Origin of the sequence: Enterobacter cloacae complex sp. XAL002 (assembly GCF_049236805.1) — a bacterium.
GTDB classification, from domain to species: Bacteria; Pseudomonadota; Gammaproteobacteria; order Enterobacterales; family Enterobacteriaceae; genus Enterobacter; species Enterobacter intestinihominis.
The window spans coordinates 1-214593 of record NZ_JBMKJN010000008.1 but is presented as its reverse complement, the minus strand read 5'-3'; the positions used below and the strand labels follow the sequence as shown (position 1 = coordinate 214593).

The following is a 214593-nucleotide window of genomic DNA, read 5'->3' as shown; positions in this document are numbered from 1 at the left end:
CTATGTTCCCGGTCTGATCTGTTACCTATGTATCCGGTCATACAGCAGCGCCACCGGGCAATGGTTTTAGCCGGAGATCTGCTCCATCGCCTGCAAGATACGCTTATCCGAAATGGGATACGGCGTACCGAGCTGCTGGGCGAAGAAGCTGACGCGCAGCTCCTCGATCATCCAGCGGATCTCCCGCACATCGTCATCATCGCGACGCGCTGGCGGCAGTTTGTTGAGCCACTGCTGCCACGCCTGCTGCACGTTTTCGACTTTCAGCATCTGCGCTCGATCGCGATGCGGATCGACCGCCATTTTCTCCAGACGCTTCTCAATCGCCTGCAAATAACGCAGCGTATCACCCAGACGCTTAAAGCCGTTGCCGGTGACAAAGCCGCGATACACCAGCCCCGCCATCTGCGCCTTCACGTCCGACAGACCCAGGGCCATGGTCATATCCACCCGCCCCTTCAGGCGCTTGTTGATATTGAACACGGCGGTGAGGATCTGCTCGACCTGTTTGGCAATCTCTACCACGGTATCGTTCAGCTCCGCGCGCACCTTTTCATGAAGCTGAGCAAAGCCCTCTTCCGTCCAGACCGGACCGCCCGCCTCGTAGATCAGTTTGTCCACACCGCAGGAGATGCAGTCGTCGATCAGATCCAGCACCTTACCGTACGGGTTAAAGTAGAGCCCCAGCTTGGCTTTGTTCGGCAGCTTCTCGTGCAGATACTTAATCGGCGACGGGATGTTAAGCAGCAGCAGGCGACGCAGCCCGCGCCACATCATCTGCTGTTGCTCCTGCGGATTGTCAAAGAGCTTAATCGCCACGCTGTCGCGCTCATCTACCAGCGCGGGCCAGGCTTTCACTTTGTAGTTCCCGCGCTTCTGCTCATAGCTTTCCGGAAGCTGACCAAAGCTCCAGATGTGCAGCCCGCTCTGCTCAATACCGTCATCGGCCACCGCAGAGAGCGTCTCCTGGACTTTACCTTTCAGCGCTTCTTTCAGCTCCGTCAGAGAACGGCCTTCGAGCAGCTTTTTGTTTTTATCGTCCACCACGCGGAATGTGATTTTCAGGTGATCGGGCACCTGATCCCAGTTCCAGTCGTCGCGGTCAATGGTGGTCCCGGTCATGCGTCGGAACTCACGCTCCAGTGCGTCCAGCAGCGGCAGTTCCAGCGGCGTGACGCGGCCTAAAAACGCTTCGGCGTAGTTCGGCGCCGGTACAAAGTTGCGCCGCACTGGTTTAGGCAGGGATTTGATTAATGCAATGACCAGTTCGCGGCGCAGGCCGGGAATTTGCCACTCAAACCCGCTCTCATCCACCTGGTTTAACAGCGGCAGCGGAATGTGCACCGTCACGCCATCGGCATCCGCGCCCGGCTCAAACTGATAGGTCAGACGCAGCTTGAGGTTGCCCTGATGCCAGAAGTTCGGGTAGTCGAGCTTGCTGACCGACTCCGCGCCCTCTTTGATCAGCATGCTCTTTTCAAAGTTGAGCAGGTCCGGGGTCTCTTTGCTGGCTTTCTTCCACCAGCTGTCGAAATGGCGCGCCGAGATCACATCGTGGCTGATGCGCTGGTCGTAAAACTCAAACAGCGTCTCGTCGTCCACCAGAATGTCGCGACGGCGGGACTTGTGCTCAAGCTCTTCCACCTCGGCGCGCAGCTTGAGGTTTTCGCGGAAGAACGCATGGCGCGTCTGCCAGTCGCCTTCCACCAGCGCATGGCGGATAAACAGCTCGCGACTCAGCGCCGGGTCAATCTGGCTGTAGTTAACCTTACGCGCTGCAACCACCGGCAGGCCGTAAACAGTGACTTTTTCCGTCGCCATCACCGCGCCCTGCCCGCGCTCCCAGTGCGGCTCGCTGTATGAGCGTTTCAGCAGGTGCTGCGCCACCGGCTCAACCCACTCTGGATCGATACGCGCGGCGATACGCCCCCACAGACGGCTGGTTTCCACCAGCTCGGCGACCATGGTCCACTTCGGCGGCTTCTTGAACAAACCGGAGCCCGGGAAGATGGAGAAACGCGCGTTGCGTGCGCCGGTAAATTCCTGTTTATCCGCATCCTTCATCCCGATATGGGACAGCAGGCCGGTCAGCAGGGCGATATGAATTTCGCGGTACTCCGCCGGTTCACTGTTCACCGGGATGCCCAGCTCTTTCACCACCTGGCGCAGTTGGGTGTAGATATCCTGCCACTCGCGCACGCGCAGGTAGTTGAGGAAATCCACCCGGCACTGACGGCGGAACTGATTCGAAGAGAGCGCTTTTTGCTGCTCGCCGAGGTAGTTCCACAGGTTGACGAATGCGAGGAAATCGGACTCTTTATCGTGGAAGCGACGGTGTTTTTCATCCGACGCCTGCTGTTTGTCCATCGGACGCTCGCGCGGATCCTGAATGGAGAGCGCCGAAGTGATGATCATCGCCTCGCGCACGCAGCCGTGTTTTTGCGCCTCCAGCACCATTCGCGCCAGACGCGGGTCGACCGGCAGTTGGCTAAGCTGGCGGCCCAACGGCGTTAGCTTGTAGGCCGTCGCCTGCTCGTCGGTAGTAATGGCCCCCAGCTCTTCCAGCAGCCGCACCCCGTCCTGAATATTGCGCTTATCCGGCGCTTCCACAAACGGGAAAGCGGCGATATCGCCCAGCCCCAGCGCGGTCATTTGCAGGATAACGGATGCCAGGTTGGTTCGCAGGATCTCCGGATCGGTAAACTCCGGGCGCGACAGGAAATCGTCTTCCGAATAGAGACGAATACAGATCCCTTCCGACACGCGGCCGCAGCGGCCCTTACGCTGATTAGCTGACGCCTGCGAAACCGGCTCGATCGGCAGACGCTGAACTTTGGTTCTGTAGCTGTAGCGGCTGATGCGCGCCGTACCCGGGTCGATCACGTATTTAATGCCCGGCACGGTCAGCGAGGTTTCGGCCACGTTGGTCGCCAGCACGATGCGGCGCCCGCTGTGCGGCTGGAACACGCGGTTCTGCTCGCTGTTGGACAGGCGCGCGTACAGCGGCAGGATCTCGGTATGGCGCAGATCGCGCTTGCTGAGCGCATCGGCGGTATCGCGGATCTCACGCTCGCCGCTCATGAAGATCAGAATGTCGCCAGAACTCTCGGTGCCCAGCTCGTCGACGGCATCGAAGATGGCCTGAAGCTGGTCGCGCTCGGTATCGTCCGCCTCTTCTACAATCGGGCGATAGCGCACTTCAACCGGGTAGGTTCGGCCTGAGACTTCAATGATCGGCGCATTGTTGAAATGTTTTGAGAAGCGCTCCGGGTCGATGGTCGCGGAGGTGATGATGATTTTCAGATCCGGACGCCGGGGCAGCAGCTCTTTCAGGTAGCCGAGCAGGAAGTCGATGTTCAGGCTGCGCTCGTGCGCTTCATCGATGATGATGGTGTCGTACTGCATCAGCAGACGATCCTGCTGGATTTCCGCCAGCAGGATACCGTCGGTCATCAGCTTAACCATGGTGTTATCGCTGACGTGGTCGCTGAATCGCACCTTGTAGCCGATGCAGCCGCCCGGCTCCGTTTGCAGCTCGTCGGCAATACGGTTCGCCACGGTGCGCGCCGCCAGACGACGCGGCTGGGTGTGACCGATCAACCCTTTCACCCCGCGGCCTAATTCCATGCAGATCTTCGGCAGCTGAGTGGTTTTACCTGAACCGGTTTCCCCCGCGACGATCACCACCTGGTGGTCGCGCACGGCCTCAAGAATATCCTGTTTTTTCTGGCTGACGGGCAGGTTTTCCGGATAGGTAATCTCCGGGCGTGCGGCTTCACGCAGCACAACTTTCCCTGCCGCCTGTTCAATCTCTTTGGCCATCTCCTGGTAAATGGCCTGTTGTGCATCAGGATTTTTAACCTTCTTAACGCCGTGCAGACGGCGCGCAAACCGCTGTTTATCGCGCAGCATCAGCGAATCAAGCTGTTGCATCAGCACCGGGAAGGATAATTTCTGTTGTTCTGTCATAGCGTTAACGGGCAGTGCACTGCCGGATAAAATCTCTTTTTAATGATTGCTATAGAGTACCACATCAGTGCTTTTCGCGCCTTATTCAAAAAATTCGAACATAGGCTTCGATATATTGCGCTATCCCTGTGGCAGGATTGTGAATAAAGTGTCAACAAGCAACGGGGCACCCCCCTCAATCAAATACAAAACAGGAAATTCCCATGAGCAAAGTATTAGTGTTGAAATCCAGTATTCTGGCAGGGTATTCACAGTCTGGTCAGCTGGCTGACTATTTCGTTGAACAGTGGCGTGAACAGCACAGCGCGGATGAAATCACCGTGCGTGACCTGGCGGCAAACCCGATTCCTGTGCTGGACGGCGAGCTGGTTGGCGCGCTGCGTCCGAGCGATGCGCCTCTCACCCCACGTCAGCAGGAAGCCCTGGCGCTCTCCGACGAGCTGATTGCTGAGTTGCAGGCCCACGACGTTATCGTGATCAACGCCCCAATGTATAACTTCAACATTCCTACGCAGCTGAAGAACTACTTCGACCTGGTGGCGCGCGCTGGCGTAACCTTCCGTTACACCGAGAACGGCCCGGAAGGTCTGGTGAAAGGTAAACGCGCTATCGTCCTGACCAGCCGCGGCGGTATTCACAAAGATACCCCTACCGATCTGGTCGCACCGTACATGACGTTGTTCCTGGGCTTCATCGGCATTACCGACGTGAACTTCGTGTTCGCTGAAGGTATCGCTTACGGCCCGGAAGTGGCCACCAAAGCGCAGACCGACGCGAAAGCCGCTATCGACAGCCTGGTCGCAGCCTAAATTTTCCCCCTCTCACCGCCCGGTGGGAGGGTTTCTCTTTCCCCCGTATTTCGTTATCATCCGCACCCACTCTCCAGCCCGGCGGCCTGATGTCTGTCATTATCGATACGTTTATTGCACCCCCCTGTCACGACGACATTGAGATCCTCTGGCAGGACGAGCATCTGCTGCTGATCAACAAACCCTCTGGTCTGCTCAGCCTGTCCGGGAAAAATCCGCAAAACCGCGATTCCGTCCACCACCGTCTGGTGCAAACCTTTCCCGGCTGCACGCTGGTGCATCGTCTTGATTTTGGCACTTCGGGCCTGATGGTGATTGCACGTAACAAAGCGATTAACGCCGCGCTTTGCCACCAGTTCAGCCAGCGCGCCGTGACCAAGGTTTACACCGCCCTGTTGTGCGGACATGTGGAACAGGACGAAGGGACCGTGGATGCCCCGATTGCCAAAGATCCGGCGCTGTTTCCGCTGATGACGATCTGTGCCCGCACCGGTAAGCCCGCTCGCTCCCGCTATCGGGTGATGGAACGTATTTACCAGGATACGACAATGCCGTTGACGCGGGTTGAGCTTACCCCGGAGACCGGGCGCACCCACCAGCTGCGCATTCACTGCCAGCAGTTAGGCCACCCTATTTTGGGGTGCGATCTGTATGGGGGTCTGGAATGGCCGGGGGCGGAAGAAACGCCCCGGCTGATGCTGCATGCAAGCGTTCTGAGTTTTATTCATCCGCTGAGCGGCGAGACCATGAATGCCCGTCACGCCGCGCCATTCTGAACGAGGTTTACCACATTAAATCGTCAGGGATTTTGAAGTCTGCGTACGGATCGTCTTCGTCCTGCTCTTCCTGACTCAGCGCGCTGTTTAGCACAATGCTGTCCGCATCGCGCTGGGCAATTTTATCCGCCACCACCGCCGGGATAATCGCGTAATCACAGTCGCCATTCGCGTTAATCACCAGTCGGGCAATCGCCAGGCGACCGTTGATCAGCTGGGTTTGCGTCTGCTTATCGACGTCGATTTTTTTGATCAGGCTGCCATCGGTAAAGTTAAAGGTAATGTTGCCCTTCGCCACGGTGATGCGGTTCATCTCAATCAGCTGCTTCACCTGCGCCCTGAACTCTTTTGCCAGCACCGCCTGTTTTTGCTGTTCGCTCAGCTGCTTATCACGCTCCAGCTGGGCTTTCTTGTTCTCTTCAACAGCCTCTCTCGCCTCGCGAGCCTGGACGCGGGATTTTTTTGCCGTGCGCTGAACCTTCGCCATCTTTTTACTGCTGACTAAGCCCGCTTTCAGCATCTGCTCTTGTAGGGTGAGTTTTGTCATGATCGTTTAAACCGGTTGGAAATGTCGGGGGATTATACCTGAATCGCGCAGTTCATGAAGAACCCTCATGACGCAGTGAAATTAAGTCACTTCCCCTGCGCCAGTGGCTCAGGCATAAATTATGCATTGATAACGTTTAGGCAACATGAACTTAGGATGCATAACCAAATGAGTCAGGCTTTCACATTTACCCTTAAGCGCAGTTGCTTTGATGAAAATTATAACCCGTCAGAAAACACGCGTACCACCACCAACTTCGCCAACCTGGCGCGTGGCGAGAAGCGTCAGGATAACCTGCGCAATACGCTGGTGATGATCAACAACCGCTTTAACGCGCTGGCGAGCTGGGATAACCCGAAAGCCGACCGCTATGCCGTCGAGCTGGAGATTATTTCAGTCGATATGAATATCGGCGGCGATTTTACTTTCCCGGCCATCGAAATTCTGCAAACGACGATCGTGGATAAAAAGACCCACGTGCGCATCGAAGGCATCGTCGGGAATAACTTCTCATCCTATGTTCGTGACTATGATTTCAGCGTCCTGCTGCTGGAGCATAATAAAGATCAGCCCCGTTTTACCCTCCCCGAGAATTTTGGCGAGCTGCACGGCAATATCTTTAAAAGCTTCGTTCATTCTGCGGAATATCAGGCGAACTTTAAAAAAGCGCCGGTGATCTGCCTGAGCGTCTCCAGCAAAGACACCTATCGTCGTACCGGTAACCACCACCCGGTGCTGGGGTATGAGTACCAGCCGGACGGCGAGTCGCTAACGGAACAGTACTTCGCGAAGATGGGCCTCAAGGTTCGCTATTTCATGCCGGAAAACAGCGTCGCGCCATTTGCCTTCTTCTTCACCGGCGATTTACTGCGTGATTACACCAATCTGGAACTGATCGGCACCATCAGCACCATGGAGACGTTCCAGAAGATCTATCGACCAGAAATTTACAATGCCAATTCCGCTGCGGGACAGTGCTATCAGCCCGACCTGAATCAGCAGGATCACTCATTAACAAAAATCGTCTATGACCGTGAAGAGCGCAGCCGGCTGGCCATTGAACAGGGTAAATATACCGAAGAGCGGTTCATCAAACCCTATAAAACCCTTCTTGAGCAGTGGTCTCATCACTTCACGCTTTAATTTAATACGAATAAAAGGTTCTTCTTATGAAAACATTGCTCCCGACATCGACGGCTGGCAGCCTGCCGAAACCCACCTGGCTTGCGCAGCCGGAAACGCTCTGGTCGCCGTGGAAACTCCAGGATGAGGAATTACTGGCAGGGAAACAGGATGCGCTGCGTTTGTCTCTGGATGAACAGATTCGCGCCGGGATTGATATCGTCAGCGACGGGGAACAAACCCGCCAGCATTTCGTCACCACCTTTATTGAACATCTCAGCGGCGTAGATTTTGAAAATCGTCAGACGGTGCGGATCCGTAACCGTTACGATGCCAGCGTGCCGACCGTGGTAGACGCGGTGGCGCGCCAGAAACCGGTGTTTGTAGACGACGCGAAATACCTTCGCCAGCTGACGGACAAGCCGATCAAGTGGGCGCTGCCTGGCCCGATGACCATGATCGACACGCTATACGATGCTCACTATAAAAGCCGCGAAAAGCTGGCCTGGGAGTTCGCAAAAATTCTCAATCAGGAAGCCCGCGAGCTGGAAGCGGCCGGCGTTGACATTATTCAGTTCGACGAACCTGCTTTTAACGTCTTTTTCGACGAAGTGAATGACTGGGGCATCGCCGCGCTGGAGCGCGCCATTGAAGGGCTGAAATGCGAAACCGCAGTACATATCTGCTACGGGTACGGCATCAAAGCCAATACGGACTGGAAAAAAACGCTCGGCTCCGAGTGGCGCCAGTATGAAGAGGCGTTTCCAAAGTTGCAGACCTCAAAGATCGATATCATCTCGCTGGAGTGCCACAACTCGCGCGTGCCGATGGATCTGCTGGAGCTGATCCGCGGTAAAAAAGTGATGGTCGGGGCAATTGATGTTGCCACCCAGATCATCGAAACGCCGGAAGAGGTTGCCGATACGCTACGCAAGGCGTTGCAGTTTGTGGATGCAGACAAGCTCTATCCGTCCACCAACTGCGGCATGGCTCCCCTTTCCCGCCAGGTCGCCAACGGTAAGCTGAAGGCATTAAGCGCCGGGGCTGACATTATCCGTCGCGAGCTTGCCCGCTAACCATCAGGTTTGCCAGTACAGCGGCGTACCGAACCGCTCAATATAGTAGTCAATCACCGCCCTGACGTTCATGGGCGGATGACGCGCGTTCGGGTAAATCGCCGCAATCGTCAGTGGCTCCGTATTAATAGAACACTCCATTTCCGGCAGCAGTGCCACCAGCTCACCGCTTTTGAGCCGTTCGCTCACCATCCAGTCCGGGAATAGCACAACGCCCATGCCGCCCAGCGCCGCAATCAGGAGCGTTTCCGCGTTATTGGAAGTCATCAGCGGTACGATGGGATAGTGAACCCACGCCTCGCCCGACTGCCGGATCAGCCAGCGGTTAGGCCCGGACGAGCCGCGGTAAACCAGACAGTGGTGACGGCTGAGATCGTCCGGCCCCTCGGGCGCGCCATGTTTTTGCAGATAGTCCGGCGAGGCCGCCAGATGGTAGAACTGCTGACCGAACACCCGGGCGTGAAACGAGGAGTCCGTCAGCGCGCCGATGCGGAAGATAACGTCCGCGGCGTCGCGGTGCGGATCGATAAAATCGTCGGTGAGGGTCAGTTCAATGGAGAGACGAGGATAACGCGCCAGAAGCCCCGGCAGGCCCGGCGCGATGTGCCGTTGTCCGAAAAAGACCGGGCCATTGATACGCAGCGTGCCCGACGGCTCGCGGGCGCGTTCATCCAGCTCGCGTCGCGCATCCTCCAGATTTCCGGCCATCGCCCGGGCATAGCGCACAAAAAGATGCCCGCTCTCTGTGGGCATAATCGCCCGCGTGTTGCGGTAGAAAAGCTGTTGCCCGAGGGCGTCCTCAAGCTGGTGGATCACGCGGGAAACCTGCGACGCAGAAATCCCTTCCCGCCTCGCCACCACGGAAAAATTCTGCGTTTCATAAACGTCGATGAAGATCAGCAGCGCGCGAACGCTGATATGTCCGGCATCCATCATTAATGCATTTCCTGCACAGGTGTTTCCTGCATTATGGCATTTTTCTCAATTATGTTCAGACGTAATCTTCTCCGCCTGGAAAAAGGAGAAAAAGCGTTATGCACATTATTTTAATTTTACTGGTGATTGCCGGCGGCATGGGGCTGTCCGTGGAAGCCGGGCTGCTGGGGCCGCTGGGCGCGGAGGTGGGCGACCTGTGGGCGGCGTTCAGCATATTTAGCGTGGGAACCGGGCTGACGTTTCTGCTGATGCTGTTTTTCAGCCCCCGCAACAGTCCCTCATTTTTTGCGCAGCCGTCATGGCACCTGCTGGGCGGCGTGCTCGGCCCGGTCTACGTCATCATTCTCACCATTGCCACGCCAGCGATCGGTATTGCTATGACGATGATCGGCATTCTGGCAGGCCAGGTCTTTAAAAGCCTGATTATTGACCACTATGGCCTGCTGGGTACGCCGCACCGCAGGATCGATACAAAACGCATTATTGCGCTGGGATTTATCATCGCCGCGCTCATTCTCGTGGCGCAGGGGTAACGTTATGACAGTGATTATGATTATTCTGGCGGTGATTGGCGGCGCGACGCTGAGCATTCAGGCTGCCATTAACGGGCAATTAGGCAGCAGCGTGGGGGTATTCAAAAGCGCGTTTCTGACCTTTTCCGTCGGCGCGCTGGTAACCGCCCTGCTCATTTTCTTTTTTGAGCCGAAACAGGCGGTCAGCCTGATGGATGTGCCCAAGTGGCAGCTTCTGGGCGCCCTGTGCGGCGTCCCTTATATCGTGATTATGGTGCTCGCGGTGCAGCGTATCGGCACCGCCGTTGCCACGGTAGCGGTGATCCTGGGTCAGCTGGCCATGAGCATGCTGATTGATAACTTTGGCTGGCTGAACAATGAAGCCATTCCGTTTTCAGCGAGCCGTTTCGGGGCCGTGGTCTGCCTGAGTATCGCGCTCTTCTTCATCTACTCAAGCAGTAAACCTCAGCCCGAAGAGGATTAACCGCCCTCTTTGCGGGTAAAGAACAGCGTCACCGTGGCGACGGTGACGCCAAATTTCTTCATCTCGGTTTTATTGAATAGGCGGGTGCTGTCCTGCAAATACATCCAGTCATCAAAGTGCAGCAGCCAGGTTTTACCGTCCGCCTTCACGTTCATGCTGTAGCGCCAGTTAAGGGCGTTGCCCGAAACCTGACCTGTCGCGACACCTTCTATGTCACCCGCCGTGCCTTCGTAACGATCGTGGCCAATGCGGCGGATATGCCAGACGCGCTTTTGCTTCTCGCCGTCGTCATAGACAAAATGCTCGTTCAGCGTCAGCGTATCGCCGATGACATCTCCGGCGATCTCGACGTGAAAACGGCGGATCTGCTTACCGCTGCGGTCCTGCACCATCCCCCACGCCTCGGTTTTGCCCTGGAAGTAGTGGAAAATATCAAGCCTTGGCTGCTGCTGACGATACTCGGTCACTTCTGTGCTGCACCCGGCCACCAGCATTGTCAGTGTAAGCGCCATTAACAGGAATCGTTTCATTGTGGTCCTCCGATTAACTGCTGACGCAGTTCAGGATACTCGGTGCGGGGATCGAGCCAGATCGCCAGAAAGCGCGAGCTAAACGCTGCCGACTGGCGCGGCCCGAGGGGCGTAAATTTTTTCTGCAAAGCCGTGGGGCGATACCAGAATTGCCCCTGACCGTTATTAACCACAAACGCGAGCTGCGTGCCGGGCGTGACGTCGGGCCAGAGCGCTTTTAGCATCCGCAGCCAGGCTTCACTCTGCGGCTCCTGCTGCAAAATGCCCTGCGCCTGCCACTGGTCGCGGGTCGCCTCGACCAGGTCGTCGCCATCGATATCCCGGGCATAGGTGATAATCAGCGCGTTATCGCTGTCTGTTCCTGTATAGCTGCCGTCGGGCGTCAGCAGCTGAGAGGTATAAACGGTAAACGGCCCCCAGGTGAGGGTGGCATCGCCTACCTTGCGCCAGCTCAGCCAGTCAGTCGCCTGCGCGTTACAGGCCATAACGGTTAGCGCGAGCGCGAGTAACAGATGTCTCATTGTTGTCTCCCCATCAGCAGGTGGAAAAACAGCATCAGCACCAGCCAGCCCGGGATCATCCAGCTGACGACGATAAAAGTCGGCTCCAGGAACGTGATGGCCCCCAGACGCTCGCCAAACAGGTAGGCCAGCGGCCCGCCCAGGGTCGCCAGCGCCGTCAGCAGCCAGCCCGGCAAGGTGGTCGTGCGGGTCAGTTGCGTCCAGACGGTGGCAAACATCAGCCACAGCGCCACCATCCATAGCGGCATCAGAGACGTGCCAGTGAATGAAATCAGCCCCGTCAGCGCCCAGAGGGCGTCCAGCATCGCGCCCGACGCCGCCAGCACAAGGGCGTATACCCGGTGTGATGGCGGTAACAGCAGCCAGGCAATCAGCGCCAGCGCGATCCAGATGACCAGCCCCTGCTCGCGAAACAGCACCACCAGCGTCCAGTAGAGATCAAACCCGATGGCCAGCAGAAAGACCTGCCCGTAGCGCTTCATACGCGTTCCGCAGTCAGTTGCACCACGCTGATGGTGCGGGCGTTAAACCCGGCTTCACAGTAGCCGAGGTAGTACAGCCACATCCTACGGAAACGGTCATCAAATCCGAGCTTTTCAATCTCCTGCCAGGCGTGAACGAAGCGCTGACGCCAGTGCGCCAGCGTGCGGGCGTAGTCCGGCCCCATATCGAAGAGGTTACGCACGACAAAATCGGTATGGCGGGTCATCAGTTCATTCATGGCGGTGATGCTGGGCAAAAAGCCGCCGGGGAAGATGTAGCGCTGAATAAAATCGACGCTTTTGCTGTAGTCGCGATAGCGCTGATCCTGAATGGTGATGGCCTGAATCGCCATCCGCCCGCCCGGACGCAGACGCGCCTGGCAGGTGCGGAAAAACGTTGGCAGGTAGCGTTGGCCGACGGCTTCAATCATCTCAACCGACACCAGCTTATCGTACACTCCGGTCAGATCGCGGTAGTCACAGAGCAGCACCTCAACGCGATCCTGTAAACCTGCCCGCGCGATCCGCGCGGTTGCCCAGTGGTACTGCTCCTGCGATAGCGTGGTAGTTGTTACCCGGCAGCCATAATGACGGGCGGCATATTCCGCCATCGCCCCCCAGCCGGTACCAATCTCCAGCAGATGATCGTTTGCGGCGAGCGCCAGTTGGTCGCACAGCCTGGCCATTTTTGCCTGCTGAGCCGCTGCCAGATCCTGCTCTTCCCCGGTAAACAGCGCGCTGGAGTAAAGGAGTTGTTCATCAAGGAAATGGGCGTAAAAGGCGTTGCCCAAATCGTAATGGGCGGCAATATTTTCCCGTGCCTGCGCGCGGGAGTTGCGCCGCATCCAGTGCCGTAGCCGCTCTACCGGTTTCCCGAGCAGGCGAAACCCTTTTTCCAGTTGCCCGAGGATCTGGCTATTGCGCGCTATCAGCTCCAGCAGCGGCGTCAGGTGGGCCGTCTCCCAGTCGCCATCTATCCACGCTTGTGCCGCGGCGAGGCTGCCCCCGGTTAGAATGCGCCAGTAGACGCCCGGAGCGAGTACCTGCACCTCAGCGTGAAGCGCGGCGGAGGCGTCGCCGAACTGGAACGTCTGGGCGCCTTCACGCAGCGTCAGCGAGCCGCCGCGCAGCCCGTTCAGCAGGCGAAAAAGCAGCCATCGCGCGACGCGGACGTTGCGCGGGAAATCGGGTTCAAGCGCAAAGACGGGATCGGTCATGAGCGTTCACTCCTGCTTAGGGGATGGTTATGCAGCGGCACGCGCTTCAGCCACAGCCTGAGCGCCTGCCAGTAAATAGCGAGAACGGTTTTGAGGGTCATCAACGGGATCCGCGCCAGCAGCGACCGCAGCGCTGCGCGCGTCAGCGGCTCCCGGCGCAGCGTCAGAGTGGCGTCAAACACCTTCGTCTCCTGATGGTTTTCGATATGCATGCGCAGCGTGCTGGCCGGACTGTTGAAGCGCCAGTGGTAGACCATGTCCATCGGATTAAAGGGCGAGACGTGAAACGCTTTTTCCGTCGGTGGGGCGTCCCGCCCCGCTACCGCGTAGTAGTGTCGTTCATTCCACGGCGTGTTGCGGACTTCGGCGAGAACCCAGCGCAGGGTGTCTTCCCTGTCATAGCAGTAGTAAAAATTGACCGGGTTAAAATGAAAGCCGAAATAACGCAGTTGGGTTAGAAGCATGACCCGCCCCGCCGGGCGTTCGCCGGTCAGATTTTCCAGACGCTCAAGGACGCGCTCTTTGAGCGGCGTGCCCAGCGGGTAGTCCGCATCATAAAATGCCGCGGGCGCAACGCGGTTACGGCGCACACCGACGGAGGGCAGCGCGTCCAGCTCATCGAGATCGAGCCAGGCCATAAAGACGCTGTAGGTAAAGTGGTGCGCTTTTGGCGAAAGACGGCGATGGCGCAATGTGCCGTGGTAAAGGCAGCTGTTCATCTCAGTTGCCCTCCCCGGCCGCAATGGCGTTTACCACATCCAGCGCACTGCGTACCCCATCTTCGTGGAAGCCGTTGTACCAGTACGCGCCGCAGAACCAGCTCCGCTGGCGACCGTTTATTTCTCCGCGTCGGGCCTGGGCTTGCCAGCTTTGCGGGTTAAAAAGCGGATGCTCATAGACAAAGCGGCGCAGCACATAGCGTTCTTCCACCGGCGTTTCCGGGTTGAGGGTGACGCAAAACAGCGGGCTACCCGGCGGCAGTCCCTGCAAAATATTCATGTTATAGGTGACGCAGGCGCTGGCCCGATCCTGCTCGCTGAGGCGGTAGTTCCAGCTCGCCCACGCGCGCTTGCGCACCGGCAGCCAGCGCGGATCGCTGTGAAGCACCACCTCGTTACGCTGCCAGCCGATATCACCCAGCACCTCACGTTCAGCCTGCGTAGGGCTGGCGAGCATCGCCAGCGCCTGAGCGGAGTGGCAGGCGAAGATCACCTGATCAAAGTTGTCTGTTACGCCCTCACGCGTTATATCAACCCCGCGATCGTGGCGAATAATCTGCTGCACCGGCGCATTGAGGTGCAGCGTCAGGCGATCGCCTAGCTTGTCCAGCATCGCGCGAATGTACTCCCGGGAGCCACCCGGCACCACGTACCACTGCGGACGATGGGTAATGTCCAGCAGACCGTGGTTTTCAAAAAAGCGTAAAAAGAGCGGCAGCGGGAAGCGTTTCATCTCCTGTAGCGAGGATGACCAGATAGCCGCCCCCATTGGCAGAATGTAGTGACGCGCAAAAAAAGGCGTGAAGCGGTGCTGGTGCAGGAACGTCTCCAGCGTGGCGGACTCGCTGACGTCACCCCGGAGCGTCTGTCTCGCCAGCCGGTTAAAGCGCACGATCTCCTTCAGCAGCGTCCAGAAGGCAGGGTTTAACAGATTACGACGCTGGGCGAACAGCGACGTCAGCGTGTGGCCGTTGTACTCCAGCCCGCTCTGCGGGTTATGTACCGAAAAACTCATCTGCGTTTTTTGCCCGCTGATGCCCAGTTCGCTCAGCAGCCCCATGAAGCGCGGATAGGTGCGGTCGTTGTAGACAATAAAACCGGTGTCGATGGCAAAGTTGCCCTGCGGCGTGTCGACATCCACCGTTGCGGTATGCCCGCCCGGCGTAGCCTGCGCTTCAAACAGCGTGACCTGATGATGTCCGGCGAGCCGCCAGGCACAGGTTAACCCGGCGATACCGCTGCCGATAATCGCGATCTTCATGGTCGCACCATCCTGCGCAGCAGTGCGCGCTGAAGTATATCGGGCAGACCGGAGAGCAGGCGCAGCGCCAGGCTAAACCCGGCGGGAAACGCGATATGATCCTTCCCTTTTGCCAGACCGCGACGAATGGCATGGACGGCGTCCTCCACGCTGACCCGGCCCGGCATCGGGAAATCATTTTTTCGGGTCAGCGGCGTGTCGACAAAACCAGGTGAAACGACCGTGACGGCGATCCCTTTCGGCTCCCAGTCGAGGCGCAGCGTCTCAGCAAACCAGGTTAACGCCGCTTTAGAGGCGCCATAGGCTTCGGCTCGCGGGAAGTGAAGCCAGTGCGCCATCGAACTGACCAGCACCACGCGGTTGCCGGATATCAGCTGCGGCTGCAACGCCGCAAGGCAGTTTACCGGCCCCATGAAATTGGTGGTCATGACCCGCGCCACCAACGCGGCATCCACCTCGCCGCGATCGAGATACTCGCAGGTTCCGGCGCAAAGAATCACCGTGTCGGCAGCACAGTCCGCCAGCGCCTGGCGACAGGCGTCCCTGTCTGTCATATCGAACAGGCGCACCGTAATGTTGGGGCTGTGCTGATGCACGGCTGCCAGACGTTGCGCATCGCGCCCGCAGGCAATCACCCGGTAGCCATCGTCGGCAAAAGATTTCGCCAGCCCGGCCCCTATGCCCGAGCTTGCGCCGGTGATCAGAACCGTTTTCATGATTTCACTCTCCGCTTCACGCCGCGTACGGCCCAGCCGAGCACCGGAAGATGTTCGTAAATCATCTCTCCGGCATCGTAGTAATCCCGCTGGCGAACAATGCGATCGTCGCGCATGTCTACCACAGAGCAGCCCGGCAGCTGGCGCATTGCCCCCCGGGCAATACGCGGGTGCGACCAGTGCATCATCCAGGTAACAACAAAGCGATCGCCCTGCTGCAACGGTGCATCGACGGTAAAGCGGCACCGCTGGACGTTAGCCAGCAGGTGAGTGAAATAGCGCTGAATCGCGAACAACCCGCTGTGTTCGCCAAAGGGATCGATAAGCGTGGCATCGGCGCGATAAATCTTTGCCAGAGCCGAAGGTGGCTGGGTATCCAGCGTGGCGTAATAATCAACGAATCGACTGATGACGGACGGCAACGTGCTCATGGGTCACATCCTGGCTGTAAACAACGTAGCGAAATAGCATAATTAAAACTTACACAATTAGCGTTATTTGTCCAAGTTTGTGCAGATATATTTTTTATACCTCTTTTAATTCAGTACTTTAAAAACTTTCCCTGAGGTGCCAATTTGAGTCAAAAGCAGATTCTCACCGCCGTGCCGTTATTTTTTAGGGATAACCTTAAGGCAAAGGTGCCATTTATCTTCCAGACTTATCCTTTTAATTCATAAGGATGTCACGCGATGAAAAATTTACTGATGGCGCTCTTTTCCAGCCCGGAATCCTTGTTGCAGGTTATGAGTCACCAGGAAATTATCGAAGCCGTAGAGGATGGCGACCGCATCATCATCGATCAGGATGGAAACGCCTCGGTTAACTACAAAAGTAACGAGGTTCGGCAGGACTTTCTGCGCCATGTCAACGCGCTGAAGAGGGCCTGAAATGGGAACGGCAATATTCATGGTATTGATGGTATGCGGCTACTGGTACACCAGCCGCGATCTCTCAACCCGGTTCAAAATTAAGCGTTCATTCGGCTGGGATGTCTATTTCCTTGTGGCGCTGTATGGCTGCATTTTCGTTTTACAGGGCGTGATCGCCACCGACCTGCTCTGGCTGCTGTTGTTCGCCCTCTCCGCCGCCGACAACACGTTCCATTTCACGTCCGCAAAATACGCCGACTGGCAAATTGATTTTATGAACTGGAGCTTTTTAGGAATTCAGGCTCCGGTCGTGGTGATGCTGGCCTTTGCGATCCTGTTTTGTCTCTATCGTTCTAACTGGGCCGGCAGCGCGCGGCTGGACGGCGAAGGCCGGAAAAAGCTCTACAAGCGGCTGGCGCAATCGAGCGGGATTGAACAACTGCTCTATCAGTGCATGGAGGAAGGTGAACTTGCGCACGTCACGCTGAAGTCGCGGCGGATTTATATTGGCATGATCCATACCGCCACGCTGGAGTATGAAAAAACCGCCAATATCGTGCTTATCCCGATGCTGAGCGGCTACCGCGACGGGGAGAACATGCAGCTGTGTATTGAGCACAACTACAGCAAATGGTACGCCGAGCATGAGGTTACGCTCGACTCAGAGCCAAAAAGCGCTATGGATTTCCGTAAGGTGATCATGCTTGATCAGATCGAGAGTATTTCGCTGTTCGATCCGGCAAGTGCCAGCGCGCTGGCGATGCGTGAATAAAAAAATGGCGCCTTATTTCTAAGGCGCCAGGATTATGTGGATGAAACCTGAACTTATGGCGTTACGATATTGAACCAGAAGTCAAATTTGTCCATGTAGCTCAGCATCTCTTCCAGCTTCGCCCCGTTTCCACTCACCTTCACGTCACCTTTATCCATCGCCTGCTTCAGCGTCTCTTTCTTAAGGATGATGTTGTTCAGCGTGGTGCGGTCAAGCGCGATAGTTGCGTCGGCATCCTTCGCCTGCGCGTTGGCGGTATGGTTCAGCACGCCGTTTTCCAGCTCCAGCTTGTATTTTCCGCCATCCTTACCGAGATCGACATTGAAGACCGCCTTCGCGTTACCGGCCCGCACCCCGTTGATGTGCACACCCAGGTAGTCGAAGAACATTTCCGGGGTCATCGCTCGCACGGTATCCGGGCTGGCGGTGTTCGGCGTCGGCAGCTTCTTCACGCCATTACGCAGTTCTTGCGCGCCGGTCAGGTAGAAGTTACGCCAGGTGCCCGCTTCCGCCTGGTAACCTAACTGCTCAAGCGCGTCGGCTTCCAGATTACGGGCAGCCTGGTTGTTAGGATCGGCAAAGACCACTTTGCTGACCACCTGAGCAACCCAACGGTAATTACCCTGCTGATAATCCGCTTTGGCTTTCTGCATGATGGCATCAGCGCCGCCCATGTACTGCACGAACTTCTTCGCAGCCTGTTCAGGCGGCAGCTCGTCGAGGGTTGCCGGGTTGCCGTCGAACCAGCCGAGATAAAACACGTAAGTGGCTTTGACGTCGTGGCTAACGGAGCCGTAGTAACCGCGGCTTGCCCACTGTTTCTCGAGCGATTCCGGCAGCTTAAATTCTGCGGCGATCTCATCGCGAGTCAGGCCTTTGTTGGCCATACGCAGGGTCTGGTCGTTGATGTAGCGGTACATATCGCGCTGGCCTTTCATCAGCTTGACGATATTCTCGTTACCCCAGGTCGGCCAGTGGTGCTGCGCAATAATCACTTCCGCGTCCGCGCCCCAGCGCTCAATGGCGGCGTTAATGTACTTAGACCAGGCCAGCGGGTCGCGGATTTTCGCGCCGCGCAGGGAGTAGGTGTTGTGCAGAGTATGGGTCACGTCCTCTGCGGCCTCGATCATTTTCTTCTCTTTGACGTACCACAGCATCTCCGACGGAGCTTCTGAACCCGGCGCCATCATAAAGTCGTAGGTCAAACCGTCGATCACTTCTTCCTGACCGGTATGGGTAATGTAGTCGGTCGGCGGGATGAGGGTGACAGTACCCGCAGAGGTGGTGGTGCCAAGGCCTGCACCCACCTGGCCTTTTGCATCCGGCTTCAGCAGGTTGCCGTACATATAGCTCGCACGGCGGCTCATCGCGTTTCCGGCCATAATGTTTTCGGAAACCGCCTCTTTCATAAAGCCATCCGGCGCGTAGATTTTCACTTTGCCAGACTTGACGTCAGCTTCGTCAACCACGCCGCGCAGGCCGCCATAGTGGTCAACGTGGCTGTGGGTGATCACCACAGCCACGACCGGTTTCTTGCCGCGGTTTGCATAGTAGAGATCCAGCGCTTCTTTCGCCGGTTCAGCGCTTAACAGCGGGTCGATAACGGTAATGCCCTTCTCGCCCTCAATGATGGTCATGTTGGAGAGATCGAGATTACGGATCTGATACACGCCGTCGGTGACCTTAAACAGCCCGCCAATGTTGATCAACTGTGACTGACGCCACAGACTCGGGTTTACCGTATCCGGGGCTTTTTCACCCTCTTTGACGAAATCATATTTCGCCGGGTTCCAGATAACGTTCCCCTGCTCGCCTTTGATCATGTTTTGCGGCAGCGGGGCGATAAAGCCTTTATGGGCATTTTCAAAGTCGGTTTTATCGGCAAACGGTAATTTGTTATACAGGGCGTTATTAGCCTGCTGGGTTGTAGGAGTGGCATCCTGCGGCTGTACTTCCGCAAACGCGGAAAGCGACAGCGACGTCAACACACCGGCCAGCGCCAGATGTTTAGCGATTATCGTTAATTTCATTAAATGGCCTCATAGATTAATTGCGCCGCCAGCGATATTTAATTGTGGCGGATAATTTTAATGCGAACTCATTGAGGACCATTCTAACCAGAATACCTTGCCTTCATAGTCCCATATGGGACTGGTTATTTATCGATTCGTAATCCGTGGGCTATTGCTGCTATACTCGCTACCATAGCAGACGTTGCGGGGAGAGGCTTAGCGTGAATTTTCAGGATATCCATACCTATTATCAGCAACTCAATATTGGGCAATTTTTTCCGCAAATGCTTTGTGAAGGCGAGGTCTTAACCGTTGCCGCAAATAAAAAACTCACCGTTGAACCTGGCTATATTTATTTCTGTACTGAAGGGTCGCTGACGATATTAATGCCTGATGATGGGCTGAATATTGGCAATACTATTGAGTATATGCCGATCGGGTTAATGGAAAGGTATTGTCCACTGGCGAAGTATGAATATCGCAGCAGTGCCAGGGTGAAACTGGTGAGAATATCCTGGGCCGACTTCGACCAGTTTTTTTTCCAGGGTGGGCCTGAGCGCATGCAGGCGCTGGCCACCATACTGACCTATATGTCGATATTCACCATCGACCTGCATAACGAACGCAGGCAGGTCACCAGCTACCAGACCATTAAACCCATGCTCTATCGCTATCTTTATCGGCAGGAAACCCACACGGGAGAGAATGAGGGTCTGGCGCTGTTTATCATCAAGCGCACTAACCTGTCGCGAACGCATGTCTTTCGCGTGCTGGCGGATCTTAAAGCCGGGGGCTATATCACCATGAAGCGCGGAAAGCTGGTGTCGATAGACCGTCCGCTGCCGGAGGCGTATTAAATTACGCCCCTGAAGCGAATGCTTCAGGGGCTGGCTGATTAACGCACCAGGTGCAGGAAGTGCAGATGTTTTTCATACTGGTCCAGGATATCGTTAATTAACTGCTCCTGGTTCCAGCCCATCACATCGTAATTTTGCCCACCTTCCTTGAGGTAGATTTCTGCCCGATAGTACCGGTGCTGTTCTGCCTGATTCTCATCATTCTCCATGGCCGCTAGCGCGAAGGTCGGCGAGTTATAGCCACGCAGCCTGACTTCATAAATGAAATTCAGCTCATTGCCTAAATCCACCTCAAGGCGAATACGATCGTCCGACGCGTCGCTGATATGGCTCTGCGTTCCCTGCTTATTCAGTTCATCCTGCACCAGCACCATGGCCGGTTTGATCACCTCTTCCATAAAGCGTTTCACCAGGGAGCGTTTAGGTAAGTAGGCGATGTTACGCAGTCTGCGCTGCCACGGAATGGGGTTACGGGCCGCTGTCGGCGCGATCGTGGCCATACTCAGGCTCTCGCGTTTGGTCAAATCGCGTCGGAGCGCCTTCAGCAGGCCATAGATCGACACCAGCAGGATCATCGAGAACGGTAGCGCGCTGGCGATAGTCACGGTTTGCAGCGCACTCAGTCCGCCCGCGAGCAGCAGCGCGATAGCGACTACGCCCATCAGCGCGGCCCAGAAGATGCGCTGCCAGACGGGTGTATTGGCCTCGCCGCCGGACGCGAGGGTATCCACCACCATCGCCCCGGAGTCGGCTGAGGTTACAAAGAAGACAATAACCATCGCCATGGCGATAAATGACAGCACGGAAGAGAACGGGAAATGCTCAAGGAAATTAAACAGCGCCAGCGCCACGTCCTGCTGGACGGTATTCGCCAGATCGGACGCTCCCTTGTTCATGATGAGGTAAATGGCGCTATTGCCGAACACCGTCATCCACATCAGGGTAAAGCCCGCCGGGACAAACAGCACGCCAGTCACGAACTCGCGGATGGTTCTGCCGCGGGACACACGGGCAATGAACATCCCGACAAACGGCGACCAGGACAGCCACCAGCCCCAGTACAGCAGCGTCCAGCCTCCCAGCCAGTTGCTGGATTTCGGTTCATAAGCGTACAGGTTAAACGTCTTGCTCACCAGCTCGGACAGGTATCCGCCGGTATTTTCCACAAAGGATTTCAGCAGGAGTACGGTTGGCCCCAGGCACAACACCAGCACCAGCAGCAGTACCGCCAGCCCCAGATTGAGCTCTGATAAAATGCGAATGCCTTTATCCAGACCGGACACCACAGAAATGGTCGCCAGCCCGGTAATCAGGACGATAAGGATCACCTGCACGGTATCGTTGATGGGCACGCCAAAAAGGTGGTTCAGCCCGGCATTGACCTGTAAAACGCCGTAACCTAACGAGGTCGCCACGCCAAATACGGTGCCGATTACCGCGAAGATATCCACCGCATGACCTATCGGGCCGTAAATACGGTCCCCGATAATCGGATAAAGCGCCGAACGAAGCGTCAAAGGCAGGCCGTGGCGGTAGCTGAAGAACGCCAGAATCAACGCAACGATGGCGTAGATAGCCCAGGCGTGCAGCCCCCAGTGGAAGAATGTCAGCCGCATGGCCTCTTTGGCCGCAGCGACCGTTTCAGGTGTCCCCACCGGCGGGGAAAGGTAGTGCATGACCGGCTCCGCCACGCCGAAGAACATCAGGCCGATCCCCATCCCCGCCGAGAACAGCATGGCGAACCAGGAGTGGTAGCTGAAGTCAGGCTGGGAGTGGTCGGGCCCGAGTTTAATATCGCCGTAGCGGGACAAGCCGAGGAACGTCACACTCATTAAAATCAGCGCGACGGCAAGAATGTAAAACCAGCTGGCGTTGGTGAATATTTGCTGTTGCAGTAGCTTAAAGTTTTTATCGGCAACGTCAGGGAAAATCGCGGCAAAGGCGACAAGAAGGAAAATTAACAAAGCAGATGTGTAAAATACCGCTTTGTTAATCTGGCTTTTGGACTGCTTTGGGATAGTGTCGTTTTCACTCATATAGTGTCTTCCATAAACGCATTGACCGCTCTGAATGAGAGGCGTGATCTGCGTCAGGGTAACAAAATCCCTTTATGGATGCAGGTCTGAAACGTTCAATTATACACTATCCCCAAAGGGTATTTGTTGCGCGTTAACGCATCCCTATGCCATTGCATTATTTCGCAGGCAAGAAATGGTTAATTATCCCGGCCAGCCGACTTGGGCCGTAAGTTCTCATCGAATACCAGCCGTTTGCGGCCGGGCTCTTCTTCCCGCAGCGGCTCTACCTGATGCAGCGTCTGCTTACAGCGATCCACCAGCACCTGATACTCCCGCGTGCCCTGCTTTTTCCACTCTATTTCCTGCGCGCTTAGCTCACGAATCGCTTTCGCCGGACTGCCAAGAATTAAGTGATTCGCAGGCATTTCCGCTTTGGCCTTCACAAACGCCGCCGCCCCGACGATGCTGTTTTCGCCGATCGTCGCTCCGTCCATCACCACCGCATTCATCCCCACCAGCGCATTACGACGGATAATGCAGCCGTGCAGGATCGCGCTGTGACCGATATGCCCGTCCTCTTCCACCACCGTGTCCTGCTCCGGAAAACCGTGCATCACGCAGTTATCCTGAATGTTCGCGCCGTCTTTCACCACGATCCGGCCAAAATCACCGCGCAGGCTGGCGTTGGGGCCTACGTAAACACCTTTGCCGAGGATCACGTCGCCAATCAGCACCGCGGTCGGGTGAACATAGCTCTCTTCAGGCACGACCGGCGTCAGACCATCAATTTGATAAACAGGCATACCCTCTCCTTATGTGATATTCAGACCACCAAAACGCTGGTGATAAAGCGTGCCGGGCGCGGGCAGCTCGCCGACGGAGGTTTCCCCCTTCTCACTGACAAACGCCAGGGCTCCCGCTGCCACGCGCTGGTAGATGTTAATGCACAGCTGTCGCGCGCTCTGTCCCGCCCAGTGCGCCGGGAGTAACTCCTCCGGCAACAGCGGATCTTTCAGCACCACGCGACGATAAAAATGAATGAGTAACAGCTGGATCTGGAAGCAGCGTTCCGGGGTTAAATCCTCGGGCGACGCCTCTTTCAGCAGCGGCAGCAGCGGACGGAACGAGTTGATAAACGTTTCGTACATCGCGTTTTGTTCGTTCAGCTGCCAGCACTCTTCCACGCGGGATCGTAACGCCGCGCGTGACAAAGCCAGCGGCGAATGAGCTTCAAAGAAAATGACGTTTTCCGCCACGCCCGCGTCATGCAACAGCGACTGCACGTCCGCGAGGTTCTGCGACGGCGAGGCCATCAGGCTCGGCGCCAGCGTGCCGAACCCTTGCCAGATGAGCTGTTTTTTCACGTCCGCGAGCGTGGTTTTATCCAGCCCCTCGGAAAGCAGCAGCAGCCATTTACCATCCCACGCCGGCAGTTCTGCACGGTAGATTTTATTTTCCGCGCGTCGGGTCAAACGCAGCCCCTTGTCGCTGAGACGGTAAAAGCTGCGGCGGCCAATGCGGGACACGTCCAGCCAGCCCTCTTTGTTGAGGCGAAACAGCGCGGTGCGCACAAAGCGCTCCCCGAATCCCATCCCTTCCAGCAGGGCCGCCAGGCTGCCGAGCCAGATCTCTCCGCCGCGATGGGAAAGCGCGTCGCCATACAGCGAGGAGATAAGCGACGTTCCGCTGACGGGAACAGAGCTGACTGCGTGCTGGATAAAGGCATCAAGTTTATTCATGTGATTCATTCTGTTGTTATTTTTTTCCTGGATGAATCATAGCATAGGAATTTGGGGTTTCCCCCTCACCCCAGCCCTCTCCCTCAAGGGAGAGGGGGCCGTCGATGCAGACATTATTTTGTGTAGATCCCTCATCCGTTAGCCGCAACCTTACGCAAATCAAACACCCGGCAGGCTTTACCCTCGGATCGCGGTATGCTGCCGCAGTTAACGATCATCACATCGGTTGAAATCCCCACCATCGATTTAATCCGATGACGCAGCTGATGGCAGACCTGACAACGCTGTTCATGCGTCAGCGTTAAGCTACTCTGTTTCAGCTCGACCTTCACCGAAAGTGAATCAAGATGCCCGCGGCGGTTCACCTCCAGCTGATAGTGCGGCGAAAGATGTTCGAACTTGACGATCTCCTCTTCAAGCTGTGACGGGAAGACGTTAACGCCGCGAATGATGAGCATGTCGTCGCTACGCCCGCTGATGCGATCCATCCGGCGCATGGTGCGTGCGGTACCCGGCAGCAGGCGCGTCAGGTCGCGGGTGCGGTAGCGGATCACCGGCAGCGCCTCTTTGGTCAGCGTGGTGAACAGCAGTTCGCCCTGCTCGCCGTCGGCCAGCGGCGTGCCGTCATTCGGGTTGACGATCTCCGGGAAGAAGTGATCTTCCCAGATGGTCGGACCGTCAGCGGTTTCAAGACACTCCATCGCCACGCCCGGCCCCATCACCTCGGAGAGACCATAGATATCCAGCGCGGTAATGCCCAGCCGTTTCTCGATTTCGCGGCGCATCGCCTGCGTCCACGGCTCGGCGCCAAACACGCCGACGCGCAGGGAACAGGCGCTGGCATCACCGCCCATCTGACGCTCCAGCTCTTCGATCAGGTTCAGGCAGTAAGAGGGCGTCACCATGATCATATCCGGCTGGAAATCGCGGATCAGCTGCGCCTGCTTCTCCGTCTGGCCGCCGGACATCGGGATCACCGTCGCCCCCAGACGCTCTGCACCGTAGTGCGCCCCCAGCCCGCCGGTGAAGAGCCCGTAACCGTAGGCGACGTGAATTTTATCCTTCGCGCTGCCCCCGGCGGCGCGCAGGGAACGGGCGACGATATTGGCCCAGTTGTCGATATCATTCTGGGTATACCCCACCACGGTCGGCTTTCCGGTGGTGCCCGACGAGGCGTGAATACGCACCACCTGCTCCATCGGCACCGCAAAGGTATCGAACGGGTAGTTGTCGCGCAGATCCTGCTTGGTGGTGCACGGGAATTTTTGCAGGTCCGCCAGCTCGTTGAAATCGTCAGGGTGAACGCCCGCGGCATCAAACTTGCGTTTGTACATCGGAACGTTGTTGTAGGCGTGGTTCAGCGTCCACTTCAGACGCGCGGTCTGCAACGCCTGCAATTCATCAATGGACGCGGTTTCGATCGGATCAAGCTTTGTTGTATTTATCATCGCAGGGTACTCACATTATTGTTCGCTCAAACACGCTCAAGGATCATGGCAATGCCCTGACCCACACCGATGCACATCGTACACAGCGCGTAGCGCCCGCCGCGTCGGTGCAATTCATTGCTCGCGGCCAGCGCCAGTCTGGCACCGCTCATTCCCAGCGGATGACCTAGCGCGATCGCTCCGCCGTTCGGGTTGACATGCTCCGCGTCATCCGGCAAGCCCAGCTGACGCAGCACCCCCAGCGCCTGTGCGGCGAAGGCTTCGTTAAGCTCAATGACGTCCATATCGGTGATACTGAGTCCGGCACGTTCCAGCACCTTACGGGTGGCGGGAACCGGGCCTAATCCCATCAGACGCGGCTCGACGCCCGCGGTCGACATGGCCATAATACGGGTACGCGGGGTTAACCCCTGGGCAAGCGCCATCGGCTCGCTGGCGATAATCAGCGCCGCCGCCCCGTCGTTGACGCCAGAGGCGTTCCCCGCCGTCACCACACCGTTCTTGCGAAACGGGGCTTTCAGCGCGGCAAGCTGTTCAAGGGTGGTTTCGGCGCGCGGATGCTCGTCTACGCTCACTTCCGTTACCGCGCCTTTTTTCCCCGTTACCTGTACCGGGATTATCTCCTGCGCCAGAACGCCATTCTGCTGCGCCAGCGCGGTGCGCTGCTGGCTGCGCAAGGCAAATGCGTCCTGATCGGCACGGCTTATATTTAACAATTCCGCTACATTCTCTGCCGTTTCCGGCATGCTGTCAGTTCCGTATTGCTGATGCATGAGCGGATTCACAAATCGCCAGCCGATGGTGGTATCGAAGATCTCCGCCTGACGCTGAAACGCCGCGGTGGCTTTACCCATCACGAACGGCGCACGGGACATGGATTCGACGCCACCGGCGATCAGCAGATCGCCATCCCCGGCCTTAATGGCGCGCGCCGCAAAGCCAAGGGCATCCAGACCGGAGCCGCACAGGCGGTTAATGGTGGTACCGGAAACGGTCTGCGGCAGCCCGGCCAGCAGCGACGACATGCGCGCCACGTTGCGGTTATCCTCTCCGGCCTGATTTGCGCAGCCGAAGATCACGTCATCTATGCGCTCCAGATCGAGCTGCGGGTAACGCGCCAGCAGCGCACGCAGCGGAACGGCCCCTAAGTCATCGGCACGCAGGCTGGATAATCCTCCACCGTAGCGACCGACCGGGGTACGCACACCCTCACAAATAAATGCGTTACGCATCAGGCTTCTCCTGTCACACTGCCGCCGGTGCGGTGGGATTTCCCGCGAAAAAGAGCGACGGTTTTCTGTTGTTGATTCTGAATTTCGATGTCGTAGACGCCGGTCAGTTTGCCCTGATGCTTCACCCGCGCGGTAGCGGTCAGCTTATCGCCAGCAAAGCCCGGACGCAGAAAATCGATGGCGCAGCCTGAGGCCACCGCCGCCAGCCCCTGACTGTTGCAGGCGTAGGCAAAGGCGGTATCGGCCAGCGAGAATAGCTGTCCGCCGTGGCAGGTTTTATGCCCGTTAAGCATCTGCGGGGTGATGGTCATGGTCACCACCGCGTAGCCCTCGCCCATCTCGATAATGTCCATCCCCATCGCCTGCGCGCAGGCGTCCCGTTCGTACATCGCGCGGGCGTTATGCCAGGCGTTATGACTCATAACTACTCTCCAGAAGCGCACGCTGGCGCAGCAGTGAACAGGGGCGATAACGTTCCTCGCCGTAGTGACGTTGCAGGTTCTCCAGCAGCGTTAACAGACGCTGCCAGCCAAGGCGCTCGCCCCAGGCGATGGGGCCGCAGGGATAGTTGACCCCTAAGCGCATGGCGGTATCGATGTCTTGCTCACTGGCGACCCCTTTTTGCAGGGCATCCAGCGCTTCGTTGGCAATCATCGCCACCGTGCGCCAGATCAGCAGGCCGGGGTAATCCGCAATCTGGACCACCCGTTTCTCCTGGTGCTGCAACCAGTAAATGGCTTTCTGCGTGGCGGCGTGCGGGTTGCCGGGCGCGGCGGCTATAACGGCCACATCCCGCTCGATGCGGTCGACCACCACCACCGGACAGCCGTGGCGCAGCGCCAGCGACTGCGCGGTTTCACCCTGCGTTTCGATCAGCAACAGATCGTCAATTTCCGTGACACCGTCACTTCTTCGCTGTGCGCGCATCGGGCTGAAGCTGTGGCTGACCGGGGCGAGCCAGCTGACGGCGGGTTTGTCCTCCTGCCAGCGGTAAACGCCCTGCCCGCTTTTCTTACCCAGACGCCCCGCCAGCACCAGCTCCTGCTGCACCAGCGAAGGCAAAAAACGACGCTCCTGCCAGAAGGCGTTAAATACGGAGCAGGTCACGGCAAAGTTGACGTCCTGACCAATCATGTCCGTCAGCTCAAGCGGCCCCATCGGGAAACCCCCGCCGTCTCGCAGGGCGGCGTCGATCACCTCGGGCGCTGCCACCTGCTCTTCCAGCGCGCGCCAGGCTTCCGAGTAGAAAGGACGCGCTACGCGGTTGACGATAAACCCCGGCGTGGACTGGCAGCGTACCGGCTGCTTTCCCCAGCTCAGCGCCAGCTCGCACAGCGCATCGGCCACTTCGGGTGAGGTCGCCAGCCCGCTGACCACCTCCACCAGCTTCATCACCGGGGCAGGATTGAAGAAGTGCAGCCCGGCGACGCGTTCAGGGTGGTTTATCTCCGCCGCAATCGCGGTAACGGAAATAGACGAGGTATTGCTGGCGAGTAGCGTCTGCGGCGGGCAAACCTCTGCCAGCTGGGTAAACAGCGCCTTTTTCACGTCAAGCCGCTCGGAGGCCGCCTCGATCACCAGATCGGCTTTCGCCAGAGCACTGATATTCGTCACCGGCGTCAGGCGGGCGAGGATCTGTTCCCCGGCGTCGGCAGAGAGTTTTCCGCGCGCAACGCGAGAGGACAGCCGCTGGCGAATGCCGTCGACGGCGCGGGAAATCGCCGCAGCGTCAATGTCGTACACCAGAACCGGATGACCGTGGCTGGCTGCCACTTCGGCAATCCCGGCGCCCATGGTGCCGCTGCCAATGACGGCGACCGTATGGATATTCACCATCTTATTTCCCCGTAAAGTTCGGCGCGCGTTTTGCCAGGAACGCGCTGACGCCTTCCCGGTAGTCGTCGCTGCGTCCGGCCAGACGTTGATAGTCGCGCTCCAGATCAAGCTGGGCGTCGAGGGTGTTGGTTTCGGCGGCGTTGATTGCCTGCTTGATCAAGCCCAGGCCATAGGTCGGCTGCGAGGCAAAATGCAGCGCCATCTGCTGTGCGGTGGCGGAGAGCTGCTCGTCGTCCACCACCTGCCAGATCATTCCCCAGGCCTGTGCCTGCTCGGCGCTGAGCTTGTCGCCCAGCAATGCCAGCCCCATGGCGCGGGCGCGTCCGGTCACGCGCGGCAGCAGCCAGGTTCCGCCGCAGTCCGGTACCAGCCCGAGCTTGCTGAAGGCCATCACAAAGCTGGCTGAACGGGCCGCAATCACCATGTCACAGCCGAGGGCCAGCGTGGCACCTGCCCCCGCCGCCACGCCGTTAACCGCGCAAATCACCGGCTTCGGCAGTTTTGCCAGGCGGCGCACCAGCGGGTTGTAAAAAGTCTCAACGGACATGCCCAGATCCGGCGCGGGGCCGGTCGGGTCCACGTTACGGTCGTTGAGATCCTGCCCGGCGCAGAAACCGCGTCCTGCCCCGGTGATCAGCAGGCAGCGGATAGCGTCATCGCGCTCGGCCTGCTTCAGGCATTCGGAAAGCTGCTGGTGCATGACGTCGTTAAAGCTGTTCAGGCGCTCCGGGCGGTTCAGCGTAATGGTCATTACGCCCTGCTCAACATGGCTCAGAATAAATTCCACAATTAGCGTCCTTTAAAGTCTGGGGTGCGTTTTTGTAAAAAGGCGTTGATACCTTCCCGGCGATCGTCTGTGGCCGCGAGCAGCGCAAACAGCTGACGCTCCTGCGCCAGCCCGGCCTGAAGCGGCACTTCCTGCGACTGGCGAAGCGCCTGCTTCGCCGCCTGTAACGCCAGCGGCGAGTGGCGCGCCATCAGCCCCGCCTGCTTCAGGGCGTACTCCAGCGTCAGCGAGGCCGGGTAGACGTCGCTGACCAGCCCGGCGCTGTGCGCCTGAACCGCCGTGATGCTTTCGCCCGTCAGCACCATTTTGTTGGCCAGCGATTTGCCCACGCTACGGATTAGCCGCTGTGTGCCGCCTGCGCCCGGCATGATCCCGAGGGTGATTTCCGGCAGGCCAAAGCGGGCGTTATCACCGGCAATCACCACGTCGCAGAGCAGCGCCAGCTCACAGCCTGCCCCCAGCGCGTAGCCGTTCACGGCGGCAATCAGCGGTTTGGTGAAGGCGTTTATCCGCGCCCACAGCTGCGGGCGGATATCGTTCAGTGTGGCGGGCAGGTCTTTCTCCGCCATTTCGTTGAGATCGGCCCCGGCGGCAAAGCAGCGTTCGTTGCCGTAAATCACACAGACGGCGATCTCCGCATCCGCGGCGGCGGCTTCAAGCTGCTCCGCGATTTGCGTGAGCAGCGCATTGTTGAGCGCGTTGCGCGCCGCCGGACGGTGAAGCGTCAGCTGCAACACGCGGCCATGACGGGTGACAATCAGTTCGCTCATGCCATCCCCTTCGCATCAAAATCGACGATAACGTCAGCGGTTAACGGCAGCGCCTGACAGCTCAGCACATAGCCTGCGGCCAGCTCGTCCGGCTCCAGGCTGTAGTTGGTCGCCATGTCCACCTTCCCGCGAAGCACTTTGCATTTGCAGGTGGCGCACACGCCGCCCTTGCAGGCGTAAGGCAGATCCGCCCCCTGACGCAGGGCCGCGTCAAGAATGCTCTCGTCGTCCGCCGTCAGGGTGATCTCCCTGTCGCGCCCGTCCTGACGGACGGTGACCTTCTGCCCGTCGGCCTGCACGCTGACTGTCCGTTTAACGGGGGTTCCCGGCGTGTTAAAGCGTTCAAAATGGATCGCTTTTTCCGGCATACCCAGCGCTTTCAGCGCCGCCTCAGCCTCGTCCATCATCGCCGACGGGCCGCAGATGAAGGCTTCATCGTACTGGCGGAAATTCACCAGCGTTTTTGCCAGCGCATGGAGCTTTTCCCCGTCAATACGGCCATGGAGCAGATCGCTGTCGAGCGTCTCCTGGCTGAAGATAGAGATCAGCTGCAAACGCTGCGGGTATTTATCTTTCAGGTCCGCCAGCGCCCGGCGGAACATCATGCTCTGGCTGCTGCGGTTACCGTAAATCAGGGTGAAGTGGCTGTGGGCTTCAGTGGCCAGCGTAGCGGACATAATCGCCAGCATCGGGGTGATCCCGGACCCGGCGGCAATCGCCAGATAGTGGCCTTCGCGTTCGGCCTGCGGCTGGTAGCCAAAATGCCCCTGGGGCACCATCACCTCCAGTGCCATGCCAGGTTTGATCTCGTCCCGGGCATAGCGGGAAAAACGTCCGCCCTCGATGGCTTTGACCGCCACGCTGATCTCACCGCACGCGGTGCTCCGGCAGATGGAGTAGCAGCGGCGCAGTTCATCCCCGCCAGGACTGGCTTTCAGGGTCAAATGCTGACCGGGACGGAAGCGGTACGCCTCCTGTAACGCCTGCGGCACCGCGAAGGTAATGGTCACCGCGTCGCGGGTTTCGGGTTCCACTTTTGCCACTGTTAATGAATGAAACGTTGTCATGGCAGCCTCAAATACATTTGAAATAGTCGAAGGGCTCACGGCAGGTATTGCAGCGGTAGAGCGCTTTGCAGGCCGTGGAACCAAATTCACTGATGAGCGAGGTATCGGTGCTCGCACAGCGCGGGCAGCTCACCTCCGCGGGAACGTGGGCATGGCAGCTATGGCCGACAGGCGGGCTGATGCCATATTCCCGCAGGCGCCTGCGGGCATCGTCGGTCATCCAGTCGGTGGTCCAGGCGGGCTCCAGTTGCAGCACAATATGTACCGGGGAAAAGCCGTTCCCGGTCAGAGTTTCGCGGATCGCCCCCAGCAGATGCTCCGTTGCCGGACAGCCCGAATAGGTTGGCGTGAAGCCTATAACCCAGCCTTCCCCCTGCGCCTTCACGCTGCGCACCATGCCTAAGTCGGTGATGGTCAGCACCGGCACTTCCGGGTCGGGGATCTGGTTTAACAGCGCCCAAATCTGCGGGATTTGGGCAGACGCAATGTCGACGAGGCGTTGCATAGCGTTCTCCTTTACCACTGCTGGTCGGGGTAAACGCGCTGGAGATACTGCATCTCAGCCAGCATCGGTCCGAGGTGTTCAGTATGTAGCCCCTTCTTGCCGCCCGTGCGATACGCCACTTCCTCGGGTACGCGGAGGGTAGCTTCCGCCAGCCCGGCAAACACTTCGCGCTCCCACGGTTCCCGCAGGGCGCGCGGATCAACCGCCACGTCGGTGTCAACCAGCGCCAGCTCGACGTCGTCGGCGTCAAACAATTCAGCCGTAAAGCGCCACAGGCTATCCACCGCCTGCTGCATTTTCTGTGAGGAGGTTTCTGTCCCGTCCCCCAGCCGCACCAGCCAGCCGCGGCTAAAACGCAGGTGATAGCGCACCTCTTTAATGGCTTTTGCCGCGATGGCGGCAAGCTGACTGTCGCTGCTGTGGATCAACCGTTCGTACAGCGCTACGTTCCACGCATCCATCAGATACTGACGGGCAATGGTGTCGGCGAAGCTGCCGTTTGGCTGTTCCACCAGCAGCAGATTGCGGAACTGACGCTCATCGCGGCCATAGGCCAGGGTGTCTTCATCACCCTTACCCTCCCGTTCAGCGGCGTAGGTCAGGAAATTGCGCGCCTGCCCGAGCAGATCAAGGCCGATATTGGCGAGCGCCAGGTCAATTTCCAGCTCCGGCGCATGGCCGCACCAGGCGCCCAGACGCTGTGAGAGCACCAGACCGTTGTCGCCCAGACGCAGGGCATAAGCAGATACGTTGTTCATCCCCAACCTCACATATGCTCAATGCCATCAGGGATGGTGTAAAACGTCGGATGGCGGTAGACCTTGCTTTCCGCCGGATCGAAAAACTCCCCGCTCTCTTCCGGCTGGGAGGCGACGATTTCACTCGCCTTCACCACCCAGATGGAACAGCCTTCGCTGCGGCGGGTATAGGCATCGCGCGCGTTTTCCAGCGCCATGCGGTCGTCGGCAGCGTGAAGGCTGCCCACATGGCGGTGCGACAGCCCCTGCTTCGAACGGACAAAAACTTCGTATAACGGCCAGTAAACATTGCTCATGGTTGATTCCTCTTATGCGGCCTGGCGGGCGCGTTGTTTTTCCGCGTGGGCCAGAGCGGCTTCACGCACCCATGCGCCGTCGTCCCAGGCTTTACGTTTTGCGGCCAGACGTTCGTGGTTGCAGATCCCGCGCCCGTTGATCACCTCGTCAAATTCGTGCCAGTCGATTTCGCCGAAGCGGTAGTGGCCGCTCTCTTCATCGAAACGCAGGTCGGGATCCGGCACGGTCATGCCGAGCATCTCCACCTGAGGCACCGTGTTGTCCACGAAGCGCTGGCGAAGCTCATCGTTGCCAAAGCGTTTGATCTTCCAGGCAAGACTGCGGGCGCTGTTTGGGGAGTTGTCGTCGTTGGGTCCGAACATCATCAGCGCGGGCCACCAGAAACGGTTGATGGCGTCCTGCAACATCTGCCGCTGGGCTTCGCTGCCCTGCGCCAGCGCCATGCAGGCCTCAAAACCCTGACGCTGGTGGAAACTCTCTTCTTTACAGATTTTCACCATCGCCCGGGCATACGGGCCGTAAGACGTACGGCACAGCGCCACCTGGTTCACAATGGCCGCGCCGTCCACCAGCCAGCCAATGACGCCGATATCGGCCCAGCTCAGGGTCGGATAGTTGAAGATGGAGGAGTATTTCATCTTGCCGTCGAGCATCTTTTGATAGATGTCCTCCCGGGCGCAGCCCAGCGTTTCCGCCGCGCTGTAGAGGTACAGGCCGTGTCCGGCTTCGTCCTGAACCTTCGCCAGCAGAATGGCTTTCCGGCGCAGCGTCGGCGCGCGGGTGATCCAGTTTCCTTCCGGCAGCATGCCGACAATCTCAGAGTGGGCGTGCTGTCCAATCTGGCGGATCAGCGTCTTGCGATAGGCATCCGGCATCCAGTCCTGCGGCTCGATGGCCGTCTCCTGTGCGATGCGTTGCTCAAAGCGTTGTTCTTGCGTCACATAACCACCTTTGTGATTCGTTAAATCACCAAAAACAGCATAATGGTGAATCATTTGGTTTCTTAAAAGTTACACAAAGGTTAAATGTAACCCCAAGAAGCGTTTGTTTATTTTGTGACGACGCTCGCAAGCCTTTTCATGAAAGGCCGATGATACAAGGCTTTCGGGGGGTCAGGCTAAGCAATAGAGATCACAACGTTAACAATTCATTAAAACTCAGCTTGCTTTTTATGATTCGCGATCAAACTATTTATAGTGAAATCACGAAACACCTGGAGAGAAGAAATGCAGCAGTTAGCCAGCTTCTTGTCCGGCACCTGGCAATCAGGCCGGGGCCGCGAGCGCACCATCACCCACGCCATCAGCGGGGAAACGCTATTTGAAGTCACCAGCGAAGGGCTGGATATGGCGGCCGCGCGCCGTTACGCCATTGAACACGGCGGAGAAGCGCTCCGCGCAATGAGCTTTATCGAGCGCGCCGCCATGCTGAAGGCGGTGGCCAAACATCTTCTGAGCCAGAAGGATCGGTTTTATGCCCTGTCAGCCCAGACCGGCGCGACGAAGGCCGACAGCTGGGTAGATATTGAAGGCGGTATCGGCACCCTCTTCACCTACGCAAGCCTCGGCAGCCGTGAGCTGCCGGACGATACCCTGTGGCCGGAGGATGAGCTGATCCCGCTGTCGAAGGAAGGCGGCTTTGCGGCACGTCACGTGTTAACGTCGAAATCCGGCGTGGCGGTGCATATCAACGCGTTCAACTTCCCGTGCTGGGGGATGCTGGAAAAGCTCGCACCCACCTGGCTTGCCGGGATGCCCGCCATCATCAAGCCCGCCACCGCCACCGCGCAGGTGACTCAGGCAATGGTGAAAGCGATCGTCGAGAGCGGACTGGTGCCGGACGGTGCCATCAGCCTGATCTGTGGTGGCGCGGGCGATCTGCTGAACCAGCTCGACAGCCAGGACGTGGTGACGTTTACCGGGTCGGCCAGCACCGGGCAGAGCCTGCGCGTACATCCGAATATCGTCGCGCATTCCATTCCGTTTACCATGGAAGCAGATTCCCTTAACTGCTGCGTGCTGGGTGAGGACGTGACGCCGGAGCAGCCGGAGTTTGCGCTGTTTATTCGCGAAGTGGTGCGCGAGATGACCGCCAAAGCCGGGCAAAAATGTACCGCCATCCGCCGCATCATCGTGCCGGAAGCGCAGGTTGAAGCCGTCAGCCAGGCGCTGATTGCGCGGCTGGAGAACGTGGTCGTCGGCGATCCGGCCCAGGAAGGGGTGAAGATGGGGGCTCTCGTCAACAGTGAGCAACGTGCTGACGTGCAGGAAAAAGTCGATCATCTGCTTGCCTCGGGCTGCCAGATCCGTCTGGGTGGTAAAGCCGATATGCAGGCGGCTGGCGCATTCTTCCCGCCCACCCTGCTGTTCTGCCCGCAGCCGGATGAAACTCCGGCCGTTCACGCCACCGAAGCCTTTGGCCCCGTCGCAACCCTGATGCCGTACCGTAACATCGAACACGCCATGCAGCTGGCGCGGGCGGGCGGCGGCAGCCTGGCGGGAACGCTGGTTACGGCAGATACCCGCGTGGCGCGGCAGTTTATTGCCGGTGCCGCGCGCGCCCACGGACGCATTCAGATCCTCAACCAGGAATCCTCGAAAGAATCTACCGGCCACGGTTCACCGCTGCCGCAGCTGGTGCACGGTGGTCCGGGACGTGCGGGCGGCGGGGAGGAGCTGGGCGGCCTGCGCGCGGTGAAGCACTACCTTCAGCGCACGGCCATTCAGGGCAGCCCGTCCATGCTCGCCGCGATCGGTAAACAGTGGGTCCGTGGCGCGGAGGTGCAGGAAGATCGCGTTCATCCGTTCCGTAAATACTTCGAGGAGTTACAGCCGGGCGACAGCCTGCTGACCCCGCGTCGTACCATGACGGAAGCGGATATCGTGAATTTTGCCTGCCTGAGCGGGGATCATTTCTACGCTCATATGGACAAAATTGGCGCGGCGGAGTCGATTTTTGGCGAGCGCGTGGTACACGGTTATTTCCTGATTTCCGCTGCGGCGGGGCTGTTTGTCGATGCCGGGGTTGGGCCGGTTATTGCCAACTACGGCATGGAAAACCTGCGCTTTATCGAGCCGGTTAAGCCGGGTGATACCATTCAGGTGCGCCTGACCTGTAAACGTAAAACGCTGAAGAAACAGCGCACTGCCGAGGAAAAACCCACCGGCGTGGTGGAATGGGCGGTGGAGATCTTCAACCAGCACCAGCAGGCCGTGGCGCTCTACTCCATCCTGACGCTGGTGGCGCGCCAGCAGGGTGACTTTTAATCAAAGCAATGGCATTAACCTTGCTGCCTCGAGTGTTTGAGCGCATCAAAATAAACGGAAGGTAATACAGGGGCTGGTTGGCTTTGATTAATCGAACCATCCAGTCTGCCTGGTTTGGATAAGTTACAACCGGAAACACTAAGCAAATTGACCGTATAGTTAGCATAGTTATTATTTATCGCCGGGAATATTCCCGCGTTAAATTACATGGATGATTAACAGACTATGGCAATTCCTGTTTACCTTTTCTTGACTGACGATGGTGGTACAAAAATTACAGGCTCGGTGGATGTTTGTTACCGTGAGGGAAGCATTGAAGTCACTGGCTTTACACACAATCTTCGCCTCCCAACCGATCCATTGACCGGGAAAATTACCAGTAAACGTAACCATGCCCCAGTCGTATTTCAAAAAGAAATCGATTCCTCCTCCCCTTACCTGATGAAAGCGGTTGCGACTGGCCAAACCCTTAAAACGGCCGAGTTCAGGTGGTATCGCATTAATGACGCCGGACAGGAAGTAGAATATTACAATATGCGTCTCGATAATATTCGCGTCGTTTCCGTTACGCCATTGATGCATGACATTAAAGACCCGACGAAAGAAAAACATAATCATCTTGAAGTCGTGGAACTACGCTATGATAAAATAACATGGACATATTGCGATGGTAATATACAGTTTGCAGACTGTTGGGCTGAGCGTTAAATATGCGAAATCCTTCCTATTCAACACCCTATAATATTGCATCCTTTGCACCACCTGGCGTGGACGTCGTTAGCCACATGATAATAGCGCGATTTCATGGTGGCCCCTCATTAATGACCTACATATGGTTTTATCAAATGGTCAGAAACCATGGTCCCTGGGATTATAAACAAGGCCGTGCAGAGTATGCCAATTTTGGCAATTTTCATTACGGTGCCGTTGGTGCGGCAGCAGGCATTCCTGAGGGAATTCTGCTCCGGGGGGCAGGCACTGCACAGATTCTTGCCGGGACAAGCGATCCTGCCGAATTTGCAAAATTCCAGAACAATAATAATTACGGTGATGATCCAGTCGATCAGTTATGGATAAGGGCAGGAATAGATTATGCGCGACGTTCGGGTTTTTAACTGGCGAGCTGGAATTATTATCTTTAGTTTTCTCATATTCATTGCATACCCTTTCCGCGATCTTTTTACCGTGTATGAAAATTTGCAGGAAAAAATTAAGGTTAACGATCGTTTAACTCTTTACATCACCCAGGTTGAGACGGGCTCACTGTCTAAAAACAGGTCTCATATTTATCTCTTTGATGCGAAAAAAAGTCCGGAAGAATTCATGTCTAACATTAAGAATATCAATCCCGTCATGATCACCGATGATGATAAAGCTTCAGTGGCAATTAAAAATGGAGACATTTATCTTCGCGTTCGCGGTACGGTTTATTCGTTCACGACGGTAGGTTTCGATGTCTGCATTCATCTCGACAGTTCACCTTACTGAAGCACACTTTCACTTTCACGGGGTGTGATGCACCCCCGGTCTTTTTTTAACCTGGCAAGACTGACAAACAACCTGGCAGATGCAGGCAAACGCTTTTCGTGCGCGCCTGTCAGGATAAGGCTGACACAACACAATAAACACAACAAGATGAGGTCTGCGATGGGAAGCAATTCTTCTTTTTTTGCCCGTAGAACGGCACTGGCCATGGCCGTTGCGCTCTGTTGCGCCTGGCAATCCCCTGTTTACGCTCACGGCAGCGAGGCGCATATGGTCCCGATGGACAAAACGCTTCAGGCGTTTGGCGCGGACGTGCAGTGGGATGATTACGCCCAGATGTTCACCATCGTTAAAGACGGTGCCTTTGTGAAGGTCAAACCCGGCGCCAACACCGCCATCGTTAACGGCAAACCGCTGACGCTCCAGGTGCCCGTGGTGATGAAGAACAATAAGGCCTATATCCCGGAGACTTTTATCAACGATGTCTTTCAGTCCGGTCTTGATCAGACATTCCAGGTTGAAAAACGCCCCCATCCGTTAAACGCGCTGACCGCTGATGAAATCAACCAGGCCGTAGCAATCGTGAAAGCCTCTGCGGATTTTAAACCCAATACCCGCTTTACCCAGATTGCGCTGGCGGAGCCAGAAAAAGCCAAAGTCTGGGACTTCGTGCTTAACGGCACGGCGGTGGATGCGCCCCGCCAGGCCAATATCATTATGCTTGACGGCAAACGCATCATCGAAAGCCGGGTGGATCTGAAGGACAAAAAGATCCTCCGCTGGGAGCCGATCAAAGACGCGCACGGCATGGTGCTGCTGGATGACTTCAATACCGTGCAGCAGATCATCAATGAAAGCCCGGAGTTTGCCGCCGTGCTGAAAAAGCGCGGCATTACCGATCCGAAGAAAGTGATCACCACCCCGCTTACCGTCGGCTTTTTTGACGGCAAGGATGGGCTGAAACAGGAAGACCGCCTGCTGAAAGTGATCAGCTATCTCGACGTGGGCGACGGTAACTACTGGGCGCACCCGATCGAAAACCTGGTTGCGGTGGTGGATCTTGAGCAGAAGAAAATCCAGAACATTGAGGAAGGCCCGGTCGTGCCGGTGCCGCTCACCCCGCGTCCTTATGATGGCCGTGACCGCGTTGAAACGGTGAAAAAACCGCTGGAGATTATCGAGCCGGAAGGCAAGAACTACACCATTACCGGGGATATGGTGCACTGGCAGAACTGGGATTTTCATCTGAGCCTGGACTCGCGCGTCGGCCCGATGATCTCCACCGTGACCTATAACGACAACGGCAAAAAGCGACAGGTGATGTATCAGGGATCGCTCGGGGGCATGATTGTGCCGTACGGCGACCCGGATATCGGCTGGTACTTTAAGGCCTACCTGGACTCCGGTGATTACGGCATGGGTACCCTGACCTCCCCGCTGGTGCGCGGCAAGGATGTTCCGTCTAACGCCGTGATGCTCAACGAAACCATCCCGGACTATACCGGTGCGCCAATGGAGATCCCCCGGGCGATCGCCATTTTCGAGCGTTACGCCGGGCCGGAGTATAAGCATCAGGAGTTAGGTAAACCCAACGTCAGCACCGAGCGCCGCGAGCTGGTGGTGCGCTGGGTCAGCACCGTGGGTAACTACGATTATATCTTCGACTGGGTATTCCACGAAAACGGCACCATCGGCATTGATGCAGGGGCCACGGGCATTGAAGCGGTGAAAGGCGTGCAGACGAAAACCATGCATGATGCCACCGCGAAGGATGACACCCGATACGGTACGCTGATCGACCATAATATTGTCGGCACCACCCACTAGCACATCTACAACTTCCGTCTGGATATGGACGTGGACGGCATCAACAACAAGCTGGTGGCCATGGATCCGGACGTCAAACCGAACACCGCTGGCGGACCGCGCACCAGCACCATGCAGGTTAATCAGTATGATATTGATACCGAACTGCAGGCGGCGCAGAAGTTTGATCCGGGCACCATCCGCCTGTTGAGCAACACCAGCAAAGAGAACCGCATGGGCAACCCGGTCTCGTATCAGATCATCCCTTACGCGGGGGGCACACACCCGGTGGCGACGGGCGCGAGGTTTGCCCCGGACGAGTGGATTTATCACCGCCTGAGCTTTATGGATAAACAGCTGTGGGTGACGCGTTACCATCCCGACGAGATGTACCCGGAGGGAAAATACCCGAACCGTTCCACGCATGATACGGGCCTCGGCCAGTACAGCAAAGATAACGAGTCGCTGAACGACCAGGATAACGTCATCTGGATGACCACCGGCACCACCCATGTCGCCCGCGCCGAGGAGTGGCCGATAATGCCGACGGAATGGGTGCACACGTTACTCAAGCCGTGGAACTTCTTTGACGAGACGCCAACGCTCGGTAAGAAAAAAGAGCAGAAATAACACGTTGACCGGGCACGATGCCCGGTTTTTCATTCGCTTTCTTGCTGAATACCACTCCCCGATTATAGTTAATGTTACTTCGCTTAATGCTTTTGCAACATCTGAAACATTTTGTAGATATCGAAGTGTCCATGAACAACGCTATACATAACCGAGAGGTTTTAGGATGAAAGTCAATGAGATAGCAAGAAGCCTTGCGCTGGCCGGTTTTTTCATTTCCGCCAGTTCAGCCTGGGCCGCAGAAGCCCCTAAGGATGCAACCGCAGCAACTCAGCAGGCCAACAACGCACTCTTCAACCAGCTTCCTTTCTCCGATAACACCGATTTTACCAATGCCCACAAAGGGTTTATCGCCCCGCTACCTCAGGAAATTATCAAAGGGGAGCAAGGCAACACCGTCTGGGATCCACAGCAGTACGCCTTTATCAAGGAAGGCGATAAAGCGCCCGATTCGGTTAACCCGAGCTTATGGCGTCAGTCCCAGCTGATTAACATCAGCGGCCTGTTTGAAGTCACCGAGGGCGTGTACCAGATCCGTAACCTCGACCTGTCAAACATGACCATTATTGAAGGTAAAGAAGGCATTACCGTGGTCGACCCGCTGGTGTCGGCGTAGACGGCCAAAGTCGGGATGGATCTTTACTATAAAAATCGCGGCAAGAAACCTGTCGTCGCTGTTATTTACACCCACAGCCACGTTGACCACTATGGCGGCGTGCGCGGCGTGGTGGACGAAGCCGACGTGAAGTCCGGCAAGGTTAAAGTCTACGCGCCAGCCGGATTTATGGAGGCCGCCGTCGCGGAAAATATCATGGCGGGTAATGTCATGAGCCGCCGCGCCAGCTATATGTACGGCAACCTGCTGAAGCCGGATGCGAAAGGCCAGGTGGGTGCGGGGCTCGGCACCACCACCTCCGCCGGGACGGTGACCCTGATTGCCCCGACCAATATCATCGAGAAAGATGGTCAGAAAGAGGTGATCGATGGCCTGACCTATGATTTTATGCTCGCGCCGGGCTCCGAAGCGCCTTCTGAGATGCTCTGGTATATCGAAGAGAAAAAGCTGATCGAGTCTGCGGAAGATGTTACCCATACCCTGCACAACACCTACTCCCTGCGCGGTGCGAAAATTCGTGAACCGCTGCCATGGTCGAAATACATCAACCAGGCAATTGTACGCTGGGGTGATAAGGCCGAAGTTATCATGGCGCAGCACCACTGGCCGACCTGGGGCAACGAGAATGTGGTTAACCTGCTGAAAAGCCAGCGCGACCTCTACCGCTACATCAACGACCAGACCCTGCGCATGGCGAATGAAGGGCTGACGCGTGACGAGATCGCCGCCAACTTCAAGCTGCCGAACTCCCTGGCCAATACCTGGGCCAACCGAGGCTATTACGGTTCAGTCAGTCATGACGTCAAAGCCACCTACGTGCTCTATTTAGGCTGGTTTGACGGCAACCACGCGACCCTGGATGAACTGCCGCCTGAAGAAGCCGCGAAGAAATTTGTGGAGTATATGGGAGGCGCGGATGCCATCCTGAGTAAAGCTAAAACCGATTTTGACCAGGGCAACTATCGCTGGGTGGCTCAGGTGGTCAGCAAAGTGGTATTCGCCGATCCAAACAACCAGGCCGCACGTAACCTTGAAGCGGATGCCCTGGAGCAGTTGGGTTATCAGGCTGAATCCGGCCCATGGCGTAACTTCTACCTGACCGGCGCGCAGGAGTTGCGTAACGGCGTGGTGAAAGGTCCGACCCCGAATACCGCCAGCCCGGATACCGTGCGCGCAATGACGCCAGAAATGTTCTTTGACTATCTGGCGGTGCATATCAACGGTGAAAAAGCAGCGGATGCAAAATCGGTGTTTAACATCGACCTCGGCAGCGACGGCGGCAAATACAAGCTGGAGCTGGAAAATGGCGTGCTGAACCACACGGCGAACGCCGAAGCGAAGGATGCTGACGCGACCGTGACCCTCAACCGCGATACGCTGAATAAAATCATCCTGAAAGAAGTGACGCTTAAACAGGCTCAGGATAATGGCGATATCAAAGTGACGGGCGATGCCGCAAAACTCGATGCCATGCTCGGTTACATGGATAAATTTGAATTCTGGTTTAACATTGTGACCCCGTAAAGGCATGCACTCGCGGGCGGTCTTTCCGCCCGCCACAGGGACATTCTCTCTCATGGAAAAAAGACACAACGCCACTCCGGAGCCCGCGACCTGGCCGACCCGTAACGCCATGGTTGTCCACGGGCTGGCCATGAACCTGCCGTGGCTCGCCTTCGTCAACGCGAGCTTTGCGCTAATGATCCTGCTGCGCAATTCCCTGTTCGGCCAAATTGATACCCTCTTACACGTCAGCCCACCTCTCACACAGATGATTGACGCTTCCATGCTGGGGGTAGTCATCCTTTCCGTGGCGTTGGTAATAATGGCCTGGCGCCACATCCGCGGCGTCAGCGCCGTGCTGTTAATGTGTAGCCTGCTATGGTCGATAAGTTGTTACTGGTTTATCAACGTGATTCAGCTTCCTCATCCCTGGCCGATATTCGTTACCCTGCTGATGGCCGGTATGACCGCGCTCTATTTTCATCCGGTGGGGCTGGTGTGCTTTATCGCGCCGCTGTGGATCACCATGCCCGTTGCCAGCATGCTGCTGAATCAGGAGATGAACCTTCGCTTTGCCGGGCTGTGGGTGGTGTTCACGTTCATTCTCGTTTGCGGACGCTACATCCTCTTGAGCTGGTTTGAAGAGGCCTGGCGTCGCAACCAGCAGAATCAGCGTTTAATTTCGCGGCTAGATGCGCTGGCCCATCAGGATCCGCTGACGAAAACGGCCAACCGCCGGGCGATGGAGCTGGTGCTGGAAAACGCGGTGGAGCAAGGCAAACGCTTCACGGTCCTGATGCTGGATGTCGACTACTTCAAACTGTATAACGACACCTATGGTCACCAGGCGGGAGACGCGTGTCTCGCGCGGGTCGCGGAGGTGCTGAACACCTCGGTGCGCACGCCAGAGGATGTGGTTTCGCGCTACGGTGGTGAGGAGTTCGTCGTGATCCTCTTTGACTGTGAAGAAAGCGTTGCTGAGAAAGTCGCCGCGCGGATCCAGGCTGGCCTGCGCACCGCAGCCATTGCGCACAGCGCGTCGAAGGTGAGTGAATGTGTGACGGTGAGTATGGGCATTGCCGGCTATACCCCAGGACTGGCTGGCCCGGAAATCATCGCCCGCGCCGATGCGGCGTTGTATCGGGCGAAGGAGTCCGGGCGGGATAGGTGGTCGCGTTAAATAATGCCGGGTGGCGGCTACGCCTTACCCGGCGTTTTATTAATACCGCACACACACCGACTTGGTTTCACACCAGCCATCCAGCCAGTCGGGGCCGAAATCGCGCCCGGTGCCAGACTGCTTCATGCCGCCGAACGGCAGGTTGGCATCTATCAGCGTGTGGCTGTTCACCCACACGGTTCCGGCCTGTAGCCTGTCGGTGTACTCCAGCGCTTTACTGATGTTCTGCGTCCAGACGCTGGCCGTTAAGCCGTATTCAGTGTCGTTCGCCAGCTGAAGCGCCTCTTCCCCGTCAGCTACACGGACCAGATTTACCACCGGCCCGAAGACCTCTTCACGCGTCAGTCGCAGATGATTATCCGGGTTGACCACCAGCGTTGGCGAAACGTAATAGCCTTTGCCGTCTGGCCCCCGGTTCCCGGCGATCAGCTCCGCATTGTGCGCCTTCGCCTCATCCAGAAACGCCTGGACCTTATCGCAGTGGGCGCGCGACACCAGCGGGTTGATAAACGCATCCGGCGACATGCCCGGCCCGACGCTCAGGGATTTCACGGCCTGTTCAAAGCCGCTGACCAGCGTGTCGAACAGCGGAGCTTCAATATATATACGTGAACTGGCCGCGCAGACCTGCCCCTGATTCAGGAAGCTGCCGGTCATCAGCCCTTCAATCACCCACGCCGGATCGGCATCTTTCAGCACGATGGCCGGGTTTTTGCCGCCCAGTTCCAGCGTCACGCCCGTTAGCGTATCCGCCGCCGCGCGGGCAATCTGCTTGCCCGTCGCCGTCGATCCGGTAAAGCTCACTTTGGCAATGCGCGGGTGCGAGGTCAGTGCCGCGCCACAGACGGCGCCACTGCCGGTCACCACGTTGAATACGCCATCCGGGATCCCCGCCTCGCTCGCCAGTTCCGCCACCCGTAACAGGGTGAGCGGCGTGGTTTCCGAGGGTTTGATCACGATGGAGCAACCTGCCGCCAGCGCGGGCATCACTTTCCACATGCCAATCATCAGCGGGAAGTTCCACGGCACAATCCCCGCCACGACCCCAACCGGCTCTTTACGCGTCCACGCCTGATAACGCGCGCCCTGCGGCAGTGGAATCGAGAGATCGAGGGTTTTACCGGCAATTTTGGTGGTCAGCCCTGCCGTGTAGCGCATCCAGTTCAGGGTGCAGCCCACCTCGAAGGCGCGGGAAATGTTAATCGATTTCCCCTGCTCCAGGGTTTCGAGCTGTGCCAGCTCTTCGCCATGCTGTTCCACCAGATCCGCAAACCGCAGCAGGATGCGTTCCCGCTCTGCCGGAAGCCGCCCGGCCCAGCTTCGGGCGACAAAGGCGCGCCAGCCAGACATCACCGCACGATCGACATCATCAACGCTGGCATCGGCGGTGGAGGCAATGACCTCTCCGGTCGCCGGGTTGTAGACGTTCAGACGCTTTTCGCTATCGGATGCCGCCTGACGCCCTTCGATCCACAGGCCGTGCTGGCGATCTAAAAACTGCTGCACGCCAGGCAGGACGGCGACGTGTGATTCGGACATAGGATACTCCTTCGTTATGCTTCGCAGGGTGTGTATGCAGTCTAAGAGGGGATTCGCATTCCTGCTTTTGTCTGTGTGACATTCGCTTTGCCAGCTGTGACAGGCTCCGCAAATCGTGATAATTCCCGCTTATATCGCTGTAACCGTTGAGTGTTCTTTCCTATAGTCAGCCTCGTAGCCCTGACAAAATGCAACATAAATGCAACAATGCGAAAACAGTGACGGTGCAGCGAGAAAATCAATGGCATGTGCAAGCGAACAGGACAATTTTCAGCAGTGGCTGGCGCAAATTAACCAGGTTTGTGGGCGCTTTGCGGCACGTCCGTTAGAGGGGGCGTTTCTCGGCGAACTGGAAACCAGCTATACCCAAAGTCTGAAGCTGAGCACGGTGACCGCCGCAGGCGTTAACCTGTTTCGCACCCGTCAGGAGATCAAAAACGGCAACGACGCCTGGTTCTACACCGTGTTTCAGCTGGAAGGCAGCGCCGGAATCGAACAGGACGACCAGCGCGCGCTGCTGAAAGCCGGGGATATCACGCTGATTGACGCCTCCCGCCCGTGCTCCATTTACTGGCAGGAGCGTTCCCGCCAGATTTCGCTGCTGCTCCCGCGACAAATCATTGAGCAACACGCGCGTTTTCAGGAAGTGAGGTGCGCGTTGCCCCTCTCCCGCAGTCTGCCTACCGTACAGCTGAGCTACCGACTGTTACAGGAGAGCATGGGCAATGCCGATCTCAGCGCCAGTGAAAGCGAAGCGGCGCTGGAGGCGATGGTGTGTCTGCTGCGTCCGGCCTTCCAGCAGCATGACGAGGTGCTGCCGCGCAAGGAGCGTCAGTTCCGCCACGTTCTGTCCCTGATTGACGATCATATTCAGTCGGAGGCGTTAAGACCGGAGTGGATAGCCTCAGAGAGCGGCATGTCCGTGCGTAGCTTGTACCGCATGTTTGCCGGGAAAGGGCTGGTGGTGGCGCAGTATATTAAGAACCGTCGCCTCGATTTATGCGCTCAGGCGCTGCGTTCCATCGGCGATGACGAAAAGCTGGCGGGCATTGGCTACAGCTGGGGCTTTACCGACCATAGCCATTTTTCCACCGCCTTTAAGCAGCGTTTCGGGGTTTCGCCGGGCGAATACCGTAAGCGTTACCGCTAGTTACTTTTTCAGCCATTTGCCGTTAATCCCCTTCACGTACTCACCCGGCTGCGCGCGGGCCACCAGCTTTTGCCCCGCCATTTTCGCCACCTCGTCGACGGGCAAATTATTGCTGTCAGCAAGCTGCTGGTAACTTTCCGTGCGTGCGGCGTTGATACGGTTCACCAGCGCCAGGGTTTCAGCGTCGTGCTGAACGGGCGCAAGATAGCCGCTCAGGGTTTCCCCTACGCGCCCCTGGGTGCGCGCATCGTTGAGCGTAAGCGTGGCGGCGTGAACGTTCATCCCCAGCGCCAGTAACATCAGAGCTAATCGTTTCATGGCATCCTCAGAACAGATCGCTGCGGGATTTCAGCAGGGCTTCGACGTCTTTATCCACCTTGATATGGATTTCATGCTCGATTTTCACGTTCATGTTGATGGTGATCGGCTCTTTGGGCGCCGCCACTTCAATGCGCGGCGTGCAGCCTGACAGCAGCGCGACGACGGCCACGGTGAGTACACCCGCCCTCTTTTTCATTGTTGTTCCTCACTTTCCTTGCCTGTCGAACCGCGGAGAAGGGGTATCGCCGCATGTTGCTCAAACCATGTTTGCAGATTGTCCCCAAAGCGCAGGCTGCGCCAGAGGGTAAAAATGTTCTCTTCATGGGTGTAATTCAGGTTAACGAAGCTGCTTTTGCCCTCGACGCGGCTGGTGCCTTTAATGGCCGCCTGCATGGTTAACACACCCAGATTATCCACATTGAGTTTTGTCCACGACTGCGAAATTTCCATATAGCGGAGCCAGTTGATCGCCGCCCCGGCAACCACGTTGTCTTTCACAATGGCATCCGCCGTGTCCTGGTCGATGCGCAGCGTCATCGGCCCCGGGTTGGTCAGCCAGCCATCTTTAATGATCCATTTCTCATTGTCCAGCCAGAACGGCAGCGCGCCGCTCACCGGGCCGGACATGGCAAACTGCTTCGGATTTACCGCGCTTATCAGTTCGCTGGAGGAAATATTATCCACGCGCAGTAAAGCCGGATCGTGCTGCGGCATTCTCAACTGCTGCATGGTGATTTTCCCGCCGAGCGCTTCCACCTTCACGTTGGTGAGCAGGAGCGGGTTCGCTTCGGTCCAGGGATAATCGCCCTGGAGATCCGCGGTGATATTTCGGGCTGTGACCAGGTTTTTCACCTCGTCGATTCGTAACGTTACCGGTCCGCGCGTGCCCAGTGACCAGGTGCCCTGGCTTAAGCGGAACGGCAGAACAAAATCAACGCCGTTGATTTCGTTATCCGGCATCCACGCGCTGCCCGCTTTCAGCACCCCGTGCCCCCCGGCCTCAAACCCCTGGTCGGGGGCCGCTGAGAAAGCCACCTGCGCGTACATTTCGCCGCCGCGCAGGGTCATTTTCCAGTCTGGCGGGATCAGCGGCTGGAACACTGTAAGAGACTGTTTTGGCCACCAGGCCTGACCGCGGAGGCGTTCGCCGTCCCAGCGTCCATTCACCTGGACCGGGCCGATGTCGTCCGCATGAAGGTTCCCTTTAAACTGGAACACCGTCGGATCTGTCCCGTCAACGCTGAAGGTCAAAACGGACGGCGGCAGCACGCTTCCGCCTGAAAAGCTTGTTTGCCCGGCATTGAGCGCGAGCGCACCGCTAAAGGAGGGGTTATCCGGGTCCCGCGACCAGCGCACCGGGTGATCCAGCACCAGGCGCGGTTTGCTGACCAGCATCGTGCCGTACTGCAATTTGTCGAACCCCGTGGAAAGATCGGTCAGTTCGATAACGTTGTCGCGCCACTCCCCGGTTCCCCGGACATCCCAGCGCGCGTTCATCGGCGTGAAGTTCCCTTTACCCCAGTAGCGCCACTGCCACAAACCGTTGTCCGGTAAAAAGTCGTTAGCCTGGCCGTCCAGATGCAGCTCAAAATTGCCCATCTCGTTTTCATGCGCCCGCAGAATGGCTTGCAGGCGGCCGTCCACGCCCTTTTGCGTGAGCTTCACGCCCGCCAGCGGCCAGCGGATCTCATCGATATCCAGCGAGTCAATGATGCGTCCGCGCGAGCGCAATAGTGCGCCGGGTTCAAACGTAAGCTGCGGATCGTAAAGGCTGCCGGTCAGCTTCGCCGGGAGTCTGGCATACAGGATCAGATCGTTTTGCTTGGCTTCCCCGCTCAGGTGCAGCGGCATAGCGCTGTTTTCCATACTGAGCGAGCCGGGACCGATATTCAGCACCGCGTTGCCCTTACCCGCGTCCCCCTGGGTCAGCACGTTGAGCCGCCCCGTGAAGGTGGCTTTCTCCAGCCCCTGCTGCCAGTTATCCACCTTCAGGCCGATGCGACCGCTCATCGGCATACCGGAGGCTGACCAGTTCCAGCGCCCGTCGCTGATGGTCAACTGCTGAGCGGTGATCTGCCACGGTAAATCGAGCAGCGGATCGGGGTTGTCCCGCGCCATAACCACCAGCTGGCCCTGATTATCCTCCCAGTCCAGATCGGCATCGACCAGCGAGGATAACTGTGGCACGTTAAAGGTCGCGACCGTATGCCCTTTCACCGGTACGCCGTCCGGCACCAGCGGCAGGGTAAATTCACCGACCAGCTTCACGGGCTGCGACTGGTCCGGAAGCTGCACATCGAACTGGCTGATGGAGAGCGTCTGGCCGCGCAACTGCCCCTTAATGCTCACCTGCTCGCCTTTATAGGTGATGTCCTGGCGGGCTGGCGTGAGTGAGGCATGCAGCTCACCCTCCCACTGCTGCCAGGGAGAAAGGGTAAAACGGTGGATGGTCAGCCAGGTGTTGGGCAGGATGGTCTGCCACTGCGCCAGCGTTTTCGGCGCCACCGTAGACGGCGCCGATTGCGGTAATTTGCTCAGGCAGACAGAGTTAAGTTCAAGTGCGCCAATATCCAGATCCCAGCGGCTGGGGTGTGACAGGGTCACGTTTTCCATGCGGGCAATTTCGCACTCTTCTACCAGATAACGGAGATCGGGGATGATCAGGGCGTGGCGCGTGAGCCGTGGGCTTTTTTCAAACGCGATGCGTGTTCCAACGGGAAGCCAGATCCCGGCGAGCGTGGGCACCCACTGGGCGAGCGTCATCAGCAGCGTCAGCGGCACAAGAAATAGCAGCAGTAAAAGCGCGATTGCGGCTTTGTATTTACCCTTCATGGGCAGTTAATATCCTGATTTTGCGAAATAAATAAGCCGTTCTTGCCGCTCATTGTCGCATGTTTAGCCAGTCAGTTGAAGGTAATGCCATTTTTAAGAGTAGATGCTCTACAATAATTCATAGAACTTATTGATTTCAATGAATTTTGAAAAATTGTAAGATAATTTTAAACATGCTAACGTGGTTCCAAAATCACTGGAGAAAGTCTTATGAAACTCGCGGTATATAGCACAAAGCAGTACGACAAAAAGTATCTGCAACATGTTAACGAGACGTACGGTTTCGATCTTGAATTTTTCGACTTTCTGCTGACTGAAAAGACGGCTAAAACCGCCCACGGCTGCGAAGGCGTGTGTATCTTCGTTAACGATGACGGTAGCCGACCGGTACTGGAAGAGTTGAAAAAACAGGGCGTGAAATATATTGCCCTGCGCTGCGCGGGCTTTAACAACGTCGATCTCGATGCCGCCAAAGAGCTGGGTCTGAAGGTTGTTCGCGTTCCGGCCTATTCTCCGGAAGCCGTGGCAGAACATGCCGTCGGGATGATGATGTCGCTCAACCGTCGTATTCACCGTGCCTATCAGCGTACCCGTGATGCCAACTTCTCTCTTGAAGGGCTGACTGGCTTTACCATGTACGGTAAAACCGCAGGCGTGATCGGTACCGGCAAAATTGGTGTGGCCGCCCTACGCATCCTGAAAGGATTTGGCATGCGCCTGCTGGCGTTTGATCCGTACCCAAGCGCCGCTGCGCTGGAGCTGGGCGTGGAGTATGTCGATCTGAAAACGCTCTTCTCGCAGTCTGATGTTATCTCCCTGCACTGCCCGTTGACCCCGGAAAACTATCACCTGCTTAACCAGTCGGCGTTCGACCAGATGAAAGACGGCGTGATGATCATTAATACCAGCCGCGGCGGACTGATCGACTCTCAGGCCGCTATCGAAGCGTTGAAAACGCAAAAAATCGGCGCGTTGGGTATGGACGTGTATGAGAACGAACGCGATCTGTTCTTTGAGGATAAATCTAACGACGTGATTCAGGACGACGTGTTCCGTCGCCTGTCGGCCTGCCACAACGTGTTGTTCACCGGCCACCAGGCGTTTCTGACCGCCGAAGCGCTGATCAGTATTTCGGAAACCACGCTGGGGAATTTACAGCAGCTTGAAAAGGGCGAAGCGTGCCCTAACGCGATCGTTTAAGACCGTCAGGCCGGGTGGCGGTAACCTCTGCCCGGCCAATAATAAGCCCATCAGAAAAATAAGCACAGGTTAACTATTAAGATGGCTAACGTTCATCGTAAATATAACAATCAAGGATATGACTGTTCCGGTGTGACCATATCAGAATGAGGCTCTGCTGAAGGCTGCGTGATTTGCTGCACTATCGTAACCAGTTGTTCAAAAACAGCTCTCATTTGCGTCGGGTAGGTTAAAGACAACCAGGTTGCCAGCACTGCTCCAGCCAAAAAGCCCAACTTCATACACCATCCCTAATAAATTTAGCGAGATACAAGCTTTAACGTATGTGTGGTGCCGGGTGCCTCCCGGTGAGTCGTTGGTCAGCCACCTTGACCCGCTACTGATTGCCTAAGCTACACGTGCTGTTTAGCCCCTCCGCACAGGGGGATTCACCACGCGAGAAAAATAACACAGTGCCCCGGCTGGTTTAGGGGATATTTCGTTTAAAAATAAATAATGACCATACAAAATTAATCTATAACTGTTTTCAGGAACCCTTCTACACTTTAAGCGGATATATCAGTAATAAGATTAATATAAGTCAGTTTTATTACGTCCCTAAATGCTGGGCTATTTACTTAGCCTTCACACATGTTGCCATTAGCAGAGGAGTCTGAAATATGGCATTCGTAACAACGAAAGATGGTGTCAGTATTTATTACAAAGACTGGGGTCCGAAGGATGCGCAGCCGATCGTTTTCCATCACGGCTGGCCGCTGAGCGCCGATGACTGGGATAACCAGATGCTCTTTTTCCTTGCAGAAGGCTTCCGCGTCATCGCCCTCGACCGTCGTGGTCATGGTCGTTCCGATCAGGTAAGTGAAGGTCATGATATGGATCATTATGCCTCCGACGCATCAGCCGTGGTCGAAAGCCTTGATTTGCGTAATGCCGTGCACGTCGGCCACTCCACCGGCGGAGGCCAGGTCGCCAGATACGTTGCGAAGTACGGCCAGCCTCAGGGGCGGGTGGCCAAAGCGGTACTGGTCAGCGCCGTTCCTCCGCTGATGGTAAAATCAGACACGAACCCCGGCGGTACGCCCATTGAAGTGTTCGACGGCTTCCGCCAGGCGCTGGCCGCTAACCGCGCCCAGTTTTACCTCGACGTCGCCAGCGGTCCTTTCTATGGATTTAACCGAGACGGAGCAGAGGTTTCGCAGGGAACAATCCAGAACTGGTGGCGTCAGGGTATGATCGGTAGCGCCAAAGCCCACTATGATGGCATTAAGGCATTTTCAGAAACCGACCAGACGGACGATCTCAAAGCTATCACCGTTCCCGTGCTTGTGTTGCAGGGTGATGACGATCAGGTCGTCCCGTATAAAAATGCCTCCCTTCTTCAGGATAAGCTGCTCGCAAACAGCGAGCTTAAAATCTATCCAGGCTTCCCGCATGGGATGCATCCCACGCATGCAGATACCATAAATGCCGATATCCTGACGTTTATTCGCTCATAAAGACGTTGATTATCCATAAAACAACCGGGCACCACGCCCGGTTCTCTTTTGCGGCAAGAATTGAGCGACCATTTCAGGAAGAAACGCTTACAGGAGTTTGATTTTTACTTCATACCCCTCCAGGCCTGTCATGGCCTCACGAGCGATAAACTCAATTTCAGATACTTCCTGCCCTGTTTTTTTTCGTAATTCTGCAATTTTTTTGGCGATAAGCGCTGAAATTTCTTCCTCTGCCTTTTGCGTCATTGCGTCAACTTTCATATTTACCTCTTGCGGCCGTTTACTGTTTCCAGTATCTAACTGGTTTTAACCATAACCCTATGTAAAGCGTAGACTATCTGCGTTACGTATGCTGCCTTCACCTTGAGATGAGGGGCAGATGGGGCCATTGCATTTAAATATGCATTTAGATTGCATTATTTGAATAAGCTGTTATTGTGCCAACGCCTTAGAGCACATAAACATAAGAAAAGATTTGACTCAAACTCGCCCCGCACCAGGGGCATTTTTTTTGCTCCCTATAAGCAAAAAACCCGCCATGAGCGGGTTTCTGCGTTATTCGGAAAGATTATTTGAAGACTTCTGCTACGGCCTGGAAGTTAGGGCCATGCTCTCGAGCAGCGATGATGACATAGTATTTCCCGCCCTTCTCATCTGCCAGTTTCGAGAGTTTTTGATGAAGATCTGAAGGTGAAGAAATTTGTCCACCTGAAGCCCCTACAGATACATTGCCCAGGTATTCAAGTTTGAAGTGGTGCGCTTCATCTTTGGAAATCATATCTGCCGCAGATGCGCCAAAGCTTGCAACTGTTAAAGCCAATACACTCCCTAATAGTGCTTTTTTCATATCATTCCTCCTGTTAATAAATCTATCTATTTAACATTAGCATCAAATATGGGAATGATCCGTGCCAATGTCGTAGAGAGACTGAGCGATAAGCGTCGCCTTATTGAGCATTATTACCTGCCCTCTCTGACGCAACCTGCGATTACAGCAGGTTCATCTACTATACTGACCTGTGCAGTTAGCATTTATCTGCCCGGTTGCGCGTTAGGTAACCGAAACTTACCTGTACCATGACCATCAGGAGAACAATATGCACACGAGTAAAACCCTGAAAAGGCTGCTAGCCGTATCAGCAGTTGCAGCAATGTTCAGCACCGTTGGCGTACAAGCCCAGACGACAAGCGCCGCGCAAACTAACGCTGCGGGCCAGGCTCAACCGGACGCCAGACTCAGCTCCGGCGACGAGAAAGCGTTAAAGGACATGGCGCAGGCCAATATCAACGAAGTCGCCGCCGCCAGGCTCGCCCTGGACAAGGCCCAGACCAGTGAAGTGAAAACATTCGCCCAGAAAATGGTCGACGACCACGGCGCCGCCCTGACCAAAGTGCAGGCCGTTGCCCAGAAAAAGGGCGTAGAGCTGCCGACCGAGCCAGACGCCGCCCATAAAGCCCTGAACTCAAGGCTTGAAAACCAGCGCGGTGACGCTTTTGACAAAATGTATATGGAATATGCTGGCGTGAAGGACCACGAGAAGGTGCTGTCGAAGCTTAAGAGCGACGCCAGTAAAATCGACGATCCGGATGTGAAAGCTCTGGCCAACGAGCACACGCCAGTCGTTGAGCAGCATCTGAAGTCCGCCGAGCAGATGTCAACGCGTGCTGGCGCATCAGCCGATAAATAAGTGCGTCGGTGAAACGACTACTGCAAAATAAAGTGGGGCCCGCAGGCCCCACGCTTATTTCACCTTCCTGATGAATTATTCCGGCAACGCGTAGACAACTACCTGATCGCCTACCTGATCCTTCAGGATCGTGTTCCCGCCAGCCACGAAGGCCACATACTGCCGACCCTTATATTCATACACGGACGGGTTCGCTACCGCTGGAGCTTCTGCCTGATCGGACCACAGCTCTTCACCGCTCTCTACCGAGTAGGCACGCACTTTGGCATCCATTGAAGCACCGATGAAGATCACGCCACCCGCCGTCACTGCAGGGCCACCAATGGTAGGCGAACCCCAGCTTTCCGGCATGAAGAAGCCATACTGCTGTGAGGCGCCAACCGGACGACGCCATTTCACATCGCCCGTGTGCATGTCTATCGCCACGATTTCACCAAACGGCGGTTGCCAGCACGGCATGCCCAGCCAGTTGCTCGCCACCAGCAGACGCATACCGTACGGGGCGCCTTCCTGTGGGGCAAAGCCGCTTTCGTTGCCGGAGTCTTTGTCCGCGTTATCGTAATCCTCACGGCTGTAGAGCTTCACGTACTGAACGATATGCGAGGTGTTGACGATGGCGATCTGTTTTTGCGGATCGAACGCCACCCCGCCCCACTGCACGCCGCCAGCGCTATCGGGATAGGTGAGCGTGCCTTCGCCTTTGGTGGTAGGCGGAGTATACATTCCCTCATAGGTCAGGTTATCCCACAGGCGAGAGCACTGGCCGCCACCGACGATATCCGCCAGCTTCCAGATTTCCGGCTTTTTCGACTGGTCGAGCAGCGGCGCAGGTTTGGTCGGGAACGGCTGTGTAGGCGAGAGAACTTCGCCCTGGACCGAACCATCACCCTGCGGAACCGGACGCTCTTCGATTGGCCATACGTCCTCCCCGGTCAGGCGGTTAACCACAAACAGGAAGCCCTGCTTGGTGGCCTGAACCAGCGCCGGGATCTGCTTGCCGTCTACGGTGATATCCATCAGCGTCGGGGCAGAGTTGATGTCGTAATCCCAGACGTCGTGGTGTACCCACTGACGGGACCAGACCACTTTACCGGTGTTGATGTCCAGCGCGGTGGTGGAGGTGCCAAGCGGAATTGCGTCGACGCGGTTGCCGCCCCAATAGTTGGGAGACGGCGATGAGACCGGGAGATAGACCAGCCCATTGGCCTCATCGGCGGACATGTGCGTCCAGACGTTGGCGGTACCGGTACGCTTGCGGATCTCTGCCGGTATCGCCTCAAAGGTCCATTCAAGCATGCCGGTCTGGGCGTTGACAGAAAATACGGTACCCGGAGGCGCTTCGGCATAGGCCCAGTCTTTCCCGGCCCAACCCACCAGCAGATGGTTGCCGACGACGGTTGGCGGTTGCAGGACAGAGAGCGGATACTTGGCGTTAACGGTGTTCCACTGATTCAGATCCAGCACCCCATTGTCCGCAAAGCCGCTGCACGGTTTGCCTGAATCGGCGTCCAGCGCAAAGAGCTTGCCGTCAACGGTGCCCATATAGACCATCTTCTGGCACGCCTCTCCCTTCACCGGATTTTTGGCCTGCCAGTAGGAAACGCCGCGGTTTTTCAGCACCGGTTGGGTCAGTGCCTTGCGCGACGATTTGGTGTCATAGTGCCACTTCTCTTTACCCGTGCCCGGCTCCAGCGCAATCAGGCGATCGAAAGGGGTGCCGATGTAGAGCGTGTCGTTAGCGAAAATGGGCGTTGCGGACCACACGGTCGCTGGCGTATCACCTTTACCATCCGAGACGTCGCCGGTATGGAACTCCCAGACTTTCGTTAATTTACTGACGTTATCCGCCGTGATCTGGGTAAGCGGGCTGTATTTCTGCGCGTTAAGCTGGCCGTGGAAGCTGTCCCAGGTTGGCGTGCCGGGCACCAGCGGCGTCGCTGGCTGGCTGGCCGAGGCGACTTTCTTTCCGTCACCGCTACCGGTTGAGGCATCGTCTGTGGTTTTTGTGGTTCCAGGCGCCTGCTGATCGGCCGCATCAATATTCAGTGATTCCTGGGTCCCCTGAGAGGCCTCAGCGGCTTTATCCTGCGCCTGCAGCGCGAACGGGGTGACCAGCAGCGCCAGCGCCGTCATGCTGACTTTTATGAAGGGATAATGCTTATCGTTATGCACGGGCGGCTCCTCAGGTTCTGACGGAATGGTTGTAACGGGCGGAATGGCTGCTCAGCATAATCAGACCAATCAGGCCGACCACCATGGCTGCCGTTATGATGTACTGGTGCAGCAGCGCGGCGGCAAAACCAATACCCGCCAACACCACCAGGGTGACAATAATCAGGAAAACACGCGCCCCGCGCCCCGATGCCGCACGTAACACAAAGATCAGTATCGCCAGCACCGCGCTGGCAATGGCCACGCCCAGTGCGCCAATGGTGCCTGTGACGCCGGTAAGCGGCGTCCACCAGGCGTATAGCGCCACCGCGAAGCCTATAACCGCGGCCAACAGCAGCAAAATAGTGCCGACGCGCGAAGATTGAGAATGCAACATACCAGGAATCCCCCTCTAAAAAATGCAAAATGGACCAACATTAAGGCGTTTTCGTGGATATATGTCCCTGCTGTTCGCGCGTGCAATGGCTATTAAAACAACGCGACGTGAAAAACGGCGGCATATTTCCCTAAACGTAACTGAGTATAGAAGAGGATTTTTTAAAGGGGCGTTTATCCGGCGAGTCCCCTTCCTCACGTTGAGCCCATAAGGCAGTGTGTTTCGCTAAAAACGCTCGGGCGAGGTTTATTGTCTGCTTTGAGCGAGGGACGAACGCTGGGGTGTAAAAAAAAATCGCCAGATGGGGTAGTAAAGGCTAGATTTAATTCAGGCATAACTGGTATGACCACATAAATAAGGCTCTATGAATGCGTTCAGTCATAATACCCGTCAATGAAGGTGGATTTCTGGCAGCCACAATTTGGGAAAGAAGCGATGCCAAAGCGATAGTGCTCCTTCATCCGGCAACGGCGGTTGTACAGGGGTTTTATAAGGGATTCGCAGAATATCTTTTTAACAGAGGATTCAACGTCCTCACATACGATTATCGCGGCACCGGCCTCTCTAAATCCGGGCTGGTCCGTACTTACCGCGTTTCGATGTCTGACTGGATCGACCAGGACGTCGGATGTATAACCGCCTGGGCTAAAGCACATTTTCCAGGGCTTAGCCTGTTGGCGGTAGGACACAGTGTGGGCGGGCATGCCGTTCTGCTTTCAACAGCCACCCACGCCCTGCAAGCTGCGGTCATTGTAGCCTCACATGCCGGGGTGACGAGCACCATCAAACGCACCACAGAAAAGGTGCGTGTCTGGTGCGTATTGCGTGTTCTGGCTCCGATTCTGTGCCGTATCTTCGGTTACATGCCTGCCAGGCGCCTGGGGCTGGGTGAAGATTTACCGGCACCAGTCATGCTTCAATGGGGGCGCTGGAGCGCAATGCCTGGATATTTTTACGATGATCCACACTGGAATGCACGCCAACGGGCAAGTGAGATCACCCTACCCGTGCTGGTAATGGGATTTGATGACGATCCCTGGGCTAACCGTGAAGCTATTGCGCGGCTGATGGAGCCGGTGCAACAAGCAAAAATAGAACGCTGCGAGATACGGCACGCAGAGTTTGGTCTTTCGTCCATTGGGCATATGGGATTTTTTCGTACGCGATGTGCGGAGAAATTATGGCCCGTCGTCGGTCAATGGCTGGAGAGTCAGTGCCCGGATTGAACGACGCGTGAACATGACCTTTCTGAGTATTCAACATATTAAAACCTGCCGGCATAAAAATTTGGAAATTTAACGGAAATGGTTAAGCTTCTTAGACACATGCTTAAGGGATAGTCAGGAAATGATTGTTAACTGTATGGTCTACCGTTCAGGCCACCCCGCCGAAACCGTAGATATTGAGGATATCAGTGAAGTCATCCAGGATACCGATGCGTTTATCTGGCTGGGGCTTTGGCAGCCTGAACCTGCGTTTATGTACAAAGTCCAGGAGGAGTTCGGTCTGCACGATCTGGCCGTTGAGGATGCGCTTAATGCACATCAGCGGCCTAAAATAGAGCGTTATGGCAGCTCGGCATTTATCGTTGTAAAAACCGTCAGTGGACAGGACGACAATATTGAGTTTGGCGAAACGCATTTGTTTGTGGGCCGAAACTTCCTTATTACGGTGCGCCATGGTGCTTCAGTGAGCTATGCACCTATACGCGCCCGTGCTGCTGAGGCCCCGGACATGCTTTCGTACGGTCCGGCTTATCCTCTTTACTGTATTCTGGATTTTATTGTTGACAGTTATGCAGAGCTGACTGCGCGGCTCAACACCAAAATTGGTGATATAGAAGCGACACTTTTTCACAGTGAATTTGACCGTGAAGCTATTCAGGACGTGTATTCCCTCCGCCGTAATCTACTCGGGCTTCGCAACGCCGCTCAGCCAGTAGAAGAAATCTGTACAGAGCTTATCCGCATTCATGAAGAACTTATTCCAAAACCCCTCAGGGCGTATTTCAGAGATATTCAGGATCACGCAAGCCATGTAGTAACGGATGTAAATGACATGCGTGAGCTGCTAAGCAGCGCGATGCACGTTAACCTGGCACTGGTTTCAGTGCAGCAAAACGAAGTCGTGAAGAAACTGGCCGGTTGGGGGGCCATCCTCGTGATCCCGACGGTAGTCTTTAGCATGTATGGTATGAACTTCGAACATATGCCGGAACTGAAGACGCTTTTTGGTTATCCGGCTACGGTCGCTGTCACGCTGGGAGCCTGTGTATTACTGTGGCTTCGGCTCAAACGCTCTCGCTGGCTTTGATTGATAAGCGATCTGATAGTTTTTGGTGTCGTGAAGTACAGTAAAGCCTCACGCTTATGCCGATTATGCCACGACACCATACCCTATCCGTTATTTCCCCTGCATATGTCGGTACATTCCTGTTCACCGGGCCCCGGTTTCTCAATCAGGGATCGCCCGCTCCACCGTTTATAAAATCCTGAAAAACGAGGCTATCACAGGGCAAGGTCACTCGTTATTCTAAATTATCAAACCACATCGATAATTATTATATTTGTTTATGATTCATTGAGCTCAGATGTGAATTTATATTGACGGACGTAAACATTATTTTTTCACACATGGATGGTTAATATGAAAAGGGTTTTTATGACGGCTGCATTAACGGGTTTATTTGTCAGTAATAATCCGTATGCAGGAGAAAGCTATCTGGTCTATAACCCACATAATATTGCGGTATTTGAAGTGCGTTTCTTTAATGTTGGCGACGGCCCCTTTATGCCGGACTGGCCGAATGCGTCTGAGTCAACCTGGGATCTTGGCCAGCAACAAAAAGAAAAAATACTCGATGCTATGCGTTACTGGGCTGAGGTTATTACCCCCAGCCCGGGGCAACTGCCTGCCATTATCAATGTGGGGACGTTTAACGACGAGAATGCCGCAGGTTCCAGCGATTCAGTTACCGACGGCATTATAAGTCTGACGCAGTTGCAAGGCGCATTGAACGGCATTGATACCGGAGAGCTGACCTTTGGTTCCCACGCCCAGTTCATCATGGGCAAACTGGATTTTGATAACGTTCCCTATGTGCCCGCGCAATTGCCGCGCACTGGAAAGGCCGATCTGGTCAGCGTCGCTGTTCATGAGCTGGCACATGGACTGGGAATATCCAATATGGTTACCGATCTGCAAGGAAGTGGCACATTCACGCCCGCTTTCGATACCGTGCCTTTTGGCTCCTGGACCAGCCATCTGCGCGATGACCGTGGCAATCCTGCCCGGCCAGGGCAAGTAATATTGTGTAATGGATGCAATAACAGATGGGATCCACAAGGCTTTGATGTACGGCTTGATAAAGGCTATTTCACCGGCAGGCATGTGGATGAAGTCCTTGCAGGCGCCATGCCTGGCGTGCCGGTGAAAATGTTAGCAGACGACGGCTCGGTCGATGATAACTACATGAGCCATATCGAGCTGAAAAACAGCATGATGAGCCATCAGAACTACCGCAATTACACCACGTTTATGGAAGCGGAACTGGCGTTGCTGCAGGATATGGGTTATCAGATTGACCGGCGTAACTTTTTCGGTTTTTCGCTATATGGCAACGGGCAAATGCTCGTTAACCGCAATGGCTATTTTCAGCGTAATCAGCAGGCGGATGGCTATCTGGCTGGTCAATACAATACCGCTAATCTGGGAGTTGGCCTGCATGTGTATGGCAGTAATAACCATATCTTTCAACAAGCGGACCTGTTGACGTCAGGGGCTGGCGGCGCGGGCATCCGTATAGATGGGCAAAATAACACCCTGAGCATCGATCCCGGTGTACGGATATACGCCGATGGCGTTAATGGCCGTGGAGTGATGTTTGCCTACGGTAAACAGCACAGCCTTATTCAACGTGGCGACGTTCAGGCACTGGGAGCCAGTGGCGTCGGTATCAGTTTTGATTTTGGCAATAACCTCCTGGGTAACGAGGTGGACTATCGCGGATCCTGGCTTCATATCGTGGACGGCTATTACGATGCGTTATTACCCGAGTTGCAGGGAGCGCTGGTAGACAATGCCGACATCAGCGGACGGGTTGCCGGTAAAGGCGCGGCGATTTATATATCACCGAACGCGCTGGTCGGTAATATAAATATATTAACGGGTGCCCGGCTGGAGGGTGATATTTATTCGGACTACGCCCAGCGGGATGACTATGGCCAACAGCGGTTAACGCTGCTTACCTTCGGTCGGAAGGCCAATGCGTACGGGCAAGCGACGGAAGCTGCCGATGCTGATTTCAGCTTTACGTACCGCGGAAACATTGAAGGTATCAATAATCTGGCACTGGACGCGCACGGAGGGAAAACCTCGCTTAATGGCGATTTCCAGATTTACAGCATGACTATCGCGCCAGGTGCCAGCCTGTCCGGCAACGCCAGCTATACGCTTAATGAGGAAGGCCGCTTTGTAAATAACGGGATCCTTGCTCCGGGTAATTCACTTGGGCAAATCAATATATCCGGTGCTTATCAACAGGGGAATACCGGGCAGTTGTTGTTGGAAGTCGACGGGCGCGGCAGGCATGATACTCTGCGAGTGGACGGTCACGCACAATTTGACGGTCAACTGACGTTTGCGCCGCAGCCGGACTGGTACGCAACAAACTGGCGTCTGAATACGCAAGATTTGCTAAAAACGGACGCTTCCGACGGCAATTTCAGTGCGGTGAACAGTGTGCTCCGTTCACCCACGCTAACGCTGCAAACAACGCCACAGGGAAAGAATGGCTGGCAGCTCTCAATGCTGCGCGCTTCAAACGCATACAGCCGGTATGCGCAGGACGCTAATGCGCGGCAGGTAGGGCAAGCGCTGGATAAAATTGTGGCGGAAGCTAAGTCGGATATACAACCGCTGTACCGTACTCTGGATTTCTCAGCCACTGATGGCGGGAGTATCAGCAATGCCTTGCCGCAACTTTCTGCGGGCGCCTACAGCGCCATGTTCGCAAGTTCCCTGCAGCGTGAACAGCAGATAGCGCGGATCGTTGGCGGGCCAAATCCTGTGGTTATGCCGAAGCAACTGACGGAAGGCGAATGGCGCAGCTTTGCCATACCCTTTGGCGGCGGCTTCTGGCAACAGCGTCAGGGTGACAGTGTAGGGTACGACGCCAGCAGTTATGGCATTGTATTCGGTGCTGAAAAACAAAACGATGAGAATCACAACTGGATTTATGGCTTTCATGGTGCGGTCAGCGGTCAGTCGGTGACGGTGAAATCACCAGAAACCACAACCGGGAAAACCACTGCTTTCGATCTGGGTGTTCATGCTCGTTACGGCGCTGAAAGGTCCGAAGGAATGTATTTATTCGGCACTGGCCGATTGGGTATTGAAGACAGCTGGCTGGACAGAAACATTAATGTAGAAACTTACGGAGCAAGCCACCATGCCACCTGGACCGGATTGTCAGGTTCTGTTACGGCCGGCGGAGGCTATCGATGGGCGCTGAATAATAATGTGAACGCCGGACCGGTAACGTCATTGAATTACACCACATTACATCGTCCCGGCGTGAAGGAAAGCGGCAATGACGGCAGCCGACTGATGCTGGGTTCGCAGACCTTCGATTCTCTGAGATCAAGTATCGGGGTGAATGGTAACTGGAATGTACCCCTCGCTTCAGGGGCATCGTTCGCAGCTGAGCTGCAGCTCAGCTGGGATCATGAACTGCTTGATGGCAACGTAGTGCAACAAGCCTCTTTCGCCAACTATCGAAGCACAGGGTTTAGTTCCAGGAATCAGGTGACTGGTCGTGACACTCTGGGTGTTAAGGCAGGTATGAGCTATAAAATCAACGCTGATGTCGAATTGGGCATCGGGGTTGAAAGCGAAATGTTTCGTTCTGGCTATGACTCGATTGCAGGTAATCTTTCAGCCACCTGGCGTTTCTGATGTCTGAGGACGAGAAAATAATAGGACTGGCCCTGTCCCCGGCGTTGCCGGGGTATTCCTGAAGGCTTTTGATATCAAAAATGGCTTGTGTCGCCCTGGCCATGCTCACCTGAACCTTTAACCCGCTTAAGCTGGATCTCTTCACCACGTTGCCAGGCATCCGCTCCCTTAGCAACTGGGTGCGCCACAATATCCTTACGTTCTTCTTTGATGGCTTGCGTGCTCACGTCAAAGCGTCGATCTCTGTCCGCCAGAAGTTTAGGGTCTAACTGCCCTTCCCCGGTAAAGCCCATCATCAGTGCCGGAATGCCGAGCGGCAGCTTTTTATCGCGGTCGGTGTGCCAGGTATGCCAGGTCTTGCCGTAGGTATTCACAATTTTGCTCATCAATGCTTTGTCAGCCACTGCAGGTAAACCTGGAGCAATCAGGCTGCCGGATTTCACTTCATATTGATGGCTGTGCCACAATTTTTTTTCTTCCGGCGGCAGTGTGTTAAACAAACGCTCACTAATGATGTACTCAACGCCCATTAAACGGGCATCTTTGGTGTTACCGTCGTAGATCACCGCCTGCATCACGTCTTCATTCAACACGGTTACATAATGATGGGCTTCCATCTGGCCATTTTTATCCCCGCTATAAAAATGGAAACCGTCAAGGTAGGCACTCATTGCATCAATGGGCGGACGGGACTGGATAAGCTGAGCACCGGCTTCAAGCGTGCTCGTCCCGACGGAGGTTTTTACACCCGGAACAGGCGTATTTGAAGGGGTATTGTTCGCGCCACAACCCACTAACGTCAGGCTCGACAATAATAAAAGCGATAATGGTTTCATTGACCCTCCCTGTAAAAGTCACTTTACTGAAAGTAGTACATTCGCGCAGACACGCCAGGAGAGTTTTTATTAAACCATCCGGCAAACTGGCGTACGTTCCGTTTAAGAACACCATTTAAATACTGGCAGAAAGAGCATCAGAGATTTTTCAGCCGCGAAGGCCATTTTTCTGAAGATATGGAGTTGATCGCAGAAGAGTTTGAAGTGGTTGAGATCCTGTAGGACAAAGTAAAGGGGCTGGCGTTTGATCAATTGCCATTTATATCAGTGCCCGCTTCTGGCACAAAACAGCCATTAACATTCATCGAATTCTCAGTAAATCTGAATACCGGGTCGTATACCGCGGTGAAAGCATTTCACGCTTCATCTGCCATTGCTGCTGTATGCCCTGCCCGGCAAAATAAAGCGTACCCTTTCCATCTTTCGCGTTCAGACGATCCAGCACTTCCATCAGCTTTTCACTTCCGGCACGCGGCGCGCTGTTGTCAAACAAATTGAGCTGGGCAACGCCCTGGCTGAAGAAGTCCCCGAGCATAATGCCGGCTTTCTGGTAGCGGTGGCCCTCCTTCCAGATTTTGTCGAGGCACTTTACCGCGGCGTTGATAATGTCGCGGGAGTCCTGAGTGGGTGTGAGAAGCGTCATTGAGGCACTGTTGCCGTAATAGGGTTCGTTCAGAGCGAACGGAGAGGTCTTTACGAACGCCGAGATAAAGCGGCAATACTGGTGCTCGCCACGTAACTTCTCAGCGCCACGGGCCGCATAGCTGCATATAGCCTGGCGCACCTGCTCGTATTCTGTCACGCGCTCACCGAATGACCGACTACAGACGATCTCCTGCTTTGTCGGTGCAAACTCTTCCAGATCGAGGCACGGCTCGCCGCGCAGCTCCCGGACCGTTCGCTCCAGCACTACATTGAAGTGCTTGCGGATAATCCACGTGCTCTGCTCTGAGAGATCCAGCGCCGTTTTGATACCCATCGCATTGAGCTTCTTGCTGATGCGCCTGCCCACGCCCCATACGTCCTCTACAGGCACGATAGCCAACAACCGGCGCTGGCGGTCGATATTGGATAAATCAACCACCCCACCCGTCTGCTGCTGCCATTTCTTCGCCGCGTGATTTGCCAGCTTCGCCAGCGTCTTCGTCTGGGCTATGCCAACGCCGACCCTCAGGTGCGTACGCTTCAAAACCGTTTCGCGGATCTCCTTGCCAAAATCAGTCAGGTCCCGGCAATTACGAACCCCGGTGAGATCACAAAAGGCCTCATCAATGGAATATATTTCGACGCGAGGGCTTATTTCTTCCAGCGTGGTCATTACCCGGCTGGACATGTCAGCGTAAAGTTCGTAGTTACTGCTGAAGCAAACCACGCCGGCGCGCCGGAACAGGTCTTTCTGCTTAAAGTATGGCGCCCCCATGGTAACGCCAGCGGCTTTGGCCTCTGCGCTGCGCGCTATCACGCAACCGTCGTTATTTGAGAGGACAACCACCGGTCGGCCTCTCAAATCTGGCCTGAATACCGTCTCGCATGATGCATAGAATGAATTCACATCACAGAGCGCAAACATATCAGCTGGCCGATTTAACAATAAAAGTGACCACACCAAAAACGTCCAGCGTGTCTTCACTGCCAACGATAATCGGTGAATAAGCGCTGTTCATCGGATTGAGTTGAACATTAGGCCGCAGTTGCAGGCGCTTAACGGTGAATTCCCCTTCCACCGCGGCGATGACGATATCGCCGTGCTCAGCCGTTCGGGAACTATCGACCACCAGTAAATCGCCGTCGCTTATTCCCCCTTCAATCATTGAATCACCCGCGGCTTTAACGAAATACGTCGAGCTGGGGTGGGCAACCAGAAGTTCATTAAGATCAATGCGCTGCTCCACATAATCGGCAGCCGGGCTTGGGAATCCGCACTGAACTAAATCGCTGAAAAGTGGAAGCGCGATAATCTCACGCAGTTCTGTAGGTCTGATAAATTCCATTACGCATACCTCTAATACTGTTTTTATATACAGTAGTTTTGTTTTGAAGCACGCGCAAGGCAGCTGAACCGTAGCGACTGTTTAAACCTTCACCGTTTCGTTTGTAAGTTTCTCTCTGGCTTCAAATTATGGTTTTTGTAAATTTTACGATTAAACGCTTCGACTGCTCGTTTTAAAGGCTAAATGAATAGATTGTCATCAACATAAACAAGGTGAAGGGCGGCATGGCATTTCTTTAGCCGGAATGCCGTTTGACTGTACCCATATACAGTAGTATTTTTACGTGCAGACAGAATCGCACAATTAATATTCATAGGGAAAAAATAATGTTTGTTGAACTGGTTTATGACAAGCGAAACGTACAGGGGCTGGAGGGAGCCAGGGAGATAATTCTGGCTGAACTGACAAAACGTGTGCACCGGATTTTTCCTGATGCCAGCGTGACGGTTAAGCCAATGCAGGCGAATGGCCTGAATAGCGATGCCAGCAAAAGCGACCGGGAAAAGCTGAACCGTATGCTTGAGGAAATGTTTGAAGAGTCGGACATGTGGCTGACGCAAGAGTAACAAGGTTAACAAATACCAGCCCACCGGGGAAAAACCGGGCGCAATGCCCGGTTCTGTTTTCAGCCAGTAATGCCTTTAATCACTCACCCGCGGTTCTCCAGCATCGGTTCATTTCTCGGATCGTGCCCGCAAGATAAAAACGCCTCCCGGAATTTCTGCCCATTTTCTCGCGTTATCTTGTACAAAATACAGCTTTTGCATGTCGATCAAGTCATCTTATCCCTGCCCTATACTTTGAGTATGACATCCGACTGGAGGTTTCTATGTGTGGACGCTTTGCACAAGCCCAAACCCGTGAAGAATACCTGGCCTACCTTGCCGACGAAGGCGATCGCGACATCGCGTATGACCCGGCCCCCATTGGCCGGTACAACGTCGCGCCCGGTACCAAAGTCCTGCTGCTGAGCGAACGCGACGAACTACTGCACCTCGATCCGGTGTTCTGGGGCTACGCACCTGGATGGTGGGACAAAGCACCACTGATTAACGCACGTGTAGAAACCGCGGCCACCAGCAGAATGTTTAAACCTCTGTGGCAACATGGCCGGGCGATCTGCTTTGCCGATGGATGGTTCGAATGGAAGAAGTCAGGTGACAAGAAACAACCCTACTTCATCCACCGGGCCGACGGTCAGCCAATCTTTATGGCGGCGATCGGAAGCACACCGTTTGAGCGCGGCGATGAAGCCGAGGGATTTCTGATTGTGACGTCTGCGGCTGATAAAGGCCTCGTCGACATTCATGACCGCAGGCCACTGGTTTTGTCACCAGAAGCGGCACGCGAGTGGATGCGACAGCATGTTGGCGGGAAAGAAGCTGAAGAGATAGCTTCAGATGGTGCAGTGCCCGCCGATAAGTTCGTCTGGCATGCGGTAACGCGTACAGTAGGAAATGTAAAAAACCAGGGGAGGGATTTGATAGAGCAAATAGAAATCAAATCTGATCTTAGTTAGACCTGCACTTTTTAGATGGGATAATAAAACCCTTCCCTCTATTGAAGTCAAAACCTTTGACAACTCCTGTCATTTTACGGGACAAATTATTTCCTTGCTGTAAATCAAATTTGACGACACAGGAAAAATTTGGATTGGCTAATCTAATCTGTATGGCCTCCCAGATGGCTAAAATAAGATTTGCTTAAAAGATCTACACGTGCCTTAATGATGCGGTTGGTTCGATGCAATGTGAATCTGACTTTTCCAAAGTAGTCCTCATAACCAGGTGCTATCTCTGATATCCCCTCCTCTTGAGTCCATACGTATGCCATCATGCGTTTCTTTTCATGAACTTGTAACTTTTAAGTGTTCAAGTGGAGTTTTTATGTCATCAAAAATGATACGTCTTGTTAAGTGGTTTAACGATGATAAGGGCTTTGGCTTCATCTCCCCACTCGATGGAAGTAAAGATATCCTTGTTCACTCTTCTTCTCTACAGGGAGAGACATTCAAAACTCTTTTTGAAGGCCAAAAAGTTAAATTTGCTGTCATTGCCGGTACCAAAGGTCCGACAGCTGCAAATGTTACGCTTTGCGATAAATAACCCCCTCAATGACCGCTTAAGCTTCTGTGAATTAAATAATCAGAAGCGTCATTTATCGTTTGCGAATATCATTACAACAGGCCAGCATATTTACAGCACCGTCAAATTTGCTGACCGATGTGATGAAATGCAGGACTGCTGCATGAATAGTCTCAAAGCAGAAACTAACTGCTTATAAAATATTAAAGTGCGTAAGAGGTTAGGCAGCCTCCAAAAGCATCACTTCTTAGTTATTATATGAGATTTTTTAGTAATGTTGAGGGGATTTGAACAACGCGTTGCAGTAAGGGCAAACCAGTTGAGCTCCCTTTTGTACACGATTGTAACTATGCTCCGAGTCTCTTGTGCAGTTTGGACAAGGGCATTTGACTAAATAATTTCGGCGGAATTGCGTGTTTTTACGTGCAGACATAAGCTTCTCCAGTACAAATGGACTGCTACAGTACACGTTAAGGCAGAATATTGCTTGTTTTAATTTCGAAAGAGGTAACTAAACGTCAATAAATCAACCCCCTTTCGAACAACCCTGGGCCATAAAACTCCCTGAAATACATGGTGATACATGAAAAAAGTAATTATTTTCTTTAATGGTAAACCAGGTAAAGTAATCACCGTACTTAAGGGCGTGACATCAATACGCGAACAATACCCTAATGGAGAAGGGATAAACCTTCCGATAATGTCAGCCGGTTTTCCCTCTTTAACAGGTGACCATGAAGTTGTCTATGTTGCATCAGATCGAGAGCTTACATCTCAGGAAATATTAGATGCAGCCAGGAAGTATCTATAAGCTTCAATATCTTCTACCAACACTCAACACTGCGGATAACCTTCAGTAACAAGCATTATTAAAACAATTAGGAATTATCAGTATTGCCTACCTGGCGTAGGCTTTTTTTTCATTTAGCAGACGATACATTCCTGTCTAATGTCATATATTTTTTAGGACTCGGAACATTTTTTGATTCAAACAGTCTAAAAGATATACTCACAAAGGGGGCCTTTATGACAACGCTTATCATCTCTACTATCGTGGCAATGGTACTGGCATTGATGATTTTAAGTCTGATCAAGATCGGGATCAGCGTATCGAACAATCCTGATGAACTGTAATGTATTCAAGTTTCCATAACCTCTTTATTTACTGGGCAGCCTATTCACCTTTCCTCGCAGGCAGCGCCACTCCAGCCCCGGGTACGTTCCACAATTAATTCCCTCTCCATTGGCGCAGCAGGAAGCTGCCCAGTCGTTCGCCCTGATATATAGGGTCAGCCATAAGAAAGTTATCCTGCAAATTTCGCAGAATTTAAGGATTCATTTTGGGGAGGAATTTGGAGGAGTTTCGGGGAAGAAAAAATCGAACAAAAAACCGGGCATCGCGCCCGGTTCTGTTTCCACACTAAAAAGCCCTTAAGCACTCAATCCACGATTCTCCAGCATCGGTTCGATCCTCGGATCGTGCCCGCGCCAGTTCCGGTAAAGTTCAGCTAAATCAGTGCTGTTGCCGCGCGACAAAATCGCCTCGCGGAATTTCTGTCCGTTTTCGCGCGTTAAACCACCCTGCTCGACAAACCACTGATAGCCATCGTCCGCCAGCATCTGTGTCCAGAGATAGGCGTAATAGCCCGCCGCGTAGCCGCCGCCGAAGATATGGGCAAAATAGCTGCTGCGATAGCGCGGCGGTACGGCTGGAAGATCCAGCCCTTCTTTTTTCAACGCGGCGGCTTCAAAGGCTTCCACGTCTTCAACGGGCTCATGAATGCCGTGCCAGTTCATATCCAGCAGCGCGGCGCTCAGCAGTTCCGTCATGTCATAACCCTTATTAAACTGGGTCGCATTGAGCATTTTTTCCCGCAGCGCATCCGGCATCGGCTCGCCGGTTTGATAATGGCGGGCAAAGTGCGCAAACACCTGCGGATGGCTGGCCCAGTGTTCATTGATCTGCGACGGGAATTCAACGAAATCACGCGGCGTGTTGGTGCCTGAAAGCGTGGCATAGCGCTGGCTGGCAAACAGGCCATGCAGCGTATGGCCAAACTCGTGGAACAGGGTAATCACATCATCCCAGGAGATCAGCGCGGTCTGCCCGTTCGCTGGTTTTTGATAGTTGCAGACGTTATAAATCACCGGACGCGCGGCAAACTCGTAAGACTGCTCAACAAAATTCCCCATCCACGCCCCGCCCGCTTTGGAATCACGCGCGAAAAAGTCGCCGTAGAACAGCGCCATGCCTTCACCCGTGTGGTCGAAAATCTCCCACACGCGAACGTCCGGGTGATAAACCGGAATATCGAAACGCTCGACAAAGCGGATACCGAACAGCTGCGTGGCGGTCCAGAATACGCCATCTTCCAGCACGGTATTGAGCGCGAAATAGGGTTTGATCTGCGACTCATCCAGCGCGTATTTCGCTGAACGCACGCGTTCGGCATAAAACGCCCAGTCCCAGGCCTGTACCGTAAAACCGCCCTGCTCGCCGTCAATGACCTTCTGAATATCCGCCTGCTCCAGCGCGGCCCTGCTGCGCGCCGCAGGAACTATCCCGCGCATGAATTCGAGCGCGGCATCCGGCGTTTTCGCCATCTGATCGGCAATGCTCCAGCTGGCATAGTTGTCAAAGCCGAGCAGTTGCGCCTGTCTTGCCCGCAACGCGGTAAGCCGACGGATCAGGTCGCGCGTATCGTTTTCGTCGCCTTTTTGAGTGCGTTCCCAGCCCGCGCTAAACAGCTTTTTACGGGTCTCGCGCAAAGACAGCGCCGCCAGCGCGGGCTGTTGCGTGGTATTCAGAAGCGGGATCAGCCAGCGATCCGTCAGCCCTTTTTCTGCGGCAGCATGAGCCGCGGCAGCCATCTCCTCCGCACTGAGTCCGTCAAGCTGGTGAACATCATCCACCACCAGCCCTCCCGCCTTATTCGCCGCCAGCAGGCGCTGGTTGAACTGGCTGGTCAGGGTGGCGGCTTCGGTATTCAGAGATTTCAGCTCGGCTTTTTCATCGGCGTTCAGACGCGCGCCCGCAAGAACAAAGTGCTGATACGTCACCTCCGTCAGTCGGCGGGATTCGGCATCCAGCGTGTCGCGATCCTGCCAGACGGCTTCCACGCGGGCGAAAAGCGTATCGTTTAGCCAGATATCGTTCGCCAGCCCGGCCAGTTCGGTGGAGAACTGCTCGTCCAGTGCCTGAAGATAATCGTTGGTGTGTGCGGACGTCATGGCGAAGAACACGCTGCTGACGCGCGACAGCATGGCCCCGCTCTTTTCCAGCGCCAGCACGGTGTTGTTGAAGTCCGGCACGGCGCTCTGCGCGATAATCGCGTCAATATCTGCACGCTTGAGGCGCATTGCTTCATCAAACGCCGGGCGATAGTGGCTGTCTTCTATCACATCAAAACGCGGAGCCTGATAAGGCAGCAGGCTAACGTCAAAGAAAGGGTTGTTGACCGACATCGTTTACTCCTGAGCACGGTATTTCTCACCAGAGTAGGCCAGCCTGCTCCGGCCTGCAATGGCGTCATACAAATGTTGCCTTAACGATGTGCCCGAGTGCGTGCTATGGTAGTACAACACAAAAAGCGTTGAGGAACAGTGAGATGATTATATTAGTTACCGGGGCGACAGCAGGTTTTGGTGAAAGCATCACGCGTCGCTTCGTCGCCAACGGACATAAGGTGATTGCAACGGGTCGTCGTCAGGAGCGTCTCCAGGAGTTGAAAGACGAGCTGGGCGACAGCATCCTGACCGCACAGCTGGACGTGCGCAACCGCGCCGCCATTGAAGAGATGATTGCCAACCTGCCTGCCGAATGGCGTGAAATCGACGTGCTGGTCAATAACGCTGGCCTGGCGCTGGGCATGGAGCCTGCCCACAAAGCCAGCGTGGAAGACTGGGAGAACATGATCGACACCAACAACAAAGGCCTGGTGTACATGACCCGCGCCGTGCTGCCGGGCATGGTTGAACGTAACCGTGGTCATATCATTAATATCGGTTCCACCGCAGGCAGCTGGCCTTACGCGGGCGGCAACGTCTATGGCGCAACCAAGGCCTTTGTACGCCAGTTTAGCCTGAACCTGCGCACCGACCTGCACGGTACCGCGATCCGCGTGACCGATGTTGAGCCGGGTCTGGTCGGTGGAACGGAATTCTCCAACGTGCGCTTCAAGGGTGACGACGCGAAAGCGGATAAAACCTATGAAAATGCGAATGCGCTGACGCCGGAAGATATCACCGAAACCGTCTGGTGGGTCGCGACGCTGCCGAAGCATGTCAACATCAACACGGTTGAGATGATGCCCGTCAGCCAGACCTATGCCGGACTCAGCGTGCATCGCGGGTAATTCACCCTTCCCGGCCTGCGGGCCGGGTATGTGATGACGGGTAAAAGAATGGTAGTATGTTCAGGTTAACTCTCTGAGAAATCACAACCCATGGCCGCTGAATCGCAACTTAATCCTACCCAGCCTGTAAATCAGCAAATTTATCGCATCTTACGCCGTGATATCGTTCGCTGCCTGATCCCACCGGGAACGCCACTCTCAGAAAAAGAGGTTTCGGTACGTTTTGACGTTTCCCGTCAGCCCGTGCGCGAGGCGTTTATTAAGCTCGCAGAAAACGGCCTTATCCAGATCCGCCCTCAGCGCGGCAGCTATGTAAATAAAATTTCGCTTTCGCAGGTACGGAATGGCTGTTTTGTTCGCCAGGCCATTGAGTGCGCCGTTGTGCGTCGCGCCGCGTCGCTCATCAACGATAACCAGTGCTACCTGCTGGAGCAAAACCTGCATCAGCAACGCATTGCCATCGACCGCAAACAGCTAAACGACTTTTTCCAGCTGGACGACGAATTTCACCAGAAACTGGCGCAGATCGCCGAGTGCCAGCTCGCGTGGGATACCGTCGAAAACATCAAAGCTACCATCGACCGCGTGCGCTACATGAGCCTCGACCATGTTTCTCCGCCAGAGATGTTGCTGCGCCAGCATCACGATATTTTCAGCGCACTGGAAAAACGCGACGTGGAAGCCGTAGATAAAGCGATGACGCTTCACCTTCAGGAAATTAGCGAGTCAGTTCAGTTAATTCGTCAGGAAAACCGCGAGTGGTTCAGCGAAGAATAAAACCTCGCCGCCCCCTTTCGGTTGCGGCGAAGTGATTAGCGGACCACTAATACCGGAATAGTGGCGTAGCGCAGGATAGTTTCAGCATTCGAGCCCAGCAGATGAGTTGTCATGCTCGGGTTTCTTGATCCAATAACAATAACGTCATATTTCCCCTCTTTGCTGAGCTGGATGATTTCATCGCGTACGTTGCCGAAACGTACTTCACAATCAATATTTTCCGGGGACATATCAAAGAGCCGTTTCAGTGCCTTCATCTTCTTATCCGACTCGGCGGTCATATACTCTTCGAACTTCTTAATATCGGCATTGAACCCCCGCAGTAACGAACGGCTGCTGTTAGGGAGAATGTTGACCAGGGTGATCGTCGCGCCTTCCGATTTCGCGAGGTTGACCGCGTGGCGTACCGCTTTATCGCTTAGATCCATTTCAAACACGTCAACAGGCATCAAAATTTTCTTATACATAAGCCTGACTCCTTTTCCGATGAAGGGTTATTTTCTGCCTCCAGAATGGCATTGTGGATATAAACAAAGCCTAAACACTTGCGTCTGGAAACTATCAATTAAGGAAAATAACTGTCCGCTTTGTAAAGCGGTGTCCTGAACCGTCAACGCCATCAGGAAATAAGAAAAAAGTGTGAGCTTGATCAAAAGCAAATAATTTCGTTTAAGAGAGGCGTATTAATAGTGCCCCGTGAACGGCAGCCGTTGAATTAGCGCCGTAACGGATAAGTGCGAGAGGAGAAAATACCATGATGACATACGACCGTAACCGAAATGCAATCACCACTGGCAGCCGCGTCATGATTAGCGGCACAGGTCAGTTCGGCGTGATTAAAGCGATCCACAGCGACGGCCTTAATGCCGAGCAGGTGCGTCGTGGTAAAACGGTTGAAGTGGAAGGATGCGAAGGTAAGTTCGAACCGATTGAGCTGATTCGCCTGGGGATGCACTAAGCTGTGCCCCGACATGCCGCCGCGAACGGCGGCATGTCAAAGCGTTAAAGCCGGGCTGCGTACTCAGCAACCGTGGCCTTCGCGCCTTTTTGCAGCAACGTTTGATAGGCCTGCATGACGGCAGCCACGAATACCGTGTCCTTCGGCAGCTCGTTACCGAAAATAGCCTCAATGCCCAACAGCGCGCTAACGCGGCTTTCACCTTCAGCGCTACCGTTTACCGCCGCCTGAATCACCGCCAGCTGCGGATCGCTCACCTCAATCGCGTTACCCTGCTCATCCACACCGCCGACATAACGCATCCAGCCCGCCACGCCGAGGGCCAGCAGCGGGAAGGGTTTCTGGTGGACAAGGTGCCAGCGCACGGAATCGAGCATGCGCTGCGGCAATTTCTGGCTACCGTCCATGGCGATTTGCCAGGTGCGGTGACGCAGGGCCGGATTGCTGTAACGCGCAATCAGCTGGTCGGCATAACGACCCAAATCCACGCCCCGCACTTTCAACGTCGGCGCCTGCTCTATCAGCATCAGCGCATGCGCGGCTGCGCGATAATGTTCATCTTCCATGCAGTCGTTAATGTGCTGATAACCGGCCAGGTAGCCGAGATAGGCCAGGAACGAGTGGCTGCCGTTAAGCATACGCAGCTTCATCTCTTCAAACGGAATGACATCAGAAACCAGTTCCGCACCGGCCTTTTCCCACTGGGGACGTCCGGCGACAAAATTATCTTCCACCACCCACTGACGGAACGGCTCGCAGGCGACACCTGCCGGATCGCGTACGCCGGTCAGCTGTTCGATTTTATCCAGCGTATCAGCCGTGACGGCGGGCACAATACGGTCCACCATGGTTGACGGGAAGGTGACGTTCGCTTCAATCCAGTCTGCCAGTTCGCCGTCAACAGCGCGCGCGTAGGCGCAGGTGACATTGCGCATCACGTGGCCGTTCTCCGGCATGTTATCGCATGACATTACGCTGAATGCTGGCAGCCCGGCCGCCTTACGCCGCGCCAACGCTTCAACCACCACGCCCGGCGCCGATTTCGGCTGATGCGGGTTTTTCAGGTCGGCAACAATTAACGGATGATCGAACATCAGTTGTCCTGTTGCCGGGGAGTGGCAATACCCTTTCTCGGTGATGGTCAGGGAAACAATGGCGACCTGCGGCTCACACAGCGCCGCCAGCACGGTTTCCAGCCCGTCGATCTGCGCATGCAGCGCGTTTTTGACGACGCCGATCACGCGCGCCGTCCACGCATCGGCAGACATCTCTGCCACGGTATAAAGATTATCCTGTGCCTTCAGATCGGCGATCTGCTGTTCGCCGCCAATCAGGTTAACTTCGCAGTAACCCCAGTCGCTGCCCTGTTCTGCGGCGAGTATATCGGTGTACACCGCCTGGTGCGCGCGGTGAAACGCGCCAAACCCTAAATGAACAATGCGTGCCTTGAGGCTGTCGCGATCGTACTGAGGACGCGTTGCCTTCGCCTGTAATAACTGGTTTTCCATGATTGAGACTCGTTAATTAATGAACGCTGTGATCCGCTGCCGCTTCCTTTTCAGAGCGGCAGCGCCTGCTGACTACACCAACTAGAATGGCAGTCGGAGTCAAAAACGCTGCCATTAACCATACTGATACGTCGTTTTCAGATCTTGATTTACATTAACTTTTCGCCATGTGGTGTGACATCAGTGAAAAGTTGTGTGACAGGTAGCGCAAGATATAAACCATTAACGCCGTGAAGAGAGCGCGCCGTAGGCTACCGCTTCTTTACGCGGCGCTTCGGCTGCATCTTCGGCTTCACTCAGATCGCGGTCGCGCACTTCCGGCATCAGCAAAGCGGAGACCAGCCCAATCAGCGAGTACGCCACCAGCATCGCCACAATTGGCCACCAGGACCCGGTCATGTTGCAGAAGATCCCCGCCAGCACCGGACCAAAGCCTACGGCTACCAGCCCGCCCGCCTCTTTCGAAATGGCCATGCGGGTAAAGCGGTTCCGCGAACCAAACATCTCTGCCATGGTGATGTTTTCCAGCGCGAACAGCCCGAGCACCGCAAAGTTATGAATAACGATGATAGAGAGCATAATCACGCCCGGCGCGTAACTCTTATCGACGATAATCGACAGCATCGGGTAAGCCAGAATAATGGCTGAAATGTTAAGGAGGATATACGGCAGACGGCGCCCCACTTTATCGGACAGCCAGCCCAGCAGCGGGATGGAGAGGAAGCCGAGAATCGAACTGATCATCAGCGCATCGGTTGGGATCGCCTTATCAAACAACAGCGTCTGCACCAGATATCCGGCAAGGAAAGTCTGAATCAAACCTGAGTTGCCGGCCTGACCAAAGCGCAGCCCCGTCGCCAGCCAGAACGATTTGCTCTTAAACATCGCGCCTAATGAGGTATCCTGCGCAGCAACCGGCGCAATGGTTTCAGCGTCGTTAACCTTCTCAAACACCGGGCTCTCTTTAAGGTTCATACGCAGCCAGATGGCGAAGATCATCACCACCACGCTGGCGAGGAACGGCACGCGCCAGCCCCAGGCAATAAGTTCTTCACGATCGAGGGCAAAGAACATCACGGCCCAGATCGCCGTGGCGCTCAGCGTCCCGCAGTTGGTTCCCATGGCCACCAGCGAGGAGATGATGCCGCGTTTACCCTTCGGCGCGTACTCCGCCAGCATGGTACCTGCGCCTGAGATTTCTGCCCCCGCGCCCAGCCCCTGAATAATACGCAGCGTCACCAGCAGCACCGGTGCGAAAATCCCGATCTGCGCGTAGGTTGGCAGGACGCCGATTAAGGTGGTGCAGATCCCCATCATGGTGATGGTGATAAACAGCACCTTTTTGCGGCCAATTCTGTCGCCCATTCTGCCGAAGATAAATGCCCCGACGATACGCGCGATGTAGCCTGCCCCATAGGTCCCCATCGCCAGGATCAGCGCCATGGCCGCGGATTGTTCAGGGAAGAAAATTTCATGGAATACCAGCGCGGCGCCAAGGGAGTAAAGCTGAAAATCCATAAACTCCAGGGCGGTGCCCAGCCAGCCGGATACGGCGGCTTTCACCAGGTCTGACGTACTTCTTTGAGGTTGTGCTTGAGTCATAATGGCTATCTCTGCAAGGTAAGATGCGTACCACTGAGAGCCTGTCTTCGCAGGCTCTTAACCGCGTGAATTATTATTGGTCGAACGTGAGCAAGACTTTGCAGCACTGCCGCTGGTCTTTTTCAAACAGTTCGATGGCGTCTGTAACGTGGTGATAGTCAAATGTATGGGTGACCAGTTTTTCAGGGTCGATCAGCCCTTTTTCCAGCCAGTCAATGACCACCGGGAATTTGTTGGCATTCAGGCGCGAAGAGAAGATCGACAGCTCTTTGCCGGTGATCCCCTGCTGCACGATCTGACTCGGGTCGCTGGAGAAGCCCATCAGCACGATGCGCGCCGCCGGAGACGCCAGCGTAATCGCTTCCTGCAAAATGGACGGATGACAGGCAGCATCGATGATTAACGTCGGCTTGATGCCTTTTTCATCCAGCGCGGCCTGTAACGAGTGCTCGCTGTTGTTGAAGACCCAGTCTGCGCCGCTGCGTTGCGCCATCCCCAGCCGCTCATCAATGCGATCCACCACGATGACCTGCTTCACCTTGTAAACGCCCTTTAGCGCCTGCACGGTGACCAGCCCCATCGGGCCTGCGCCGTAGATCAGCGCCACGTCCTGTTCGGTGGGTTTCGCCTGCCCCGTCACGTTGGCGGCAATGGTGAAAGGCTCAACCATCACCGCGTGTTTGTCAGGGATCGCATCCGGAATGTGCCAGGCATTTTTCGCTGGCACGACGGCGTATTCGCTGAAGCCGCCGTCACGGCGGACTCCCAGCACCACCAGCGAGGTACAAACGTTCGGTTTTCCGACGGAACACGGGTAGCAGTGTCCGCAGTTGATCACCGGATCCACAGACACGCGCTGGCCCAGTCGGGTGCTCTCCACGCCTTCGCCAACCGCGTCTATTTCGCCAAAGAACTCGTGACCGATTACCCGCGGGTATTTCGCAAACGGGTTATGCCCGCGATAGATATGGCTGTCTGAACCGCAGATACCGGCGAGTTTAATTCTGACGCGGACGTCGCCTGCGCCCGGCAACGGGAGAGGACGCTCCTCAATCACCAGCGCATTCGGCTGTTGGATCACTACGCTTTTCATTATTCGCTCCTCGTTTACCAGTTCCAGAGGGTGCCGTCTTCCAGACGGGCCACCGGCAGACAGGCCGGTTCGTACGGGTATTTCGCTGCCAGCTTCTCATCAAACTCAATGCCCAGCCCTGGCTTGTCGCCCGGGTGCATATAGCCGTTATCGAAGCGCCAGCTGTGCGGGAACACTTCCAGCATCTGCTCTGAATACCCCATATACTCCTGCACGCCAAAGTTCGGTACCCAAAGGTCAAAATGCAGCGCCGCGGCGTGGCAAATCGGCGACAGATCCGACGGGCCGTGTGAGCCGGTACGCACCTGGTAGAGTGAGGCAAAGTCAGCAATGCGACGCATCCCGGTAATGCCGCCCGCATGGGTTATGGTGGCGCGGATATAGTCAATGAGCTGCTCTTCAATCAGCTGCTTGCAGTCCCAGATGCTGTTGAACACTTCCCCCACCGCAATGGGCGTGACGGTGTGCTGGCGGATCAGGCGGAAACACTCCTGGTTTTCAGCGGGAGTCGGGTCTTCCATCCAGAACAGGCGGTACTCTTCAATGCTTTTGCCGAATCGCGCCGCTTCGATGGGCGTCAGACGGTGGTGCATGTCGTGAAGGAGATGTTCGTTGAAGCCGAACTGACTGCGCACTGCGTCGAACAGTTTCGGCGTGAAGTCGAGGTATTTCTCGGTGGACCAAAGCTGCTCGTCCGGCCAGTCGCCCTTGGTTGCAGGCTCATACGCCAGCCCTTTTCCTTTAGACATACCATAGGTGGTTTTCATCCCCGGCACGCCGCACTGCACGCGAATAGCCTTGAAGCCCATCTCTTTATGACGGGCATAATCGTCCAGTACGTCGTCAATGGTGTGCCCGGTGGTATGACAATAAACCATCACCCCTTCCCGGGAGGCTCCGCCAAGAAGTTGATAGAGCGGCATGTTCGCGGCTTTCGCTTTGATGTCCCACAGCGCCATATCCACGGCAGAAATCGCTGACATGGTGACCGGGCCACGACGCCAGTACGCGCCTTTATAGAAGAATTGCCAGATATCTTCGATGCGGTGCGCATCGCGGCCAATCAGCTGAGGGCACAGGTGATCTTTCAGGTAGGAGGCAACGGAAAGTTCACGTCCGTTAAGCGTGGCATCACCCAGGCCGACAATGCCCTCATCGGTGGTGATTTTAAGGGTGACAAAGTTACGCCCCGGGCAGGTGACAAATACTTCAGCCCCGACAATCTTCATAATCCATTTCCTTACATCGCTCGTTGTGATGCAGGAAATTTACGCAACTACACTACTACCATACAAGTATAACGATCGAAAAATCAGCGGGCGATCACACTATGAGGACGACTATGCGCGTCCCCAGCCGGCCACGATGATCAACATGCCGCACAGGGCAACCAGCGCGCCTGCCCAGTCATACAGGCTTAGCCTGATGCCATCGACAAAGCGCAGCCACAGCAGCGCAGTACAGACGTACACCCCTCCGTAGGCCGCATAAACCCGCCCGCTGGCGGCCGGATGCAGGGTGAGCAGCCAGACGAAAAGAACCAGGGACACACCCGCCGGGATCAGCAGCAGCGCGGAAGCGCCCCGCTTTAGCCAGAGCCACGGCAAAAAGCATCCGATGATTTCACACAGCGCGGTCGCGAAAAAAAGCAGCGTCGTTTTGAACATTTTTCTCGTTTCGTGAGGATTGATTTAGACATCATACGCGATAATGCTCTCATCGTTCCCATACCTGCCGCGCGGGTATGACACCCTTTCGGATTGGTGTAGAATCCAACGGGGTAATCCGATTGTCTGCACCCGTTTAAAGGAAACGCTATGACTACATTAAGCAAACGCCTTTGTCTGACAGCCGCACTGGCGCTGTCCTCGTTCGCCTTCACCGCAACGGCATCAGCCGAAACCAGCAAACTCATCATTGAGTCTGGTGACAGCGCGCAAAGCCGTCAGAACGCCGCCATGGACAAAGAACAATGGAATGACACCCGCAGCCTGCGTCAGAAAGTGAATAAGCGCGTGGAAAAAGAGTGGGATAAAGAAGACGTCGCGTTTGATGCCCGCGACAAATGCCAGCAAAGTGCCAACGTCAACGCTTACTGGGAGCCTAACACCCTGCGCTGTCTGGATCGTCGCACTGGCCGCACGGTAGCACCGTAATGTCGATGCCGTGTGACGTAAAGCTCCGTCCGCTGGAGCGCGAAGATTTACGCTTTGTCCACCAGCTCGACAACAATGCCAGCGTAATGCGCTACTGGTTTGAAGAGCCTTACGAGGCCTTCGTCGAGCTGTCCGATCTCTACGATAAGCATATCCACGATCAGAGTGAACGCCGGTTTGTGGTGGAGTGCGAAGGTGAGAAAGCCGGGCTGGTTGAGCTGGTTGAGATCAACCATGTTCACCGTCGGGCGGAATTTCAGATCATTATTTCACCGGAGCACCAGGGGAAAGGTCTTGCGTCGCGGGCGGCAAAGCTGGCGATGGATTATGGGTTTAACGTCCTGAATCTCTACAAGCTTTACCTTATCGTCGACAAAGAGAACGAAAAAGCGATTCATATCTACCGTAAGCTCGGCTTTATGGTGGAAGGTGAACTGATCCATGAGTTCTTTATTAATGGCGAATACCGTAACACCATCCGCATGTGCATTTTCCAGCATCAGCATCTGGCCGGGCATAAATCCTCCTCCGCCAACCTGCTTAAACCCACCGCGCAGTAACCTGCGCGGTTTTATTCTTAATAATATTCAATGCTGTTTTTGATGGTGTACTTGCGCTCAATGGCAGGTTTAACGCTGTCATCGACGATAACCAGCTCGCAGCTCACCGGGTTGTTGTGGCGATCGTAATCGCAACTCTGCTTAACATTGCCCATCGGTTTATCGTTCAACAGGCTTACCGCCGTATAATCCATGCGCTTACGCAGATCTTTCGACGGCATCGATTTGACCGATAAACGCTGGTCGCCGGAGACCGTGGTTTTACCCAGCGGGTAGCCGTCGGTATCATACTGGTACTTCACTTCCATCTCTTTGCTGTGCGCGGCAACCACAAACCCGTTATCGTCGGTGTCCCACGTCAGGCCGGCAGACGGCAGTTCCGCCAGCTGACATTTTCCCTGCAACTTCACCTTCTGCTGCTGGGTTTCCGCATCGACGTAGTAGTTAGCATCCAGCACCAGCGCAACGCCCGTGTTAGCCTCCAGATCGTGCAGTTCAAGGGTATCGAAACACCCCTCCGACGACATCGTTCCGGTCACGCGTTTAGAGACTTCACCCTTATCGTTCAACAGCGTCTGGGTAAAATCTTTCACCGGCCCGCGCAGAGGGTCAAAGTCAAACTCGTTCGAAAAGCTCGCCATCTCCGGCGTAAATGACAGCGGCGCGGTGTTGTTGTCACATCCCACCAGTACCGTTGCCAGTAGCGTTATCGCTGCGTATTTATTCACATCATTTACCGTTCAGAGAGAGATACAATCATATTAGCAAATACAGCAACTTACATAACAGCACTTCATTTGACTCTTTACGCTGTATAAATCCGTCATTTGCATTGACGAGACCTGCCAAAGTGGCTACTTTGGGCGCGGAGAATTCCACATTATTATAAAATTAGATTCTTAAATTTTCGGGTTAACATCATGATTTACGACTGTTTTTTGTACTATGACGAAGATATGTTGCTCGACATCAGATTACATACGCTCGCTGATGTCGTTGACCGTTTTGTCATTGTAGAAGCAACACACTCTTTTACGGGCATACCGCGAGAATTACATTTCGATATTACGAAGTTTGCCAAATTCAGAGACAAAATTATTTACGTGCCTTTTGACGCGCAGCCTATTTTAAACAGTGCTGACAATAACCAGGTTGATGCCTGGGCAAATGAAGCAGCGCTTCGCAACTCCATTATGAATGGGTTAAAAAACGCGGCAGACGACGATCTGATTCTGGTGTCAGACGTTGATGAAATTTTCTCTCCCGAGACGGTCAGGGCCATTAATCCACGCGCGCTCTGCACGACTATTCATCAAAACGTGTTCAACTATCAGTTTAATCTTCAGGTTCACAACATGGATGGTACGCCGAGAAAATGTACCTTGCCCCGCGCGACGTCCTATTACAACCTTAAGCATTTCTTCCACGGTGAGCCTGAATCTTTCAGAAACTGGAAGCGTGCACGCAAAGATAAAAACTGGTCATGGTTTAAATGGAACTGGCTAAAAATCAATAATAAGGTTGTGAAAGATGGCGGCTGGCATTTCTCCTGGGTAATGACCCCAGAAAGAATTTCCGAAAAAATGTCTACCATTTCTCATACCGAATACGATCTGCCGGAATTTAATAACCCGGAACATATTATGAAGGTTATCACCAACGCCGAAGATATCTGGGGACGAGACCGAAAACTGGTCAGGCAAGAGGTATCAAAACGCACCCTGCCTTCTTATCTGGTAGACAATCAGCACCATTATTCGCAATTTATTTTATGACGCAGGTGGGGCTCCAGGACAATTCAGAAAGAGAGACACAAAAACAAAAGCTTACCCTAACCCTGCTATGCTTACAGTCTACACAGTGAAAAGGAGCTACAGATGAAACGGTTACCCTGGATTACCGCCCTGCTGTTAATGAGTGCTTCACCTGCTATTCTTGCGGCCCCGGACTCCTGCGAGCGCGTGAAAAGCGACATTCAGCAGAAGATTATCAACAACGGCGTACCGGAGTCTGGCTTTACCCTGAACATCGTGCCGAACGATCAGGCCGACCAGCCGGATGCGCAGGTCGTTGGGCATTGCGCCAACGATACTTTCAAAATTTTGTACACTCGTACCAGTAGCGGAAACTACCCGGTAAGCGGTGCAGGTACGCAGGAGAATGCACCCGCTGAGCCGCAATGATTTTCCCACTCAATTCCCCTGAGTTGACGAGGATTAATATTTAATACCTCTAAATAAGTAACACTCCCCCTATCATTAGCCCGGTTGTAGTCACGGGTGAAAATAATTATTAACAATGATGGGGTGAGTTATGTCCGAAGTTGAACATCACGACGGGATAAGCCGTCGAACTCTGGTTAAATCTACTGCCATAGGATCTCTGGCGCTTGCCGCCGGTGGGATCGCATTGCCTTTTGGTCTGAAAAGCGCCGCCGCCGCAGTGCAGACCGCTATTCAGCCAGCGGAAGATAAAGTCGTCTGGGGCGCCTGCTCGGTAAACTGCGGTAGCCGCTGCGCGCTGCGTCTGCACGTTCGCGATGACGAAGTCTATTGGGTTGAAACGGATAATACCGGCGAGGATGTTTACGGCAACCATCAGGTTCGCGCCTGCCTGCGAGGCCGTTCAATTCGCCGTCGCATTAATCATCCAGACCGTCTGAACTATCCGATGAAACGCGTGGGCAAACGCGGAGAAGGCAAGTTTGAACGTATCACCTGGGAAGAAGCGCTGGACACCATCGCCGCGAGCCTGAAAAGCGTGGTCGAAAAATACGGCAACGAAGCGGTCTACATTAACTACTCCTCCGGAATTGTCGGCGGCAATATCACCCGCTCCTCCCCTTACGCCTCGCTGGTGGCACGCCTGATGAACTGCTACGGCGGCTTCCTCAGCCACTACGGCACCTACAGCACCGCGCAGATCGCCTGCGCAATGCCCTACACCTACGGCAGCAACGACGGCAACAGTACATCAGATATCGAAAACACCAAACTGGTGGTGATGTTCGGCAATAATCCGGCAGAAACGCGCATGAGCGGCGGCGGGATCACTTACTACCTTGAACAGGCACGTGAACGGTCTAACGCACGGATGATCGTTATCGATCCGCGCTACACCGACACCGCCGCAGGCCGCGAAGACGAGTGGATCCCGATTCGTCCGGGCACCGATGCCGCACTGGTGGCAGGTATTGCGTGGGTGCTGATTAATGAAAACCTCGTCGATCAGCCCTTCCTCGATAAATACTGCGTAGGTTATGACGAAAAAACCCTGCCGGAAGGCGCACCTGCTAATGGTCATTACAAAGCCTATATTCTCGGCCAGGGTGATGACAAAACCGCGAAAACCCCGGAGTGGGCGTCGCGCATTACAGGCATTCCTGCCGATCGCATTATTAAGCTGGCCCGTGAAATCGGTTCGGCAAAACCGGCCTACATTTGCCAGGGTTGGGGCCCGCAGCGTCAGGCCAACGGCGAGCAAACATCCCGCGCCATCGCCATGCTGCCGATCCTGACTGGCAACGTCGGCATTAACGGCGGCAACAGCGGCGCGCGCGAATCGACCTACACCATCACCATCGAACGTATGCCGCTGCCGGAAAATCCTGTGAAAACGCAAATCTCCTGCTTCAGCTGGACGGATGCCATCGTGCGTGGACCGGAGATGACCGCCCTGCGCGACGGCGTACGCGGCAAGGATAAGCTGGATGTGCCGATCAAGTTCATCTGGAACTATGCGGGTAATACCATCATCAACCAGCACTCTGATATCAACAAAACTCACGACATTTTGCAGGATGAGAGTAAGTGCGAAACGATCGTCGTTATCGACAACTTCATGACCTCGTCCGCGAAGTATGCCGATATTGTCCTGCCGGACCTGATGACCGTTGAGCAGGAAGATATCATCCCCAACGATTACGCCGGCAACATGGGATACCTGATTTTCCTCCAGCCGGTAACCGCCCCGAAGTTCGAGCGCAAGCCCATCTACTGGATCATGAGCGAAGTGGCGAAACGTCTCGGACCGGATGTCTATCAGAAATTCACCGAAGGCCGTACGCAGGAGCAGTGGCTGCGCTATCTTTACGCCAAAATGGTTGCCAAAGATCCGCTGCTGCCGTCCTACGACGCGCTGAAAAAAATGGGTATTTATAAGCGCAAAGATCCAAATGGACATTTTGTGGCCTATAAAAAATTCCGTGACGATCCGGATGCCAATCCGCTGAAAACACCGTCGGGGAAAATCGAGATCTACTCCAGCAAGCTGGCGAATATTGCAGCAACCTGGGAACTGCAAAAAGACGAAACCATCACCCCGCTACCGGTCTATACCTCAACCTTTGAAGGCTGGGACGCGCCCGAGCGCAGCAAATTCCCGTTGCAACTGTTCGGTTTCCACTTTAAAGCCCGTACCCACTCCAGCTACGGCAACGTGATGTGCTCCAGGCCGCCTGTCGCCAGGAGGTGTGGCTTAACCCTGTAGACGCCGAGAAGCGCGGCATTAAAAACGGTGACACGGTGCGCGTGTTTAACGATCGCGGCGAAGTGCGCATTGCCGCCAAAGTCACCCCGCGCATCATGCCTGGTGTGAGCGCGATGGGCCAGGGCGCCTGGCATGACGCCAACATGAACGGCGATCGTGTCGATCACGGCTCCTGCATCAATACCCTGACCACACACCGCCCGTCACCGCTGGCGAAAGGCAATCCGCAGCACACGAACCTGGTGCAGATCGAGAAGGCATAAGGATTAACCGATGACAACCCAGTATGGATTTTTTATTGATTCCAGCCGCTGCACCGGGTGTAAAACCTGCGAGCTGGCCTGCAAGGATTACAAAGACCTGACCCCAGACGTCAGCTTCCGTCGTATTTATGAATACGCGGGCGGCGACTGGCAGGAGGATAACGGCGTCTGGCATCAGAACGTCTTCGCCTATTACCTGTCGATTGCCTGCAACCACTGCGAAGATCCGGCCTGCACTAAGGTCTGCCCGAGCGGGGCAATGCACAAGCGCGACGATGGTTTTGTGGTGGTGGACGAGGATGTCTGCATCGGCTGTCGCTACTGCCACATGGCCTGCCCGTACGGCGCGCCGCAGTATAACGCGGCTAAAGGCCACATGACCAAGTGCGACGGCTGCCACAGCCGCGTGGCGGACGGCAAAAAGCCCATCTGCGTCGAGTCCTGCCCGCTGCGCGCGCTGGACTTTGGCCCGATTGAAGAGCTGCGCAAAAAACACGGCCAGCTTGCTGCGGTCGCGCCGCTGCCGTCTGCGCACTTCACGAAGCCGAGTATTGTGATTAAACCTAACGCCAACAGCCGTCCGACGGGTGACACCACCGGCTACCTGGCAAACCCGAAGGAGGTGTGAGATGGGAAGTGGATGGCATGAATGGCCGCTGGTGATCTTCACCGTTTTCGGGCAGTGCGTGGCTGGCGCATTAATCGTGATGGGCTTCGCCTGGCTGAATGAACGTGATGACAAGGCCAGAATACGCATCGTGCGCAGCCTGTTTTTTCTCTGGCTGGTAATGGGTATTGGGTTTATGGCCTCGGTACTGCATCTTGGCTCCCCGCTGCGCGCCTTCAACTCGCTTAACCGCGTGGGAGCGTCAGCGCTGAGTAATGAGATCGCGGCGGGTTCGATCTTCTTTGCCGTGGGCGGTTTCTGGTGGCTGGTGTCGGTTATCGGTAAAATGCCCCCAGCTCTGGGCAAAATCTGGCTGGTTGTCAGCCAGCTCCTGGGTGTCGTTTTTGTCTGGGCGATGACCCGGGTCTATCAGATCGATACCGTTCCGACCTGGTATACGGGCTACACCACGTTGGCCTTCTTCCTGACGATGGCTCTTACTGGCCCGATGCTGGCCGCGCTGCTTCTGCGGGTCGCAAACGTGACATACAAAGGTACCCTTGCCGCGTCTGTCAGCGTACTGGCACTCATCGCCTGCGTGGCGGTCGTCGTGTTGCAAAGCAATACGCTGGGGACGATCCAGAGTTCTATCCAGCAGGCTAACGCCCTGCTGCCGGATTATGGTTCGCTTCAGGTATGGCGCATCGCGCTGCTGGCGGCGGGTTTAGGCTGCTGGATCTGTCCGCTTATTCGTCGCCAGGAACCGAAAACGCTCGGCCTGTTTGCAGGTTTCGTGCTGGTGGCGGTGGGTGAACTGATTGGCCGTGGGCTATTTTATGGTTTGCATATGACCGCAGGGTTAGCAATTGCAGGTTAACACAGGTGCGCGGGCAACCCCCGCGCACAAGTAAGGAAAGTTGTAATGAATGACGTCTCACACCGCGAATCGTTCGCGTTCAGCGCCCGGGTACTGGGCGCGCTGTTTTATTTTGCCCCTGACAGCGAGCAGACCGCACCGCTGGTGAGTGCCCTGACCGCAGGTGACTGGGTGCAGGACTGGCCGCTGGCGCAGGAAAGCCTGCAGCCCGTGGCCAGTATGTTTAAGAACCCGTCGGACGAAGCGTTGAAAGACGCCTGGCAGCGTCTGTTTATTGGCCCGTATGCCCTGCCCGCCCCCCCGTGGGGCTCCGTCTGGCTCGATCGCGAGTCCGTGCTGTTTGGCGATTCGACCCTTGCATTGCGCCAGTGGATGCGTGAAAACCATATCGCCTTTGAGATGCAGCAGAATGAGCCAGAAGATCACTTCGGAACGTTGCTGATGCTGGCGGCATGGCTTGCCGAGAACGGTCGCGACACAGAACGCGACCAGCTTATGGCCTGGCATCTGCTGCCGTGGAGCACGCGTTTCCTTAGCGTATTCGTTGAAAACGCGGCCCATCCGTTCTATACGGCGCTGGGTAAACTTGCCCAGCTGACGCTGGCAGAATGGCAGTCCACTTTGCTGATCCCGATTGCAGAAAAAACGCTGTACCGATAGCAGCTCCTGGCTTGTACATCCGTTGTGTAAGCCAGGTTCGGACATTTTTGCTGCAACGCAGATCCGGAACTGCTATACTGTATATAATTACAGTGTTGGAGGTGCAAAATGGCTGTTGAAACAAAATTCGTGGTCGTAAGAAAAGGTGAAGAGAAAATGACTTTTGCCAGTAAGAAAGAGGCTGACGCTCACGACAAACTGCTCGACATGGCAGAAGCGTTCACCGACTGGCTGCTGCAAAGCGGAATGCAGATGGATGAAACGCAGGCGGAAAACCTTGGTCTGTATCTTGCCGAGCAGAAAGAGTCCGTGCAGCATATCCTGCGTACCAGCAAGCTTCCCGAGCTCAATGCTGCAACGGATAAAACAGCGCCAGAGGCGGATAGCAGCAAAAAAATCCGGGCCGTCAAAGCCGCCTGATCGTCAGAACGACTCATCACCTGTCCTGCTGCCGCGGGCCGGAAACGGCTCGCGGCTTAATAGTGCGGTAAATTATCACACAACTCTTGCAACTCGTTGATTAGTCTGGCCACATGGAAACCATCACAGACAGAATGATGAACCTGAACGGCGAAAGGCAACAAGACTTTTCCATCCTGGTTAAAGTATTTTCCAAACGTGAACATGGGCGCAAAAAAGTTCTGCATGTTAGCCACGTTGATATTAAAACTGGTAAAACTGACCCACGGAATATCCGATATGAAGAATATATTTTCCCGGTACTCTTCTTTGGGCCAGTAGGCAAGATTATCACCATAGCGAGAAACGTCTTCTGCATAAACGTTCTGAAAGTGATGAATATTCCCGTCGAAGTGACTCCATAATGATGAAAACGTCTCCGTCTCTTTATGGAAAAGGGTATAGCTGGGATGCACCTCATTCCATATTACAAGCTCATTATCCTTCATAGCCATACGGAACTCAGAATGGCGGTTAACGACTGTCGAAATAAGGGAAATAATCGAAGGATAAAATTTCCAGCCAACCTGTTTGATATGTTTCAGCAGCGCAGTGATATCCAGCTGAACCGTTTGGTTAATCGTGCATTGAGCAAAGCTCTGAAAGACTTCAAAATGTTCTTTCCTTGCCCAACTCGATAAGTCTACAGCCGTATATTCTGGCGTTATTTTTGTCATTTCTTTGCCTTAATTAAGCAGCGCTATATAAAATAGTAGCGTACCACAAACCCAGGAGCTGTATAGACCGTCGAGCAGAGGCTGCCTTAAATTTTCAACGTATCAATAACCGCTCTCAGCGCCGGGGACACGTTGCGGTGCGGATAATAGAGGTAAAGCCCGTCCATCCGCAGGCTGTAGCGCTGTAAGACGCGTATAAGCGTGCCACGCTCCAGATCGTCAGCCACCAGCTCAACCGGGACATAGGCCAGCCCGAGTTCCAGCCGGGCCGCTTCGGCCTCCATGTAGCTGTCGGAAAAGGCCCATTGCCCCTCAGGCCGGTGCGTAACTCGTTTCCCGTCCTGAACAAGCTCCCATTGATAGTGGTTACCGTCTGCAAACTGGTAGGCAATGCAGGGATGAGCATCCAGATCGGCGGGCGTCTGCGGGAAACCATAGCGCCGAAAATGCGCCGGGGCGGCAACCACAGCCATCTCCATATCGGGCGTGATGCGCACCGCAATCATTCCTTGTCCCACCTCCGGCCCCAGCCGGACGCCCGCGTCGAATCGCTCGGCAATGATATCCACGAACCGGCTCTCATTCATCAATTCCAGACGGATATCCGGGTAACGCTGTTTGAAGATAGCGAGCTTTGGCAGCAGACATTTCTCGATGGCGTGCTGGCTGGCATTAATGCGCACCGTGCCGGACGGCGTCTGACGGTAATGCGCCAGTCTGGTCAACCCGGTATCAAGCGCATCAAAGGCGGAGCCGGCGGTCTGGTAAAGCTGTTCCCCGGCGTGTGTCAGCGACAGCTTGCGCGTAGTGCGCACCAGAAGCTGAACGCCCAGCCGCTCTTCCAGCTCGCGAACCGATCGGCTGATCCCGGATTGCGCCAGCCCGAGCCGCTGTGCGGCTGCCGTGAAGCTTCCCTCCCGCACCACCTGGATAAAGAGATACAGCTCATTATAGTTTTCCCGCTTCGCCATCATGCCTCGTCAATTCATAACAAAATGATATTAATCCTAGCAGCTTTCGGCCTCTAATCAGCATTATTTCTGCTAACTATAATGGCCTCATTACAACAACACACGGTACCTCTTATGAAAACATTCACCCAAAAACTGTCCGTTGCGCTGCTGTTATGCGCATCATTATATGGAGTGACAACAATGAGTTATGCAGAAACGCTAAATCCCAACGCCCCCGTTTCGATGGTGACAACTTGGGATAAAACCTTCGCCGAGAGCAATAAAGTCAACCACCGCAAAGTGACGTTCCAGAACCGGTACGGGATCACCCTGGTGGGCGATCTGTACATTCCCAGGAACAACGGCGACCAGAAACTGGCGGCGATAGCTGTCAGTGGGCCGTTCGGCGCGGTTAAAGAACAATCCAGCGGTCTGTACGCCCAGACTCTGGCTGAGCAGGGGTTCGTGGCCCTGGCCTTCGACCCATCCTACACGGGGGAAAGTGGCGGCCAGCCGCGTAACGTTGCCTCGCCTGACATCAACACCGAAGACTTTAGCGCCGCTGTGGATTTCCTGGGGTTACAGAAAGAGGTCGACCGTAACCGTATCGGCATTCTTGGTATCTGCGGCTGGGGCGGTATGGCGCTGAACGCGGCATCCATGGATACCCGCGTGAAGGCGGTCGCCACCAGCGTAATGTACGATATGAGCCGCGCGATGGGTCACGGCGTGGGCAACGGGAAAGATCGCTATTCAGCGGCCGATCGTCGGGCCGTGTTGCAGTATCTGAACGCGCAGCGCTGGAAAGATGCTGAAAGCGGCACTTTCGCCCATGGCGGCCACGATATTAATGTCGATGAGAATGGCAAGGTGACGGCGGCCGAGCGCATTCTGCCGGAAGCACTGCCCACCGATCCGCATCCGGTACTGAAAGAGTTCTATGATTACTACCGTATGCCGCGCGGTTTCCATGCCCGTTCCGTAAACTCCACCGGCGCGTGGACTGCGACCATGCCGTTATCCTTTATGAATATGCCGCTGCTGAGCTATGCCGGGGAGATCACTATCCCAACGCTGATTGTGACCGGTGAAAACGCACACTCTCGTTATTTTGCGGAGGATGCGTTCAAGGCCGTCGGCAGCAAAGAGAAAGAGCTGGTGATTGTTCCCGGTGCAAACCATGTTGATCTCTACGATAACGTCGCAGGAAAAATCCCGTTCGCGCAGTTTGAGCAGTTCTTCAAAACCAGTCTGAAATAACACTCTAAGCCCCCGGAAATCACGGGGGCATCTCTTCTCATCGTCGTGAATGACACCTATGTCTACACTGAATCAAATCCCATCCCGCTACAGCGAGCATGCACACTGGGACGGTATTTTTGCCCGTCAGTCTGCTCGTGGCATCAGCAATAAGGCATTATATTAACAGGGTTATTTTATTTAATTACAAAACCTCGAATACCTCCCGTTGAAATAATAATTAAGCAATATCCTGGTCAGTCGGCGACATCGCTTTGTTAGCTTGAGAAGTCAGGCAAAGCTCAAACTGGAGGTATTCTTTGCTGATTAAATTAAAGAAAGAACGAACGCATCAGGAGGATCGTCGTCTTGCACTCTGGCTGGCGACCTCCGCGGGACTGCTGAATGCCATTGCGCTGGGCGCGTTCGGCTTTTTCCCCTCTCATATGACGGGTAATACATCGCAGTTATCCAGCGAAGTTTCCTCCACCGATCTCAGTGATATTCTTTTTTTTGGTGCCATTATTCTGTCGTTTGTCACTGGCGCCATTGTTGCGCGGATTATTGTTATCTGGGGAATTATCCATAACGTCAGGCTGATATTCAGCCAGGTTTTATTTGTTGAAGGGCTATTACTTGCGGGGGTATCCCTTTATGAAATGTATTTTCACTCCTTCGCCACGAATCAGGAGATTATTCTTTTCCTGTGCGGTTTGATGGGAATTCATAACTCCACCTCAACTCAGCTTTCCGGCGGTCGGGTGAGATCCACGCACATTACCGGCACGCTGACCGATGCCGGCATTTCGCTGGCCTCCGTTATGGTCGCCATGCTGCGCCGGGATTATTCCAAAGACACGGCCGCGCAAAAGAGCCAGCTCAAAACCCATTTAACCACCCTTTTCTCGTTTATTACCGGCGGGATTGCGGGGCTGATCCTCTTCAGAGAGTTTGGATTCCACGCGATGCTGGCACTGGGCCTGATGCTGGTGTTTATCGCCGCCTTTTCAATCGTTCGTATCTCGTGGCGCGTTCGAAAGGTACGCGCCGCGCTTAGTCGATAGGGTGATCAGCACGCCTCAAGTGACGTTGTCACTTGAGGCGTGCTTCTTTAAGACTATTCTGCCTTCCCACTGACAGCCCTTACGCCATAAGGCTTAACTCAGGTTGTCACTAATTTCATAGGGTTACTGTTTTACCCCCTTTGCTGGAACCCTTCCGTTTCGCTTGCTATAGGTGAAGTACCCCTGCCGAAACATGGCATAACAACAGGCAACCGCAACAGGTGGTTGCTATAACGCATGCGCACAGGGAGACACACCGCAATGCACCCATTACTTAAACGTTCGCTGCTTTTTGTCGGCGCGATTATCGTGGTCCTCGCTCTCCTCACCTGGGGAATTGGACTGGAGACGATTAAGGCGCGCCAGGTTGACCTGCTCTACCTCGGTCAACAGCACCTGATTCTGGTCTTTTCATCAATGTTCTTTGCCCTGCTGGTGGGCATTCCAAGCGGTATTCTGCTGAGCCGTCCGGCGGCACGGGGTATCGCCGAATACGTGATGCAAATCTTTAACGTGGGCAACACCCTGCCGCCGCTGGCCGTTCTGGCGCTGGCGATGGTGGTGATTGGCATCGGTGATAAACCGGCCATAATCGCCCTCTTTCTCGCTTCTTTGCTGCCAATTGTGCGTAACACCTATGCCGGGCTGTGCTCTGTTCCCGCGTCGTTGCTGGAAGCGGCAAACGGCATCGGCATGACCAAATGGCAGCGCCTGCATCAGGTCGAAATTCCTAACGCCTGGCCGGTGATGCTTTCCGGTATTCGCATTGCCACTGCGATTAACGTCGGTACCGCACCGCTGGCATTCCTGATTGGCGCCAGCAGCTACGGCGAGCTGATTTTCCCGGGGATCTATCTGAATGACTTCCCGACGCTGATCCTGGGCGCGGCGGCCACCGCCCTGTTCGCCCTGATTCTGGATACGCTGCTGGCGGCACTGGGTCGACTACTGAGCCCGCATCTCGCGCGATAATTATAACAAGGAGCTTCTATGAGACTGTTTTCCGGCCTGACGGCGCTGTGCGCCGCCGCGCTCTTCACCAGCCAGGCGCTCGCCGCGCCGCTGATCCTGGCAACAAAGAGCTTTACCGAGCAGCACATTCTCTCGGCCATGACCGTACAGTATCTGCAAAAGAAAGGATTTCAGGTGCAGCCGCAGACTAATATTGCGACGGTGATTTCCCGTAACGCGATGATTAACAAGCAGATTGATATGACCTGGGAGTACACCGGCACGTCGCTGATCATCTTCAACCATATCAACAAACGCATGTCGCCGCAGGAGTCATACGAGACGGTGAAACGCCTCGACGCAAAGCACGGTCTGGTGTGGCTTAAACCTGCCGATATGAACAATACCTATGCCTTTGCCATGCAGCGCAAGCGCGCCGAGGCTGAACATATCAATACCATGTCTGAGATGGTGGCAAAGATTGAGCAGATCCGTAAAACCGATCCAGATAACAACTGGCTGCTGGGCCTTGACCTGGAATTTGCCGGGCGTAGCGACGGGATGAAACCGTTGCAGGCGGCCTACAACATGGAGCTGGACCGCCCGCAGATCCGCCAGATGGATCCGGGGCTGGTCTATAACGCGGTGCGCGACGGGTTTGTCGATGCCGGGCTGATCTACACCACCGACGGGCGCGTGAAGGGCTTCGATCTTAAAGTGCTGGAAGACGATAAAGGCTTCTTCCCGAGTTACGCCGTGACGCCAGTTGTTCGAAAAGACACGCTGGAGGCTAACCCGGGGCTGGAGGAGGCGCTGAACACCCTCTCAGCCCAGCTCAACAACGACGTTATCACCGAACTGAATAAAAAGGTGGATATCGACCATCAGTCACCGCAGCAGGTCGCCCGTGATTTCCTGCGTAGCAAACAGTTGCTGTAGGAGGCGCTATGGAGACGATTCACTATATTCTCGACAATTGGGACTATCTCTTAACCCTGACGCTGCAACACCTCTGGCTGGTGGCACTCGCCGTGGGCATGGCGATTGTTATTGGCGTGCCGCTGGGTATTTTAATTGTCCGCCATAAATGGCTGGCAACGCCGGTGCTGGGGATTGCCACCATTGTGCTCACCATCCCGTCAATTGCGCTTTTCGGCCTGATGATCCCGCTCTTTTCGCTGATCGGTCAGGGCATTGGCGCCCTGCCCGCGATTACGGCGGTGTTCCTCTATTCACTGCTGCCGATTGTGCGCAACACCCACACGGCGCTCGACAGCCTGCCACCCGGCCTGCGCGAAGCGGGACGCGGCATCGGCATGACCTTCTGGCAGCGTCTGCGCTGGGTGGAAATCCCAATGGCGCTGCCGGTCATTTTTGGCGGCATCCGAACCGCCGTGGTGATGAACATCGGCGTCATGGCGATTGCTGCCGTGATTGGCGCGGGCGGTCTGGGCCTGCTGCTGCTTAACGGTATTGGCGGGAGTGATATTCGTATGTTAATTGCGGGCGCGCTGATGATTTGTCTTTTAGCGATTGTGCTCGACTGGTTGCTGCACCGTTTGCAGGTGGTACTGACTCCGAAGGGGATTCGATAATGATAAAACTGGAAAACCTCACCAAACAATTTTCACAGAAGCACGGCCAGACGTTTAAGGCCGTCGACAACGTCAACCTGAACGTGCCTGAAGGGGAAATGTGCGTGCTGCTCGGCCCGTCCGGCTGCGGGAAAACCACTACCCTGAAGATGATTAACCGTCTCATTACGCCAAGCAGCGGGACGATCCTGATTAACGGCGAAGACACCAGCGGGATGGACACCGTGACCCTGCGCCGCAACATTGGCTACGTGATCCAGCAGATTGGCCTGTTCCCGAACATGACTATCGAAGAGAACATTACCGTCGTGCCGCGCATGCTGGGCTGGGACAAAGCGCGCTGTAACTCCCGTGCCGAGGAGCTGATGGATATGGTGGCAATGGATCCACATAAATTCCTTCACCGCTATCCGCGCGAAATGTCCGGCGGTCAGCAGCAGCGTATCGGCGTCATCCGCGCGCTGGCAGCGGATCCTCCGGTCCTGCTGATGGATGAACCATTCGGCGCGGTTGACCCGATTAACCGTGAGGTGATCCAGAACCAGTTCCTGGAGATGCAGCGCAAGCTGAAAAAGACCGTGATGCTGGTGAGCCACGATATTGACGAAGCGCTGAAGCTGGGCGACCGTATTGCCGTCTTCCGTCAGGGGCGTATTGTTCAGTGCGCCAGCCCGGACGAGCTGCTGGCGAAACCCGCCAATGAGTTTGTCGGCTCGTTTGTTGGTCAGGACCGGACGTTGAAACGCCTGCTGCTGGTATCCGCGGGCGACGTCACCGACCAGCAGCCGACGATTACGGTACGCGAATCGACGCCGCTGCCAGAGGCCTTCGCCACCATGGATGACAACGATATTCGCGCCATTACCGTGGTTGATGATCTCGGCAAACCGCTGGGCTTTGTGAAGCGCCGCGAAGCGCGTAATGCCAGCGGCAGCTGCGGTGATATTCTGCATCCGTTCCGCATGACAGGTAAGGCCGAGGATAACCTGCGCGTGGTGCTTTCTCGCCTGTATGAGAGCAACACCAGCTGGATGCCGATTGTGGACGAGGACGGACGCTATAACGGCGAGATATCCCAGGATTATATTGCGGAGTATTTGAGTTCCGGGCGTACGCGCCGGGCATTGAATATTCATAGCGAGAGTTAAGCATTCAGGCCGGGTACTGCCCGGCCTTTTTCCGCACGCATACCTTTTGCTAACCCCACGTTTTCCCGCCACAATATCGTATCGTCCCCGTTAATCACGACTTCATGCAACGTCTTCACGCATACCCCGACATCCGCGCGATGTTTCGCCGTCTCCTGATTGCTACCGTCACCGGCGTGCTGGCAGCGCTGGCCGTTGCGGTGTTCCGCCACAGCATGTATCTGCTGGAGTGGTTGTTTCTCAGCAACGAAAGCGGAAGCCTGGTGAACGCCGCTGCCGCGTTATCGCCCTGGCGGCGGGCGCTCACGCCTGCGCTGGGTGGTCTGGCCGCGGGAGTGCTACTGTGGGGATGGCAGCGCATGACGGCACAACGTCCCCACGCCCCGACCGATTATATGGAGGCGCTGGAAACGGGTGATGGCCAGTTTGATTACGGCGCCAGCCTGGTGAAATCCCTCGCCTCGTTGCTGGTGGTCGCCAGCGGCAGCGCCATCGGCCGGGAAGGCGCCATGATCCTGCTTGCCGCCCTCGCTGCCTCCTTTTTTGCACAACGTTGTACGCCGAAATCCGAATGGAAACTGTGGATCGCCTGCGGTGCCGCCGCCGGGATGGCCAGCGCCTATCATGCGCCGCTGGCGGGCAGCCTGTTTATCGCAGAGATCCTGTTTGGCACACTTATGCTGGCCTCCCTCGGCCCGGTGGTGATTGCCGCTGTGGTGGCCCTGCTAACCACGCGCCTGTTAAGTCCCGGCGCGAATACACTTTATGATGTCCATCTCAGCGAGATGCTTACGGCGGTGGATTATTTCCTGATCGTTGGCGTGGGTCTGCTGGCTGGGCTGTGCGGCCCGCTTTTGATGTGGCTAATGGCTTTCAGTCATTCTCTGTTTCTGCGTCTCAAACTTTCACCGCCGTGGCAGCTGGCGCTGGGGGGGCTGATCGTCGGGCTGCTGTCGCTGCTGACGCCGAAGGTATGGGGGAATGGCTACAGCGTGGTTCAGGCGTTTTTGCAGTCGCCGCCGCTGCTGTCGGTAATTGCCGGCGTCTTTATCTGCAAGCTCCTGGCGGTGCTGGCAAGCAGCGGGTCCGGCGCACCGGGAGGCGTGTTTACGCCAACCTTGTTCGTTGGTATGGCAACGGGAATGCTGTTTGCGCAGATCTTTGCGCTGTGGTTTCCTGGCTCTGAGACGGCGATCCTGCTTGGGCTGGCAGGAATGGCGACGCTGCTCGCTGCCACAACGCATGCGCCAATCATGTCGGCCTTGATGGTATGTGAGATGACCGGGCAGTATTTTTTACTTCCCGGTTTGCTGGTTGCCTGTGTTGTGGCGTCGGTATTGTCGAGAACGCTACGCCACGACTCGATCTACGGCCAGCATACCGCCGAAAGCCGAGAGATCGATATAGTGCGCTAATTCGCGCTGCTCGGCGCGGGGCAGATAAGGCAGTTCGCCTACCAACGGGCCAGGTAGCTTTTTGCTCAGCACGTCGATGATTTCTGCGTAGTGCGCAAGGCCCGGGTTAATACGGTTCGCCACCCAACCAATCAGTGGCAGGCCGTCATTAGCGATAGCCTGCGCCGTCAGCAAGGCATGGTTGATACACCCTTCCTGAATGCCCACGACCATAATCACCGGCAGCTGCTCCTGCACCACCCACTCGGAAAGGGGACGTAAATCGTTCATCAGGCTGCGCCAGCCACCGGTCCCTTCAACGACAACGTGATCAACCTTTTCACTCAGATTTGCCAGGCCATCAGAAAGCAGACTGTAGTTGATAAGCCCACTGTGAGCGACGCTGCTTTCCTCTTCGCTTAACGCGATGGGATTGACGGCATCATAAGGCAGTTCCAGAGACGAGACGCTTTGCAGAACCAGGGCGTCCTTATTGCGCAGCCCTTCTGGCGTCTCTTTACTGCCTTTTGCTACCGGCTTGTATCCTGCAACGCGTTTACCGCTTGCCGCCAGGGCCTGAAGTAACGCGCGGGATACGACGGTCTTCCCGACAGACGTATCCGTACCAGTAATAAAGAAACGCTTAAGCATGACTCATTCCACCTCTTGGGTATGCTTCAAAAAATATAAACCAGGTAAATAATTCAGTGGGGAAAGTCTACGGGAAGCGTGCGCTACCCGGCTTGAGATAGCGCAATTTTTCGTACATCTATGGAAAAGAGTTAGCCCTGAAGCAAACGAATCAGTAACGAGCCGTTGTACATCGCATCTTTTACCAGCGCGGCGCCAGCCATCGTACCCTGGTTGGAAAATTGCGTACTTTCCACCACGATGTTTTTACTGTACGCGGGAAGCGCCTGCTGGTTGATGCAGGCGGAAATCGCCGGAAAGAGGATATCCGCCGCCTGGCTGAGCGGGGAGCCGATCAGTATTTTTTGCGGGTTAAACAGGTTCACCATAATGGCCAGAATGCGCCCGACATTATTGCCCACGCCGGTAATGATGTCCTTCGCCAGCAGATCGCCCTGTCTTGCCGCTGTGCACAATGCCTCGACGCTCAACGGTTGACCGTGCAGCGTGGAGCTCATTGACTGGCTGAGCCGCACCTGCGCCAGCTCCAGCACGCTTTCGACGCTGGCAATCGTCTCCAGACAACCATGATTACCGCAGTAGCAGCGTTTTCCGTACGGATCGACCTGCGTATGGCCAATCTCCACCAGGCTACTGCTGCCAGCATGCAACAGACGCCCGTCGGTGATCACACCTGCGCCAACGTTGTGATCAATCACCACCTGAATCACGTCGCGCGCGCCCCGGGAAGCGCCAAACAACGCCTCCGCCATCGTCCAGGCGCTGATATCATGCTGAATGTAGACCGGCACACCGGTGTGGTTTTCCAGCACGTCGCCCAGCGGCATCTCTTTGACGTTTTCATAAAACGGCATGCGGTGCACAATGCCATTTTCGGTATCAATAATTCCCGGCAGGGTGATCGCAATCGCCGTTAAACGTTCAAGGCGCTGCTGGTGACGAATAAAGAACTGGTCGATATGGGTCAGAATGGCATCGAGGAGTGGTTGCTCTGCATCGAGCGGGAGTTCCAGCCGGTCTTCCACCACCAGCTTGCTGCTGAGGTCGCGCAGCGCGAGGAAGATTTCCCCGCGGCTAATTCGCAGCGACAGGTAGTGCCAGGCTTCCGTTTCCACCACCAGCCCTACCGCCGGACGGCCACGGCTGCCCGGCTCCTGAATTTCTGTCTCCTGAACCAGATGGGCTTCCAGCATTTCGCGGACAATCTTGGTAATACTGGCGGGTGCCAGTTGTGCCAGGCGCGAAAGATCGATACGCGAAACCGGACCAAGCTGATCAATCAGGCGATAAACGGCGCCCGCGTTGGTCTGCTTGATCTGATCGATATGCCCTGGCTGACTATCAGCAACCACCTCGTACTCCCTTATTTTCGAGCTTCGAAATAAACTGAGGGCTATGGTGAAGCACTTCAATGGCTGACGTCAAATTTTTACTTAGCCATGTGATTTACTGCACATTTTCGCCCGCTTTTCCCTATAAATAACGCCCGTGAGAAGCGGTAATTAATTGTTCTTTGAAACGCTGTGCCGCATGGCTCTGTTCATGATGTTTAGACCACACCAGCCACATCTCCGAGACCGCATCCTGCTCGGCAATATTCACCCAGCGCATTTCCGGCAGTTGTACCCGTTTAAACGAGGCCGGAAGAATCGACACGCCAAGCCCTGCGGCAACGAGACCAATGATCGTCATGGCTTCCCCCACTTCCTGCGCGATAGTCGGGACAAGGCCATATCGCCGCATCAGACCAAGAATATCGTCATACAATCCGGTACCCACCTGTGGGTCAAAAAAGACAAAGGGTTCTTTCGCCAGTTCAGCCAGCGTGACGCTATGCTGCGCGGCGAGCGGGTGATCCCGGGGGATCATCGCCATCAGCGGTTCGCGGAGGATCACCTGCCACGCCAGGGTATCAGGCAACTGCGTGTTACGCATTAGCCCCAGGTCGAGCGATCCTTCATTAAGCGGCGATATTTGCTCCCGGGTATTGATTTCGCGCGTCTGAATATGCACATCCGGAAAGTTACTGCGAAACGAGGATAGCGTTTGTGAAACAGCGCTGATGAAGGGGGCCGACGAGGTAAACCCGATGCGCAGCTCTCCCGTCTCCCCGAGATGAAGCCGTTCCGCTCTGGCGGCGGCGTCCACCACCATACTCAGGATCTGTCGGCTATCGGCGAGAAACTGTTTTCCCGCCGCCGTCAGGCTCACGCTGCGGTTGGTTCGCGCCAGCAGACGCGCCCCAACCTGCTGCTCAAGGATCTGGATCTGTTGGCTCAGCGGTGGCTGGGAGATATTCAGCCTTGCCGCAGCACGACCAAAATGGAGCTCTTCAGCGACGGCGACAAAATAGCGCAGATGGCGCAGCTCGATATTCATATTTTTAAAGTATCATTTGAGATTATTAATATATTAGACAGATTATTTACATTTTCCTACCCTAATCTTGTGGTCATACCCGTCACCAGAAACCACGGGGAAGTTTAAGCAAGGATTATGTGTGAGCCGTACAACGACCGTTGATATCGCGCCGGCCAGCGACATTGATGATTTACCCGCAGTACCGCAGCCGGTTCAGTTTATAAAACGTGGTACCCCCCAGTTTATGCGCGTCACGCTGGCGCTCTTCTCAGCGGGTCTCGCCACTTTCGCCCTGCTCTACTGCGTTCAGCCGATCCTGCCGGTCCTGTCGCATGAATTTGGCGTGTCGCCAGCCAGCAGCAGTATTTCGCTCTCCATTTCAACCGGGATGCTGGCGAGCGGTCTGCTGTTCACCGGGCCACTTTCAGATGCCATCGGGCGTAAGCAGGTCATGGTAACGGCGTTAATGCTGGCCTCCGTGTGTACCTTGCTGTCCACCATGATGACCAGCTGGCACGGCATTCTGGTCATGCGCGCGCTGATTGGGTTATCCCTCAGCGGCGTGGCGGCGGTCGGGATGACCTATCTCAGCGAGGAGATCCACCCGAGTTTCGTGGCCTTCTCCATGGGGCTGTACATTAGCGGGAACTCTATCGGCGGGATGAGCGGACGCCTGCTCAGCGGTGTGTTTACCGATTTCTTTAACTGGCGCATTGCGCTGGCCGTAATCGGCTGCTTCGCCCTCGCTTCGGCGCTGATGTTCTGGAAAATCCTGCCGGAATCGCGCCATTTCCGCCCGACCTCCCTGCGTCCGAAAACGTTGTTTATTAACTTTCGCCTGCACTGGCGCGACAAAGGTTTGCCGCGACTGTTTCTGATGGGATTCCTGCTGATGGGGTCATTTGTCACGCTGTTTAACTATATTGGCTACCGGCTGATGCTTTCACCGTGGCATCTCAGCCAGGCATTGGTGGGTTTGCTCTCTGTGGCGTATCTCACCGGGACGTGGAGTTCGCCAAAAGCGGGCGCCATGACCGCGCGCTTCGGCCGTGGTCCGGTGATGCTGGTGTCCACCGCTGTGATGTTGTTCGGACTGCTGATGACGCTTGTCTCTTCCCTGTGGCTGATTTTTGCCGGAATGCTGCTCTTCTCTGCGGGATTCTTTGCCGCGCATTCTGTTGCCAGCAGCTGGATTGGCCCACGCGCGCGCCGCGCCAAAGGTCAGGCTTCGTCTCTGTATCTGTTCAGTTACTATCTCGGTTCCAGCATTGCCGGGACTCTCGGCGGGGTGTTCTGGCATAACTACGGCTGGAACGGCGTGGGCGGATTTATCGCGCTGATGCTGTGCGCGGCACTGCTGGTGGGCGCGAGCCTGCATAAACGACTGCATTAACATTCAGCCCTCTTCGTGTTTAAATCGAGCCGATGCTAATTTTTGTCATCGGCTGATTCAGACACGAGGACTTCATGAAAAACAATAACTATCAACAACTCACCCGCACCTTCCAGCGTCTCTCCCGCTTCTCTCACCTCTCCTCCATCGCCAGCTGGGACATGTTTACCATGATGCCGCCCGGCGGCAGCGCCGCGCGCGGTGAAGCGCTGGCGGAGATGAGCGTCCTGCAACATCAGATCCTGACCGATAAAAAAGTGGGTGAATGGCTGGCGGCGGCGGCAGAAGAAGATCTGAACGACGTTGAGCAGGCCAACCTGCGTGAAATGACGCGCCACTACCAGCAGGCCACTTTACTTCCGGAATCGCTGGTGGAGGCCAAATCGCTGGCGGGCAGCAGGTGTGAACACGCCTGGCGTACTCAGCGTCCGGCCAACGACTGGCAGGGCTTTTCAGCCAACCTGAAAGAGGTGGTGAAACTCAGTCGTGAAGAGGCCCGCCTGCGCGCCGAGGCTAAAGGCTGCACGCCTTACGACGCACTGCTGGATATCTTTGAACCCGACATGACCAGCGCTCGCCTGGATGTGCTGTTCGGCGATCTGAAGTCCTGGCTGCCGGAGCTGCTGGCAAAGGTTGTGGAAAAACAGGCTCAACGATCGTTCGTTCCGCCACAGGGTCCCTTCCCCACCGCCACCCAGCGCGAGCTGGGCCTGGAAGCGATGAAAATGCTTGGCTTCGATTTTAACGGCGGTCGTCTGGACGTTAGCGCCCACCCGTTCTGCGGCGGCGTTCCGGAAGATGTGCGTATCACCACGCGTTACGATGAAGATGAACTGCTCAGCGCGCTTTTCGGTGTGATCCACGAAACCGGACATGCCCGCTACGAGCAAAACCTTCCGCGAGCGTGGGCCGGCCAGCCCGTTGCGCTGGCGCGCTCTACGGCAATCCATGAATCCCAGAGCTTGTTCTTTGAAATGCAGCTGGGCCGCAGTGAGGCTTTCCTGAAGCATTTGCTTCCGGCGGTCCATGCCCGTTTCGGCAGCCAGGCGGCATTCAGTGAAGAGAATTTTATTGCCTGGAATCAGCGCGTGAAACCGGGCTACATCCGCGTTGACGCAGATGAAGTGAGCTATCCGGCGCATGTGGTATTGCGCTATGAGATTGAGCGCGCGCTGATCAATGGCGAAATCGAAGTGGATGATATCCCCGCGTTATGGGATGAGAAAATGCAGGCCTGGCTTGGATTATCCACCAAAGATAACTACCGCAACGGCTGTATGCAGGACATCCACTGGACCGACGGCGGTTTTGGCTACTTCCCGTCTTACACGCTGGGGGCTATGTATGCAGCACAGCTGTTCCATGCCGCCAAAACTGCGCTGCCCGGGTTGCAGGCATCCATTGCCGGGGGCGATTTCTCGGCGCTGTTTGACTGGCTGCGTCAGAATATCTGGCAGCACGGCAGCCGTTTCAGCACGTCGCAGCTCATCACCCAGGCCACAGGTGAAGATCTGAATATCCGCTACTTCCGCGAACACCTGACGTCCCGCTACCTGTAAACGAACGCGCCGGGGGCCACCCCGGCGTTGTACATACGGTTACACGCCGATACCAATCACTCACGGAAACCCCGAATTTACAGGGATATAGTTATTTCAACGGCCCCGCAGTGGGGTTAAATGAAAAACCAAATTCGAGGGTATGAAAATGAAAAAAGTATTAGCTCTGGTTGTTGCCGCTGCTATGGGTCTTTCTTCCGCTGCATTCGCGGCTGAAACTACCGCCACCGCAGCGCCTGCGGCATCCACCGCTGCTCCGGCCAAAACGGTTCACCATAAAAAACATCACAAAGCGGCTAAACCAGCGGCAGCACAGAAAGCGCAGGCCGCGAAAAAGCACCACAAAAAAGCGGCAAAACCTGCGGTAGAGCAGAAAGCCCAGGCGGCTAAAAAGCATCACAAAAAAGCGGCAAAACACGAAGCGGCTAAACCTGCTGCACAGCCAGCAGCGTAAGAGTACAAGCTTAACCGTGCCCTTCGGGGCACGTTGGTAAACCGGCGCTGAACGGGATTGCGGTCAGCGCCGGTTTTTTATCCGGAGGGCGTATGCTGCGGCGCTGTCGGTTTGAGTTCATTCTTATCCTGCTAATTTTATGCGCGCTCATCGCCAGCCACTTTTATCTTTCCTGAATGTAGCACGCTGATTTTACTCCCACTTTCTCGCCGTCGCGTCTATAGTATTTTCATAGGGTTCACTTTTAATAATCATAATTCCCCCCACCAGAGTGTGATATGCGTAAATCTGTTGTGTTGTTACTGGGAACGTTTAGCCTTTTTGCAGGCTTTTCACATGCGGATGAGGGCGACGATGACGCCATCAGCGCCAAAGAGGTAAAGACGCTGTTTTTTGGTCATGACGATCGTACGCGTGTCACCGATCCTACCGAAGCGCCCTGGGATGCCATCGGGCAACTGGAAACCGCCAGCGGCAATCTATGTACCGCAACTCTCATAACGCCACGCCTTGCGCTGACGGCGGGTCATTGCCTGTTAATGCCGCCCGAAGGCAAACCGGATAAAGCGATCGCCCTGCGCTTTGTTTCGCAGAAAGGGATTTGGCGCTACGAAATTCACGGTATTGAGGGGCGGGTGGATCCGTCGCTCGGGAAACGCCTGAAACCGGATGGCGATGGCTGGATTGTGCCGCCCGGGGCGGCATCCTGGGATTTCGGGCTGATCGTTTTACGTTATCCGCCGTCCGGGATCGCTCCGCTACCGCTCTTTGATGGTGACAAAGACGCGCTCACCGCCGCCCTGAAAGCCGCCGATCGAAAAGTGACGCAGTCAGGCTACCCTGTTGATCACCTCGATTCGCTGTACACCCATACGGACTGCGTGGTGACGGGCTGGGCGCAAAACAGCGTGCTTTCGCATCAGTGCGATACGCTACCGGGTGATAGCGGATCGCCCCTGATGTTAAAAACCGTTAACGGCTGGCAACTGATTGGCGTTCAGAGTTCTGCTCCGGCAGCGAAAGACCGCTGGCGCGCCGATAACCGAGCGTTGGCGGTGACCGGTTTTCGCGACCGGCTGGAAGCCCTGGCGCAGCAGTAGGTCACTCAGGCCAGTTTAATCATGATCATGCCAGCGAGCAGTAATACCAGCCCTATCCAGCCTTTATGGTTTAAACGCTGCCCGAACATAATCCAGCCTGCCGCCAGGGTGGCGGCAATACCGAAGCCGCCCCACAGCGCGTAGGCCACGGACAGATCGATGCCTTTCACCGCCTGCGACAGGGCGCTAAACGCCCCCAGAACCGCGGCAATCGATAACAAGCCGTAGGCTTTGCGACGAAAGCCGTCGGAGAACTTCAAAAAGACGTTCGCAATAATTTCCAGAACGATGGCGAAAGCCAGCCAGGCCGCGTGGATCCATTCAAACTGCTGCATGGGTCTGCTCCTTCTGCTGTTTGGCTGGTTTGCGCGTACCCGATTTAATCAGCACGATACCTGCCACCAGGGTCGTCAGCCCGGCAATTTTCATTGTCGTCAGGGTTTCATCAAATATCATGACGCTGAACAGCGTAATCAATAAAATACCAACACCTTCCCACAAAGCGTATGCCACGCCCAGCGCGATTTTTTTAACCGCGAAAGAGAGGAATATATAGGAAAGCGTAATCATGACCAGCATCAAAATAAATCCGGTGCTGCCGTCACTCACGCTCGCCCATTTCATCGACAAGGTGCCGGTAATTTCAGCAACGATAGCCAGAGCTAATAAAATCCAGTAAAACATGTTTTTCTCCTGCTTGAGAATATAATCCATCGAGGCTCGCTGCGAACAGCAAACCAAAAAAGTGGGAATTAAATCAGTTAGCTAAGCGCATAGCGCCAGCTCAGGCAGAAGACGTGACTATAGCGCGGAACGCCAGTGTTGTTCACCGGAAAGCGTGCAGAGGGAGGTAGAAAACAGAGCAGAGTTGTTTGAAAAATACGTCCTGAACAAATTGTCCATAAAATTACAATTATCCGCGGTGTTGCTTCTCGTCTTTGCGGATGAAAATTGTCCTCAGTAGTTGAACACGCCTGATTTGTATCATAAGCCAGGAATTTACTCAAAGCCTTTTCATTTCTTTACCCAGTCTGTTTGATTTTGGTTAGTTTTTTTAATCCACTTTCCCCTCTATTATAAATAAAAAACTGTTCAGGAACGTCCATGGCCAAACCCATTATCACCCTCAACGGGCTTAAGATCGTCATCATGCTGGGCATGCTGGTGATCATTCTGACCGGCGTTCGTTTTGCGGCCGATATCATCGTGCCCTTTATCCTGGCGCTTTTTATCGCGGTGATCCTCAATCCACTGGTGCAGCGAATGGTGCGGCTACGCATCCCGCGTGTGCTGGCGATAAGCCTGCTTATCAGTATTATTATCGTTGCGATGGTGCTGTTAGTCGCCTATCTGGGAACCTCCCTGAACGAGCTGGCGCGGACGCTGCCGACATACCGCTCTTCCCTGGCGACCCCGCTGCTGCAAATTGAACCCTGGCTGCAACGCGCGGGTATCGAAGTCTCGGTTGAGGAACTGCTTAAATACATCGATCCGAATGCCGCCATGACGATTGTCACCAGCCTGCTGGCACAGCTCTCCAACGCCATGACCTCGATTTTCCTGCTGTTCCTGACGGTTGTGTTTATGCTGCTGGAAGTTCCACAGCTGCCTGCAAAACTCCAGCACATCATGGTGCGTCCGGTTGAGGGAATGGGTGCCATTCAGCGCGCGCTCGACAGCGTTTCACGCTATCTGGTGCTGAAAACGGCCATCAGCCTCGTGACGGGATTAGTGGTCTGGGGGATGCTCGCCGCGCTGGATGTGCGTTTTGCCTTCGTCTGGGGGCTGCTGGCCTTTGCGCTCAACTATATTCCTAACATTGGCTCCGTGCTGGCGGCGATCCCCCCTATCCTTCAGGTGCTGGTTTTCAGCGGTTTGTATGATGCCCTGATTCTGCTGGCAGGCTATCTGGTGATTAACCTTGTCTTCGGGAACATTCTCGAACCACGGATAATGGGACGCGGGCTGGGACTTTCAACTCTTGTTGTGTTCCTGTCCCTGATTTTCTGGGGCTGGCTGCTCGGGCCTGTCGGCATGCTGCTCTCCGTTCCGCTGACAATTATTGTCAAAATTGGCCTGGAGCAGACCGCCGGTGGACAAAGTATCGCTGTACTGCTGAGCGACATGAGTCATAAGGCCGATTAATTGTCCATCGACAGCATAGGCTTGCCCGTTCTTCCCGCTTCGCGGTAGTTGCCCACTGCCCGCTGCCATTCCGACAGCGGGTAGAGGGTAACATCGCTGCACTGGCTGGCGCGCAGTTTAGGCCAGATGCGCCGAAACTCCGCCTGCCACGCCTCAGCGCTCAGCGCGTCCAGATAGTTACGAATGTGAAACCACGCCACGCGCGGCAACGGCCGCTGCTGCCGGAAGGTCTGCCCGGAGAGTAGCCCGTAACAGACAAAGGTACCGGTTTCGGGCATCACGCTCAGGATCGCCTCCGCCAGGCTGCCGCCCGTGGCGTCGTACACCACCTCCGCTTGCGCGGCGGCAGCGTTGACGGCGGCCGTATCATCTTGCGCAATCGGGACGATCCCCATTTCAGCCAGACGTTGAGCGTGCACGGGCGAGCGATGGATCCCGTAAACCGCCTCTGCACCCGCCTGGCGTGCCCATTGCCCGAGCAGAACAGCGCAGTCAGAACCGGCAGCGGTGAGCAGCACCGTTTTCCCGACCGGAGGATAGCGGTCCAGCATCATCTGAGCGGCAAGCGGGTTGATATACGCCCGCGCGGCAAGAAGCGAGTCGATGTCGTCCGGGACGGGAACCGCATACGCCACCGGGCAGTCGACATAGCGCTGCCAGGTTCCCTGCCCCCGTAACGGCAGGACCCGCTTGCCCAGCAGCGCCGGGTAAGCGGCGGGCGTTTCGGTCACTATTCCGACCCCTTCATAACCGGCTATTGCGGGCAGCGGCGTGCGATGGCGATATGCCCCGGTGATGGGGATGAGATCGGAGGCGTTCACCGGAGAAAAAAGCATGCGCACACGTATCTCTCCCGGCTGTCGCGGTGACAATGGTGTGGTTTCCGCTTGCAGTACCGATTCAGGCTCACCAAACCGGCGATACCAGAGGGCCAGATTACGCATTGCGATCGCGCCATCCCATTTCCGGTGCGACATGTTTCAGGATGGACTCGATCACATGTGCGTTGTATTCCACGCCCAGCTGATTCGGCACGGTAAGCAACAGCGTATCCGCTTCCGCGATCGCTTCATCCTTTTTCAACTGTTCATTCAGCTTGTCTGGCTCTGCGGCATAGCTGCGTCCGAAAATGGCCCGCGTTTTCTCATCCAGATAGCCAACGCTGTCGCTCTCATTGCGGCTTGAACCGAAATACATCCGGTCGCGATCGTCCATCAGGGCAAAAATACTGCGGCTGACCGAAACGCGTGGCTGACGGGTATGCCCTGCCTCGGCCCAGGCCTGTCGGTAGGCACGGATCTGTTTTGCCTGCTGAATATGGAACGGCTCGCCGGTTTCATCATCTTTCAGCGTTGAGCTTTGCAGGTTCATCCCCAGTTTTGCCGCCCATACTGCCGTTGCATTGGAGCCAGCCCCCCACCAGATACGATCGCGTAAGCCCTCTGAATGCGGCTCCAGACGCAACAATCCCGGCGGGTTTGGGAACATCGGCTGTGGGTTAGGCTTCGCAAACCCTTCACCGCGTAATACATCAAGCAGTACCTCAGTGTGACGGCGCGCCATATCAGATTCGTTTTCCCCGTCCTGCGGCACGTAACCAAAATAACGCCAGCCATCAATCACCTGCTCCGGGGAGCCCCGGCTGATACCAAGCTGTAATCGCCCGCCGGAGATGAGATCTGCCGCGCCAGCATCTTCCGCCATATACAGCGGATTCTCGTACCGCATGTCGATCACGCCCGTCCCGATTTCGATGCGTTTGGTTTTCGCGCCTATCGCAGCCAGCAAGGGGAATGGCGAACTGAGCTGGCGGGCAAAGTGGTGCACGCGGAAATAAGCCCCGTCCGCGCCCAGCTCTTCAGCGGCGACAGCCAGATCGATGGACTGTAGCAGCGTGTCAGCTGCGGTTTGCGTGCCGGACTGGGAAGACGGCGTCCAGTGACCAAACGACAAAAATCCGATCTTTTTCATAGTGGAATATCCTGATAAAGCATTGCGTTATCCCTACTCTACGCATTAACCGATGAGAATAAATGGTGATTATTTAACGGAATGCTTCAAATAAACTGACAGAAATACGCAAATCGCACGCTGCCTTCCCGCAGAGGAGGCATTCTCCTGGCATCTCAAAATGGGATATAGTGTGAACTATTCTCTTTTTTAACAGGTAACATCAGCAATGGCTCTGATCCCCAAAAACTACGCACGGCTGGAAAGCGGCTACCGTGAAAAAGCGCTAAAAATTTACCCGTGGGTCTGTGGACGCTGCTCGCGGGAGTTTGTGTATTCGAATCTTCGTGAACTCACGGTCCACCATATCGACCACGATCACACCAATAATCCGGAAGATGGCAGTAACTGGGAGTTGTTGTGCCTGTTTTGCCATGACCACGAACACTCAAAGTACACCGAAGCGGATCAGTATGGTACCACCGTTGTCGCAGGTGAGGATGCGCAAAAAGACGTGGGGGTCGCCACGTTTAACCCCTTTGCCGATCTCAAGGCGATGATGAACAAGAAGACGTAATATCGGCGGCTTTCCTGCCCATACCTGCCGTATGGGCAGTCAGAAAGATAAAGGTAATGTATTCCAGTCACAGATTGAACAAGGAGACGGCCTTAATATCGGCTTCAGGATTCACGCGTTTTACAGCCTCTAAAAACGCAGCAAAGTTTTGATTAAACACCGTCAGATTATTATAAAATTGCACCTGTTTTTCACGGGCTCCCTCAAGATAGCTCACAGACCAGATCCGCCTGTTATTTACCACTGTCGAGCCCGGCTTAATTTTTACGATAGCCGCCAGCTCAATTTTACGGGTGACGCTATTTATGACCTCGTATAAATACTGCTCATCATAAAAGTAGGTTTTACCTGACGATCCGCCAAACCAGGAAGGATGGGTAGAGATTTTTTTCATTCCCCGGCTGTCGGCAACGATGCGCTTTGGATGCCGAATACGCCTGATGAAAAAGCGCATCAGCATAATCAGTGCCGTGAAAGACAGCACCACGAAAAGAAAATGAATGCTCTCCCGCATATTTCGTTACCTGCCACGCATAACTCAAAGTGGCGAAGTATAGCGTAGCCCGGTAGCTCAGGGAACGTACGCGATGCAATCGCAGATGGAACGGGAAATGCTCTTATATCGCCACGCAATATGATGTGCGGATCTCCTCACGGTTAAGTGATATTAACAATTGCTGCTAAGTTGTAAGTTTCTCCTTGCCGGACAGGACAAATCAGTTATCGTGCCAGGCAACTTTTTCAGCAATAAAAAACAGTGGGATGCGCTATGGCGATTTTTGATGGTCACAATGACCTGTTGCTTAATTTATGGCTTCACCATCGCCAGGATCCGGTAACGGCCTTCTTCTCCGGCATTGAGAACGGACACCTCGATTATCCGCGCATGCAGCAAGGCGGATTTTCCGGCGGGCTGTTCGCGCTGTTCGTGCCGCCGCAGGAGTATATCGCCCGCATGGCGCCGCACTACGCCAGCGAGCCGTGGCAACCGATCGACATTCTCTGGCAGCAGTTGACGATCCTCAAGCAGCTTGTCGCACACTCCGATGGACGGGCGCGATTGTGCCTGAGCGCGGCAGATATCGAACGCTGCCGTCAGGATAAGGAGCTGGCGATGTTGGCGCATATTGAGGGTGCGGGCGGTTTTGACGGCGAGGGTGGCGATCTACAGGCTTTCTATGCCGCTGGCGTGCGCAGCATTGGGCTTTTCTGGAACATTGCTAACCGTTTTGGCACCGGCGTTAACGGGGCGTTTCCCGGCAGCCCGGACAGCGGCCCAGGGCTTACCGCAGAGGGTATCGCCCTCATCAAGCACGCTAACGCCCTGAACATGCTGATTGACGTTTCTCACATGAATGAAAAGGCGTTCTGGGATACTGCTCGTCATTCCTCTTCACCGCTGGTCGCCACCCATTCCAACGCCCATACGCTGTGCCCGCAACCGCGTAATCTGACCGATCGGCAACTGCTGGCTATCCGCGACAGCGGCGGCGTGGCAGGGGTCAATTTCGGCAACGCCTTTCTGCGCGCCGACGGTAAACGCGATAGCGATACCCCGCTGAGCACAATCGTTCGCCATATCGACTATCTTATTAACATCATGGGCGAAGATCATGTTGCGCTGGGCTCCGATTTTGACGGCATCACGTTACCTGATGATTTGCATGATGTGAGTGGTTTACCGCGGCTAATCAGCGCGTTGCGTGACAGCGGCTATGATCAATTTGTGCTGAATAAGCTGCTGTGGGGCAACTGGCAAAAGGTATTGCAAAATGTTTGGCAACAATAGGTTACGTTGTAAACATTACGTTAATTCCTTACATCTTTCGGGTTGAGCTTTGCCCCACTGTGACGCATTATTTGATGACCATCACAAAACTGGCACAAACAATGGTGTTGGTGCTGCATTTTTAAAGAGGAAAAAACGATGTGGAAGAAACCTGCTTTTATTGATTTACGTCTTGGCCTGGAAGTGACGCTGTACATTTCCAACCGCTAATCGCTCAGCCCGCCATCCGTGCGGGCATTTTTGTTTTACTACCTGGCCTATCTTCATGTTTATTAAAGTCCTCGGTTCCGCCGCCGGCGGCGGTTTCCCTCAGTGGAACTGTAATTGCGCCAACTGTCAGGGTTTGCGCAACGGTACCCTTCAGGCGACCCCCCGCACCCAGTCGTCGATCATCGTCAGCGATAACGGCGAAGAGTGGATACTGTGTAACGCCTCGCCCGATATCAGCCAGCAGATTGCCCATACGCCAGAACTGAATAAGAAAGAGGTTCTGCGCGGCACGCATATTGGCGGCATTATTCTCACCGACAGCCAGATTGACCACACCACCGGGCTGCTCAGCCTGCGCGAGGGGTGTCCGCATCAGGTATGGTGTACGCCGGAGGTGCATGAAGACCTTTCCAGCGGATTCCCGATTTTTACCATGCTCCGGCACTGGAACGGCGGCCTGATTCATCATCCGATCGCACCGCTCACCGCCTTTAGCGTGGAAGCCTGCCCTGATTTGCAGTTTACCGCTGTCCCCATCGCCAGTAACGCACCGCCCTATTCGCCGTGGCGCGACCGCCCGCTGCCGGGGCATAACGTGGCGCTGTTTATCGAAAACCGCCGCAACGGTCAGACGCTGTTCTACGCGCCGGGTCTCGGTGAACCCGATGACGACATCCTGCCGTGGCTTAAAAAAGCGGACTGTCTGCTGATTGACGGCACAGTCTGGCAGGACGATGAACTGCAGGCCGCTGGCGTCGGGCGCAATACCGGCCGCGATATGGGCCATCTGGCGCTCGGCGATGAACACGGCATGATGGCGCTGCTGGCCTCACTGCCGGCAAAGCGCAAGATTCTGATTCACATTAATAACACTAACCCGATCCTTAACGAGCAGTCGCCGCAGCGTCACGCCCTCACGCAGCAGGGAATTGAAGTGAGCTGGGACGGGATGACCATCACGCTTCAGGACTAACTATGCACATTCGCGAAACGCTCTCGCCGCAAGAGTTTGAACACGCCCTCCGGGCGAAAGGCGCCTACTATCATATTCACCATCCGTACCATATCGCGATGCATAACGGCGAGGCCAGCCGCGAGCAGATCCAGGGCTGGGTGGCGAACCGGTTTTACTACCAGACGACGATCCCGCTGAAAGATGCGGCCATTATGGCGAACTGCCCGGATCCGCACACGCGTCGCAAATGGGTGCAGCGGATCCTCGATCACGACGGCAGCAACGGTCATGACGGCGGGATCGAAGCCTGGCTACAGCTGGGCGAAGCCGTAGGGCTTAGCCGCGACGACTTAATCAGCGAACGCCACGTGCTGCCCGGCGTTCGTTTTGCCGTGGACGCTTACGTTAACTTCGCCCGCCGCGCCAACTGGCAGGAGGCGGCATGCAGTTCGCTCACCGAACTGTTTGCCCCGCAAATTCATCAGTCGCGTCTCGACAGCTGGCCGCAGCACTATCCGTGGATCAAAGAGGAAGGCTATTTTTATTTTCGCAGCCGCCTCAGCCAGGCCAGCCGCGACGTTGAACACGGTCTGGAGCTGGCGAAGAGTTACTGCGATAGCGCAGAAAAGCAGAATCGGATGCTGGAGATCCTTCAGTTCAAACTCGATATCCTGTGGTCGATGCTCGACGCGATGACCATGGCCTACGCCCTACAGCGTCCGCCTTATCACACGGTCACCGACAAAGCGGCCTGGCACACAACCCGACTGGTATAAGCATGCAAAAAAACTCCATCGTCGCCTTTCGTCGCGGCTATCGCCTGCAATGGGAAGCCGCTCAGGACAGCCATGTCATCCTTTATCCGGAAGGCATGGCTAAACTCAATGAGACCGCGGCCGCAATCCTCGAACTGGTCGATGGCCAACGCGACGCGGCGGCCATCATTGCCATACTCAACGAACGGTTCCCGGAAGCCGGCGGCGTGAATGACGACGTCGTAGAATTCCTGCAAATCGCTTATCAACAGAAGTGGATTATTTTCCGTGAGCCAGAATAAACCCGCCGTCAATCCACCGCTGTGGCTGCTGGCGGAGCTGACCTATCGCTGTCCGCTACAGTGTCCTTACTGCTCTAACCCGCTGGACTTTGCCCGGCAGGATCAGGAGCTGACCACTGAACAGTGGATTGAGGTTTTCCGCCAGGCGCGGGCGATGGGCAGCGTGCAGATAGGTTTTTCCGGCGGCGAACCGTTGACGCGTAAAGATCTGCCGGAGCTGATCCGCGCCGCCCGCGATCTCGGTTTTTATACCAACCTGATCACCTCGGGAATTGGCCTGACGGAAAGCAAGCTCGACGCGTTCAGCGAGGCCGGTCTGGACCATATCCAGATTAGCTTCCAGGCCAGCGATGAAGTGCTCAACGCTGCGCTGGCGGGGAATAAAAAAGCCTTCCAGCAGAAGCTGGCGATGGCCAAAGCGGTCAAAGCGCGCGATTACCCGATGGTGCTGAATTTCGTCCTGCACCGGCACAACATCGACCAGATCGATAAAATCATCGAGCTGTGCATCGAACTGGACGCCGACGACGTCGAACTTGCCACCTGCCAGTTCTACGGTTGGGCGTTCCTTAATCGTCAGGGGCTTCTGCCGACGCGGGAACAGATTGCCCGAGCGGAACGCGTGGTTGCCGACTATCGGCAAAAAATGGCCGCCAGCGGCAATCTGACCAACCTGCTGTTCGTCACCCCTGATTATTACGAAGAGCGACCAAAAGGCTGTATGGGCGGCTGGGGGTCGATTTTCCTCAGCGTGACCCCGGAAGGCACGGCGCTGCCCTGCCACAGCGCGCGCCAGCTACCGGTGGAGTTCCCCTCGGTGCTTGATCAGAGTCTGGAATCCATCTGGTATGACTCTTTCGGCTTCAACCGCTATCGCGGGTTTGACTGGATGCCGGAGCCGTGCCGCTCCTGCGATGAAAAGGAGAAGGACTTCGGCGGCTGCCGCTGTCAGGCCTTTATGCTCACCGGGAATGCGGATAACGCCGATCCGGTGTGCAGCAAATCGCCGCATCATCATAAAATTCTGGACGCGCGACGCGAAGCAGCCTGTAGCGATATGAAAATCGGCCAGCTTCAGTTCCGTAACCGTACCCGTTCGCAGCTTATCTATAAAACCCGGGAACTGTAGCGATAATGACCACCCGCATCGTGGAGCTGGCAGGCGGTTTACGCGCAACGCTAGTGCATCAGCCGCAGGCGACACGCGCGGCGGCGCTGGCGCGCGTGAGTGCCGGAAGCCATCACGAGCCACCGCGCTTCGCCGGTCTTGCGCATTTACTTGAGCACCTGCTGTTCCGCGGTAGCCAGCGCTATCAGGGCGACGATCGACTCATGGCCTGGGTCCAGCGTCAGGGCGGTAGCGTCAATGCCACCACGCTGGCTCGCCACAGCGCATTTTTCTTCGATGTGGCCGCCGATAACCTGTCCGACGGCGTCGCGCGACTGCGGGATATGTTGCAGGCGCCGCTGCTTTCATGCGATGACATACAGCGCGAAGTGGCGGTCATTGATGCGGAAAACCGACTCATCCAGCAGCATGATTCCGCCAGGCGCGAAGCGGCGGCACGCCACGCGATGGAAGAACCCACAGTTTTTCGCCGTTTTCAGGTGGGTTGCAAGGATTCTCTGGGGCAGGACCCGGGATCGCTGCAAACCGCGTTGCGCGACTTTCATCGGCGCTATTATGTGGCCGGACACCTGCAATTGTGGCTGCAAGGGCCGCAAAAGCTGGATGCGCTGGCCGAGCTTGCCCATACGTTTGCGTCCGGTTTTGCTTCTGGTGGTATGCCTGAAACCGCTCCCCCGTTGCGTCTTAGCGCTGAAGCAGATTTTCAGCTGGCAGTGACAGAGCGACCCGCACTGTGGCGTTGTCCGTTAATTCGAAAAAGTGACAACGTCACCTTATTTCGGGAGTTTTTACTGGACGACGCCCCCGGAAGCCTGATTGCCGGGCTGCGGGCGCGCGGGCTGGCAGAAGATGTCGCCCTGAACTGGCTTTATCAGGATAACGATAACGGCTGGCTGGCGCTAACGGTTGATAGCGAACGACCCGAGGAGGTTGACCCGCATATTACCCACTGGCTACGGGCGCTACAGCAAACGACGGATGAGCAGCAGCGGCATTATTATCGGCTGGCACAGCAGCGTTTCAGCGCCCTGCCGACGCTGGAGCAGCTGCGCCAGCGGGCGTTCGGTTTTGCGCCCGGTGCGGCGCCCGTAAGTTTTTCCGCCTTTTGTGCCGATTTACTGGCGGCGCCCACCTCGTATCTGGCCTGCAAAAAAATTGAAACCGCTGAAATTATCGCCAGCCAGGGGTTTGCTCTGCCGCTTAGCCATTGGCGTCGCCAGCCGGTTGCAGATGATAGCCCCATCGCGTTCTCCTTCTACCCGCAGACTGCCAGGTATGTTACGCCAGCCCCGACGTCAGAAGCCGCTCCGCTGCTGCATTTGTCGGCGCAGACACAACCGCCAACGCTGATCCTGCGCAGGCCTTTTTATTCGTGCGTGGAACGGGCGCAGGGGGTGGCGATGGGCAAACAGTTACGCCCTCTCCTTGCTGAACTGCGCCATATTGACGGCAGCGGCGAGTGGCAAACGGTTGACGGTAGCTGGCAGCTCACCCTGCGGCTTCCTGACGCCGTGGTGACGGCGGAACACATCATCGGGGCGATAATCGATCGCCTCTCCCACCCCGCCCCGGCTCTTACGCCAGTGCCAGAAGGCATTGCCATCCGTGAGTTGCTTCAGCTGTTGCCTGAACGTCTGGCATCGGATCCGCCACGGGACGGCTGGCTGGCGGCGCTAGTTGGCGGCAGCGTCGCACACGCGCACGGGTTAGCCCGGCAGCTTGGCCTGCTCCGGGCGCCGGTTAACGCTAAGCCGACGCCATTAAGCGGTTGTCCCAGCGGGATCGAACACATTCCGCACGCCAGCGCGGATTCGGCGCTGCTGGTGTTTATTCCCCTGCCGCCGGGCGCGTCGCTCGCCGCGCTGCGGCTGCTGGCATTATGCTGCGAACCGCAATTTTTCCAGCGCCTGCGCGTGGAACAGCAGATTGGCTACGTGGTCAGCTGTCGTTATCAGCGTATTGCCGATCGCGATGGCCTGCTGCTGGCGTTACAGTCGCCTGACCGCTCTCCCGTGAACCTGTTGGGTTGCTGCAAACAATTTTTGCGTGAGCTGACGCTGTGCGATGTGACGGCGTTCAGCGTATTGCGACAGCAGCTGGCGACGCAAATCCGGTCACCGATGAATGCCAGCGCCACGGCAGTAGCCGCCCTGCGCCAGCGCTATGGTTTACCGGTGTTAACGCCGCAGGCTGTTGATGCCCTGCAACATGACGAGATAATCGCACTATGGCGCGAGATGACTCGCCATCGCCGTCGCTGGCGGGTGCTTTTCACGGGCTGACCGGACCCGCCGCTTTCTTCATATCCGTGGTTTTTAGTCAAAAAAAAGCCCCGTACTACGACGGGGCCAGGTTGCTTATTTCGCTGTTATTTATCCAGCGCGTAGGCAATCACGTAGTCACCACGATCCGGCGACTGGCGTGCACCGCCAGCAGAGATCAGAATGTACTGTTTGCCGGTTTTCGGTGATACATAGCTGATAGGTCCGCCCTGGCTACCCACCGGAAGACGCGCTTTCCACACTTCTTCCCCCGTAGAGGAATCAAAGGCGCGCAGGTAGTAATCTTGGGTTCCCGCAATGAAGACCAGACCGCCCTGCGTGGCCAGCGTACCGCCCAGCGTCGGCATACCGACAGGCATTGGCATACGCATTTTTACCCCAAACGGACCGGTATCCTGTACGGTACCGACCGGCACCTGCCAGACGATTTTCTGCGTTTTCAGGTCAATGGCGGAGAGAGAGCCAAACGGTGGTTTCTGGCACGGAATGCCCAGCGGTGACATGAAACGGTTTTTGTTGACCGAATACGGCGTTCCTTTCATCGGAACGGCGCCCATCCCGGCGTTCACGGCTTCACCGCCCGTGTTTGCCACCGCGCTCTGCGGATCTTGCTTAATCAGCTGAACCCACAGGCCCAGACGCATGTCATTGACGAAGATATACTGGTTGTTCGGATCGGTGGACAAACTGCCCCAGTTCATTCCACCCAGCGAGCCCGGGAAGCTCAGGGAAATATCGGTTCCCGGCATCGTGTACAGACCGTCATAACGCATTGATTTGAAGCTGATACGACAGGCCAGCTGGTCAAACGGCGTCGCCCCCCACATATCCGATTCTTTCAGGGTTTCAGCGCCAATCTGCGGCATCCCCACAGAGCGAGGCTGCGTTGCCGGGTACTGTTCACGTGGAATATCCGCTGGTTTTACCAGAACCTCTTTCACTTCAGTGAGCGGTTTACCCGTCAGGCGATCGAGAACGTAAATTTGCCCCGCTTTAGTGCCCACCACCACCGCGGGCTTGTTGCCCTCTTTCGTTGGGAAATCAACCAGGCTCGGCTGCATCGGGATATCGAAATCCCAGAGGTCGTTATGCACGGTCTGGTATACCCACTTCTCTTTCCCGGTAGTCGCATCCAGCGCGAGGATTGAGGTGGCGTATTTGTGATCTTCCGGAATACGGTCAGCGCCCCACAGGTCGACAGAGGAACTTCCCATCGGGATAAACACGGTATTCATCGACGCATCCCAGGACATAGGGGCCCAGGAGTTTGCAGAGCTGCGTTTGTAGTGTTCGCCCGGCTTCAGAACGTAGTTCGGATCCGGATTACGCGGATCGAACGCCCAGCGCAGCTGGCCGGTGATCACGTCATAACCACGTATAACGCCGCCCGGCATATCGGTGCTGACGTTATCCGCAACGCGGCCGCCAACCACGACCGTGGTACCCGCCAGCGTCGGGGCCGACGTCAACACATAGGTTGGATCTGACGCGTCGCCCATTCCTTCATGCAGGTTAACGCTGCCGTCAGTACCGAAGTCCGGGCAGAATTTGCCGTTATCGGCGTCTAACGCGATCAGCTTACCGTCAATGGTATTCATCAGGATACGGCGCTGGCATGCCGCGCCCGGTGCGACCGGCGCTGGCAGAACCGGTGTGGAGCCGGCTACCGTTGGCTGTGCCAGCGGTTTGGTGGCATCAAAGTACGCCAGGCCACGGCAGCGCATCCAGATGGCAGACTTAGCGTTGATTTCCGCTTTCCAGATCTCTTTCCCGTTATCGGCATCCACGGCGATCACGTTGTTATGCGGCGTACAGAGGAAGACACGATCGCCTACCTGTAGCGGCGTTTGCTGATCTTCTGCGCCATTGCCATCCGGACTTTGCGGAATATCACCGGTATGGTAGGTCCAGACCGGTTTCAGGTTTTTCACGTTGTCACGGGTTATCTGGTCCAGCGCCACAAAGCGACTACCGCCAGCCGTATTACCGTAGTGATCCCAGTTCTGCTGTTTCGCCTCTTCTTTTACCGGCACCAGCGGGCGCTTTTCGCCGCTAAACGGCACGGTCGGATGGGGTTGAAACATCTGAACAAAGGTGACGCCCATGCCAATAATAAGGACCGCGCAGACCGCCATCGCCCCTTTCGTGGAGGACGGTTTTCCTTCACGCTTACGCAATGCAGGCCAGGTGGCTGCTGCCAGCACCATCAGCCCGGCGGGTACCATTAATCGGGAAACCAGGGGCCAGAAGTCGAGTCCGGCATCGAAAAATGCCCAAATCAGGGTGCCAAGAAACACCAGAGCAAACAGCCCTACGGCAGAGGATTTGCGGCGGAAAAACTGAATTGCAGAGAGCAGCGTGAAAACCCCGGCAATGAGAAAGTACCAACTCCCCCCCAGGGAAGCCAGTTTAAAACCGCCGATGGCAAAAAACAGCCCCGTCACAAGAAGTACCACACCCACCAGCAGGCACCACGGGCCTAACCAGCCCAATGGGCGGGGATTATTGTCTGACATAAAAATGAATCTCCTGATTACTTTATATAAAGCAGGGTTTTATTAACTGCCACGATGTTAAAACCCTGCACAACGCTAATTGTTCGTATGCGAAGCATAAATTAAAAAGAGAACGTAGACAAAACCTATTATGTCGGAAGAAATGAAAACCAGCGCAATTGCATGGGTTTAACAGGGTTAAAATAGCGAATATCGCTAACTACGTCACCGATGCTGGAATATATGACCAGCCGGAAGTTGCTTAAAGGATTAATATCAGGATTCCCCCAAGGCCGGTCTTATAGCGTCAGATTTTTACAGCTGAGCCTTCAAACAGAAGATTTAATTAAGCAATAACCATGAATAAGCACAGGGATAAACCTGAGTTCAGTTTCAGGAAGAAATTATCAATAATTTTAGAGCGTCTGGTGCGTTGAACATTCCGTCATTATCAGCACTGAAAATGTGACTTTCCGCATCAAAGCGGACTCACAGCGTGACAATACAAACACTATCATATCACTTAATGAAGTCTTGAATCGCAGTAAAGCCAAACAGTAATTCACTGTGCTTTCACTACACGTTGACTTTACACCAAGACTAGCGCATATTTTACAGCACAAATTAACAAGACAATTTTTGGAGGACGTTTTCTATGCCAGCCCGTGATTATCCCGACAAGCGTGTTGCTCGCGGTGTAGCAAAGGAGGCCGATCTCAGGATGTTAAGTGCGCGCATCGATCCAGCGCTGATGGAGTACATCCGCATTACTGCGTATGAAACACGGAAAAGTAAGCAGGAAATCGTGGCGGAAGCGTTAGCACTTCACCGCCAAAGGAATCAGATTGTGTCATAAACACCAAAAGCCCGAAAAATCCCCCGGGCTTTTGCTGCTGTCTGGATTACTCCACCAGCGTATTTAACGTCTCCAGCGCCTCAGGCGGCAATACCAGATCGGCTGCCGCCAGGTTTTCACGCAGATGCGCCACCGAAGAAGTACCCGGGATCAAGAGGATATTTGGCGAGCGTTGCAGCAGCCATGCCAGCGCCACCTGCATAGGCGTCGCATCCAGTGAATCCGCCACCGCCTGTAGCCCGGAAGATTGCAGTGGCGTGAAACCACCCAGTGGGAAGAACGGCACCCAGGCAATCCCCTGCTGCGCCAGCGAATCTACCAGCGCATCGTCACCGCGATTCACCACGTTGTACATGTTCTGTACGCATACCACGGAAACCATCTTCTGCGCTTCAGCCACCTGCGAAGCGGTGACGTTGCTCAGCCCAATATGGCGAACCAGCCCCTGTTGTTGCAGCTCCGCGAGGGTGCTTAGCGGCGCGGCAATCGAGCCTTCCGCTGGTCCGGGGGCGCTAAACATGATCCGCAGGTTAACCACGTCCAGCACATCTCGCTTCAGGTTGCGCAGGTTGTCATGCACCGCCTGCGTCAGCTCCTGGGCGGAAAACGCCGGCAGCCAGGAGGCGTCCTCGCCGCGTCGGGCTCCGATCTTGGTCACAATCGTAAGGTCATCCCGGTACGGATGAAGCGCCTCGCAGATAAGCTGGTTGGTCACATGGGGGCCGTAAAAATCGCTGGTATCAATGTGATTTACCCCCGACTCTACCGCTTCACGCAACACCGCCAGCGCCGCATTTTTGTCTTTTGGCGGACCAAAAACGCCAGGTCCGGCAAGCTGCATCGCGCCATAGCCAAACCGTTTAACCGTACGCGTTCCGAGCGTGAATGTTCCGCATTTATCTATGCTGCTCATGCTGACCTTCCTCATAAAAATGATCCGGGTTTACAACAGGTTCCGCAACGAAACCATTAGTTAAGCAATAGTAAAATTAAAGTTTAAATTCGCTACGACGATAGTATTGATGTAACCCTGCCTCTTCTATTACGGATGACCGCCATGCTGAAAAATCTGCACGTGATTACCGGTATTATCTTTGCCCTCACCATATTCTGTCTGCTGCAAGTTGTCACGGGAGGGTTGTTCTACTCTGCCGTTAACAACGATCGTCACAACTTTCAGAACTCCGGGTTGCTCAATGCCCAGCAGGAGAGCCTGAGCGACAGTGTGAACACCCTGGTGAAAACGCGCGTTACCGTCACCCGCGTGGCGATCCGCTACCTGAAAAACCAGCGCGACCCGGCCTCTCTCGCAGCGATCAACACGCTGCTGGGCACCGCCAATGGTTCGCTGGCCAAAGCCGAAGACTATTACAAAAACTGGCAGGCGATTCCGCAGGTGAAGGGGCAAAATGCCGCGCTCACCGAAGAGATGCAGAAAGCCTGGAAGAACATGCACGAGGTAATGCGCTTGTCCATTGCGTACTTGCGCGCCGATAACTATCAGGCCTATGGCGACCTGGACGCCCAGCAGGCGCAGGATGAGATGGAGGCGGTCTATACCCGCTGGCGCGCGGAAAACAACGTCCTGCTGAAAGCCGCCGCCGAAGAGAACCAGAACAGCTTTACCCAGATGCAGTGGACGCTGGCGGCGATCTTCCTGACCGTTATCGCCGTGCTGGTGGTGATCTGGCAGGGTTTACAGCACCTGCTCCTGAGACCGCTCAACGCCATCATGAACCATATTCGCACCATCGCGAGCGGCGATCTGACGCAAAACGTCGCGATTACCGGGCGCAACGAAATGGGCCAGCTGGCCGCCGGTCTGCATGAGATGCAACAGTCGCTGGTCAGCACCGTCAGCGCCGTGCGCGGCAGCACAGATTCTATCTACACGGGCGCAGGAGAAATTGCCGCCGGGAGTAACGACCTTTCCGCCCGAACCGAGCAGCAGGCAGCCTCGCTGGAAGAGACCGCCGCCAGCATGGAAGAGCTGACGGCCACGGTGAAACAGAACTCGGATAACGCTCGTCAGGCGACGCTGCTGGCAAAGAATGCGTCTGAAACCGCCGCACGCGGCGGCCAGGTGGTGAATAATGTAGTGCGTACCATGAATGACATTGCCGACAGTTCTCAGCAAATTGCTCATATCACCGGCGTTATCGATAGCATTGCCTTCCAGACCAACATTCTGGCGCTCAACGCGGCGGTTGAAGCCGCCCGTGCCGGCGAACAAGGCCGCGGCTTTGCGGTCGTGGCAGGCGAAGTACGGACGCTGGCCAGCCGCAGCGCGCAGGCGGCAAAAGAGATCAAAGGGCTTATTGAAAACTCCGTCAGCCGGGTGAATACCGGCTCGGAACAGGTGAGCGAGGCGGGTGCGACCATGAAAGAGATCGTCGCGGCCGTGACACGCGTAACCGATATTATGGCTGAAATCTCGTCGGCGTCTGACGAGCAAAGCCGCGGTATTGAACAGGTCAGCCTGGCGGTCTCGCAGATGGACAGCGTAACGCAGCAAAACGCCGCGCTGGTACAGGAGTCGGCAACGGCGGCGGCGGCGCTGGAAGATCAGTCTGAACAGCTGCGCCAGGCCGTGGCGGCATTCCGGCTGAACATGCAGGAAAACACCGCTCCGCGGCCAAAAAATACAAAAGCACCGCAACTGTTGCGTCCCGCCACGGTCAGTGCCTCAGGTGACACAAACTGGGAGACGTTCTAGGCCTTACCGTTAACGGCTGCGCTTGGCGTGACGTTCCCAGTTCTCCTGTTTCGCCTCATCGGATTTTCGGAGTGAAACATAACATGCCCCGCTGCCGCCGTGATGCGGCAGCGCCACGCAGAAAGCCTGCACGTCCTCGAACTCAGTTAACCAGCGGGCAAGATAACTGCGCACCACGTTCGGGTGCGAATTTTGCTCGCGGCCCTTCCCGTGAATGATAATCAGGTTACGTAAACCGTCGCGGCAGGCCTGGCGAATGAAGGCGTACAGCATCTGGCGGCAGCGTTCGGCGGGCTGACGCAACAGATTTAAGCTGGCCTGTCGGGCGTATTTACCCGAGCGCAGCTTGTCAATAACGCCCTGCTGAACGCCCTCGCGCTGGAACATCAGCGGTTCTTCAAGCGGCAAGAGTTCCAGGAAACCCAGTGTGAGAAAGTTGTCGAGCTGCTCGGTATCGATCTCCTGGCGAACCCGGGTATTACGGCTTTGCTGCCAGTGGATATCGGTGCAGCGTTTCAGGGGCTGGACATCCTCCATGGCGTCAAGAAAAAGTGATTTGTCGTCAGGGTTCATGGAAATCCTCCGGGCACATCGGGGCTTGTACTATACCTGCACCGGGCAGGGGCCTCAATAACCCTTACCGCAAGGGGCAAGATAAATATTAATCTGATGAATATATATAGCTACCATTAAAGTTATTTAAATATTACTTAACTAAAACTACAGCAGAGTTAAAATAAGTGATTTGCGTTGAAATTTTGTAAAACCAATGACGTGCCGCCTTTCTTTTTTCAGGAAAGATGTTATACCTAAATATACCTGCCTCATGGATATAATACCCAGGATTTGCGAAAGGACGCACTGCTGTGTGTACTGTAGGGTCTGTCTGATGTCGGACAGGCTCTATTTTTTCTTTGGCAATTTCACGAAAAAACTATTTTTCTCGCTTCCCTTCTGAATTGTGTAATTAATGATTCAGCCAGGGGCGTCTGGCGTGCATCACGGCGCTGAATTAAATAATAGGCCGCTCTGGGAAGTGTTTCCACAACCGGCAGCATGACCAGCCGGTGCGCCAGCAGCGGGTCGCAGCCCAGCTCCTGCGGCAGCACGCTCAGGAAGTCACTTTGTGCGACAAGGCTAATACAGGACGAAAAGGTTTCGCAAACGACGCCAATACGCGGTATCTGCGAGCGATGATGAAATATATCCTCAAGCTGCTTATAATAACTTCCCCGCGGCGTTGGCATTGTCCAGTTATAATGAAGAAGTTCATTAATAGAGGTAGCCCCCAACGCCGGATGTCCTTCCCGACAAAATACCGCAAAAGGTTTCTCAAAGAGTTTTTCAAACGTAAATTCGTGATCGTAAGGCCCCTGATAATAGGTATTGATGGTAAAGTCCAGCTCACCCTGGCGTAATTCATTGATCATTGATACCAGCTGACCTTCCATAATCCGCACCTTGATCTGAGGATGCTGCGCATGAAAACGGGAGATAACGGCGGGCATCAGGCTGCGCGCCACGCTGGCACCCATCCCAATATTGATCTGCCCGGTCAGCTCCCCCTGACGCTGACGGATATCATCCTGCGCTGCGCGAAGCTCTTCCAGAATCAAATTAGCGCGGTGATAAAACCCTTCCCCGCACTCGGTCAGGGCGACACCTTTACTCCGGCGCACAAACAGCTGTGCCGCCATGCCCTCTTCCAGCTCTTTAATGGATTTAGTCAGCGCGGGCTGCGAAAGATTCAGCACCCGGCTGGCTCCGCGAATACTGCCCTGACGCGCCACTTCAACAAAAGCCCGAATTTGATGAAATTTAATCTGAAATGACATAGCCCGACCGATAACCGTTGTTTATCAGAGTAAAGAAACTGTCATCTACTTTAATGGAATCGGATGTGCGAGGGTAATTCCTGAACGGTTAAAACTGTGAAAAATCGCTTAGTGATAAGTAAAAACTATCACAGCGTGAAGCAGTTCACATATTTTAATGATGACAGGAAAAGATATGAACGCACTGGCGCAGTACATCCACACATTAGCCCCCCAACTGAGCGCATGGCGTCGCGATTTTCACCATTTCGCGGAATCCGGCTGGGTGGAGTTTCGCACAGCCGCGAAAGTCTCGGAGATCCTGGACTCGCTGGGTTACGAGCTGGCGATGGGTCGCGATGTCGTGGATGCCGAAAGCCGGATGGGGTTGCCCGATGACGCAACCCTGGCGCGGGAATTTGCCCGCGCCCGCGCGCAAGGCGCACCGGAGAAATGGCTCGCGCCGTTCGAAGGCGGGTTCACCGGCATTGTCGCGACCCTGAATACCGGTCGCCCCGGCCCGACCCAGGCCTTTCGCGTGGACATGGATGCGCTTGATCTGAGCGAAGCGCATGACGACAGCCACCGGCCGTACCGCGACGGTTTTGCCTCCTGCAACCCGGGCATGATGCACGCCTGCGCGCACGACGGCCACACCACCATTGGTCTGGGGCTGGCGCAGGTGATTAAGCAGTATGAAGCCCAGCTCAACGGCACCATCAAACTGATCTTCCAGCCTGCCGAAGAGGGTACGCGCGGCGCCCGCGCTATGGTCGCTGCAGGGGCGCTGGACGACGTGGACTACTTTACCGCCATTCATATTGGAACCGGCGTTCCGGAAGGGACGGTGATCTGCGGCAGCGATAACTTCATGGCGACCACCAAATTTGACGTGCGCTTTACCGGCGTTGCCGCACACGCTGGCGGTAAACCGGAAGAGGGCCGTAACGCCCTGCTCGCGGCGGCCCAGGCCGCTATCGCGCTGCATGGCATCGCGCCACACAGCGAAGGCGCGTCCCGGGTTAACGTCGGAGTCATGCAGGCGGGCAGCGGACGCAACGTGGTTCCGGCTGATGCGTTGCTTAAGGTTGAAACCCGCGGTGAAAGCGAGGCGATTAATCAGTATGTCTTCGATCGCGCGCAGGCGGTGATTACCGGCGCGGCAGCACTCTACGGCGTAACAGCCGGGATAAACCTGATGGGGGCGGCGACCTCCAGTGCCCCCACCCCGGCCTGGGTCGATTATCTGCGCGAACAGGCAAGCCAGGTGCCCGGCGTGACTCATGCCATTAATAAGGTCAAAGCGCCTGCGGGCTCCGAAGATGCCACGCTGATGATGGCCCGCGTGCAGCAGAACGGCGGCATGGCCTCGTATATGGTCTTCGGCACCGAACTGAGCGCCGGACATCACAACGAAAAATTCGATTTTGATGAGCAGGTGATGAACGTTGCCATCGAAACACTGGCGCGAACTGCGCTTAATTTCCCGTGGACGCGAGGTGTGTAATGCAGGAGAACTACGCTTTTATCGCTGATGCCATCGACACGCGATGTCAGACGTTTACCGATATTGCCGACGACATCTGGGATCATCCCGAAACGCGCTTTGAAGAGTTCTGGTCCGCCGAACGGCTTGCCAGCGCGCTGGAAGCCGAGGGCTTTACCCTGATGCGGGAAGCCGGAGGCATTCCCAACGCCTTTATTGCCAGCTACGGCAGCGGCAAGCCCGTTATCGCCCTTCTGGGCGAATACGACGCCCTGGCCGGGTTGAGCCAGCAGGCGCACTGCGCGACGGCGCAATCCGCCACCCCGGGGGCTAACGGCCATGGCTGCGGGCATAACCTGTTGGGTACTGCTGCCTTTGCCGGTGCGGTGGCGGTGAAAAGCTGGCTGGAACAGCACGGCGGCAGCGGAACGGTACGATTTTACGGCTGCCCCGGCGAGGAAGGCGGCTCTGGTAAAACCTTTATGGTGCGTGAAGGATTATTTGACGACGTGGACGCTGCCGTGACCTGGCATCCGGAAGCCTTTGCCGGGATGTTTAACGTCAGCACGCTGGCCAATATTCAGGCCGCCTGGCGGTTTAAGGGGATCGCCGCCCATGCCGCAAACTCCCCACATCTGGGACGTAGCGCGCTGGATGCCGTGACGTTGATGACCACCGGCACAAACTTCCTCAACGAACACATCATTGAAAAAGCACGCGTTCATTACGCCATCACCGATACCGGCGGAATTTCGCCTAACGTGGTGCAGGCTCAGGCAGAAGTGCTGTACCTGATCCGCGCTCCGGAGATGGCCGATGCGCAGCAGATCTACGCGCGCATCGAGAAAATCGCCCAGGGCGCGGCGATGATGACCGAAACCACTGTCGAGTGTCGCTTTGATAAAGCCTGCTCCAGCTATCTGCCGAACCGTACGCTCGAAGCGGCCATGTACCGCGCATTGCAGCATTACGGCACGCCGGACTGGACGGAAGAAGAACGCGAATTTGCCCGTGAAATCCGCGCCACGCTCACGGCAAACGACCTGCAAAACAGCCTGAAAAACATTGCCGCAACGGGAGCCGAAGAGGGAAAAGCCTTTGCCCGACGCCATCACGAAACGCTGCTGGTGGATGAAGTTGCCCCTTACGCCATCACCGATAACGTGCTGGCTGGCTCCACCGACGTGGGGGATGTCAGCTGGAAGATGCCTGTCGCACAGTGCTTTAGCCCCTGTTTTACCGTCGGCACCCCGCTGCATACCTGGCAATTGGTGGCGCAGGGGCGTACCTCTATTGCCCATAAAGGCATGCTGCTGGCCGGAAAAGTGATGGGCGCGACCGCGCTGCATCTGCTTCAGGATGCCGACCTGCTGCGAAAATGTCGGGAAGAATTCGAACAACACATAACAGAAAAACCGTACGAGTGTCCGATCCCGCAGGACGTGACACCGTCACCTTTAATATAAAAAAACACAACACAACACAACACAACACAACAACAGTCCCGAGGAACGCCCATGAGTATGTCATCCATACCTTCGCATTCCCCATCCGGTAAGCTCTATGGCTGGGTTGAAAGGATCGGTAATAAAGTGCCGCACCCTTTCCTGCTTTTTATCTATTTAATTGTCATCCTGATGGTCGCGACAGCCGTGCTGTCCGCCTTTGATGTGAGCGTGCGCAGCCCGGCCGACGGCAGCATGGTGGCCGTAAAAAATCTGCTCAGCGTGGAGGGGTTGCACTGGTTTTTGCCGAACGTGATTAAAAACTTCAGCGGTTTTGCGCCGCTGGGCGCCATCCTGGCGCTGGTGTTAGGCGCGGGTCTGGCCGAACGCGTGGGTCTGCTGCCCGCGCTGATGGTGAAAATGGCCTCGCACGTCAGCGCGCGTTATGCCAGCTATATGGTGCTGTTTATTGCCTTCTTCAGCCATATCTCGTCTGACGCGGCGCTGGTGATCATGCCGCCGATGGGGGCGCTGATTTTCCTCGCCGTTGGCCGTCATCCTGTTGCGGGCCTGCTGTCGGCGATCGCGGGCGTCGGCTGTGGGTTTACCGCTAACCTGCTTATTGTGACCACCGATGTGCTGCTCTCCGGCATCAGCACGGAGGCAGCCAGCACCATCGATGCGGCCATGCACGTCAGCGTGATCGACAACTGGTACTTTATGGCCAGTTCGGTGATTGTCCTGACGATTGTCGGGGGGTTGATTACCGATAAGATCGTTGAGCCGCGCCTGGGTAAATGGGAAGGCCGGAGCGATGAAAAGCTGGAGACGCTGAGCAAAGAGCAGCAGTTCGGCCTGCGCGTCGCCGGGATCGTCTCGCTGGCATTCATTGCGGCTGTGGCGCTGATGGTGGTGCCGGAGAATGGCGTGTTGCGCGATCCAATCAAACACACCGTACTTCCCTCGCCGTTTATTCAAGGTATTGTGCCGCTGATAATTCTCTTCTTCTTCGTCGTTTCGCTCGCCTACGGCATCGCTACCGGTAAAATCCGCCGTCAGGGAGATCTGCCGCACCTGATGATCGAGCCGATGAAGGAGATGGCGGGTTTTATTGTGATGGTGTTCCCGCTGGCGCAGTTTGTAGCCATGTTTAACTGGAGCAACATGGGCAAGTTTATGGCCGTGAGCCTGACGGACGCGCTGGAGGCGGCGGGGTTGAGCGGGGTTCCGGCGTTTGTCGGCCTGGCGCTGCTGTCGTCCCTGCTGTGCATGTTTATTGCCAGCGGGTCGGCCATCTGGTCGATTCTGGCCCCCATTTTTGTCCCCATGTTTATGATGCTCGGCTTTCATCCGGCATTCGCCCAGATCCTGTTCCGTGTCGCCGATTCTTCGGTGATCCCGCTGGCGCCCGTGTCACCCTTCGTTCCGCTGTTTTTAGGCTTCCTGCAACGCTACAGACCGGAGGCTAAGCTGGGTACCTACTATTCGCTGGTCTTGCCCTATCCGCTTATCTTCTTAGGGGTATGGCTGGTGATGCTGGTGGCGTGGTATCTTGTCGGCCTGCCGATTGGACCGGGTATTTACCCGAGGCTGAACTAAGGAATACTGATGCTGAGATTACTCGAAGACAAGATTGCGACACCGCTGGGGCCGCTGTGGGTTATCGCGGATGAAGCGTTCAATCTTCGCGCTGTTGAGTGGGAAGAGCACAGCGACCGGATGGTTGAGCTGCTCAACATTCATTATCGCGCCGAGGGTTACGAGCGTATTACAGCCCGTAATCCTGGCGGGCTGAGCGATAAACTGACGGCCTACTTCGAGGGCGATCTCAGCATTATTAATACCCTGCCAACCGCCACGGCGGGTACCCCTTTTCAGCGCGAGGTGTGGCAAGCGCTGCGTAACATTCCCTGCGGGCAGGTGATGCACTACGGTCAGCTGGCAGAGCAACTTGGCCGTGCCGGCGCGGCGCGCGCAGTCGGTGCGGCAAATGGCTCAAATCCCGTCAGCATTGTGGTGCCTTGCCATCGCGTGATCGGGCGCAACGGCACCCTCACCGGCTATGCCGGGGGCGTACAACGTAAAGAGTGGCTGCTGCGTCACGAAGGGTATTTTCTGCTGTAATTCCCAGGCTTTTTGTGCTTAATTTTCTTCCTGTTAGGCTAATAATCCTTAATCATTCTGTGGAATTTCAAGGAGATGGCAACTCGCTGCCGTCTCTTGTCTTTATTGGGGGTTTGCCAGACTTACGTCCTTACCAAAAAGATGTTAAAATTGACCAATATCAATTAAGGCTTGAGCAAACCTATGATCCCGGAAAAGCGAATTATACGACGCATTCAGTCTGGCGGTTGTGCTATCCATTGCCAGGATTGCAGCATAAGCCAGCTCTGTATCCCGTTTACTCTGAATGAGCATGAACTCGATCAGCTTGACAATATCATCGAGCGCAAAAAGCCTATTCAGAAAGGGCAGACGCTGTTTAAAGCGGGAGACGAACTGAAATCGCTCTATGCTATCCGTTCTGGCACCATCAAAAGCTACACCATTACCGAACAGGGTGACGAGCAGATCACTGGCTTCCATCTGGCGGGCGATTTAGTCGGCTTTGACGCCATCGGCAGTGGCCATCACCCGAGCTTTGCTCAGGCGCTGGAAACCTCTATGGTTTGTGAAATCCCGTTTGAAACGCTGGACGATCTGTCCGGTAAGATGCCGAACCTGCGTCAGCAGATGATGCGTCTGATGAGCGGTGAGATCAAAGGCGATCAGGATATGATCCTGCTGCTTTCCAAAAAGAATGCCGAAGAGCGTCTGGCCGCCTTTATCTATAACCTCTCCCGCCGTTTCGCGGAACGTGGCTTCTCCCCACGCGAATTCCGTCTGACCATGACGCGTGGCGATATTGGTAACTATCTGGGCCTGACCGTGGAAACCATCAGCCGTCTGCTGGGTCGTTTCCAGAAGAGCGGAATGCTGGCGGTTAAAGGTAAGTACATCACCATTGAAAACGGTGAAGCGCTGGCCATTCTGGCGGGTCACTCACGTAACGTGGCATAACTCTCCCGGATATCTTATGCCAGGTCGATAAATTTTCATGATTATTGATCTGGCAAAAACTTCCCCCCTGTTTCATTCAAGATATATAGGTTACTCTTTTACTTACAGACTGTGGTGACAGTAGTAAGGAGACCTGTATGGCAAAGTATCAAAATATGCTGGTGGCTATCGATCCGAATCAGGACGATCAGCCAGCATTACGACGTGCTGTGTATTTACATCAACGGATTGGTGGCAAAATTAAAGCCTTTTTGCCGATTTATGACTTCTCATACGAGATGACCACCCTTCTGTCGCCTGACGAGCGCACCGCTATGCGTCAGGGAGTGATCAGCCAGCGTACCGCGTGGATCCGCGAGCAGGCGAAGTATTATCTGGAAGCGGGCGTACCTATCGATATCAAGGTGGTCTGGCACAACCGTCCTTTCGAAGCCATTATTCAGGAAGTGGTGGCCGGTGGGCATGACCTGCTGCTGAAAATGGCGCACCAGCATGACAAACTGGAATCCGTGATTTTCACCCCGACCGACTGGCACCTGCTGCGCAAATGCCCTTGTCCGGTATGGATGGTGAAAGATCAGCCGTGGCCTGAGGGCGGGAAAGCCGTCGTGGCGGTCAATCTGGCCAGCGAAGAGGATTATCACAATTCGCTGAACGAGAAGCTGGTGAAGGAGACCCTTCAGCTTGCCGACCAGGTTAACCATACCGAAGTCCATCTGGTGGGAGCCTATCCGGTTACGCCAATCAATATCGCCATCGAGCTGCCTGAATTTGACCCGAGCGTGTATAACGATGCGATTCGCGGTCAGCATCTGCTGGCCATGAAAGCGCTGCGCCAGAAATTCAGTATCGATGAGAACATGACCCACGTAGAAAAAGGGTTACCGGAAGAGGTTATTCCGGATCTGGCGGAGCATTTGCAGGCCGGGATTGTGGTGCTGGGCACCATTGGCCGGACCGGTATTTCTGCCGCGTTCCTGGGTAATACCGCCGAGCAGGTGATCGACCATCTTCGCTGCGACCTTCTGGTTATCAAACCGGATCAGTATCAGACGCCGGTTGAACTGGACGATGAGGAAGACGATTGACCCCAAAATGAAAGCCCGCCGGTAACGGCGGGCTTTTTTTATTGCGCTTCGCTCAACCGTTGCGCCGGTGCCTCGTCGCCAGCATTCATCCAGGGCGCGTGCAGAACCATGCTCGGCAGCGCCAGCTTGATCTCCTGCTGGTTCAGCCCCTCCAGAATACGAATATTGATCTCCTGCTGAATATCCATGTACTTGTTGTAATCCGCCGTATTAACGATATGGACCACCTCGAAGGTCAGGCGATCGCGATCGAAGCCCAGGAAATGGGCGCGGTCAAACTTCGTTTCCCCGACGTCGGTAATGATCTGTTTGACCATATCACCCACTGAACGCAGTTTTTCCGGCGCCGTGTCGCTGGCGACCCCGAAGGTAAAGACGATCCGGCGCGTTTGCATCCGCTTGTAGTTATGCAGCGTCTGTTGCAGCAGGATGGCGTTCCCGCAGACAATTTGCTCCCCGCTCAGGCTACGGATACGGGTGGTTTTCAGGCCGATGTGCTCTACCGTCCCGGCGACATCGTTAAACACCACAAAATCGCCGATTTCGAACGGCTTATCAAAACCGATGGAGAGCGATGCAAACACGTCGCTCAGGATCGTTTGCACCGCGAGGGCGATAGCAATACCCCCTACCCCAAGGCTGGCAACCAGAGCAGTGATGTTGACGCCCGCGTTAGCAAGGATAGACAGCAGCATCACTGACCAGACAATGGCACGGAGGATAAGCCCCGTGATCACCAGCGTCACCGGGTTTTTATGGCTTCCCGGCGCCAGCATGACGTGACGAAGCCACGACACCACCCCCTGATCCATCCACAGCGCCACCTGGATAGCGAAGACCAGGAACCAGGCGTGGCTCACGGTACCAAAGAGATGATCCGGTAAGTCGACGAAACGTAGGCTGAACAGCAGCGCCACGACAAAAAGCAGGAAGCGGCTGGTGCGGTTAAGCATATCCGTCAGGATAAAACGCATCCGGTTGGTGGTGGGATGCTTGTCGCCCCAGGTGGTGATCCCTCTATTAACAAAAGCGATCAGGCGCGTCAGCAGCCAGTACACCAGCAGAGTTACAAAGACTACCGTGGCGACGCCAATCCAGAATGATGGCGTCATCATCAGCGCGATGATGTCAAAGCGGGACAGAAATTGCATTACACCTCCTCGTATTACACAAAGGGTAAAGTATAGACAGAGGAGAATGGCTGACCGCAGAAATAAGAAAACCGCCCCCGGGGGCGGTTTGTCAGGTTGAAGCGGAATTAAAGAGATTTCAGAATCGCATCCACGCTGGCCTTGGCGTCGCCAAACAGCATGTGGGTGTTATCTTTAAAGAACAGCGGGTTCTGCACGCCAGCATAGCCGGTGTTCATAGAGCGTTTGAAGACAATGACGTTCTGCGCCTTCCACACTTCGAGAACAGGCATACCCGCAATCGGGCTGCGCGGATCGTCCTGCGCCGCCGGGTTAACGGTGTCGTTGGCGCCAATCACCAGCACGGTGTCGGTGTCGGCGAAATCATCGTTGATCTCGTCCATTTCCAGCACGATGTCGTAAGGCACCTTCGCTTCCGCCAGCAGCACGTTCATGTGGCCTGGCAGACGCCCCGCCACCGGGTGAATACCAAAGCGAACCTTGATACCGCGCGCGCGCAGTTTCTCGGTGATTTCCGCCACCGGATACTGCGCCTGCGCCACCGCCATGCCATAGCCTGGGGTGATGATGACGGAATGCGAGTTTTTCAGCATCTCTGCGGTGTCTTCCGCGCTGATTTCACGGTGTTCACCCACTTCCTCATCAGAACTGGTTGATGAACCGTCAGAACCGAAGCCACCCGCGATGACGCTAATAAACGAGCGGTTCATCGCCTTACACATGATGTAAGACAGGATCGCACCGGAAGAACCGACCAGCGCACCGGTGACAATCAGCAGGTCGTTGCTCAGCATGAAGCCTGCTGCCGCCGCTGCCCAACCGGAATAGGAGTTCAGCATGGAGACGACTACCGGCATATCTGCCCCGCCGATAGAAGCCACCAAATGCCAGCCGAAGGCCAGCGCGATAATGGTCATCACCAGTAACGCCAGCACCTGCAAGCCTACGCTTTCGGTACGCACGAAGACCACCAGCAGCACAAAGGAAACGACCAGCGCCGCCAGATTCAGCTTATGGCGGTTAGGCAGCATCAGCGGTTTGGAAGAGATCTTCCCGCGCAGTTTGCCGAACGCCACGATTGAGCCGGTGAAGGTCACCGCGCCAATGAAGATGCCGAGGAACACTTCGGTCAGGTGGATGTTCACCAGAATCGGTTCCAGACCCGGTTCGTGGTACAGATAGCTGTTGAAGCCCACCAGCACCGCGGCCAGACCCACGAAGCTGTGCAGAATAGCAACCAGCTCCGGCATCTCGGTCATTTCAACGCGTTTTGCCAGACGAATACCAATCGCACCACCGATGATCATCGCCACCAGGATCCACGCCACGTTGCCGGTGTCCGGCCCAAAGATGGTGGCAATCAGCGCAATCGCCATCCCGGCGATACCAAAGTTATTTCCCTGCTGAGACGTTTCGTGTTTGGAAAGCCCCGCCAGACTGAAAATAAACAGGATTGCAGCAACAATGTATGCGGCTGTAACTAATCCTCCAGACATATGCTACCCCTTAGCCTTTACGAAACATTTTCAGCATGCGCTGAGTCACGGTGAAACCACCGAAAATATTGATACTGGCGATCAGCACTGCAATGAAGCTCAGGAAGCTGATCCAGCCGCCATGACCAATTTGCAGCAATGCCCCAACCACGATAATCCCGGAGATGGCATTGGTAACCGACATCAGCGGGGTATGCAGCGCATGGGAAACGTTCCACACGACGTAATAACCCACCACGCAGGAGAGCGCGAAGACGGTGAAGTGGCCAAGGAACTCTTTTGGCGCGACGTCCGCCAGCCAGCCAAACAGGATAATGACCAGCGCCATGATGGCGTATTTGCGCCACGGCGACGCAGGTTTCGCTGGTTCTGCAGGCTCAGGCGCCGCTTTCGGCGCAGCCTGAGCCTGAGCGGAAACCTGTATCGGCGGTGCAGGCCAGGTGATTTCCCCTTCACGCACCACGGTCACGCCGCGCACCACCACATCATCAAAATCAACGGTGATGTTGCCGTCTTTCTCTTTGCAGAGCAGCTTCAGCAGATTAACGAGGTTCGTGCCGTACAGCTGAGAGGACTGGGTTGGCAGACGTCCTGGCAGGTCGGTATAACCGATCACCTTCACGCCGTTCGCGGTCGTCGTGACCTGATTTGGCACGGTATACTCACAGTTACCGCCGTTTTGCGCCGCCAGATCGACAATCACGCTGCCCGGCTGCATGGAATCCACCATCTCACGGGTGATCAGCTTCGGCGCCGGTTTACCCGGAATAAGCGCGGTGGTGACAATGATGTCCACCTCTTTTGCCTGCGCCGCAAAGAGCGCCATTTCCGCCTTAATAAAGGCTTCAGACATGACCTTCGCGTAACCATCACCGCTGCCCGCTTCTTCCTTGAAGTCCAGCTCAAGGAATTCGGCGCCCATACTCTGCACCTGCTCCTTCACTTCCGGCCGGGTATCAAACGCACGAACAATAGCGCCCAGGCTGTTTGCGGCCCCAATAGCGGCAAGACCTGCCACACCGGCACCAATTACCATCACCTTCGCGGGTGGTACTTTGCCTGCGGCCGTAATTTGACCCGTAAAGAAGCGACCAAACTCATGCGCAGCTTCGACAATGGCGCGATAGCCGGCAATGTTTGCCATAGAACTCAGCGCATCCAGAGACTGCGCGCGCGAAATACGCGGCACGGAATCCATCGCCATCACGGTGACACCGCGTGCCGCCAGCTTCTCCATCAGCACCGGGTTTTGGGCTGGCCAGACAAAGCTCACAAGCGTCGTGCCCGCGTTCAGCAGTTCAATTTCACTCTCTTCCGGTGCGTTTACCTTCAGAATAATGGGTGATTGCCAGACCTCAGCACCGTCCACTACGTCCGCGCCAGCCTGAATAAAGGCCTCGTCATCGAAACTCGCCAGTTTGCCCGCGCCGCTTTCAATCGCGACGGTAAAACCCAGTTTAAGCAGTTGCTCCACCGTTTTTGGTGTTGCCGCTACGCGGGTTTCATTGGCTAACCGTTCTTTTGGTACCCCAATACGCATAGTTTTCCCTTCCATCGGTTTGTGATGATGGTTTGTCGATAATTGCCCGCGGTTCGTATCAATTTTCACCATCGCGATAACGACGGAGAATGATTAACCCCGGAAAATAAAACAGTAACAAACTTTCTATAACCTACTGAAAATAGCGCCCGTGATCTACCGCCAGAAAACACTATTTCTTATTTTATCTGTGAAAAATAAGCGATCGGGGTCACTGACAGAGATATTTACCTTAAATTCGCCTTCAGGACCGATAAATCGCGCAAGCGAAGCGGTAAAAACATGATATAGCGCCATAAAAGAACAACTCATTAACATTAAATTAACTTGTAAAAGTCATATGCTTAATCAGTTTTTCTTGTGAAACGCCTGTTTTTTCCACATATCACAAAATGTTATCGAATCAGGTCCTTTGCTGAGCACAGGCTGTGAAAAATGCCGCAGACAGCGACGGGTGTTAAATGCCATAATCGGGACCGTCTCAAATTAACAACAACACCAGTACATGGTTTGCGCAAGGCGAAGGATTATTTTTATGAAGCTTAAGAACACACTCCTGGCGTCCGCACTTCTTTCCGCGACCGCCCTGTCAGCGAATGCTGCGACAGAGTTGACGCCGGAGCAAGCGGCAGCGTTAAAACCTTTTGACCATACGGTCATTGTGGGTCGGTATAATTCCATTGGCGATGCCGTCGCCGCCGCATCAAAAGCCGCCGATAAAAACGGCGCTGCCTCGTTTTACGTTGTTGACCAGTCCGATCAGGGCAACAGCGGTAACCAGCGCGTGACTGTTGCGCTGTACAAAGAGAATGCCCCAAAGGCAGATGAACAGAAAAACCGCGTTATTAACGGCATTGTTGAACTGCCGAAAGATCAGGCTGTTCAGCTGGAACCGTATGACACCGTGACCGTTCAGGGCTTCTACCGCAGCCAGCCTGAAGTTAACGATGCCATCACCAAAGCCGCGAGAGAAAAAGGCGCTTACGCGTTTTATATCGTGCGTCAGGTTGATGCCAACCAGGGCGGAAACCAGCGCATTACCGCCTTCATCTATAAGCAAGATGCGAAAAAACGCGTAGTGCAAAGCCCGGATGCGATTCCAGCGGATTCAGAAGCCGGTCGTGCTGCGTTAGCAAAAGGCGGTGAAGAAGCGAAGAAAGTTGAAATTCCGGGCGTAGCAACGTCTGCGGCACCAAGCGCAGAAGTGGGTCGTTTCTTTGAAACCCAATCCACCAAAGGCGGTCGTTATACCGTTACGTTACCAGACGGCACGAAAATTGAAGAGCTGAACAAAGCCACTGCCGCGCAGATGGTGCCGTTCGACAGCATCAAGTTTACGGGCAACTATGGCAACATGACAGAAATCTCCTATCAGGTGGCGAAGCGTGCTGCGAAGAAAGGCGCGAAGTATTACCACATCACCCGCCAGTGGCAGGAACGTGGCAACAACCTGACCATCAGTGCCGATCTGTACAAGTAACAAAACGGTTTCATAAAGGCGGCGCAGTGCCGCCTTTTTTGTTACTTTTTTTCTGATTTCTGCCCCATGTCATTGCATGCATCCGTCACACTCCGTAAAATCCCGCGCCTTAGCGTGATCCACCATTTTTATGCGCCTTAGCGAAATAATTATTCTGGATTTGGACTTTTCATAACAGGAAGCCAATGGAAAAGAAACTTGGCCTGAGTGCGTTAACTGCACTTGTATTGAGCTCAATGCTGGGCGCGGGCGTATTCAGTTTGCCGCAGAACATGGCGGCCGTCGCCAGCCCGGCCGCATTATTGATTGGCTGGGGCATCACCGGCGTCGGAATTTTGTTGCTGGCGTTCGCCATGCTGCTGCTTACGCGTATCCGACCGGATCTGGACGGCGGAATATTCACTTACGCCCGTGAAGGTTTTGGCGAGCTGATTGGCTTCTGCTCCGCCTGGGGCTACTGGCTGTGCGCGGTGATCGCCAACGTCTCCTATCTGGTTATCGTCTTCTCGGCGCTCAGTTTCTTTACCGATACGCCCGAACTGCGCCTGTTTGGTGACGGCAATACCTGGCAGTCCATCGTCGGCGCCTCGGTGCTGCTGTGGATTGTTCACTGGTTGATTATGCGCGGCGTTCAGACCGCGGCCAGCATTAACCTGGTGGCGACGCTGGCCAAGCTGGTGCCGCTTGGCCTGTTCGTCGTGCTGGCCTTCCTCGCCTTCCGTCTCGATGTCTTTACGCTCGATTTCAGCGGTATTGCGTTGGGCGTTCCCGTCTGGGAGCAGGTGAAAAATACCATGCTGATTACCCTGTGGGTGTTCATCGGTGTTGAAGGTGCCGTCGTGGTCTCTGCCCGCGCGCGTAACAAACGCGACGTGGGACGCGCCACACTGCTGGCCGTCCTGGCGGCGCTGGGCGTTTATCTGCTGGTGACGCTGCTGTCGCTCGGTGTGGTGGCCCGCCCTGAACTGGCGGAGATGCGTAATCCGTCCATGGCCGGGCTGATGGTGAAAATGCTCGGTCCCTGGGGTGATGTGGTTATCGCGGCAGGTTTGATTGTCTCCGTCTGCGGCGCGTACCTGAGCTGGACCATTATGGCGGCGGAAGTTCCGTTCCTGGCCGCCACGCACAAAGCGTTCCCGCGCCTGTTTGCCCGTCAGAACAAAAACAGTGCGCCATCGGCCTCTCTGTGGCTCACCAACATCAGCGTGCAGGTCTGTCTGGTGCTGATCTGGCTCACAGGTTCGGACTATAACACGCTGCTGACCATCGCCTCCGAGATGATTCTGGTACCCTATTTCTTAGTGGGCGCATATCTGTTAAAAATTGCGACCCGCCCGGCACACTATGCGGTAGGCGTAGGTGCCTGTATTTACGGTCTATGGTTATTGTATGCTTCCGGCCCGATGCATCTGCTGCTGTCCGTGGTGCTCTACGCGCCAGGCCTGCTGGTATTTATCTACGCTCGCCGTACGCATCAGCTTGATAATGCCCTTAAGCGCCGCGAAATGGCGTTGATAGGTTTGCTGTTAGTCGCTGCCGTACCGGCAACGTGGATGTTAATGGGATAGCGCCGCCTGTCCCATTGTTGAACTGAAAAGGAGATTACGATGGGACACACGCAGCAACGCCCAATATTGATCACTGGCGCAGGCCGTCGCATCGGCCTCGCCCTCGCCCATCACTTTCTCAATCTTCGCCATCCGGTTATCGTCAGTTACCGCACGGAATATCCCTCCATTGAAGGGCTACGACATGCCGGAGCCGTCTGCATTCAGGCGGATTTCTCCACGGATGAGGGTATTCTTGCTTTCGCGGAAAAAGTGAAATCGACCACCCGCGGGCTGCGGGCGGTTATTCACAACGCCAGTACCTGGCTTCCTGAAAAAGCAGGACATTCGCTCAGCGAAACGCTCGCCTGCATGATGCAGATCCACGTTAATGCGCCTTATCTGCTCAACCATGCCCTACAGGATCTGCTACGCGGACACGGCCATGCCGCAGGCGACATTATCCATTTCACCGATTACGTGGTGGAGCGAGGCAGCGATAAACACATCGCCTACGCGGCCAGCAAAGCCGCGCTGGATAATATGACTCGCTCGTTCGCGCGCAAGCTGGCCCCCGAGGTAAAAGTCAACGCGATTGCCCCGGCGATGATTTTATTTAACGAGGGCGATGATGCCGAGTATCGTCAGCAGGCGCTTAACAAATCGTTGATGAAAATTGCGCCCGGCGAGAAAGAGGTGATCGACCTGATCGATTATCTGCTGACCAGCTGTTACGTCACGGGAAGGACGTTTGCCGTGGACGGTGGCCGCCCGCTGCGCTAGTGAAAGCGGCTCCAGAAGAAGATGAGCACCCATGCGCTGAGGCTCCAGCAGACCACCGCCCCGCCCAGCGCCAGGGGCAGACGCAGAAAACCGGTGAAGTACCACAGCGACAGCAGATAGATGAAATACGGGATGATTGACCACATCCCGAATACAATGGTGGCACGCAGCGCCTCTATACCCCGCTCAGAGGCCACAATATAGTGCGCAATTAACGCAAAGGTGGGAAACAGCGGGATAAGCCCGGCAATGTAGTAGTTCTTCGTTTTAGCCAGCACCCCTATCAGCAGCACGACCAGCGCACCCAGCGCGGCTTTGATCAACAGCCCCATTCTTTTCCCTTAACAATCAAATAACATTCCCGTGCAGGATAACGGAACTCCGACTAATTATGAAAGATTAATGGAAGGTTAAGGTTGTGCGGTGTATGTTGACGTTTTTCGCGATGACAGACGTAGTATGAATAAGATTGTTTATGTTGAAGATGAACCCGAAGTGGGTCAATTGATCGCCGCTTATCTGGGTAAACATGATATTGAAGTGGTTGTCGAACCTCGTGGCGATCGCGCTGAAGACGTCGTCACCCGCGAAAATCCGGACCTGGTGTTGCTGGACATTATGCTGCCCGGAAAAGATGGCATGACGCTTTGCCGGGATCTGCGCGCGAAATGGGACGGCCCGATCGTTCTGCTGACCTCTCTCGACAGCGATATGAATCATATTCTGTCCCTTGAGATGGGCGCGAATGACTACATCCTGAAAACCACGCCGCCGGCGGTCCTGCTTGCTCGTTTGCGCCTTCATCTGCGTCAGCGTGCCAGCGCTGAGCGTGAAGCGCCTGCGCCCTCTTTAACGCCGCATAAGGCGATGCGGTTCGGCACGCTTTCTATCGACCCGGTCAACCGACAGGTTATGCTTTCCGGGGAGCTGATTGCGCTCTCAACCGCAGATTTTGACCTGCTGTGGGAGCTGGCAACTCATGCCGGGCAAATTATGGACCGGGATGCATTGCTGAAAAATCTGCGCGGCGTAAGTTACGACGGAATGGATCGTAGCGTTGATGTGGCGATTTCTCGCCTGCGAAAAAAACTGCAGGACAGCGCCACCGAGCCCTACCGCATTAAAACCGTACGTAATAAGGGCTACCTGTTTGCCCCGCACGCATGGGAAACCTGAAAAAAAACTACACAGTAAATTTCGAAAAATAACTTGCGATGCATCAGGATTGTTATCGGTATACGTCGTAAGTTTTCGATTATATGCATCGTTAGTCATGAAATATACCTTGAGCACATTCCTCTTACCTGTTCAATTTCGATGTGCATTTTTCGCGTAAACAAAAGTAGCTCTAATGTATTTCATTGCTATAGTACAATATATATTCAGCAGTTCAGGAACCATCATCGATCAAAAATCCGTCACTTAAATGCACATTGTGTTAAAAATGAACTTTACAATTGACTAAATTATTATCTTATCCTTATGAAAACAAAGGGGATATAGTTAGCATATAAATAATATCGATCTTTTTCAATAGCTTACACGTTTGCAGAAATCTAATTCTCATGCTAAACCTTATACTCTCTCAATTATTTAATGAACGAGGTATAGCAATGTCATGGAGAGTCATTAGCTCGGTAATTTGTCCTAACACGGGGATCGTTTATTCAAGCATCTTGGGACTCAAGTTCTTGAAACTCATCATTTGGTATGAAAGCGATGTTTATTTGTACCCCGGCGATAGGATATATCCGACAAAGAATGGCGTCTTCATTAATGGTGTTTTCAAGCCAATATCGATATACAACATCTCCCCTTACAACGAGATGTTATGGAGTGAAATTAAAAACAAGATGGCCTGCCCATACAATCGAAACCAGGAAGAGGAGATATGTACCTACGCGGTGCATTGCAACGCGCGTAAGTGTCCCCATGGGTTTGCCACGAATCCACTGATTGTCAGCACAGTCAAATCCAGACATTAACGAATGTTGGTAATGTTCAGGTTACAAAGATAAGTACCTTTGTCGCACCGTTTGCGCCGGATACCTCTCACTGGTAAACGCCATAAATAAAGCCACCCGCAGGTGGCCTTTGTCATTGTTATTCTGATTCACAAATACTCTCAATCGCAAATAAACTCGTATAGCGAAGCGTAAACGGATTACCCGGGCATTGATGGAATAAAGCGATGCCGTGTTTTATTACCTTTCGACGATTACCCCTTTTCAACGCATCATGCCTGACTTGCGCCCATAGCGACCCTGCTGGTAAAAGACGTGTAGTGAAGCCCCTGTTTCGGTGAAATTAATGAAGAAGCTGTTTGTTCAGTTTTATTTACTGCTGTTTGTCTGCTTTCTGGTGATGACCATGCTGGTCGGGCTGGTCTATAAGTTCACCGCAGAGCGTGCGGGCAGACAATCCCTGGACGATCTGATGAAAAGCTCGCTCTACCTGATGCGTAGCGAGCTGCGCGAAATTCCTCCGCATGACTGGGCACGTACGTTAAAAGAGCTGGATCTGAATCTGTCGTTTGATCTGCGTATCGAACCCATGAAGGATTTTGATTTAGCGCCGCCGGCGATGCAGCGTTTGCGTGACGGAGACATCGTCGCACTGGACGAGAAATATACCTTCATTCAGCGTATTCCGCGCAGCCACTATGTCCTGGCCGTCGGGCCAGTGCCCTATCTCTATTACCTGCACCAGATGCGCCTGCTGGATCTCGCCCTGCTGGGCTTTATTGCCATCTCGCTCGCTTTCCCTGTGTTCATCTGGATGCGACCGCACTGGCAGGACATGCTGAAACTGGAATCCGCCGCACAGCGTTTTGGGGAGGGTCATTTAACTGAACGCATACATTTCGACAGTGGTTCCAGTTTTGACCGTCTCGGTATTGCCTTTAACCAGATGGCCGATAACATCAACGCCCTGATTGCCAGCAAGAAGCAGCTTATCGACGGCATTGCGCATGAACTGCGCACTCCGCTGGTACGCCTGCGTTATCGCCTGGAGATGAGCGAGAACCTCACCGCCGCAGAATCGCAGGCCCTCAATCGGGATATTGGCCAGCTTGAAGCGCTGATTGAAGAGCTGCTGACCTATGCCCGCCTCGATCGGCCTCAGACGGAGTTGCACCTCAGTACGCCGGATCTTCCCGTCTGGCTACAGACGCATATTACCGATGTGCAGAGCGTTAACCCTCAGCGAAAACTGCTTACAGCCATTACCCCCGGCGCGTACGGCGCGCTGGACATGCGCCTGATGGAACGCGTGCTGGATAATCTGATGAACAACGCCATGCGCTACAGCGAAACCACGCTGCGCATAGGTTTAGATTTGCAGGGGAGCCAGGCAATTCTGTGCGTGGAAGACGATGGCCCCGGTATTGAGCCAGCGGAGCGTGAAAAAGTTTTCGAGCCGTTTGTGCGCCTCGACCCCAGCCGCGACCGTGCTACCGGCGGCTGTGGTCTGGGGCTGGCTATTGTCCGTTCTATTGCCCAGGCGATGGGCGGTTCGGTTCGCTGCGAAGCGAGCGAGCTGGGCGGGGCCCGGTTCGTCTTTAGCTGGCCGATCTATCACAACATTCCTCTTCCCATACCTGCCTGAACTAAACCGCACGCTGGCCTGACCCGGCGTGTTGTGCTATATCAGTAGTATGTTGTAACTAATTAAGGGCTATTATGGCGACTTACGATCTCATCGAAAGGCTTAACACCACATTTCGGGAAATAGAGCAGGCGTTACTGACCCTGACGGCGCAACTACAGGGCTGCCGCCTGCTGGCCGCCCGCGTCTTTTCCCTGCCCGAGGTGGCGAAAGGCGCGGAACACGATCCGCTGAACACCATTGAGGTAACGCAGCATATCGGTAAAGTGGCGCTGGAACTGACGTTGCAGCACTATCGCCGCCTTTTCATCCAGCAGCAGTCCGAAAATCGCAGCAGTAAGGCCGCCGTTCGCCTGCCCGGCGTCATCTGTCTGCAAACGGATACCGCAACGCGTGAAGCCATTGAGGCGCAAATTACGCATATTAATACGCTGAAAGCCGCCTTCGAGAAAATCGTGACCGTTGAGTCCGGGCTGGCACCGGCTGCCCGTTTTGAATGGGTGCATCGCCAGCTTCCAGGGCTGATCACCCTGAATGCTTACCGCACGCTGACGGTACTGCGCCACCCCGCCACGCTGCGCTTCGGCTGGGCCAACAAGCACATCATTAAAAACTTCACGCGCGACGAGATCCTGGCTCAGCTGGAGAAAAGCCTGAAATCGCCGCGAACGGTCGCCCCGTGGTCGCGGGAACAGTGGATTGAACGGCTGGAGCAGGAGTACCACAGCATTGCCTCCCTGCCGGCTGATACCCGTCTTAAAATAAAGCGTCCGGTCAAGGTGCAGCCTATCGCTCGTGTCTGGTATGCGGGACAGCAAAAGCAGGTGCAATACGCCTGCCCGACACCGCTGATTGCGCTCTACGATGCCGATCAGGGTGCGGTGGTGCCGGATATCGGAGAACTGCTGAACTACGATGCTGAAAACGTTCAGCATCGCTATAAACCCCAGGCACAGCCGCTACAGCTGATTATCCCGCGGCTGCACCTGTATGTGGCGCAGTGATTACCTGATGCTGCCCACCATCGCTTCCGGGCGGACCCAGGCATCAAACTCGGCGTCCGTCAGGTAGCCCAGCGCCAGCGCAGAGGCTTTCAGGGTAAGCCCCTCTTTGTGCGCTTTTTTAGCGATTTCGGCCGCTTTGTCATAACCAATATGGGTGTTTAGCGCCGTGACCAGCATCAGGGACTCATTCAGCAGCTGGCTGATTCGCTCGCGATTAGGCTCAATGCCCACCGCGCAGTGCTCGTTAAAGCTCTCCATGCCATCGGCCAGCAGACGAATCGATTGCAGTACGTTGTGGATCACCATCGGGCGATAGACGTTAAGCTCGAAGTTACCCGACGCGCCGCCCATGTTGACCGCAACGTCATTACCCATCACCTGACAGCACAGCATGGTCATGGCTTCGCACTGCGTCGGGTTTACTTTACCCGGCATAATGGAGCTACCCGGCTCGTTTTCCGGAATGCTGATTTCGCCGATGCCGCAGCGCGGGCCGGAGGCCAGCCAACGCACGTCGTTGGCGATTTTCATCAGCGAGGCTGCCAGCCCTTTCAGCGCGCCATGGGTATGGACCAGCGCATCACAGGTCGCCAGGGCTTCGAATTTATTCGGGGCGGTAACAAACGGCTGCCCGGTGATCTTCGCCAGCTCTTCGGCCACACGCACCGCGTACTCGGGATGGGTGTTTAACCCGGTGCCAACCGCCGTTCCGCCGAGCGCCAGCTCCGCCAGATGCGGCAGGCTGTTGTCTATATGCTTAAGATTGTGCTCCAGCATCGCCACCCAGCCGGAGATCTCCTGGCCAAGCGTCAGCGGCGTGGCGTCCTGCAGGTGCGTACGACCAATTTTTACAATGTCGCCGAAAGCCTGCGCTTTCTCGTTAAGCGTAGATTTGAGCACGTTGAGTTGCGGGATAAGCTGCTCGCGGATAGCGATGACGGCCGCCACGTGCATGGCCGTCGGGAACACGTCGTTGGAACTCTGGCTTTTATTCACGTCATCGTTCGGGTGAACCTTCCGCTCCATGCCGCGCACGCCGCCAAGGAGCTCGCTTGCGCGGTTCGCCAGCACCTCGTTCATGTTCATGTTGCTCTGGGTGCCTGAGCCGGTCTGCCAGATGGCAAGGGGGAATTCGTCGGGATGTTTGCCCGCCAGCACTTCGTCGGCGGCATTGATGATGGCGGAGGCTTTATCGGCATCCAGCAGGCCCAGATCCTGATTGACTTTGGCGGCAGCGCGTTTGGTCAACGCCAGCGCCTGGATTAGCGAGACGGGCATTTTCTCTGTCGAAATGCGGAAATGCTCCAGCGAACGCTGGGTTTGCGCGCCCCATAGCTTGTCGGCCGGGACGTCGATGGCGCCCATGGAGTCTTTCTCGCGGCGATGCATTGTCATTACTTACTCCTTGATAACAAAGATGGGATTGCTCACATGCTTAAGAGATAAGTATTGATGACTTCTGAGAAACGTTATGGCGCTTTGTGCGCTCTTTTTGATGTCGGGTGGCGGCTGCGCCTTACCCGACCTACGAGGATGTAGGCCGGGTAAGCGTCAGCGCCACCCGGCAATTTACAGAATTACTTCACACACGCCGAACACTGGGTAGACTGGATCTGTTTGAAGAAGTCGTTACCTTTGTCATCCACGAGGATAAACGCCGGGAAGTCTTCCACTTCAATTTTCCAGATCGCTTCCATACCCAGTTCCGGGTACTCCACGCACTCGAGGCTCTTGATACTGCCCTGCGCCAGCACCGCTGCCGGGCCGCCTATGCTGCCAAGGTAGAAGCCGCCGTGCTTGTGGCACGCGTCCGTCACCTGCTGGCTGCGGTTGCCTTTCGCCAGCATGATCATGCTGCCACCGTTGGCCTGCAACTGGTCGACGTAGGAGTCCATACGGCCCGCCGTGGTTGGGCCTAACGAGCCGGAAGCATACCCATCAGGCGTTTTTGCCGGGCCTGCGTAGTAGATCGGGTGATCTTTAATGTACTGCGGCAGCCCTTCACCGTTGTCCAGGCGCTCTTTCAGCTTCGCATGGGCGATGTCGCGGCCAACAATAATCGTCCCGTTCAGGGAAAGGCGCGTTGAAACCGGATACTGCGAAAGCTGCGCCAGGATCTCCTTCATCGGGCGATTCAGGTCAACGCGTACCGCTTCGCCCTCACCCGCTTTTCGCAGTTCTTCAGGGATGTATTTGCCCGGGTTGTTCTCCAGCTTTTCGATCCAGATGCCGTCGCGGTTGATCTTCGCTTTGATGTTACGATCCGCAGAGCACGACACGCCCATCCCCACTGGACAGGATGCACCGTGGCGCGGGAGGCGGATCACGCGAATGTCATGCGCGAAGTATTTGCCGCCAAACTGCGCGCCCAGCCCCAGATTCTGCGCTTCGGCCAGCAGTTCCTGCTCAAGCTGCACGTCGCGGAACGCCTGACCATGTTCGTTACCTTCCGTTGGCAGGCCATCGTAGTATTTGGTTGAGGCCAGCTTAACGGTTTTCAGGGTGCTTTCAGCAGACGTACCGCCAATCACAAACGCGATATGGTACGGCGGGCAGGCCGCAGTGCCAAGGGTGCGCATCTTCTCAACCAGATAGTTCTTCAGCTTGCCCGGGGTAAGCAGCGCTTTGGTTTCCTGGTAAAGATAGGTTTTGTTGGCTGAACCGCCGCCTTTGGCAATGCAGAGGAATTTGTACTCGTCACCGTCGACGCTGTAGAGGTCAATCTGCGCAGGCAGGTTGGTGCCGGTGTTCACCTCTTTGTACATATCCAGCGCCGCGTTTTGCGAATAGCGCAGGTTATCTTCGGTGTAGGTATTGTAAACGCCGCGCGCCAGCGCCGCTTCGTCACCGCCGCCGGTCCAGACGCGCTGGCCTTTTTTACCGGTGATAATCGCCGTGCCGGTGTCCTGGCAGGTCGGCAGAATGCCTTTCGCCGCGATATCAGAGTTACGCAGGAATTGTAGGGCAACGTACTTGTCGTTCTCGCTGGCTTCCGGGTCGCTCAAAATATCGGCAACCTGCTGCTGATGCGCCGGACGGAGCATAAAGGAAGCATCGTGGAAGGCTTGCTGCGCCAGCAGCGTCAGCGCCTGCGGGTCAACTTTGAGGATCTCCTGCCCTTCAAACTCAGAGACAGAAACGTAATCGCGGGTTAACAGGTAATACTCGGTCCGATCCTGACTGAGGGGGAAAGGATCCTGATAATGGAAGGGTTTATTCGACATTGTTCTCTCACTTACTGCTTCGGTCTGTTTATTCAGGGCAGATGTTCCGCTGCCCGGCTTAAAAGCGAGTCAGCTTATCCTACACAATTTTTTAACAAAAACTGAGACTAGTACGACTTTTTACATCCGCAGGTTACTTCCATTCGGTTTATTGCTTTAATACGCGAAGTTAATTCCACATATGAATCAGGGCTTGATAATGCAAAAACTCATCAACTCAGTGCAAAACTACGCCTGGGGAAGTAAAACTGCGTTAACGGATCTCTACGGTATCGCCAACCCGGACAACCTGCCGATGGCAGAGCTGTGGATGGGCGCGCACCCGAAGAGCAGCTCAAAAATTGAAGATGCCAGCGGCCAGGTGCGCAGCCTGCGTGATGTCATCGATGCCGACAAAGCCGCGCTGCTCGGCGATAAAGTGGCGAATCGTTTTGGTGAGCTGCCTTTTCTGTTCAAGGTATTGTGCGCCGACCAGCCGCTCTCCATTCAGGTTCACCCGAACAAAAAAGCCTCTGAGCTGGGCTTTGCCAAAGAAAATGCCGCCGGTATTCCGTTAGACGCCGCAGAGCGTAACTACAAAGATCCTAACCACAAGCCGGAACTGGTTTTCGCCCTTACCCCTTTCCTGGCGATGAATGCCTTCCGCGAGTTTTCCGAGATCATCTCCCTGCTGCAACCGGTCGCTGGGGCTCACAACGCGATCGCCCACTTCCTGGAAAACCCGAACGCAGAAGCCCTGAGCGCGCTGTTTGCCAGCCTGTTGAATATGCAGGGCGAGGAAAAATCCCACGCGCTGGCGGTGCTGAAAGCCGCGCTGAACGGCCAGCAGGGTGAGCCATGGGACACCATTCGCATAATTTCCGCGTTTTATCCGGACGACAGCGGCCTCTTCTCTCCGCTGCTGCTGAACGTGGTGAAGCTCAACCCGGGCGAAGCAATGTTCCTGTTCGCTGAAACCCCGCACGCCTACCTGAACGGCGTGGCACTGGAGGTGATGGCTAATTCCGATAACGTACTGCGCGCGGGCCTGACGCCAAAATACATCGACATCCCTGAGCTGGTTGCCAACGTGAAGTTCGTGGCGAAACCTGCTGCGGAGCTGCTTACTCAGCCGGTGAAAAACGGCGCAGAGCTGGACTTCCCGATTCCGGTTGACGATTTTGCCTTCTCCCTGCATGACCTCAGCGCAGACGAAACCGCCATTGCACAGGAGAGCGCCGCGATCCTGTTCTGTGTGGAAGGCGAAGCGACGTTGCATAACGGTAGCGAGCGTCTGCTGCTTAAACCGGGGGAGTCCGCTTTTGTCCCGGCAAACGAGTCGCCTGTCTTCGTGAGCGGCACTGGTCGCCTGGCGCGCGTTTTTAATAAGCTTTAGGGACTTACTGAATTTTTTAACAACTCTTGCTAAGCTAGTAACAGGCGTTGTAACACCAGGCGGTTTTAACCGCCTGGTTTCATTTTAGGGATAATCGCAATGAAAAAATCGGTCGTAGCGGTAGGAGTGATTGTTGCTTTAGGCGTGATCTGGACGGGTGCTTCCTGGTATACCGGGAAACAGCTGGAAAGCCGTCTGGCAGAGATGATGGCACAGGCAAACAGCGAGATTAAGCGCAGCGCGCCTGAAGCAGGTCTGGAGCTGAGCTACCAGAACTACCAGCGTGGCGTCTTTACCAGCCATATGCAGGTGGTGGTGAAGCCGGTAGCGGGCAATCAGAACGCCTGGCTGAAACCGGGCCAGAGCGTGGTACTGGATGAAGTGGTCAGCCACGGTCCGTTCCCGCTGGCACAGTTGAAAAAGTTTAACCTGATCCCCTCTATGGCATCCGCCAGAACCGTACTGGTAAATAACGAGGTGACGAAGCCAATTTTCGATATGGCGAAAAATGAGTCGCCGTTCGAGATCAATACCCGCATCAGCTATGCCGGTGATACGCGTTCCGACATCGACCTGAAAGCGCTGAATTACGAACAAGGCACCGATAAAGTCGCCTTCAGCGGCGGTAATTTCCAGCTTGATGCCGATCGCGACGGCAAGAATGTCTCTCTGACCGGCGATGCCGCCAGCGGCCTGGTGAATTCAGTCAATGAATATAACCAGAAGGTCCAGCTTACCTTCAACAACCTGAAAGCCAGCGGCAATAGCCGTATGACCGATTTTGACGAGCGTATTGGCGATCAGAAGCTGAGCCTCGATAAGATCGCCATTGCGATTGAAGGTAAAGAGATGGCAGTGCTGGAAGGCATGGATCTGGACGGCAAGTCTGACGTTTCCAAAGACGGTAAAAGCATCAACACCCAGCTGGATTACAGCCTGAAAAGCCTGAAAGTACAGAATCAGGACCTGGGTACCGGCAAGCTGTCACTGAAAATTGGCAACATTGACGGCCAGGCATGGCACGAATTTAGCCAGAAATACAGCAAAGAGAGTCAGGCTCTGCTGACCGATGCCGCCCTGCAACAGAACCCGCAGGCGTACCAGCAGCAGGCGATGGCCGTGCTGTTTAATAACCTGCCGATCCTGCTGAAAGGCGAGCCGGTAATTACCGTTGCGCCACTGAGCTGGAAAAACGACAAAGGCGAAACCAACTTCAACCTGTCGCTGTTCCTGAAGGATCCGGCGGCCGCGACCGGCGAGCCGCAGACCCTGGCGCAGGAAGTTGACCGCAGCGTGAAATCGCTCGACAGCAAGCTGACCATCCCGATGGATATGGCAACCGAGTTCATGACGCAGATTGCGAAACTCGAAGGGTATGGTGAAGAAGATGCAGGTAAACTGGCAAACCAACAGGTGAAAGGCCTGGCGGCGATGGGCCAGATGTTCCGCATCACGAGGGTGGAAGACAACACCATTTCCACCAGCCTGCAATATGCTAATGGCCAGGTAACGCTCAACGGCGACAAAATGCCGCTGGAAGATTTTGTCGGCATGTTTGGTATGCCGACGCTGGGCATTCCGGCACCGGCTGAACCGGCAGCGCCGCCAGCAGTACCGCAGCAGTAAACGAAAAACCCCTCGCATGAGGGGTTTTTTTATTGCCAGGCGATGTGCAGCGGAGATTACTTCACCGTCACTAACCGCGCCGCCACAATCTGATGCCCGGCCTGCACGTCCGTATTTTCAATACGCTGCATAATTCGGTCTGCCAGGGTGTATCCCATTTCACGAGCCGGCGTCGTCGCCCAGACGATGGGGAGATCGTCTAGCGCATTTTCACCGACATCCGCAAATGCCCCCAGCGCCACCTGATGGCCGAAGAACGTTTCTACCCCGCCCTCACCGCTCTGGCGTCCGGCGCGGATCAAGCCGAACCACGCCCCCATCGCAATCACATCGTTATAGCAAATCACCGCGCTGATCGTCGGGCTGTTGCGAAGCAACGTGCCGATGGCTTCGGCGGCTTTTTTCTGGCTGGACTCACACTCCACCACCCATTCGCTGTGAAACGGCAGGCCGTATTTGATGAGCGTGGAGCAGTAACCGCCCACCCGCTCCGCACGCGTCAGGGACGAGCTTTTACCGCCGAGCCAGGCGATGCGCTGATGGCCGCGATGAATAAGATGCTCGGTCAGCATTTGCGCGGCCTGCATGTTATCCGGCCGAAGGGTATCGGCTTCGTCGAGATAGCTGGCGCGTGACGCAACCACCAGCGGTACGCCTTTCTGCGCCGCGCGCTCACACAATTCACTGCCCACACCGGACGCGCCGGCCACGATCACCCCATCCACCCCTTGCGTCAGCAGCATATCCAGCCTGGAGAGCAGCTGCTCCGGTTCGCGCCCACCGTGGAGCAGGAAAACCATTCGCCCCTGCGCTTCAAGCGCCTCGGTAAGCCCGGCGGTCAGTTCTGCATAAAACGGCGACGCGAGGTCGCGAACAATCAGCCCTATCACCCCGCTTTGCCCACCGCGCAGCGCCGACGCCTGGCGATTACGCACAAAGCCCAGTTGCTCAACGGCCTCGTTGACGCGCTGACCCGTAGCAGGAGAGATGCGCCCCTTCCCGCTCAATACCAGCGAAACGGTGCTAACGGAAACCCCCGCCGCCAGCGCGACATCGTTGATGGTGATCTTTTTCGCTACAGCCATGTGGTGGCGTGACTCCTTGATAATGAGATCGCTAAAACGTTTTATCAATACGTTATCTTTATACTACCAGTAAAAGCCTGAGAATGTGATTTAGCGCGCACTAAAGTTTGATAAAACGTTTTATCTTTTCGCCCCATCGCGGTCGTTAAATCTCTTTCTACCATTTAAGGAGTCGTTTTATGACGACGAAAGCAGCACAAAAAATATCGCTGTGGGAGTTTTTCCAGCAACTGGGCAAAACCTTTATGCTGCCCGTGGCGCTTCTCTCTTTTTGCGGGATCATGCTGGGGATCGGCAGCTCGTTAAGCAGCCATGACGTCATTACCCTGATCCCTTTCCTCGGAAATCCGGTACTTCAGGCGATCTTCATCTGGATGAGCAAGGTCGGCTCTTTTGCCTTTAGCTTCCTGCCGGTAATGTTCTGTATCGCCATTCCTCTGGGTCTGGCGCGCGAAAACAAAGGCGTGGCGGCGTTTGCGGGCTTCGTTGGCTATGCGGTCATGAACCTTGCGGTTAACTTCTGGCTGACCGCCAAAGGGATCCTGCCCACGACCGACGCGGCGGTACTGAAAGCCAATAACATTCAGAGCGTGATTGGAATTCAGTCCATCGATACCGGGATCCTTGGAGCCGTGATCGCGGGAGTGATTATCTGGATGCTGCACGAGCGCTTTCATAACATCCGCCTGCCCGATGCGCTGGCCTTCTTCGGCGGCACCCGCTTTGTGCCAATCATTACGCTGGTTGTGATGGGTCTGTTTGGTCTGATTATCCCTCTGATTTGGCCGGTTTTTGCCATGGGGATCACCGGAATTGGCCGCATTATCAACGGCGCGGGTGATTTCGGCCCGATGATTTTCGGTACGGGTGAACGTCTGCTGCTGCCATTTGGTTTACAGCACATCCTGGTTGCCCTGATCCGTTTTACTGAAGCAGGCGGTACTATGGACGTTTGCGGTCATTCCGTTAGCGGCGCGCTGACCATCTTCCAGGCCCAGCTGAGCTGCCCGACCACGCACGGATTCTCTGAAAGTGCGACGCGTTTCCTCTCTCAGGGGAAAATGCCTGCCTTCCTCGGCGGCCTGCCGGGCGCTGCGCTGGCGATGTACCACTGCGCCCGCCCGGAAAATCGTCATAAAATTAAAGGCCTGCTGATCTCCGGCGTTATTGCCTGCGTGGTGGGCGGTACGACAGAACCTATCGAGTTCCTGTTCCTGTTCGTGGCACCGGTGTTATACCTCATCCACGCCGTACTGACAGGCCTGGGCTTCACCGTGATGGCTGTGCTCGGTGTAACCATCGGTAACACTGACGGTAACGTGATTGACTTCGTGGTATTCGGTATCCTGCACGGCCTGTCCACTAAGTGGTATCTGGTGCCGGTTGTGGCCGCCATCTGGTTCGCGGTTTACTACGGGATCTTCCGCTTCGCCATCACCCGCTTTAACCTGAAAACGCCTGGCCGCGATACCGATACGGCCACCAGCGTTGAACAGGCAGTGGCCGGTACCGTTGGGAAATCCGGATATAACACGCCGGCTATTCTGGCGGCGCTGGGCGGTGCGGATAACATTACCTCTCTGGATAACTGCATCACCCGCCTGCGTTTGTCGGTGGCGGACATGTCCAAAGTGGATACCAACGCACTTAAAGCTAACCGGGCTATCGGCGTGGTACAGTTAAATCAACACAATTTGCAGGTCGTCATTGGCCCGCAGGTACAGTCAGTGAAGGATGAGCTGGCAACCCTGATGCGAACCGTCGAAGCCTGATGCCTCGCCCCCCTCGTCATGAGGGGGTTTTACTTTACGGAGCACCGTCATGTTTGATTTTTCTACCGTCGTGGATCGACACGGCACCTGGTGTACCCAGTGGGATTATGTCGCTGACCGTTTTGGGGCTGCCGACCTGCTGCCCTTCACCATCTCTGATATGGATTTCGCCACCGCTCCCTGTATTACCGATGCGCTGCACCAGCGCATCAACCACGGCGTGTTTGGCTACAGCCGCTGGAAAAATGACGAATTTCTGGCTGCCGTGGCGCACTGGTTCCGGCAACGCTTTAAAAGTCAGATTGATACCGAAACCGTAGTGTATGGGCCGTCGGTCATTTATATGGTCTCGGAGCTGATCCGCATATGGTCCGCGCCTGGCGACGGCGTGGTGGTTCATACCCCTGCTTACGATGCCTTTTATAAAGCCATTGAAGGCAACCAGCGTACCGTTGTTTCCGTGCCGATGCAGAAAACGGCGCGTGGCTGGGACGGCAATATGGCCGCGCTGGAAGCGGCGCTGGCAAAACCGGAAAACACGGTTCTGCTGCTGTGTAGCCCGCAAAATCCGACCGGCAAAGTCTGGACGCGGGAAGAGCTGGCCACAATTGCAACGCTTTGCAGCCGTCATGATGTGGCGGTAATCAGCGACGAAATTCATATGGACATGGTATGGGGCACGCATCGCCATACCCCGTGGAATGAGGTTGCGGACGGTAAATGGGCGCTGCTGACCTCGGGTTCTAAAAGCTTCAATATTCCGGCACTGACGGGCGCCTGGGGGCTTATCGCCGATGACGACAGCCGTAACGCCTATCTGAATGCCTTAAAAGGGCGGGACGGACTCTCTTCCCCTTCCGTGCTGGCGCTGACCGCGCACATTGCTGCTTACCGGCAGGGCGAACCCTGGCTGGACGCGCTGCGGACCTATCTTGAAGAAAACCTGCGCTACATTGCTGACGAACTGAATGCTGCGTTTCCGACACTCAACTGGCAACCGCCAGAGGCCACCTATCTGGCCTGGATTGATCTCAGCCCACTCGGTATTGATGACAATACGCTGCAAAACGTGCTGATTGAACAGCAAAAAGTGGCCATCATGCCGGGATATACTTATGGGGATGAAGGAAAAGGCTATGTGCGACTGAACGCTGGCTGTCCGCGTAGTAAGCTCGAACAGGGCGTTAAGCGCCTTATTGCGGGTATCAACACTCTGCTGTAAATAATTTGCGCAACGGAATATTCCCTTGCGCAAATAGCTTTTTCCCCCGTTTTGTTTTTATAATATGGCGCACTTTAACCAGCAAAGAGTGCGACCATGATTGATACACGCCTGCCTTTAACTGATATTCACCGCCACCTCGACGGGAACATTCGTGCCCAAACTATTCTCGATCTTGGTCGCCAGTTCAATTTAACGCTCCCTGCCGAAACGCTTGAAACCCTGATCCCCCATGTCCAGGTGACGTCGAACGAGCCGGATCTGGTAAGTTTTCTGAGCAAGCTTGACTGGGGCGTGAAGATGCTGGCCTCGCTCGATGCCTGTCGCCGTGTCGCCTTTGAAAACATCGAAGATGCCGCTCGCAACGGCCTGCACTATGTCGAACTGCGTTTCTCTCCGGGCTATATGGCGATGACCCACAGTCTCCCCGTAGCGGGCGTGGTTGAAGCGGTCATTGAGGGCGTGCGTGAAGGTTGCAAAACCTTTGACGTTCAGGCGCGTTTGATCGGCATTATGAGCCGTACCTTCGGTGAAGCGGCCTGTCTTCAGGAGCTGGAAGCGTTACTGGCGCATCGCGACCAGATCACCGCCATCGACCTGGCCGGTGATGAGTTGGGCTTCCCGGGCAGCCTGTTCCTGTCTCATTTCAACCGCGCACGTGATGCAGGATGGCATATTACCGTTCATGCTGGCGAAGCCGCGGGGCCGGAAAGCATCTGGCAGGCCATTCGTGAACTGGGTGCGGAACGTATTGGTCACGGTGTGAAAGCCATTGAAGATCGCGCGCTGATGGATTTCCTCGCCGAACAACGTATTGGGATCGAATCCTGCCTGACCTCCAATATTCAGACCAGTACAGTGGCGTCGCTGGCGCAACACCCACTGAAAACCTTCCTTGAACACGGGGTGCTGGCTTCACTGAACACGGACGATCCGGCGGTTCAGGGCGTGGATATTATTCACGAATACAACATCGCCGCGCCGCAGGCCGGGCTGAGCCGCGAGCAGATCCGTCAGGCGCAAATCAACGGGCTGGAGATCGCCTTCCTGACGCCTGAAGAGAAACAGGCGCTGCGCGATAAAGTTGCTCAGTAGTCCTCTTTACTGCCGGGTGGCGCTGCGCTTACCCGGCCTACGAAAGCGTTTGGCACTTATGCCAGACAGAGCGTTGCGCGATGTTTGGCGGATTCGATCCCCAGCTCGATGAGCTCCATAATCTGGATTGCCTGGCTCGCCGGAACCGGATTTTCACCTGAACCGTTCAGCGCGTCACGAATTGCGGCGTAATACGCCGGATAGTTCCCAGGCTGGGTCAACACCGTCTCTTCAACCAGTACCTCACCCTCCGCACGCGTCACCACCCCGTCCCGCATGTCGTAGCCCCAGTCCTCCTGCGGTAAGCGTTCGCCATTTTTGAGGCGCTCTTCCTGCGGATCCAGGCCGAACTTCACATAGCTGCCGCGCGCCCCGTGAAGGATATAACGGGCCGATTCCGCCGCCGCAAGCATTGTCCCGTGCAGCACAATGCGCCGCTGCGGATAACTCAAAACGGCGTGGAAATAGTCGGTGGTCTGCGCCCCCGGCCTGAGCTGAGCTAAATCGACCGTCATGCTTACGGGCAGACCAAACAGATGAACGGCCTGATCGAGAAGATGCGGCGCTAAGTCATACCAGATGCCGCTGCCCGGTCCCGCCTGCTCGCGCCAGCGATCTCGCACCTGCGGACGATAACGATCGAAGTGAGACTCAAAAAAAGCAATTTCGCCGAGCGTGCCTTCGTTTATCAGCGCTTTGATCGTCAGGAAATCACTATCCCAGCGCCGGTTGTGAAAGACCGACAATAACCGACCCAGGCTTCGCGCCAGCGCATCCAGCTCGCGCGCCTGTGACAACGTCACGGTAAAAGGCTTATCGACAACGACATGTTTGCCAGCCTCCAGCGCCGCTTTCGCCAGGGGGAAATGGGTGTCGTTAGGGGTGGGAATGACAATAAGGTCAATATTAGGATCGTTAAACAGATGCTTAGGCTCCGTTACCACCGGCACGGCTGGCCAGTCGGCATGGACTTTGGTTTCATCGCTGCTTGTGATAGCCGCCAGTTCCATTCCCGGCGTGCCGGCAACCAGCGGCGCATGAAAGGTTTTGCTTGCGTACCCGTAGCCAATAAGACCGACGCGGATGTTTTCACTCATCGTATGCCCCCTCGCTGTGCGCTTATTTATCACTGGCCTTGTGCTTAACGCACAGATTAATAATGTGCCCTGTGAGTTAAAATAGCATCTCGCGACAGCTTTTTTTGTTACCTCGCATTAAAGTGTGTATATGGGGCCCGGGAATCGTTCCCAAAGCGCTTGCTCTGTCGAAAAGGCCGCTGTAACATTTGCAATCTGTATTTATGGATAAATTACAAACACAAAATATGTCATCAATAATTAATCGAATCATTGAATTAGCGGGATGGATTGTCCTTGGCGTTTCAGTCGTGTTGCTCGGCATTGCCAGCCATATCGATAACTACCAGCCGCCGGAGCCTGTTACTGTTGCTCAACAAAAGTAAGCCGCATCGTCATAAAGCGTGACACATTACGTCATGGAACGTATTGCCAGCCGTAATGAACGGGGTTACCCTTCTCTTCCAGGCATCTGCTGATGCCTGAATCTTCGCAAAGAAAACTCCTAATTTCGTCGCGTTACCCGAGTGGACAGTTTACGTCTTTATTAATCCGTTTATTATTCGAACGCATTACCTTTATGGGTATTACCCTTTTATATGGAAACTTATTAATATGACAGTTCAGGACTATTTATTAAAATTTCGCAAGATCAATTCCCTCGAAAGCCTGGAAAAACTGTTTGACCATCTGAACTACACGCTGTCGGATAATCAGGACATCATCAATATGTACCGCGCGGCTGACCATCGTCGCGCCGAACTCGTCTCTGGCGGTCGTCTGTTCAACGTGGGGGAAGTACCTAAATCTGTCTGGCGTTACGTTGTATAAGAAAGTAGCCTTCGGCGTGAAATGTTATATACTCTCCGCCCTGCAAATTTCTGTATAACATTTCGCGCAGACTATGGGAGAGCGTATGACCGCATTGCCTGGAGAGAGAATTGGGGGCTGGTTAATCGCCCCGCTGGCATGGCTGCTGGTGGCTTTATTAAGCGCTTCGCTGGCGCTGTTGCTTTACACCACTGCACTGGTTACTCCTCATGCTATCCAGACACTGATGTCTCAGAGCGCGCTCAATATTGCGACGTGGTTTGTGTCGTTCGTTTTCGCAATCGCGATGTGGTACTACACGCTTTGGCTGACCATCGCCTTCTTCAAACGCCGCAAAAGCGTGCCGAAACATTACATTATCTGGCTGCTGGTCTCCGTGCTGCTTGCCGTCAAAGCGTTCGCTTTTTCGCCAGTTTCTGACACACTGGCGGTTCGCCAGCTACTCTTTCCGTTGCTTGCAACGGCGCTTCTGGTGCCCTATTTCAAGCGGTCGACGCGCGTTAAGAAGACCTTCGTTAACCCGTAATAACCTTACAGTTAACCTGTTGTGGCCTGTTGTCGTTTATCCGATAATAGGCGGCTCTTTTATTTCAGGCTAAATAATGACCGATTACTTACTGCTCTTTGTCGGAACTGTGCTGGTTAATAACTTCGTACTGGTGAAGTTCCTTGGCCTGTGCCCGTTTATGGGGGTCTCCAAAAAGCTGGAGACGGCAATGGGCATGGGGCTGGCCACCACCTTCGTGATGACGATGGCCTCCATTTGCGCATGGCTGATTGATACCTGGATCCTGATCCCGCTGGACATGCTCTACCTGCGCACCTTGTCCTTTATTCTGGTCATTGCGGTGGTGGTGCAATTTACCGAAATGGTAGTGCGTAAAACCAGCCCTGCCCTGTATCGCCTGTTGGGTATTTTTCTGCCCCTCATCACCACCAACTGTGCTGTGCTGGGCGTGGCGCTGCTCAACATCAACCTTGGGCATAATTTCATGCAGTCGGCGCTGTACGGTTTTTCCGCGGCGGTCGGTTTCTCTTTTGTTATGGTCCTGTTCGCGTCGATTCGCGAGCGTCTGGCAGCGGCGGATATTCCCGCGCCGTTTCGCGGAAACGCCATCGCTCTGGTGACCGCAGGTTTAATGTCTCTGGCCTTTATGGGCTTTAGTGGTCTGGTGAAGTTGTAATGAGTGCTATCTGGATTGCCATCGCGTCCATCAGCGTACTGGGACTCGTCTTTGGCATCATTCTGGGTTATGCCTCCCGCCGGTTTGCGGTGGAGGACGATCCGGTGGTTGAAAAAATTGATGAGCTTTTGCCGCAGAGCCAGTGTGGGCAGTGCGGCTACCCTGGCTGCCGTCCTTACGCTGAGGCGGTGGGCGTGCAGGGAGAAAAGATCAACCGCTGCGCGCCGGGTGGCGAAGCGGTCATGCTTAAAATAGCTGCCCTGCTGAACGTCGATCCGCAGCCTGTCGACGGCGATGAACAGGCGCAGGAGCCCGTTCGTGCCCTTGCTGTTATCGACGAAGCCAACTGCATCGGCTGCACCAAATGTATTCAGGCGTGCCCTGTCGACGCCATTGTAGGCGCAACCCGCGCCATGCACACCGTTGTGGCGGACCTGTGCACCGGCTGTAACCTCTGCGTGGCCCCCTGCCCGACGCAGTGTATAGAACTCCGCCCGGTTGAAACGACGACCGAAAGCTGGAAATGGGATCTTCAGACCATTCCGGTTCGCAATATTCCTGTGGAACAACATGCTTAAGTTATTTTCTGCTTTCAGAAAAGAGAAGATCTGGGACTTCGACGGCGGTATCCATCCCCCGGAAATGAAAACCCAGTCAAACGGTACGCCGCTGCGTCAAATTCCGCTGGCGACCCGCTACGTGATGCCATTGAAACAGCACATCGGCGCGGAAGGCGAGCTGTGCGTGAAAGAAGGCGATACCGTCCTTCGCGGCCAGCCGCTGACCTTTGGTCGTGGACGTATGTTGCCGATACATGCCCCGACTTCGGGCAAGGTGGTGGCTGTTGCCCCCCATACCGTTGCCCATCCCTCGGCGTTGTCTGAGCTGAGCGTCATCATTGAAGCCGACGGGGAAGATCGCTGGATCGATCGTGACGGCTGGAGCGACTACCGTTCCCGCAGCCGTGAAGCGCTGATTGAACGCATTCATCAGTTTGGCGTAGCAGGTCTTGGAGGCGCTGGCTTCCCGACCGGTGCCAAGCTTCACGGCGGCGGCGATAAAATCGAAACGCTGATTATTAACGCCGCCGAGTGCGAACCGTACATCACCGCCGATGATCGTCTGATGCAGGACTGTGCCGCGCAGGTGGTGGAAGGTATTCGCATTCTTGCGCATATCCTGCAACCCCGCGAAGTGCTGATCGGTATTGAGGACAATAAACCGCAGGCCATTTCGATGCTGCGCGCGGTACTGGCGGACAGCCATGATATCGCCCTGCGCGTGATTCCAACCAAATACCCATCCGGCGGGGCGAAGCAGCTGACGCAGATCCTGACCGGAAAACAGGTTCCCCACGGGGGCCGTTCGTCCGATATCGGCGTGCTGATGCAAAACGTGGGTACTGCCTACGCGGTGAAACGTGCGGTGATTGACGGAGAGCCATTGACCGAACGCGTCGTCACGCTGACCGGCGAGTCCGTCTCCCGTCCCGGCAACGTCTGGGCGCGTCTGGGTACGCCGGTGCATCATCTGCTGGAACAGGCTGGCTTCTGCCCGGGGAGCGAGCAGATGGTCATTATGGGCGGCCCGCTGATGGGCTTTACCCTGCCGTGGCTGGATGTGCCAGTGGTGAAGATTACCAACTGCCTGCTCGCCCCTTCCCCAACGGAGATGGGCGAAACGCAGGAAGAGAAAGGTTGTATACGCTGTAGCGCCTGCGCGGATGCGTGTCCGGCAGACTTGCTGCCGCAGCAGTTGTACTGGTACAGCAAAGGCCAGCTGCACGATAAAGCCCAGGCGCATAACCTGGCTGACTGTATTGAATGCGGTGCCTGTGCCTGGGTCTGCCCAAGCAATATTCCGCTGGTGCAGTACTTCCGTCAGGAGAAAGCCGAAATCTACGCTATCTCCATGGAAGAAAAACGTGCCGCTGAAGCGAAGGCTCGCTTTGAAGCGCGCCAGGCGCGACTGGAGCGCGAGAAACAAGCCCGTCAGGAACGCCATAAGCAGGCTGCCGTGCAGCCTGCGGCGAAAGATCAGGATGCGATTAACGCTGCCCTCGCCCGTGTGCGGGAGAAGAACGCGACTGCCGCTCAGCCGGTAGCGATCGTGTCTGGCCAAAAGCCGGACAATAGCGAAGCGATTGCCGCCCGCGAAGCGCGTAAAGCCGAAGCGCGCGCACGTCAGGCGGAGAAGGCGCAAAACGCCAAACCGGAAGCCGACACAGACCCGCGTAAAGCGGCGGTGGAAGCGGCTATCGCCAGGGCAAAAGCCCGTAAAGCCGGTCAACAGACAGTGGTGGTTGAACAGGAAGCGACCGATCCGCGCAAGGCGGCCGTTGAAGCCGCTATCGCCCGCGCCAAAGCACGTAAAGCGGCACAGCTTCAGCCTGCCGAAGAGAGTGAAGCGCCTGTCGACCCACGTAAAGCCGCCGTTGAAGCGGCCATCGCCCGTGCCAAAGCACGAAAAGCGGCACAGCAGGACGAACGGCCTGCGGCCGCCAACGACGATCCACGCAAAGCCGCAGTCGCCGCCGCGATTGCGCGTGTTCAGGCAAAGAAAGCCGCGCAGCAAGCCGTTAACGAGGATTAAATGGTTTTCAGAATTGCAAGTTCCCCTTATACCCATAACCAGCGCCAGACATCGCGTATTATGATGCTGGTGTGCCTGGCCGCGTTGCCAGGTATTGCCGTACAGTGTTGGTTTTTCGGCTGGGGTACGCTTTTCCAGTTAGTTCTGGGTTGCGCCAGTGCCGTCGCAGCGGAAGCAGCGATCCTGAAGCTGCGCAAAATGGAGGTGACTCGCATCCTGAGCGATAACTCCGCCCTGTTGACCGGCCTGTTGCTTGCCATCAGCATTCCCCCGTTCGCCCCGTGGTGGATGGCAGTATTGGGAACGGTATTTGCGGTGATCATCGCCAAGCAGCTGTACGGTGGGCTGGGCCATAACCCGTTTAACCCGGCAATGATTGGTTACGTGGTGCTACTGATCTCCTTCCCGGTACAGATGACCAGCTGGCTGCCGCCGCATGAGATCGCCGCCACGGTGCCCGGCTTTATGGATGCCCTGAACGTTATCTTTACTGGCCACACCGCGATGGGCGCGGATATGAACGCGCTTCGCATGGGCGTGGATGGCATCAGCCAGGCCACCCCGCTCGATACCTTCAAAACCTCCCTGCGTGCCGGCCACAGCGTCGAGCAGGTGATGAAATCGTCTATTTACAGCGGCGTACTGGCGGGTGCGGGCTGGCAGTGGGTCAATCTGGCCTACCTGTTGGGCGGTGCCTTCCTGCTGCAACAAAAAGCGATCCGCTGGCATATTCCGGTGAGCTTCCTGGTGACGCTGGCCGTCTGTTCAACGCTCGGCTGGGTCATCTCACCTGAGTCACTGGCCAGCCCGCAGCTCCATCTGCTCTCCGGCGCGACCATGCTCGGGGCATTCTTTATTCTGACCGATCCGGTCACCGCCTCTACCACCAACCGAGGTCGTCTGATTTTCGGCGCGCTGGCGGGCTTGCTGGTCTGGCTTATTCGCAGCTTTGGTGGCTATCCGGACGGCGTGGCATTTGCCGTACTGCTGGCTAACATCACCGTTCCGCTCATCGACTACTACACGCGTCCACGCGTGTACGGTCATCGCTAAGGGTTACGCCATGCTAAAGACTATGCAAAAACACGGCGTCACGCTGGCGATCTTCGCCGCCGCCCTCACCGGGCTGACCGCGCTGGTAAATGAACTGACGAAAAGCACCATTGAAGAGCAGGCAATGAAGCAGCAAAAGGCGTTGTTCGATCAGGTGATCCCATCAGACTTCTATGATAATAACCTGCAAAAAAGCTGCTTTGTCGTGCAGGCCCCGCAACTCGGTAAAGGAAGCCACCGCGTTTATATTGCCCGTAAGGGCGAGAACCCGGTGGGTGCCATCATGGAAGCCACCGCGCCGGACGGTTACTCTGGCGCAATTCAGCTGCTGGTAGGCAGCGATTTTTCCGGCACCGTGCTGGGTACGCGCGTGACGGAACATCACGAAACGCCGGGCCTTGGCGACAAAATTGAAACACGCCTGAGCGACTGGATTTTACACTTTGCCGGTAAGATGATTCATGGCGAGGACGATCCTGCTTTCGCGGTGAAAAAAGATGGCGGTGAGTTTGACCAGTTCACGGGCGCCACGATTACGCCCCGCGCGGTCGTCAACGCCGTCAAACGCGCCGGTCTGTATGCCGAAACGCTGCCCGCGCAGATCAATCATCTTTCCGCCTGTGAGGAGTGACCATGAGCCAGGTTAAAGAGGTTATCGTCCAGGGACTCTGGAAGAACAACTCGGCATTAGTACAGCTGTTGGGATTGTGCCCGCTGCTGGCGGTGACGTCTACCGCCACCAACGCGCTCGGGCTGGGGCTGGCGACCACGCTGGTGCTGACCCTGACCAACTTCTCCATTTCTGTTTTGCGCCGCTGGACGCCATCGGAAATCCGTATTCCGATTTATGTCATGATCATTGCATCGGTGGTCAGCGTCGTGCAAATGCTGATTAACGCCTACGCATTTGGCCTGTACCAGTCGCTCGGGATCTTCATTCCGCTTATCGTGACTAACTGTATTGTCGTGGGACGCGCTGAAGCCTTCGCGGTGAAAAACAACCCGGCAATTTCCGCGCTGGATGGGTTTTCCATCGGCATGGGCGCGACTGCCGCCATGTTCGTCCTCGGCTCTCTGCGTGAAATTCTGGGCAACGGTACGCTCTTCGACGGTGCGGACGCGCTGCTTGGCGGCTGGGCGAAATCGCTGCGTATCGAGGTGTTCCATACGGACACCCCATTCCTGCTGGCCATGCTACCGCCAGGCGCATTCATTGGCCTTGGAATGATGCTGGCGTTAAAATACCTGATTGATGAAAAACGTAAACGCCGCGCCGCTGAACGCAGCGTACAGGAAGGGATCCCCGAGAAAGCAGTATGAATAAAGAGAAACGCATTGCGATCCTGACGCGCCTGCGCGATGAGAATCCTCATCCAACGACAGAGCTGAATTTTAACTCGCCGTTTGAACTGTTGATCGCGGTGCTGCTCTCTGCGCAGGCCACTGACGTGAGCGTCAACAAAGCCACGGCCCTGCTCTACCCTGTCGCCAATACGCCGCAGGCCATGCTGGGGCTGGGGGTTGAAGGGGTAAAATCCTATATCAAGACCATCGGCCTGTTTAACAGTAAGGCCGAAAACGTCATTAAGACCTGCCGGATCCTGCTTGAGCAGCACGGCGGTGAAGTCCCGGAAGATCGCGCAGCGCTGGAAGCGTTGCCAGGCGTCGGGCGTAAAACGGCAAATGTCGTGCTCAACACGGCGTTTGGCTGGCCGACGATCGCCGTGGACACTCACATCTTCCGCGTTTCTAATCGCACCCGGTTCGCGCCGGGTAAAAACGTGGAAGAGGTGGAAGAAAAGCTATTAAAAGTGGTCCCTGCGGAATTTAAGGTGGATTGCCATCACTGGCTAATCCTTCACGGGCGCTATACCTGTATTGCACGTAAGCCACGCTGCGGCTCCTGCATTATCGAAGATCTCTGTGAATACAAAGAAAAAGTCTATCCCTGAAGGTACATACACTTGTTACTGTTCAAGCCCTTAGATTAAATAAGGGCTCTGATATCTTCTCCCTTGGCCGTAATTTTCCCTCTCATTGTCCATAAAGTATTGTCGATTCTGCGGATATTTAACACTCAAACAGGTTAATAGTTTTTTCATCACCAAAAATTTCTATACATCTGTGATCGCGATCACTCTGATAACTTGATGTAGGATTTTTGTTGTTAAAACCCTCTCCACGCCTTTGCCAGACAAGATCTCATCCTTTACTCACCGCATATAAGACCAGTCATTTTTCAGAATATGGGCTATATCACTGCCTTTCACCCAAAATAGCAGAACATATCGCCATACAGCCATTCATCAGGGTCATTTACAGTGAAAAAAACCACCAATTCTCAACGGATGAAATTTAACGCTGCATAACATTTGCGTGAACCGATGATTATACCGCCACAGTTATATGTAACAGATTATTACAAACGTATTGCCAGATGGGGCTGGATAGTGAACATTACCCGCCGTTTCCCCTCCCAATATAACTATAAAGCGGATGGACTACGGTCATCACGCTATGAACACCCCCGTTAATATGGGATGTAAAAAAAGAGGTATATGTGTCTACTGCAAACAATAAACCAACAGATGAGAGCGTAAGTCTTAACGCTTTCAAACAGCCTAAAGCGTTCTATCTCATTTTCTCTATCGAATTATGGGAGCGTTTTGGCTACTACGGCCTGCAAGGGATTATGGCCGTTTACCTGGTTAAGCAACTGGGTATGTCCGAAGCCGATTCCATCACGCTGTTCTCGTCCTTCAGCGCTCTGGTCTATGGCCTGGTCGCCATCGGCGGCTGGTTAGGCGATAAAGTCCTCGGTACGAAACGTGTCATTATGCTGGGCGCCGTGGTTCTGGCGATTGGCTATGGTCTGGTTGCATGGTCCGGGCACGATGCGGGCGTGGTATACATGGGCATGGCTACCATCGCGGTAGGTAACGGCCTCTTTAAGGCTAACCCGTCCTCCCTGCTTTCTACCTGCTACAACAAAGATGATCCGCGTCTGGACGGTGCATTTACCATGTACTACATGTCCATCAACATCGGTTCATTCTTCTCTATGCTGGCAACCCCATGGCTGGCCGCGAAATTCGGCTGGAGCGTAGCGTTTGCGCTGAGCTTCGTGGGTATGCTGATCACCGTTGTGAACTTCCTGTTCTGTCGCAGCTGGGTTAAAGATTATGGTTCTAAACCAGACTTCGAACCCGTGCATATGGGCAAACTGCTGGCAACCATCGTCGGCATTGTGATCCTGGCCGCTGTCGCGACCTGGCTGCTGCACAACCAGGGTATTGCACGTGCCGTACTGGCCGTGGTTGCGCTGGGTATCGTGATTATCTTCGCTAAAGAAGCCTTCGCGATGCAGGGTGCGGCACGTCGTAAGATGATTGTGGCGTTCATCCTGATGCTGGAAGCGATTATCTTCTTCGTCCTGTACAGCCAGATGCCGACGTCTCTGAACTTCTTCGCAATCCGCAACGTTGAGCACTCCATCCTGGGTATCGCGTTCGAGCCGGAGCAGTACCAGGCACTGAACCCGTTCTGGATCATGATTGGTAGCCCGATTCTGGCCGCTATCTATAACAAGATGGGCGACCGTCTGCCGATGCCGCACAAGTTCGCGATCGGTATGGTGCTGTGCTCTGGCGCATTCCTGGTGCTGCCGCTGGGGACGAAATTCGCGACCGACGCGGGTATCGTGTCTGTTAACTGGCTGATCCTGAGCTATGCGCTGCAATCCATCGGTGAACTGATGATCTCCGGTCTGGGCCTGGCGATGGTTGCACAGCTGGTCCCTCAGCGTCTGATGGGCTTCATCATGGGTAGCTGGTTCCTGACGACCGCTGGCGCAGCCATCATTGCAGGTAAGATTGCGAACCTGATGGCGGTACCGGACAACGTTACCGACCCGCTGGTCTCCCTGAACGTCTACGGTACCGTGTTCATGCAAATTGGTATCGCGACAGCCGTAATTGCCGTGCTGATGCTGCTCACTGCACCAAAACTCAATCGTATGACGCAGGACGACGACAAATCCGCTAAAGCGACCAACACCGCGAACGCGTAATGTCATCGGGAAACGACTGAACAGAAGCCGCTAATTGATTAGCGGCTTTTTTTTTATCTGAACGCGCACTAACATAGCGGGAACCTCAGCAAAAAGGAGTTACCGATGAAACTGTTCTATAAACCGGGCGCCTGCTCTCTTGCTTCGCATATCACCCTTCGCGAGAGCGGTAAGGATTTCACGCTGGACGGCGTTGACCTGATGAAAAAGCGCCTGGAAAACGGGGGTGACTTTTTTGCGATTAACCCAAAAGGGCAGGTTCCGGCCCTGCTGCTGGATGATGGTACGCTGCTGACCGAAGGCGTGGCGATAATGCAGTACCTGGCCGACAACGTGCCTGATCGTCAGCTGCTGGCACCAACAGGCAGTATCTCTCGCTATAAAACCCTTGAGTGGCTTAACTACATCGCGACCGAGCTGCACAAAGGCTTTACGCCGCTGTTCCGCCCGGATACTCCGGAAGAGTACAAACCGACCGTACGTGCGTTACTTGAGAAAAAGATGCAGTACATTAATGAATCACTGAAAGACGATCAGTGGATCTGCGGTGCGCGTTTCACCATTGCTGATGCGTATCTGTTTACCGTTCTGCGCTGGGCGCGCGCGGTGAAGCTGAACCTGGAAGGATTAGATCATATTGCGTCGTATATGGAACGCGTAGCGGCACGCCCTGCGGTTGCAGCGGCGCTGAAGGCAGAAGGGTTGAATTAATCCGAGCGCGCTGTATTGCCGGGTGGCGCTGCGCTTACCCGGCCTACACTATCCCTGCTCTTACAATTGGGTTGCGCTGAAATAATGCTCGGGCTTCGCGATACGATCCTGCGCCGCAACCACCTGTAGCTCATATTCCTGCATCGTCTTCGTCGCAATCATGATTTCATAAACGGCTGCGGTTACGTGCTCCAGCGCATCGCGCAGGCTTGCGCTCTGCAATAGCTTCACCAGCAGCAAACCGCTGGTCACATCCCCAACCCCGACAGGCTGACGTGTACCGAAATCCACCAGCGGTCGACTGATGTGCCAGGCTTCATCCTTCGTCACCAACAGCATTTCAAAACGGTCCTGGCTCAACCCTGCGCGTGCCAGGTGCTTAACCAGCACAATCTCTGGCCCCTGGGCGAGGAGCTCGCGAGAGGCGCGTACAGCCTCTTCTACGCTGTTGACCGGATGCTCGCACAGGATCTCAAGTTCAATCAGATTTGGCGCAATAATATCGCTGGCGGGCAATGCATGACGGACATGAAACTCCGCAACGCCCGGCGCGACGATGCAGCCTTTTTCCGGATGCCCCATCACCGGATCGCAGAAATATTTCGCCGCGGGGTTTGCCGCTTTCACCTGGCGCACAATGCCGAGGATATGTTCCCCCTGCTCCGCCGAACCCAGATAACCGCTCAGTACGGCATCGCAGCGTTTAAGCTGGTCGATATCCGCAATCCCCTGAACGATCTCCGTCAGATGCGACGGCGGCATCACGCAGCCGGTCCATTTACCGTACTGGGTGTGATTCGAGAACTGAACGGTATTGAGGGGCCAGACGTTGGCCCCGAGGCGGCGCATCGGGAATTCCGCAGCGCTGTTGCCAGCATGTCCAAAAACAACGTGGGACTGAATGGCGAGGATGTTCTTCATGTTGTACTTACCAAACCCTGTCAAAACAAAAGGGGCGTGGTTTCCCACGCCCCTGCGTACTTTTAATTACTTCCAGCAGACCAGGCAGTAATTTTTCTTACCGCGACGCAGCAGCGTGTAGCGACCATAGAGACGGTCGTTCTCGGTAAAGGTGTATTCCGGATCGGCCTGTTTTTCGCCATTAATGGTGATCGCGTTAGAGGCGATGGTTTTACGCGCCTGACCGCGAGACGGCTGGAGCTCGGAGTCCACCAGCGCCTGCATCAGATCGGCGCCTTTTTCCATCTCCACCATCGGCACGCCATCCTGAGCAAGCTGTTCGAAGTCCGCTTCGCTTAAATCGCTCAGGGTCCCGTTGAACAGGCTCGCCGTAATGCGTTTCGCCGCTGCCAGACCTTCTTCACCGTGAACCAGTTTAGTCACTTCGTCGGCCAGCACATACTGGGCGCGCGGTGCTTTACCGCTGTTCTTGTCTTCTTCTTCCAGCGCATTGATTTCTTCGATATCCATAAAGGTGAAGAATTTCAGGAAGCGATAAACATCGGCATCCGCCGTGTTGATCCAGAACTGGTAGAATTTGTACGGGCTGGTTTTCTTCGGATCAAGCCATACTGCGCCGCCTTCGGTTTTACCAAACTTGGTACCGTCTGCTTTGGTGATCAGCGGCACGGTCAGACCAAACACCTGATTCTGGTGAAGGCGACGGGTCAGATCGATACCGGAGGTGATGTTACCCCACTGATCAGAACCGCCAATTTGCAGCGACACGCCGTGCAGCTTGTTCAGGCAGGCGAAGTCATACCCCTGCAACAGGTTGTAGGAGAACTCGGTGAAAGAGATTCCCTGATCGTCACGGTTAAGACGCTGCTTGACCGCTTCTTTGTTAATCATCTGGTTAACAGAGAAGTGTTTGCCGATGTCACGCAGGAACGTCAGCACGTTCATGCCACCAAACCAGTCGTAGTTGTTCGCCGCAATCGCAGCGTTGTCACCACAGTTGAAATCCAGGAACGGTGCAACCTGTTTACGGATCTTATCCACCCACTCCTGCACGGTGTCTTCGGTATTCAGCTTACGCTCAGCGGCTTTGAAACTTGGGTCGCCAATCAGACCAGTCGCACCGCCAACCAGGGCAACAGGCTTATGACCCGCCATCTGGAAGCGTTTCAGGCATAACAATGGAACAAGATGCCCCAAATGCAAGCTGTCAGCGGTGGGATCGAAGCCGCAATAGAGCGCGATCGGGCCTTGCGCCAGTCGCTCTGCTAACGCTTCCTCGTCCGTCACCTGGGCCACCAGGCCCCGCTCTTGCAATTGTTTAATCAAGTTACTGCTTGCCATCAAATTCTCCATGTATAAACGACTGCACCTTTGCCGGTACACGACTTTTCGCCTGATGCGAAAGGACCATAGAATAAAGCGCCAGCGCGGTGTGCGCTAGCGCTTAAATCAACAAATTTTGGGGATTACGGTGCCAGTCGGTCTATTTTCCAGCCACCGTTGTCGCGCTGGTATAAAAAGCGATCGTGCAGGCGGTGCTCACCGCCCTGCCAGAATTCCATCTGCTCAATGGGGATGCGGAACCCGCCCCAGAAACTCGGCAGCGGCACTTCACCCTGCTGAAACTTCTGTTTGAGTTCGAGGAATTTACTTTCAAGTACGCCGCGGGCCGAGATTCGGCTGGACTGTTTAGAAACCCAGGCGCCAATCTGACTGTCGCGCGGTCGGCTGTGGAAATATTTCATCACTTCGAGCGTAGAGAGGCGCTCTGCCTTGCCGGTAACCATCACCTGGCGCTCAAGCATATGCCACGGGAAGAGCAGGCTAATACGCGGGTTATTTTCCAGGTGATGCGCTTTACGACTACCAAGGTTGGTGTAGAACACCAGCCCTTTCTCGTCATAATGCTTAAGAAGAACGATGCGTTGATACGGCTGACCGTTTTCATCAACCGTGGCAACGACCATCGCCGTCGGGTCGGCCAGTTTCGCTTCGCAGGCCTGTTTCAGCCAGCGTTCAAAAAGCACCAGCGGTTCGGCGGGAAGATCCTGGCGGCGCAGACCGCCTTTGGTGTATTCACGGCGCAGATGCGCAATTTGCTGTAGTTCGTCGTTATCTGACATGGCGTTAGCTGAAAGTGAGGTTGGGTGGCGCTATTGTGCGCGCCCCCTTCAAAAATCTCAACGCTTCGGATTTTCCAGCTGACAATTGTTCAGCACAATGCGGTCTCGCTTATAGACGGTGGCGCTGTCACCTTTTGACCAGAAGACGTAGATCCCATCCGTGTAACGCGCCCCGGAGGCGGACATCCCCTGCTTCAGCGTCAACAACTTATTGTCATAAACAAAGCTGGCTTCCTGGCGAGTGTTGTTCAGCTTCACCGTCAGCGGTTTTTCATCACAACGATATTCCAGCGTATCGGTTTGCATACGCTCAACGAACTGGTTATAGACGCTGCATCCGGTCATAAGAAAAGGTACAGCAATGAGAAGAAGTTTTTTCATGGGCAGATTCCGAAGACTATCCTGGTCCTGGAGGGCCTAACCGCCCTCCTGTTTTTCCCTATTTTACGGGTTATGCCTCCCGCTGAATTTCAGTTAACTCTGATTATGGCGCGGATTTGCCGGGAAAATAGCACCGAGGACGCTCGCCTCTCGCGCACCGGTTACGGAGGGTAAATTCCCGGGCAGACCGGCAACCGTACGCCAGGCAAGCCAGGCGAAGGCCAGCGCTTCCATGTCGTCTCCGCTGATCCCGGCTTCGTCAGTGGTCGTGACTTCGGTGCCCGGCAGCAGGGCGGCGAGGCGTGCCATCAGGAGCGGGTTGCGGCTTCCGCCTCCGCATACCAGCAGACGCTCGCACCCGCCGCTGAGCAACACCTGTTCAGAAATCGACACGGCGGTAAGCTCAGTCAGCGTAGCCTGCACATCCTGAGGCGCAAGGCCGGGGAAGCGTGCCAGCTGACGTTCAAGCCAGCCGTAGTTGAAATACTCTCGCCCCGTGCTTTTCGGCGCGGGCAGGGCAAAGAATGGATCGCTTAACAGGGCTTGCAGCAAGGGAAGGATCACTTTCCCCTGGCTGGCCCACTGCGCGTCTTTGTCGTAGGGTTTACCGTTCTGACGCCAGATCCAGGCATCCATCAGCATATTACCGGGCCCGGTATCGTATCCACGCACGGGCTGCCCGGGAATGAGCATCGACAGGTTGGCAATCCCGCCAATGTTCAGAACCATTCTGCGCTCCACCGGGTGCGCCAGCAGCGCCTGATGAAATGCCGGAACCAGCGGCGCCCCCTGCCCGCCGAGGGCCATATCGCGACGACGGAAATCCCCCACCACCGTCACGCCGGTTTTTGCCACAATCTGGTTATTATCGCCAATTTGCATCGTGTGCGGCGCCTCGCCGACAGGTTCATGCCAGACGGTCTGGCCATGGCAGCCTATTGCCACGACATCCTGCGGATGAAGTCTTTCTTGCTGCATCAGGGCCAATACCGCATCAGCAAACAGCGCCCCCAGACGCACATCCAGTTGGCCCAGTTGGGAAAGCGTCAGCTGTTGCCCCTGGCAGATGCTCAGGATCTCTTCTTTTAACGAGACCGGAATAGGCCAGGTCAGGCTTGCCTGCTGCGCCACCATGTTTTCATCAATGGCGGCCAGAACGACATCCACACCGTCAAGACTGGTACCAGACATCACACCGATATAGCGACCCGATTTCATGCGCTTTCCTTACGTTACATGGGCTAAGTGCAACCACTCCATCATAAATAACGCTGCTTTGCTATCCGGTGATAATATTTTTTAACAATCTCAGACCTGTAGCACAGACGGTTTTTGTTTATGTCCCGTTAAGCCCCGTTCAGGTAAAATTTATCTATTCGGCATGCAAAGATATGAACTGTGGTCAGGAATGCCATATAATTTAGCCATAACGGATGCCCCAACCGGGCGTTTTTTGGTGAACAGGAGAGTCAAATGATTTTACGTGTACTGGGCGTTTCGCTGATTGGTTTAACACTGGCGGGTTGTGTGAACGACAATTCACTCTCCGGCGACGTATATAGTGCTTCTGAAGCTAAACAGGTACAGAACGTGACCTATGGTACTATCGTTAATGCCCGTCCTGTTCAGATTCAGGGTGGTGATGACACGAACGTCGTGGGCGCAATCGGTGGTGCTGTGCTGGGTGGTTTCCTGGGTAACACCATTGGTGGCGGCACCGGTCGCTCTCTGGCTACCGCAGCAGGCGCAGTTGCAGGCGGCGTAGCGGGTCAGGGCGTTCAGGGTGCGATGAACAAAACTCAGGGCGTTGAGCTGGAAATCCGTAAAGACGATGGCAGCACCATTATGGTTGTGCAGAAACAGGGTAATACTCGCTTCTCTGCAGGCCAGCGTGTTGTACTGGCAAGCAACGGTAGCCAGGTCACCGTCTCCCCGCGTTAATATCCCTACGTATGCGGTCCTTTCGGGCCGCATCCATTTACAAAAACTATCATTTTAAAAAATGTATTTATAAAAACACATTCACACGGCGTATAATTAATTCCCTCTGATATTGTTCCTGCGCAAAGTATTTTTTATTTCCCTCCTTTAGACTCGTCTGATTCTCTTTTTCCTCTTTTTAATTTTTTAACATTCTATGCTTGCGAACTGTCGATTTGTAATGAACCGCTTTGTGGCCTTTGCACTTGGGTGCATTTTTATCATTGCCGTGTTACAAGGTTGTTTTATAAAACTTGTTGAATGGGTTCCTTCATTCTCTCCGCTATTTTTCCCTACGCTCACTATTTTTCTTCTGGTATTCCATCTGTTTATCGCCTGTTTTATGGCAATGAAATACTGGTGTGATAAAAAACGGCTATATCTCGTTCCGATTGCGTCAGCCTTTGCCGGTTCAGCACTGCTGATGGTGGGTACGCTATCCAGTTTTCCAGGTTGGCTGGATCTCTATCAGTTCAACGAGGCGAACTATAATGACGCGATGATCTTTTATATGTTCCGACACCTCTTAATGGCGGTGCTCATGATGGCCTCAGCCTTACTTTATACGCTTCGCGTTTCCCCCCTTTCACGAAGCACCCACATCGGTATTGTTGTCGGATCGGCTCTCTTTACGGGCTGCATGCTTTGGCTGGCGTGGTTCTATTCCAGCCATTCCACGACGTTAACCCTGGATCTTGTGGATAATGAAACCCGGCAGTTCATGATTCTCTGGAGCCAGACCATCAACATCATTTTGGTCATTCTTTGGGTTGTCACATTAATCACCCTGATGGTCGTGACCCGGATAAGAAATTTGTTCTGGGCGGGCGGCAATTTTTTATGCGTCTGTTATGTCGTCACGCTGTTAATGCTGTTGTTAGGTGGATACGTAGAAGATGTATCATGGTACCGCGCCCGGTTATTCGAAACTGTCGCGACATTAATGATTATTTTCATTTTGCTTTCCGACGTCTTTAATTTGTATCGTGACTCGCACGTCAAATACCAGCAGTCATATCAAAATTCAATCCGCGACCCGCTTACCCGTCTTTATAATCGCAGCTATTTTTATGATTCATTAAACTATGCCCTCAGCTCTGCAACGGAGGCACACCCGGTATCGGTGGTGGTAAGCGACCTTGACCGTTTCAAACGTATCAACGACTGTTACGGGCATTTGCAGGGCGATAAGGTATTACAGTTCGTCTCTAATCTGCTGACGGATTCCGTGCGCCCCCAGGATATCGCGGCCCGAATCGGTGGTGAAGAGTTTGTGTTGATGCTGACAAATACCCCTTCAGACGCCGCGCGGCAGGTGGCCGAACGCATTCGCCTCAAGCTGAGCGGGTTTGATAAAGCCAGCAGCGGCGGTCATCTGCCGGAACCCATTACCATCAGCATGGGCGTATTCACCGCAACCTCGCCGGAAACCAGTGCGGAAACCTGCGTGGAGAGCGCGGATAAAGCCATGTATGAGGCAAAAGAGACAGGGCGCAACCGGGTGGTGGTGTTCAGATAATAAGAAAGGCCTTGATTTCGCAAGGCCTTTACGTTCGGTCAGTCGCGAGACTGCAGATCGTGGATGTTCTGCTCAAGACGAGCGATGAGTCCTATCAGCATCTCCAGCTCAGCGGGGGAAATACCTTCAAGGATCTCCCCACGCGTTTTACTGATGACAGCTTCCATCTCAGTAATAATCGGGGCCGCTTTTTCCGTCAATTTGATCCGCTTGGCGCGACGGTCGCTGGCGCAGGTTTGTCGGGAGATAAGTCCCTTCTCTTCCAGTTGGTCAAGAGTGCGCACCAGTGACGGCTGCTCAATGCCAATCGCTTTTGCCAGTTGGATCTGTGACTGGTCGGGCGGGAGCTGATGAATGTTATGCAGCGTAACCCAGTGCGTCTGCGTGAGTTCCAGAGGTTTCAGGCGATGGTCAATCAGAGCACGCCAGATGCGTACCAACCTTGCCAGATCAGAACCTAATGGCGATTCCAATTTCATCTCCTTATAATTAGCTTGCTAAGTGATTATAGTGATTTTAGAATAGTTTGCAGTATTTGTATTGCCAAAACAAATGCAATCACGGTATTCATCATTCCTGAAAGGATGATTTACACTGAACGGTAATGCGCCATCGCATTGAAATATGCCATTGTGGCCCTCACCCCACTGCAAAGGATCACTGCTTGTGACGTTCTTTTCCCTCTCCGCAGGGTTGCCCCTCCAGGATCTGATTGTCGGCGCATCGGTCTACTTTCCGCCACTGTTTAAAGCCGTGATGGTCGGTTTTGTGATCTGGCTCATTGCGCATCGTCTGCTGCGCGACTGGATGTATTCCGGTGAAATCTGGCACCCGATGTTAATGGATCTCTCCCTGTTTACCCTTTCCGTCTGTCTTGGCCTTGCCGTGTTAACCGTGTGGTGAGAATAGCATTGAAAACGTTAAAATATTTTTCCACTCTTTTCGTTTTAGCGCTGGCGCTTATGGCCGGCTGGTGGCTCTGGAATTATTACATGCAGTCGCCCTGGACGCGTGACGGCAAGATCCGCGCAGAACAGGTCAGCATCACGCCACAGGTGTCCGGCAGTATCAGCGCGCTGCTGGTGAAGGACAACCAGTTCGTTCATGCGGGCGATGTGTTATTCCGCATCGATGAGACCCCTTTCCACATTGCGGTGCTCAATGCCCAGGCGCAGCTCGCAAAAGCTCAATCAGATCTGGCAAAAGCCAATAACGAAGCCGAACGTCGCCGACATCTGTCGAGGAATTACATCTCTGCGGAAGATCTCGATACCGCCAATATCAATGTAAAAGCCATGCAGGCCAGCCTGAAGGTTGCAGAGGCAACGCTGAAACAGGCCGAGTGGCAACTGACCCAGACCGTTGTCAAAGCTCCGGTGGATGGATGGATCACGAGCCTGTCGACCCGTGTGGGGGATTACGCCACCACAGGCCAGCCGGTCTTTGCCCTGGTAGATAGCCACTCTTTCTATGTTGTAGGTTATTTTGAAGAGACCAAGCTGCGGCATATCCGCGAGGGTGCGCCTGCCCGGATCACGCTTTACAGCGGTGCAGAAAAGTTACAGGGTCACGTTAGTAGCATAGGTCGGGCAATTTACGATCAGAGCGTGGAAACCGATTCTGGTCTGGTGCCTGACATCAAACCCAACGTACCGTGGGTGCGTCTGGCTCAGCGGGTGCCTGTTCGCGTCGAGTTAGAGCAACTGCCGAAAGACATTACTCTGGTCTCTGGCACAACCTGCACCGTCGCCATCGGATCGCGATGATGAACCTGGGAGCTTTCTCCTGGCGCAATACGCCGTGGATAAAAGCGACACGGCCGCAGTGGCGTTACGCGCTGCGTAACGGCATCGCCATGTGCCTTGCGCTTACGGTTGCCTATTATCTGAATCTTGATGAGCCTTACTGGGCGATGACCTCTGCGGCGGTCGTCAGCTTCCCTACCGTCGGGGGCGTTATCAGTAAAAGCCTCGGGCGCGTGGCGGGTAGCCTGCTGGGTGCGACCGCTGCACTGCTTCTTGCCGGCCATACCCTGAACGATCCCTGGCTCTTTCTGTTAAGCATGTCGGCATGGCTGGGGCTGTGCACCTGGGCCTGCGCCCATTTTACCAACAACGTTGCGTACGCGTTTCAACTGGCAGGTTACACCGCAGCCATTATCGCCTTTCCGGTCGTCAACGTGCTGGATACCACCGAGCTATGGGACATCGCCCAGGCACGCGTATGTGAAGTGATGGTCGGCATTCTGTGCGGCGGCGTCATGATGATGATCCTGCCCAGCACCTCGGATGGCACTACGCTTATCACCGCCCTTAAAACGATGCACGCGCGTTTGCTGGAACATGCCAGCCTGCTCTGGCAGCCTGATAGCAGCGATAACATCCGTCTAGCACACGAAAAGGTCATCGGCCAGATCCTGACCATGAATCTGCTGCGCATCCAGGCTTTCTGGAGCCACTACCGTTTTCGTCGCCAGAACACGCTCCTGAACTATTTACTGCACCAGCAATTGCGGATGACGAGTGCGATCTCAAGCCTTCGCCGGATGTTGCTGAACTGGCCTGCGCCGCCAGCCCATACCCGGGAAGTTATCGAGGCGCTGCTCGCCGCCCTTGCGCGTCCGGATGCCGATATCTATACCGTGGCCCGCATTATCGCGCCGCTCGCCCCAACGGATGAATATGATTACCGGCACCGCGCCTTCTGGCAGCGTCTGAACTATTTCTGCCGCCTGTATCTGCGCAGCAGCCGCTGGTTAAAAGCCGTCGAAAATGCCACGCCCGTCACCGAATTTTCCGTTCCCGGTAGCCCAGCTCTGGCGCGCCATACCGACGCAATGGAGGCGCTGTGGAGCGGTTTTCGTACGTTTTGCGCGTTGACGGCCGTGGGCGCATGGGCCATCACCACCCAATGGGATGCGGGCAGTGCAGCCCTGACGCTTGCGGCAATCAGCTGCGTGCTCTATTCCGTCGCAGCTTCCCCGTTTAATTCCCTGACGCTTCTGCTGCGTACGCTGGTACTGCTGTCGCTGTTCAGCTTCGTGGTGAAATTTGGTTTGATGGTGCAGATAACCGACCTCTGGCAATTTCTGCTGTTTCTCTTCCCGCTATTAACCACCATGCAGTTGCTCAAACTGCAAATGCCAAAACTGGCCGGTCTGTGGGGGCAGTTGATTGTTTTTATGGGCTCATTTATCTCTGTAACGAATCCTCCGGTTTACGATTACGCTGATTTTCTCAACGATAACCTGGCGAAGATCCTCGGCGTGGGGCTGGCGTGGCTGGCTTTCGCCGTGCTACGCCCGGGCTCGGATGCGCGTAAAAGCCGCAGGCATATTCGTGAGCTGCGCAGGGGTTTTGTCGATCAACTGAGTCGCAGCCCGCATCTGCGTGAAAGTGAGTATGAATCGCTGGTTTACCATCATGTCAGCCAGCTGAACAACAGCCAGGATTCCCTCTCCCGTCGCTGGCTACTGCGCTGGGGCGTGGTGCTGTTGAACTGTTCGCACGTGGTGTGGCAGCTGCGTGCCTGGGAGACGCGTTCCGACCCGCTTTCGCAGGTCCGCGATAATTGTATTTCCATGCTTCGCGATGTGATGAGCGAGCGCGGAGTTCAGCAACGCCCCCTGAGCGTCACGCTCGCCGAGCTTCAGCGTATTTGCGACGCTCTGGCGCACCACCATCAGCCTGCGGCCCGCGATCTGGCGTCCATTATCTGGCGGCTGCACTGCTCCCTGTCACAGCTTGAACAGGCGCCGCCACCCGGAACAATTGGCGATCAGATCACCCCGCAGGCATAGCGCGCCCCGCCGCCGCCAAGCGGTTTAGGTTGATCGGACATGTTATCGCCGCCCACATGGACCATCAGCGCCTTGCCTTTGACCTCGTCAATCTTTTTCAGCCGGGGCGCAACAACCGGATCGGTGGCTTTACCGTCGTTATTCACCACCAGCACCGGCAGATCGCCGAGGTGCCCCATACCTTCCGGGCCTTCATGCTTACCAGAGTTGTGCGGATCCAGATGCCCCCCAGCGGCCTCAGCGGCTGAAGGTTTCCCCTCTTTCATTGCAGGTTGACAGCTGCCTTTGGCATGAACGTGAAAACCATGTTCACCGGGTGGAAGTGCCTTGAGATCGGGAGCAAATTCCAGCCCTTTATCGGTTTCGGTGATTTTCACCGTCCCGATGGACTGGCCTACCCCCTGAGAAGTGACGAGATTCATTTCAACGTCCTCGCTGGCTGCCTGCGCACCTGCGCAAACAACCAGCGTGACCATTGCCAGAGCAAAACGCTTCATAAGACCTCCACGGGTTATTTTTTGCACCTTAAGTCTATACCAGCGGCGCAGATTTCACCGGAAAGTCAGGTTCAGGCGTGCTCAGGGTACGTCGTAGCCCAGCGCCGCCTTGCGGATGCGGAACCACTGCTGACGCGACATATCCAGCTCTTCAGCCACCAGCGCAGCGCGGACCCGCTCAATTTTGCCGGAGCCGATAATCGGCAGCGGTTTAGACGGCAGGCGCAGGATCCAGGCGTAAACCACCTGCTCAATACTCTCCGCATTCAGTTCGCGGGCCACCGTTTCAAGCTCGTTACGCAGCGGCTGGAATGCTTCATCGTTAAACAGGCGGCCGCCTCCCAGGCAGGACCATGCCATTGGACGGATGCGCAGCTGTTGCAATTGGTCGAGCGTGCCATCCAGCAGCAGCGGCTGATGAACAGGCGAAATCTCCACCTGATTCGTCGCCAGCGTAAACGGCAGGCGAGACTGCAATAGCGCAAACTGTGCCGGGGTGAAATTAGACACACCAAAATGACGCACTTTGCCGCTCTGGTGTAGCGTCAGGAACGCTTCTGCAACCTCGTCCGCATCCATCAATGGATCGGGACGGTGGATCAGCAGCAGGTCGATACGATCGGTGGCCAGGTTGACCAGTGACTGCTCGGCGCTTTTAACGATATGCACGCTGTCAGTGATGTAATGCCCAAGTGCATGCTCCGGTTTTGCTGTGGTGGCAATACCGCATTTGGTCACAATCTCCATACGTTCACGCAGCGCTGGCGCACGCTTCAGCGCTTCGCCAAAAGCGGCCTCGCACTGATAGCCGCCATAAATATCAGCGTGATCGACGGTGGTGATCCCGAGATCGAGATGCTCTTCTATAAAGTCCGCCAGCTGGACCGGAGACATATTCCAGTCCATAAGGCGCCAGTAGCCCATAACGAATCGGGAGAATTCCGGGCCCTGCGGGGCAAGGGTAATACGCTGAACCATAACATTTTCCTCAAGGAAGTCATGTCACCAGTATACGCAATTACCCTGCTAAAACAGTGAAGGTTGCTGAGGTTCTTCGGTTTCAACCGCTTTGTTTGCACGAATTTTGCGCAGCAGACGTTGTCGACAGAGCCGTAAGACCTCCTGCTTTTGCGCGTCGCTGAAATTTTGCCAGTTAAAACGTTCATCGCGTGTGCGCATGCAGCCACGGCAGTATCCTCGTTCATCAACCTGGCAAATACCCCGGCACGGGCTCTGGACAGGGAAAAATTCCAGTTGCTCTGCCACACCTACCTCCAGAACGTCATTATTCCCTACAGTGAAGACCCTAAATGGCCTGCATGCAAGGAGTGTCCGTCACAAACAGGGCATTAAGGTTTCGCTAATCTTCCCTTCTTATACTCGCCGCATTGATATAATGAATGGTCTGGTCATCATGTGGCTCACTAAAAAGTTACACTGTAACGATACGAAATTTACCCTCGCCTGTGCGCTTTTCTTCACCGTGTTCAATGCGCTGTTTATCCAGCGCAGCTGGTCAATTATCGCACCTGCCCGTCTGCACGACGTGCTTTTTGCCGCCAGTGTGCCGCTGGTTCTGTTCTGCGGCTGGGTCATTGTTTTTAGCCTGCTGAATATTCCCTTTATTCGCAAGCCGCTCATGATTGCCCTGACCATAGGATGCGCCGCCGCGACCTGGTTTATGTACACCTATGGCGCGGTTATCGATCAGAACATGATTGTGAACGTGTTTGAGACTAACTCCCAGGAAGCGACAGCCCTGGTAACGCCGCAGCTGATCCTGTGGCTGGCCGTCGCGGGTCTGGTCCCTTCCGTCATCTTAGCCCTGACGCGCATTCGAACCGGAAAATGGTGGTATGCCCTGCTAACACGTTTCGCCGCTATACTCGGTGCGCTGCTGGTGATCATTCTCGTCGCGGCAGTGTTCTATAAAGACTATGCTTCGCTGTTCCGCAATAACAAAAGCATCGTCAAAATGGTCACTCCGGCGAACTACGTGAGCGCCGTTGTGAAGTACAGTAAAATGCGCTGGTTTGCCGGCGACCAGACGCTGGTCCGCATTGGCGAGGATGCCCATAAAGGGGCGCTGATTTCCGGCCAACGTAAGAAAACCGTGCTGGTTCTGGTGGTGGGTGAAGCCTCCCGCGCTGTAAACTATTCGTTAAATGGTTACCCCCGTGAAACCAACCCCGAGCTGAAAAAGCGGGATGTCATCAACTTCCCACAGGCCTCCTCCTGCGGCACGGAAACCGCCGTTTCCGTCCCCTGCATGTTCTCCGGCATGACGCGAAAAAAATATGACGCGGACCTCGCCCATCATCAGGAAGGACTGCTCGATGTGCTTAACCACGCCGGGTTCAACCTGCTGTGGCGCGACAATGACGGCGGGTGTAAAGGTGCCTGCGACCGCGTGCCGCACACGGATATGACCCAGTGGAAACTGGATCAGTTCTGTAAGGACAAATCCTGTATCGACGACGTCAACCTGTACCGCCTGGACAACGTGCTGGACGGAATAAAGCAGGATACCGTACTGGTGATACACCTGATGGGCAGCCACGGTCCGGCTTATTACAACCGTTACCCGGACCGCTTCCGGAAATTCACCCCAACCTGCGATACCAATGAAATTCAGGATTGCGATCATCAGTCGCTGATCAATACCTATGACAACTCGATTCTGTATACCGATAGCGTGCTCAGCCGAACCATCGACGCGCTAAAAGCCCGGAAGGCCAGTATGAACACAGCGCTCATTTACCTCTCCGATCACGGCGAATCGCTGGGCGAAAGCGGAATTTACCTGCACGGTACGCCGTATATGCTGGCCCCGGAGCAGCAAACGCATATTCCGTTTATGTTCTGGCTCTCCCCGGACTATGCGAAAAACTTCGGCGTAAACACGGATTGCCTGCGTAACCATGCTGCAAAAGAGGCAGTTTCACAGGACAATTTGTTTGCCACGGTTCTGGGCATGATGGACGTGAAATCAGTGGCTTATCAGCCGCAGCTGGATATTTTGTCGCAATGTCGTCGCTAAGCGGGCTTGCATTAGACCGAACGGTCTATTAGAGTAAGAGCATGAGCAGACATACAGAACACGATACACGAGAACATTTGCTGGCTACCGGCGAGCGCCTTTGCATGCATCGCGGGTTTACCGGTATGGGGCTGAGCGAGTTATTAAAAACCGCTGAAGTGCCTAAGGGATCGTTTTATCACTATTTTCGATCCAAAGAGGCGTTTGGCGTAGCCATGCTGGAGCGGCACTACGCCAGCTACCATCAGCGCCTGGCAGCCCACTTCGCCAGCGGCGAAGGTGACTACCGGGATCGTGTTCTGAACTACTATCAGGAAACGCTGACGCAGTTCTGTCAGCAGGGCATCATCAGCGGCTGCCTGACGGTAAAACTGTCTGCCGAAGTGTGCGATCTCTCCGAAGATATGCGCACCGCCATGGATAAAGGGGCCAGCGGCGTAATCGCTCTGCTGGCTCAGGCGCTGGAAAAAGGCCGCGATGAAACAACGCTCTCCTTCTCCGGCGATCCGCTCACGCAGGCACAGGTGCTCTATTCCCTCTGGTTAGGCGCCAACCTGCAGGCAAAAATGTCTCGCAGCGCCGTGCCGCTCGAAAGCGCGCTGGCGCATGTGAAAAACTGTATTACCGCGCCTGGCGTGTAGCCGGCGTTTTTATTTACCCTTTTACTAGTCGACTGGTCTACTCAGGAGCCATTATGTCCGCTGAAAAGCTATTTACCCCACTGAAAGTGGGTGCCGTTACTGCCCCAAACCGCGTGTTTATGGCCCCACTTACCCGTCTGCGCAGCATCGAGCCGGGAGATATCCCAACGCCATTGATGGGTGAGTATTACCGTCAGCGCGCCAGCTCGGGCCTGATTATTTCCGAAGCCACGCAGATTTCTGCCCAGGCTAAAGGCTACGCCGGTGCGCCGGGTCTGCACAGCCCGGAACAAATCGCCGCGTGGAAAAAAATCACCGCAGGCGTTCATGCTGAAGATGGCCGTATTGCGGTTCAGCTGTGGCACACCGGTCGTATCTCGCACAGCAGCATCCAGCCTGGCGGTCAGGCGCCCGTTTCTGCCTCTGCCCTGAATGCGAATACCCGCACTTCCCTGCGCGATGAAAACGGTAATGCTATTCGCGTCGACACCACCACGCCACGCGCGCTTGAGCTGGACGAGATCCCGGGTATCGTGAATGATTTCCGTCAGGCCGTCGCCAACGCCCGTGAAGCGGGCTTCGACCTGGTCGAGCTGCACTCTGCGCACGGCTACCTGCTGCACCAGTTCCTGTCACCGTCTTCCAATCAGCGTACCGACCAGTACGGCGGCAGCGTTGAAAACCGCGCGCGTCTGGTGCTTGAAGTGGTAGATGCCGTGTGTAATGAGTGGAGCGCAGATCGCATTGGTATTCGAGTTTCCCCAATTGGTACCTTCCAGAACGTCGACAACGGTCCGAACGAAGAAGCGGATGCGCTGTATCTGATTGAAGAGCTGGCTAAACGCGGTATCGCGTATCTGCACATGTCCGAGCCGGACTGGGCAGGCGGCAAGCCCTACAGCGAAGCCTTCCGCCAGAAAGTTCGCGAGCGCTTCCACGGCGTGATTATCGGGGCGGGCGCTTATACGGCAGAGAAAGCCGAGGATCTGATCGGTAAAGGTCTGATCGACGCCGTGGCCTTTGGCCGTGATTACATTGCTAACCCGGATCTGGTTGCCCGTTTGCAGAAGAAAGCCGAACTGAACCCGCAGCGCCCTGAAAGTTTCTATGGCGGCGGCGCGGAAGGTTATACCGACTACCCTTCACTGTAATCCCGCTTTGTACATTGATAGCGGCGACCTTTCGCCGCTATACTAAAACATCGTTTCTGTTCAAAAAGATAATCCATTCCACTGGTTAATGAGGAAATTATGCGCCTACTTCACACCATGCTGCGCGTTGGCGACCTGCAACGTTCCATCGATTTCTACACTAACGTTCTGGGCATGAAGCTGCTGCGCACCAGCGAAAATCCGGAATATAAATACTCTCTGGCGTTTGTCGGTTACGGCCCGGAATCTGAAGAAGCGGTCATCGAGCTGACCTACAACTGGGGCGTGGACAGCTACGAGCTGGGTACGGCTTACGGCCACATCGCGCTGGAAGTGGATAACGCGGCTGAAGCCTGCGAACGTATCCGCAGCAATGGCGGTAACGTCACCCGTGAAGCCGGTCCGGTTAAAGGCGGCACCACCGTGATTGCGTTTGTTGAAGATCCGGACGGGTATAAAATCGAACTGATCGAAGCTAAAGACGCTGGTCGCGGTCTGGGCAATTGATCCCGCAGGGCGCACTATGCGCCCGTTGTTTTGCTGCATCCCCTCTCAAAATTTGCCATAATGCGCACTGCTTTTTCCCCCTTGTAAGAGACCCTGATGTCCGATAACGCTCAATTTACCGGTCTGTGCGACCGTTTTCGTGGTTTTTATCCCGTTGTCATTGATGTAGAAACAGCCGGATTTAACGCTAAAACCGATGCGCTGCTTGAAATTGCCGCCATCACGCTGAAGATGGATGAACAGGGCTGGCTTGTACCGGACACCACGCTGCATTTCCACGTTGAACCCTTTGAAGGCGCAAACTTACAGCCAGAGGCGCTGGCCTTTAACGGTATCGATCCGACAAACCCGCTGCGCGGGGCGGTAAGCGAATACGAGGCGCTGCACGCCATTTTCAAAATGGTGCGCAAGGGCATGAAAGAGAATGACTGTAGCCGCGCCATCATGGTGGCCCACAACGCTACGTTCGATCACAGCTTCACCATGGCTGCCGCCGAGCGCGCCTCGCTAAAACGTAATCCATTCCATCCGTTTGTGACCTTCGACACCGCCGCGCTGAGCGGCCTGGCGCTGGGGCAAACCGTGCTCTCTAAAGCCTGCATCACGGCGGGTATTGCGTTTGACGGCACTCAGGCGCATTCCGCGTTATACGATACCGAGCGTACGGCGGAGCTGTTCTGTGAGATCGTCAACCGCTGGAAACGTCTGGGTGGCTGGCCGCTGCCGATGGGCGACGAGGCCGATCTTCAATCGTAGACTGGGTAATCAACAGCCCCACAGGACAAAAAAAAGCGACCAACATAATGTGGTCGCTTTTTTATATCCGCAGAAAACTTATTCTGCGTCCGGCTCTTCGGTTTTATACTTCGCCGCAGTCTCTTTGATCAGCTGTTGCAGTTCGCCGCGCTGATACATTTCAATCAGAATATCACAGCCGCCAACCAGTTCACCGTCAACCCACAGCTGTGGGAAGGTCGGCCAGTTTGCGTATTTTGGCAGCTCAGCGCGGATGTCCGGGTTTTGCAGGATATCAACGTAAGCAAAACGCTCACCACAGGCGGACAGCGCCTGAACCGCTTGCGCGGAGAAGCCGCAGCTTGGCAGCTTCGGAGAACCTTTCATGTACAGGAGAATCGGGTTTTCAGCGATCTGGCGCTGAATTTTTTCAATAGTGGTGCTCATGTCTTGCTTCCTTTAACTTCTGTTACGGCATCAGTCTGACATTGTAGCGGGTCAGGCCGACATCGGAAAATAACATTTTTGTCACGTCTCATTATTTTATCCGCTATCGCGTAAAGTTGCATTGATAATGACGTTTAAGGCTACGCGCCGTGCGGTTTTGCTTAAGGAGCGAACAAGAGTGCGACAGAATGGTGAATTTTTTTGCACTTGCTAACGAAACACAATTTTTGAATGAAAAATGCTATTAACTTATTCCGATTTTATGGATTAGAATCGACTGGTTTTGTAAATCTCATGCGGGTATGTAATTTGGCTCGCACTTATCAGGGGACTGCCCAGTGGCGCGGATAACTAGAATCTCGATGACGCTCTGTGCTTTACTGTTTACCACACTCTCATTTACGCCAGCGGCGAACGCCTCCGAACAGGCGCGGCATTCTGCTGTACAAAAAACGCATCTGGCAAAAACCACAGAACGTAAGAAAAAAACCACCAGCAAAACAGTAAAGAAGAAAACCACCGCTCACACCAAAAAGACCGCCTCCAGTAAAACCAAAACTCTCCGTTCCGGCACGCACAAAACCACTCGCACGACCGCCAGCCTGGTGAATGATAAATGCACCGTGCGCAAAGGCCATAAAACGAAATGCGCCAAAGTGACGAAGCTGGCTGACGTGCATAAAGCGCGTATGCAGAAAGCGCAAAAAACGGCGATGAATAAACTGATGGGGCAAATAGGTAAACCATATCGCTGGGGTGGCACCTCTCCGCGCACCGGTTTTGACTGTAGTGGGCTGGTCTATTATGCCTATAAAGATCTGGTGAAGTTTCGCATTCCGCGCACCGCCAATGAGATGTACCATCTGCGCGACGCCGCGCCTGTAAACCGTGGCGAACTGCAAAATGGCGACCTGGTGTTCTTCCGCACCCAGGGACGCGGCACGGCCGATCACGTTGGGGTGTATGTGGGTAACGGTAAATTTATCCAGTCACCGCGCAGCGGTCAGGACATTCAGATCACCTCCCTCAGTGAAGATTACTGGGTGCGCCACTATGTGGGTGCGCGCCGAGTGATGACGCCAAAAACCATTCGCTAGACCCTGCCCTGCCGCCTCCGTGGCGGGGTAAGTTCCTCTTTTGCATACCCTTTCAATTTGCTATTCTGTCCTTGTTGTCTGTAGGGTTATTGGCAACGTATAAAACTATAAGGAGAGTAGCAATGTCGTTCGAATTACCTGCACTACCGTATGCAAAAGACGCCCTGGCTCCGCACATTTCTGCGGAAACCCTGGAGTACCATTACGGCAAGCATCACCAGACCTATGTCACCAACCTGAATAACCTGATCAAGGGCACCGATTTTGAAGGCAAAACGCTGGAAGAGATTGTGCGCAGTTCAGACGGTGGCGTATTCAACAACGCCGCTCAGGTGTGGAACCACACCTTCTACTGGCACTGCCTGGCTCCAAATGCAGGCGGAGAACCTACCGGTGAGCTGGCCGCAGCGATTAACGCCGCGTTCGGCAGTTTCGCGGATTTCAAAGCGAAATTTACTGACGCAGCCGTTAAAAACTTTGGCTCCGGCTGGACCTGGCTGGTAAAAGAGGTTGATGGCAAACTGGCTATCGTTTCCACTTCTAATGCGGGTACCCCTCTGACCACCAGCGCAACGCCGCTGATGACCGTGGACGTATGGGAACACGCCTATTACATTGATTACCGTAATGCGCGCCCGAACTACCTGGAACATTTCTGGGCACTGGTTAACTGGGAATTTGTTGCGAAGAACTTCGCCGCATAAGGGACACGCAGAAGGGGCAACCCTTCTGCGTTTTTATTTATTCCGCCGTACACACCGCTTCTGGCTGTTTACGCCCGGACATCAACACCAGCAGCAAGCCGAGTGCGGCAATGATCGCCCCCATCACCGGCACAAAGCTGTAACCCAAACCACTGGAGATCACCGCCCCGCCCGCTGCGGCCCCCAACGCATTGCCCAGGTTAAACGCACCGATATTCACGGACGAAGAAAGCCCCGGTGCTTCGTGCGCAACGCGCATTACACGCATCTGCAACGGTGGCACCACGGCAAAGGTTGCGGCGCCCCACACCACCATGGCAATCGCGGCGCCCACTTCGTTTCGCGCCAGCCACGGGATCGCCACCATGATGACAATCAGCAGCGTTAAAAAACCTTTCAGCGTCCCGCTGACGGAGCGGTCGGCAAATTTCCCGCCGAGATAGTTGCCAATCGAGAACCCGACACCAATCAGCACCAGCATCGCGGTAACAAAGAGTGGCGTTGCGTGGGTTATGTCGTGCAGCACCGGGGAGATATAGGTGTAGAGCGTAAACATCGCCCCTGCCCCCAGCACCGTGGTGAGCAGCGCGGACAACACCTGAGGACGCATCAGCACCGCCAGCTCTTTACGTACTTCCGGACGTTCTCCCGCACTTCCTTTCGGCAGCGAGAAGAACAGCGCGACCATCGCGACCACGCCCAGTCCGGCGGTTGCGAGGAAAGACATACGCCAGCCGATGGCTTCTCCCAGCCAGGTGGCAGCGGGAACGCCGCCGATATTAGCGATGGTGAGGCCCATAAACATAGTGGCTACCGCGCTGGCCTGCTTATGTTTTGGCACTACGCTTGCGGCAACAACCGAGCCCAGCCCGAAGAAAGCGCCGTGGTTCAGGCTGGTCAGAATACGGGAAAGCATCAGCGTGGTGTAATCCGGCGAAATCGCGGAAAGCACATTTCCGAGAGTAAAAATTGCCATCAGGAAAATCAGCGCATTGCGTCGCGCGCGGTGCGAAAGCAGCAGCGTCATCAGCGGTGCGCCCACCATCACGCCGATCGCATAGGCGCTAATCATCATACCGGCCGCAGGGATAGAGACGTCCACACCCCGGGCGATAACAGGCAATAACCCCATCGGGGAGAATTCAGTGGTGCCAATCCCAAAGGCGCCAATCGCCAGGGCCAGCAGGGGAAAATTGATTTTCATGAAAAGACTCCGGATACCGTGCCGTTACCCGGCACAGACTAAGAAGGCAAAAGCATGACATCAATCACAAAAAATGAGAAGTTAACATTTTGGCAAAAGATTTTTGCCGGAGAGGTAACAATAGCGGCAAGGGAGGGAGAAGACTCTCCCTCCACCTAAATCAGTGCAGCGCAGCGGTTAAACCACCCGCAACAATCAGGGCAAGAACAACAATGGTGGTAAACAGCGAAAACTTCAGATCGGTACTCATCAATTTTTCTCCTTTTATTCACCCTACGAAAAGTGAGCTTGCTCATTTTTACACAGTTCAGGTCAAAAATCTTCCAGGATTTAAACGGATATCCACTTTACCTCTTCCCCTTTTCATCAAGATAGGACAAAATTCCACGCTAAATTTATTAGCGTACCGGCCACTGACCCCCTCCTGACGTCCTGTGTCGTTTTCCCGGCGTGTCGCAACTCATGTTTGCGTAATAAGGGTGAGAGAAGGCAAACGTTTACCTTCATTTTTTTCAGGAGCTTAGGATATGGTCTGGAGTGACATTTAATGGCAACAATTAAAGACGTAGCAAAACGCGCAAACGTTTCCACTACAACCGTATCACATGTTATTAACAAAACGCGTTTCGTCGCAGAAGAGACGCGTAATGCCGTCTGGGCGGCAATCAAAGAACTGCACTACTCGCCAAGTGCGGTCGCCCGTAGCCTGAAGGTTAATCACACCAAATCGATTGGCCTGCTGGCCACCAGCAGTGAAGCGGCTTACTTTGCTGAAATCATCGAAGCCGTTGAAAAAAACTGCTTTCAGAAAGGCTATACCCTGATTCTGGGCAACGCGTGGAACAACATTGAAAAACAGCGCGCTTACCTGTCGATGATGGCGCAAAAGCGCGTCGACGGCCTGCTGGTCATGTGTTCTGAATACCCTGAGTCGGTGCTTTCCATGCTGGAAGAGTATCGCCACATTCCGATGGTAGTGATGGACTGGGGCGAGGCGCGCGCAGACTTCACCGACTCTGTTATTGATAACGCCTTTGAAGGCGGCTACATGGCCGGGCGTTATCTGGTAGAACGCGGGCATCGTGAAATTGGCGTGATCCCGGGCCCGCTGGAGCGTAACACCGGTGCTGGCCGTCTGGCCGGTTTCATGAAAGCGATGGAAGAGGCGCTGATTACCGTGCCAGAAAACTGGATTGTCCAGGGCGATTTCGAGCCGGAGTCGGGCTATCGCGCCATGCAGCAGATCGTCTCCCAGCCGCATCGCCCTACCGCTGTGTTCTGCGGCGGCGATATCATGGCAATGGGCGCGCTCTGCGCGGCGGATGAACTCGGCCTGCGCGTTCCGCAGGACATCTCGGTGATCGGCTATGATAACGTTCGCAACGCCCGTTTCTTTACCCCGGCGCTGACCACCATTCACCAGCCGAAAGATTCGCTGGGTGAAACGGCCTTCAATATGCTGATGGACAGGATCGTCAACAAGCGAGAACAGTCCCAGTCCATTGAAGTCCACCCGCGCCTGATTGAACGCCGTTCCGTTGCCGACGGTCCGTTCCGCGACTACCGACGTTAATCTCTTTACGGGGCCAGCTACGCTGGTCCCCGCAACCACTCCCGGTTCAGCGTTTCGCTGTCTCCCAGATAATCCAGCAGCCAGGCCATGGCGGGCGAGACGTCGTTTTGCTGCCACGTCAGACAGCATGCAGCATCCGGGAAAGGGTTTTCCAGCGTCAGAGCCACCCACTCTCCCGCGTCGATGCGCGGGCGCGCAAAATGCACCGGCACCATGCCAACGCACAGCCCCGCGCTCAGACAGGTGGCTGACGACTCCCAGTCCGGCGCAACCACGCGGCGCTGATTATCCAGCAGCCAGGTAATGCGCTTGGGCAGCGAGCGGGAGGTATCTTCCAGCACCAGCGAGGGCCAGTTGCGTAAGGTGTCATCACTCAGAGGCCCGTCCAGCGCCGCCAGCGGGTGATCGCGCGCGACCACGCAGGTCCAGCTCAGCATGCCCATGTCGCGGAACGCGTAGCGCCCGCCAACCGGGATCGCCTGGGTTGCACCAATCGCCATCTCCGCCCTGCCGTCCGCCAGCGCATCCCATACGCCGTTGAACACTTCCTGCGACACACGCAGTTCGACGTCGGAAAAATGACGATAGAAATCGACGATCATCTGCCGGGTCCGCTCCGGCTTAACGATGTTATCCACCGCGATAGCGAGATGCCCGCGCCAGCCGTTGGCGATCTGCTGGCACTGCTCACGGGTGATCTGCATTTTTTTGATAACAGACCGGCCTTCCTTCAAAAACCACGCGCCGGCAGGCGTGAGCTCCACGTCGCGATGACGCCGCTCGAACAGCGGGACCGCCAGCCACGCTTCCAGCTGGCGCACCGTATAGCTGATAGCCGAGGGAACGCGGTGCAACTCCTGGGCGGCACCAGTAAAGCTGCCGTTACGCGCCACGGCATCAACCACTTCAAGGGAATAATCTGACCACATCTTTAGCCTGCAAATTTTTTGAATGCACCCGCCAAATATTAGCGTTTCACAAGCCGCTTTGCACTCCCTACACTCTGCGCCAACGTACACCTGCCTCCTCAGGAGAAAAAACAGTGCAACCCAGGAAAGGATTTTTAGTCTGGCTCGGCGGCTTAAGCGTGCTGGGCTTTTTGGCGACCGACATGTATCTGCCCGCCTTCGCCGCGATGCAGGAAGATTTGCAAACTCCTGCCGCCGCCATCAGCGCCAGTTTGAGTTTATTCCTTGCAGGTTTTGCTTTTGCGCAACTACTCTGGGGACCGCTCTCTGATCGTTTTGGCCGTAAGCCCGTTCTGTTGCTGGGACTGGCGATTTTTGCCGTAGGCTGTCTGGGCATGCTGTGGGTCCGCGATGCCGCCTGGTTACTGGTGTTGCGCTTTATTCAGGCGGTCGGCGTCTGTGCCGCAGCGGTCACCTGGCAGGCGCTGGTGACCGATTACTACCCCGCCTCACGCACTAACCGCATTTTCGCCACCATCATGCCGCTGGTCGGCCTGTCGCCGGCGCTCGCTCCGCTGCTGGGCAGCTGGATCCTGGCGCATTTCGACTGGCAGGCCATTTTCGCCACGCTCTTTGCGATCACGCTGGTCCTGATGCTGCCCGCGTTCGGGCTTAAACCTGCGCATAAAAAAGAGACGCATCCGGACGCGAAGCCCATCACCTTTACCTCTTTACTGCGGTCGAAAGCCTATCGCGGTAACGTGCTGATTTATGCCGCCTGCTCTGCCAGCTTCTTTGCCTGGCTTACCGGTTCACCGTTCATTTTGCATGACATGGGCTACAGCCCGGCGGCTATCGGCCTGAGCTATGTACCACAGACCATCGCCTTCCTGGTGGGTGGCTATGGCTGTCGCGCCGCGCTGCAAAAATGGGAAGGCCAGCAGATGCTGCCCTGGCTGCTGGTGCTGTATGCACTAAGCGTGATTGCGACCTGGGCTGTCGGCTTTATTCCCGGCGCCGGGCTTGCAGAAATTTTGATTCCGTTCTGCGTCATGGCGATCGCTAACGGGGCCATTTACCCTATCGTTGTAGCCCAGGCGCTGCGTCCATTCCCGCAGGCGACAGGCCGCGCTGCCGCGCTGCAAAATACCCTGCAACTTGGCCTGTGCTTCCTGGCAAGTCTCGTGGTCTCTGCGTTGATTGCAACCCCGCTGCTCACCACCACCAGCGTGATGCTGTTCACCGTTGTGCTGGCAGGATTGGGTTATCGCATGCAGTCCTCCGCCCATCGCGAGCAGAGTGAAAACGCGCAGACAGAAACGTCGCACGCCTGATTGCACGGGAAACTATGTTAAAAACCAGTGATTAGGTTGCTAACAATTTTCTGTTGAATCACCAAATTTTGCGGCCTATACTGAATTTGGTTCGATTAAATACGATAAATATTAAGTGTTAACGGGAGCCGGAGCGCTCCCGTTTTACCATGGAAGGCATTTCGGCAAGGGTTATCTCCCTTCCTCTGTTCTACGTCGGATATTAGCCTCGCGGGCATTTACCGTGAGATTTCTCACAAACCAAAAAAGCGTCTACGCTGTTTTAAGGTTCTGATCACAGCAAGGTGATGGAGAAGCTATGAGTTCATCGTGTATAGAAGAAGTCAGCGTTCCGGACGATAACTGGTCCCGGATCGTCAGTGAACTGTTGGGACGTGCGGGCATTACGATTAATGGCTCATCCCCCTCCGACCCCCAGATTAAACATCCCGATTTTTTCAAACGCGTGTTACAGGAGGGATCGTTAGGGCTGGGTGAAAGCTATATGGACGGCTGGTGGGAGTGTGAGCGGCTGGATATGTTCTTCTCCAGCGTTTTACGCGCCGGTCTTGAAAATCAGCTCCCTCGTCATTTCAAAGATACGTTACGTATCGCTTCCGCCCGCCTGTTCAATCTGCAAAGTAAAAAGCGCGCGTGGATCGTCGGTAAAGAGCATTATGACCTGGGCAACGATCTTTTCAGCCGTATGCTCGACCCGTTAATGCAGTATTCCTGCGGATACTGGAAAAAAGCGACAACCCTGGAAGAGGCGCAGCAGGATAAGCTACAGCTGATTTGCGATAAGTTGCAGTTGCAGCCCGGCATGCGCGTGCTGGACATCGGCTGTGGTTGGGGCGGCCTTGCCTGGTTTATGGCGAAAAATTACGGTGTCAGCGTAGTCGGCGTCACGATTTCAGCTGAACAGCAGAAGATGGCACAGGAACGGTGTCTGGGTCTGGATGTCGATATTCGGCTTCAGGATTACCGCGACCTGAATGAGCAGTTCGATCGGATTGTTTCCGTGGGTATGTTCGAGCACGTGGGGCCAAAGAACTACAAGACTTATTTCGACGTCGCCGACCATAACCTGAAGCCTGACGGAATTTTCCTGCTACACACCATCGGCTCTAAACGCACCGATAACAATGTGGATCCCTGGATCAACAAATATATCTTCCCGAATGGTTGTTTACCCTCTGTTCGCCAGATTGCGAACGCCAGCGAACCGCATTTTATTGTGGAAGACTGGCATAACTTCGGCGCAGATTACGACACCACGCTGATGGCCTGGCATGAACGTTTCCAGGCTGCATGGCCTGAAATCGCCGACAACTATTCGGAACGATTCAAACGGATGTTCAGCTATTATCTTAATGCCTGCGCGGGTGCGTTCCGCGCGCGGGATATACAGCTGTGGCAGGTGGTGTTTAGTCGTGGGATTGAGCACGGCCTGCGTGTGGCCCGCTGAAAAATAACCCCGGGTAACCGGGGTTATTTTTTATTCTTCTTCCACGGCCTTTATTATCGCCGCCTCTTTCGCCGCCAGCACGCGCTCAACGGTATCCACGACCGCCTGGGTCTGCGGATCAATTTCGATATTTACGCGCTGCCCCAGTTTTTTTGCGCCAAGCGTAGTACGTTGCAGCGTTTCAGGAATTAAATGCACACAAAAACGCGTTGGCGTCACTTCACCGACGGTCAGACTAATCCCATCGATGCCAATAAATCCTTTATAAAGGATGTATTTCATTAATGACGGATCCTGCACCTTAAACCAGATTTGACGGTTATTTTCCGAGGTCACGATTTTCGCCACTTCTGCGGTGGTCATAATATGGCCCGACATCAGATGCCCGCCAATCTCATCGCTGAATTTCGCCGCACGTTCAACGTTGACGGTATCCCCCACCACCAGCTCACCCAGGTTAGTGATGCGCAGCGTCTCTTTCATTAAATCAAAGCTTATCTGGTTACCGTTAATTTCGGTCACCGTCAGGCAGCAGCCGTTATGCGCTATCGACGCCCCGGTTTCAATGCCGTCGAGCATATATTCAGGCAGCTCAACTACGTGAGTGCGGAAATTCGGTTTTTCATCAATGGACACCACTTTGGCAGTGCCCTGCACAATACCAGTAAACATGCTTACAGCTCCTGTTCATTCCGAACGGCGATGACACCGTATAATCCCACCACAATAACAGTTGAAAAAACAGGTTGCCAGTGATGCGCAATTTCTGGCGATTTTTTCACTAGATAATTAGTTAAACCCCGCTACAATAGCTGGCATCCCTCTGTTTTTTCTTCTTGCTGCCAGTAACGGCGGCCTTTTTAGTCTCTCAAATAACTACAATACAAAGGTGTTCACGTGCAGAAGTATATGATCGAAGCGCGTCAGTTATTGGCACTGGCCATACCGGTGATCGTCGCGCAGGTAGCCCAAACCGCAATGGGATTTGTGGATACGGTAATGGCCGGTGGTTACAGCGCCACCGATATGGCCGCCGTGGCGATCGGAACCTCAATCTGGCTCCCGGCCATTCTGTTTGGTCACGGCCTGCTGCTGGCGCTGACGCCCGTTATCGCGCAGCTTAACGGCTCCGGTCGACGCGACCGCGTAGCCCATCAGGTGCGCCAGGGCTTCTGGCTGGCCGGGGGTGTCTCCGTCCTGATTATGATCGTCCTGTGGAACGCCGGGTATATTATTCGCGCCATGCATAATATCGACCCGGCGCTGGCAGATAAAGCAGTCGGTTATCTGCGCGCCTTGCTCTGGGGCGCGCCCGGTTATCTCTTCTTCCAGGTGGCTCGTAACCAGTGTGAAGGGCTGGCAAAAACCAAGCCGGGCATGGTGATGGGCTTTATCGGCTTGCTGGTGAACATTCCCGTGAACTACATCTTCATCTACGGTCATTTTGGCATGCCGGAACTCGGCGGCGTGGGTTGTGGCGTGGCGACGGCTGCGGTGTACTGGGTGATGTTCGGCTGTATGCTCACCTACGTTAAACATGCGCGATCCATGCGCGACATTCGTAACGACACCGCCTTTAGCACGCCTGACTGGTCGATGATGAGCCGCCTTACCCAACTGGGTCTGCCCATTGCGCTGGCGCTGTTCTTTGAAGTGACGCTGTTTGCCGTTGTCGCCCTGCTGGTCTCGCCGTTAGGGATTATTGACGTGGCAGGCCACCAGATCGCCCTGAACTTCAGCTCTTTGATGTTCGTCCTGCCGATGTCCCTGGCTGCTGCGGTGACGATTCGCGTGGGCTTCCGTCTGGGGCAAGGCTCGACGCTGGATGCGCAAACGGCAGCCCGCACCGGGCTGGGCGTCGGCGTCTGCATGGCAGTCTGTACCGCGCTCTTTACCGTGCTGTTGCGTGAGCAAATTGCCCTGCTCTATAACGACAACCCGGAAGTAGTGACCCTGGCCTCGCATTTGATGCTGCTGGCGGCCATTTACCAGATCTCTGACTCCATCCAGGTAATTGGCAGCGGCGTGCTGCGTGGGTATAAAGATACGCGTTCCATCTTCTTTATCACCTTTATCGCTTACTGGGTTCTGGGCCTGCCGAGTGGGTATATTCTGGCGCTCACGGATCTGGTGGTGGATCGCATGGGGCCAGCCGGATTCTGGATGGGCTTTATCATCGGCTTAACGTCTGCAGCCATTATGATGATGCTGCGCATGCGCTTCCTGCAACGTCAGTCGTCTGCGGTAATTTTACAACGCGCTGCGCGTTAATGACACAGTAGCCGCCGGCTGGCGGCTACTTTCTCTTCACTTTGCGCGGTAATGAAGCAATCGCGTGAAATCAGAGAGAAAAATGCATTTTCCCTCTTGCCACCTTGGGGCTGTGCCGCTAATATTCGTCCCCGTTGTCACCGACAACACAATGCGTTCATAGCTCAGTTGGTTAGAGCACCACCTTGACATGGTGGGGGTCGTTGGTTCGAGTCCAATTGAACGCACCATTATGCGTCTGTAGCTCAGTTGGTTAGAGCACCACCTTGACATGGTGGGGGTCGATGGTTCGAGTCCATTCAGACGCACCAATCAATTTCCTCGCACATTTCATTCCCGTTCAGCCTCGTGCAGGGGCAGCAAACTTTTTAAGCACATCGAAATTAACCTCCAGCGCGCGCGTGCCGGGAAAAGCGGAATGGCATAAGACATTTTTTATCCGTCCAGGCAAAGCATTGACGACTTCAAAAAATGGAGCTGGAGGCGGTCCTGGTGCAGCAGCAAGAAACCGTTACAGCGCTCACGGCTCAAATAGTCAGAGGCCAGAAAAGTGGCTCATCAGGTTAGCAAAACGCCCGGCGTTTGCCGGGCGTGAAAACAACATCAGTCAACGATTACGGCTTGTGTTCAATCGCCGGGTTGTTATTGATGGCGATTCGCTGCGGTTTCTCTTCTTCCGGAATATCCTGGTGTAATTCAATCGCCAGCAAGCCGTTTTCCAGCGAAGCGCCGGTTACTTTCACATGTTCCGGCAGACTATAGCTGGCCCGGAAGTCGCTGCGGCTGATACCCCGATGGATCCACCCTTCTTCACCGTTTTCGGTTTTCTCCTCTTCACGTTTACCGCTGATATTCAACTGACCGCCAACGGTTTCAATTTCCAGTTCGCTCTCTTTCCAGCCCGGCACGCTGAGCGTCAGTTCATAGCGGTTATCACCCACCCGCCGGATATTGTAAGAAGGCGTGGAGGGCAACGGCGTACTGCCGGTTAGCTGGCTAAAAAGGCGATCGATACGGTTAAAACGGTCCGCAAACAGAGAGTCGGAGAGATCGTTCAACATGGGAAAAGCTCTTAGAGTCATCATGTACCTCCTGAACAGTAAAAAAGAATATTCAAAAAGTTCATGTCTTACGGGCAGGTATTCCTTACCCGCTTTCTATATGAGGTTACCGCACAATATTTCAACCTCAGGAGCCTGCAAAATGTAGCTGGAACCTAAAAAACGCAACGGGCCGTTAAGCCCGTTGTTCGTTACATCATCGCAGTTCTATTACTCTCGCCCGCTCAGCCTGCTTTCGGTAGTGGTCGTATCGCTCCCGGAACCATGCCTGCTGTTCATAACTCATATTGCCGGTCACGGCATCGATATCAACTGGCTGGCCCAGCGCGTTCAGGTGGGTTTCCACCTGCAAGCGTCTTATCAGTTCGAATAACAGACAAAGGACGTTTACACTGGCGGATTAATACTGATTTCCTGAACAAATGGGTAAATGGGTGAATCCGGGCTTGTTGGCCATATAGAGAGGGGCGCATGTAGGTTGCCGCGGTTGTGTATCGAACTGCGCATTGTTATCTACAACACGCTGCTCCTGGCCTTGCACGGCTATTCTTTTTTTCGTCTGCGCTTTCCTGGCGGAGGGGGAGGGTTTTACCTGTCGCGGCAGTTCGGAGGCACCATAACCTGAACAGAATCGCTTCGACTGACTCAGACTTCCGTCATTGCAGACAAAACGGCCATCCGATGTACAGTGTGCTATGCCACCTTTTGAGCCAGAGCAGGGCTGTCTTCCACGGGCGGCATCAGCCTGCATGTTAAAAAGTACACTGACCGTAAGAAGGAAAATTTTCATTTTCATATCTGTATCCATGATTGACGTCATCATACTCAGGGTATATCCCCTCAGCCATTGACCTTTTTGCCAGATAAAATGTAATGATTCACGGCTAAGAAATAAATTATTAATATTTCAGTACCCGCCACAGCACAAGTGCTAAATCAATCCACTGAAAAATAACTCTTTAATGTATCTTTTCTGACCAGGATAAAATAAATGTCCGGTCGTTCATGTTGCCTGCCCGCCCAATTTACCTGAATTGGATATTTTCGCAGGCGAAACTCTGCAATAGGCATCCTTGCGATGTCGGTAAAAGATGCGGAGGTGGTTATGCGTGCTGAATTTCAAAATTGGCTCACACTCTGGCGGTATTATCCAGATACTGCTGTTGTTTCAGATGACGGATTAATACCCTGCCCTCGGGCATAAATTCCGTGCCGTAGCGCACCAGCCCCACCCCCTTCAGCTCCGCATCAATGGCGTAGCGGAGTTCTCCGGGCTGAATCTGTTCCTGCATCACCACGTTAATCCGGCTCAGGCGCGGCTCATATTTCAGCAGCACGGCCGACAGTGTGGTAATCAGCTGGTGGGCGGTCCCGGGCATTCCCTGGAGGATTTTTGTCATATCCGGCAGGCCGTAGTCCGGCAGGTGGGTCAGCGTACCGGCGCGACAGTTGAGGATACGCTGCATGTTATCCAGCACCGACATAATCAGCTGGTTCTCCTCGCTTACGCTGTGCAGGTCAAGCCCGCCGGCGAAGTTGCCGTACAGCATGTCATACAGGGACGGACGCGGCATCATTCCCCCTCCAGCGGTTTCAGCGTCAGGCGGTTATTACTGACTTCAATAACCCGCGCCTTATCCGGGTCAAGGTCGTCACGGGTCAGGGTAATACGCCAGGTATCGTTTACCTGATCCGGTGCCATAAACATCCCCGCCACCGCCACAACCTGCGCGCTCTCTTCCATCGGCATATCCAGCGTCACCGATTCGCCAGGGCGCAGGCGAATATCCTTTTCCGCCACCAGGTCGGCTTTAACAGCCTGACTGTCACTGGCGAACAGTGACGGATAATCAGTACTGTCAAACGCGTTACGCTCTTTAAGCTGGTAAATACGCACCACCGTTGCCAGCGACGCCCCTTTCGCGTTGTTGTTCACCCCTTCGCGCGCCTGAATATCCAGATGCAGGGTTTTCACCTGTCTGTAAAAAATGGACTTCGTGACGGCGACGGTGCCGTCCGTCACTTTCTGCGTCAGCCCGCAGCCGGTTAACAGGGTCGCCAGCGTGAGAGCCAGAGTCTTACCAGCGGTAATCGCCATCTTCATCGTTCTTCCTTCGCTGAATGTTTTCCCGGACGCGCTGAAAGCGTCCCAGGTGAATGGTGATAATGTTGTTTCTGTTCTGTTGCGCATTAAGTGGACGCAGCACCGCCGTGCGCCCGACCTGCGCGGTCTGTTCCGCATTGCAGGACAGTCGCGCATCCGGCAGCAAATGTCGGGCAACGCATAACTGCATCCGTACATCCAGGTGCGCGCCCAGCCACACGTGTAGCAGCGCCATCAGGTCGGCATGCAGGTCACCGCCCGGCAGCCAGCCCCGGACCTCTTCAGGGTTGTCGGTGGAGAGACGCAGCAGCACCTGGCCGTTCACATCCGTGGCGTGCGTGCCCATCACCGGTCGGTGCTTCAGGCTGACCAGCTGGCATGTACTCATCGCAACCGGCTGCTTCAGCGGGATACGGCAGCGGTCGTGGTGGTACACCGTTGCGCGGGTATCCGGCGCCAGCAGCCGCACCAGAGCTGCCATCCCCTCCGCCGTCCGTCCCGGCAGCATCATTACCGGAAGCAGCGCCAGAAATCGCGACAGCGGCGTACCGGCTGTCTGAGCGCAGCCGGGTATCCCCAGCCCCGCCAGCCCCAGCAGGTATTGTGACGTGTTGTCAGCGCCTCCGGCTTGAAAGGTGGCCGGGTACGAATACTTTCGCCAGATGCGGTAATACTGGGTAATCACCCGGTGACTGAAAATATCCAGAAAATCCTGCGTCGCGTCGTGCCCTTCCCGTCGCTGAGCGATATCGTCGGTGTAGTGGGTCGGCAGCGGCGACTCCACGCCGTACAGCCCCATAAAGGTGACGCGCACCGACGGCGGCAGGTGCGGATGTTCCGGGTCTTCTGTACTGCGGATTTCACCGGCCGGAAACCCCATCCCCGGATGCGGGCGAAAACGCACCGGCTCCTGCCGCACCCGCCAGTCGCTGCCGGGCACCGGCATCTCCGGCTGGCTCTGTTCCAGCAGCTGGCAGAAGCGGTAAAAATTCATGTACGGCAGTTGGTGCCGTACCTGCGCCATCAGCCGGGCAGGCGCGGACTGTGATTCTCTTTCCAACGGATACATTTCCCTTCTGGCTGAACAATCAGCGTGAGCTGGTTAAACTGGTTCATATCGGCATACAGGGCAAAAAAACGGTTGAGCAGTTCGCCAAACAGATGGATATCGCCCTCTCCGGTAAATCCATTGCTGTCGAGCGTCACCTCCACGTCCAGCCCGCGCAGCAAAAAACCGTCCTCAAAGCGCTGAGTGCGATGGTGCCTGACATCCAGGATGGCATCGAGGCGACGGTTGTTCATCTCGTCGTCCCGCCAGTTATAGAGCGAGAGTGTGCCGCGCAGCACCTCAGCGCTGCTCATCATATTGAGAAACCGGGAGCCCAGATGGCTCATCACCCGCCAGTGGAAGCGATCCTCCGCAGGCGGGTATGCGGGCAGCGTCGGCTTGCACAGATTACGCACGGTGAGGGGCGAGTCATAGACCTGTTCACAGCGGTCCAGCAGCGTGCTCTGCAACGCCCGACGCGGTAACTGGCCGTTGGTGCCCGTGATGCGCAGCGAGACCGTTTCCCGCTCCAGCATCCGGTCAGCTTCCCACTGCTGGCCGCCCAGTATCAGCCAGGTATCGTGCATACCTGTTACGCCCCGCTTCACGCGGGTGTGGTAATACCGTTCCGGTGCGTGACGACGCATCATGCCGCCCTGATGGCGAAAACTGGCGAACGGCACATAGTGCGCTTCGCCGGTACGCCCGGAGCCGTTGACGCTGTCCACCGAGTAAATCTCGGTATGCCCGTCCTGAAGACGTTCCGGGCGCAGCAGATATTCACTCTCCAGCCCACTAATGGTCAGCGGGTCAGCTTCCAGGGTGAACAGGTTTATCACCGGCACGCAGTGCAGGCGCAGGCTGCTGTCTGTTACCGGTAAATCGCTCTGCCATACCTGGCTGAACACCACCTCGATATCGAAGTACGCCGTACCCCCCGGGAGGGTGATATTTTCCAGCCCGTTAAGATGGACGAACATAAACTTTTCGCGAAAGGTGAAATACTCCAGCAGCAACTGGTAACCGCTGAAGGCGCTGTCGCCCTTCGGCCACAGCCGGTCTTCCTCAGCAAAACCGCCCGGGGAGAAATAACCATCCAGTGCGATCCGCTCCGTCTGCCCCGGCAGGCGAATGTACAGCGCCGCCTGACGTTTTGTCAGCCAGAGGTGCAGGCTGCTGCCCGTCACCCTATCTTCGCCAAGATACAACGGCAGATGCCGGAGGTCAGTCTGCGGCCAGTCCGCCTGCGTACTACAGGCAAAACGCACCCGCAGGAGCGAACGCCCGTCAGGCTCCGTGGTCATAATGACCTTCTCCACCGCGAGCGGATTCAGCGTCAGATCCCGGGTGGTGCGGTAGCGGCAGACAGTGTTTTTAGGACCGACCGGGCGGGAGCTGATTTCCAGCCCGGCGGACAACGTTTCCGCCATTTTCATCGCCGGCACATCCGGCGACAGCACCACCACCGACAGGGACGGGATGGTACGCAGGTAGTGCGGCCACAGCATGCTCACCAGACTTTCGGTCAACTCCGGCAGGTCGTCATCTATCTTTTCGCGCAGACGTCCCATGGAGAAGGCGAAGCCCTCAAACAGCCGTTCAACATACGGGTCAGGTGTGCCCGCCTTGTCCAGGTCGAGCATTGCCGCCCGGTCGGGGTGCGTCTGCGCGAACTCTTTCGCCGCCTCGCGCAGGTAGCGCATTTCAGCGTCAAAATAACGCAGGGTTAAATCTTCCATAATTTTCCGGCTATTAATGTACAGGAGGATGGGTGATGAGCCCTAATACACGCAGTGATATTGGGAAAAATACAATATCCGCAACGGCCGTGAAGGGTGTTAACACGATGTTTGTTGCCAGTCGCAGAGGATGAAAGTGAGTTGAGTCTTCTGTAGAATAAAATTCCACATTATGTTTTTTAACCAATTTCTCGCTATTATTAAACAGACTGTCGTTCTTATCTCTGGGAATAATTACCCCTTCCAGGCGTATTTGCTTAACATACCTTCCACCCTCATTCCAGAACCCCGTTTTTTTAAGGTCATCAATATCCTGAGTGGTAAGGTTGCTGTCGCTTTCATTAACCTGCAGTACAAGCGCATCGGAAAAATGCATGACAAGGTCATTTCCATGCGGCATATCCAGTTTTAGCCTTAAACCATCAAATTTCTCATAACCGGTAACCAGCGTTACCTGTGTGGATAGTTTATCCAGCGCAAGTAACTCTTTTGCCCCTGTCGTTAATATATAGATGTTTTTTTCTCCCTTGAAAGCGACACCATCCCGAGGTATTTCTACCCTGACCTGTGTCTTTCCCTGAATAGCCGAAGCAGAGAGATTTTCATAATAAAACGCAGCTGTAACCTCGTCTGAAATCAAAGTACGTTCTTTTATCTTTGTGTCAGCAACACTGTTTCCCCCCAAAGAATTGCTGTACAGCCTGAAAGCTGAATAAATATAACCGACAATATTATTTTCATAATCAAATGCATGATTGTTGTATATCCCTGATAATAATTTTTTTGTTACGTTTGTTTAATTATCCGCACTACACGGTAGCTCTGGCAGCGTCAGTTGCAATCAGCCCCGCCAGCAGATGTTCCATCTCCGGATTCAGGCGTGCTTTATATGTATTATTACGTCCGGCCCTTCATACGGAGCAGCTTCAGGCGGTGGGCTTTGACCTCAAACAGCAGTTCTGGCGCCCACTGCGTGAGCGTGATAGCGCGGCCTGGCAGGCTGTAATCAGTGTATGAACGGATGCCATCAGTACGTTTCCGTGGGGTCGGGGTCATCAGCCAGGGGGTCAGCGGCAGGCTCGCTGACGGTGAATATCTGCAACGGCAGGTTGAAGTTTCGCAGCTTCAGCAGGGCCAGCGGGCCCTCTCCCGCCTCAGTGCGCAGGGTGTAGTTTAGCGGTCTGCCATCCTGCGCCTGCCACGTGAGACTGTAACTGCTGCCCGTGCCGGGGTAAGCGCTGACTGACGCCTTGTCCAGCAACCTTATCCATCCCCATGTCCCGGACATATCTGCATACTGCCGGGTGCCGGCCTGAGTGCTTATCCAGCTTAATGCCGCACCCGGCGCTTCGGTGTCCGCAGGCCAGTTAAAACGCTTCCAGGCAGGCATCTGGTTCATATAAGTCAGCTTCTGGCTGTCGATAACCAGCCGCGTCTCCATGATGCCATCCGCCGTTCCCGGGCGCAGTTCAAAGAACAATCCCGCCTCTCCACGTGTGAACACCACATCTGAAATATGGCTCAGGGTATCAACCGCCCTGAGGAAAGCCGGATTGAAAGTCAGCCCCTGGGCGTTGATGCTGTCCGGCACCCAGTGACGCCCCTCCCTGTGCAGCACGCCGTTAAGACGGGTCTGGAGAAAACGTGTGATACGTCCGGAATCAGCGTTGAGGTATCTGGCCAGCAACGGCAGGGAGACCTCGCTGCTGACATCCTTAAACGGATACCGCCCGCCAAAGGCGCTGTTCCAGTCATCCACCACGGCGGTCTGCCACAGCGCATTCAGGCTTTCAGCGGCGGGTTGCAGCACCTGCTGCCAGGCCTGCTCCATGGGCCGCACAAACATCGTCTGCCCGAAACCGCTCCATTCCTGCCCGAGCCCCGCTGCCACCAGACTGCCGTAGTCGCGGGTCTCGGTTAAGTCTACCGCCTTTCCCTGAAACACCGTCTGCGCCAGCGCCTGGGTCATGGCCTGCGGATCAGCGGCGTTGGTCACCTTCTGTAGCCGCAGGCGCACCTGGGTGACGCGGGTCAGAAACGTCTGTAGGCTCAGGTCGGTATTTCCGCCGCCTTTCTGCTGGCTGTTAATCAACGCCAGTGCCGGGCCGAAGGTCGCCTCCAGCGGACCGTGCGCGCCGCCGCTCTGGTCAATGGCCGGCTGTTTATCGCCACCGAGCAGGTTTTTTGCCGATTTCACCAGCGAATCGGATATCGCCTCGCCGGTCTCACCGGTACGCCCCTGGATATTCAGGGTGTTCATCAGTGCCACCAGCGGCGACTGGCGCACATCCGCCATCAGGGTGAGCTGGTCAATGGCGTCGGACAGGGTCACTGCCCGTTGCCAGCGCAGACTGTTGAGAAAATCGAGCCAGGCGGTACTGAAGTCGGCAAAATAACGGGCGGTGAGTCGCTGCTTCAGGGCTTCCGGCGAGGTCTGCTGCGTGGCGGGCTGTCTGCTGTCGCTCAGCACCCAGTCCATCTCCTCGCGACGTTCATTCACCACTTTATCAATGGCAGGCTGTACCGCCTCCTCCCACGCCTGACGGGTGAACATCCCCGGCACTACCTCATCGGTGCTGAACAGGCTTGCGGCGTCGGTGTCGCCGGTCATGTCCGTCAGGCGCATATCGGCATACTGGTTCGACACTTGTGAGAGCATTTTCTGATAGAGTGTGGATTCACTGTTTCGCACCCCCATCTGGCGAACCAGCAGCGTACGCGTCTGACTGACCAGCATATCGTCAGCATGTAAGCGCCACTGCGGGTGTGACACCAGGCTCGCGGCATAAAAAGCGTATAGTGCCGGGCCGCTGCCCTGCCAGAGACCGTTTGCCACACCAGCACGCCGTGGCCAGTCGCGCATCAGCGTGGCGGAAAACCAGGCCGCATCCATTTTCTCCGGCCGCGAGAGCATCAGGTAGAGCCTGAGCCGGTCGTAAACCGATTTTGCCATGCGCTCACGTAACGGACTGTCCGGTGGCAGCTGTACAAAGGCCTGGAGCTGTTGAGTGAGGTGTTCCGCCGCCGCATCGCGCAACAGCGGCAAGGCGCTTTCACTATAGCGCGGGAAGAGCGCCGCCAGCAGGGCATCGTTCTGGCTTAAGCCGCCGCGTACGTACCAGGGCACGCCGTGTTGTGCACGGTACTGTAAACGAGCAAGGGTTTTCTGGAGTTCAGACAGGGCGTGCAGACGCTTGCTCAGCGGCTGTTTCTCTGACACAGACTGCTGAACCTGCTCCTGCGCCGTCGTCACCAGGTCACGGTTGGCGACAAAGGAGACGGCCATGGATATGCCCCACAGCGCCATCAGCGCCGCCACGCCCACGCCCGCCATCTGCGTCCAGCTGATTCCGGGTTTACGCGGGCGCAGACCTGCCGGTAAGGCCTGTGTAGACGCCGGGATGGCGTCCCAGCAGTTGTCTTTGCCCCAGTGATGAGCAACACTGCGACCTGCCCCTGCTGAAGGCGGGCTGAACACCACGCCAGCCAGAGGCAGCGGGCGGTACGGGTTAAGCAATACTGATAAGGGTCCGGTCAGCGATTGCGGCTCGCGGATTAGCTGGTCAGCCAGGGTGAGTAAAAAATTCTGCTGTGGTTTGTCGCAAATCTGCTGAATACCCTGCGCGGTGAGGGGTGGGATCAGGTCGGTTAGCTGGCGGGCCAGTGCTTCAGGTTTACAGGCCGCTGACAGCTGGCACCCCACCGGCTGGGAAATCCGGCCCTGCAGCTCTCCGGCTCGCGGATGCAGCGACCAGACATACAGCGGCAGTTTCCAGCCCAACGCATCACAGCGCCCCTTCAGAGCGTGGGACAGGGCATCCATGGATTCTGGAGTCAGCGGCGCTGGCGACTCAGCATCTGAACCCGCGAAGCGGTCAAACGCAGAGGTCACCCACACCACGCCATCCACCGGGCGGTGGCGCAGTTTACGCAGCGCGGTAAGCCAGGCGGCGTCCGCCGGTGCTGCCAGGTCACCGCCCCACAACAGCAGCGTCCCCTGATCTTCCTGCCAGAGTTCCTGGGTGAGTTTTGGGGTGAGCTGTTCGACGTCGGCAACGCTGCCGGTGACTAGCAGGATGCGGAGTTTGCGGGGCCAGGCGCGGTCATAATTATGACGCAAATATAGACGCATATTTTTTAACGTTTCTCTGTATTTTTCCCTATCAACTAATTGTTTGTCTTCGTACCGAAGACTTTTACCTGACAATTCCCTCAGCCGCTGCAAAAAACTTATTGAGATCAACCAATTCCACAACCTGTGAAATAAATCGTCGCAGAGCAGAATTAAAATACAAATCCCTGCCACTGTCAGCGATGCTGTCAGTTTCTTCTCAGTGGTAAACTGATGAACAAAAACAAAAGGGTTTTCAGTCCAGATGAGAAATCCCCCCACAACCGCTATCAGCAGGATAATTAACCATGTACTGAGGCGCTTTTTCTTTTTCACATCACTATCCTTTGCGTAAGATTAAGCCGGACGGACAATTACCATTTGTGTGGTTTCATCACCAACCATCAGCCACTGGGTTTGCTCTGAAATCACCGCATGTTCGCAGGCGCAAATTAACGTGATATTTCCTACCGCCGCCCCTGGTCTGCCAAAAGTATCCTCCAGTACCATCTCTCCTTTTTTTTCAGACAAGAATGCCAATTTATCCATTGCAAGAAGAGCCGCAGTCAGTGCGCTACCTTTTACCTGAGCTCGCCAAAAGAACCAGGGCACCGCTGATGTTATTTTTCCCCAAAGTGCAACATCCGCTACAGCCTCTTCCGTTTTTGCGATCACCACCGGGCGATGTATCCACATTTGCGGCATTACACGATAACAAGTTAGCCATGCCGGAGAGGCCAGCAGCAGCGCTGATACGGACTCTGCCTCTTGGTCACGCGCTTGCAGAAATAAATTGATTTCAACAGAAAGAACAAGCGCCTCGTCCCTCCTGTCCAGCCAGCCATCAAGCCACATCAGCCCACTATTATCAGTACTGACAGTAATATCATTGACAGCATATGACGCTGGGAAAATCTTTCGCCAGATGGTGAGGATGTGCTCATTGTTCAGCACACCATCATGATGAATACGAACGAACAGGTTACCAGTAAACTGAACCAGTTCAGCGTGCAATTGCCCGATGACGCTTGCCAATATTGATTCCAGTCGAGTCTGGTAATTTGCTTCAGTGAATAAGGTTACTGATGGAAAAATTACTGATGCCGTTGTTAATGTCGACTGAATGGCTGGTGAATAGTGCGTCTGAAGTCCACTCCCGCCTTGTAAAAGCGCGACAGCAAGTTTATTTCTGGCAACTGGTGTGACGTAACTCATTCCAAGCACACCCACGGCCTTCTGTCCCAGTAAAATTTTTTCTTCATATTGTTTTTGATATAAGTGGTTCCACCATAGCACTCGATCTCGTTCATTTTCATAGCGGCGCAGCCGGATGATATACCCCATAATTCCAACGGATAAAGGCAGCATCAACGTACAAAACCAAAACCATTCAGACCGCGTAGAAAGGTGCTTAGGCCATAGAGCCAGCACTACTACCGCACCAGCAATCACACACAGAACAATCGTAAGCAGCCAACGGAATTTATCCGGAGCAACTGGCAAAGGTTCTTCTGCTGGGATTTTTTTTAGATCAACAGGCATAAATTAACGTTTTCCTGCATTTGGTAATGATGATATTAGTGAGCAACCACAACCGCAACGATGACCATGCAGAGCTATTGGCTTACCATTGATCTTTGAAGTTTCATCGCCTTCGATAATATATGTTTCACCATGTAGAGGGCAAAATACCTTATCCATAAGACAAGAGACTTCCAGGCCCATAAATTTCACACCAGAGCTACCTTCAAGCACAGTACCACCGTGTGTTGTTTTGTCATTGATACGAATAACACACTGCATATACGTCTCCATATAAACTAACACAACAATGAGCTACATCTTTGCATAGTAATCTTATAGCGGTGACTCATCGTAATCAGAGAGTTATGCCTTGCATTATCTGACCGGTTTCGGGCTGTTGACGACGCAACGAACCGTTTTGTCGCCTGGGAGATATCCCTCATTAGCAGGGTCTGAGTCGAAGCGGAATATCGTTGCGCCGCGTCTTGGTCCGGAGAAATCCTGTGAGCGGATAACTTTTGTGTAATTACCGTTACTATCTTTAAACACTGGTTTTTCAGGGCCCTGAGGGTCTTTTACTAGTGAGTATTTATAATAATCAGGATCATACCAGTCCTTTACCCACTCCCATCCATTACCGGCCATGTCATATATACCTAAGGGGTTTGGTGGATAAAGATCACCGGGCAACGGAGAGTAGAGTCCCAAAGACGTGCCCATTTTTTTTGCATATAGTTTGCTATCTTTTTCTGAAGCTACATTGCTTTTATCTCCTTCTCCAATTCGTATGGTCCCGTCATTGGTTGGAACAATTACAAATTGCCCACGACTACGCGCTGCATATTCCCATTGCGCTTCTGTTGGTAATGAGAAAGGTAAGTCAGTAATAGTAGACAGCCAGTGACAATATTTTTCCGCCTCATACCAGTCGACATGAGCAGGTGTATCGGGTGTCATATTTTTTTCCAGCCAGCGCTGTCCATTTCTGGTTTTCAAATCAACATTTCTTCCAGCTAAATTATTATAAGCCAAATAAAACTGGTACTCTTTGTTACTGGTTTTAAACTTACTTATCGAATAACTTGTCAGCTCGACTTTATGTAATGGTTTACTATGCTGATTTGCATCATAGGGTAAATGTTCCGGGCCGTATTTTTCGCCATAATCTCCCATCAGAAATTCACCACCCTGTACAAAGATTAGCTCGTCCTTAATCTCACCTACAAATTTAGAGAGTTCAACGCTGCTTTTTGGGGAGTGTGGCACCAACTGCTTTTGCTGGTCGCAAGAGATTAGTGACAAAACGGTAATCAGAATCCCCCCCGTTCTGTATAAAATCCTCATAACTGTTTCCTTATTTAACTTTAGTGTATAGTTCCGGTATTATCTGACCGGTTTCGGGCTGTTGACGACGCAACGAACCGTTTTGTCGCTCGGCAAGTGGCCTCTGTTTTTTGGATCTGAGAAATACCGGGTTATGGTAAGGCCTCGTCTGGGGCCGGAAAAATCCTGGGAGCGGACAACTTTTGTATAATTCCCGTTGTAATCTTTATAGACAGGATTGTCTGGCCCCTGTGGATCTTTCAGTGGTGAATGTTTGTAGTAATCCGGGTCATACCAGTCCTTCATCCATTCCCAGCCGTTACCGGCCATGTCATATATACCTAAGGGGTTAGGCGGACGCGCATCACGCGGCATTGGAGAAAGGATACCTAAACCGGAGCCTTGTTCTTGAGCGAATTTTTCGCGATCGTCTGAAGTGGTAATATTCACACCCTCGCGGTTCTTAATCTGTATAGTTCCATCATCAGTCGGTACTATAATAAACTGTCCTCTACTGCGTGCCGCAAATTCCCATTGTGCTTCGGTTGGAAGGGAAAAAGGTAAATTTGTAATTAACGATAGCCATTGGCAATATTGTTGAGCCTCATTCCAGTCTACATGCGCCGGAGTTTGTGGTGTCATATTTAATTTATCCCATTTTTTTAAATTAGGATTTTCTTTACTAACTGTTCTTCTATACTGATTGTTGTAGGTTAAATAAAACTGATACTGTTTATTACTGGTTTTAAACTTACTTATTGAATAACTTGTCAGCTCGACTTTATGTAATGGTTTACTATGCTGATTTGCATCATAGGGTAAATGTTCCGGGCCGTATTGTTCACCGTAATCGCCCATCAGGAATTCACCGCCCTCAACAAAAATTTGCTCGGACTTAATCTCATCCACAAATTTTGACAAGTCATTACTGTTCTTTTTCGCTGGCATGACCGAGGAATTCTGCTGGTCGCATGACATCAGTGGTGCAACTGTCAGCATCATTAAACCTATTTTCACTAATTTTTTCATCTTCGACCCCTTTAAACTTCAATAATATTGTTGTCACTTACAGGACTAAATATTCTGGATTTGGGATAGAATTCATTATCCATTCTGTATAGTTTGTAAAATTCCGTATTGTTCATAGCGAGCGCGTATCCCCAGGAAGGTGTGACCTTTAACCTCCGGTAGATCTTATCCATCTCATTATCTTTGTTGAGACCTTCTTGCAAAAACTCCTTCAGGTCATTCATTTTTCTTTGGGCAACCATGTATTTTAACGCTGAGTTCCCAGCGGCCAAATCACTCCCATCAGAGTTACAATGGCTAAATACCTGGAACCATTCACGTTGTGTTTGGATACAATCTAAGATAGTTAATATTGCTTCTTTGCGATCGTGATAAATATCCAACATAACACGATTATTCAAGTCAAAGTGGTCATTAAAACCATGGCGAGTTAACAAATAAATTAGAATACCTTTTGCCTCAGGTGTAATCCTTAACAAATACTTTGGATTCGATAAAATACTGCCAGCAATTTCATTTCTTTTTTTCGAATCTGCCATTCCATTTTCAAAGAATGTTACAATTTCATAGAAATCACTTTCAATCTTATCCAAAGTGTACTTGAGGTTTTGTAAATCCTTCTCTATCTTATTTTTTGCGTTTGTTAAAAGCAATATACTTAGCTTTGTAAACGCATCAAAGGCACGTTCGGAAATTACTTCAAAAAAAGAATAATCAAGGCCATATAACTGATAAACCAGCCAATATCCGAAATCATAAAGTTTATCGTAGTCAACTTCTGCTTCAAAAGAACCTTTGGCACCTGCGCCTAAACACAGACTGGCAGCGATACTGAAACAGAAGCGTCCATTAATGAAATCGCACTGAAATTTTCCCCCTGCACCAGCCCCAACCATTCCAACAAATGCTTCTGAAATTGAGCAAAAGTCGACAAATTTTGCAGCTTCTTTCGCATCATCGCCTTTTTTTCCCTGGTGCACCGTTAACTCGAGAGGTTGTAACCATTGAACGCCCCCTTTCATCTTGAATTCAGCACGCGCGCCGGCAAATATCTCTGCGCTTGCAGACGCGCCTTCTTCATTTTTTTCTCTTGCCTGATGAAACGCGGCACCTGTTGGAGAGTGTCGATCTCTGAAACGAGGCAGGCGCCCTTCGCGATCTCCCATTATAACCTGCTTTGTCCCAATGGTAGTAACCTGAAGTTGAGCTTCAACCTGGGCCGATGCTCCAGCAAAGCCGATAAGTGACGTCTCAAGATACATACGCCACATTCCCATATTGAGAACTTTAGTTTTTCCAGGAGGTGGCAGCATTTTCAAAGACCAGCCAATGCGATCGGGTATGTAAAATTTAGCACTGGCTGTACCCGATGCTACAGAAAGGACGGTGCTATGTTCACCTTTAATTGTTAATTTTCCTTTATAAGGGTCCCACTCTCCTGACGCACCAGTATTGGATGTAAAACGCAAAAATTGTGCACCAGCAGATACATCAATATTCTGACCAATTTCCTTTTCCAACACCACACTGCTGTTCCAGGAATCTGCCCAGTCACACAATGTCTTGTCTATTTTACCAATATCTTTGACTTCAAAAAATTTTATTCCTTTGCTTTTAGATTCTAGTTTTTTTAACTGTTCTTTAATTTTTTGCGTATTTATACTTTTAATATTGCCATTATTGTCACGTTCAAATATACTTTCTTTTCCAGTAGTACGATCTCGTCCTCGTAAACTTACCCGATGTATATCTCCAGTTCCAAAATTATCAATATACGATTTTTTTACATATACATAACGACTACCAATCCCGTTACGCCCTCCCTGATTTTTTTTAGTTTTTATCGGTATCAGTTCTGTTACCTCTTTATAACCAGCCCCTTTAGATTCAAAATCTCCTAGCGTTTTCTGTAAATCCTTTTTCTTATCTGCTAATTTTTGTTCTGCTTCTGATACCTTAGCTTCAAGCGAAGTGAGTTCAGCGGCTCTGTCGGGATGCGAAAGAACTTTTCCATAGGCTTCAATTGCCGCCGAATATATTTCATTTGCTTTATGAACTTCATCCACCAGCATCATAAGATTTCTGGCGTGATCATCCAGAGCTGATGCTATTTTCTCGTTAAGAAGAATTAGCTCTTCATTTTCGGTACTAAAATAAATCAATGTTGATTCGTGATGTGCTACAACTGAACTTCCTTCTTTTTTATTCAGTGTCCCTTCAGCAACCGGAGTGTCATGTTCACTCATAAAAATCACCTCCTTGTTTACTCAAAAAACAATTTAATGGATTTAGGATCTACTCCGTAATGGCATTGTGTATAACCATTTTCGTCAGTCATACCTCTAAGCGTCACGCCATCCGCAGTTTCTATGCGATAAGGTATTAAAGCTTTAGGTTGATTGGTATTTTTATCTAATACCTGAAAACGTTCATTCATGGGATATTTGAATTGAGGGTCCTCTACCGTCATGGGTTTTAACGCCTTTTCGAGTGAAGATACCCCTCCCCATAAAATATTGGCGCTTTTAAGATCGATTTTCCCTGGAGCACCAATTTCTACAGAACCATTTTTTATTTTTATATATGCCCCGCCGGTACTGGTTAATGTTATACCCTGTGCAGCGTTCAATATTATTTCACTATTAACACTATTGAGAGTCATCGTTTTATCAGACTGAAGGCGCATTGCATCTGTTTGCGCTTGTATATCTACAATACCTCTTGCTGCAAATATTTTAATGCCCATCTTTTGTGCAAACAAGCTTATAGCTTCGCCTGCTGCGACCGTCAATTTTTTGAAAATGCTCATATCAATATTTTCACCAGCCGTAGCCGTCAATGTGTGCCCGGACGACAGTTGAATATTTCTGGGTGTTGTTAATGCGATTCCTGCTGGCGCTGATGCCAGTATTCCCGCTTCTTTTAACTGATTCAGGGCCAGACTAAGTTTTTGTTGTGACGAACGATCGGCATCAAGAGCACCAGACACAGCGACACTTTGCGCTAATGCAGTGACCAATTCTAAAGCGCTTTGTAATTGCGCAATAGCCGCGTTCATATCAAGAGTTTTGCCCTGGGCACTTGGTTGAACATCCCCACTGATAAAAATTCCCTTGCCACCACGTATCGCCCCCCATTTATCTGTGCGCAGTTCAAATCCTTCCCCTCGCAATTCACGGCTGGCATCCACATTGTGTCCCAGATTCAGCTGCGTCTTACCGCCATACTCGGTACTGATCTTGATATGCTCCTCACCGCGCTTGTCTTCCATTCGCAGCTTGTTGTTCGTCGGCGTGCGGATCACATTCCGGGTGCTGTTCTTCTCCGTTACATGGTCAACATGTCGTGAGTCATGCAGCGCATGGGCGATATAGGGACGGTCGGGGTCGCCTTCATGGAATGCTATCGCCACTTCCGTTCCCTGAATGAGCGGGAAGTGAAAGCCGTACACATCACCACCGTAGGGTTTGGCGAGGCGTACCGGCATGCTCTCCTGGCCCTGACCTTTCTCGTCACGATCGGCGTCAAATTTCACCCGGTACAGCCCGGATGCATCCTGCCAGGCGTAGATATCGTTGGCTTTTGCGCTGGTGATACGCGCCGTCATCGTCCCGGTCACCTTCGGGCGCGGCAGCGGTGCCGGACGCCAGCACACCGTTTCGCTGTACGGCACGCCCAAAATATCCACCAGAAGGGCGCTCTTGCGACTGGCAGTAAAATGCGTGCTGATAACCAGCACCGGTTCCTGTAAGACAGCAGGCAGGGTGGGTGGCAGGCCGTCGGTAATATTCAGCACCTGAGCAGGTGCCAGCCACGCCGCAGTGCTGTAGCCTGTGATTTGCGTCTGGTTTGCCAGAAAACGCTCGTGGTCCAGGCGGGCGTAAAAGTTAGCCGTTTCTGCCGTGGGGTCTATTTTGTCGCCGCGCGCCAGATGGCGCAGCCGGTAATGGTAGACATCACCATAGGTCACCCCTTCACCGTCTCCCCGGGTCATATCCGCCGGTGCCGACTGCAGTATGCTCTGTGCGTCACGGTGGTTGTAATCTTTCGTGGTGACGCTAGCTTCCACCACGTTATGGGTGATGTTCAGGCCCCACACCGAGTCAGCGCCGCTGTCGCTCATCCCGGACGGACTGTTGACTGGCAGGGTTTTACCAAATACCAGCGCCCGCTGCGCATCGGTAAAATGCACCACTTCTGTCTGCGCGTCTTCCTGGAGGGTAAACCAGTAAAATATCCCCACCTCCGCCAGCAGGCGCTGAATAAACGCCAGGTCACTTTCCTGATACTGGTTTATCTGCTCGCGCTTCGGGTAGCTCTGCTTGAGGTTAAATTCATATTCCCAGCCATGCAGGTTATGCTCCTGTAACACCTGTTCGACTACTTCGGGTACTGACTTATTGACAAAGAAACGGTGACTGCGGTGCTGCTTATCCAGCAAAAACAGGAATGGCTTAAGCGTGATCAGGTACTGTGTCTGGTCGGCAGAGCCGGAAATGCGTCTGAAATGAGTAATGACACCGTGCACTTTTTTCTTTTCAGTCGGGCTCTCCAGTAACCCGCCCCCCATCGTCAGGGTTGCGGGTTTACACAAAAACCAGGCAGCATCAAGATGTTTGTCCGTACTCGTAAAAATGATGTCATACCTGTAAATTCTGCTCAGGCCTTCAATACCGCTGAAGTCTTCCACATCAAGTGGAGAAGGACAGGAAGGAATATCCAGCCTGTAGCGGTTCAGGGTTCCCGCCCCGGATAAAACGTTTTGCAAAGAGTCAGTGAGATTCATAATTTTTCACTCCATGAACGGTTCTAAAAGGCGATCTGCAGGAACCCTCACGTTCGCCTTGATCAGGCTGAACATCACTGTTGTCCAGCTCGCCGTACGGTCTTACTGCCTCCATGTCATTAAGCGGAATGTCGAAAATACACTCGCCGACAATCTCTACCCCGGCGACCATTTTGCGCGGCGTATCCTTATCGCGCTCAGAGTGCAGAACGTATCTGACAATGAACTGGCCTTTATCAGGAAAATGATGAAATGAAGGTGGGATACATAGCTGGCCGTTCACAATACGAAGTGTGGGATCAAACGTAATTTGCCGCTCCCTGAACCGGGTTCCTCTTGGAATGATGGAAATACTGACTGGCTGGTAGTCCTCTGGCTCCGGAACGCTGAAACACACATTGTCGCCTCTTGTGCTGACCGTTGTTATTTCATCAGGCTGAATGTAATCCCCGTGGCCGGGGCAACCGGTCAGTACCGTCAGGCTGAGCAAAAAAGCATGCCTGTGGCGAAAGGTCATTGCTTTCACCATGGGAACCCCCGCAGCGTGCTGGTATACAGGTGGTGGATAACGGGCTCAGAAATGTTGCCGTCAAGCGTGACATCACCTGCTTTTCTCAGATCACACCATGTCTCGTATCCTTCAACCTGCAACGTAAAATGGTCAGCAATAATTTGTGCCTGCTGTTCCATGGGATATTCACTTAACAGACGTCCATCCAGGACATAACGGTAACTCACCGCCCAGCTGAACAGCCCCCGCCCGATGATGTTCATTCCTTTTTCACGCTGCCAGACATGTGCCATTTCGTGAATAAAAAGATGTTGCAGAAAAGGTAAAGTCGACGCGTAATCATCCCTGTACCAGTGACGAAAATAAATCTCACCGTTCGGGGACATCGCCGTATTTTTATTCTGGAGGCCAAACGGCAGATAACTGTCATAATGGATCCAAACCTTATGGTAAGGGATCGTCGATTTGTAGACCGACTTCGCCAGAACAATCTCTCCTGAAGTCATTAACCGCAGCGAACCTTCCTTTACTTCTTTTTGATCCGCATTTTTTTTATCGTGGATGGTCATCACTCATCCTCCTGCCGCAGCTCAATCATTACCCCCTCTTCCTCATCCCAGCCCAGCCCAGCCCAGCGTCAGGGTATGCGGCTTCTGCCCCGCCGCCATATGGCTCAGCAGCTGCTGGCTCAGGACCGGCAGAATCTGCTGGTTCAGCAGCCAGTGCTCGGGCAGGATTTCCGCATGGGCGCGGGTCTGGCACAGGGATGCGGCCCCTTCCATCGCGCGGGCACAGTAAGGGTTAAGACGGCGTAACAGGATGGCTGG

203 protein-coding genes, 2 tRNA genes and 8 pseudogenes are annotated in these 214593 nt (G+C 54.9%); 111 read left to right on the top strand and 102 right to left on the bottom strand.

Annotated elements, in window-relative coordinates; genetic code table 11:
• Nucleotides 1-66: 66 nt before the first annotated feature.
• Entirely contained in the window at nucleotides 67-3969 is a 3903-nt protein-coding gene (hrpA, locus tag ACOT0L_RS10450) for an ATP-dependent RNA helicase HrpA (protein WP_126503747.1), read from the bottom strand.
• Nucleotides 3970-4172: 203 nt separating this feature from the next.
• On the opposite strand from hrpA, the gene azoR reads away from it, so the two are divergent.
• Both azoR and ACOT0L_RS10440 read left to right on the top strand, forming a co-directional pair.
• Entirely contained in the window at nucleotides 4173-4778 is a 606-nt protein-coding gene (gene azoR / locus ACOT0L_RS10445; RefSeq protein WP_022648050.1) for an FMN-dependent NADH-azoreductase, read from the top strand.
• A gap of 89 nt (nucleotides 4779-4867) precedes the next feature.
• Nucleotides 4868-5554, top strand: coding sequence for an RluA family pseudouridine synthase (locus tag ACOT0L_RS10440; RefSeq protein ID WP_023300051.1), 687 nt, complete (start codon nucleotides 4868-4870; stop codon nucleotides 5552-5554).
• 7 nt (nucleotides 5555-5561) lie between these two features.
• On the opposite strand, the gene ACOT0L_RS10435 is transcribed toward ACOT0L_RS10440, so the two are convergent.
• A complete protein-coding gene (locus ACOT0L_RS10435) occupies nucleotides 5562-6101 on the bottom strand; it encodes a DUF2058 domain-containing protein (RefSeq protein ID WP_022648048.1) in 540 nt (179 codons plus the stop codon).
• 168 nt (nucleotides 6102-6269) lie between these two features.
• On the opposite strand from ACOT0L_RS10435, the gene ACOT0L_RS10430 reads away from it, so the two are divergent.
• Nucleotides 6270-7244 carry a DUF1852 domain-containing protein gene (locus ACOT0L_RS10430; protein WP_126503745.1) on the top strand — a complete coding sequence of 325 codons (975 nt, stop codon included), beginning with the start codon at nucleotides 6270-6272 and terminating at the stop codon, nucleotides 7242-7244.
• Nucleotides 7245-7270: 26 nt separating this feature from the next.
• Nucleotides 7271-8299 (top strand): methionine synthase, encoded by a 1029-nt coding sequence (locus ACOT0L_RS10425; RefSeq protein WP_045622272.1) that lies wholly within the window; start codon nucleotides 7271-7273, stop codon nucleotides 8297-8299.
• 3 nt (nucleotides 8300-8302) lie between these two features.
• Here the strand turns inward: ACOT0L_RS10425 and ACOT0L_RS10420 are convergent, their stop codons facing one another.
• On the bottom strand, nucleotides 8303-9235 hold the full coding sequence (locus tag ACOT0L_RS10420) for a LysR family transcriptional regulator (RefSeq protein WP_126503743.1): 933 nt from the start codon (nucleotides 9233-9235) through the stop codon (nucleotides 8303-8305).
• A 98-nt stretch (nucleotides 9236-9333) separates the two neighbouring features.
• Between ACOT0L_RS10420 and ACOT0L_RS10415 the strand changes: the two genes are divergently transcribed.
• Together ACOT0L_RS10415 and ACOT0L_RS10410 are read left to right on the top strand one after the other, a co-directional pair.
• The gene (locus ACOT0L_RS10415) at nucleotides 9334-9768 is read left to right on the top strand and encodes a DMT family transporter (RefSeq protein WP_003857304.1); all 435 of its coding nucleotides are present in this window, start codon (nucleotides 9334-9336) and stop codon (nucleotides 9766-9768) included.
• Nucleotides 9769-9772: 4 nt separating this feature from the next.
• The gene (locus ACOT0L_RS10410; protein ID WP_022648044.1) at nucleotides 9773-10231 is read left to right on the top strand and encodes a DMT family transporter; all 459 of its coding nucleotides are present in this window, start codon (nucleotides 9773-9775) and stop codon (nucleotides 10229-10231) included.
• Here the strand turns inward: ACOT0L_RS10410 and ACOT0L_RS10405 are convergent.
• The 8 genes from ACOT0L_RS10405 to ACOT0L_RS10370 are packed head-to-tail and all read right to left on the bottom strand — an operon-like array spanning nucleotide 10228 to nucleotide 16108.
• A complete protein-coding gene (locus ACOT0L_RS10405; protein WP_023300045.1) occupies nucleotides 10228-10761 on the bottom strand; it encodes a DUF3833 domain-containing protein in 534 nt (177 codons plus the stop codon). The two genes, ACOT0L_RS10410 and ACOT0L_RS10405, sit on opposite strands and share 4 nt — an antisense overlap.
• Complete coding sequence (locus ACOT0L_RS10400) at nucleotides 10758-11282, bottom strand: hypothetical protein (RefSeq protein ID WP_048965995.1); 525 nt, start codon at nucleotides 11280-11282, stop codon at nucleotides 10758-10760. The genes ACOT0L_RS10405 and ACOT0L_RS10400 overlap by 4 nt, the downstream gene beginning before the upstream one ends.
• Entirely contained in the window at nucleotides 11279-11764 is a 486-nt protein-coding gene (locus ACOT0L_RS10395) for a DUF2878 domain-containing protein (protein WP_023300043.1), read from the bottom strand. The genes ACOT0L_RS10400 and ACOT0L_RS10395 overlap by 4 nt, the downstream gene beginning before the upstream one ends.
• The gene (locus ACOT0L_RS10390; RefSeq protein ID WP_126503741.1) at nucleotides 11761-12981 is read right to left on the bottom strand and encodes an SAM-dependent methyltransferase; all 1221 of its coding nucleotides are present in this window, start codon (nucleotides 12979-12981) and stop codon (nucleotides 11761-11763) included. Before ACOT0L_RS10390 ends, ACOT0L_RS10395 begins: the two co-directional genes overlap by 4 nt.
• Nucleotides 12978-13700 (bottom strand): DUF1365 domain-containing protein, encoded by a 723-nt coding sequence (locus ACOT0L_RS10385; RefSeq protein ID WP_022648039.1) that lies wholly within the window; start codon nucleotides 13698-13700, stop codon nucleotides 12978-12980. Before ACOT0L_RS10385 ends, ACOT0L_RS10390 begins: the two co-directional genes overlap by 4 nt.
• A gap of 1 nt (nucleotide 13701) precedes the next feature.
• Nucleotides 13702-14961, bottom strand: coding sequence for an NAD(P)/FAD-dependent oxidoreductase (locus tag ACOT0L_RS10380; protein ID WP_063841502.1), 1260 nt, complete (start codon nucleotides 14959-14961; stop codon nucleotides 13702-13704).
• On the bottom strand, nucleotides 14958-15677 hold the full coding sequence (locus ACOT0L_RS10375) for an SDR family NAD(P)-dependent oxidoreductase (RefSeq protein ID WP_048965991.1): 720 nt from the start codon (nucleotides 15675-15677) through the stop codon (nucleotides 14958-14960). Before ACOT0L_RS10375 ends, ACOT0L_RS10380 begins: the two co-directional genes overlap by 4 nt.
• Nucleotides 15674-16108, bottom strand: coding sequence for a nuclear transport factor 2 family protein (locus ACOT0L_RS10370; protein ID WP_022648036.1), 435 nt, complete (start codon nucleotides 16106-16108; stop codon nucleotides 15674-15676). The genes ACOT0L_RS10375 and ACOT0L_RS10370 overlap by 4 nt, the downstream gene beginning before the upstream one ends.
• Nucleotides 16109-16366: 258 nt before the next feature.
• Here ACOT0L_RS10370 and ACOT0L_RS10365 point away from each other — a divergent pair, with 258 nt between their 5' ends.
• Together ACOT0L_RS10365 and ACOT0L_RS10360 are read left to right on the top strand one after the other, a co-directional pair.
• A complete protein-coding gene (locus ACOT0L_RS10365) occupies nucleotides 16367-16564 on the top strand; it encodes a hypothetical protein (protein ID WP_022648035.1) in 198 nt (65 codons plus the stop codon).
• 1 nt (nucleotide 16565) lies between these two features.
• Entirely contained in the window at nucleotides 16566-17318 is a 753-nt protein-coding gene (locus ACOT0L_RS10360) for a hypothetical protein (protein WP_421637257.1), read from the top strand.
• 53 nt (nucleotides 17319-17371) lie between these two features.
• Here the strand turns inward: ACOT0L_RS10360 and ACOT0L_RS10355 are convergent, their stop codons facing one another.
• On the bottom strand, nucleotides 17372-19348 hold the full coding sequence (locus ACOT0L_RS10355; protein ID WP_022648033.1) for an alkyl/aryl-sulfatase: 1977 nt from the start codon (nucleotides 19346-19348) through the stop codon (nucleotides 17372-17374).
• Between the two features lie 203 nt (nucleotides 19349-19551).
• Here ACOT0L_RS10355 and ACOT0L_RS10350 point away from each other — a divergent pair, with 203 nt between their 5' ends.
• Complete coding sequence (locus tag ACOT0L_RS10350) at nucleotides 19552-20187, top strand: helix-turn-helix domain-containing protein (protein WP_022648032.1); 636 nt, start codon at nucleotides 19552-19554, stop codon at nucleotides 20185-20187.
• A 38-nt stretch (nucleotides 20188-20225) separates the two neighbouring features.
• Here ACOT0L_RS10350 and ACOT0L_RS10345 read toward each other — a convergent pair whose 3' ends face one another.
• From ACOT0L_RS10345 to paaA, 14 genes are all read right to left on the bottom strand, one after another.
• Entirely contained in the window at nucleotides 20226-22223 is a 1998-nt protein-coding gene (locus ACOT0L_RS10345) for a BCCT family transporter (RefSeq protein ID WP_023306141.1), read from the bottom strand.
• Nucleotides 22224-22402: 179 nt separating this feature from the next.
• Nucleotides 22403-23008 (bottom strand): phenylacetic acid degradation protein PaaY, encoded by a 606-nt coding sequence (gene paaY, locus ACOT0L_RS10340; RefSeq protein ID WP_023300036.1) that lies wholly within the window; start codon nucleotides 23006-23008, stop codon nucleotides 22403-22405.
• Nucleotides 23009-23017: 9 nt separating this feature from the next.
• On the bottom strand, nucleotides 23018-23953 hold the full coding sequence (gene paaX / locus ACOT0L_RS10335) for a phenylacetic acid degradation operon negative regulatory protein PaaX (protein WP_126503739.1): 936 nt from the start codon (nucleotides 23951-23953) through the stop codon (nucleotides 23018-23020).
• A 122-nt stretch (nucleotides 23954-24075) separates the two neighbouring features.
• Nucleotides 24076-25392: a phenylacetate--CoA ligase PaaK gene (paaK, locus tag ACOT0L_RS10330; RefSeq protein ID WP_023306139.1), complete on the bottom strand. Its 1317-nt coding sequence runs from the start codon at nucleotides 25390-25392 to the stop codon at nucleotides 24076-24078.
• Nucleotides 25393-25418: 26 nt separating this feature from the next.
• Nucleotides 25419-26624: a 3-oxoadipyl-CoA thiolase gene (gene pcaF / locus ACOT0L_RS10325; RefSeq protein ID WP_126503737.1), complete on the bottom strand. Its 1206-nt coding sequence runs from the start codon at nucleotides 26622-26624 to the stop codon at nucleotides 25419-25421.
• Nucleotides 26624-27046 (bottom strand): hydroxyphenylacetyl-CoA thioesterase PaaI, encoded by a 423-nt coding sequence (gene paaI, locus ACOT0L_RS10320; RefSeq protein WP_023300032.1) that lies wholly within the window; start codon nucleotides 27044-27046, stop codon nucleotides 26624-26626. The genes pcaF and paaI overlap by 1 nt, the downstream gene beginning before the upstream one ends.
• Complete coding sequence (gene paaH / locus ACOT0L_RS10315; RefSeq protein WP_045309008.1) at nucleotides 27036-28460, bottom strand: 3-hydroxyacyl-CoA dehydrogenase PaaH; 1425 nt, start codon at nucleotides 28458-28460, stop codon at nucleotides 27036-27038. The genes paaI and paaH overlap by 11 nt, the downstream gene beginning before the upstream one ends.
• A 1-nt stretch (nucleotide 28461) precedes the next feature.
• Nucleotides 28462-29250, bottom strand: a complete 789-nt coding sequence (gene paaG, locus ACOT0L_RS10310; RefSeq protein WP_108367520.1) for a 2-(1,2-epoxy-1,2-dihydrophenyl)acetyl-CoA isomerase PaaG — start codon at nucleotides 29248-29250, stop codon at nucleotides 28462-28464.
• The gene (gene paaF / locus ACOT0L_RS10305; protein ID WP_126503735.1) at nucleotides 29250-30017 is read right to left on the bottom strand and encodes a 2,3-dehydroadipyl-CoA hydratase PaaF; all 768 of its coding nucleotides are present in this window, start codon (nucleotides 30015-30017) and stop codon (nucleotides 29250-29252) included. Before paaF ends, paaG begins: the two co-directional genes overlap by 1 nt.
• Entirely contained in the window at nucleotides 30014-31084 is a 1071-nt protein-coding gene (paaE, locus tag ACOT0L_RS10300) for a 1,2-phenylacetyl-CoA epoxidase subunit PaaE (protein WP_126503732.1), read from the bottom strand. Before paaE ends, paaF begins: the two co-directional genes overlap by 4 nt.
• Nucleotides 31085-31091: 7 nt before the next feature.
• Entirely contained in the window at nucleotides 31092-31589 is a 498-nt protein-coding gene (gene paaD, locus ACOT0L_RS10295) for a 1,2-phenylacetyl-CoA epoxidase subunit PaaD (RefSeq protein WP_126503730.1), read from the bottom strand.
• Between the two features lie 11 nt (nucleotides 31590-31600).
• Nucleotides 31601-32347, bottom strand: a complete 747-nt coding sequence (paaC, locus tag ACOT0L_RS10290; protein ID WP_063147362.1) for a 1,2-phenylacetyl-CoA epoxidase subunit PaaC — start codon at nucleotides 32345-32347, stop codon at nucleotides 31601-31603.
• An 8-nt stretch (nucleotides 32348-32355) separates the two neighbouring features.
• Nucleotides 32356-32643, bottom strand: coding sequence for a 1,2-phenylacetyl-CoA epoxidase subunit PaaB (paaB, locus tag ACOT0L_RS10285; RefSeq protein WP_003857353.1), 288 nt, complete (start codon nucleotides 32641-32643; stop codon nucleotides 32356-32358).
• 12 nt (nucleotides 32644-32655) lie between these two features.
• Entirely contained in the window at nucleotides 32656-33585 is a 930-nt protein-coding gene (gene paaA / locus ACOT0L_RS10280; RefSeq protein WP_022648019.1) for a 1,2-phenylacetyl-CoA epoxidase subunit PaaA, read from the bottom strand.
• Between the two features lie 285 nt (nucleotides 33586-33870).
• Here paaA and paaZ point away from each other — a divergent pair, with 285 nt between their 5' ends.
• From paaZ to ACOT0L_RS10245, 7 genes and pseudogenes are all read left to right on the top strand, one after another.
• Entirely contained in the window at nucleotides 33871-35910 is a 2040-nt protein-coding gene (paaZ, locus tag ACOT0L_RS10275) for a phenylacetic acid degradation bifunctional protein PaaZ (RefSeq protein ID WP_126503728.1), read from the top strand.
• Between the two features lie 225 nt (nucleotides 35911-36135).
• Nucleotides 36136-36618 (top strand): Hcp family type VI secretion system effector, encoded by a 483-nt coding sequence (locus tag ACOT0L_RS10270; RefSeq protein ID WP_022648017.1) that lies wholly within the window; start codon nucleotides 36136-36138, stop codon nucleotides 36616-36618.
• Between the two features lie 113 nt (nucleotides 36619-36731).
• Nucleotides 36732-37025, top strand: a complete 294-nt coding sequence (locus ACOT0L_RS10265; RefSeq protein WP_223825170.1) for a polymorphic toxin type 44 domain-containing protein — start codon at nucleotides 36732-36734, stop codon at nucleotides 37023-37025.
• Entirely contained in the window at nucleotides 37003-37398 is a 396-nt protein-coding gene (locus tag ACOT0L_RS10260; protein WP_022648016.1) for a hypothetical protein, read from the top strand. Before ACOT0L_RS10265 ends, ACOT0L_RS10260 begins: the two co-directional genes overlap by 23 nt.
• A gap of 159 nt (nucleotides 37399-37557) precedes the next feature.
• Nucleotides 37558-39831 (top strand): annotated as a pseudogene (gene tynA / locus ACOT0L_RS10255) (primary-amine oxidase).
• A 166-nt stretch (nucleotides 39832-39997) separates the two neighbouring features.
• Nucleotides 39998-41971, top strand: a pseudogene (locus tag ACOT0L_RS10250) (alkyl/aryl-sulfatase).
• A 52-nt stretch (nucleotides 41972-42023) separates the two neighbouring features.
• Entirely contained in the window at nucleotides 42024-43130 is a 1107-nt protein-coding gene (locus ACOT0L_RS10245; protein ID WP_023300025.1) for a GGDEF domain-containing protein, read from the top strand.
• A gap of 39 nt (nucleotides 43131-43169) precedes the next feature.
• Here the strand turns inward: ACOT0L_RS10245 and ACOT0L_RS10240 are convergent, their stop codons facing one another.
• Nucleotides 43170-44669 (bottom strand): aldehyde dehydrogenase family protein, encoded by a 1500-nt coding sequence (locus ACOT0L_RS10240; RefSeq protein WP_022648012.1) that lies wholly within the window; start codon nucleotides 44667-44669, stop codon nucleotides 43170-43172.
• Nucleotides 44670-44910: 241 nt separating this feature from the next.
• Between ACOT0L_RS10240 and feaR the strand changes: the two genes are divergently transcribed.
• Entirely contained in the window at nucleotides 44911-45819 is a 909-nt protein-coding gene (gene feaR, locus ACOT0L_RS10235) for a transcriptional regulator FeaR (RefSeq protein WP_023300024.1), read from the top strand.
• Here feaR and ACOT0L_RS10230 read toward each other — a convergent pair whose 3' ends face one another.
• Genes ACOT0L_RS10230 through ACOT0L_RS10220 form a run of 3 tightly spaced genes read right to left on the bottom strand, consistent with a single transcriptional unit; the run spans nucleotide 45820 to nucleotide 48972 of the window.
• Complete coding sequence (locus ACOT0L_RS10230) at nucleotides 45820-46137, bottom strand: YdbL family protein (protein ID WP_022648010.1); 318 nt, start codon at nucleotides 46135-46137, stop codon at nucleotides 45820-45822.
• 7 nt (nucleotides 46138-46144) lie between these two features.
• Nucleotides 46145-46336, bottom strand: a complete 192-nt coding sequence (locus ACOT0L_RS10225; protein ID WP_003857369.1) for a YnbE family lipoprotein — start codon at nucleotides 46334-46336, stop codon at nucleotides 46145-46147.
• Nucleotides 46333-48972, bottom strand: a complete 2640-nt coding sequence (locus ACOT0L_RS10220; RefSeq protein WP_126503726.1) for a YdbH family protein — start codon at nucleotides 48970-48972, stop codon at nucleotides 46333-46335. Before ACOT0L_RS10220 ends, ACOT0L_RS10225 begins: the two co-directional genes overlap by 4 nt.
• 210 nt (nucleotides 48973-49182) lie before the next feature.
• On the opposite strand from ACOT0L_RS10220, the gene ACOT0L_RS10215 reads away from it, so the two are divergent.
• Nucleotides 49183-50172: a 2-hydroxyacid dehydrogenase gene (locus ACOT0L_RS10215; protein WP_022648008.1), complete on the top strand. Its 990-nt coding sequence runs from the start codon at nucleotides 49183-49185 to the stop codon at nucleotides 50170-50172.
• A gap of 659 nt (nucleotides 50173-50831) precedes the next feature.
• Nucleotides 50832-51668, top strand: a complete 837-nt coding sequence (locus tag ACOT0L_RS10210) for an alpha/beta fold hydrolase (RefSeq protein WP_368995246.1) — start codon at nucleotides 50832-50834, stop codon at nucleotides 51666-51668.
• Nucleotides 51669-51755: 87 nt separating this feature from the next.
• On the opposite strand, the gene ACOT0L_RS10205 is transcribed toward ACOT0L_RS10210, so the two are convergent.
• The gene (locus ACOT0L_RS10205; RefSeq protein WP_022648006.1) at nucleotides 51756-51929 is read right to left on the bottom strand and encodes a GnsA/GnsB family addiction module toxin; all 174 of its coding nucleotides are present in this window, start codon (nucleotides 51927-51929) and stop codon (nucleotides 51756-51758) included.
• Nucleotides 51930-52236: 307 nt separating this feature from the next.
• The gene (locus ACOT0L_RS10200; protein WP_003857380.1) at nucleotides 52237-52515 is read right to left on the bottom strand and encodes a DUF1471 domain-containing protein; all 279 of its coding nucleotides are present in this window, start codon (nucleotides 52513-52515) and stop codon (nucleotides 52237-52239) included.
• 250 nt (nucleotides 52516-52765) lie between these two features.
• On the opposite strand from ACOT0L_RS10200, the gene ACOT0L_RS10195 reads away from it, so the two are divergent.
• Nucleotides 52766-53356, top strand: a complete 591-nt coding sequence (locus tag ACOT0L_RS10195; protein ID WP_022648005.1) for a DUF4142 domain-containing protein — start codon at nucleotides 52766-52768, stop codon at nucleotides 53354-53356.
• A gap of 75 nt (nucleotides 53357-53431) precedes the next feature.
• Here the strand turns inward: ACOT0L_RS10195 and ACOT0L_RS10190 are convergent, their stop codons facing one another.
• Both ACOT0L_RS10190 and ACOT0L_RS10185 read right to left on the bottom strand, forming a co-directional pair.
• Nucleotides 53432-55528 carry a pyrroloquinoline quinone-dependent dehydrogenase gene (locus ACOT0L_RS10190; protein ID WP_126503724.1) on the bottom strand — a complete coding sequence of 699 codons (2097 nt, stop codon included), beginning with the start codon at nucleotides 55526-55528 and terminating at the stop codon, nucleotides 53432-53434.
• 10 nt (nucleotides 55529-55538) lie between these two features.
• Nucleotides 55539-55904: a hypothetical protein gene (locus ACOT0L_RS10185; RefSeq protein ID WP_023300020.1), complete on the bottom strand. Its 366-nt coding sequence runs from the start codon at nucleotides 55902-55904 to the stop codon at nucleotides 55539-55541.
• A gap of 368 nt (nucleotides 55905-56272) precedes the next feature.
• Here ACOT0L_RS10185 and ACOT0L_RS10180 point away from each other — a divergent pair, with 368 nt between their 5' ends.
• The 3 genes from ACOT0L_RS10180 to ACOT0L_RS10170 all read left to right on the top strand — a co-directional run bounded on the left by ACOT0L_RS10180 (nucleotide 56273) and on the right by ACOT0L_RS10170 (nucleotide 61859).
• Nucleotides 56273-57130, top strand: a complete 858-nt coding sequence (locus ACOT0L_RS10180; RefSeq protein WP_038415997.1) for an alpha/beta fold hydrolase — start codon at nucleotides 56273-56275, stop codon at nucleotides 57128-57130.
• A 121-nt stretch (nucleotides 57131-57251) separates the two neighbouring features.
• The gene (locus ACOT0L_RS10175) at nucleotides 57252-58217 is read left to right on the top strand and encodes a magnesium and cobalt transport protein CorA (RefSeq protein ID WP_022648001.1); all 966 of its coding nucleotides are present in this window, start codon (nucleotides 57252-57254) and stop codon (nucleotides 58215-58217) included.
• Between the two features lie 333 nt (nucleotides 58218-58550).
• Nucleotides 58551-61859 carry an autotransporter outer membrane beta-barrel domain-containing protein gene (locus ACOT0L_RS10170; RefSeq protein ID WP_185817714.1) on the top strand — a complete coding sequence of 1103 codons (3309 nt, stop codon included), beginning with the start codon at nucleotides 58551-58553 and terminating at the stop codon, nucleotides 61857-61859.
• A 74-nt stretch (nucleotides 61860-61933) separates the two neighbouring features.
• Here the strand turns inward: ACOT0L_RS10170 and ACOT0L_RS10165 are convergent, their stop codons facing one another.
• Nucleotides 61934-62695: an OBAP family protein gene (locus ACOT0L_RS10165; RefSeq protein ID WP_023300017.1), complete on the bottom strand. Its 762-nt coding sequence runs from the start codon at nucleotides 62693-62695 to the stop codon at nucleotides 61934-61936.
• 117 nt (nucleotides 62696-62812) lie between these two features.
• Here ACOT0L_RS10165 and ACOT0L_RS10160 point away from each other — a divergent pair.
• Nucleotides 62813-62917 (top strand): annotated as a pseudogene (locus ACOT0L_RS10160) (ASCH domain-containing protein); the annotation flags it as partial.
• 79 nt (nucleotides 62918-62996) lie between these two features.
• Here the strand turns inward: ACOT0L_RS10160 and ACOT0L_RS10155 are convergent.
• Together ACOT0L_RS10155 and ACOT0L_RS10150 are read right to left on the bottom strand one after the other, a co-directional pair.
• Nucleotides 62997-64265: a Y-family DNA polymerase gene (locus ACOT0L_RS10155; RefSeq protein ID WP_032671166.1), complete on the bottom strand. Its 1269-nt coding sequence runs from the start codon at nucleotides 64263-64265 to the stop codon at nucleotides 62997-62999.
• A 1-nt stretch (nucleotide 64266) separates the two neighbouring features.
• Entirely contained in the window at nucleotides 64267-64686 is a 420-nt protein-coding gene (locus ACOT0L_RS10150) for a translesion error-prone DNA polymerase V autoproteolytic subunit (protein ID WP_022647996.1), read from the bottom strand.
• A gap of 326 nt (nucleotides 64687-65012) precedes the next feature.
• Here ACOT0L_RS10150 and ACOT0L_RS10145 point away from each other — a divergent pair, with 326 nt between their 5' ends.
• From ACOT0L_RS10145 to ACOT0L_RS10135, 3 genes are all read left to right on the top strand, one after another.
• A complete protein-coding gene (locus tag ACOT0L_RS10145) occupies nucleotides 65013-65252 on the top strand; it encodes a DinI family protein (RefSeq protein ID WP_006808847.1) in 240 nt (79 codons plus the stop codon).
• A gap of 263 nt (nucleotides 65253-65515) precedes the next feature.
• On the top strand, nucleotides 65516-66205 hold the full coding sequence (locus ACOT0L_RS10140) for an SOS response-associated peptidase (RefSeq protein ID WP_045309020.1): 690 nt from the start codon (nucleotides 65516-65518) through the stop codon (nucleotides 66203-66205).
• Nucleotides 66206-66572: 367 nt separating this feature from the next.
• The gene (locus ACOT0L_RS10135; RefSeq protein ID WP_126503720.1) at nucleotides 66573-66791 is read left to right on the top strand and encodes a cold shock domain-containing protein; all 219 of its coding nucleotides are present in this window, start codon (nucleotides 66573-66575) and stop codon (nucleotides 66789-66791) included.
• Nucleotides 66792-67038: 247 nt separating this feature from the next.
• Here the strand turns inward: ACOT0L_RS10135 and ACOT0L_RS10130 are convergent, their stop codons facing one another.
• The gene (locus tag ACOT0L_RS10130; protein ID WP_213083702.1) at nucleotides 67039-67203 is read right to left on the bottom strand and encodes a YnfU family zinc-binding protein; all 165 of its coding nucleotides are present in this window, start codon (nucleotides 67201-67203) and stop codon (nucleotides 67039-67041) included.
• 150 nt (nucleotides 67204-67353) lie between these two features.
• Here ACOT0L_RS10130 and ACOT0L_RS10125 point away from each other — a divergent pair, with 150 nt between their 5' ends.
• Nucleotides 67354-67581 (top strand): hypothetical protein, encoded by a 228-nt coding sequence (locus tag ACOT0L_RS10125; protein WP_071788017.1) that lies wholly within the window; start codon nucleotides 67354-67356, stop codon nucleotides 67579-67581.
• 215 nt (nucleotides 67582-67796) lie between these two features.
• A complete protein-coding gene (locus ACOT0L_RS10120; protein ID WP_022647993.1) occupies nucleotides 67797-67904 on the top strand; it encodes a YnaM/YnfT family protein in 108 nt (35 codons plus the stop codon).
• A 297-nt stretch (nucleotides 67905-68201) separates the two neighbouring features.
• On the opposite strand, the gene dcp is transcribed toward ACOT0L_RS10120, so the two are convergent.
• Nucleotides 68202-70235, bottom strand: coding sequence for a peptidyl-dipeptidase Dcp (gene dcp / locus ACOT0L_RS10115; RefSeq protein WP_126503718.1), 2034 nt, complete (start codon nucleotides 70233-70235; stop codon nucleotides 68202-68204).
• Nucleotides 70236-70378: 143 nt separating this feature from the next.
• Between dcp and ydfG the strand changes: the two genes are divergently transcribed.
• The gene (ydfG, locus tag ACOT0L_RS10110; RefSeq protein ID WP_022647991.1) at nucleotides 70379-71125 is read left to right on the top strand and encodes a bifunctional NADP-dependent 3-hydroxy acid dehydrogenase/3-hydroxypropionate dehydrogenase YdfG; all 747 of its coding nucleotides are present in this window, start codon (nucleotides 70379-70381) and stop codon (nucleotides 71123-71125) included.
• Between the two features lie 90 nt (nucleotides 71126-71215).
• Nucleotides 71216-71902, top strand: coding sequence for a GntR family transcriptional regulator (locus ACOT0L_RS10105; protein WP_003857403.1), 687 nt, complete (start codon nucleotides 71216-71218; stop codon nucleotides 71900-71902).
• Between the two features lie 35 nt (nucleotides 71903-71937).
• Here the strand turns inward: ACOT0L_RS10105 and ACOT0L_RS10100 are convergent, their stop codons facing one another.
• Nucleotides 71938-72369, bottom strand: coding sequence for a universal stress protein (locus ACOT0L_RS10100; RefSeq protein ID WP_023300013.1), 432 nt, complete (start codon nucleotides 72367-72369; stop codon nucleotides 71938-71940).
• A 287-nt stretch (nucleotides 72370-72656) separates the two neighbouring features.
• Here ACOT0L_RS10100 and ydfZ point away from each other — a divergent pair, with 287 nt between their 5' ends.
• Nucleotides 72657-72860: a putative selenium delivery protein YdfZ gene (gene ydfZ, locus ACOT0L_RS10095; protein ID WP_003857405.1), complete on the top strand. Its 204-nt coding sequence runs from the start codon at nucleotides 72657-72659 to the stop codon at nucleotides 72858-72860.
• 44 nt (nucleotides 72861-72904) lie between these two features.
• Here ydfZ and ACOT0L_RS10090 read toward each other — a convergent pair whose 3' ends face one another.
• The 5 genes from ACOT0L_RS10090 to ACOT0L_RS10070 form a co-directional block, all read right to left on the bottom strand.
• Entirely contained in the window at nucleotides 72905-74368 is a 1464-nt protein-coding gene (locus tag ACOT0L_RS10090; protein ID WP_126503716.1) for a mannitol dehydrogenase family protein, read from the bottom strand.
• 222 nt (nucleotides 74369-74590) lie between these two features.
• Nucleotides 74591-75970, bottom strand: a complete 1380-nt coding sequence (locus ACOT0L_RS10085) for an MFS transporter (RefSeq protein ID WP_126503714.1) — start codon at nucleotides 75968-75970, stop codon at nucleotides 74591-74593.
• A 73-nt stretch (nucleotides 75971-76043) separates the two neighbouring features.
• Nucleotides 76044-77063 (bottom strand): Zn-dependent oxidoreductase, encoded by a 1020-nt coding sequence (locus tag ACOT0L_RS10080; RefSeq protein ID WP_126503712.1) that lies wholly within the window; start codon nucleotides 77061-77063, stop codon nucleotides 76044-76046.
• Nucleotides 77064-77077: 14 nt separating this feature from the next.
• A complete protein-coding gene (gene manD, locus ACOT0L_RS10075) occupies nucleotides 77078-78292 on the bottom strand; it encodes a D-mannonate dehydratase ManD (protein ID WP_368995243.1) in 1215 nt (404 codons plus the stop codon).
• A gap of 111 nt (nucleotides 78293-78403) precedes the next feature.
• Nucleotides 78404-78730 carry a YnfA family protein gene (locus ACOT0L_RS10070; RefSeq protein ID WP_023300008.1) on the bottom strand — a complete coding sequence of 109 codons (327 nt, stop codon included), beginning with the start codon at nucleotides 78728-78730 and terminating at the stop codon, nucleotides 78404-78406.
• A 150-nt stretch (nucleotides 78731-78880) separates the two neighbouring features.
• On the opposite strand from ACOT0L_RS10070, the gene ACOT0L_RS10065 reads away from it, so the two are divergent.
• Nucleotides 78881-79219 (top strand): DUF1283 family protein, encoded by a 339-nt coding sequence (locus ACOT0L_RS10065; RefSeq protein ID WP_022647984.1) that lies wholly within the window; start codon nucleotides 78881-78883, stop codon nucleotides 79217-79219.
• Nucleotides 79219-79779, top strand: a complete 561-nt coding sequence (gene speG / locus ACOT0L_RS10060; RefSeq protein WP_023300006.1) for a spermidine N1-acetyltransferase — start codon at nucleotides 79219-79221, stop codon at nucleotides 79777-79779. Before ACOT0L_RS10065 ends, speG begins: the two co-directional genes overlap by 1 nt.
• Before the next feature lie 17 nt (nucleotides 79780-79796).
• Here the strand turns inward: speG and ACOT0L_RS10055 are convergent, their stop codons facing one another.
• On the bottom strand, nucleotides 79797-80507 hold the full coding sequence (locus ACOT0L_RS10055; RefSeq protein ID WP_032622202.1) for a YnfC family lipoprotein: 711 nt from the start codon (nucleotides 80505-80507) through the stop codon (nucleotides 79797-79799).
• A 192-nt stretch (nucleotides 80508-80699) separates the two neighbouring features.
• Between ACOT0L_RS10055 and ACOT0L_RS10050 the strand changes: the two genes are divergently transcribed.
• The 7 genes and pseudogenes from ACOT0L_RS10050 (at nucleotide 80700) to ACOT0L_RS10020 (ending at nucleotide 87094) form a co-directional block, all read left to right on the top strand.
• Entirely contained in the window at nucleotides 80700-81554 is an 855-nt protein-coding gene (locus ACOT0L_RS10050) for a benzoate transporter (RefSeq protein WP_126503707.1), read from the top strand.
• Between the two features lie 102 nt (nucleotides 81555-81656).
• Entirely contained in the window at nucleotides 81657-81962 is a 306-nt protein-coding gene (locus tag ACOT0L_RS10045) for a DUF1161 domain-containing protein (RefSeq protein ID WP_006808860.1), read from the top strand.
• A 130-nt stretch (nucleotides 81963-82092) separates the two neighbouring features.
• A pseudogene (gene ynfE / locus ACOT0L_RS10040) lies at nucleotides 82093-84530 on the top strand (selenate/tellurate reductase subunit YnfE).
• A gap of 10 nt (nucleotides 84531-84540) precedes the next feature.
• Nucleotides 84541-85158 (top strand): DMSO/selenate family reductase complex B subunit, encoded by a 618-nt coding sequence (locus ACOT0L_RS10035; RefSeq protein ID WP_017384545.1) that lies wholly within the window; start codon nucleotides 84541-84543, stop codon nucleotides 85156-85158.
• Nucleotide 85159: 1 nt separating this feature from the next.
• Nucleotides 85160-86014 (top strand): dimethyl sulfoxide reductase anchor subunit family protein, encoded by an 855-nt coding sequence (locus tag ACOT0L_RS10030; protein WP_063148132.1) that lies wholly within the window; start codon nucleotides 85160-85162, stop codon nucleotides 86012-86014.
• Nucleotides 86015-86059: 45 nt separating this feature from the next.
• Nucleotides 86060-86674: a Tat proofreading chaperone DmsD gene (dmsD, locus tag ACOT0L_RS10025; RefSeq protein WP_032624331.1), complete on the top strand. Its 615-nt coding sequence runs from the start codon at nucleotides 86060-86062 to the stop codon at nucleotides 86672-86674.
• 108 nt (nucleotides 86675-86782) lie between these two features.
• Nucleotides 86783-87094, top strand: coding sequence for a YebG family protein (locus tag ACOT0L_RS10020; RefSeq protein WP_022647976.1), 312 nt, complete (start codon nucleotides 86783-86785; stop codon nucleotides 87092-87094).
• A gap of 56 nt (nucleotides 87095-87150) precedes the next feature.
• On the opposite strand, the gene catA is transcribed toward ACOT0L_RS10020, so the two are convergent.
• Together catA and ACOT0L_RS10010 are read right to left on the bottom strand one after the other, a co-directional pair.
• Nucleotides 87151-87810 carry a type A chloramphenicol O-acetyltransferase gene (catA, locus tag ACOT0L_RS10015; RefSeq protein ID WP_023300000.1) on the bottom strand — a complete coding sequence of 220 codons (660 nt, stop codon included), beginning with the start codon at nucleotides 87808-87810 and terminating at the stop codon, nucleotides 87151-87153.
• Nucleotides 87811-87896: 86 nt separating this feature from the next.
• Nucleotides 87897-88781: a LysR family transcriptional regulator gene (locus ACOT0L_RS10010; protein ID WP_023306110.1), complete on the bottom strand. Its 885-nt coding sequence runs from the start codon at nucleotides 88779-88781 to the stop codon at nucleotides 87897-87899.
• A gap of 114 nt (nucleotides 88782-88895) precedes the next feature.
• Here ACOT0L_RS10010 and ACOT0L_RS10005 point away from each other — a divergent pair, with 114 nt between their 5' ends.
• The 7 genes from ACOT0L_RS10005 to clcB all read left to right on the top strand — a co-directional run bounded on the left by ACOT0L_RS10005 (nucleotide 88896) and on the right by clcB (nucleotide 96175).
• A complete protein-coding gene (locus tag ACOT0L_RS10005) occupies nucleotides 88896-90023 on the top strand; it encodes an alpha/beta hydrolase (protein ID WP_126503369.1) in 1128 nt (375 codons plus the stop codon).
• Between the two features lie 299 nt (nucleotides 90024-90322).
• Nucleotides 90323-91066, top strand: coding sequence for a YoaK family protein (locus tag ACOT0L_RS10000; protein ID WP_045621656.1), 744 nt, complete (start codon nucleotides 90323-90325; stop codon nucleotides 91064-91066).
• Nucleotides 91067-91327: 261 nt separating this feature from the next.
• Complete coding sequence (gene osmY, locus ACOT0L_RS09995; protein ID WP_022647971.1) at nucleotides 91328-92038, top strand: osmoprotectant ABC transporter permease OsmY; 711 nt, start codon at nucleotides 91328-91330, stop codon at nucleotides 92036-92038.
• Nucleotides 92039-92056: 18 nt separating this feature from the next.
• Complete coding sequence (osmX, locus tag ACOT0L_RS09990) at nucleotides 92057-92956, top strand: osmoprotectant ABC transporter substrate-binding protein OsmX (protein ID WP_017694085.1); 900 nt, start codon at nucleotides 92057-92059, stop codon at nucleotides 92954-92956.
• Between the two features lie 8 nt (nucleotides 92957-92964).
• Nucleotides 92965-93612, top strand: coding sequence for an osmoprotectant ABC transporter permease OsmW (osmW, locus tag ACOT0L_RS09985; protein ID WP_063148135.1), 648 nt, complete (start codon nucleotides 92965-92967; stop codon nucleotides 93610-93612).
• Nucleotides 93612-94760, top strand: coding sequence for an osmoprotectant ABC transporter ATP-binding protein OsmV (osmV, locus tag ACOT0L_RS09980; RefSeq protein WP_126503371.1), 1149 nt, complete (start codon nucleotides 93612-93614; stop codon nucleotides 94758-94760). The genes osmW and osmV overlap by 1 nt, the downstream gene beginning before the upstream one ends.
• Nucleotides 94761-94864: 104 nt before the next feature.
• The gene (gene clcB, locus ACOT0L_RS09975) at nucleotides 94865-96175 is read left to right on the top strand and encodes a voltage-gated ClC-type chloride channel ClcB (protein ID WP_023299996.1); all 1311 of its coding nucleotides are present in this window, start codon (nucleotides 94865-94867) and stop codon (nucleotides 96173-96175) included.
• On the opposite strand, the gene bioD is transcribed toward clcB, so the two are convergent.
• From bioD to ACOT0L_RS09960, 3 genes are all read right to left on the bottom strand, one after another.
• A complete protein-coding gene (gene bioD, locus ACOT0L_RS09970) occupies nucleotides 96110-96805 on the bottom strand; it encodes a dethiobiotin synthase (protein ID WP_015570628.1) in 696 nt (231 codons plus the stop codon). The two genes, clcB and bioD, sit on opposite strands and share 66 nt — an antisense overlap.
• A gap of 131 nt (nucleotides 96806-96936) precedes the next feature.
• Complete coding sequence (mlc, locus tag ACOT0L_RS09965; protein WP_022647966.1) at nucleotides 96937-98157, bottom strand: sugar metabolism global transcriptional regulator Mlc; 1221 nt, start codon at nucleotides 98155-98157, stop codon at nucleotides 96937-96939.
• Between the two features lie 121 nt (nucleotides 98158-98278).
• On the bottom strand, nucleotides 98279-99184 hold the full coding sequence (locus tag ACOT0L_RS09960) for a LysR family transcriptional regulator (protein WP_022647965.1): 906 nt from the start codon (nucleotides 99182-99184) through the stop codon (nucleotides 98279-98281).
• Nucleotides 99185-99305: 121 nt separating this feature from the next.
• Between ACOT0L_RS09960 and ACOT0L_RS09955 the strand changes: the two genes are divergently transcribed.
• The 4 genes from ACOT0L_RS09955 (at nucleotide 99306) to ACOT0L_RS09940 (ending at nucleotide 103672) form a co-directional block, all read left to right on the top strand.
• Nucleotides 99306-100559 carry an MFS transporter gene (locus ACOT0L_RS09955; protein ID WP_126503373.1) on the top strand — a complete coding sequence of 418 codons (1254 nt, stop codon included), beginning with the start codon at nucleotides 99306-99308 and terminating at the stop codon, nucleotides 100557-100559.
• A gap of 74 nt (nucleotides 100560-100633) precedes the next feature.
• On the top strand, nucleotides 100634-102118 hold the full coding sequence (locus tag ACOT0L_RS09950; RefSeq protein WP_048966590.1) for a carboxypeptidase M32: 1485 nt from the start codon (nucleotides 100634-100636) through the stop codon (nucleotides 102116-102118).
• Between the two features lie 148 nt (nucleotides 102119-102266).
• Entirely contained in the window at nucleotides 102267-102572 is a 306-nt protein-coding gene (gene asr, locus ACOT0L_RS09945; RefSeq protein WP_022647962.1) for an acid resistance repetitive basic protein Asr, read from the top strand.
• 278 nt (nucleotides 102573-102850) lie between these two features.
• The gene (locus ACOT0L_RS09940; RefSeq protein ID WP_023299991.1) at nucleotides 102851-103672 is read left to right on the top strand and encodes a trypsin-like serine peptidase; all 822 of its coding nucleotides are present in this window, start codon (nucleotides 102851-102853) and stop codon (nucleotides 103670-103672) included.
• Between the two features lie 5 nt (nucleotides 103673-103677).
• Here the strand turns inward: ACOT0L_RS09940 and mdtI are convergent, their stop codons facing one another.
• From mdtI to ACOT0L_RS09925, 3 genes and pseudogenes are all read right to left on the bottom strand, one after another.
• Nucleotides 103678-104007: a multidrug/spermidine efflux SMR transporter subunit MdtI gene (gene mdtI, locus ACOT0L_RS09935; protein ID WP_022647960.1), complete on the bottom strand. Its 330-nt coding sequence runs from the start codon at nucleotides 104005-104007 to the stop codon at nucleotides 103678-103680.
• Nucleotides 103994-104356, bottom strand: coding sequence for a multidrug/spermidine efflux SMR transporter subunit MdtJ (mdtJ, locus tag ACOT0L_RS09930; RefSeq protein WP_032624865.1), 363 nt, complete (start codon nucleotides 104354-104356; stop codon nucleotides 103994-103996). Before mdtJ ends, mdtI begins: the two co-directional genes overlap by 14 nt.
• 117 nt (nucleotides 104357-104473) lie before the next feature.
• A pseudogene (locus ACOT0L_RS09925) lies at nucleotides 104474-104644 on the bottom strand (hypothetical protein).
• 132 nt (nucleotides 104645-104776) lie between these two features.
• Between ACOT0L_RS09925 and ACOT0L_RS09920 the strand changes: the two are divergent.
• Entirely contained in the window at nucleotides 104777-105817 is a 1041-nt protein-coding gene (locus ACOT0L_RS09920) for an AI-2E family transporter (RefSeq protein ID WP_003857467.1), read from the top strand.
• Here the strand turns inward: ACOT0L_RS09920 and ACOT0L_RS09915 are convergent.
• Together ACOT0L_RS09915 and ACOT0L_RS09910 are read right to left on the bottom strand one after the other, a co-directional pair.
• On the bottom strand, nucleotides 105814-106761 hold the full coding sequence (locus ACOT0L_RS09915) for a zinc-dependent alcohol dehydrogenase family protein (RefSeq protein WP_058678025.1): 948 nt from the start codon (nucleotides 106759-106761) through the stop codon (nucleotides 105814-105816). The genes ACOT0L_RS09920 and ACOT0L_RS09915 overlap by 4 nt on opposite strands.
• Nucleotides 106754-107788, bottom strand: a complete 1035-nt coding sequence (locus tag ACOT0L_RS09910) for an LLM class flavin-dependent oxidoreductase (RefSeq protein WP_126503375.1) — start codon at nucleotides 107786-107788, stop codon at nucleotides 106754-106756. Before ACOT0L_RS09910 ends, ACOT0L_RS09915 begins: the two co-directional genes overlap by 8 nt.
• Before the next feature lie 208 nt (nucleotides 107789-107996).
• Between ACOT0L_RS09910 and yajD the strand changes: the two genes are divergently transcribed.
• Nucleotides 107997-108344, top strand: coding sequence for an HNH nuclease YajD (gene yajD / locus ACOT0L_RS09905; protein WP_038415976.1), 348 nt, complete (start codon nucleotides 107997-107999; stop codon nucleotides 108342-108344).
• Between the two features lie 67 nt (nucleotides 108345-108411).
• On the opposite strand, the gene ACOT0L_RS09900 is transcribed toward yajD, so the two are convergent.
• Complete coding sequence (locus tag ACOT0L_RS09900; protein ID WP_126503377.1) at nucleotides 108412-108858, bottom strand: hypothetical protein; 447 nt, start codon at nucleotides 108856-108858, stop codon at nucleotides 108412-108414.
• Between the two features lie 255 nt (nucleotides 108859-109113).
• Between ACOT0L_RS09900 and ACOT0L_RS09895 the strand changes: the two genes are divergently transcribed.
• The 7 genes from ACOT0L_RS09895 to pqqF all read left to right on the top strand — a co-directional run bounded on the left by ACOT0L_RS09895 (nucleotide 109114) and on the right by pqqF (nucleotide 115766).
• The gene (locus ACOT0L_RS09895; RefSeq protein ID WP_126503379.1) at nucleotides 109114-110133 is read left to right on the top strand and encodes a dipeptidase; all 1020 of its coding nucleotides are present in this window, start codon (nucleotides 109114-109116) and stop codon (nucleotides 110131-110133) included.
• A gap of 138 nt (nucleotides 110134-110271) precedes the next feature.
• Nucleotides 110272-110343 carry a pyrroloquinoline quinone precursor peptide PqqA gene (pqqA, locus tag ACOT0L_RS09890; RefSeq protein ID WP_002905689.1) on the top strand — a complete coding sequence of 24 codons (72 nt, stop codon included), beginning with the start codon at nucleotides 110272-110274 and terminating at the stop codon, nucleotides 110341-110343.
• 55 nt (nucleotides 110344-110398) lie between these two features.
• Nucleotides 110399-111316, top strand: a complete 918-nt coding sequence (gene pqqB / locus ACOT0L_RS09885) for a pyrroloquinoline quinone biosynthesis protein PqqB (RefSeq protein WP_023306096.1) — start codon at nucleotides 110399-110401, stop codon at nucleotides 111314-111316.
• Between the two features lie 2 nt (nucleotides 111317-111318).
• Nucleotides 111319-112074, top strand: coding sequence for a pyrroloquinoline-quinone synthase PqqC (gene pqqC, locus ACOT0L_RS09880; RefSeq protein WP_023306095.1), 756 nt, complete (start codon nucleotides 111319-111321; stop codon nucleotides 112072-112074).
• 2 nt (nucleotides 112075-112076) lie between these two features.
• Nucleotides 112077-112355 carry a pyrroloquinoline quinone biosynthesis peptide chaperone PqqD gene (gene pqqD, locus ACOT0L_RS09875; protein ID WP_126503381.1) on the top strand — a complete coding sequence of 93 codons (279 nt, stop codon included), beginning with the start codon at nucleotides 112077-112079 and terminating at the stop codon, nucleotides 112353-112355.
• A complete protein-coding gene (pqqE, locus tag ACOT0L_RS09870; protein WP_022647952.1) occupies nucleotides 112342-113484 on the top strand; it encodes a pyrroloquinoline quinone biosynthesis protein PqqE in 1143 nt (380 codons plus the stop codon). The genes pqqD and pqqE overlap by 14 nt, the downstream gene beginning before the upstream one ends.
• A 5-nt stretch (nucleotides 113485-113489) precedes the next feature.
• Nucleotides 113490-115766 (top strand): pyrroloquinoline quinone biosynthesis protein PqqF, encoded by a 2277-nt coding sequence (gene pqqF / locus ACOT0L_RS09865; RefSeq protein WP_126503383.1) that lies wholly within the window; start codon nucleotides 113490-113492, stop codon nucleotides 115764-115766.
• Between the two features lie 86 nt (nucleotides 115767-115852).
• Here the strand turns inward: pqqF and ACOT0L_RS09860 are convergent, their stop codons facing one another.
• Nucleotides 115853-118282, bottom strand: a complete 2430-nt coding sequence (locus tag ACOT0L_RS09860; RefSeq protein ID WP_126503385.1) for a glucose/quinate/shikimate family membrane-bound PQQ-dependent dehydrogenase — start codon at nucleotides 118280-118282, stop codon at nucleotides 115853-115855.
• Between the two features lie 634 nt (nucleotides 118283-118916).
• Here ACOT0L_RS09860 and ACOT0L_RS09855 point away from each other — a divergent pair.
• Nucleotides 118917-119117 (top strand): hypothetical protein, encoded by a 201-nt coding sequence (locus ACOT0L_RS09855; protein ID WP_023299982.1) that lies wholly within the window; start codon nucleotides 118917-118919, stop codon nucleotides 119115-119117.
• Between the two features lie 46 nt (nucleotides 119118-119163).
• On the opposite strand, the gene ACOT0L_RS09850 is transcribed toward ACOT0L_RS09855, so the two are convergent.
• The gene (locus ACOT0L_RS09850) at nucleotides 119164-120030 is read right to left on the bottom strand and encodes an aldo/keto reductase family oxidoreductase (protein ID WP_126503387.1); all 867 of its coding nucleotides are present in this window, start codon (nucleotides 120028-120030) and stop codon (nucleotides 119164-119166) included.
• Between the two features lie 144 nt (nucleotides 120031-120174).
• Between ACOT0L_RS09850 and tcp the strand changes: the two genes are divergently transcribed.
• Nucleotides 120175-121833 (top strand): methyl-accepting chemotaxis citrate transducer, encoded by a 1659-nt coding sequence (gene tcp, locus ACOT0L_RS09845; RefSeq protein WP_023299980.1) that lies wholly within the window; start codon nucleotides 120175-120177, stop codon nucleotides 121831-121833.
• Nucleotides 121834-121842: 9 nt separating this feature from the next.
• On the opposite strand, the gene smrA is transcribed toward tcp, so the two are convergent.
• Nucleotides 121843-122406, bottom strand: a complete 564-nt coding sequence (gene smrA, locus ACOT0L_RS09840; protein WP_023306091.1) for a DNA endonuclease SmrA — start codon at nucleotides 122404-122406, stop codon at nucleotides 121843-121845.
• Between the two features lie 350 nt (nucleotides 122407-122756).
• Complete coding sequence (locus ACOT0L_RS09835; RefSeq protein WP_126503389.1) at nucleotides 122757-123668, bottom strand: LysR family transcriptional regulator; 912 nt, start codon at nucleotides 123666-123668, stop codon at nucleotides 122757-122759.
• Between the two features lie 175 nt (nucleotides 123669-123843).
• On the opposite strand from ACOT0L_RS09835, the gene ACOT0L_RS09830 reads away from it, so the two are divergent.
• The 6 genes from ACOT0L_RS09830 to uspE all read left to right on the top strand — a co-directional run bounded on the left by ACOT0L_RS09830 (nucleotide 123844) and on the right by uspE (nucleotide 130726).
• Nucleotides 123844-125154, top strand: coding sequence for a M20 family metallo-hydrolase (locus ACOT0L_RS09830; protein ID WP_126503391.1), 1311 nt, complete (start codon nucleotides 123844-123846; stop codon nucleotides 125152-125154).
• On the top strand, nucleotides 125154-126599 hold the full coding sequence (locus ACOT0L_RS09825) for a M20 family metallopeptidase (protein WP_126503393.1): 1446 nt from the start codon (nucleotides 125154-125156) through the stop codon (nucleotides 126597-126599). Before ACOT0L_RS09830 ends, ACOT0L_RS09825 begins: the two co-directional genes overlap by 1 nt.
• Before the next feature lie 51 nt (nucleotides 126600-126650).
• Nucleotides 126651-128177: a p-aminobenzoyl-glutamate transporter gene (gene abgT, locus ACOT0L_RS09820; RefSeq protein WP_022647942.1), complete on the top strand. Its 1527-nt coding sequence runs from the start codon at nucleotides 126651-126653 to the stop codon at nucleotides 128175-128177.
• A gap of 9 nt (nucleotides 128178-128186) precedes the next feature.
• On the top strand, nucleotides 128187-128702 hold the full coding sequence (gene ogt / locus ACOT0L_RS09815) for a methylated-DNA--[protein]-cysteine S-methyltransferase (RefSeq protein ID WP_015570643.1): 516 nt from the start codon (nucleotides 128187-128189) through the stop codon (nucleotides 128700-128702).
• 183 nt (nucleotides 128703-128885) lie between these two features.
• The gene (gene fnr / locus ACOT0L_RS09810) at nucleotides 128886-129638 is read left to right on the top strand and encodes a fumarate/nitrate reduction transcriptional regulator Fnr (protein WP_000611906.1); all 753 of its coding nucleotides are present in this window, start codon (nucleotides 128886-128888) and stop codon (nucleotides 129636-129638) included.
• A 137-nt stretch (nucleotides 129639-129775) separates the two neighbouring features.
• The gene (gene uspE / locus ACOT0L_RS09805) at nucleotides 129776-130726 is read left to right on the top strand and encodes a universal stress protein UspE (RefSeq protein WP_003857535.1); all 951 of its coding nucleotides are present in this window, start codon (nucleotides 129776-129778) and stop codon (nucleotides 130724-130726) included.
• 38 nt (nucleotides 130727-130764) lie between these two features.
• Here the strand turns inward: uspE and ACOT0L_RS09800 are convergent, their stop codons facing one another.
• From ACOT0L_RS09800 to pntA, 3 genes are all read right to left on the bottom strand, one after another.
• The gene (locus tag ACOT0L_RS09800) at nucleotides 130765-131877 is read right to left on the bottom strand and encodes a mechanosensitive ion channel family protein (protein ID WP_126503395.1); all 1113 of its coding nucleotides are present in this window, start codon (nucleotides 131875-131877) and stop codon (nucleotides 130765-130767) included.
• Between the two features lie 107 nt (nucleotides 131878-131984).
• Nucleotides 131985-133373, bottom strand: coding sequence for a Re/Si-specific NAD(P)(+) transhydrogenase subunit beta (pntB, locus tag ACOT0L_RS09795; protein ID WP_126503397.1), 1389 nt, complete (start codon nucleotides 133371-133373; stop codon nucleotides 131985-131987).
• Nucleotides 133374-133383: 10 nt separating this feature from the next.
• Nucleotides 133384-134913: a Re/Si-specific NAD(P)(+) transhydrogenase subunit alpha gene (gene pntA, locus ACOT0L_RS09790; RefSeq protein WP_126503399.1), complete on the bottom strand. Its 1530-nt coding sequence runs from the start codon at nucleotides 134911-134913 to the stop codon at nucleotides 133384-133386.
• A 535-nt stretch (nucleotides 134914-135448) separates the two neighbouring features.
• Between pntA and ydgH the strand changes: the two genes are divergently transcribed.
• The 3 genes from ydgH (at nucleotide 135449) to folM (ending at nucleotide 138723) form a co-directional block, all read left to right on the top strand.
• Nucleotides 135449-136393: a DUF1471 family protein YdgH gene (gene ydgH / locus ACOT0L_RS09785; protein ID WP_022647937.1), complete on the top strand. Its 945-nt coding sequence runs from the start codon at nucleotides 135449-135451 to the stop codon at nucleotides 136391-136393.
• 185 nt (nucleotides 136394-136578) lie between these two features.
• The gene (locus ACOT0L_RS09780) at nucleotides 136579-137961 is read left to right on the top strand and encodes an amino acid permease (RefSeq protein WP_063841947.1); all 1383 of its coding nucleotides are present in this window, start codon (nucleotides 136579-136581) and stop codon (nucleotides 137959-137961) included.
• A 39-nt stretch (nucleotides 137962-138000) separates the two neighbouring features.
• Nucleotides 138001-138723 carry a dihydromonapterin reductase gene (gene folM / locus ACOT0L_RS09775; RefSeq protein WP_023306085.1) on the top strand — a complete coding sequence of 241 codons (723 nt, stop codon included), beginning with the start codon at nucleotides 138001-138003 and terminating at the stop codon, nucleotides 138721-138723.
• Here folM and ACOT0L_RS09770 read toward each other — a convergent pair.
• Entirely contained in the window at nucleotides 138720-139055 is a 336-nt protein-coding gene (locus ACOT0L_RS09770; RefSeq protein WP_022647934.1) for a GlpM family protein, read from the bottom strand. The two genes, folM and ACOT0L_RS09770, sit on opposite strands and share 4 nt — an antisense overlap.
• 127 nt (nucleotides 139056-139182) lie before the next feature.
• On the opposite strand from ACOT0L_RS09770, the gene rstA reads away from it, so the two are divergent.
• From rstA to tus, 4 genes are all read left to right on the top strand, one after another.
• Nucleotides 139183-139899 carry a two-component system response regulator RstA gene (rstA, locus tag ACOT0L_RS09765; protein WP_032671147.1) on the top strand — a complete coding sequence of 239 codons (717 nt, stop codon included), beginning with the start codon at nucleotides 139183-139185 and terminating at the stop codon, nucleotides 139897-139899.
• Between the two features lie 389 nt (nucleotides 139900-140288).
• On the top strand, nucleotides 140289-140708 hold the full coding sequence (gene iraM / locus ACOT0L_RS09760; protein ID WP_048966459.1) for an anti-adapter protein IraM: 420 nt from the start codon (nucleotides 140289-140291) through the stop codon (nucleotides 140706-140708).
• A 325-nt stretch (nucleotides 140709-141033) separates the two neighbouring features.
• Nucleotides 141034-142332 carry a two-component system sensor histidine kinase RstB gene (gene rstB, locus ACOT0L_RS09755; protein ID WP_126503401.1) on the top strand — a complete coding sequence of 433 codons (1299 nt, stop codon included), beginning with the start codon at nucleotides 141034-141036 and terminating at the stop codon, nucleotides 142330-142332.
• Nucleotides 142333-142406: 74 nt separating this feature from the next.
• Nucleotides 142407-143336, top strand: coding sequence for a DNA replication terminus site-binding protein (tus, locus tag ACOT0L_RS09750; protein ID WP_022647930.1), 930 nt, complete (start codon nucleotides 142407-142409; stop codon nucleotides 143334-143336).
• Here the strand turns inward: tus and fumC are convergent, their stop codons facing one another.
• A complete protein-coding gene (fumC, locus tag ACOT0L_RS09745; protein WP_022647929.1) occupies nucleotides 143337-144731 on the bottom strand; it encodes a class II fumarate hydratase in 1395 nt (464 codons plus the stop codon).
• A gap of 182 nt (nucleotides 144732-144913) precedes the next feature.
• Nucleotides 144914-146560, bottom strand: a complete 1647-nt coding sequence (fumA, locus tag ACOT0L_RS09740; RefSeq protein ID WP_126503403.1) for a class I fumarate hydratase FumA — start codon at nucleotides 146558-146560, stop codon at nucleotides 144914-144916.
• Nucleotides 146561-146759: 199 nt separating this feature from the next.
• Between fumA and manA the strand changes: the two genes are divergently transcribed.
• A complete protein-coding gene (gene manA / locus ACOT0L_RS09735; RefSeq protein ID WP_048966442.1) occupies nucleotides 146760-147935 on the top strand; it encodes a mannose-6-phosphate isomerase in 1176 nt (391 codons plus the stop codon).
• 99 nt (nucleotides 147936-148034) lie between these two features.
• Nucleotides 148035-149561 carry a YdgA family protein gene (locus ACOT0L_RS09730; RefSeq protein WP_126503405.1) on the top strand — a complete coding sequence of 509 codons (1527 nt, stop codon included), beginning with the start codon at nucleotides 148035-148037 and terminating at the stop codon, nucleotides 149559-149561.
• 56 nt (nucleotides 149562-149617) lie between these two features.
• Here the strand turns inward: ACOT0L_RS09730 and ACOT0L_RS09725 are convergent, their stop codons facing one another.
• A complete protein-coding gene (locus ACOT0L_RS09725) occupies nucleotides 149618-150646 on the bottom strand; it encodes a Mal regulon transcriptional regulator MalI (RefSeq protein WP_023299968.1) in 1029 nt (342 codons plus the stop codon).
• 179 nt (nucleotides 150647-150825) lie between these two features.
• Here ACOT0L_RS09725 and malX point away from each other — a divergent pair, with 179 nt between their 5' ends.
• The 3 genes from malX (at nucleotide 150826) to add (ending at nucleotide 154735) form a co-directional block, all read left to right on the top strand.
• Nucleotides 150826-152418, top strand: coding sequence for a maltose/glucose-specific PTS transporter subunit IIBC (gene malX / locus ACOT0L_RS09720; RefSeq protein WP_023299967.1), 1593 nt, complete (start codon nucleotides 150826-150828; stop codon nucleotides 152416-152418).
• Nucleotides 152419-152467: 49 nt separating this feature from the next.
• Nucleotides 152468-153640: a MalY/PatB family protein gene (locus tag ACOT0L_RS09715; protein WP_126503407.1), complete on the top strand. Its 1173-nt coding sequence runs from the start codon at nucleotides 152468-152470 to the stop codon at nucleotides 153638-153640.
• A gap of 96 nt (nucleotides 153641-153736) precedes the next feature.
• Nucleotides 153737-154735 (top strand): adenosine deaminase, encoded by a 999-nt coding sequence (gene add / locus ACOT0L_RS09710; protein ID WP_022647922.1) that lies wholly within the window; start codon nucleotides 153737-153739, stop codon nucleotides 154733-154735.
• 56 nt (nucleotides 154736-154791) lie between these two features.
• On the opposite strand, the gene ACOT0L_RS09705 is transcribed toward add, so the two are convergent.
• Nucleotides 154792-155832: an oxidoreductase gene (locus tag ACOT0L_RS09705; protein ID WP_023306015.1), complete on the bottom strand. Its 1041-nt coding sequence runs from the start codon at nucleotides 155830-155832 to the stop codon at nucleotides 154792-154794.
• 239 nt (nucleotides 155833-156071) lie between these two features.
• Between ACOT0L_RS09705 and blr the strand changes: the two genes are divergently transcribed.
• The 12 genes from blr to gstA all read left to right on the top strand — a co-directional run bounded on the left by blr (nucleotide 156072) and on the right by gstA (nucleotide 166251).
• The gene (gene blr, locus ACOT0L_RS09700) at nucleotides 156072-156197 is read left to right on the top strand and encodes a division septum protein Blr (RefSeq protein WP_151884424.1); all 126 of its coding nucleotides are present in this window, start codon (nucleotides 156072-156074) and stop codon (nucleotides 156195-156197) included.
• Between the two features lie 229 nt (nucleotides 156198-156426).
• Nucleotides 156427-156642, top strand: coding sequence for a transcription modulator YdgT (gene ydgT / locus ACOT0L_RS09695; RefSeq protein WP_000217941.1), 216 nt, complete (start codon nucleotides 156427-156429; stop codon nucleotides 156640-156642).
• Nucleotides 156643-156727: 85 nt separating this feature from the next.
• Nucleotides 156728-157168: a DUF2569 domain-containing protein gene (locus ACOT0L_RS09690; protein ID WP_063853896.1), complete on the top strand. Its 441-nt coding sequence runs from the start codon at nucleotides 156728-156730 to the stop codon at nucleotides 157166-157168.
• Nucleotides 157169-157244: 76 nt separating this feature from the next.
• Nucleotides 157245-157826, top strand: coding sequence for an electron transport complex subunit RsxA (gene rsxA / locus ACOT0L_RS09685; protein ID WP_022647920.1), 582 nt, complete (start codon nucleotides 157245-157247; stop codon nucleotides 157824-157826).
• Nucleotides 157826-158404, top strand: coding sequence for an electron transport complex subunit RsxB (rsxB, locus tag ACOT0L_RS09680; RefSeq protein ID WP_015570664.1), 579 nt, complete (start codon nucleotides 157826-157828; stop codon nucleotides 158402-158404). Before rsxA ends, rsxB begins: the two co-directional genes overlap by 1 nt.
• A complete protein-coding gene (gene rsxC / locus ACOT0L_RS09675) occupies nucleotides 158397-160418 on the top strand; it encodes an electron transport complex subunit RsxC (protein WP_022647919.1) in 2022 nt (673 codons plus the stop codon). The genes rsxB and rsxC overlap by 8 nt, the downstream gene beginning before the upstream one ends.
• On the top strand, nucleotides 160419-161471 hold the full coding sequence (gene rsxD / locus ACOT0L_RS09670; protein ID WP_126503409.1) for an electron transport complex subunit RsxD: 1053 nt from the start codon (nucleotides 160419-160421) through the stop codon (nucleotides 161469-161471).
• A gap of 10 nt (nucleotides 161472-161481) precedes the next feature.
• Entirely contained in the window at nucleotides 161482-162102 is a 621-nt protein-coding gene (gene rsxG, locus ACOT0L_RS09665; protein ID WP_022647917.1) for an electron transport complex subunit RsxG, read from the top strand.
• A 2-nt stretch (nucleotides 162103-162104) separates the two neighbouring features.
• On the top strand, nucleotides 162105-162791 hold the full coding sequence (locus ACOT0L_RS09660) for an electron transport complex subunit E (protein WP_003857592.1): 687 nt from the start codon (nucleotides 162105-162107) through the stop codon (nucleotides 162789-162791).
• A complete protein-coding gene (gene nth, locus ACOT0L_RS09655) occupies nucleotides 162788-163423 on the top strand; it encodes an endonuclease III (RefSeq protein ID WP_023306010.1) in 636 nt (211 codons plus the stop codon). Before ACOT0L_RS09660 ends, nth begins: the two co-directional genes overlap by 4 nt.
• 608 nt (nucleotides 163424-164031) lie before the next feature.
• Nucleotides 164032-165540, top strand: coding sequence for a dipeptide/tripeptide permease DtpA (dtpA, locus tag ACOT0L_RS09650; RefSeq protein WP_023299961.1), 1509 nt, complete (start codon nucleotides 164032-164034; stop codon nucleotides 165538-165540).
• Between the two features lie 105 nt (nucleotides 165541-165645).
• Nucleotides 165646-166251, top strand: a complete 606-nt coding sequence (gene gstA, locus ACOT0L_RS09645; protein WP_045308481.1) for a glutathione transferase GstA — start codon at nucleotides 165646-165648, stop codon at nucleotides 166249-166251.
• 60 nt (nucleotides 166252-166311) lie between these two features.
• Here the strand turns inward: gstA and pdxY are convergent, their stop codons facing one another.
• From pdxY to anmK, 5 genes are all read right to left on the bottom strand, one after another.
• Nucleotides 166312-167172, bottom strand: a complete 861-nt coding sequence (pdxY, locus tag ACOT0L_RS09640) for a pyridoxal kinase PdxY (protein WP_063849281.1) — start codon at nucleotides 167170-167172, stop codon at nucleotides 166312-166314.
• A 66-nt stretch (nucleotides 167173-167238) separates the two neighbouring features.
• Nucleotides 167239-168513: a tyrosine--tRNA ligase gene (tyrS, locus tag ACOT0L_RS09635; RefSeq protein WP_022647913.1), complete on the bottom strand. Its 1275-nt coding sequence runs from the start codon at nucleotides 168511-168513 to the stop codon at nucleotides 167239-167241.
• A gap of 125 nt (nucleotides 168514-168638) precedes the next feature.
• Complete coding sequence (pdxH, locus tag ACOT0L_RS09630; RefSeq protein ID WP_126503411.1) at nucleotides 168639-169295, bottom strand: pyridoxamine 5'-phosphate oxidase; 657 nt, start codon at nucleotides 169293-169295, stop codon at nucleotides 168639-168641.
• Between the two features lie 57 nt (nucleotides 169296-169352).
• On the bottom strand, nucleotides 169353-169676 hold the full coding sequence (gene mliC, locus ACOT0L_RS09625; RefSeq protein WP_022647912.1) for a C-type lysozyme inhibitor: 324 nt from the start codon (nucleotides 169674-169676) through the stop codon (nucleotides 169353-169355).
• A gap of 93 nt (nucleotides 169677-169769) precedes the next feature.
• A complete protein-coding gene (gene anmK / locus ACOT0L_RS09620) occupies nucleotides 169770-170894 on the bottom strand; it encodes an anhydro-N-acetylmuramic acid kinase (RefSeq protein ID WP_063146037.1) in 1125 nt (374 codons plus the stop codon).
• 255 nt (nucleotides 170895-171149) lie between these two features.
• On the opposite strand from anmK, the gene slyB reads away from it, so the two are divergent.
• Complete coding sequence (gene slyB / locus ACOT0L_RS09615; RefSeq protein WP_022647910.1) at nucleotides 171150-171617, top strand: outer membrane lipoprotein SlyB; 468 nt, start codon at nucleotides 171150-171152, stop codon at nucleotides 171615-171617.
• 196 nt (nucleotides 171618-171813) lie between these two features.
• Nucleotides 171814-173175, top strand: coding sequence for a sensor domain-containing diguanylate cyclase (locus tag ACOT0L_RS09610; RefSeq protein ID WP_045308479.1), 1362 nt, complete (start codon nucleotides 171814-171816; stop codon nucleotides 173173-173175).
• Nucleotides 173176-173213: 38 nt separating this feature from the next.
• Here the strand turns inward: ACOT0L_RS09610 and slyA are convergent, their stop codons facing one another.
• Nucleotides 173214-173654, bottom strand: coding sequence for a transcriptional regulator SlyA (gene slyA / locus ACOT0L_RS09605; protein ID WP_032623345.1), 441 nt, complete (start codon nucleotides 173652-173654; stop codon nucleotides 173214-173216).
• Between the two features lie 187 nt (nucleotides 173655-173841).
• On the opposite strand from slyA, the gene ACOT0L_RS09600 reads away from it, so the two are divergent.
• From ACOT0L_RS09600 to ACOT0L_RS09590, 3 genes are read left to right on the top strand one after another with little or no spacing between them, the layout of a single operon-like run.
• Nucleotides 173842-174078: a DUF1656 domain-containing protein gene (locus tag ACOT0L_RS09600; protein WP_022647907.1), complete on the top strand. Its 237-nt coding sequence runs from the start codon at nucleotides 173842-173844 to the stop codon at nucleotides 174076-174078.
• Nucleotides 174079-174080: 2 nt separating this feature from the next.
• Nucleotides 174081-174941 (top strand): HlyD family secretion protein, encoded by an 861-nt coding sequence (locus ACOT0L_RS09595; RefSeq protein ID WP_038417029.1) that lies wholly within the window; start codon nucleotides 174081-174083, stop codon nucleotides 174939-174941.
• Complete coding sequence (locus tag ACOT0L_RS09590; RefSeq protein ID WP_032677351.1) at nucleotides 174941-176974, top strand: FUSC family protein; 2034 nt, start codon at nucleotides 174941-174943, stop codon at nucleotides 176972-176974. Before ACOT0L_RS09595 ends, ACOT0L_RS09590 begins: the two co-directional genes overlap by 1 nt.
• Here ACOT0L_RS09590 and sodC read toward each other — a convergent pair.
• The 3 genes from sodC to ACOT0L_RS09575 form a co-directional block, all read right to left on the bottom strand.
• Nucleotides 176953-177471, bottom strand: a complete 519-nt coding sequence (sodC, locus tag ACOT0L_RS09585) for a superoxide dismutase [Cu-Zn] SodC (protein ID WP_038415947.1) — start codon at nucleotides 177469-177471, stop codon at nucleotides 176953-176955. The two genes, ACOT0L_RS09590 and sodC, sit on opposite strands and share 22 nt — an antisense overlap.
• A gap of 81 nt (nucleotides 177472-177552) precedes the next feature.
• Nucleotides 177553-178449, bottom strand: coding sequence for an aldo/keto reductase (locus tag ACOT0L_RS09580; RefSeq protein WP_126503413.1), 897 nt, complete (start codon nucleotides 178447-178449; stop codon nucleotides 177553-177555).
• A gap of 48 nt (nucleotides 178450-178497) precedes the next feature.
• Nucleotides 178498-178737 (bottom strand): DUF1289 domain-containing protein, encoded by a 240-nt coding sequence (locus ACOT0L_RS09575; protein WP_023299951.1) that lies wholly within the window; start codon nucleotides 178735-178737, stop codon nucleotides 178498-178500.
• Between the two features lie 148 nt (nucleotides 178738-178885).
• Here ACOT0L_RS09575 and eptA point away from each other — a divergent pair, with 148 nt between their 5' ends.
• The 5 genes from eptA to rnt all read left to right on the top strand — a co-directional run bounded on the left by eptA (nucleotide 178886) and on the right by rnt (nucleotide 183566).
• Nucleotides 178886-180511 (top strand): phosphoethanolamine transferase EptA, encoded by a 1626-nt coding sequence (gene eptA, locus ACOT0L_RS09570; protein WP_126503415.1) that lies wholly within the window; start codon nucleotides 178886-178888, stop codon nucleotides 180509-180511.
• A 41-nt stretch (nucleotides 180512-180552) separates the two neighbouring features.
• The gene (locus ACOT0L_RS09565) at nucleotides 180553-181152 is read left to right on the top strand and encodes a TetR/AcrR family transcriptional regulator (RefSeq protein WP_022647900.1); all 600 of its coding nucleotides are present in this window, start codon (nucleotides 180553-180555) and stop codon (nucleotides 181150-181152) included.
• A gap of 53 nt (nucleotides 181153-181205) precedes the next feature.
• Entirely contained in the window at nucleotides 181206-182303 is a 1098-nt protein-coding gene (locus ACOT0L_RS09560; RefSeq protein ID WP_023299948.1) for an alkene reductase, read from the top strand.
• A 99-nt stretch (nucleotides 182304-182402) separates the two neighbouring features.
• Entirely contained in the window at nucleotides 182403-182810 is a 408-nt protein-coding gene (gloA, locus tag ACOT0L_RS09555) for a lactoylglutathione lyase (RefSeq protein ID WP_022647898.1), read from the top strand.
• A gap of 96 nt (nucleotides 182811-182906) precedes the next feature.
• Complete coding sequence (rnt, locus tag ACOT0L_RS09550) at nucleotides 182907-183566, top strand: ribonuclease T (RefSeq protein WP_003857625.1); 660 nt, start codon at nucleotides 182907-182909, stop codon at nucleotides 183564-183566.
• 78 nt (nucleotides 183567-183644) lie between these two features.
• Here rnt and grxD read toward each other — a convergent pair whose 3' ends face one another.
• The gene (gene grxD, locus ACOT0L_RS09545; protein ID WP_003832760.1) at nucleotides 183645-183992 is read right to left on the bottom strand and encodes a monothiol glutaredoxin 4; all 348 of its coding nucleotides are present in this window, start codon (nucleotides 183990-183992) and stop codon (nucleotides 183645-183647) included.
• A gap of 338 nt (nucleotides 183993-184330) precedes the next feature.
• Between grxD and ACOT0L_RS09540 the strand changes: the two genes are divergently transcribed.
• Entirely contained in the window at nucleotides 184331-185089 is a 759-nt protein-coding gene (locus ACOT0L_RS09540; RefSeq protein ID WP_058678002.1) for a C40 family peptidase, read from the top strand.
• Nucleotides 185090-185211: 122 nt separating this feature from the next.
• Complete coding sequence (gene sodB / locus ACOT0L_RS09535; RefSeq protein ID WP_126503417.1) at nucleotides 185212-185793, top strand: superoxide dismutase [Fe]; 582 nt, start codon at nucleotides 185212-185214, stop codon at nucleotides 185791-185793.
• 37 nt (nucleotides 185794-185830) lie between these two features.
• On the opposite strand, the gene ACOT0L_RS09530 is transcribed toward sodB, so the two are convergent.
• Nucleotides 185831-186997, bottom strand: a complete 1167-nt coding sequence (locus tag ACOT0L_RS09530) for an MFS transporter (protein ID WP_126503419.1) — start codon at nucleotides 186995-186997, stop codon at nucleotides 185831-185833.
• 160 nt (nucleotides 186998-187157) lie between these two features.
• The gene (locus ACOT0L_RS09525) at nucleotides 187158-187247 is read right to left on the bottom strand and encodes a YnhF family membrane protein (RefSeq protein ID WP_003857632.1); all 90 of its coding nucleotides are present in this window, start codon (nucleotides 187245-187247) and stop codon (nucleotides 187158-187160) included.
• Between the two features lie 297 nt (nucleotides 187248-187544).
• On the opposite strand from ACOT0L_RS09525, the gene purR reads away from it, so the two are divergent.
• Nucleotides 187545-188570 (top strand): HTH-type transcriptional repressor PurR, encoded by a 1026-nt coding sequence (purR, locus tag ACOT0L_RS09520; protein ID WP_006809011.1) that lies wholly within the window; start codon nucleotides 187545-187547, stop codon nucleotides 188568-188570.
• Between the two features lie 17 nt (nucleotides 188571-188587).
• Here purR and punR read toward each other — a convergent pair whose 3' ends face one another.
• Nucleotides 188588-189499 (bottom strand): DNA-binding transcriptional activator PunR, encoded by a 912-nt coding sequence (gene punR / locus ACOT0L_RS09515; protein WP_022647895.1) that lies wholly within the window; start codon nucleotides 189497-189499, stop codon nucleotides 188588-188590.
• Nucleotides 189500-189612: 113 nt separating this feature from the next.
• Between punR and punC the strand changes: the two genes are divergently transcribed.
• Both punC and cfa read left to right on the top strand, forming a co-directional pair.
• On the top strand, nucleotides 189613-190812 hold the full coding sequence (punC, locus tag ACOT0L_RS09510) for a purine nucleoside transporter PunC (RefSeq protein WP_126503421.1): 1200 nt from the start codon (nucleotides 189613-189615) through the stop codon (nucleotides 190810-190812).
• Nucleotides 190813-191110: 298 nt separating this feature from the next.
• The gene (gene cfa / locus ACOT0L_RS09505) at nucleotides 191111-192259 is read left to right on the top strand and encodes a cyclopropane fatty acyl phospholipid synthase (RefSeq protein WP_063200874.1); all 1149 of its coding nucleotides are present in this window, start codon (nucleotides 191111-191113) and stop codon (nucleotides 192257-192259) included.
• A 30-nt stretch (nucleotides 192260-192289) separates the two neighbouring features.
• Here cfa and ACOT0L_RS09500 read toward each other — a convergent pair whose 3' ends face one another.
• On the bottom strand, nucleotides 192290-192931 hold the full coding sequence (locus ACOT0L_RS09500) for a riboflavin synthase (protein WP_022647892.1): 642 nt from the start codon (nucleotides 192929-192931) through the stop codon (nucleotides 192290-192292).
• A gap of 225 nt (nucleotides 192932-193156) precedes the next feature.
• Between ACOT0L_RS09500 and mdtK the strand changes: the two genes are divergently transcribed.
• From mdtK to ACOT0L_RS09485, 3 genes are all read left to right on the top strand, one after another.
• Nucleotides 193157-194530, top strand: coding sequence for an MdtK family multidrug efflux MATE transporter (gene mdtK, locus ACOT0L_RS09495; protein WP_032622176.1), 1374 nt, complete (start codon nucleotides 193157-193159; stop codon nucleotides 194528-194530).
• Between the two features lie 153 nt (nucleotides 194531-194683).
• A tRNA-Val gene (locus ACOT0L_RS09490) sits at nucleotides 194684-194760 on the top strand.
• A gap of 4 nt (nucleotides 194761-194764) precedes the next feature.
• A tRNA-Val gene (locus tag ACOT0L_RS09485) sits at nucleotides 194765-194841 on the top strand.
• Between the two features lie 303 nt (nucleotides 194842-195144).
• Here the strand turns inward: ACOT0L_RS09485 and ACOT0L_RS09480 are convergent.
• From ACOT0L_RS09480 to ACOT0L_RS09390, 19 genes and pseudogenes are all read right to left on the bottom strand, one after another.
• Nucleotides 195145-195615: an Hsp20 family protein gene (locus ACOT0L_RS09480; RefSeq protein WP_026080712.1), complete on the bottom strand. Its 471-nt coding sequence runs from the start codon at nucleotides 195613-195615 to the stop codon at nucleotides 195145-195147.
• Between the two features lie 172 nt (nucleotides 195616-195787).
• Nucleotides 195788-195919, bottom strand: a pseudogene (locus ACOT0L_RS09475) (glycogen synthesis protein GlgS); the annotation flags it as partial.
• A 72-nt stretch (nucleotides 195920-195991) separates the two neighbouring features.
• Nucleotides 195992-196387, bottom strand: coding sequence for a hypothetical protein (locus tag ACOT0L_RS09470; RefSeq protein ID WP_071881489.1), 396 nt, complete (start codon nucleotides 196385-196387; stop codon nucleotides 195992-195994).
• A gap of 334 nt (nucleotides 196388-196721) precedes the next feature.
• Nucleotides 196722-197165 carry a type VI secretion system baseplate subunit TssE gene (gene tssE / locus ACOT0L_RS09465; protein ID WP_038417027.1) on the bottom strand — a complete coding sequence of 148 codons (444 nt, stop codon included), beginning with the start codon at nucleotides 197163-197165 and terminating at the stop codon, nucleotides 196722-196724.
• On the bottom strand, nucleotides 197165-197689 hold the full coding sequence (gene tssJ / locus ACOT0L_RS09460) for a type VI secretion system lipoprotein TssJ (RefSeq protein ID WP_185817711.1): 525 nt from the start codon (nucleotides 197687-197689) through the stop codon (nucleotides 197165-197167). Before tssJ ends, tssE begins: the two co-directional genes overlap by 1 nt.
• A complete protein-coding gene (tssG, locus tag ACOT0L_RS09455; protein ID WP_126503425.1) occupies nucleotides 197670-198764 on the bottom strand; it encodes a type VI secretion system baseplate subunit TssG in 1095 nt (364 codons plus the stop codon). Before tssG ends, tssJ begins: the two co-directional genes overlap by 20 nt.
• Complete coding sequence (tssF, locus tag ACOT0L_RS09450) at nucleotides 198719-200482, bottom strand: type VI secretion system baseplate subunit TssF (protein ID WP_126503427.1); 1764 nt, start codon at nucleotides 200480-200482, stop codon at nucleotides 198719-198721. The genes tssG and tssF overlap by 46 nt, the downstream gene beginning before the upstream one ends.
• Nucleotides 200483-200495: 13 nt before the next feature.
• A complete protein-coding gene (locus ACOT0L_RS09445; RefSeq protein WP_126503429.1) occupies nucleotides 200496-201122 on the bottom strand; it encodes a hypothetical protein in 627 nt (208 codons plus the stop codon).
• A 169-nt stretch (nucleotides 201123-201291) separates the two neighbouring features.
• Nucleotides 201292-201472, bottom strand: a pseudogene (locus ACOT0L_RS09440) (type VI secretion system protein TssA); the annotation flags it as partial.
• A gap of 37 nt (nucleotides 201473-201509) precedes the next feature.
• On the bottom strand, nucleotides 201510-204929 hold the full coding sequence (locus tag ACOT0L_RS09435) for an ImcF-related family protein (protein WP_260473320.1): 3420 nt from the start codon (nucleotides 204927-204929) through the stop codon (nucleotides 201510-201512).
• A gap of 21 nt (nucleotides 204930-204950) precedes the next feature.
• A complete protein-coding gene (locus ACOT0L_RS09430; protein WP_063256088.1) occupies nucleotides 204951-206135 on the bottom strand; it encodes a hypothetical protein in 1185 nt (394 codons plus the stop codon).
• 3 nt (nucleotides 206136-206138) lie between these two features.
• The gene (locus tag ACOT0L_RS09425; RefSeq protein ID WP_071881488.1) at nucleotides 206139-206396 is read right to left on the bottom strand and encodes a PAAR domain-containing protein; all 258 of its coding nucleotides are present in this window, start codon (nucleotides 206394-206396) and stop codon (nucleotides 206139-206141) included.
• Nucleotides 206397-206492: 96 nt separating this feature from the next.
• Nucleotides 206493-207461, bottom strand: coding sequence for a formylglycine-generating enzyme family protein (locus ACOT0L_RS09420; RefSeq protein WP_126503433.1), 969 nt, complete (start codon nucleotides 207459-207461; stop codon nucleotides 206493-206495).
• A 39-nt stretch (nucleotides 207462-207500) separates the two neighbouring features.
• Nucleotides 207501-208469, bottom strand: a complete 969-nt coding sequence (locus ACOT0L_RS09415) for a formylglycine-generating enzyme family protein (protein WP_249039534.1) — start codon at nucleotides 208467-208469, stop codon at nucleotides 207501-207503.
• An 11-nt stretch (nucleotides 208470-208480) separates the two neighbouring features.
• Nucleotides 208481-210715, bottom strand: a complete 2235-nt coding sequence (locus ACOT0L_RS09410) for an ATPase (protein ID WP_126503435.1) — start codon at nucleotides 210713-210715, stop codon at nucleotides 208481-208483.
• 17 nt (nucleotides 210716-210732) lie between these two features.
• Nucleotides 210733-213255, bottom strand: a complete 2523-nt coding sequence (locus ACOT0L_RS09405) for a type VI secretion system Vgr family protein (RefSeq protein WP_126503437.1) — start codon at nucleotides 213253-213255, stop codon at nucleotides 210733-210735.
• On the bottom strand, nucleotides 213242-213784 hold the full coding sequence (locus ACOT0L_RS09400; protein ID WP_126503439.1) for a putative T6SS immunity periplasmic lipoprotein: 543 nt from the start codon (nucleotides 213782-213784) through the stop codon (nucleotides 213242-213244). The genes ACOT0L_RS09405 and ACOT0L_RS09400 overlap by 14 nt, the downstream gene beginning before the upstream one ends.
• Entirely contained in the window at nucleotides 213778-214335 is a 558-nt protein-coding gene (locus tag ACOT0L_RS09395) for a type IV secretion protein Rhs (RefSeq protein WP_126503443.1), read from the bottom strand. Before ACOT0L_RS09395 ends, ACOT0L_RS09400 begins: the two co-directional genes overlap by 7 nt.
• 42 nt (nucleotides 214336-214377) lie before the next feature.
• A pseudogene (locus tag ACOT0L_RS09390) lies at nucleotides 214378-214593 on the bottom strand (hypothetical protein); the annotation flags it as partial.

Coding starts and splice junctions, on each gene's coding strand:
- tyrS (WP_022647913.1), bottom strand. CDS start 168,513: ATGGCAAGCAGTAACTTGATTAAACAATTGCAAGAGCGGGGCCTGGTG.
- ACOT0L_RS10180 (WP_038415997.1), top strand. CDS start 56,273: ATGCGTTCAGTCATAATACCCGTCAATGAAGGTGGATTTCTGGCAGCC.
- ACOT0L_RS09940 (WP_023299991.1), top strand. CDS start 102,851: ATGCGTAAATCTGTTGTGTTGTTACTGGGAACGTTTAGCCTTTTTGCA.
- ACOT0L_RS10195 (WP_022648005.1), top strand. CDS start 52,766: ATGCACACGAGTAAAACCCTGAAAAGGCTGCTAGCCGTATCAGCAGTT.
- paaD (WP_126503730.1), bottom strand. CDS start 31,589: ATGCAACGCCTCGTCGACATTGCGTCTGCCCAAATCCCGCAGATTTGG.
- ACOT0L_RS09825 (WP_126503393.1), top strand. CDS start 125,154: ATGCAGGAGAACTACGCTTTTATCGCTGATGCCATCGACACGCGATGT.
- speG (WP_023300006.1), top strand. CDS start 79,219: ATGTCGATGCCGTGTGACGTAAAGCTCCGTCCGCTGGAGCGCGAAGAT.
- paaF (WP_126503735.1), bottom strand. CDS start 30,017: ATGAGCGAACTGATTGTCACCCGTCATGGCCGCGTGTTGCAGCTGACG.
- uspE (WP_003857535.1), top strand. CDS start 129,776: ATGGCAAAGTATCAAAATATGCTGGTGGCTATCGATCCGAATCAGGAC.
- ACOT0L_RS09410 (WP_126503435.1), bottom strand. CDS start 210,715: ATGAGTGAACATGACACTCCGGTTGCTGAAGGGACACTGAATAAAAAA.
- sodB (WP_126503417.1), top strand. CDS start 185,212: ATGTCGTTCGAATTACCTGCACTACCGTATGCAAAAGACGCCCTGGCT.
- ACOT0L_RS09920 (WP_003857467.1), top strand. CDS start 104,777: ATGGCCAAACCCATTATCACCCTCAACGGGCTTAAGATCGTCATCATG.
- fnr (WP_000611906.1), top strand. CDS start 128,886: ATGATCCCGGAAAAGCGAATTATACGACGCATTCAGTCTGGCGGTTGT.
- tssE (WP_038417027.1), bottom strand. CDS start 197,165: ATGCCGCGTCCGTCCCTGTATGACATGCTGTACGGCAACTTCGCCGGC.
- ACOT0L_RS10240 (WP_022648012.1), bottom strand. CDS start 44,669: ATGTCCGAATCACACGTCGCCGTCCTGCCTGGCGTGCAGCAGTTTTTA.
- ACOT0L_RS09705 (WP_023306015.1), bottom strand. CDS start 155,832: ATGAGTGAAAACATCCGCGTCGGTCTTATTGGCTACGGGTACGCAAGC.
- ACOT0L_RS10375 (WP_048965991.1), bottom strand. CDS start 15,677: ATGAAAACGGTTCTGATCACCGGCGCAAGCTCGGGCATAGGGGCCGGG.
- ACOT0L_RS10270 (WP_022648017.1), top strand. CDS start 36,136: ATGGCAATTCCTGTTTACCTTTTCTTGACTGACGATGGTGGTACAAAA.
- malX (WP_023299967.1), top strand. CDS start 150,826: ATGACGACGAAAGCAGCACAAAAAATATCGCTGTGGGAGTTTTTCCAG.
- pqqD (WP_126503381.1), top strand. CDS start 112,077: ATGCAAAAAAACTCCATCGTCGCCTTTCGTCGCGGCTATCGCCTGCAA.
- grxD (WP_003832760.1), bottom strand. CDS start 183,992: ATGAGCACCACTATTGAAAAAATTCAGCGCCAGATCGCTGAAAACCCG.
- ogt (WP_015570643.1), top strand. CDS start 128,187: ATGCTGAGATTACTCGAAGACAAGATTGCGACACCGCTGGGGCCGCTG.
- ACOT0L_RS09850 (WP_126503387.1), bottom strand. CDS start 120,030: ATGAGCAGCATAGATAAATGCGGAACATTCACGCTCGGAACGCGTACG.
- ACOT0L_RS10080 (WP_126503712.1), bottom strand. CDS start 77,063: ATGAAAAGCGTAGTGATCCAACAGCCGAATGCGCTGGTGATTGAGGAG.
- fumC (WP_022647929.1), bottom strand. CDS start 144,731: ATGACAATGCATCGCCGCGAGAAAGACTCCATGGGCGCCATCGACGTC.
- osmY (WP_022647971.1), top strand. CDS start 91,328: ATGCACCCATTACTTAAACGTTCGCTGCTTTTTGTCGGCGCGATTATC.
- ACOT0L_RS10145 (WP_006808847.1), top strand. CDS start 65,013: ATGTTTGTTGAACTGGTTTATGACAAGCGAAACGTACAGGGGCTGGAG.
- ACOT0L_RS09900 (WP_126503377.1), bottom strand. CDS start 108,858: ATGCGGGAGAGCATTCATTTTCTTTTCGTGGTGCTGTCTTTCACGGCA.
- rstB (WP_126503401.1), top strand. CDS start 141,034: ATGAAGAAGCTGTTTGTTCAGTTTTATTTACTGCTGTTTGTCTGCTTT.
- ACOT0L_RS09660 (WP_003857592.1), top strand. CDS start 162,105: ATGAGCCAGGTTAAAGAGGTTATCGTCCAGGGACTCTGGAAGAACAAC.
- ACOT0L_RS10150 (WP_022647996.1), bottom strand. CDS start 64,686: ATGGAATTTATCAGACCTACAGAACTGCGTGAGATTATCGCGCTTCCA.
- ACOT0L_RS09530 (WP_126503419.1), bottom strand. CDS start 186,997: ATGAAAATCAATTTTCCCCTGCTGGCCCTGGCGATTGGCGCCTTTGGG.
- ACOT0L_RS09860 (WP_126503385.1), bottom strand. CDS start 118,282: ATGTCAGACAATAATCCCCGCCCATTGGGCTGGTTAGGCCCGTGGTGC.
- cfa (WP_063200874.1), top strand. CDS start 191,111: ATGAGTTCATCGTGTATAGAAGAAGTCAGCGTTCCGGACGATAACTGG.
- osmV (WP_126503371.1), top strand. CDS start 93,612: ATGATAAAACTGGAAAACCTCACCAAACAATTTTCACAGAAGCACGGC.
- ACOT0L_RS09425 (WP_071881488.1), bottom strand. CDS start 206,396: ATGCAGTGTGTTATTCGTATCAATGACAAAACAACACACGGTGGTACT.
- ACOT0L_RS10035 (WP_017384545.1), top strand. CDS start 84,541: ATGACAACCCAGTATGGATTTTTTATTGATTCCAGCCGCTGCACCGGG.
- ACOT0L_RS09525 (WP_003857632.1), bottom strand. CDS start 187,247: ATGAGTACCGATCTGAAGTTTTCGCTGTTTACCACCATTGTTGTTCTT.
- ACOT0L_RS10210 (WP_368995246.1), top strand. CDS start 50,832: ATGGCATTCGTAACAACGAAAGATGGTGTCAGTATTTATTACAAAGAC.
- asr (WP_022647962.1), top strand. CDS start 102,267: ATGAAAAAAGTATTAGCTCTGGTTGTTGCCGCTGCTATGGGTCTTTCT.
- ACOT0L_RS10155 (WP_032671166.1), bottom strand. CDS start 64,265: ATGTTTGCGCTCTGTGATGTGAATTCATTCTATGCATCATGCGAGACG.
- ACOT0L_RS10045 (WP_006808860.1), top strand. CDS start 81,657: ATGAAACGGTTACCCTGGATTACCGCCCTGCTGTTAATGAGTGCTTCA.
- ACOT0L_RS10140 (WP_045309020.1), top strand. CDS start 65,516: ATGTGTGGACGCTTTGCACAAGCCCAAACCCGTGAAGAATACCTGGCC.
- azoR (WP_022648050.1), top strand. CDS start 4,173: ATGAGCAAAGTATTAGTGTTGAAATCCAGTATTCTGGCAGGGTATTCA.
- ACOT0L_RS09405 (WP_126503437.1), bottom strand. CDS start 213,255: ATGAATCTCACTGACTCTTTGCAAAACGTTTTATCCGGGGCGGGAACC.
- ACOT0L_RS10125 (WP_071788017.1), top strand. CDS start 67,354: ATGAAAAAAGTAATTATTTTCTTTAATGGTAAACCAGGTAAAGTAATC.
- manA (WP_048966442.1), top strand. CDS start 146,760: ATGCAAAAACTCATCAACTCAGTGCAAAACTACGCCTGGGGAAGTAAA.
- ACOT0L_RS10420 (WP_126503743.1), bottom strand. CDS start 9,235: ATGATGGATGCCGGACATATCAGCGTTCGCGCGCTGCTGATCTTCATC.
- ACOT0L_RS10390 (WP_126503741.1), bottom strand. CDS start 12,981: ATGACCGATCCCGTCTTTGCGCTTGAACCCGATTTCCCGCGCAACGTC.
- ACOT0L_RS10020 (WP_022647976.1), top strand. CDS start 86,783: ATGGCTGTTGAAACAAAATTCGTGGTCGTAAGAAAAGGTGAAGAGAAA.
- ACOT0L_RS10395 (WP_023300043.1), bottom strand. CDS start 11,764: ATGAAGCGCTACGGGCAGGTCTTTCTGCTGGCCATCGGGTTTGATCTC.
- pqqB (WP_023306096.1), top strand. CDS start 110,399: ATGTTTATTAAAGTCCTCGGTTCCGCCGCCGGCGGCGGTTTCCCTCAG.
- pdxY (WP_063849281.1), bottom strand. CDS start 167,172: ATGAAGAACATCCTCGCCATTCAGTCCCACGTTGTTTTTGGACATGCT.
- ACOT0L_RS09910 (WP_126503375.1), bottom strand. CDS start 107,788: ATGAAAAAGATCGGATTTTTGTCGTTTGGTCACTGGACGCCGTCTTCC.
- mliC (WP_022647912.1), bottom strand. CDS start 169,676: ATGAAAAAACTTCTTCTCATTGCTGTACCTTTTCTTATGACCGGATGC.
- ACOT0L_RS10085 (WP_126503714.1), bottom strand. CDS start 75,970: ATGACTCAAGCACAACCTCAAAGAAGTACGTCAGACCTGGTGAAAGCC.
- ACOT0L_RS09500 (WP_022647892.1), bottom strand. CDS start 192,931: ATGTTTACTGGTATTGTGCAGGGCACTGCCAAAGTGGTGTCCATTGAT.
- ACOT0L_RS10380 (WP_063841502.1), bottom strand. CDS start 14,961: ATGAAGATCGCGATTATCGGCAGCGGTATCGCCGGGTTAACCTGTGCC.
- osmW (WP_063148135.1), top strand. CDS start 92,965: ATGGAGACGATTCACTATATTCTCGACAATTGGGACTATCTCTTAACC.
- ACOT0L_RS10100 (WP_023300013.1), bottom strand. CDS start 72,369: ATGTATAAGAAAATTTTGATGCCTGTTGACGTGTTTGAAATGGATCTA.
- rsxA (WP_022647920.1), top strand. CDS start 157,245: ATGACCGATTACTTACTGCTCTTTGTCGGAACTGTGCTGGTTAATAAC.
- pdxH (WP_126503411.1), bottom strand. CDS start 169,295: ATGTCAGATAACGACGAACTACAGCAAATTGCGCATCTGCGCCGTGAA.
- ACOT0L_RS09950 (WP_048966590.1), top strand. CDS start 100,634: ATGAAAAACAATAACTATCAACAACTCACCCGCACCTTCCAGCGTCTC.
- paaE (WP_126503732.1), bottom strand. CDS start 31,084: ATGACAACGTTTCATTCATTAACAGTGGCAAAAGTGGAACCCGAAACC.
- slyB (WP_022647910.1), top strand. CDS start 171,150: ATGATTTTACGTGTACTGGGCGTTTCGCTGATTGGTTTAACACTGGCG.
- ACOT0L_RS10365 (WP_022648035.1), top strand. CDS start 16,367: ATGAAAAATTTACTGATGGCGCTCTTTTCCAGCCCGGAATCCTTGTTG.
- ACOT0L_RS10130 (WP_213083702.1), bottom strand. CDS start 67,203: ATGTCTGCACGTAAAAACACGCAATTCCGCCGAAATTATTTAGTCAAA.
- ACOT0L_RS10010 (WP_023306110.1), bottom strand. CDS start 88,781: ATGGCGAAGCGGGAAAACTATAATGAGCTGTATCTCTTTATCCAGGTG.
- ACOT0L_RS09835 (WP_126503389.1), bottom strand. CDS start 123,668: ATGTCATTTCAGATTAAATTTCATCAAATTCGGGCTTTTGTTGAAGTG.
- paaH (WP_045309008.1), bottom strand. CDS start 28,460: ATGGTGAATATCCATACGGTCGCCGTCATTGGCAGCGGCACCATGGGC.
- dcp (WP_126503718.1), bottom strand. CDS start 70,235: ATGTCGGTCAACAACCCTTTCTTTGACGTTAGCCTGCTGCCTTATCAG.
- ACOT0L_RS10370 (WP_022648036.1), bottom strand. CDS start 16,108: ATGAGCACGTTGCCGTCCGTCATCAGTCGATTCGTTGATTATTACGCC.
- ACOT0L_RS10430 (WP_126503745.1), top strand. CDS start 6,270: ATGAGTCAGGCTTTCACATTTACCCTTAAGCGCAGTTGCTTTGATGAA.
- ACOT0L_RS09590 (WP_032677351.1), top strand. CDS start 174,941: ATGAACCTGGGAGCTTTCTCCTGGCGCAATACGCCGTGGATAAAAGCG.
- punR (WP_022647895.1), bottom strand. CDS start 189,499: ATGTGGTCAGATTATTCCCTTGAAGTGGTTGATGCCGTGGCGCGTAAC.
- ACOT0L_RS09580 (WP_126503413.1), bottom strand. CDS start 178,449: ATGGTTCAGCGTATTACCCTTGCCCCGCAGGGCCCGGAATTCTCCCGA.
- gloA (WP_022647898.1), top strand. CDS start 182,403: ATGCGCCTACTTCACACCATGCTGCGCGTTGGCGACCTGCAACGTTCC.
- ACOT0L_RS10400 (WP_048965995.1), bottom strand. CDS start 11,282: ATGAGACATCTGTTACTCGCGCTCGCGCTAACCGTTATGGCCTGTAAC.
- ACOT0L_RS10360 (WP_421637257.1), top strand. CDS start 16,566: ATGGGAACGGCAATATTCATGGTATTGATGGTATGCGGCTACTGGTAC.
- dmsD (WP_032624331.1), top strand. CDS start 86,060: ATGAATGACGTCTCACACCGCGAATCGTTCGCGTTCAGCGCCCGGGTA.
- osmX (WP_017694085.1), top strand. CDS start 92,057: ATGAGACTGTTTTCCGGCCTGACGGCGCTGTGCGCCGCCGCGCTCTTC.
- ACOT0L_RS09730 (WP_126503405.1), top strand. CDS start 148,035: ATGAAAAAATCGGTCGTAGCGGTAGGAGTGATTGTTGCTTTAGGCGTG.
- tcp (WP_023299980.1), top strand. CDS start 120,175: ATGCTGAAAAATCTGCACGTGATTACCGGTATTATCTTTGCCCTCACC.
- ACOT0L_RS10435 (WP_022648048.1), bottom strand. CDS start 6,101: ATGACAAAACTCACCCTACAAGAGCAGATGCTGAAAGCGGGCTTAGTC.
- slyA (WP_032623345.1), bottom strand. CDS start 173,654: ATGAAATTGGAATCGCCATTAGGTTCTGATCTGGCAAGGTTGGTACGC.
- ACOT0L_RS10185 (WP_023300020.1), bottom strand. CDS start 55,904: ATGTTGCATTCTCAATCTTCGCGCGTCGGCACTATTTTGCTGCTGTTG.
- ACOT0L_RS09690 (WP_063853896.1), top strand. CDS start 156,728: ATGACCGCATTGCCTGGAGAGAGAATTGGGGGCTGGTTAATCGCCCCG.
- ACOT0L_RS09420 (WP_126503433.1), bottom strand. CDS start 207,461: ATGAGGATTTTATACAGAACGGGGGGGATTCTGATTACCGTTTTGTCA.
- ACOT0L_RS09415 (WP_249039534.1), bottom strand. CDS start 208,469: ATGAAAAAATTAGTGAAAATAGGTTTAATGATGCTGACAGTTGCACCA.
- ACOT0L_RS09610 (WP_045308479.1), top strand. CDS start 171,814: ATGCTTGCGAACTGTCGATTTGTAATGAACCGCTTTGTGGCCTTTGCA.
- catA (WP_023300000.1), bottom strand. CDS start 87,810: ATGACAAAAATAACGCCAGAATATACGGCTGTAGACTTATCGAGTTGG.
- paaY (WP_023300036.1), bottom strand. CDS start 23,008: ATGCCTGTTTATCAAATTGATGGTCTGACGCCGGTCGTGCCTGAAGAG.
- ACOT0L_RS09780 (WP_063841947.1), top strand. CDS start 136,579: ATGGAAAAGAAACTTGGCCTGAGTGCGTTAACTGCACTTGTATTGAGC.
- ACOT0L_RS09565 (WP_022647900.1), top strand. CDS start 180,553: ATGAGCAGACATACAGAACACGATACACGAGAACATTTGCTGGCTACC.
- pcaF (WP_126503737.1), bottom strand. CDS start 26,624: ATGCGTAACGCATTTATTTGTGAGGGTGTGCGTACCCCGGTCGGTCGC.
- ACOT0L_RS10200 (WP_003857380.1), bottom strand. CDS start 52,515: ATGAAAAAAGCACTATTAGGGAGTGTATTGGCTTTAACAGTTGCAAGC.
- tus (WP_022647930.1), top strand. CDS start 142,407: ATGGCGACTTACGATCTCATCGAAAGGCTTAACACCACATTTCGGGAA.
- rsxG (WP_022647917.1), top strand. CDS start 161,482: ATGCTAAAGACTATGCAAAAACACGGCGTCACGCTGGCGATCTTCGCC.
- ACOT0L_RS10265 (WP_223825170.1), top strand. CDS start 36,732: ATGACCTACATATGGTTTTATCAAATGGTCAGAAACCATGGTCCCTGG.
- paaB (WP_003857353.1), bottom strand. CDS start 32,643: ATGAGCAATGTTTACTGGCCGTTATACGAAGTTTTTGTCCGTTCGAAG.
- paaX (WP_126503739.1), bottom strand. CDS start 23,953: ATGAATCACATGAATAAACTTGATGCCTTTATCCAGCACGCAGTCAGC.
- tssJ (WP_185817711.1), bottom strand. CDS start 197,689: ATGGCGATTACCGCTGGTAAGACTCTGGCTCTCACGCTGGCGACCCTG.
- mdtJ (WP_032624865.1), bottom strand. CDS start 104,356: ATGTTTTACTGGATTTTATTAGCTCTGGCTATCGTTGCTGAAATTACC.
- pqqC (WP_023306095.1), top strand. CDS start 111,319: ATGCACATTCGCGAAACGCTCTCGCCGCAAGAGTTTGAACACGCCCTC.
- paaZ (WP_126503728.1), top strand. CDS start 33,871: ATGCAGCAGTTAGCCAGCTTCTTGTCCGGCACCTGGCAATCAGGCCGG.
- fumA (WP_126503403.1), bottom strand. CDS start 146,560: ATGTCGAATAAACCCTTCCATTATCAGGATCCTTTCCCCCTCAGTCAG.
- ACOT0L_RS09960 (WP_022647965.1), bottom strand. CDS start 99,184: ATGAATATCGAGCTGCGCCATCTGCGCTATTTTGTCGCCGTCGCTGAA.
- ACOT0L_RS09480 (WP_026080712.1), bottom strand. CDS start 195,615: ATGATGACTCTAAGAGCTTTTCCCATGTTGAACGATCTCTCCGACTCT.
- ACOT0L_RS10050 (WP_126503707.1), top strand. CDS start 80,700: ATGATTTACGACTGTTTTTTGTACTATGACGAAGATATGTTGCTCGAC.
- ACOT0L_RS10425 (WP_045622272.1), top strand. CDS start 7,271: ATGAAAACATTGCTCCCGACATCGACGGCTGGCAGCCTGCCGAAACCC.
- yajD (WP_038415976.1), top strand. CDS start 107,997: ATGGCTCTGATCCCCAAAAACTACGCACGGCTGGAAAGCGGCTACCGT.
- rnt (WP_003857625.1), top strand. CDS start 182,907: ATGTCCGATAACGCTCAATTTACCGGTCTGTGCGACCGTTTTCGTGGT.
- nth (WP_023306010.1), top strand. CDS start 162,788: ATGAATAAAGAGAAACGCATTGCGATCCTGACGCGCCTGCGCGATGAG.
- tssG (WP_126503425.1), bottom strand. CDS start 198,764: ATGTATCCGTTGGAAAGAGAATCACAGTCCGCGCCTGCCCGGCTGATG.
- gstA (WP_045308481.1), top strand. CDS start 165,646: ATGAAACTGTTCTATAAACCGGGCGCCTGCTCTCTTGCTTCGCATATC.
- ACOT0L_RS10005 (WP_126503369.1), top strand. CDS start 88,896: ATGAAAACATTCACCCAAAAACTGTCCGTTGCGCTGCTGTTATGCGCA.
- rsxB (WP_015570664.1), top strand. CDS start 157,826: ATGAGTGCTATCTGGATTGCCATCGCGTCCATCAGCGTACTGGGACTC.
- feaR (WP_023300024.1), top strand. CDS start 44,911: ATGGCATGTGCAAGCGAACAGGACAATTTTCAGCAGTGGCTGGCGCAA.
- ACOT0L_RS10175 (WP_022648001.1), top strand. CDS start 57,252: ATGATTGTTAACTGTATGGTCTACCGTTCAGGCCACCCCGCCGAAACC.
- ACOT0L_RS10440 (WP_023300051.1), top strand. CDS start 4,868: ATGTCTGTCATTATCGATACGTTTATTGCACCCCCCTGTCACGACGAC.
- bioD (WP_015570628.1), bottom strand. CDS start 96,805: ATGCTTAAGCGTTTCTTTATTACTGGTACGGATACGTCTGTCGGGAAG.
- rsxD (WP_126503409.1), top strand. CDS start 160,419: ATGGTTTTCAGAATTGCAAGTTCCCCTTATACCCATAACCAGCGCCAG.
- ACOT0L_RS09400 (WP_126503439.1), bottom strand. CDS start 213,784: ATGGTGAAAGCAATGACCTTTCGCCACAGGCATGCTTTTTTGCTCAGC.
- ydgH (WP_022647937.1), top strand. CDS start 135,449: ATGAAGCTTAAGAACACACTCCTGGCGTCCGCACTTCTTTCCGCGACC.
- ACOT0L_RS10105 (WP_003857403.1), top strand. CDS start 71,216: ATGGCCGCTGAATCGCAACTTAATCCTACCCAGCCTGTAAATCAGCAA.
- ACOT0L_RS10220 (WP_126503726.1), bottom strand. CDS start 48,972: ATGAAGGGTAAATACAAAGCCGCAATCGCGCTTTTACTGCTGCTATTT.
- pntB (WP_126503397.1), bottom strand. CDS start 133,373: ATGTCTGGAGGATTAGTTACAGCCGCATACATTGTTGCTGCAATCCTG.
- ACOT0L_RS09395 (WP_126503443.1), bottom strand. CDS start 214,335: ATGACCATCCACGATAAAAAAAATGCGGATCAAAAAGAAGTAAAGGAA.
- ACOT0L_RS09430 (WP_063256088.1), bottom strand. CDS start 206,135: ATGCCTGTTGATCTAAAAAAAATCCCAGCAGAAGAACCTTTGCCAGTT.
- ACOT0L_RS10410 (WP_022648044.1), top strand. CDS start 9,773: ATGACAGTGATTATGATTATTCTGGCGGTGATTGGCGGCGCGACGCTG.
- ACOT0L_RS10170 (WP_185817714.1), top strand. CDS start 58,551: ATGAAAAGGGTTTTTATGACGGCTGCATTAACGGGTTTATTTGTCAGT.
- ACOT0L_RS10405 (WP_023300045.1), bottom strand. CDS start 10,761: ATGAAACGATTCCTGTTAATGGCGCTTACACTGACAATGCTGGTGGCC.
- ACOT0L_RS09725 (WP_023299968.1), bottom strand. CDS start 150,646: ATGGCTGTAGCGAAAAAGATCACCATCAACGATGTCGCGCTGGCGGCG.
- folM (WP_023306085.1), top strand. CDS start 138,001: ATGGGACACACGCAGCAACGCCCAATATTGATCACTGGCGCAGGCCGT.
- ACOT0L_RS10355 (WP_022648033.1), bottom strand. CDS start 19,348: ATGAAATTAACGATAATCGCTAAACATCTGGCGCTGGCCGGTGTGTTG.
- purR (WP_006809011.1), top strand. CDS start 187,545: ATGGCAACAATTAAAGACGTAGCAAAACGCGCAAACGTTTCCACTACA.
- ACOT0L_RS09715 (WP_126503407.1), top strand. CDS start 152,468: ATGTTTGATTTTTCTACCGTCGTGGATCGACACGGCACCTGGTGTACC.
- ACOT0L_RS10415 (WP_003857304.1), top strand. CDS start 9,334: ATGCACATTATTTTAATTTTACTGGTGATTGCCGGCGGCATGGGGCTG.
- paaI (WP_023300032.1), bottom strand. CDS start 27,046: ATGAGTCATAACGCCTGGCATAACGCCCGCGCGATGTACGAACGGGAC.
- eptA (WP_126503415.1), top strand. CDS start 178,886: ATGTGGCTCACTAAAAAGTTACACTGTAACGATACGAAATTTACCCTC.
- iraM (WP_048966459.1), top strand. CDS start 140,289: ATGCTAAACCTTATACTCTCTCAATTATTTAATGAACGAGGTATAGCA.
- ACOT0L_RS10030 (WP_063148132.1), top strand. CDS start 85,160: ATGGGAAGTGGATGGCATGAATGGCCGCTGGTGATCTTCACCGTTTTC.
- tssF (WP_126503427.1), bottom strand. CDS start 200,482: ATGGAAGATTTAACCCTGCGTTATTTTGACGCTGAAATGCGCTACCTG.
- ACOT0L_RS10205 (WP_022648006.1), bottom strand. CDS start 51,929: ATGAAAGTTGACGCAATGACGCAAAAGGCAGAGGAAGAAATTTCAGCG.
- hrpA (WP_126503747.1), bottom strand. CDS start 3,969: ATGACAGAACAACAGAAATTATCCTTCCCGGTGCTGATGCAACAGCTT.
- clcB (WP_023299996.1), top strand. CDS start 94,865: ATGCAACGTCTTCACGCATACCCCGACATCCGCGCGATGTTTCGCCGT.
- ACOT0L_RS10260 (WP_022648016.1), top strand. CDS start 37,003: ATGCGCGACGTTCGGGTTTTTAACTGGCGAGCTGGAATTATTATCTTT.
- abgT (WP_022647942.1), top strand. CDS start 126,651: ATGAGTATGTCATCCATACCTTCGCATTCCCCATCCGGTAAGCTCTAT.
- ydgT (WP_000217941.1), top strand. CDS start 156,427: ATGACAGTTCAGGACTATTTATTAAAATTTCGCAAGATCAATTCCCTC.
- ACOT0L_RS09560 (WP_023299948.1), top strand. CDS start 181,206: ATGTCCGCTGAAAAGCTATTTACCCCACTGAAAGTGGGTGCCGTTACT.
- paaC (WP_063147362.1), bottom strand. CDS start 32,347: ATGAACAACGTATCTGCTTATGCCCTGCGTCTGGGCGACAACGGTCTG.
- ACOT0L_RS10215 (WP_022648008.1), top strand. CDS start 49,183: ATGAAACTCGCGGTATATAGCACAAAGCAGTACGACAAAAAGTATCTG.
- smrA (WP_023306091.1), bottom strand. CDS start 122,406: ATGAACCCTGACGACAAATCACTTTTTCTTGACGCCATGGAGGATGTC.
- ACOT0L_RS10065 (WP_022647984.1), top strand. CDS start 78,881: ATGACTACATTAAGCAAACGCCTTTGTCTGACAGCCGCACTGGCGCTG.
- mdtI (WP_022647960.1), bottom strand. CDS start 104,007: ATGCAGCAGTTTGAATGGATCCACGCGGCCTGGCTGGCTTTCGCCATC.
- ACOT0L_RS10385 (WP_022648039.1), bottom strand. CDS start 13,700: ATGAACAGCTGCCTTTACCACGGCACATTGCGCCATCGCCGTCTTTCG.
- add (WP_022647922.1), top strand. CDS start 153,737: ATGATTGATACACGCCTGCCTTTAACTGATATTCACCGCCACCTCGAC.
- ACOT0L_RS09470 (WP_071881489.1), bottom strand. CDS start 196,387: ATGAAAATGAAAATTTTCCTTCTTACGGTCAGTGTACTTTTTAACATG.
- manD (WP_368995243.1), bottom strand. CDS start 78,292: ATGAAGATTGTCGGGGCTGAAGTATTTGTCACCTGCCCGGGGCGTAAC.
- ydfG (WP_022647991.1), top strand. CDS start 70,379: ATGATTATATTAGTTACCGGGGCGACAGCAGGTTTTGGTGAAAGCATC.
- ACOT0L_RS09895 (WP_126503379.1), top strand. CDS start 109,114: ATGGCGATTTTTGATGGTCACAATGACCTGTTGCTTAATTTATGGCTT.
- pntA (WP_126503399.1), bottom strand. CDS start 134,913: ATGCGTATTGGGGTACCAAAAGAACGGTTAGCCAATGAAACCCGCGTA.
- sodC (WP_038415947.1), bottom strand. CDS start 177,471: ATGAAGCGTTTTGCTCTGGCAATGGTCACGCTGGTTGTTTGCGCAGGT.
- rstA (WP_032671147.1), top strand. CDS start 139,183: ATGAATAAGATTGTTTATGTTGAAGATGAACCCGAAGTGGGTCAATTG.
- ACOT0L_RS10165 (WP_023300017.1), bottom strand. CDS start 62,695: ATGAAACCATTATCGCTTTTATTATTGTCGAGCCTGACGTTAGTGGGT.
- ACOT0L_RS10120 (WP_022647993.1), top strand. CDS start 67,797: ATGACAACGCTTATCATCTCTACTATCGTGGCAATGGTACTGGCATTG.
- rsxC (WP_022647919.1), top strand. CDS start 158,397: ATGCTTAAGTTATTTTCTGCTTTCAGAAAAGAGAAGATCTGGGACTTC.
- anmK (WP_063146037.1), bottom strand. CDS start 170,894: ATGAAATCGGGTCGCTATATCGGTGTGATGTCTGGTACCAGTCTTGAC.
- ACOT0L_RS09770 (WP_022647934.1), bottom strand. CDS start 139,055: ATGGGGCTGTTGATCAAAGCCGCGCTGGGTGCGCTGGTCGTGCTGCTG.
- ACOT0L_RS10135 (WP_126503720.1), top strand. CDS start 66,573: ATGTCATCAAAAATGATACGTCTTGTTAAGTGGTTTAACGATGATAAG.
- pqqF (WP_126503383.1), top strand. CDS start 113,490: ATGACCACCCGCATCGTGGAGCTGGCAGGCGGTTTACGCGCAACGCTA.
- ACOT0L_RS09830 (WP_126503391.1), top strand. CDS start 123,844: ATGAACGCACTGGCGCAGTACATCCACACATTAGCCCCCCAACTGAGC.
- ydfZ (WP_003857405.1), top strand. CDS start 72,657: ATGATGACATACGACCGTAACCGAAATGCAATCACCACTGGCAGCCGC.
- paaK (WP_023306139.1), bottom strand. CDS start 25,392: ATGATAAATACAACAAAGCTTGATCCGATCGAAACCGCGTCCATTGAT.
- ACOT0L_RS10230 (WP_022648010.1), bottom strand. CDS start 46,137: ATGAAACGATTAGCTCTGATGTTACTGGCGCTGGGGATGAACGTTCAC.
- ACOT0L_RS09800 (WP_126503395.1), bottom strand. CDS start 131,877: ATGCAATTTCTGTCCCGCTTTGACATCATCGCGCTGATGATGACGCCA.
- ACOT0L_RS09855 (WP_023299982.1), top strand. CDS start 118,917: ATGCCAGCCCGTGATTATCCCGACAAGCGTGTTGCTCGCGGTGTAGCA.
- ACOT0L_RS10090 (WP_126503716.1), bottom strand. CDS start 74,368: ATGGAAAACCAGTTATTACAGGCGAAGGCAACGCGTCCTCAGTACGAT.
- ACOT0L_RS10345 (WP_023306141.1), bottom strand. CDS start 22,223: ATGAGTGAAAACGACACTATCCCAAAGCAGTCCAAAAGCCAGATTAAC.
- ACOT0L_RS09915 (WP_058678025.1), bottom strand. CDS start 106,761: ATGCGTAATCTGGCCCTCTGGTATCGCCGGTTTGGTGAGCCTGAATCG.
- ACOT0L_RS10225 (WP_003857369.1), bottom strand. CDS start 46,336: ATGAAAAAGAGGGCGGGTGTACTCACCGTGGCCGTCGTCGCGCTGCTG.
- ACOT0L_RS10245 (WP_023300025.1), top strand. CDS start 42,024: ATGGAAAAAAGACACAACGCCACTCCGGAGCCCGCGACCTGGCCGACC.
- ACOT0L_RS10070 (WP_023300008.1), bottom strand. CDS start 78,730: ATGTTCAAAACGACGCTGCTTTTTTTCGCGACCGCGCTGTGTGAAATC.